At 46.8% G+C, this 230686-nt stretch carries 197 protein-coding genes (1 of these 197 cut by a window edge); 98 read left to right on the forward strand and 99 right to left on the reverse strand.

Annotated elements, in window-relative coordinates; translation table 11 throughout:
• Positions 1-135 precede the first annotated feature (135 nt).
• From AC4BAP_RS07420 to AC4BAP_RS07440, 5 genes are all read right to left on the reverse strand, one after another.
• Positions 136-540, reverse strand: coding sequence for a hypothetical protein (locus tag AC4BAP_RS07420; RefSeq protein WP_490581991.1), 405 nt, complete (start codon positions 538-540; stop codon positions 136-138).
• A gap of 83 nt (positions 541-623) precedes the next feature.
• The gene (locus tag AC4BAP_RS07425) at positions 624-1103 is read right to left on the reverse strand and encodes a hypothetical protein (protein ID WP_490581992.1); all 480 of its coding nucleotides are present in this window, start codon (positions 1101-1103) and stop codon (positions 624-626) included.
• Positions 1104-1871: 768 nt separating this feature from the next.
• Positions 1872-2966 (reverse strand): hypothetical protein, encoded by a 1095-nt coding sequence (locus tag AC4BAP_RS07430; RefSeq protein WP_490581993.1) that lies wholly within the window; start codon positions 2964-2966, stop codon positions 1872-1874.
• Between the two features lie 90 nt (positions 2967-3056).
• Positions 3057-3863, reverse strand: a complete 807-nt coding sequence (locus AC4BAP_RS07435; protein WP_490581994.1) for an FRG domain-containing protein — start codon at positions 3861-3863, stop codon at positions 3057-3059.
• Between the two features lie 628 nt (positions 3864-4491).
• A complete protein-coding gene (locus AC4BAP_RS07440) occupies positions 4492-5553 on the reverse strand; it encodes a PA0069 family radical SAM protein (RefSeq protein ID WP_490582323.1) in 1062 nt (353 codons plus the stop codon).
• A 141-nt stretch (positions 5554-5694) separates the two neighbouring features.
• Here AC4BAP_RS07440 and AC4BAP_RS07445 point away from each other — a divergent pair, with 141 nt between their 5' ends.
• The 4 genes from AC4BAP_RS07445 (at position 5695) to cysM (ending at position 10014) form a co-directional block, all read left to right on the forward strand.
• The gene (locus AC4BAP_RS07445) at positions 5695-6534 is read left to right on the forward strand and encodes an oxidoreductase (RefSeq protein WP_490581995.1); all 840 of its coding nucleotides are present in this window, start codon (positions 5695-5697) and stop codon (positions 6532-6534) included.
• 75 nt (positions 6535-6609) lie between these two features.
• Positions 6610-7467: a pirin family protein gene (locus tag AC4BAP_RS07450; RefSeq protein ID WP_490581996.1), complete on the forward strand. Its 858-nt coding sequence runs from the start codon at positions 6610-6612 to the stop codon at positions 7465-7467.
• 92 nt (positions 7468-7559) lie between these two features.
• Positions 7560-8243, forward strand: a complete 684-nt coding sequence (locus tag AC4BAP_RS07455; RefSeq protein ID WP_490581997.1) for a type 1 glutamine amidotransferase domain-containing protein — start codon at positions 7560-7562, stop codon at positions 8241-8243.
• 883 nt (positions 8244-9126) lie between these two features.
• Positions 9127-10014, forward strand: a complete 888-nt coding sequence (gene cysM, locus AC4BAP_RS07460) for a cysteine synthase CysM (RefSeq protein ID WP_490581998.1) — start codon at positions 9127-9129, stop codon at positions 10012-10014.
• Between the two features lie 121 nt (positions 10015-10135).
• Here the strand turns inward: cysM and AC4BAP_RS07465 are convergent, their stop codons facing one another.
• Positions 10136-11152 (reverse strand): S4 domain-containing protein, encoded by a 1017-nt coding sequence (locus tag AC4BAP_RS07465; protein ID WP_490581999.1) that lies wholly within the window; start codon positions 11150-11152, stop codon positions 10136-10138.
• A gap of 279 nt (positions 11153-11431) precedes the next feature.
• Positions 11432-12397, reverse strand: a complete 966-nt coding sequence (gene rluF / locus AC4BAP_RS07470) for a 23S rRNA pseudouridine(2604) synthase RluF (protein WP_490582000.1) — start codon at positions 12395-12397, stop codon at positions 11432-11434.
• 213 nt (positions 12398-12610) lie between these two features.
• Here rluF and AC4BAP_RS07475 point away from each other — a divergent pair, with 213 nt between their 5' ends.
• Positions 12611-12871, forward strand: a complete 261-nt coding sequence (locus AC4BAP_RS07475) for a hypothetical protein (RefSeq protein ID WP_490582001.1) — start codon at positions 12611-12613, stop codon at positions 12869-12871.
• Between the two features lie 358 nt (positions 12872-13229).
• Here the strand turns inward: AC4BAP_RS07475 and AC4BAP_RS07480 are convergent, their stop codons facing one another.
• Positions 13230-15677 carry a zinc-dependent metalloprotease gene (locus tag AC4BAP_RS07480; RefSeq protein ID WP_490582002.1) on the reverse strand — a complete coding sequence of 816 codons (2448 nt, stop codon included), beginning with the start codon at positions 15675-15677 and terminating at the stop codon, positions 13230-13232.
• A gap of 291 nt (positions 15678-15968) precedes the next feature.
• On the opposite strand from AC4BAP_RS07480, the gene AC4BAP_RS07485 reads away from it, so the two are divergent.
• The 3 genes from AC4BAP_RS07485 to AC4BAP_RS07495 are packed head-to-tail and all read left to right on the forward strand — an operon-like array spanning position 15969 to position 18426.
• Positions 15969-16388: a c-type cytochrome gene (locus AC4BAP_RS07485; RefSeq protein ID WP_490582003.1), complete on the forward strand. Its 420-nt coding sequence runs from the start codon at positions 15969-15971 to the stop codon at positions 16386-16388.
• 42 nt (positions 16389-16430) lie between these two features.
• Positions 16431-17351: an SMP-30/gluconolactonase/LRE family protein gene (locus AC4BAP_RS07490; RefSeq protein ID WP_490582004.1), complete on the forward strand. Its 921-nt coding sequence runs from the start codon at positions 16431-16433 to the stop codon at positions 17349-17351.
• Positions 17352-17379: 28 nt separating this feature from the next.
• Positions 17380-18426, forward strand: a complete 1047-nt coding sequence (locus tag AC4BAP_RS07495) for an NAD(P)-dependent alcohol dehydrogenase (RefSeq protein WP_490582005.1) — start codon at positions 17380-17382, stop codon at positions 18424-18426.
• Positions 18427-18917: 491 nt separating this feature from the next.
• Here the strand turns inward: AC4BAP_RS07495 and AC4BAP_RS07500 are convergent, their stop codons facing one another.
• Positions 18918-19541: a class I SAM-dependent methyltransferase gene (locus tag AC4BAP_RS07500; RefSeq protein WP_490582006.1), complete on the reverse strand. Its 624-nt coding sequence runs from the start codon at positions 19539-19541 to the stop codon at positions 18918-18920.
• 123 nt (positions 19542-19664) lie between these two features.
• Here AC4BAP_RS07500 and hutU point away from each other — a divergent pair, with 123 nt between their 5' ends.
• The 3 genes from hutU to hutG all read left to right on the forward strand — a co-directional run bounded on the left by hutU (position 19665) and on the right by hutG (position 24311).
• A complete protein-coding gene (gene hutU / locus AC4BAP_RS07505; protein ID WP_490582007.1) occupies positions 19665-21377 on the forward strand; it encodes a urocanate hydratase in 1713 nt (570 codons plus the stop codon).
• Positions 21378-21930: 553 nt separating this feature from the next.
• Positions 21931-23178, forward strand: coding sequence for an imidazolonepropionase (hutI, locus tag AC4BAP_RS07510; RefSeq protein WP_490582008.1), 1248 nt, complete (start codon positions 21931-21933; stop codon positions 23176-23178).
• A 158-nt stretch (positions 23179-23336) separates the two neighbouring features.
• Positions 23337-24311, forward strand: coding sequence for a formimidoylglutamase (gene hutG, locus AC4BAP_RS07515; RefSeq protein ID WP_490582009.1), 975 nt, complete (start codon positions 23337-23339; stop codon positions 24309-24311).
• Between the two features lie 970 nt (positions 24312-25281).
• On the opposite strand, the gene AC4BAP_RS07520 is transcribed toward hutG, so the two are convergent.
• From AC4BAP_RS07520 to AC4BAP_RS07555, 8 genes are all read right to left on the reverse strand, one after another.
• Complete coding sequence (locus AC4BAP_RS07520) at positions 25282-25683, reverse strand: T9SS type A sorting domain-containing protein (RefSeq protein WP_490582010.1); 402 nt, start codon at positions 25681-25683, stop codon at positions 25282-25284.
• A 52-nt stretch (positions 25684-25735) separates the two neighbouring features.
• On the reverse strand, positions 25736-26665 hold the full coding sequence (locus tag AC4BAP_RS07525) for a DUF1835 domain-containing protein (protein ID WP_490582011.1): 930 nt from the start codon (positions 26663-26665) through the stop codon (positions 25736-25738).
• A gap of 104 nt (positions 26666-26769) precedes the next feature.
• A complete protein-coding gene (locus tag AC4BAP_RS07530) occupies positions 26770-27591 on the reverse strand; it encodes an SMP-30/gluconolactonase/LRE family protein (protein WP_490582012.1) in 822 nt (273 codons plus the stop codon).
• A gap of 119 nt (positions 27592-27710) precedes the next feature.
• Positions 27711-28823, reverse strand: a complete 1113-nt coding sequence (locus AC4BAP_RS07535) for an AMP-binding protein (RefSeq protein ID WP_490582013.1) — start codon at positions 28821-28823, stop codon at positions 27711-27713.
• 271 nt (positions 28824-29094) lie between these two features.
• Positions 29095-29550 (reverse strand): DoxX family protein, encoded by a 456-nt coding sequence (locus tag AC4BAP_RS07540; RefSeq protein WP_490582014.1) that lies wholly within the window; start codon positions 29548-29550, stop codon positions 29095-29097.
• A gap of 641 nt (positions 29551-30191) precedes the next feature.
• A complete protein-coding gene (gene menD / locus AC4BAP_RS07545; protein WP_490582015.1) occupies positions 30192-31892 on the reverse strand; it encodes a 2-succinyl-5-enolpyruvyl-6-hydroxy-3-cyclohexene-1-carboxylic-acid synthase in 1701 nt (566 codons plus the stop codon).
• Positions 31893-32133: 241 nt separating this feature from the next.
• Positions 32134-33372: a chorismate-binding protein gene (locus tag AC4BAP_RS07550; RefSeq protein ID WP_490582016.1), complete on the reverse strand. Its 1239-nt coding sequence runs from the start codon at positions 33370-33372 to the stop codon at positions 32134-32136.
• 713 nt (positions 33373-34085) lie between these two features.
• The gene (locus AC4BAP_RS07555; RefSeq protein WP_490582017.1) at positions 34086-34505 is read right to left on the reverse strand and encodes a hotdog fold thioesterase; all 420 of its coding nucleotides are present in this window, start codon (positions 34503-34505) and stop codon (positions 34086-34088) included.
• Between the two features lie 59 nt (positions 34506-34564).
• Here AC4BAP_RS07555 and AC4BAP_RS07560 point away from each other — a divergent pair, with 59 nt between their 5' ends.
• Both AC4BAP_RS07560 and AC4BAP_RS07565 read left to right on the forward strand, forming a co-directional pair.
• Complete coding sequence (locus AC4BAP_RS07560) at positions 34565-35224, forward strand: histidine phosphatase family protein (protein WP_490582018.1); 660 nt, start codon at positions 34565-34567, stop codon at positions 35222-35224.
• Positions 35225-35311: 87 nt separating this feature from the next.
• The gene (locus AC4BAP_RS07565; RefSeq protein WP_490582019.1) at positions 35312-37006 is read left to right on the forward strand and encodes a pyruvate dehydrogenase complex dihydrolipoamide acetyltransferase; all 1695 of its coding nucleotides are present in this window, start codon (positions 35312-35314) and stop codon (positions 37004-37006) included.
• A 1098-nt stretch (positions 37007-38104) separates the two neighbouring features.
• On the opposite strand, the gene AC4BAP_RS07570 is transcribed toward AC4BAP_RS07565, so the two are convergent.
• The 6 genes from AC4BAP_RS07570 to AC4BAP_RS07595 all read right to left on the reverse strand — a co-directional run bounded on the left by AC4BAP_RS07570 (position 38105) and on the right by AC4BAP_RS07595 (position 43788).
• Positions 38105-39604: a WD40 repeat domain-containing protein gene (locus AC4BAP_RS07570; RefSeq protein ID WP_490582020.1), complete on the reverse strand. Its 1500-nt coding sequence runs from the start codon at positions 39602-39604 to the stop codon at positions 38105-38107.
• Positions 39605-39920: 316 nt separating this feature from the next.
• Positions 39921-40751, reverse strand: coding sequence for a serine hydrolase domain-containing protein (locus AC4BAP_RS07575; protein WP_490582324.1), 831 nt, complete (start codon positions 40749-40751; stop codon positions 39921-39923).
• A gap of 108 nt (positions 40752-40859) precedes the next feature.
• Positions 40860-41471, reverse strand: a complete 612-nt coding sequence (locus AC4BAP_RS07580; protein WP_490582021.1) for a hypothetical protein — start codon at positions 41469-41471, stop codon at positions 40860-40862.
• Position 41472: 1 nt separating this feature from the next.
• Positions 41473-42288 (reverse strand): metallophosphoesterase family protein, encoded by an 816-nt coding sequence (locus tag AC4BAP_RS07585; protein ID WP_490582022.1) that lies wholly within the window; start codon positions 42286-42288, stop codon positions 41473-41475.
• Between the two features lie 234 nt (positions 42289-42522).
• Positions 42523-43101, reverse strand: coding sequence for a hypothetical protein (locus AC4BAP_RS07590; RefSeq protein ID WP_490582023.1), 579 nt, complete (start codon positions 43099-43101; stop codon positions 42523-42525).
• Between the two features lie 102 nt (positions 43102-43203).
• The gene (locus AC4BAP_RS07595; protein WP_490582024.1) at positions 43204-43788 is read right to left on the reverse strand and encodes a hypothetical protein; all 585 of its coding nucleotides are present in this window, start codon (positions 43786-43788) and stop codon (positions 43204-43206) included.
• Between the two features lie 261 nt (positions 43789-44049).
• On the opposite strand from AC4BAP_RS07595, the gene hslV reads away from it, so the two are divergent.
• The 4 genes from hslV to AC4BAP_RS07615 all read left to right on the forward strand — a co-directional run bounded on the left by hslV (position 44050) and on the right by AC4BAP_RS07615 (position 49075).
• On the forward strand, positions 44050-44592 hold the full coding sequence (gene hslV, locus AC4BAP_RS07600) for an ATP-dependent protease subunit HslV (protein ID WP_490582025.1): 543 nt from the start codon (positions 44050-44052) through the stop codon (positions 44590-44592).
• Between the two features lie 705 nt (positions 44593-45297).
• On the forward strand, positions 45298-46269 hold the full coding sequence (locus AC4BAP_RS07605) for a deoxyhypusine synthase family protein (RefSeq protein WP_490582026.1): 972 nt from the start codon (positions 45298-45300) through the stop codon (positions 46267-46269).
• A gap of 104 nt (positions 46270-46373) precedes the next feature.
• Positions 46374-47630 carry a porin family protein gene (locus AC4BAP_RS07610; RefSeq protein ID WP_490582027.1) on the forward strand — a complete coding sequence of 419 codons (1257 nt, stop codon included), beginning with the start codon at positions 46374-46376 and terminating at the stop codon, positions 47628-47630.
• A gap of 185 nt (positions 47631-47815) precedes the next feature.
• Positions 47816-49075: a porin family protein gene (locus AC4BAP_RS07615; RefSeq protein WP_490582028.1), complete on the forward strand. Its 1260-nt coding sequence runs from the start codon at positions 47816-47818 to the stop codon at positions 49073-49075.
• A gap of 61 nt (positions 49076-49136) precedes the next feature.
• Here the strand turns inward: AC4BAP_RS07615 and AC4BAP_RS07620 are convergent, their stop codons facing one another.
• Positions 49137-51758 carry a M1 family metallopeptidase gene (locus AC4BAP_RS07620; protein ID WP_490582029.1) on the reverse strand — a complete coding sequence of 874 codons (2622 nt, stop codon included), beginning with the start codon at positions 51756-51758 and terminating at the stop codon, positions 49137-49139.
• A 90-nt stretch (positions 51759-51848) separates the two neighbouring features.
• Positions 51849-52400, reverse strand: a complete 552-nt coding sequence (locus AC4BAP_RS07625) for a 2'-5' RNA ligase family protein (RefSeq protein WP_490582030.1) — start codon at positions 52398-52400, stop codon at positions 51849-51851.
• Between the two features lie 246 nt (positions 52401-52646).
• Here AC4BAP_RS07625 and AC4BAP_RS07630 point away from each other — a divergent pair, with 246 nt between their 5' ends.
• A complete protein-coding gene (locus tag AC4BAP_RS07630) occupies positions 52647-54578 on the forward strand; it encodes an ABC-F family ATP-binding cassette domain-containing protein (protein WP_490582031.1) in 1932 nt (643 codons plus the stop codon).
• A 503-nt stretch (positions 54579-55081) separates the two neighbouring features.
• Here the strand turns inward: AC4BAP_RS07630 and AC4BAP_RS07635 are convergent.
• Positions 55082-55744, reverse strand: a complete 663-nt coding sequence (locus tag AC4BAP_RS07635) for a DUF2490 domain-containing protein (protein ID WP_490582032.1) — start codon at positions 55742-55744, stop codon at positions 55082-55084.
• Between the two features lie 202 nt (positions 55745-55946).
• Here AC4BAP_RS07635 and AC4BAP_RS07640 point away from each other — a divergent pair, with 202 nt between their 5' ends.
• A complete protein-coding gene (locus AC4BAP_RS07640; protein ID WP_490582033.1) occupies positions 55947-57608 on the forward strand; it encodes an alpha-amylase family protein in 1662 nt (553 codons plus the stop codon).
• A 39-nt stretch (positions 57609-57647) separates the two neighbouring features.
• On the opposite strand, the gene AC4BAP_RS07645 is transcribed toward AC4BAP_RS07640, so the two are convergent.
• Positions 57648-59246, reverse strand: a complete 1599-nt coding sequence (locus AC4BAP_RS07645; RefSeq protein WP_490582034.1) for an alpha-amylase family glycosyl hydrolase — start codon at positions 59244-59246, stop codon at positions 57648-57650.
• A 712-nt stretch (positions 59247-59958) separates the two neighbouring features.
• On the opposite strand from AC4BAP_RS07645, the gene AC4BAP_RS07650 reads away from it, so the two are divergent.
• Complete coding sequence (locus AC4BAP_RS07650; protein WP_490582035.1) at positions 59959-60117, forward strand: hypothetical protein; 159 nt, start codon at positions 59959-59961, stop codon at positions 60115-60117.
• Between the two features lie 144 nt (positions 60118-60261).
• Here AC4BAP_RS07650 and AC4BAP_RS07655 read toward each other — a convergent pair whose 3' ends face one another.
• From AC4BAP_RS07655 to AC4BAP_RS07665, 3 genes are read right to left on the reverse strand one after another with little or no spacing between them, the layout of a single operon-like run.
• Positions 60262-61662 (reverse strand): S41 family peptidase, encoded by a 1401-nt coding sequence (locus tag AC4BAP_RS07655; RefSeq protein WP_490582036.1) that lies wholly within the window; start codon positions 61660-61662, stop codon positions 60262-60264.
• 33 nt (positions 61663-61695) lie between these two features.
• Positions 61696-64113, reverse strand: coding sequence for an ABC transporter permease (locus AC4BAP_RS07660; protein ID WP_490582037.1), 2418 nt, complete (start codon positions 64111-64113; stop codon positions 61696-61698).
• 26 nt (positions 64114-64139) lie between these two features.
• A complete protein-coding gene (locus AC4BAP_RS07665; RefSeq protein WP_490582038.1) occupies positions 64140-64850 on the reverse strand; it encodes an ABC transporter ATP-binding protein in 711 nt (236 codons plus the stop codon).
• Between the two features lie 285 nt (positions 64851-65135).
• Here AC4BAP_RS07665 and AC4BAP_RS07670 point away from each other — a divergent pair, with 285 nt between their 5' ends.
• The 9 genes from AC4BAP_RS07670 to AC4BAP_RS07710 all read left to right on the forward strand — a co-directional run bounded on the left by AC4BAP_RS07670 (position 65136) and on the right by AC4BAP_RS07710 (position 73762).
• A complete protein-coding gene (locus AC4BAP_RS07670; RefSeq protein ID WP_490582039.1) occupies positions 65136-66524 on the forward strand; it encodes a sigma-54-dependent transcriptional regulator in 1389 nt (462 codons plus the stop codon).
• Positions 66514-67869: a sensor histidine kinase gene (locus tag AC4BAP_RS07675; protein ID WP_490582040.1), complete on the forward strand. Its 1356-nt coding sequence runs from the start codon at positions 66514-66516 to the stop codon at positions 67867-67869. Before AC4BAP_RS07670 ends, AC4BAP_RS07675 begins: the two co-directional genes overlap by 11 nt.
• A 451-nt stretch (positions 67870-68320) precedes the next feature.
• Positions 68321-68785: an OsmC family protein gene (locus tag AC4BAP_RS07680; protein WP_490582041.1), complete on the forward strand. Its 465-nt coding sequence runs from the start codon at positions 68321-68323 to the stop codon at positions 68783-68785.
• Positions 68786-68955: 170 nt separating this feature from the next.
• Positions 68956-70278, forward strand: coding sequence for a type IX secretion system plug protein (locus AC4BAP_RS07685; protein WP_490582042.1), 1323 nt, complete (start codon positions 68956-68958; stop codon positions 70276-70278).
• Positions 70279-70450: 172 nt separating this feature from the next.
• Complete coding sequence (locus AC4BAP_RS07690; RefSeq protein ID WP_490582043.1) at positions 70451-71053, forward strand: hypothetical protein; 603 nt, start codon at positions 70451-70453, stop codon at positions 71051-71053.
• Positions 71054-71181: 128 nt separating this feature from the next.
• The gene (locus AC4BAP_RS07695) at positions 71182-71418 is read left to right on the forward strand and encodes a DUF433 domain-containing protein (protein ID WP_490582044.1); all 237 of its coding nucleotides are present in this window, start codon (positions 71182-71184) and stop codon (positions 71416-71418) included.
• Positions 71415-71768: a DUF5615 family PIN-like protein gene (locus tag AC4BAP_RS07700; protein ID WP_490582045.1), complete on the forward strand. Its 354-nt coding sequence runs from the start codon at positions 71415-71417 to the stop codon at positions 71766-71768. Before AC4BAP_RS07695 ends, AC4BAP_RS07700 begins: the two co-directional genes overlap by 4 nt.
• A 429-nt stretch (positions 71769-72197) precedes the next feature.
• On the forward strand, positions 72198-72596 hold the full coding sequence (locus tag AC4BAP_RS07705; protein ID WP_490582046.1) for a nuclear transport factor 2 family protein: 399 nt from the start codon (positions 72198-72200) through the stop codon (positions 72594-72596).
• Positions 72597-72664: 68 nt separating this feature from the next.
• A complete protein-coding gene (locus tag AC4BAP_RS07710; protein WP_490582047.1) occupies positions 72665-73762 on the forward strand; it encodes a T9SS type A sorting domain-containing protein in 1098 nt (365 codons plus the stop codon).
• Between the two features lie 296 nt (positions 73763-74058).
• Here the strand turns inward: AC4BAP_RS07710 and ychF are convergent, their stop codons facing one another.
• On the reverse strand, positions 74059-75156 hold the full coding sequence (gene ychF / locus AC4BAP_RS07715; protein WP_490582048.1) for a redox-regulated ATPase YchF: 1098 nt from the start codon (positions 75154-75156) through the stop codon (positions 74059-74061).
• A gap of 738 nt (positions 75157-75894) precedes the next feature.
• Entirely contained in the window at positions 75895-76230 is a 336-nt protein-coding gene (locus AC4BAP_RS07720; RefSeq protein WP_490582325.1) for a DUF3276 family protein, read from the reverse strand.
• Between the two features lie 132 nt (positions 76231-76362).
• Between AC4BAP_RS07720 and AC4BAP_RS07725 the strand changes: the two genes are divergently transcribed.
• Entirely contained in the window at positions 76363-76776 is a 414-nt protein-coding gene (locus AC4BAP_RS07725) for a septal ring lytic transglycosylase RlpA family protein (RefSeq protein WP_490582049.1), read from the forward strand.
• A gap of 14 nt (positions 76777-76790) precedes the next feature.
• Positions 76791-77702 carry a DUF58 domain-containing protein gene (locus AC4BAP_RS07730; RefSeq protein WP_490582050.1) on the forward strand — a complete coding sequence of 304 codons (912 nt, stop codon included), beginning with the start codon at positions 76791-76793 and terminating at the stop codon, positions 77700-77702.
• A 365-nt stretch (positions 77703-78067) separates the two neighbouring features.
• On the opposite strand, the gene AC4BAP_RS07735 is transcribed toward AC4BAP_RS07730, so the two are convergent.
• Both AC4BAP_RS07735 and pgi read right to left on the reverse strand, forming a co-directional pair.
• A complete protein-coding gene (locus AC4BAP_RS07735; protein ID WP_490582051.1) occupies positions 78068-79723 on the reverse strand; it encodes a hypothetical protein in 1656 nt (551 codons plus the stop codon).
• A gap of 24 nt (positions 79724-79747) precedes the next feature.
• Positions 79748-81406, reverse strand: coding sequence for a glucose-6-phosphate isomerase (gene pgi, locus AC4BAP_RS07740; protein WP_490582052.1), 1659 nt, complete (start codon positions 81404-81406; stop codon positions 79748-79750).
• A gap of 255 nt (positions 81407-81661) precedes the next feature.
• Between pgi and AC4BAP_RS07745 the strand changes: the two genes are divergently transcribed.
• The 7 genes from AC4BAP_RS07745 to AC4BAP_RS07775 are packed head-to-tail and all read left to right on the forward strand — an operon-like array spanning position 81662 to position 90672.
• Positions 81662-81850, forward strand: coding sequence for a hypothetical protein (locus tag AC4BAP_RS07745; protein WP_490582053.1), 189 nt, complete (start codon positions 81662-81664; stop codon positions 81848-81850).
• Between the two features lie 53 nt (positions 81851-81903).
• The gene (locus AC4BAP_RS07750) at positions 81904-84684 is read left to right on the forward strand and encodes a cation-translocating P-type ATPase (RefSeq protein ID WP_490582054.1); all 2781 of its coding nucleotides are present in this window, start codon (positions 81904-81906) and stop codon (positions 84682-84684) included.
• Positions 84685-84716: 32 nt separating this feature from the next.
• The gene (locus tag AC4BAP_RS07755) at positions 84717-85709 is read left to right on the forward strand and encodes a 2-hydroxyacid dehydrogenase (protein WP_490582055.1); all 993 of its coding nucleotides are present in this window, start codon (positions 84717-84719) and stop codon (positions 85707-85709) included.
• A gap of 2 nt (positions 85710-85711) precedes the next feature.
• A complete protein-coding gene (locus tag AC4BAP_RS07760; protein ID WP_490582056.1) occupies positions 85712-86467 on the forward strand; it encodes a beta-phosphoglucomutase family hydrolase in 756 nt (251 codons plus the stop codon).
• The gene (gene otsB, locus AC4BAP_RS07765) at positions 86464-87309 is read left to right on the forward strand and encodes a trehalose-phosphatase (RefSeq protein ID WP_490582057.1); all 846 of its coding nucleotides are present in this window, start codon (positions 86464-86466) and stop codon (positions 87307-87309) included. The genes AC4BAP_RS07760 and otsB overlap by 4 nt, the downstream gene beginning before the upstream one ends.
• The gene (locus AC4BAP_RS07770; RefSeq protein WP_490582058.1) at positions 87284-89689 is read left to right on the forward strand and encodes a glycoside hydrolase family 65 protein; all 2406 of its coding nucleotides are present in this window, start codon (positions 87284-87286) and stop codon (positions 89687-89689) included. Before otsB ends, AC4BAP_RS07770 begins: the two co-directional genes overlap by 26 nt.
• 41 nt (positions 89690-89730) lie before the next feature.
• Positions 89731-90672, forward strand: coding sequence for a 1-phosphofructokinase family hexose kinase (locus AC4BAP_RS07775; protein ID WP_490582059.1), 942 nt, complete (start codon positions 89731-89733; stop codon positions 90670-90672).
• Positions 90673-90813: 141 nt separating this feature from the next.
• On the opposite strand, the gene AC4BAP_RS07780 is transcribed toward AC4BAP_RS07775, so the two are convergent.
• Entirely contained in the window at positions 90814-92316 is a 1503-nt protein-coding gene (locus tag AC4BAP_RS07780; RefSeq protein ID WP_490582060.1) for an exonuclease domain-containing protein, read from the reverse strand.
• 41 nt (positions 92317-92357) lie between these two features.
• A complete protein-coding gene (locus tag AC4BAP_RS07785) occupies positions 92358-93494 on the reverse strand; it encodes an AI-2E family transporter (protein ID WP_490582061.1) in 1137 nt (378 codons plus the stop codon).
• Positions 93495-93839: 345 nt separating this feature from the next.
• On the opposite strand from AC4BAP_RS07785, the gene AC4BAP_RS07790 reads away from it, so the two are divergent.
• The 10 genes from AC4BAP_RS07790 to AC4BAP_RS07835 all read left to right on the forward strand — a co-directional run bounded on the left by AC4BAP_RS07790 (position 93840) and on the right by AC4BAP_RS07835 (position 106109).
• Complete coding sequence (locus AC4BAP_RS07790; protein WP_490582062.1) at positions 93840-95702, forward strand: DNA topoisomerase IV subunit B; 1863 nt, start codon at positions 93840-93842, stop codon at positions 95700-95702.
• Positions 95695-98448 carry a DNA gyrase/topoisomerase IV subunit A gene (locus AC4BAP_RS07795; RefSeq protein ID WP_490582063.1) on the forward strand — a complete coding sequence of 918 codons (2754 nt, stop codon included), beginning with the start codon at positions 95695-95697 and terminating at the stop codon, positions 98446-98448. Before AC4BAP_RS07790 ends, AC4BAP_RS07795 begins: the two co-directional genes overlap by 8 nt.
• Before the next feature lie 64 nt (positions 98449-98512).
• Positions 98513-99304, forward strand: coding sequence for a tetratricopeptide repeat protein (locus AC4BAP_RS07800; RefSeq protein ID WP_490582064.1), 792 nt, complete (start codon positions 98513-98515; stop codon positions 99302-99304).
• 154 nt (positions 99305-99458) lie between these two features.
• On the forward strand, positions 99459-100544 hold the full coding sequence (locus AC4BAP_RS07805) for a tetratricopeptide repeat protein (protein ID WP_490582065.1): 1086 nt from the start codon (positions 99459-99461) through the stop codon (positions 100542-100544).
• Between the two features lie 14 nt (positions 100545-100558).
• Positions 100559-102496 (forward strand): threonine--tRNA ligase, encoded by a 1938-nt coding sequence (thrS, locus tag AC4BAP_RS07810; RefSeq protein WP_490582066.1) that lies wholly within the window; start codon positions 100559-100561, stop codon positions 102494-102496.
• 116 nt (positions 102497-102612) lie between these two features.
• Positions 102613-103137: a translation initiation factor IF-3 gene (gene infC, locus AC4BAP_RS07815; RefSeq protein WP_490582067.1), complete on the forward strand. Its 525-nt coding sequence runs from the start codon at positions 102613-102615 to the stop codon at positions 103135-103137.
• A 23-nt stretch (positions 103138-103160) separates the two neighbouring features.
• Positions 103161-103355 carry a 50S ribosomal protein L35 gene (gene rpmI, locus AC4BAP_RS07820; RefSeq protein WP_490582068.1) on the forward strand — a complete coding sequence of 65 codons (195 nt, stop codon included), beginning with the start codon at positions 103161-103163 and terminating at the stop codon, positions 103353-103355.
• An 89-nt stretch (positions 103356-103444) separates the two neighbouring features.
• A complete protein-coding gene (gene rplT, locus AC4BAP_RS07825) occupies positions 103445-103789 on the forward strand; it encodes a 50S ribosomal protein L20 (RefSeq protein WP_490582069.1) in 345 nt (114 codons plus the stop codon).
• Between the two features lie 131 nt (positions 103790-103920).
• Positions 103921-104940, forward strand: a complete 1020-nt coding sequence (locus tag AC4BAP_RS07830; RefSeq protein WP_490582070.1) for an NADP-dependent oxidoreductase — start codon at positions 103921-103923, stop codon at positions 104938-104940.
• 11 nt (positions 104941-104951) lie between these two features.
• Positions 104952-106109 (forward strand): iron-containing alcohol dehydrogenase, encoded by a 1158-nt coding sequence (locus AC4BAP_RS07835; protein ID WP_490582071.1) that lies wholly within the window; start codon positions 104952-104954, stop codon positions 106107-106109.
• Positions 106110-106167: 58 nt separating this feature from the next.
• Here AC4BAP_RS07835 and AC4BAP_RS07840 read toward each other — a convergent pair whose 3' ends face one another.
• Positions 106168-106770, reverse strand: coding sequence for a TetR/AcrR family transcriptional regulator (locus tag AC4BAP_RS07840; protein ID WP_490582072.1), 603 nt, complete (start codon positions 106768-106770; stop codon positions 106168-106170).
• 694 nt (positions 106771-107464) lie between these two features.
• Between AC4BAP_RS07840 and AC4BAP_RS07845 the strand changes: the two genes are divergently transcribed.
• The gene (locus AC4BAP_RS07845) at positions 107465-107635 is read left to right on the forward strand and encodes a hypothetical protein (RefSeq protein ID WP_490582073.1); all 171 of its coding nucleotides are present in this window, start codon (positions 107465-107467) and stop codon (positions 107633-107635) included.
• A gap of 177 nt (positions 107636-107812) precedes the next feature.
• Here AC4BAP_RS07845 and AC4BAP_RS07850 read toward each other — a convergent pair whose 3' ends face one another.
• Both AC4BAP_RS07850 and AC4BAP_RS07855 read right to left on the reverse strand, forming a co-directional pair.
• A complete protein-coding gene (locus tag AC4BAP_RS07850) occupies positions 107813-108049 on the reverse strand; it encodes a hypothetical protein (RefSeq protein ID WP_490582074.1) in 237 nt (78 codons plus the stop codon).
• A gap of 69 nt (positions 108050-108118) precedes the next feature.
• The gene (locus AC4BAP_RS07855) at positions 108119-108817 is read right to left on the reverse strand and encodes a hypothetical protein (protein ID WP_490582075.1); all 699 of its coding nucleotides are present in this window, start codon (positions 108815-108817) and stop codon (positions 108119-108121) included.
• 153 nt (positions 108818-108970) lie between these two features.
• Between AC4BAP_RS07855 and AC4BAP_RS07860 the strand changes: the two genes are divergently transcribed.
• From AC4BAP_RS07860 to AC4BAP_RS07870, 3 genes are all read left to right on the forward strand, one after another.
• A complete protein-coding gene (locus tag AC4BAP_RS07860; RefSeq protein WP_490582076.1) occupies positions 108971-109648 on the forward strand; it encodes a hypothetical protein in 678 nt (225 codons plus the stop codon).
• A 44-nt stretch (positions 109649-109692) separates the two neighbouring features.
• Positions 109693-110241 (forward strand): hypothetical protein, encoded by a 549-nt coding sequence (locus AC4BAP_RS07865; protein WP_490582077.1) that lies wholly within the window; start codon positions 109693-109695, stop codon positions 110239-110241.
• A gap of 185 nt (positions 110242-110426) precedes the next feature.
• Positions 110427-110978 (forward strand): SRPBCC family protein, encoded by a 552-nt coding sequence (locus AC4BAP_RS07870; protein WP_490582078.1) that lies wholly within the window; start codon positions 110427-110429, stop codon positions 110976-110978.
• An 80-nt stretch (positions 110979-111058) separates the two neighbouring features.
• On the opposite strand, the gene AC4BAP_RS07875 is transcribed toward AC4BAP_RS07870, so the two are convergent.
• Positions 111059-112168, reverse strand: coding sequence for a lysylphosphatidylglycerol synthase transmembrane domain-containing protein (locus tag AC4BAP_RS07875; protein WP_490582079.1), 1110 nt, complete (start codon positions 112166-112168; stop codon positions 111059-111061).
• Positions 112169-112199: 31 nt separating this feature from the next.
• On the opposite strand from AC4BAP_RS07875, the gene AC4BAP_RS07880 reads away from it, so the two are divergent.
• Entirely contained in the window at positions 112200-112385 is a 186-nt protein-coding gene (locus AC4BAP_RS07880) for a hypothetical protein (protein ID WP_490582080.1), read from the forward strand.
• Between the two features lie 49 nt (positions 112386-112434).
• Here the strand turns inward: AC4BAP_RS07880 and AC4BAP_RS07885 are convergent, their stop codons facing one another.
• The 8 genes from AC4BAP_RS07885 to AC4BAP_RS07920 form a co-directional block, all read right to left on the reverse strand.
• Positions 112435-113286: a hypothetical protein gene (locus AC4BAP_RS07885; protein ID WP_490582081.1), complete on the reverse strand. Its 852-nt coding sequence runs from the start codon at positions 113284-113286 to the stop codon at positions 112435-112437.
• Between the two features lie 155 nt (positions 113287-113441).
• The gene (dapA, locus tag AC4BAP_RS07890) at positions 113442-114311 is read right to left on the reverse strand and encodes a 4-hydroxy-tetrahydrodipicolinate synthase (RefSeq protein WP_490582082.1); all 870 of its coding nucleotides are present in this window, start codon (positions 114309-114311) and stop codon (positions 113442-113444) included.
• Between the two features lie 592 nt (positions 114312-114903).
• Positions 114904-115641: a LytR/AlgR family response regulator transcription factor gene (locus tag AC4BAP_RS07895; RefSeq protein ID WP_490582083.1), complete on the reverse strand. Its 738-nt coding sequence runs from the start codon at positions 115639-115641 to the stop codon at positions 114904-114906.
• 4 nt (positions 115642-115645) lie between these two features.
• Positions 115646-116689: a sensor histidine kinase gene (locus tag AC4BAP_RS07900; protein WP_490582084.1), complete on the reverse strand. Its 1044-nt coding sequence runs from the start codon at positions 116687-116689 to the stop codon at positions 115646-115648.
• Between the two features lie 430 nt (positions 116690-117119).
• Positions 117120-119129 (reverse strand): NAD-dependent DNA ligase LigA, encoded by a 2010-nt coding sequence (gene ligA, locus AC4BAP_RS07905; protein ID WP_490582085.1) that lies wholly within the window; start codon positions 119127-119129, stop codon positions 117120-117122.
• A gap of 141 nt (positions 119130-119270) precedes the next feature.
• The gene (locus AC4BAP_RS07910; protein ID WP_490582086.1) at positions 119271-119774 is read right to left on the reverse strand and encodes a DUF4920 domain-containing protein; all 504 of its coding nucleotides are present in this window, start codon (positions 119772-119774) and stop codon (positions 119271-119273) included.
• Between the two features lie 718 nt (positions 119775-120492).
• Complete coding sequence (locus AC4BAP_RS07915; RefSeq protein ID WP_490582087.1) at positions 120493-122820, reverse strand: patatin-like phospholipase family protein; 2328 nt, start codon at positions 122818-122820, stop codon at positions 120493-120495.
• A gap of 37 nt (positions 122821-122857) precedes the next feature.
• Positions 122858-123439, reverse strand: coding sequence for a hypothetical protein (locus AC4BAP_RS07920; protein ID WP_490582088.1), 582 nt, complete (start codon positions 123437-123439; stop codon positions 122858-122860).
• A gap of 310 nt (positions 123440-123749) precedes the next feature.
• Here AC4BAP_RS07920 and AC4BAP_RS07925 point away from each other — a divergent pair, with 310 nt between their 5' ends.
• Positions 123750-124319, forward strand: a complete 570-nt coding sequence (locus AC4BAP_RS07925; RefSeq protein ID WP_490582089.1) for a cytochrome c oxidase subunit 3 — start codon at positions 123750-123752, stop codon at positions 124317-124319.
• 68 nt (positions 124320-124387) lie between these two features.
• Here AC4BAP_RS07925 and AC4BAP_RS07930 read toward each other — a convergent pair whose 3' ends face one another.
• The gene (locus AC4BAP_RS07930) at positions 124388-126910 is read right to left on the reverse strand and encodes a T9SS type B sorting domain-containing protein (RefSeq protein ID WP_490582090.1); all 2523 of its coding nucleotides are present in this window, start codon (positions 126908-126910) and stop codon (positions 124388-124390) included.
• 129 nt (positions 126911-127039) lie between these two features.
• Positions 127040-127570 (reverse strand): hypothetical protein, encoded by a 531-nt coding sequence (locus AC4BAP_RS07935; protein WP_490582091.1) that lies wholly within the window; start codon positions 127568-127570, stop codon positions 127040-127042.
• Between the two features lie 228 nt (positions 127571-127798).
• On the opposite strand from AC4BAP_RS07935, the gene AC4BAP_RS07940 reads away from it, so the two are divergent.
• Positions 127799-128266 carry a hypothetical protein gene (locus AC4BAP_RS07940; protein WP_490582092.1) on the forward strand — a complete coding sequence of 156 codons (468 nt, stop codon included), beginning with the start codon at positions 127799-127801 and terminating at the stop codon, positions 128264-128266.
• A 111-nt stretch (positions 128267-128377) separates the two neighbouring features.
• Here AC4BAP_RS07940 and AC4BAP_RS07945 read toward each other — a convergent pair whose 3' ends face one another.
• From AC4BAP_RS07945 to AC4BAP_RS07955, 3 genes are all read right to left on the reverse strand, one after another.
• The gene (locus tag AC4BAP_RS07945) at positions 128378-128830 is read right to left on the reverse strand and encodes a DUF2147 domain-containing protein (RefSeq protein ID WP_490582093.1); all 453 of its coding nucleotides are present in this window, start codon (positions 128828-128830) and stop codon (positions 128378-128380) included.
• Positions 128831-129440: 610 nt separating this feature from the next.
• Positions 129441-129815 (reverse strand): hypothetical protein, encoded by a 375-nt coding sequence (locus AC4BAP_RS07950; RefSeq protein ID WP_490582094.1) that lies wholly within the window; start codon positions 129813-129815, stop codon positions 129441-129443.
• 72 nt (positions 129816-129887) lie between these two features.
• A complete protein-coding gene (locus AC4BAP_RS07955) occupies positions 129888-130481 on the reverse strand; it encodes a C40 family peptidase (protein WP_490582095.1) in 594 nt (197 codons plus the stop codon).
• A gap of 273 nt (positions 130482-130754) precedes the next feature.
• Between AC4BAP_RS07955 and AC4BAP_RS07960 the strand changes: the two genes are divergently transcribed.
• The 3 genes from AC4BAP_RS07960 to AC4BAP_RS07970 all read left to right on the forward strand — a co-directional run bounded on the left by AC4BAP_RS07960 (position 130755) and on the right by AC4BAP_RS07970 (position 134366).
• Positions 130755-131180, forward strand: coding sequence for a hypothetical protein (locus tag AC4BAP_RS07960; protein ID WP_490582096.1), 426 nt, complete (start codon positions 130755-130757; stop codon positions 131178-131180).
• A gap of 89 nt (positions 131181-131269) precedes the next feature.
• Entirely contained in the window at positions 131270-133084 is a 1815-nt protein-coding gene (locus tag AC4BAP_RS07965) for a M61 family metallopeptidase (protein ID WP_490582097.1), read from the forward strand.
• A gap of 847 nt (positions 133085-133931) precedes the next feature.
• Complete coding sequence (locus AC4BAP_RS07970) at positions 133932-134366, forward strand: hypothetical protein (RefSeq protein WP_490582098.1); 435 nt, start codon at positions 133932-133934, stop codon at positions 134364-134366.
• 26 nt (positions 134367-134392) lie between these two features.
• Here AC4BAP_RS07970 and AC4BAP_RS07975 read toward each other — a convergent pair whose 3' ends face one another.
• Entirely contained in the window at positions 134393-135817 is a 1425-nt protein-coding gene (locus tag AC4BAP_RS07975) for a Glu/Leu/Phe/Val family dehydrogenase (protein WP_490582099.1), read from the reverse strand.
• Positions 135818-136146: 329 nt separating this feature from the next.
• Between AC4BAP_RS07975 and AC4BAP_RS07980 the strand changes: the two genes are divergently transcribed.
• Positions 136147-136608, forward strand: a complete 462-nt coding sequence (locus tag AC4BAP_RS07980; protein WP_490582100.1) for a hypothetical protein — start codon at positions 136147-136149, stop codon at positions 136606-136608.
• 74 nt (positions 136609-136682) lie between these two features.
• On the opposite strand, the gene bamJ is transcribed toward AC4BAP_RS07980, so the two are convergent.
• Together bamJ and AC4BAP_RS07990 are read right to left on the reverse strand one after the other, a co-directional pair.
• Complete coding sequence (gene bamJ / locus AC4BAP_RS07985) at positions 136683-137282, reverse strand: BamJ family beta-barrel-assembly machinery protein (RefSeq protein ID WP_490582101.1); 600 nt, start codon at positions 137280-137282, stop codon at positions 136683-136685.
• Positions 137283-137471: 189 nt separating this feature from the next.
• A complete protein-coding gene (locus tag AC4BAP_RS07990) occupies positions 137472-137606 on the reverse strand; it encodes a hypothetical protein (RefSeq protein WP_490582102.1) in 135 nt (44 codons plus the stop codon).
• Positions 137607-138060: 454 nt separating this feature from the next.
• Between AC4BAP_RS07990 and AC4BAP_RS07995 the strand changes: the two genes are divergently transcribed.
• Positions 138061-139617 (forward strand): FMN-binding glutamate synthase family protein, encoded by a 1557-nt coding sequence (locus AC4BAP_RS07995; RefSeq protein ID WP_490582103.1) that lies wholly within the window; start codon positions 138061-138063, stop codon positions 139615-139617.
• Positions 139618-139728: 111 nt separating this feature from the next.
• Here the strand turns inward: AC4BAP_RS07995 and AC4BAP_RS08000 are convergent, their stop codons facing one another.
• Positions 139729-139884: a hypothetical protein gene (locus AC4BAP_RS08000; protein WP_490582104.1), complete on the reverse strand. Its 156-nt coding sequence runs from the start codon at positions 139882-139884 to the stop codon at positions 139729-139731.
• Between the two features lie 133 nt (positions 139885-140017).
• Entirely contained in the window at positions 140018-143404 is a 3387-nt protein-coding gene (locus AC4BAP_RS08005; protein ID WP_490582105.1) for a methylmalonyl-CoA mutase family protein, read from the reverse strand.
• Between the two features lie 337 nt (positions 143405-143741).
• On the opposite strand from AC4BAP_RS08005, the gene AC4BAP_RS08010 reads away from it, so the two are divergent.
• Positions 143742-143924 (forward strand): GldL-related protein, encoded by a 183-nt coding sequence (locus tag AC4BAP_RS08010; RefSeq protein WP_490582106.1) that lies wholly within the window; start codon positions 143742-143744, stop codon positions 143922-143924.
• Positions 143925-144971: 1047 nt separating this feature from the next.
• On the opposite strand, the gene AC4BAP_RS08015 is transcribed toward AC4BAP_RS08010, so the two are convergent.
• Entirely contained in the window at positions 144972-145682 is a 711-nt protein-coding gene (locus tag AC4BAP_RS08015; protein ID WP_490582107.1) for a LuxR C-terminal-related transcriptional regulator, read from the reverse strand.
• 197 nt (positions 145683-145879) lie between these two features.
• Between AC4BAP_RS08015 and lepA the strand changes: the two genes are divergently transcribed.
• The 3 genes from lepA (at position 145880) to AC4BAP_RS08030 (ending at position 149254) form a co-directional block, all read left to right on the forward strand.
• Positions 145880-147664 carry a translation elongation factor 4 gene (lepA, locus tag AC4BAP_RS08020; protein ID WP_490582108.1) on the forward strand — a complete coding sequence of 595 codons (1785 nt, stop codon included), beginning with the start codon at positions 145880-145882 and terminating at the stop codon, positions 147662-147664.
• Positions 147665-147826: 162 nt separating this feature from the next.
• Entirely contained in the window at positions 147827-148339 is a 513-nt protein-coding gene (locus AC4BAP_RS08025) for a class IV adenylate cyclase (protein ID WP_490582109.1), read from the forward strand.
• Between the two features lie 33 nt (positions 148340-148372).
• Positions 148373-149254, forward strand: a complete 882-nt coding sequence (locus AC4BAP_RS08030) for a bifunctional 5,10-methylenetetrahydrofolate dehydrogenase/5,10-methenyltetrahydrofolate cyclohydrolase (RefSeq protein ID WP_490582110.1) — start codon at positions 148373-148375, stop codon at positions 149252-149254.
• Between the two features lie 36 nt (positions 149255-149290).
• Here the strand turns inward: AC4BAP_RS08030 and AC4BAP_RS08035 are convergent, their stop codons facing one another.
• On the reverse strand, positions 149291-149590 hold the full coding sequence (locus AC4BAP_RS08035; RefSeq protein ID WP_490582111.1) for a hypothetical protein: 300 nt from the start codon (positions 149588-149590) through the stop codon (positions 149291-149293).
• Between the two features lie 88 nt (positions 149591-149678).
• Between AC4BAP_RS08035 and AC4BAP_RS08040 the strand changes: the two genes are divergently transcribed.
• Complete coding sequence (locus AC4BAP_RS08040) at positions 149679-151601, forward strand: OmpA family protein (RefSeq protein WP_490582112.1); 1923 nt, start codon at positions 149679-149681, stop codon at positions 151599-151601.
• An 837-nt stretch (positions 151602-152438) separates the two neighbouring features.
• Here the strand turns inward: AC4BAP_RS08040 and AC4BAP_RS08045 are convergent.
• Complete coding sequence (locus AC4BAP_RS08045; RefSeq protein ID WP_490582113.1) at positions 152439-153725, reverse strand: citrate synthase; 1287 nt, start codon at positions 153723-153725, stop codon at positions 152439-152441.
• A 1394-nt stretch (positions 153726-155119) separates the two neighbouring features.
• Here AC4BAP_RS08045 and AC4BAP_RS08050 point away from each other — a divergent pair.
• Positions 155120-157567 (forward strand): TonB-dependent receptor domain-containing protein, encoded by a 2448-nt coding sequence (locus AC4BAP_RS08050; protein WP_490582114.1) that lies wholly within the window; start codon positions 155120-155122, stop codon positions 157565-157567.
• A 106-nt stretch (positions 157568-157673) separates the two neighbouring features.
• Here the strand turns inward: AC4BAP_RS08050 and AC4BAP_RS08055 are convergent, their stop codons facing one another.
• Positions 157674-157985, reverse strand: coding sequence for a hypothetical protein (locus tag AC4BAP_RS08055; RefSeq protein ID WP_490582115.1), 312 nt, complete (start codon positions 157983-157985; stop codon positions 157674-157676).
• Positions 157986-158840: 855 nt separating this feature from the next.
• On the opposite strand from AC4BAP_RS08055, the gene AC4BAP_RS08060 reads away from it, so the two are divergent.
• Positions 158841-159917, forward strand: a complete 1077-nt coding sequence (locus AC4BAP_RS08060; RefSeq protein WP_490582116.1) for a T9SS type A sorting domain-containing protein — start codon at positions 158841-158843, stop codon at positions 159915-159917.
• 88 nt (positions 159918-160005) lie between these two features.
• On the opposite strand, the gene AC4BAP_RS08065 is transcribed toward AC4BAP_RS08060, so the two are convergent.
• Positions 160006-160425 (reverse strand): hypothetical protein, encoded by a 420-nt coding sequence (locus AC4BAP_RS08065; protein ID WP_490582117.1) that lies wholly within the window; start codon positions 160423-160425, stop codon positions 160006-160008.
• A 228-nt stretch (positions 160426-160653) separates the two neighbouring features.
• Complete coding sequence (locus tag AC4BAP_RS08070) at positions 160654-161868, reverse strand: GAF domain-containing sensor histidine kinase (RefSeq protein ID WP_490582118.1); 1215 nt, start codon at positions 161866-161868, stop codon at positions 160654-160656.
• Positions 161869-162157: 289 nt separating this feature from the next.
• Between AC4BAP_RS08070 and AC4BAP_RS08075 the strand changes: the two genes are divergently transcribed.
• The 6 genes from AC4BAP_RS08075 (at position 162158) to AC4BAP_RS08100 (ending at position 168909) form a co-directional block, all read left to right on the forward strand.
• Positions 162158-162712 (forward strand): fasciclin domain-containing protein, encoded by a 555-nt coding sequence (locus AC4BAP_RS08075; RefSeq protein ID WP_490582119.1) that lies wholly within the window; start codon positions 162158-162160, stop codon positions 162710-162712.
• Positions 162713-162896: 184 nt separating this feature from the next.
• Positions 162897-163670 (forward strand): M15 family metallopeptidase, encoded by a 774-nt coding sequence (locus AC4BAP_RS08080; protein ID WP_490582120.1) that lies wholly within the window; start codon positions 162897-162899, stop codon positions 163668-163670.
• Between the two features lie 527 nt (positions 163671-164197).
• Complete coding sequence (locus AC4BAP_RS08085) at positions 164198-164407, forward strand: hypothetical protein (RefSeq protein ID WP_490582121.1); 210 nt, start codon at positions 164198-164200, stop codon at positions 164405-164407.
• 159 nt (positions 164408-164566) lie between these two features.
• Entirely contained in the window at positions 164567-166318 is a 1752-nt protein-coding gene (locus AC4BAP_RS08090) for an ATP-binding protein (RefSeq protein WP_490582122.1), read from the forward strand.
• 18 nt (positions 166319-166336) lie between these two features.
• Positions 166337-167956: a DEAD/DEAH box helicase gene (locus tag AC4BAP_RS08095; protein ID WP_490582123.1), complete on the forward strand. Its 1620-nt coding sequence runs from the start codon at positions 166337-166339 to the stop codon at positions 167954-167956.
• Between the two features lie 44 nt (positions 167957-168000).
• Positions 168001-168909: a phospholipase D-like domain-containing protein gene (locus AC4BAP_RS08100; RefSeq protein WP_490582124.1), complete on the forward strand. Its 909-nt coding sequence runs from the start codon at positions 168001-168003 to the stop codon at positions 168907-168909.
• A 59-nt stretch (positions 168910-168968) separates the two neighbouring features.
• On the opposite strand, the gene AC4BAP_RS08105 is transcribed toward AC4BAP_RS08100, so the two are convergent.
• From AC4BAP_RS08105 to AC4BAP_RS08125, 5 genes are all read right to left on the reverse strand, one after another.
• Positions 168969-171086: a DUF262 domain-containing protein gene (locus AC4BAP_RS08105; protein WP_490582125.1), complete on the reverse strand. Its 2118-nt coding sequence runs from the start codon at positions 171084-171086 to the stop codon at positions 168969-168971.
• Between the two features lie 19 nt (positions 171087-171105).
• Complete coding sequence (locus AC4BAP_RS08110; protein ID WP_490582126.1) at positions 171106-172212, reverse strand: phosphoadenosine phosphosulfate reductase domain-containing protein; 1107 nt, start codon at positions 172210-172212, stop codon at positions 171106-171108.
• Positions 172209-175430: a hypothetical protein gene (locus AC4BAP_RS08115; protein WP_490582127.1), complete on the reverse strand. Its 3222-nt coding sequence runs from the start codon at positions 175428-175430 to the stop codon at positions 172209-172211. Before AC4BAP_RS08115 ends, AC4BAP_RS08110 begins: the two co-directional genes overlap by 4 nt.
• On the reverse strand, positions 175420-176337 hold the full coding sequence (locus AC4BAP_RS08120) for a DUF4007 family protein (RefSeq protein ID WP_490582128.1): 918 nt from the start codon (positions 176335-176337) through the stop codon (positions 175420-175422). Before AC4BAP_RS08120 ends, AC4BAP_RS08115 begins: the two co-directional genes overlap by 11 nt.
• 189 nt (positions 176338-176526) lie before the next feature.
• Positions 176527-177678 carry an MBL fold metallo-hydrolase gene (locus AC4BAP_RS08125; RefSeq protein ID WP_490582129.1) on the reverse strand — a complete coding sequence of 384 codons (1152 nt, stop codon included), beginning with the start codon at positions 177676-177678 and terminating at the stop codon, positions 176527-176529.
• A 760-nt stretch (positions 177679-178438) separates the two neighbouring features.
• On the opposite strand from AC4BAP_RS08125, the gene AC4BAP_RS08130 reads away from it, so the two are divergent.
• The 6 genes from AC4BAP_RS08130 (at position 178439) to AC4BAP_RS08155 (ending at position 184078) form a co-directional block, all read left to right on the forward strand.
• Positions 178439-178879, forward strand: a complete 441-nt coding sequence (locus tag AC4BAP_RS08130; RefSeq protein ID WP_490582130.1) for a Z-ring associated ZapG family protein — start codon at positions 178439-178441, stop codon at positions 178877-178879.
• Between the two features lie 5 nt (positions 178880-178884).
• Positions 178885-179973, forward strand: coding sequence for a toxic anion resistance protein (locus AC4BAP_RS08135; protein ID WP_490582131.1), 1089 nt, complete (start codon positions 178885-178887; stop codon positions 179971-179973).
• 1 nt (position 179974) lies between these two features.
• Positions 179975-180160, forward strand: a complete 186-nt coding sequence (locus tag AC4BAP_RS08140; protein WP_490582132.1) for a hypothetical protein — start codon at positions 179975-179977, stop codon at positions 180158-180160.
• Positions 180161-180629: 469 nt separating this feature from the next.
• The gene (locus AC4BAP_RS08145; RefSeq protein ID WP_490582133.1) at positions 180630-181553 is read left to right on the forward strand and encodes a hypothetical protein; all 924 of its coding nucleotides are present in this window, start codon (positions 180630-180632) and stop codon (positions 181551-181553) included.
• Positions 181554-181990: 437 nt separating this feature from the next.
• Positions 181991-182998, forward strand: coding sequence for an L-threonylcarbamoyladenylate synthase (locus AC4BAP_RS08150; protein ID WP_490582134.1), 1008 nt, complete (start codon positions 181991-181993; stop codon positions 182996-182998).
• Positions 182999-183088: 90 nt separating this feature from the next.
• Complete coding sequence (locus AC4BAP_RS08155) at positions 183089-184078, forward strand: sodium-dependent bicarbonate transport family permease (RefSeq protein WP_490582135.1); 990 nt, start codon at positions 183089-183091, stop codon at positions 184076-184078.
• A gap of 68 nt (positions 184079-184146) precedes the next feature.
• On the opposite strand, the gene AC4BAP_RS08160 is transcribed toward AC4BAP_RS08155, so the two are convergent.
• Positions 184147-185070, reverse strand: a complete 924-nt coding sequence (locus AC4BAP_RS08160) for a LysR family transcriptional regulator (protein ID WP_490582136.1) — start codon at positions 185068-185070, stop codon at positions 184147-184149.
• 141 nt (positions 185071-185211) lie between these two features.
• Between AC4BAP_RS08160 and AC4BAP_RS08165 the strand changes: the two genes are divergently transcribed.
• The 4 genes from AC4BAP_RS08165 (at position 185212) to AC4BAP_RS08180 (ending at position 188604) form a co-directional block, all read left to right on the forward strand.
• Positions 185212-185493, forward strand: a complete 282-nt coding sequence (locus tag AC4BAP_RS08165) for a hypothetical protein (protein ID WP_490582137.1) — start codon at positions 185212-185214, stop codon at positions 185491-185493.
• Positions 185494-185503: 10 nt separating this feature from the next.
• Positions 185504-185830, forward strand: coding sequence for a hypothetical protein (locus AC4BAP_RS08170; RefSeq protein WP_490582138.1), 327 nt, complete (start codon positions 185504-185506; stop codon positions 185828-185830).
• Positions 185790-186626 carry a DUF6671 family protein gene (locus tag AC4BAP_RS08175; protein WP_490582139.1) on the forward strand — a complete coding sequence of 279 codons (837 nt, stop codon included), beginning with the start codon at positions 185790-185792 and terminating at the stop codon, positions 186624-186626. The genes AC4BAP_RS08170 and AC4BAP_RS08175 overlap by 41 nt, the downstream gene beginning before the upstream one ends.
• Positions 186627-186915: 289 nt before the next feature.
• Positions 186916-188604 (forward strand): hypothetical protein, encoded by a 1689-nt coding sequence (locus tag AC4BAP_RS08180; protein ID WP_490582140.1) that lies wholly within the window; start codon positions 186916-186918, stop codon positions 188602-188604.
• Between the two features lie 64 nt (positions 188605-188668).
• On the opposite strand, the gene mnmE is transcribed toward AC4BAP_RS08180, so the two are convergent.
• From mnmE to AC4BAP_RS08225, 9 genes are all read right to left on the reverse strand, one after another.
• Positions 188669-190048, reverse strand: coding sequence for a tRNA uridine-5-carboxymethylaminomethyl(34) synthesis GTPase MnmE (gene mnmE / locus AC4BAP_RS08185; RefSeq protein ID WP_490582141.1), 1380 nt, complete (start codon positions 190046-190048; stop codon positions 188669-188671).
• Between the two features lie 934 nt (positions 190049-190982).
• Positions 190983-191582 carry a thioredoxin family protein gene (locus tag AC4BAP_RS08190; protein ID WP_490582142.1) on the reverse strand — a complete coding sequence of 200 codons (600 nt, stop codon included), beginning with the start codon at positions 191580-191582 and terminating at the stop codon, positions 190983-190985.
• A 60-nt stretch (positions 191583-191642) separates the two neighbouring features.
• Positions 191643-192515: a metal ABC transporter permease gene (locus tag AC4BAP_RS08195; RefSeq protein WP_490582143.1), complete on the reverse strand. Its 873-nt coding sequence runs from the start codon at positions 192513-192515 to the stop codon at positions 191643-191645.
• Between the two features lie 138 nt (positions 192516-192653).
• Complete coding sequence (locus AC4BAP_RS08200; RefSeq protein WP_490582144.1) at positions 192654-193952, reverse strand: metal ABC transporter permease; 1299 nt, start codon at positions 193950-193952, stop codon at positions 192654-192656.
• A 219-nt stretch (positions 193953-194171) separates the two neighbouring features.
• A complete protein-coding gene (locus AC4BAP_RS08205) occupies positions 194172-194963 on the reverse strand; it encodes a metal ABC transporter ATP-binding protein (protein ID WP_490582145.1) in 792 nt (263 codons plus the stop codon).
• A 1-nt stretch (position 194964) separates the two neighbouring features.
• Positions 194965-195900, reverse strand: coding sequence for a metal ABC transporter solute-binding protein, Zn/Mn family (locus AC4BAP_RS08210; RefSeq protein ID WP_490582146.1), 936 nt, complete (start codon positions 195898-195900; stop codon positions 194965-194967).
• Positions 195901-195912: 12 nt separating this feature from the next.
• Positions 195913-196569: a metal-dependent transcriptional regulator gene (locus AC4BAP_RS08215; protein ID WP_490582147.1), complete on the reverse strand. Its 657-nt coding sequence runs from the start codon at positions 196567-196569 to the stop codon at positions 195913-195915.
• A 179-nt stretch (positions 196570-196748) separates the two neighbouring features.
• A complete protein-coding gene (locus AC4BAP_RS08220; RefSeq protein ID WP_490582148.1) occupies positions 196749-197747 on the reverse strand; it encodes a 3-oxoacyl-ACP synthase III family protein in 999 nt (332 codons plus the stop codon).
• An 80-nt stretch (positions 197748-197827) separates the two neighbouring features.
• Positions 197828-198952: a glycosyltransferase gene (locus AC4BAP_RS08225; RefSeq protein ID WP_490582149.1), complete on the reverse strand. Its 1125-nt coding sequence runs from the start codon at positions 198950-198952 to the stop codon at positions 197828-197830.
• Positions 198953-199002: 50 nt separating this feature from the next.
• Between AC4BAP_RS08225 and AC4BAP_RS08230 the strand changes: the two genes are divergently transcribed.
• On the forward strand, positions 199003-199815 hold the full coding sequence (locus AC4BAP_RS08230) for a 2,3,4,5-tetrahydropyridine-2,6-dicarboxylate N-succinyltransferase (RefSeq protein ID WP_490582150.1): 813 nt from the start codon (positions 199003-199005) through the stop codon (positions 199813-199815).
• A gap of 553 nt (positions 199816-200368) precedes the next feature.
• Here AC4BAP_RS08230 and AC4BAP_RS08235 read toward each other — a convergent pair.
• Positions 200369-201262, reverse strand: a complete 894-nt coding sequence (locus AC4BAP_RS08235; protein ID WP_490582151.1) for a 3-hydroxybutyryl-CoA dehydrogenase — start codon at positions 201260-201262, stop codon at positions 200369-200371.
• A gap of 420 nt (positions 201263-201682) precedes the next feature.
• On the opposite strand from AC4BAP_RS08235, the gene AC4BAP_RS08240 reads away from it, so the two are divergent.
• Positions 201683-201835, forward strand: coding sequence for a lmo0937 family membrane protein (locus AC4BAP_RS08240; protein WP_007660459.1), 153 nt, complete (start codon positions 201683-201685; stop codon positions 201833-201835).
• A 67-nt stretch (positions 201836-201902) separates the two neighbouring features.
• The gene (locus AC4BAP_RS08245) at positions 201903-202052 is read left to right on the forward strand and encodes a lmo0937 family membrane protein (protein ID WP_490582152.1); all 150 of its coding nucleotides are present in this window, start codon (positions 201903-201905) and stop codon (positions 202050-202052) included.
• Positions 202053-202140: 88 nt separating this feature from the next.
• Here AC4BAP_RS08245 and AC4BAP_RS08250 read toward each other — a convergent pair whose 3' ends face one another.
• Positions 202141-202824: a hypothetical protein gene (locus AC4BAP_RS08250; RefSeq protein ID WP_490582153.1), complete on the reverse strand. Its 684-nt coding sequence runs from the start codon at positions 202822-202824 to the stop codon at positions 202141-202143.
• 27 nt (positions 202825-202851) lie between these two features.
• A complete protein-coding gene (locus AC4BAP_RS08255; RefSeq protein WP_490582154.1) occupies positions 202852-204477 on the reverse strand; it encodes an ABC-F family ATP-binding cassette domain-containing protein in 1626 nt (541 codons plus the stop codon).
• Between the two features lie 343 nt (positions 204478-204820).
• Between AC4BAP_RS08255 and AC4BAP_RS08260 the strand changes: the two genes are divergently transcribed.
• Together AC4BAP_RS08260 and AC4BAP_RS08265 are read left to right on the forward strand one after the other, a co-directional pair.
• Positions 204821-205291, forward strand: coding sequence for a DUF4199 domain-containing protein (locus tag AC4BAP_RS08260; protein ID WP_490582155.1), 471 nt, complete (start codon positions 204821-204823; stop codon positions 205289-205291).
• 30 nt (positions 205292-205321) lie between these two features.
• Positions 205322-205780, forward strand: a complete 459-nt coding sequence (locus AC4BAP_RS08265; RefSeq protein WP_490582156.1) for a DUF4199 domain-containing protein — start codon at positions 205322-205324, stop codon at positions 205778-205780.
• A 68-nt stretch (positions 205781-205848) separates the two neighbouring features.
• On the opposite strand, the gene AC4BAP_RS08270 is transcribed toward AC4BAP_RS08265, so the two are convergent.
• A complete protein-coding gene (locus AC4BAP_RS08270) occupies positions 205849-206082 on the reverse strand; it encodes a hypothetical protein (RefSeq protein WP_490582157.1) in 234 nt (77 codons plus the stop codon).
• Positions 206083-206397: 315 nt separating this feature from the next.
• Between AC4BAP_RS08270 and AC4BAP_RS08275 the strand changes: the two genes are divergently transcribed.
• On the forward strand, positions 206398-206799 hold the full coding sequence (locus AC4BAP_RS08275) for a hypothetical protein (protein ID WP_490582158.1): 402 nt from the start codon (positions 206398-206400) through the stop codon (positions 206797-206799).
• A 32-nt stretch (positions 206800-206831) separates the two neighbouring features.
• Here the strand turns inward: AC4BAP_RS08275 and AC4BAP_RS08280 are convergent, their stop codons facing one another.
• Entirely contained in the window at positions 206832-207146 is a 315-nt protein-coding gene (locus tag AC4BAP_RS08280) for a hypothetical protein (RefSeq protein WP_490582159.1), read from the reverse strand.
• Positions 207147-207445: 299 nt separating this feature from the next.
• Here AC4BAP_RS08280 and AC4BAP_RS08285 point away from each other — a divergent pair, with 299 nt between their 5' ends.
• The gene (locus AC4BAP_RS08285) at positions 207446-208258 is read left to right on the forward strand and encodes a murein L,D-transpeptidase catalytic domain family protein (protein ID WP_490582160.1); all 813 of its coding nucleotides are present in this window, start codon (positions 207446-207448) and stop codon (positions 208256-208258) included.
• A 75-nt stretch (positions 208259-208333) separates the two neighbouring features.
• On the opposite strand, the gene AC4BAP_RS08290 is transcribed toward AC4BAP_RS08285, so the two are convergent.
• Positions 208334-208528, reverse strand: a complete 195-nt coding sequence (locus tag AC4BAP_RS08290) for a hypothetical protein (protein WP_490582161.1) — start codon at positions 208526-208528, stop codon at positions 208334-208336.
• Positions 208529-208819: 291 nt separating this feature from the next.
• On the opposite strand from AC4BAP_RS08290, the gene AC4BAP_RS08295 reads away from it, so the two are divergent.
• The 3 genes from AC4BAP_RS08295 (at position 208820) to AC4BAP_RS08305 (ending at position 210987) form a co-directional block, all read left to right on the forward strand.
• Positions 208820-209632 carry a M48 family metalloprotease gene (locus AC4BAP_RS08295; RefSeq protein WP_490582162.1) on the forward strand — a complete coding sequence of 271 codons (813 nt, stop codon included), beginning with the start codon at positions 208820-208822 and terminating at the stop codon, positions 209630-209632.
• A gap of 145 nt (positions 209633-209777) precedes the next feature.
• A complete protein-coding gene (locus AC4BAP_RS08300) occupies positions 209778-209954 on the forward strand; it encodes a hypothetical protein (RefSeq protein WP_490582163.1) in 177 nt (58 codons plus the stop codon).
• A gap of 130 nt (positions 209955-210084) precedes the next feature.
• Complete coding sequence (locus AC4BAP_RS08305; RefSeq protein ID WP_490582164.1) at positions 210085-210987, forward strand: diacylglycerol/lipid kinase family protein; 903 nt, start codon at positions 210085-210087, stop codon at positions 210985-210987.
• Positions 210988-211365: 378 nt separating this feature from the next.
• On the opposite strand, the gene AC4BAP_RS08310 is transcribed toward AC4BAP_RS08305, so the two are convergent.
• Positions 211366-212574 (reverse strand): metallophosphoesterase, encoded by a 1209-nt coding sequence (locus AC4BAP_RS08310; RefSeq protein WP_490582165.1) that lies wholly within the window; start codon positions 212572-212574, stop codon positions 211366-211368.
• A gap of 23 nt (positions 212575-212597) precedes the next feature.
• On the reverse strand, positions 212598-213233 hold the full coding sequence (locus AC4BAP_RS08315) for an LON peptidase substrate-binding domain-containing protein (RefSeq protein ID WP_490582166.1): 636 nt from the start codon (positions 213231-213233) through the stop codon (positions 212598-212600).
• A gap of 117 nt (positions 213234-213350) precedes the next feature.
• Between AC4BAP_RS08315 and mtgA the strand changes: the two genes are divergently transcribed.
• Together mtgA and AC4BAP_RS08325 are read left to right on the forward strand one after the other, a co-directional pair.
• Positions 213351-214130, forward strand: coding sequence for a monofunctional biosynthetic peptidoglycan transglycosylase (gene mtgA, locus AC4BAP_RS08320; protein WP_490582167.1), 780 nt, complete (start codon positions 213351-213353; stop codon positions 214128-214130).
• Positions 214120-214578, forward strand: coding sequence for a YybH family protein (locus AC4BAP_RS08325; RefSeq protein WP_490582168.1), 459 nt, complete (start codon positions 214120-214122; stop codon positions 214576-214578). The genes mtgA and AC4BAP_RS08325 overlap by 11 nt, the downstream gene beginning before the upstream one ends.
• 39 nt (positions 214579-214617) lie before the next feature.
• Here the strand turns inward: AC4BAP_RS08325 and AC4BAP_RS08330 are convergent, their stop codons facing one another.
• From AC4BAP_RS08330 to AC4BAP_RS08355, 6 genes are all read right to left on the reverse strand, one after another.
• Complete coding sequence (locus tag AC4BAP_RS08330) at positions 214618-215280, reverse strand: YdeI/OmpD-associated family protein (RefSeq protein ID WP_490582169.1); 663 nt, start codon at positions 215278-215280, stop codon at positions 214618-214620.
• Positions 215281-215755: 475 nt separating this feature from the next.
• On the reverse strand, positions 215756-217876 hold the full coding sequence (locus AC4BAP_RS08335) for an ABC transporter substrate-binding protein (RefSeq protein ID WP_490582170.1): 2121 nt from the start codon (positions 217874-217876) through the stop codon (positions 215756-215758).
• Positions 217877-218001: 125 nt separating this feature from the next.
• On the reverse strand, positions 218002-219144 hold the full coding sequence (locus AC4BAP_RS08340) for an App1 family protein phosphatidate phosphatase (protein WP_490582171.1): 1143 nt from the start codon (positions 219142-219144) through the stop codon (positions 218002-218004).
• A gap of 58 nt (positions 219145-219202) precedes the next feature.
• Complete coding sequence (locus tag AC4BAP_RS08345) at positions 219203-220033, reverse strand: M48 family metallopeptidase (protein ID WP_490582172.1); 831 nt, start codon at positions 220031-220033, stop codon at positions 219203-219205.
• A 220-nt stretch (positions 220034-220253) separates the two neighbouring features.
• Positions 220254-223103, reverse strand: coding sequence for a M16 family metallopeptidase (locus AC4BAP_RS08350; RefSeq protein ID WP_490582173.1), 2850 nt, complete (start codon positions 223101-223103; stop codon positions 220254-220256).
• An 83-nt stretch (positions 223104-223186) separates the two neighbouring features.
• Positions 223187-223591 (reverse strand): hypothetical protein, encoded by a 405-nt coding sequence (locus AC4BAP_RS08355; protein WP_490582174.1) that lies wholly within the window; start codon positions 223589-223591, stop codon positions 223187-223189.
• A gap of 157 nt (positions 223592-223748) precedes the next feature.
• Here AC4BAP_RS08355 and AC4BAP_RS08360 point away from each other — a divergent pair, with 157 nt between their 5' ends.
• Positions 223749-224828: a DNA topoisomerase IB gene (locus AC4BAP_RS08360; RefSeq protein ID WP_490582175.1), complete on the forward strand. Its 1080-nt coding sequence runs from the start codon at positions 223749-223751 to the stop codon at positions 224826-224828.
• 370 nt (positions 224829-225198) lie between these two features.
• On the opposite strand, the gene AC4BAP_RS08365 is transcribed toward AC4BAP_RS08360, so the two are convergent.
• Together AC4BAP_RS08365 and AC4BAP_RS08370 are read right to left on the reverse strand one after the other, a co-directional pair.
• Entirely contained in the window at positions 225199-225819 is a 621-nt protein-coding gene (locus AC4BAP_RS08365) for a DNA-3-methyladenine glycosylase family protein (protein ID WP_490582176.1), read from the reverse strand.
• 144 nt (positions 225820-225963) lie between these two features.
• Complete coding sequence (locus AC4BAP_RS08370; protein ID WP_490582177.1) at positions 225964-227007, reverse strand: threonine aldolase family protein; 1044 nt, start codon at positions 227005-227007, stop codon at positions 225964-225966.
• Between the two features lie 79 nt (positions 227008-227086).
• On the opposite strand from AC4BAP_RS08370, the gene AC4BAP_RS08375 reads away from it, so the two are divergent.
• Positions 227087-227275 (forward strand): hypothetical protein, encoded by a 189-nt coding sequence (locus AC4BAP_RS08375; protein WP_187065478.1) that lies wholly within the window; start codon positions 227087-227089, stop codon positions 227273-227275.
• A gap of 129 nt (positions 227276-227404) precedes the next feature.
• Here the strand turns inward: AC4BAP_RS08375 and AC4BAP_RS08380 are convergent, their stop codons facing one another.
• Positions 227405-227902: a metallophosphoesterase family protein gene (locus AC4BAP_RS08380; protein WP_490582178.1), complete on the reverse strand. Its 498-nt coding sequence runs from the start codon at positions 227900-227902 to the stop codon at positions 227405-227407.
• Between the two features lie 726 nt (positions 227903-228628).
• Positions 228629-229267 (reverse strand): orotate phosphoribosyltransferase, encoded by a 639-nt coding sequence (gene pyrE, locus AC4BAP_RS08385; RefSeq protein ID WP_490582179.1) that lies wholly within the window; start codon positions 229265-229267, stop codon positions 228629-228631.
• Between the two features lie 109 nt (positions 229268-229376).
• On the opposite strand from pyrE, the gene AC4BAP_RS08390 reads away from it, so the two are divergent.
• Entirely contained in the window at positions 229377-230057 is a 681-nt protein-coding gene (locus AC4BAP_RS08390; RefSeq protein WP_490582180.1) for an NUDIX hydrolase, read from the forward strand.
• On the opposite strand, the gene coaD is transcribed toward AC4BAP_RS08390, so the two are convergent.
• Both coaD and AC4BAP_RS08400 read right to left on the reverse strand, forming a co-directional pair.
• Complete coding sequence (gene coaD, locus AC4BAP_RS08395) at positions 230011-230490, reverse strand: pantetheine-phosphate adenylyltransferase (protein ID WP_490582181.1); 480 nt, start codon at positions 230488-230490, stop codon at positions 230011-230013. The two genes, AC4BAP_RS08390 and coaD, sit on opposite strands and share 47 nt — an antisense overlap.
• Positions 230491-230654: 164 nt before the next feature.
• A protein-coding gene (locus AC4BAP_RS08400) for a DUF3822 family protein (protein WP_490582182.1) crosses the window boundary here: on the reverse strand, positions 230655-230686 show its 3' portion. Its footprint extends 853 nt past the window's final position; only the last 32 of its 885 coding nucleotides appear in the window; its start codon lies off the right edge, out of view; it ends in the stop codon at positions 230655-230657.

A 230686-nucleotide genomic window follows, 5' to 3' on the forward strand; every position in this document is an offset into this window, starting at 1 on the left:
ACAGCTGGTGTAAAGAGCGGCTGTGCTATCCTTGACGAACCGCCGTATACGCGACCCGTACGTACGGTGGTGTGAGAGGCGCACCCCGTCAGTTAACACTGGCGGGGCCGTCTACTCGATTGGCGTTTCGTGTTTTTACCATTTTACTTCTTCTGCGTATGGTTTGTCTCTATACTTCAAGAAGTCTCTAATCTTTGATTTTTCCAGAGTCTTTACATTCACCTTCCAGACCGCTGATTTATTACTCCACGGGTCAATCAGAACTTCTATAGTATCAACATTTTCTATTCTTATTGAATGTATGTCTGAAAGTTCATCTACAATCCGTGTTTTCCCTTGATTCCAAATTGTCAGGTGGTCACCACCAATAACAGCCCATTTATTGCACTTGTCGATTAGTCCACATGCAGGGTCTCCAATGTACTTTTCTTGCCACAGAATAGCATCACTTTCCTTATCTATTAGTGAAGCGGTTTCCCACTCGTAAAGCAACAGGAGTTGGCTAGTTTCATCTAATATATGGGAGTTCTTTTTTTCCATTCTATACTTTCACATGCACGCCAACGGACTTGGCTAAACTGTGGCGTAGCTAAAGTTTAGGTGTGGTTATGTTATAGGTTATTTTAAATTAGTTCTCTTGACATCGTAATTAACTTATTCCCCACCACTTCTCTTAACTCTATCAAGAAGCTGTCAAGTTCTCTTCTTTTTCTTAACTCCGTAAGCGGGTATGATTTTTTGAACACTTCTGTCTTAATAACCAACACGAAATCCTTCTTTAGTGATTTGTAGATTAATATACCCCCAAAGCAGAAGAAACCTACAATCATAAATATTAAATACCCTAAAGCTTTTCCACCTTGATAACCTAACTGAGTTCTGTAAATAGCTACAGGGCTAAAAACATTGCTAATATAAATTCCTGCTGCAATTAGTGTAAAACCCATAATCAGAACAGCGATATGATTATTTACCACTCTTCCTTTTCGTATCTGAAGCTCGCCAATTTCTTGATAAGAAATCCTTCTGTAGGGATATTTACTCCTTAGCAGCGATATTCCAGTTGTATCAATTCGAAATTCGGAGGTTTCGTATCTTCTCATGCTTTAAATTAAACATAACTAGCGGCTAGCAGGAGTACCTACTCCTACTATCTGCACTATAGGTGGTGTTGTAAAGCTATACTTTAAAAGTATGATTTAATTCGCAGGCGCTTCACCACTATTTTCTTTTATAGTGCGTTACTAATATAGCTCTTTTCCACTGATTGTTATGCAACTGTTATAAGTTAAAACTTGCTTATAATGTGTACAAAGTAAGACTACAAAGGCTGCAGGGTGCGGAAGCGTTGCATAGTCAGGTATTTCTAAAGTGATGAGTACACGCCAATATGAAAAAACACGCTTATACTTATTGAGGTTAAGTTAATACATAAGTATAAAATGCCCACATCCCGCGAGTTTTCAACTCGTGGTTATCCATGGTGCGAGCTTTCAGCTCGCCAAAGCCAGCTGCAAGCCTAACACAGACGTTCGCAAGCTGGAAGCTTGGCTCATGAAGAGCCGCGAGTTGAAAACTCGCGGCATGGATAATTTTCCCTTTAAGATTCGAAATTGAAAAGGAGTTTGAGGCAGATCAAGTAAGGCAAGGATTCAGGTTATTTACAGCTGCGCTGGTCCATCTCGGATCCAATCTCATACATTTTAAAATTCAAGCCCATTTCCATTCAAAAGCTATGGGTTAGCCTCTACAATTTATACCTAACCTGAGAAACCATCAAGACTCAACGCAGCCTTTCTAATCCTTAAAGCCAGTAAGCCGTCATCTACCCATCCACTCATCCAAAACGTATTCACTCATTCAAAACTGCCCTACTGGTACTGAATATACATCGGCGTTGGCTTCAGGGCCAGTACTTCTTCCGGTGTCATCAGTCGGGAATTGTTTTTGGTGTCGTTTTTATAGAAGATCTTGAAACCCGTGAACTGCACCGGCTCTTTCTGGATGTAACGGCGGTAGGTGTCTTTTTTAAGCGATGGCGGACCCCAGCCATCCATGTGCATAACCACCTGCACATCAGGCCTTAAGGTAATGTTCTGGTGGTTCGTGATCATGCGTTGCGTAAAGCGGTGCACAATAAGCAATTTAGGCGGCAGGTTGTGCGCTTTGGCAATATCGGATAACAGTTTGGTAGCGTAGTTTATATCTGCCGCATCAAAAGTGCCTATTTTTCGGCCAGGTATGCTGCCGTCCTTCATCGAGAACTCCGCATCGATGCCCAGGTGCACATGCGGCAGCTTCAGAAACTGCTCCAGCCTTGGCAACTCTTGCTGCAAAGTGCTCTGGCCCACCTGCACATCCAGGAAAACCAGCGCATCGCGTTTGGCGGCCATTGCCAGCACATTTTCGATCATCTTATCGGTCATGCGCAGGCGGTATTTACCCCCTGCACTCGGGTGGCCCTGTGCCGTAACTACAATGGCATGCAATGCAGGCTGTACCGGGGTGTTCGGGTCTGCTTTTTGCCAGTTTTCTACTTCCTGGTCAAGTCTGCGCAGCATTTCATCTTCGGGGTACTCGCCCAAAATACCCATGCGCTTCGAAAGCGGGTTACCATAATAGGCTAGTATGCGCTTGTGTGGGAGTATGGCCCCGGGAGATGGCTCAGGGCCGGGGTATACGTATCCGGAATCCGGAGATGCGGTGGCTGTTGTGGACTCTGGCTGGCTCAGGGGTGCTGCGGCAGAATCGGCGCTGGCCATTGCCATTGAATCTGCATTAGTACCCGATGAGGTTTCGGTCTCCACAACAGGCTGTCGCTCCGGAAGTGTAGCCGACCTTGCTTCCTGTTTCTGCTCGCATGATGCGGTTAGCAATAATCCACACAGCAGGGCAGCGGTTTGGCGGGTATAGCGTTTAAAAAAGTTATATTTTGTAAAGGTGGCAATCGGTAATAGCAACTTCATCTATCTTAAAGTATGTAAAATTCCTTGTGTATATTTTATACGCTTAAGATAGGTATTTCTCTGCATAAATTAGCAGGCAAACATTTATTCTTAGTTAATATTTTGATTGTGCGTATAGTGGCGTTTCAGCCATTGGCTTAAGCCAGTTAAACCCGGGAAAAGTACACGTTCTGTGATGTTAGCCTGGTCTAGTTTATCGCGCACCTCCCATTTCAATCGGGCAGGTATGATCACCCTGAAGTATAAGTCCGGGTGTTTGTCTAACCACATGCTAAGCTCAGCACGCACATCCGACATCATCGAGAACAAGGCATACTGGTGTACGATGCGGGCATCCAGCGAAGGCGGCTCCAGGAACATCACATACTCTTCTTCCTGAAAGCTTTTTAGTGCCTTAAACGAAGGGGCCACCGGCTCTAATACCTCTGGTGTAAACACATTCGAACCTTCATCTTCCAGCGCTTTCATGAGCGGCTGCGGCAAAAACTCCCTCGACTTTACATAGTTCACGCACCAAACGCATCCGTCCTGGTCGTAGCTGCTCAGGTCTTCGGTGGCAAAATGAAGGGCAACATAAGGAGAGTAGGTCCAGTCGAGGAGGCGGGTAGGGAGGCCATGGTGCTGTGCCAGGGCCAGCCAGTTCCAGACGGAGTTACCGGAGGCGGCGCTGGTATGGGCATACTTCCGGAAATTGCGCAGCAGGTGTGGCTCCAGTTGCTCATACTTGCTGCCAATGCGCATAATGCTGGTGCTCAGGTTAAAATCCGGGTTGGAAGTTCCCCGGTACACAAAAGCAGATCTGAATCGCTCTATTTTATCATCCCAGCTATGGTCGAAAAGGGCGTTCTGAAGCTCGGTCCAGCTGTTTACTACAATGTCGTTGGCAGTTAGGTCCATTGGCTGCGGTAAGGGTTTGGTTCTTTAAATACTCTTCCGGCTGCTACGGGTTTTAGAAAAGTATAGCAGGCATTGCAGTAAGATAAGTAAATTTTGGATGAAGTGGATACTTGTTACGCAAGGCAATTTCAAGTTGTAAGGTGGTTTGATTTTTCTGTAGACGATTGACACACCCCTGCCACTCTCTTTAAAAGAGGGCCCCTACCCCCAGAGGGGAATCTCGCATTACCTGGTCCAACCACCCCTAACCCCTCCTGGGGGTGAAGGGGCCCCCTTTAGAGTCAAAGGCGGGGAATTTTTCTTACTGCCTTGTGCTGGCGCGGATCTGTGATCCGTGACTTGTTATACCGTTGGATCTGCGATCCAACTGGGCCAGCTTGTCCCGGGCGCAGTCACGGGAAGGCCCAGCCATAGCCCGACACGAGCGAGGACGCTCGCGCCATGACCTTGAAATTTGTAGAATGAAACGACCCTGCATCAAAGGGGACGTTCTTAGATGTAAAGTAATAATTATTACTTATGCTGAAAAAGTCCCCCTTTGAAGGGGGTAGGGGGATGTCAATCGGTTATTGAAATTAATTAAACGTGAGATGAAAGTTGCGCCCTGATAGGCTGAGTATCATAAGCCCTAAAATAACTCCATCTGCTTGCCAGCCCGCTGGCAGAAATGGCTGTAGTTGAATGGCTTTATACTTCTGCCGGCCATATACTTTTGTTTACTCAGCTTAAACAGTTTTGAGATCGCATCGGCAAACTTACCCTCACCGCGCATGCGCGTCCCAAAGCGGCTGTCGTTCAGGCTTCCCCCATGGCAGTCGGCTATCTGGCTAAGTACTTTGGCGGCGCGGTCCGGAAAAGCCTCCTGTATCCAGTCTTCGAAAATGGGGCCTATACTTCCGTTTAACCGCACAATAGTATAGGCGGCACTTTGTGCTCCCGCCGCTGCAGCCTGCTTTATGATCTGGGGTATCTCGGAGTCGTTGAGCCCTGGAATAACAGGGGCTACCATTACATTTACCGGTATGCCTGCCGCACTCAGTTGTCTTACCACCTCCAGGCGCTTTGCCCCGGAGGCAGTGCGTGGCTCCAGTTTCAGGCGCAGCTTTTCATCCAATGTGGTAATGCTGATGTTCACGTGCAGCAGGTCCAGCTTGTTGAGTTCGGTAAGCAGGTCGAGGTCGCGGAGTATGAGGGCGTTTTTGGTAATGATGCTGACCGGGTGTCGGTATTGCAGCAGCACTTCCAGAATCTGGCGTGTAAGTTTTTTTTTAGCCTCAATGGGTTGGTAGCAATCGGTGTTGCCGGCCAGCATGAGTGGCATAACCTGCCAGTTGGGGCTTTCGAGTTGTTTTGCAAGAACCTGTGGTGCATTTTCTTTAACAATGATCTTACGCTCAAAGTCCAGACCGGCACCATAGCCCCAGTACTGGTGTGTGTTGCGGGCATAGCAGTACACGCAGCCGTGCTCACAGCCCTGGTAGGGGTTAAGCGAGTAGCTCAAACCAATATCCGGACTCTCCACCTTATTTACGATCTTTTTGGGATGCTCAGCCAGAAATTCCGTTTTAGAGTTAGACAGCATCGCTTCATCCAGCCCCTCGATGTGTGCTGCCACGTATTCCTGCTTCAGGTATGGGTTTGCCGGATTATACTGTGCTCCACGTCCTTTTAAAAAATCTTCTGCCTTCATCATAACTTATACTTTCGCTAATATAATTAGTTTTAGCTAATAAACTTAGTTTTAAAGACGGAATTACAAATGGGGTTTGATCAGACGTAACTGCATTGGCATAACTCAAGTTAAATAGGTCGAATAAAACAGGATGAGAAAATGAAACATAGCAAAATATGGTTTATAACAGGCGTGTCGAGTGGGTTGGGCCGCGAACTGGCCAAAGAAGCCGCTGCGCACGGAGACACCGTAGTGGGTACTGTCCGGAAAAAAGAGCAGGTACAGCCGTTTAACGATATTGCCCCGGGCCTGACCTTTGCCCATTTGCTGGATGTGACGGAAGCCGGTGAGGTAAAACGCACGATAAAAGAGGTGGCAGAAAAGTATGGACGGATTGATGTACTGGTAAACAATGCCGGCTTTGGCTTTTTAGGCGCGATGGAAGAGGTTGCCACTGCCGAAGTACGGGAAGTGATGGAAACCAATTTCTATGGGGCGTTGCATGTGACACAGGCCGTACTACCCTATATGCGCAAGCAACAAAATGGCTATATTTTGCAGATATCCTCGGTGGCAGGCATAAGGGCTACACAGGGTTTTGGTGTGTATAATGCAAGCAAGTTTGCCCTGGAGGGATTTAGCGAGGCGATGGCACAGGAAGTGGCTCCTTTTAACATTAAAGTGATTATTGTGGAACCGGGACCATTCCGAACTGAGTTTGCCGGCACAAGTATAAAAAAAGCAGAAAATAAGATAGAAGCCTATGCCCAAACGGCTGGCGCATTTGAACGGGCCATGCATGAGCGTAACGGCAAGCAGGACGGGGACCCGATGAAAGCGGCTGAAGTACTGTGGCAAGTTGTGCAGTCGCCGAACCCGCCGCTGCGCCTGCCCCTTGGCCGCTATGCCTTTGAGGCAGTAAGAACCAAACTTGGTCAGATAGCCTCGGACCTTGATGCCTGGGAAAGTATAGCCGTCCATACTTCATATGTGGAATAATGTAAGGCAACACTGGATTATGATTAAGAGCTATATTTTTGTAATTTAGTGTAGCTACATCAAATTTAAGTCTTTATGCAGAGAAAGATAAAAAAGATACACAAAGCCACCAGCGCGCCAATCGACGACCTGATCACGTACAGGGCTTTGCCAACCAACTCCGTAAGTTACATCGATCCGTTCCTGTTTCTGAACCACCATGGCCCGCAGGTGTACAAGCCGGGCAACCGGGGGCTTCCGTTCGGTCCGCACCCGCACCGGGGTTTTGAAACGCTTACGTTTATACTTGAAGGCGACATCATGCACCAGGACACCGGCGGCGGAAAGGACGTGATAGAGGCCGGTGGGGTGCAATGGATGACCGCCGGTTCTGGCCTTATCCATGCGGAAGTGTCGTCGGAGAAGTTTAAGAAGGAGGGAGGCCCCCTGGAGATACTGCAGCTATGGTTTAACCTGCCGGCAAAGTATAAAATGGTAAAGCCAAGCTATGTTGGATTGCAAAAAGATGAGATCCCGGTGGTTACTGAAGACGAGGGCAAGGTAAAAGTAAATGTGGTGTCTGGTACCTGGGCAAGTACAAGAGGGCCAATTCCATCCCTCAGCGATATACACATGGCAAGTGTAGAAATGCAGCAGGGTGGCAGCTTTGCTACAAGTATAGCCGCTGAGCGAAACATCTTTTTTTACGTGGTGCGGGGCAGCGTAAAAGTAAACGGAGAGGAGGTAGAAAAGCTGCACCTGGTAGAGTTTGCCAATGAAGGTGAGGAACTGGAAGTGGAAGCCAGTACGGATAGTTACCTTCTTCTGGGACATGCCAAGCCATTTAACGAGCCGGTGGTGGCACACGGCCCGTTTGTGATGAACACGGAGCAGGAAATACAGCAGGCCTTTCAGGATTACCACCTGGGCAAAATGGGCACCTGGGCAGGGTAGCAATCTTTAGTTACACCCGAAATGTCAGTACAAGTCCGACAAAGCACTGATAGATTCGTACACGCTTTTATAGCTAAATTTAAATCTATACTATGAAAGTATTATTTGTATTGACCTCTCATGATAAGCTGGGAGATACCGGGCATAAGACCGGCTTTTGGGCAGAAGAGTTTGCAGCGCCTTACTACAAACTGGCAGATGCCGGGGTGGATATTACCATTGCCTCTCCAAAAGGCGGACAGCCGCCCATCGATCCAAACAGTGAGTCGAAGGATGCACAGACGGAGGCTACCGAACGCTTTTACAAGGATAAGGAACTGCAGCAAAAGCTGTCTCAGACCAAAAAGTTAAGCGAAGTAAAGGCCGAGGATTTTGATGCTGTTTTCTATCCGGGTGGCCATGGCCCGCTCTGGGATCTCACAAACGACAAAGACTCCATCAAACTGATCGAGAATTTTGCCAGTCAGCATAAACCGATAGCTACTGTTTGCCACGGTCCTGCTGTACTGGCACAGGTAAAGGCGCCAAACGGCGAACCGCTTGTTAAGGGTAAAAAAGTGGCTGGCTTCACAAACTCTGAAGAAGAGGCCGTGCAACTGAAAGATGTAGTACCCTTTCTAGTAGAGGACAAGCTAAAAGAACTAGGAGGCAACTATACCAAAGCGGGAGATTGGCAACCGCATGTCGTTACAGACGGCATCCTGATCACGGGCCAGAACCCAGCCTCATCTGAGCCGGCCGCTGAGGAATTATTGAAAATGCTGAAAAATAAGTAAGCGTATCAAAATAAGAAATAAACCCCATCAGACAATCAATGCTTTGGTGGGGTTTTTATGTTAAACAGAGGTTTCGGGGAAAGCTTGAAACTCAAGTTGTGACATACTATAAACCGGGCAGGTGTAAACATAATGCCGTCAATTTAAGGATTTTGTACAGCTGATTCGGACATCCTTGTCCGGATCTTGTTCTGCTGCGGACATCCTTGTCCGCGTTGCGGAATACGGGGACAAGGATGTCCCCTGGCAGTTTTACTTTCGGACAAAGAAGTCCGAAAGAGCATTTTCCTTAAGTTAACGATATTGGGTGTAGACACACCCCTGAGAGCTACGCTCGCTCAAAACGCTCGTTTTGGCTAGTCTGCAAGAGTCGGGTCGTTTCATTCTAAGAAAAATTGTCCCCTTGAGGGCAGGGTCGTTTCATTCTAATAAAAAAGTGAAAAAACTCCTGTCATTCTGTTAAGAAACTTGTGAGAGAAAGAGGGCCCCTACCCCCGGAGGTTAAGCTTGTCCTCCCAGCCCCCAAGTTCCTTCCAAGATGACAAAAAAATAGAATGAAACGGCCCTGCCCTTGAGGACAAGTGAAAACGTGAGCTTGAAACTTGCGACCATAGGTCATAGAGGGGTGTTAGTTTTTTACGAAAGGCCCTTCCAACTGGCTTTACACCCCTGTAGAGCATTGCTCGCAACTCTAAAGCTCACGCTTTAGGTTGTCCTCAAGGGGACAATTTTTCTTAGAATGAAATTCCCCTCCTCGGAGGGGTTAGGGGTGGGTTAATCGCACTTAAGTTATAACCTTTGAACTTATTTAACCTGTACCAAAACCAAAAAGCATGGCATGGGTTAATTCAGATTGACACCTTTACATAAAATAACAACCAAGATGGCTACCTTACTCGATTTTATAGGCAATACACCGCTGGTAGAGCTAACCCATATCAATACTAAACCAGGAGTTAAACTTTACGCAAAGCTCGAAGGAAATAACCCGGGAGGAAGTGTAAAGGACCGTGCAGCTTATAGTATGATCAAAGGTGCCCTGGACCGTGGTGAACTGAAGCCCGGCATGAAACTGATCGAGGCTACAAGCGGAAATACGGGCATTGCGCTTGCCATGATCGCCACTTTAATGGGCGTGGAGATCGAGTTAGTAATGCCGGCCAGTGCTACCAAAGAGCGTGTGCAGACCATGGAGGCTTATGGGGCAAAAGTTATACTTACGCCAGCAGAAAGATCTATGGAAGGCGCTATTGACTACGTGGCAGAACAGGTAGAAAATGGTGGCTACCTGGTGCTGAACCAGTTTGGCAACCCTGACAATTACCTGGCGCATGTGCGCACAACCGGCCCTGAGATCTGGCGCGACACGCAAGGGGCCGTTACGCATTTTGTATCATCTATGGGTACTACAGGCACTATTATGGGCACCTCCCGCTACCTGAAAGGACAAAACCCAAAGATCCAGATTATAGGTGCCCAACCCGTGCAGGGCTCCCAGATACCGGGTATCCGGCGCTGGCCAAAAGAGTATTTGCCCAAGATATTCGAACCTGAGCGCGTGGGCAGAACTATAGATGTCAGTCAGGCTGAGGCAACCGCTATGACGCGGAGGCTGGCCCTGGAAGAAGGTATATTTGCCGGCATGAGCAGCGGAGGGGCCGTGCACGTAGCCACCAGGCTAATTGAAGAGCTGGAGGAAGGTGTGGTAGTGTGCATTATCTGCGACAGGGGAGACAGGTATTTATCGTCGGATTTGTTTGCCCAGAAATAGCCTGAAGATAACAGTATGTAGGGAGAGCAGTGCTGGCAAGTAATGGGTTGATGCTGGATAGGCTAAAAGTAAAAGCGGCACTGCAGTTATACTTGCAACGCCGCTTTTGTTTTTACAGTGGCTAACGTGAACGGCCTGACGAACCTCTGGAAGTCCCGCCTTTTTTAGTGCCTCCTTTGTTAAAGCCGCCTTTTGATGGAGCGCCTTTACTTTTGGATGCACCACGAGAGCCTCTAGATGTACCCGCATCTTTTGAAGCAGCGGGTCTCGATTTTCCGATGCGCATGCCCGGGCCACCGCGCTCGGCCGCTTTCTCCTTCGCCGATTTTCTGGCACCAGCCCTGTCCGAAGCATTTGACTCGCGTCCGGCACCTCCTTTAGACCACTGATCCCTTGACTCTGATTTGCTTCTGGCAGAAGTATAGCCGGCACCCGTGGAAACCAGTTTTTTGAAGTTCTCTATTTCCTGTTCGGATAGTGCACGCCAATTCCCTTTCTGCAGTTTGGTCAGCGATATGTTTTGCACCCTAACACGCTGCAGAAAGGTAACTTTATACCCCAGGTTTTCACAAAGCTTTTTGATGGTATGCGTCATGCCGGGCTCCAGCACAATGCGGAAACGGGTGGTTGTTTCTTTGGTGATAACTGCTTTTTTGGGGTTGCCATCTTCAAACGAAGCGCAGGCTTCGCTAAGTTTTGCGATAAACTCCGATGAGAACGGCTTATTAACAGTTACCAGAAGCTCTTTTTCCAGTTTATTGTCTGCCTTGGTTAGCTTCCGCACCAGGTCTGTGTCGTTGCTCAGGAATAAAATACCCTCGTCCTCTCTGTCCAGCTTACCAATTGGCTGTAAAGTGGCCGGGTGGTTTATAGCCCTCACCACGTTATCTCTGACATTCATATCGGCAGTGGCCGACATGCCCGAAGGCTTGTTCAATACCAGGAAAACAGGTGCCTCATCGCGCACACTCAGTATCTGGTCGTCAATCCTGACCTTATCTTTAGGCGTAACTTTAATGCCGGGCTCAGGTTCTTTGCCGTTAACAGTTACCCTGCCTTCTTCTATCAGCCTGTCGGCCTCGCGGCGAGAGCAAAAGCCGGTGTCGCTTATAAATTTATTTAATCGCTTTGGTTCCATGGTGTGTTGTGGCGTTGCTTGTGCCTATACTTACGCCGTTTTAATTAAGAGGGCAAAGTTACAGGAAAAGGAAAGGCAAATGTGAAGAATTATGAATTATGAGTGATGAATTACGAATGAGGCGAAGAGTGGCCAATAATCTTTAATTGTTGTAGAAAAACACCAACAAGATTAGATTCATACTTTTAAACGAATCTTAAACAAGCACTAGGGAAATGAATTACAAATTCATAATTCATAATTCATCACTCATAATTCATAATTCATAATTCCCCAAAGTTATCTTCTTCTGCCTCCCTTTGAGCCTCCGCTTCTGCCTTTTCCGCCGGGTGCAGCACCTTTGGAGGCACCACGTGAACCTCTGGCCGAACTAGACGACTTTGGTTTGTCACGCTTTCCGGTTGCAGCACTTTTTCCGCTTTTTGAGCCACCTCCTGGTTTTGCTCCATAAGAGCTGCTACTTCTTGGTTTAGATTTGCTTTTAGCAGGAGCAGGGGCCTCGGCGCGCTTTTTACCAATAGAGCCTTCCTCAGTTTTAGTGGAACTGGCAACCAGTCGCTGCAGTTCGGCCACTTCAGTTTCCGTCATGTTGCGCCATTGGCCCAGTGGGATTTTAGTCAGCGACAGGTGCATGATGCGCGTACGTTGCAGGGTTTGTACTTCGTAACCTAATGCCTCGCACATGCGGCGTATCTGGCGGTTCATGCCCTGGGTAAGTATGATCCTGAACTTGTTAGGCCCCAGTTGCTCAACAAAGCACTTTTTGGTATTTACCCCAAGTATAGAAACGCCATTGCTCATGCGCTCCACAAATTCGTGGTTAATAGGTTTGTCTACGGTAACGATGTATTCCTTTTCGTGCTTGTTGCCAGCCCGCAGGATCTTGTTTACGATGTCGCCGTCGTTGGTAAGTATGATCAGGCCTTCCGAGTCTTTGTCGAGGCGGCCAACCGGGAAGATGCGCTCCGGGTAATTGGTGAAGCTGATGATGTTGTCACGCTGCGAGGTATCGGTTGTGGTTTCGATGCCGGCAGGCTTGTTCAGGAGTAAGTATACCGGTTCCACGGCGTCTACTTGCAGCAGGTTGCCATCTACGCGCACCTTGTCCTTGGCCGTTACTTTGGCGCCTACTTCGGGGCGTTTGCCGTTTACCATAACACGGCCCTGCTCAATCATTTTGTCGGCTTCGCGGCGTGAGCAGTACCCTGAGTCGCTTATAAACTTGTTTAGTCTGATGGGTTCCATGGCGTAACTGTATATGGGTAATCTTAAACAGCACTATCATTATAGAACCGTTTATACTTTTTATACTTCAAAAGTACGGCAAAGCGGCTTATTTACCTATTTATTATGCCCACACTGCTTCCACAGGTGTCCTGGGTTGATGTGACCGGTATGCTTTTTTGAAACTTAATGACAGCCTTCACGCTTAAAGTATAACACCCTTTCCTATCTGCTATGCTGGAATATTCGCTGTTTGAGAGGCTCCCGTACCGGAGCCAGGAAGAAGCCATCGCAAAAGACGGCACCCTGCTTGCCCAGCGCCTGCACAATGGCTGGACGGTCACGCTTTATGCCCTCAACGGTTCTTTTGTAGAGCTATGGGCAGGGGATGAGGTACAGGTATACAGTTCCTTTAAAAAGACTGCTAACGCGATTGCCATACTTGAGCCTTATGCAGATGGTGTTGATGTGCGGGATGTGCTGGATTTTTGGTAGGTATAACTTCTTTGTTTCATTATTTCTGGCACAAGTCTTAAGCGATAGCGTTGCTTTTTGTTAGTCTAAATTGTAGAGACGCAATATTTTGCGTCTTGTTGGCTATGAGTAAAGACCTCGCAGCGTCCGGAGGTCCTGCGAGTGTCTGGGCAGGAATGGCCGACAGCTACGTAGCTTAAATAAGACGCTCGCGGGTCATAAAGACGCCGCGAGGTCTTCGTAATTTATCCTCTGTAGCCTTGTAGCTAGCAAGACGCAAAATATTGCGTCTCTACATTCCCAATAACGAATGACTAGCAACGAATAACGAAATCCCTTCTCTACATATCCAACAACCAATAACCAACAACTAAAAGCCTCATTCACACCCGATATGCTCACCGCTACCAATTGGAGCCCCAGGAGGCAGGTCTAAGGAACGGCTTGGCTTTATTTCTTCCGTTACAGGGCGGTTCAGGCGGTCCAGGGCAAAGGCCAGGTGCGCCTGGTAAGGGCTGTTGCTGTTTGTGCTGCGCTTGCGTGTGATGTAGTCTTTGATGTCCTGTAAGGCGGCTGTCGCAATAGCGCGTGCCTGGTAAGAGGCGTTTTCGTTGTGGGCCAGCTGCAGTAGGTGCGTTAGTACCAGTTGTTCGGTTTGCATTTGCACTACCTCCTGCAAGCCTTTTTCACGACGTGCTTTCCAGGTTTTATCGATTAACTGTTCTGTTACATGCTGTAGGCCGAGACTGTTGTGGCGGGCATGTAACTCTACCAAACGGGAAGCGCGTTCCGGGTGCAGCAGCAACGACAGGGAGAAATCGGCAGAGGCCTCGGCGGCGGCCATCGGGTCGAAGGTAAGGCCGGTGCGCTTGGCAAAAAGCTCACGGTTGTTGCCTAAACCCGGTGCACGCGGAGGTATAAGTCTGATGATCTCTTCTGGCAGCGTCAGCACCTCTGGTGATATGGTTCGTAACATTCCGTCCAGGGCTTTTTGCTGATCACTTTTGCTTACCGGCTCCGTCACTACCTGCTTGTCGCCGCGTGTGGCGTAAGTATAATTAAGGCCGCCAATTAATTTGGAAGTGGCCTCTGTCTGATAGCGATGGAAATTGTAGACTGGCACCAGCACATCTTCCAGTGTACTCATAGCAGCGCCGGGTTTTATATTTTCTTCAGAGAAATTCTTTAATGCCTTCTCACGAATGCGCAGTACATTGGCCAGTTCTTCAGGTGCATTCAGGCCATTGTCCCAAAGGTGGGCTACCGGGTGTGCGCCGCCTGCGGCACGTGCATCTCTGTCCGATATAAACAACAGTCCCTCTTTAGCACCTTGTCTTAAAATCTCATTCAGTTCTTTTTGCTCGTTGGTTCCTTTCGGAAAGTCCTGGTAACCGTACGTAATGGCCAACTTATCCCAGGCGCCGATACCTGTTTCGTAGGCTTTGCTCAGGTCGATGTTGCCGGCACGGTCCAGCTTAACCATCGGGTGCGGGTAATCCATCACGGAGGCGTTTTCGTTGGAGCTGGCTGCGTAGTTATGCATAATGCCCAAAGTATGGCCCACCTCATGTGCCGACAGCTGCCGGATGCGTGCCAATGCCATGTCCATCATTTCCTTGCTTACCGGTTTACCGTCTATATAAGGAGAAAGCAACCCTTCAGCGATCATGTAGTCCTGTCGCACACGCAACGAGCCCAGCGATACATGTCCTTTTATGATCTCGCCTGTACGTGGATCTATAACCGAGGCCCCGTAAGACCAGCCGCGCGTGCTGCGGTGTACCCACTGAATGATGTTATAGCGAACGTCCATCGGGTCAACGGTATCGGGCAGTACCTCCACCTGGAAAGCGTTTTTGTAGCCAGCCGCCTCATAGGCCTGGTTCCACCAACGCGCGCCCTCTACCAGGGCAGAGCGGATAGGCTCAGGCGCACCGTTGTCAACGTAATAAACAATCGGTTTCACTGCTTCCGACACTTTTGCAGTCGGGTTCTTTTTCTGCAGGCGATGTCGTGCAATAAAGCGTTTGTCTATACTTTCGTCAACAGGTGTGGAGTAGTCGAAGTAGGAGATGCCAAAGTAGCCGGCGCGCGGGTCCATCTTGCGGGGCTGGTAATTGTTGTCGGGCAGCTGGATAAAGGAGTGATGCTGGCGCAGGGTGAGTGCATTTATATCCGGGGCCACCTCACGCAAATAGCGTCCGGCATCTTCGCCTCCGGTGAAGGTAAGGGTAGCTTCAAACTCGGTGTTCTGCGGAAAATTTTTGGTGCGCGGCAAGTATAAAGCGGAGCGGCTTGCATCCAGTTTATAGTTGCCCTGCTTTGTGCGTTTTATACTTCCCGTCACATCATGTGCATCGCGCAGCAGGAAATCAGTGGCATCTACCAACACTTTATTGCCATCGGCAGCCTCCACCTTAAATCCCCAAAGTATAGACTGCGCAAAAGATTCTTCCACGGCACGGCGTTCGTTGGGGTTGTCGGAGGTGGCGCGGTAAGCCAGGTTTGGCTGCACCAGCATTACCTTCGGGCCTTGTTTGCTAAAGTATACCACTTTGGTGCTGCCCAGCTGTCCGCGGTCCAGGCCAATATCGTTGGAGCCAAGGCCTGCCGGCAGTGAGTTTACATACAGGAATTCCTGGTTCAGCTTATCGATCTCCAGCCATATTTTGCCGCTGGCATCGTCGTAGTAAAAAGTAAAGTATCCGGGGTAGCGTTTCATGCCCTCGGTTTTGGAGGCGATGCCCGGCAGTTTCTGCGCCATGGCTATACTTGTTGTAAGAAGTAATAGTATTAGCCACAAGCTTTTTTTAAACGGGGATTTCATGTTTTATGCTCTAAGGTTAGTTTGGGTTGATGATGTAAGATAAGGAATTGTGGGGATTTTGATACAGTAATTATTATGATCCGGAATCAGTTTTAGAGCTATACCCTGGTCATATTTTTAGGGCTAATGGTGCTGTTTAAAAGTCGATTGCTATCATGCGTGAAAAAGGATTTTTGCTTGCTTACCGGTCAAATAATCTCGCTTAAACTTTATCCCGGTTAACATCAATTTCATCACTAAACTTACTATCTTACCGTATATCAAAAAACCTTAACCAGACACTCAAACATTATGAAAAACACCTGCTTATTGCTTGGCCTGGGCCTGCTTTTTGTGGCTTGCGGAGAAGAAAAATCTGACTACGACAAGTACTACGAAAGCAACTACGAACCCGACACCACCCAGGTAACTGGTCCATCGCCACAGGCAAACGCCAGACAGCAACCCGAATTGCCAAAAGGCGCCAAGCTTATCTCTCTTTCCGACTGCCTTTCGTGCCACCGCGAGAATGAGAAACTAATAGGCCCTGCTTATGCAGAGGTGGCACAAAAGTATGAGGCAACCGAAAAGAACATCGATTACCTTGCAGGCAAAATAATTAATGGAGGATCAGGTGTGTGGGGGCAGATACCCATGACAGCCCACCCGGATATCAGCAAAGAAGATGCGCGGGAAATGGCTAGCTATATACTTTCACTTCGAACGCAGTAATAAAATTATACTTCCTCTAATCGGTTACAAACACTTTCTTTAATGACGGACAAGACAAATGCTGTCCCTGAGCTTACTGCTAAACTGGAACTGGATGCCAAAGCCCAACTCGGTGAGGGGGCGCTATGGCATCCAACTGCCCGAAAATTGTTTTGGGTAGACATTGAAGGAAAAGCCTTGCACCTGTACAACCCCGAAAGCGGTGAGGATAAGGTCTTGGTTGTTGGTGGACGCATCGGTACGGTAGTGCCTGTGCAGGATGGCGGGGCACTGGTAGCTTTGCAGCATGGTATTTTTCACATCGATATCCAAACAGGCAAACTCTCTTGTCTAACCAATCCCATAAAACAGGAGGATATTCGGTTTAATGATGGCAAATGTGACCCGGCAGGACGCTTCTGGGTAGGCACCATGGCCCTTGATAAAAGAACCGGTGGGGCAGACCTGTACATGCTGGACCTGGACGGAAAAGTATACCACAAGCTCGGCAACCTGACTATCTCGAATGGCATTGTGTGGTCCCTGGATAAGAAGACGATGTACTTTACAGATACGCCAACGCAGCAGGTGAAAGCTTTTGACTACGATGTAGCATCTGGCGAGATCAGCAACGAGCGGGTGATTATTGAGATTCCGGAAGAGGAAGGCGCCCCTGACGGGATGACGCTGGATGCAGAGGGCAACCTGTGGGTGGCCTTGCATGGAGCTGGCGCTGTGGCAAAGTATAACCCAAATACTGGAGAACTGTTACAGAAAGTGAAAGTGCCGGCCAAAAAAACTACTTCCTGCGCCTTTGGAGGAGGTGATTTAGCTACCCTTTACATTACCACGGCACGCGAAGGCTTAACCCAGGAACAGTTGAAAGAGTATCCTGAAAGCGGTGGCCTGTTCTCGGTAAAGCCAGGAGTGAGGGGAGTGCCGGCAGCATTTTACCAGGGCGCTGTAGAACAAATGATGAAATAAAGTATAAACTCAAACCAAGTATAAAACTATGATACAAACAAAAGGCTACGCTGCTTACGATGCAAACTCAGACCTGAAGCCATATGATTTTGAGCGCCGCGATGTAGGGCCTCATGATGTGAAGATCGAGATACTTTATTGCGGCATCTGTCATTCAGACCTTCACCATGTGAAAGGGGAGTGGGGCGAAATTCTTTACCCGTCTGTGCCGGGCCACGAGATTGTGGGCCGCGTGGTAGCAGTCGGATCAGATGTTCAGAAATTTAAAGAAGGCGACCTGGCCGGTGTTGGCTGCTTTGTAGACTCCTGTCGCCACTGCCACAGCTGCCGTGAAGGTCTGGAGCAATACTGTGAGAACGGCTTTGTGGCAACTTACGGTGGACAGGCGAAGGATGGAAGCGCACCCACTCAGGGCGGCTACTCAAACAATATTGTGGTAGATGAGCAGTATGTGCTGCGGGTGCCATTGCACATGGACCTGTCGCGGGTGGCTCCGTTGCTTTGTGCCGGCATAACAACCTACTCTCCGATAAAGGAATGGAAGATAGGCGAGGGGCATAAGGTAGGTGTGGTTGGACTAGGAGGCCTTGGGCACATGGCTGTTAAGATCGCTGCAGCTAAAGGGGCCAATGTAACGGTACTGAGCACCTCGCCTGAAAAAGCAAAGGATGCCTATGAGTTAGGCGCACACGATTTTGCCAACACCCGCGATAAAGAGGTGGTGAAAAATATGGCCAACTCCTTCGATTTCATCATCAACACAGTGTCTGCGCCACACGACTACAACATGTACATGAACATGCTGAAACGGGATGGCACCATGATCTTGCTTGGCGCACCACCTGCTCCGGCAGAAATCATGGCGGGTAACCTGCTATTCAAGCGCCGCCGTCTGGTAGGCTCGCTTATAGGAGGCATTGCCGAAACCCAGGAAATGCTGGACTACTGCGCCACGCACAACATACTTTGCGATGTAGAGGTTATCCCGATAGATTACGTGAACGAGGCCTACGAACGCATGGTAAAAGGTGATGTGAAGTATAGGTTTGTGATTGACATGGCGAGCTTGAAATAGACCGGTGATTAAGGGGGTTTCATTGATTTAAATGATTGCAAGTTTGTATTGGGCATACTGATCCTGACTTGAAGCGGGGGAATTTCTACAGGCGATTAATACACCCCTTTATGCCTTTTCCCGAATCAAGTCAGGGATCTGCGACTTCAAAGGAAGACATTCTGTAATGCCGGGTCCAACCACCCCTGGCCCCTCTCCCGAAACAAGTCCGGGATCTTCGACTTGTCTAAGGCGGGGAATCTGGTACTACTGTTGTCTAAAATATGAGCACTGTAGCTGATGCTTAACCTCCCTTCACACAAGATCCTTACAGGATGACAGAAGTAGTGACACTAACTAATGCGAAAACAGGAAAAGGAGTAAGTAAAAATTCCCCGCCTTAGACAAGTCGAAGATCCCGGACTTGTTTCGGGAGAGGGGTAGGGGTGGTTGGACCCGGTACTTTGGAAAATAGCTTATGGGTATGGACTATATTTACCATAGCAGGAGGACTACACCTTCCGCAGCACCAGCGTGGTCATACTTCTATCCTGCTCTACCAACACAGTCTTTAAGGGTTCCAGTTTCTCCGCCTGCCATCCTGCTATCAACTCTTGTAGCATGGCCTCATCTGCCAGAAACCAAACGGGACCGTGCGGCATCTGGTAAAGCTTTTCACCGACTTGCTTTAGTTTTCCCTCCATGCCAATGGTGGTGCTGAGCCGGCAGAAAAGCATGCCTCCGGGTTTTAGTACGCGCCAAAGCTCCTGCGCCATACTTTTGAAATGCTCCTCTGATCTGGCAAAATGCAGTACGGCGCTGCACAGCACCACATCAAAACTGGCCTCATCAAATGGCAGTGTGGCCAGGTCGGAAACCACAAAGTTTTGGGCAGACAGGGTAGGAGCCAGCTCTTTTGCCATACTTCTCACCTTAGAAATGGCCTCCTCAGACGCATCGGCGCCGTAAACTTTAACACCTGCCTGCATCAGGTACTGTATATTTCTGCCGCCTCCGCAGCCGGCGTCTAACAGCTTCATGCCCTTGGCTATCCGGCCTTTGAGAAGCTGGTCGAAGAGGTAAATATCATGGTTGTCGAAGTGGCTTGAGAGTGAAGTTAAGGGAAGATGGAACATAGCCTGTCACCGTATAATTTGAAAGCGCAACGTTATACTAAAACGAAATTAAGTATACTTTTCCTGCCTTTTTGTATATTTTTGTTGCATCTTGGTTTCTGACAAAAGTATAGATCAACAACTATGAATATAGCATCCCCATCTACAACAGTTCAGCGCTCAGGTCTTTCTGTGAGCGAGTTTATCCAAAAATACGCCAACCACCCCACTTACATACCGCCAACCGGCCCGGAGCTTAATGCGAAGAACTGGCAGGCGGAGGCGGCATTGCGCATGTTCCTCAACAACCTTACCGATGAGGTAGCCGAGGACCCTGAGCGCCTGGTGGTGTATGGCGGTATAGGCCAGGCGGCACGCACAGTGGCAGATGCACAAAAGATAATAGAGGTGCTCCTTAACCTGGAGGAGGACGAAAGTTTGCTGGTGCAGTCGGGTAAGCCGGTAGGCAAGGTAAGAACCCATGCCGAGGCGCCGCGTGTGCTCATAGCCAACTCTAACCTGGTGCCTCACTGGGCAACCTGGGAATACTTTAACGAACTGCGTGAGCGTGGCCTGATGATGTACGGACAGATGACGGCTGGTAGCTGGATCTACATTGGTACACAGGGTATACTTCAGGGCACTTACGAGACCTTTGCGGCCTGCGGCAGAATCCATTTTAACGACGATCTGCGCCACAAGCTGCTGGTAACCGGCGGACTTGGCGGCATGGGTGGAGCCCAGCCATTGGCGGCAACCATTGCCGGTGCCACCTTCCTGGGGGTAGACGTGGACCCGGAGCGCATCAAAAAGCGCCTGGAAACCCGTTACATCGATAAAATGACCTACGATTACGAAGAGGCAAAAGCCTGGGTGCTGGAGGCGAAAGAAAAAGGCGAGGCCATCTCTGTCGGTTTAGTGGGGGATATCGGGGATACACTGGAGAAACTTATCCAGGACAATATCACACCGGAAATTTTAACAGACCAGACCTCTGCACACGACCCGATAAATGGATATGTGCCAAACGGATTAACGCTGGAAGAGGCGAAAGCGCTTCGCGAAAAAGATCCGCAAGCTTACAAGGCACGCTCCCTGAAAAGTATGGCCCGCCACGTTGGCTTTATGCTGGAATTACAGCGCCGCGGCAGCCGCACGTTCGACTATGGCAATAACCTGCGCGAGTTTGCGCAACAAGGCGGCGAGAAGAACGCCTTTAACATACCGGGCTTTGTGCCGGAGTACATGCGTCCGTTGTTCTGCGAAGGCAAGGGGCCGTTCCGTTGGGCCGCCCTTTCCGGCGACCCTGAAGACATTAAAGTAACCGACGCTGCTTTGAAAGAGCTGTTTCCGGATAATACCCACATGATCAAGTGGCTGGATGAGGCTGAGGAAAAAGTGGCATTCCAGGGCTTGCCTTGCCGTATCTGCTGGCTGGGTATGGGTGAGCGTGAGCAAGCCGGTTTGCTGTTTAACAAGCTGGTGCGTGAGGGAAAGGTAAAAGCGCCTATCGTTATTGGCCGCGACCACCTGGACTGCGGTTCTGTGGCATCGCCGTACCGCGAAACAGAAGGCATGCTGGACGGCTCTGATGCAGTTTCGGACTGGCCGTTGCTTAACCTGATGTCGAATTCTGCGGGTGGCGCTACCTGGGTTTCGTTCCACCATGGAGGAGGCGTAGGTATTGGCTATTCGCAGCACGCCGGCATGGTTATACTTGCCGATGGCACTGAAAGAGCAGACCGTTGCCTGAGCCGCGTGCTTTACAACGACCCTGCCATGGGCATCTTCCGTCATGCTGACGCAGGGTATGAAACGGCTCAGGAAAACGCTGATAAATTTGGCTTGAAGCTATAAGCAATAAGGGACCCCTCCTGTCCTTAAGCTACGCTTAGAACACAAGTATAAAATGGTCTATCTACCGCGAGTTTTCAACTCGTGGTAGGAATAACAGCGAATGTAAATTTGTGTGCTAATAGTAGCTTAAGAACAGGAGGGGCGCTGTTTCTTGATTAAGGTATAAGTTATATTTTTGATGGCGCTCTTCGGAGAGGTCGCGACCCAATGCCGTCAACTTAAGGATTTTGTACTGCTGATTCGGATATCCTTGTCCGGATCTTTTTCTGCTGCGGACTTCCTAGTCCGCACATTACAGTAATATGGGGATTAGGAAATCCCCGGCAGAAAGCTTCCGGACTAAGAAGTCCAAAAGAGCATTTTACTTAAGTTGACGACATTGGGTCACGACCTGTCCCTACGAATCAGAATTTATACTTTACTTTCCAATAGCAATAGCCGCTACAGATGTACCCATCCTGGCTCTTTTATAGGTTGTGTCAGAGCAAACTAAAAAATAGGGCAGCTAGTAACACTAAGTAAATTAACTACTAGAAATGACATTAATAAAACCATGACGACATCAGCATCAACCCATACTTTAATTGGCCCCTTTTCGCAGATACTGACAATGGCAGAGTTGCCTGAAAGCGGAGCCATTGCCGATGAGCAATTACAGGTATTGGAAAATGCAGGTATACTGATCAGCAATGATGAGGTTATTCGGGTAGATGATTTTATAAAGCTGACCCAGGAAGCCGAGCAGTACGACTACGCGATAGAAACCATTGAGGAACCGCTGGTGCTGCTCCCCGGCTTGATTGATGCGCATACCCATATTTGCTTTGCGGGTTCCAGGGCCAACGATTATGCCATGCGCGTAGCCGGAAAATCTTACCTGGACATTGCGCGAAGTGGCGGCGGTATACTTGACAGCGTGCGCAAAACCCGCGAAGCTACGGTGATCGAGTTGGTTGAACTGCTGAAGCGCCGCTGTGATCGTCATTTTAAAGAAGGCATTACCACCTGCGAGGTAAAGAGCGGCTACGGGCTCAGCGTTGACGATGAGATCAAAATGCTGGAGGCGATACAACTGGTTAACAAGCATCACGCCATTGATCTGATACCTACCTGCCTGGCTGCGCACATGCGCCCACCCGAGTACTCGGAGTCAAAAGCCTACCTGGACACCATATTGGAAGAGTTACTGCCTGCCATAAAAGAACAGCAGTTGGCGAACCGGGTTGATATTTTTATTGAAGATACGGCCTTTACCGAAACAGAAGCTATAGAATATTTACTTGCAGCCAAAAAACAAGGCTTTGATGTTACCGTACACGCCGACCAGTTTACCACAGGGGGCAGCAAAGTCGCGGCAGAGGCTGGTGCCATCAGCGCCGACCATCTGGAGGCCAGTGGCGACGAAGAGATCACCTTACTCCGAAATGCCGGTGTGGTGGCAACTGTGCTGCCGGGAGCCTCTCTGGGGCTGGGCATGCATTATGCGCCTGCCCGTAAAATGCTGGATGGCGGCCTGTGCCTGGCCATTGCCACCGACTGGAACCCCGGCTCTGCGCCAATGGGCGATCTGTTGTTGCAGGCTGCGCTGTTAGGTGCCTCCGAAAAACTGACAACAGCCGAGACCCTGGCTGCCATTACCACACGCGCCGCGCGCGCCCTGAACCTGTCTGACAGAGGGCAGCTGGCCGCCGGACTAAAAGCTGATATGATCGCGTTCCCAACAAATGACTACAAGGAGATCTTATACTTTCAGGGTAAACTAAAGCCGACCCGTATCTGGAAAGCTGGCAAAGAAGTATAAACCAGTAAGTAGACTCAAGTTGCGATATATGATAAACCAGGCAGGTGTAAACCCACCCCTTAGAGCTAGCGAGCGTAGTTCTCAGGGGTGGGTTAATCGCAACTAAGGTTAGTAAGCTTCTCAACAATTTAACCTCACAACAATTTAGCAATTCAGTTTTGTATAAACCATCTACAAAAGCAGCCTGGCTTGGCCGCACCGATACCCAGGACGGGGCTCTGGGACTTCGCTGGCACCAGGCGATGCAGTTTCTAAATCTATCTGAAAGTATACCTGCTGTAAACCCAAACGAGGTAGCTTTTGCATTTTTAGGCTTTTGCTGCGATGAGGGGGTTAGCAGAAACATGGGCAGGGTAGGAGCCGCTGTTGGCCCAGCCGCTTTACGAACTGCCATGGCGTCTTTTGCATACCATTTGCCTGAGCATGTGCAGTTGTTTGATGCCGGCGATGTGCTGTGCACCAACCACAACCTGGAGGAGGCACAAGAGCAACTGGGCCGTAAAATAGACAGCCTGCTGGCACACGGCTACAGGCCTTTGGTGTTAGGTGGCGGACACGAAATTGCCTATGGGCATTACCTGGGTCTGGAGCAAGAAGTAGAAGGTAAAACACTAGGCATACTTAATTTTGATGCTCACTTTGATCTTAGAAGCTATGCGCAGCAGCCAAGCTCCGGCACACCGTTTTTGCAGATAGCCGATAGGTGCCAGGCAAAAGGAAGCACGTTTAAGTATGAGGTTATTGGCTTGCAGGAATATGGTAACACGCGTATCCTTTTCCAGACGGCAGACAGGCTGGAGGTAAAGTATACTTTTGCCGAACAGGTGCAATCGCATAACCTGCCAGAACTTATCAATAATCTCAAAAACTTTCTAGAGACTGTAGACAGGCTTTACATTACCGTTGACCTGGATGTATTTGCGGCAGGATACGCGCCTGGTGTAAGTGCCGTTAATGCACTCGGTCTGCAACCAGAAGTGGTGCTTACACTTCTGAAAACAGCCGCCCAGAGCGGCAAGCTTCTAAGTATAGACATAGCCGAGCTAAACCCCGCCTTCGATATTGACAACCGGACAGCTAAACTAGGAGCCGGTATACTTTATCATGTGGTTAGTAACTGGTGCAAAGTATAAAGCTTTTTTTCCTAAAGGATTTTTATACTTTGTAGGATAACCCAAGCTGCGCGATTCTAATCCTAAAGCTGGATTTACCCACCCCTTCACCCCTCCATGGAGGCAGGGCCGTTTCATTCTAGCAAATTACATGATTATGGCGCGAGCGTCCTCACTTGTGTCGGGCTATGGCTGGGCCTTCCCGAGTCAAGCCCGGGAGCTACGACTGGCCCAGTTGGATTGCAAATCCAACGGTATAACAAGTCACGGATCACAGATCCGCGCCAGCAAAAATAGAATGAAACGGCACTGCTCCGAGGAGGGGAATTACATACATGAGTAATTTTCCCCTATTTGGTGTAGAGCTGTTTCATTCTATTTTTTTCTACCATGAGTTGAAAACTCGTGGTAGAAAATTGAGCCTGTTTAGCTTTTATTAAAATCCATACTGCCCGCCCTTGCTGCGTGTTCTCACCAGCAAGTATAATAGCCAGTGCCTTAAATTGTTGGTGAAAAACACCAACAATGGCGGGTTCGATTTCTTTTAGCCAAAAGCCTAAACAGTTTCATTGTTTGAGTTTTCAACTCAACTGGCCCAGAGGGCCAGAAAATAGTAGGATACGAGTCCCAGATCCCGGACTTGATTCGGGACTAGGACGCTTGCGCCATAACTTAATAAGTTGTAGAACTCCTCGGAGGGGTAAGGGACAATGCCATCAATTTGAAACAAATGCTCTTTCAGTATTTCAATCCGCTTTTACTTCTATTAGCTTGCCAGAGCGACAGGGATGATAATGCGGATTGCAGATCCTAAAAGTATGTACTTCGGAATTACAAATCCCGAAGAGCAAAAGAGCAAGAGTTACACAAAACTCCTTAAGTTGACGGTATTGGGGATAAGGGGTGGGTAAGTTGTTAACCGTCAGAGTAGCATTCAACTCAAGCCTGAAATCAAAAAGCCGCCCTACATATCTGCAGGGCGGCTTCTGTTTTATTCCCCTACCCGGAATTTCGTCCAGTAGGTGGTATCGCTTGTTTTTACTTCAATGAGATAGGTGTCGGGTAGCAGTTTGCCTACGTTATAGCTCCAGGTATTTTGCCTGGCTGCCACCAGTGGCTTTGAGAAAACCACTTTACCGGCCTTGTTTTTAATCTCCAGCAGTGCATTCTCATCCAGCTCCTGCGAGAAATCCAGTTGAAAAGTACCTTTAGATGCTGGCTTTAAATGGATACCAGAAAGCGTTTCTTTCCTGCTTTCATCGCCTGCATCGGGTGTGGCGGTTACAAGTATGTGTTCCTGTACAGGGGCTGCTATTTTCTGTGCTTGTGAGTTGAGGGTCAGGGCGGCTAGCGGTAAACAGGCTGCCAGGGCTAGTGCATACGTTCGCTTCATATTCTTTCTCCTTTTGCGTTAAAGTATAAGTATGCCCTGTTTAATGCAGATATTAGGCCAATTTAGAGGCAGGTTTCAAAAGATTTTCGGAAGTATCGTAGCACCAGCCTTTCTCCGGCTCAAGAAGTACCCCGCCAAGCCAGTGAGGGGCAGCATTATACTTCTCTTTTCCATTCAGAATATTCTCGGCTGAGGGGGTAAGCTGAAGTGGCTCCTGCGGCGTAATCAGCTGTGGCTGCATGCGCTTGATCGTGTCTATCAGTTGCAGGTCCCCGAAACCGAAATCGTTGAGGTGCATCTCCCAGAACTTCTCCATTACCTGCAACTCTGTGGTTGCTCCGGCTTTTACCAGTTTAAGAATTTCTGCTTCGTGCTTACCCAAACCTGTTTCACAATCCGGAAAACGCTGCAGGTGCAGTTGCAGTGCCTGTTTCAGGTATGGCTCCAGGATGTCGTGGGTTTGCAGGTAGTGTTGTAGTTGCATAGGATTAGAGCCTGCATACAATTGCCATACTTTCTCGGCCTGCTGCAGCTGCTCCTCCGACTGTACCTGCCTGTTTTCGAATAAATGGTGCAGCTCTTCGGGGCTAAACTCTGAAATGTTCTTGCCTGCTGCCAGTGTGCACACAGAAACTACTGCAGGTTTAACCTGATGGAGCTTGTTTAAAAGGTAAAGCAGGTTTATCTGGCACATCAGGTCGGCATCGAACCAAAGGGTTACTTCGAAGAAAGCGTTGGCAACGTTTACTTTATCCAGCACATCCAGTACTTTCAGCTTATAGTGTTCAGTGGTTTCGTGGTAGTTTTCGAGGATGAATTGTTTGCGTTTTTGCCAAAACTCCTGCTCCGGCAAGCTCCCGATAACGGGCCCCTCCGAGAGGATCTCTCGCCAGACAAGTACCTGCCCGGGGAAATTGGCCGCCTTGAAGGCATCCAGGGATGCGTCGCCGTTAATGATGTGCATTGAGGGAAGCTTTTTCATAGTTTAAGTTTCAGTGGTGCTTTAAAAGAAAGGCAGCTACACCAGTAACGTGCGGCTGCCCTTGCTTCAACAATATAGCGGAATACACTGTTTAAACGGATAGCCTAACGGTTTAGTCTGTATGCCACCACGCGGTTATCGTTAAAAGTAGGTACAAGCAGCAGGCCGGGAGTTTTTGCGTAACTGATGTCTGCAGCGTTTATTCCTTTGCCGGCCGTGTTCAGAATACGCCAGTTACGGCCTTCCTCGTTTACAAAGTATACCTCACCGTCCCAGCTCGACACCAGAAAACCACCCTCAACTTTTGCTATCCCATCAGGTATGTTTATACCTCTTGTCCAGCTGCTCCACTTCTGCGTTTCAGGGTCCAGAAATCTTACCTCGTCGCCGAGTGTAACCAGCAGGCGATTACCATCCAGCAAAATTCCATTTGGGCGTTTCCGGTCCGTGTTTTTCATCCAGGTGCTTACACGGCCGTTTCGCAACAGGTAAATGCGCCATTCCTCCGAGTCGGTCACGTATACGTTTCCATTCTCATCTACCGCAACATCGTTCAGGTAACTGGCCCTGTCTGCTTCGTAGCGGTCAAGTATAGCCCCGGTTTGCGTCGATATGGCCACGATCTCGTTCAGGTCTGCTACATAGAGCACGTTGTTGTGCAGGGCCATGCCCCTTGGGTCATTCAGTCCGGTTACCCAATAGAGCACCTCTACTTTACCCTCCTTGTTTATTTTGGAAATGAAACCGTCGCCGTCTTTTCTGGCAGTGTTTACCTGGTTAATGTTACTGACATAAATAACGTCTCGGGTGGGATCGTACAACACCGATTCCGGGGTGCGCAGGGTGTTGTCAGTTGCCCAGGCTTCGTTTAGTTCTACAGGTGCACCCGAAGAAAGTCTGCTGCCGCTGCAGTTACTAAGCAGCATGAAGCATAATATGGCGCATACACCCGAAAGTACAGCTCGCATGATAATAAATCGTTGGTCTATACTTATTACGGGTGTATGCGCTGCCTGTTATCTTGCAGGGTGCAAGTATCGTTTTATTAGTCTGTGTAAAGCCCTAGCTTTTGCATGGTGCGTTGCCTTGACAGTTTGCCGGATGCCGTTTCGGAGAATGCGGGACTATAGTATACTTCTTTGGGTACCTCAAACTTACGCAGCATGTCTTTTAACCTGCCCATAAGTTTTTCCTCCTCTTCCGGCGGTATGGGCTCTCCTTCCAGTATCAGGATCACTTTTTCGCCCAGGAGCTCATCAGGCTGGGGAGCAATAAAGAAACGCGGCGAATCGGTTGTGTCGGCAAAGGCCTCTGCAATGGCCAGTTCCACTTTCTCGATCTGCACCTTCACGCCACCCGAGTTTATCACATTGTCCACGCGGCCAATCCACCGGAAACGATTTTTGGTCAGTAACTCTATCAGGTCATTGGTTACCAGGAGCTCGTTATTAGTAACTTCGCCTTTTATAGTCAGGCAACCCCGGTTATCCAGGCCCACTTTTATGCCTTCCAGCACCTGGTAATACTCTGCCGCTTCCGGACCGTTCAGGCGGCGAAGGGCAACATGCGAGGCTGTTTCGGTCATGCCATAGGTATGGTAGATCGGTGCCTGCACCCGTTGTAGTTCACGCTGCAAAACCGGACTTACAGGGGCCCCGCCAACCAGTATACCCTTCATATTATCCAGCATCGGCAAAGCATCGGGCGTTTCTTGAAGTATGGTTTGCAGTTGCATGGGTACAAACGCGGCAAAGGCAATGTTCTCGTCGCGGTTAACCAGTGTAAGGGGGTTGCCAATGGGCTCCACGATGATCATCTTTAAGTCTGCCAGAAAGCCCCGGGCCAGCATCATCATGCCGGCAATATACTCGGTGTTCAGGCAAACAAGCGTTGTATCGCCTTTCTGCAGGTTTAATAAGTTAATGGTACGGCGTGCACTCGCCTCCAGCTGCGCGCGTGTAAGTATGATATTTTTCGGCGTACCCGTAGAGCCGGATGTCTGTATCGGGAACTCCTGTACACCATTAAGCCAGCTGCGGCAAAATTCAAGCGTTTTGGATTCATAGCCATTCAGCGGAATGCTGTTCCGGAAAGAATAATTGGCAATTTCGTCGTAGTAAAACTTTTTACCGTTCAGCAGCAGAAACTCTTCGTTCATGTATGTAGCAGCCTGTATCGCGTGGCGCAGCGATGGTGAAACCTGATTAAGGTATTAACTTACGTTTTGCTGCAAAAATGGGAGAGATGTTGCTTTAAAACAAACAATGTTTGCTTTGATATTGATGATCAGCCACTGATTTGTGCAGATGCTTCAGGATAAGCAGTGAAAAATGGCTAAAGGTACGGCGCCGGCCTATACTTTAAATTGATTGCAGCAAAGCCGATGCGCGTACTTTATCATTAAAGTAAAAAAACGTTTTCAGGCCACGTTAGTACAGCCAGTCTTTTTTAGGCTTCCGGATAAGGTGGTCTACAGAGTACTTACCTGAGCCATAGATCAGGAATACGATCAAAAGGATCAGTACTATGATAGATGACCACAGTTCAGCGTTTTCAGAATAGAAGCCTCTTTCGGGGTTAATGAAGAACACAGCTCCCAGCAGAATAGGTAACTGGAAAAGTATAGCTACTCTGGTTATCAGGCCAATGGCAATAAACAGACCACCAACCAGGTGCGCAAATCCAACATAGTGGGCCAAGCCAATAGAAACCCATGGGAACTGGCTTTTGCGCAATATGGCAAACAAAGCCTCCGAGTCGCCCAGGAAAATAATGCCTTTTACCATCAAAAATATACCTAGCCCAAATCTAATAAAATCAAGCCAGATAGGATGGTGTGTATCAGCCCAGCGTTCAACGCGGTGCATGTCGTGTGTTAGGTTCATGGCTTAAAAGGATTAATGAAACATGTTGTCTGTTAGTTACTTAAACGTGAATAAGCTGATTTTGGACATTATTTGATGGATTTGTAAGGGTGGAGTGGCAGATGTTTAGGGAATGGAAATGTATAAGATAGGTATCTTTAGTAGCTTCTGTCAACCCTCAGTTTTACTTGCCTATTGTTTCATAGTTTGTTTTGGTGCGCTCAAGGCGGGGGTAGAGGCCCTCCTTAAGCGTGGCCTCGTTTCTCTGCATCACCGCTGTGTTCCGGGGGAAGGGGCCCTCTTTTCCTGTGCTTGCGCGCTGCCCTCCTGGCACCGGATCTCACAAGGCGGCTCTTTAAAGAGGGCCCCTACCCCCACAGAGAAACTGGGATTGACACTTCTTGGCTTACGACCTTTGCAACTGGCCAGCAAGTATAAATTAGTAACGGCAGAGATTCCCCTCTTGAGAGGGGCAAGGGGTGTGTTAATCGTCTTCAGCAACTCCCCTCCATGGACAATCGAGAACGTGAGTTCGAAGATTGCGAGCGCAGCCCTGAGTGAATAAAGTGTAGATGAACCCGACACAGCAGAAAAGCGAGTCTGGAGACTCGCGCACACTTAGCGGCACCAGCTGGATGCTGGCGCCAGGTGATTCAAAGGGGTTAAAACTCTATACTCCTCACCGCCTGCCTGTATTTCTCAAAAACCTCGGCATTCTCAGGGCTGTCAGTGAAGATCTCAAGTATAGTTGCCCCAGCATCATCAGCGAAAAAGGCAGGGAGTGCTTTCTCCAGTTCAGCGAGAGAGTTGACTGCGGTATACTTTAAACCGAAATCTTTAGCCGTGTTCTCGGCGTTCAGGGCCTGCTTGGTTTCAAAGAATGGCTCTAGTTCCGGTTGCTGGCGTGGGCCGTCAATCAGCCTGAAAATGCCACCTGCATGGTTATTGATGATGACAATGCGCAGGTTCTTGGGTAGGTAGTTGTGCCACAGGCCGTTCCGGTCATAAAAGAAAGCCATATCGCCGGTGAGCAGGGTGTTTAGTTTATTGCTGGAAAGGGAGCAGCCAACGGCGGTACTGGTGCTGCCATCAATGCCGCTGGTACCACGGTTGGCAAACACCTCTACTTCCTGCTCAGGTTTTAAACTGATGATATTGGCATAGCGCACCGCCATGCTGTTGGCCAGGTGCAGGTTACTTTTAACCGGCAGGTGCTGCATTACTTTCGCCACCACACTCAGTTCACTGTAAACAGCACCCGAAGTATAGCTCTCCAAAAACTGACCTGCCTTTGCGTTCATGCCCTGCCAGGCTTTTATAAAAGCGGCTTTGTTCTTAATACTGCCAGACAAACCATACATAAAGCTTGGCACCGAACACCTGACAATCTTAGTAAGCGCCTTAAAAGTATCTGCCACATGGCCAGCCGGCTTAATGTGCCAGTGTGCCTCCGGTTTATACTTTCTCAAAAACAGTTTCAGGCTTTTGGAAATAACGGATTTGCCAAAAGTTATCAGCAGGTCAGGTTGTAGCTGCCTTAGCTTTTCAGCGTCGGGGCAGGCCAGAAATACATCCTGGTAGCGCACCGTGCCCGGCATTTCATGGATGTTGCTGATCGTGTCGCCGATAATAACGGCACCCGTGGACTGTGAGAATGCATACAGGCTTTGTAACTGATGCAGGTTATACTTTTCCTGACCTGCCACCACCACAACACGGTTATACTTCAAGATCTCCTCCTGAAGCTTTAAAGATACATTCTGGGAAAGTATAAACTCCTGTATCTCCTCCTTGATGATTTTTACCTCAGTATCATACTTTAGCTCCTCGCCTTGTGTAGGGTAGAAGGGCTCACGCAATGGCACATTGATGTGAACTGGCCCCGCCGGATAAGCCACAGCCTCGTTTAAAGCCTCCGATACCATGCGTTCGCTGTACCAGACAGCATCCGGGTGGCTCAGGTCCAGCGGGAAAGTATAGCTTTGCTTAATGTGCTGCCCGAAAACGTTTTGCTGGCGTATTGTTTGCCCGTCGAGTTGGTCTATCCATTCTGTTGGCCTGTCGGCGGTGAGTACTAGAAGCGGCACCTGTTGGTAAAAAGCCTCGGCTACAGCGGGGGCATAGTTTAACGCTGCCGTACCAGAGGTGCACACCAGCACCGTCGGCTTGCCTGTTGTAAGTGCCATCCCCAGTGCCATAAAAGCCGCTGCCCGCTCGTCACTCACGGTGCGTACTGTAAAGCCACCATGTCGGGCAAAGGCAATGGTAAGCGGCGCACACCTCGAACCCGGCGACAACACCAAATTCTCAACGCCTTTACGGGCACAAATCTCAGCTATGTTTACAACAGGTTGGAGGATCATTTATTTAATTGTTGAATTGCTTAATTGTTAAATTGTTGAATGGTTATTGTGTGTTTACTGTCATTTCGAATATTCTTGAGGCACGAGCCGAAGAGAGCCAGCGTAGCTGTGAGAAATCTGGAATATTTTGCGATAATTCAGGCTTTCCAACAACTGTTCCGGCTCCCATCAATTTAAGCCCAAATTTAAATTGAATTGCGTACCAACAATTTAACAATCCAACAATTTAACCATTAAAATATCATTCAAAAATAGCCAAAACCCTTCGCATTGTCTGCATTTTGTGCTGGGTTTCCTGCCATTCTTTGTCCGGGTTAGACTCGCCGGTGATACCGGCTCCGGCATACAGTATGATCTCGCTGTCGCGCACTTGCATGCAGCGCAGGTTTACGAACACATGCGTACCATCAGCGCTATTTACAGGGCCCAGATAACCACTGTAGTAACTGCGGTTATAGCCCTCGTTTTCAAGTATAAACTGCAATGCAGGTTCTTTTGGCAGACCACAAACTGCGGAGGTTGGGTGCAAAAGGCTGAGCATATCAGTGCCCAGCGTAGGGAAATCCACTTCCTTCAGGTCCACCTTAAAATCGGTGCGCAGGTGCATCAGGTTACCGGCTATTACCGTGCGCGGACCAACTTCGGTGTACTCGCGAAGGCGCAGGCTTTTAAAGCAGTTAAGAATGTAACGCTCCACCATGCCTTGTTCTTCAATCTCCTTTTGGCGCCAGATAGCATCGCCCACTTTTTCTACGGCTGGTTGTGTGCCGGCAAGTGCTACTGTTTTAAATATTTGCTCTTCGTTTATACTTACCAGCACCTCTGGCGAGGCACCCATCCAGGTACCCACCCCCGGCACTGACACCAGCGATACAAAAGCATTAGGGTAAGCCTGCAACATGGCCTCAAAAGCAGCGACAGGGGAGAAGTTGGCTGGCAGGCTTTCACTGTAGTTTCGTGAGAGTACCACCTTTTCCATCTCCTCGGCTGTGATAGCTTTTATGGCTTTTTCCACAGCGCCTTTAAAGCCTGCTTCTGTTTGGTAGGATGCCTGGTTTGTGGCTGAGCTATACCAGTTTGATGATGCATTTATACTTTGCAACGCATCTGTAAAGCTTTGAACGGCCTTAGCAGGGGCATCGGCAGCAGTGCTTATACTTCCGGTTGTTGCTTCAAAGTATACATCGGCTTTAATAAAAAGCTGTTTTTCTTGCTCAGAACTATGGAACGGGCAAAACAGGAATCCGAAAGGGCTTTGCTCCAGGTTTGGCTGGTTTGTAGTAATATTCTGTTGCAGCGATACGCAAGCCTGTACCTGCTCTGTAAGCGGTAAACGCCAGGCAGCCACCGCCTTGTTCTGCGCGATGGCTGTACCAAAAAGCTGTTCTAAAGTATGATGTCGGGTTACTTCACCCATTGTTAATTTCTTAAAGTATAAACTAAAGTTGCTCTTCGAGATTTGTAATCTTGAAAGTAACATACTTTTAGATTGCACATCCGAAAGAGAGGGCTTTATAGATTAAGCTAATAGTTAAAATTCTTCTTGAGTTTCTGTGAGATTTTTACAGACCTTATATAGGCAAATAAATGCTATAACAATGTAAATAATAAAAGTAATTGGATGCCAGGACAATTCATGTAAGGAAAATAACTTATCAGATTTACTAAAAAAGGTTAGCATCAGCAAAAAGGATAGGAATACATTTACTGAGGAGGACCAGAAAAGAGCCTTTTTAAATAGTACTGAAAATTTTATTACCTCTATCCTTCTCCAATTCCAGATCACAATTGCTAAACAGCCAATTAGTACACCAAATAAGGTAGTTAATATTGTTGCAATAAAGTGTAAGAAAAAAGCAATTAATGCCATTAGAGTCAGTTTAAGATGATAGATACTTATTTTTGTGATAACATCACTCCATTATGCCGCTCTTCGGGATTTGTAATCCCGAAGAGCGGAGTTCCTTTCAGGATGACAAATGGTAGTGTTTAGCCAAAAGTCCCCCATTGAAGTTGAATCTCCAGCTTTGGTTTCAAGGCGTCCTCGCTCTTATCTTGCTATTTCCTGGCCCTCCTGGCCAGTGGAGTCAAAGACTCCACATTCATTGGTAGGACACGGGAAAAATTCACGCGCCAGAAATAGAAGATGAAACAGTTGGCAAGATTCCACAACCACCAACGATAAACCAATAACTACTTCCTGTCAATCACCGCCACCGTCATGCGGCTGATGCATACGGTGTCACCTGCTTCTGTCGTGATCTTCGTTTCCCATACCTGTGTGCTTTTCCCCATATGCAGCGCGGTTGCTTTGCCGTATACCCATCCTTCGCGCACACTCTTAATGTGGTTAGCGTTTATTTCTAAACCAACGCAGGCTTTCTTTGTTGGATCAACGTGAATGTTGGCTCCTATACTTGCCAGTGTTTCGGCCAGGGCCACAGAGGCGCCGCCATGCAACAGGCCCATAGGCTGGTGCGTGCGGTGGTCTACGGGCATTTTGCCGCAAATGTAACCTTCCCCAAATTCTGTAAGCTCAATGCCCAGGTGCTCTACCATGGTGTTTTTTCGCCACTCATTCAGGGTATCTAACGTAATAGAAGTTTTGTGCATACGCTGCGATTTTTAATTTCGCACTTTGAATTAAGTAAGAAGGCAAAAGTAGAGGAATTTTGAGTATTAAGAAAGTATACATCATCCGCCACGGGCAAACAGACTTTAACCAGCAGGGCATTGTGCAGGGCAGCGGCGTTGATTCTAACCTGAACCATGTAGGGCAGGAGCAGGCAGCCAGGTTTTTCCAGAAGTATAAGGATGTGCCTTTCGACAAAGTTTATACTTCTACTCTAAAGCGTAGCATACAGTCCGTACAAAACTTTATAGACCTTGGCATACCGCATGAAAAGCACTCAGGTCTAAATGAAATTAACTGGGGGCACCGCGAAGGACAGCGCATCACACCCGAGGAAGATGCCTATTACTACCATGTGCTGCAAACCTGGTGCAACGGCGACACGCATGTATGTATAGAAGGCGGGGAGAGCCCTGATCTGGTAACGGCACGTCAGCGCCCTTTTATAGACCTGATGCTTAGCCGGCCTGAAGAAAAGAACATACTTATCTGTATGCACGGACGCGCCATGCGCATACTTTTAAGCAATTTGCTGCACTACCCGCTGCGCTGTATGGATGAGTTTCTGCATAAGAACCTGTGCCTTTACCAGCTCAATTTTACGGGAAGCATGTTTGTGGTTAAAAAGTACTGCGACACCTCGCACCTGAGAGAAAATACCCCTGAAATTGATACCTTATTCAAGCTACGAACAAATTAGTAACATATAGTTTGAATAAAATATTTTTCAATCTAATTTTGGGCGGATAAGAATATACCTAATTAGGCGACTAAACAACACGATAATATGGCTGAAGTAATTAAGATGCCTAAGATGAGCGACACGATGACAGAGGGGGTGATTGCATCTTGGCTGAAAAAAGAAGGTGATAAAGTAAGTTCCGGCGATATTTTGGCCGAAGTTGAGACTGACAAGGCTACCATGGAACTGGAATCATACGAAGATGGCACGCTTCTTTACATCGGTCCGAAAAAAGGTGATGCTGTGCCTGTTGACGCTGTGATCGCTATTATCGGTAAAGAGGGTGAGGATATCTCTGACCTGCTGAACGAGGTAAAAGGTGGAGGTGCCCCTGCTGCGAAAGAAAAAACAGAGGAGAAACCAGCCGCTAAAGAAGAAAAGAAAGAAGAAGCGAAGCCTGCCGCCGCTAAAGAGGAGGCTCCAGCTAAGACTACTGTAGATACCAGCAATATCAAGGCTACGGTTATCCGGATGCCAAAAATGAGCGACACCATGACAGAGGGTGTGCTTGTGAGCTGGATTAAGAAAGAAGGCGACAAAGTAAAATCCGGTGATGTGCTGGCAGAAGTGGAGACAGACAAGGCAACCATGGAACTGGAGTCGTATGAAGACGGCACGCTGCTTTACACTGGCGTGAAAGAAGGTGAGTCTGTTGCTGTTGACGCTGTGATTGCCGTTATCGGTGAGGAAGGCGCTGACTACAAAGCCCTTCTGGAAGGCTCATCTGCTGCTAAGCCAACTGCCACTGAAACAGAAGAAGCTGTTGAGGCTGGTGTTGATGAAGTTACTGCCGACAAAGTAGAAAGTGAGAAAGTACCTGCCGAAGGCGCTGAACAAGCTGCTGCAGGTGAAAATGGCCGTATCAAGGCTTCTCCGCTTGCCAAGAAAATGGCACAGGAGAAAGGCATTAACCTGAGCCAGGTAAAAGGCTCTGGCGAGGGTGGCCGCATTGTGCAGCGTGACATCGAGAACTTTAAACCATCTGCCGCTCCACAGCCAGCTGCTGCCCCTCAGGCTGCACCAACTGCTGCTCCGGCTGCCATACCGGGCGCTCCTGGCGAGGCTTACGAAGAGGTAGCTGTATCGCAGATGCGTAAAGTAATTGCCCGCCGTCTGGCCGAAAGTAAGTTTTCTGCGCCGCACTTCTACCTGACCATGGAAATTGACATGGACAAGGCGATTGAGGCGCGTGCAAGTATAAATGAAGTATCTCCAGTTAAAGTATCGTTCAACGACCTGGTAATTAAGGCTGCTGCTGCTGCATTGCGCCAGCATCCTGCAGTTAACTCGTCGTGGCTGGGTGATAAGATCCGTTACAACAAGCACATTAACATTGGTGTGGCTGTGGCGGTAGAAGAAGGCCTGCTGGTACCGGTTGTACGCAACGCCGACTACAAGTCGCTTTCTGCTATTGCAGCCGAGGTGAAAGACCTGGGTGGCAAAGCCAAGAGCAAGAAACTGCAGCCATCAGACTGGGAAGGCAACACGTTTACCATCTCTAACCTGGGCATGTTTGGCATCGAGGAGTTTACAGCCATCATCAACCCGCCAGATGCCTGCATCATGGCAGTAGGCGGCATTAAGCAGATACCTGTGGTGAAGAACGGCAACATCCAGATCGGCAACGTGATGAAGGTAACGCTTAGCTGCGATCACCGTGTGGTAGACGGAGCCGTTGGTTCTGCCTTCCTGCAAACGTTTAAGAACCTGCTGGAGAACCCGGTGAGAATACTGGTGTAAGGTCTGGACAAAAGATTATTTGACAAAGGACAAAAGACTTTTGTAAGTATAGAACTAACATGAAAACGCCTCTTCGGGAACGGAGAGGCGTTTTTGGTTTTGGGGTAACGGACTTGGACAGGCTGTGAACGAGGCATAGCCGAGTATATAGCCTGTGCCTATTTGGGCGATGTAATACTTGCTATTTAGAACTTTCCTTTTGCTACACTCCTTTTTCTGTAATGCTTAGTAATCGCTATTAGTAGAAGAATAATTAATGGCAATACCTTTAGAGAAAAGAAAAGGGCACTTTCATCTAAATATCTTGGCACATAAAATCTAAATTCCTCATAGTATGCAAGTATAATCCCCGCTATACTTGTAACATAGATAAGAAAAGTAAGAAAAGTATTATAATTATACTTTTTGAAGTTGTAATAAAGGACTATTGCAACTATATAATATGGAATTATAACAGCAAGCAGTAGAATGAAAGTTATAACTATCTCTACAGAGTTAGCCCCAAAAGCAAAGTTCGGGAGTAACATTAGACTAACAACTGAAATAAATAGGTTTCGCTTCATTAATTAATTTTTCATGACTTCAATTAAGCCGCCCAACTAGCGGCTTAACATATTAACCTACGCTTTTACCTCCAAATTCCGGCGGCTAAATGGATGTTTTGTTATATTGAATATAGCGGTTTTATAATTAAAAGTATACTTCCCCGCAGTTTGCCTACCGCTACGGCAGCGTTTATAGTACAAGATAAGCAAAAGCCTGTGTGTTGCCAGCCTCGGAGCGTTTAAAGTTTAACAGGCAGCTACTACTGCTTTATACTTGCCAACAGGCTGCAAAGCTGGCAGGGGCGGGAGCATAGGGCTGTAACGCAGCCGGGTTGCTGTGCAAAGCCAGCCGCCTGCAGTGCCTTTTCCTGTTGCCGGGGCTTTGGTTAGGGTGGCGCTGTATTAATTCTTTGCTCCTCTGGTAAGCCGCAGCAGTTTAGAAGCTGTCTATACTTTCCGCTACACGCCCTTGCTGTGTGTTTTCAACAGTAAGTATAAGCCGAAGGTGTTTAGTTTGTTGGTGATGATGTTAACAATTGCTATTTCGAAGCACTTACCAACCTAAATCCGCTATAATTTTAAATAGGATATATACACAAAGTATTATATTTAGTATAACTGTAAATATGACAGATTTTTTTATTCTTGTTGCTCTTATACTTAGATAGCCGAATGTAAGGCCCACAGGAATAGTATAAATCACAAATCCAAACCAATAAGAATTAACTGCTAGAACAGAAATGATACTAAAAGTCCACGCCAAAACTGTAGAAATTTTTTCGAGCTTATTACTAATAGGAGCATATAAAATTAACCTCACAAGTATAAAAGCAACAATTACATAAAACACATTATTGGTTAAGCTTATCAATATACCTGAACCATTATTTTTCAAAATCAACCCTAGTATTCCTATTAGCCAAATCACTAAGCAAATAGCTACAATAATCGAAGATGCTTTATTTTTAGTACTTAAATAAACACCCGCGTAACCTGAGAGTAGTACAATAAGATATAGAATAGAGATAAATACTGCTAATCTAAAGCGGGTATTTTCTCCTCCAATTTCGTTTATTATTTTTGAATTCGTAATGTCTAAAGTTTTAATGGATCTGTCATCTGCAATTAAAAGTTCAGTTTCATTTTTAAATGTCAATCTACTTTTCGATGAGAAACCAACAGATTCATTATAATATGATTCTCCCAAATTCATATTAATGTTTTTGGACAATTTTGCTTCTCTCCAATCCCACAGTCCAACAAGGCCTTCTGTAGAACTCATTAAAGCAAAATGTCCGTCGGGTGTAATAAGGGGTGGAAAATTAATATAGTCCCCAACATTAAATTCTGCTAACAAAGTATCACTCTCAATGTTGATGACCTTAATTGTACCATCAAGATCTGCAACATCAAGATCTGCAATTGCAATTTCTTGGCCATTTGGAAAGAATACAGGAACACCTTGTGTGCTCTCATATTTCTTTACTTCCGTTAGGGTATTTAGATTATATATTCTGAGGGTAGAATCGCTATCCACATAAGCTAATTCATTATTCTTACTTAGAGAAAAATAGGGGTACCTAATATTCAGTACACTTAAATAATCTCCATTTTTCCAATTCCATATTATTAGTTTACGATCAAGTCCCGCACTAATAATATAATCATCAGATTTATCAAATTGAACCGTCTGAATGGTACTGCTATGACCTTTTAAACTTACTAGTTCCTGTTTGTTTTCTAAGGACCATACTTTTACAGTTAAGTCGAGTCCCCCACTTGCGATTAATTTGTTGTTGTTAGAAAATGATATAGACTGAATATCTGATTCATGACCTTTCAACTTACCAATTACCCGATCATCATCCCACAAAAAAACTTCCTTATGACTACTATTTGCTATAATACCTTGCTTATTTATGTCTACTGAGTTAACAGGGAGGCGTAGTCTTTCAGCAGAACCTGTGAAATAGAGTATACCTAGATATCCGACTGCCAAAAGCAAAATTATTATTAAAAAAAGAGGTATCTTATCGTACTTGGTTATTTTCATGGATATTGTACAACCTATAGCTAATGGAAGTTCTTGTTTGGGTGAATTGGCTTAAAAGCTGAATACTTATTGTTAAATATAGCAGTTTTCTAATCAAAAGTATACTTGTCGCTTATACTTTGCGCTACTAAAATCAAGATTCGCCAAACCGGCAGTAAATCCATACTCTCAGCTTTACCAAATTCACAGCAGGGGCCAGCAAAGTATAAAGTATAAAAAGGCTCTCCTAAAACAGAGAAGCTTTTTATACTTTGAGACCAAGGGTAGTAATTAAAGCAAGTAAGTTGTAGCTTTACATTTGTGCAGGCGTGACTGATTAATCCTCTATTGTTTTATTCTCATGATCATAAGGGATATAGTTTTCCCATTGCCAGGGAGTGTAGGTGTCGCCTATGGTTGTTTCGAGCAGCTCTTTTAAAATGCTCTCACCGTTATCGCTGTTCGTCATGATCAGCACACCTGTACCGGTTTGCGGGAGAATGATAGAATAGTGCTGGTAGCCGTCAGAATGCCCTTCTTTAAAAGCTCCCTTACCATAAGGCGAGTCTAAAACGCCCCATCCCAGTCCGTATCCTAAGTTTATGTCTGCATTTTCGTCCGTTTCAACCAGGGCATTAGGGCCGAACTGCTGCTTGCTTCTGATGGCTACCTGCTGCTTAAACATTTCGGTATAAGTATCCTTCTGAAGCAGTCGGTGGCTCAGTACCGCTTCCAGAAATTTTGTGTAATCTGCCAGCGTTGTCCCCATACTACCAGCTGCCCCGGCATCATCTGCCTCGTCTTTTGGGAGCGGGTTTTCCTGGCTGTCATGCCCATAAACATATTGCTTTTCCTGCCCTGGCTGCCACACATAAATGTAACTAGTCCTGCTCATGCCCAATGGTTTAAAGATTCGTTGCTGCGCCATCTCCTCAAGCCCTTTTCCGGTTAGTTGCTCCAGCACAAACTGTAGCAGGCTTAGTCCTTCGCCGGAGTAACTGTAGCGGGTTCCGGGGTCAAACTGAAAGTATAGCTTACCTTTCGGGTCGAGTCCGCTGCTGGTTAAAAAGCGCCAGTTCGGGAAGCCCGTGGTATGGGTCAGGCATATGCGCGCCGTTATTTTCTCGTATCGCTTGTCGCCTTTAAGGTCGTGAGAAGGAAAACTAATATAATCAAATAAAAGAGTCTTTGCTTCATTTTATACTTTGCATTTGCGCCCAACTAGCGGCTAAACCGAATAGATTTATGTTAAATATATAAAATCTAATTATAACTATCACAGCCTCATCCTAACTCCCAAGGCCAGGTTAAGGATTTTGCCGGGGCTCAGATAATTTGGGTTTTGGATATAGGAGATGATATACTCCATGCTGGAGCCAAACTCGTAGTAGGCGGAGAATTTATCGAGTTTCTTTACCCTTGCCAGGTCTACCTGTCCGCCTAATAGTAAACTGCCGTGCAACGCTGTAGAAAAGCCGTAGTAGCGTCGTGGATATTTGTCGCCGGGTTCCTTTGCAAAGTAGTCGTCTCCGAAAGTATAACTTACCTGCAAGCCCAGCCTTAGTGGCTGCCAGTTCACTGCTTTAATTTGTAGAGGTCTTATAGGTCTGTAGGTTACCTTAACGGCTGATGTTACGATCCTGTCGCCGCCAATGCTCTTTGGTAGATAGCCCATGAAGAGGTCAGTTTCCAGTTTTTCTTTAAGGAAAGTGCGTCCCACACCAGCTGAAATAAAGCCAATTCCGCCGGCAAACTGCGCCTTTATATGAAGAGGAGATGCAGGCGTGTCTAATGCAGCAGAGTCGGGGAGTGTCTCTTGTGCAAACGCGGGCATTGTAAAAAGCAGGCTAGTGGCCAGGCCAAGTATAAAAGTATAAAGCAGCTTCATATCAGTAGTTTACCCTTTCTATATCGAAGCCTGTAGCCCATACTTTCAGGAAAGTAAAGCCTCGCTTTTTTACGGTAGTGGTGCCGTGGTATGTAATACTATTATTGTAAACTTTGTCGGTTTGCCAGTTGTGTATGTGCCCATACAAACTAAGTTTTACCCTTTTACTTGACATGAGGGTGCGATGAAACGTTTCTTCTAAATTGCGGTCAAAATCACCGTCGTGTGGCGGCACATGCGATACGACGATGGCCTGGGCAAAATCTTCATCTTCACGCTGGTAAAGCTCTTTGCTTAGCCATCCTATGTCGGGCACCTGGCCGTTAAAACCGTACTCTCGGCTGTTGGTATCTACAAAAACAAACTTGGTGTGCCCATAGGTAAAGGAATAATTAAGCGGGCCATACATTTGCTGGTATACTTTGCTGCCGTTTGCCAGCAGGTCGTGGTTGCCTACTACAGTCAGGTAGGGCCATTTCAAGGTTTTCAGGATGTCGTGTACCCATTTGTGCTCCTGCGTCATGCCAAAGTCGGAGATATCGCCCTGGTGTATCACAAAGTCGATGTTATGGTAGGTGTTGGCCTTTTCCACAAAGTCCATGGCCTCATCGTAAAACCGTTGCGTATCACCCATAACCAGTATGCGGAGGGTGTCGCCGGGTTGTTGTTTCTTAAGGCGTTCCAGGTTTTTGGCGGTCAGGTTTCGCTCGTGATCTTCCAGCCGGATCTGATTAGGATGGTATTCAAAAAGTTCTTCGCAGGAGCTGGCACTCAGGCTCAGCAGCCCGAGGCATATAAGGTAAAACAGTCTTTTCATAGTTATAGGGTCGTAGTAGCATCATTCCAAAATCAATCAGGCTTAACAAGCACAAATTGTATTGCTTAAGGTATTGCAGTATTTTAAATACGCTAACTGTTAGGCATAATATTCCCTGTTATGCATTTTTATGCATCACAGTTAGTCAATTTTACGCAGTTAGGGTTATAAGGTGTTATGAATAAAACCAGATATTATTGGTTTTGTTTGGTAAAATATTTATGAAGGAAGGCATTACTTTAGGCTCCACTTTTGGCCGTCAGTGGTTGTGAAGTATACTAAACCACGATCCCTGGCATAATAAAGCTCTTTGATCTTGTCGGGACGGCTGGAAGGAAGGAAAAACCTGACGTGCAGTACACGTTCGTAGGTAACGTTGTTAAGGGTAATATTACTCAGTAGCTCAGTCTGTACATCATAGCCTCTGTCCACTTCATCTGCAGGGTACTTGCCGGTTATCAGGTAAGCATAGTTATTATCGAAACCAGGTTGGTTTATATTTCTGACCTTGACGCTATTATGTGCGGCTTGTACCACTAAGCCCAGGTAAGCCTGTTTTCCTGTGTAGGTTAAAGTATAAGCTTTATAGGTAGTAGGGATATTTTTGCCGGAACTCGTTCTGGTGCTTTCGGCTACTCCTAAAGTTAGTTCTTCCTGCTGGCCGGTGTTGCTTATAAAAGTAAGTTTTGCTTCCGACCTATTACTGAACCACGCTTCGGTATACTTGGTAAGGCCTAGCGGAGCCTTCTCGCAAGAAACCAGGGCTAATACCAGGGCAATGCTTCCAATTAAAAAGGATATTTTTTGTATCATACTTTTAGATAGACTTTTGTACAGGATACTTTGTCGTGATAAAAGGTTGCTCTGTGGTATTTAAAAATTTCAGAAAATGTTAAGGGAGGTTTTGCGTGTTACTTAATTCAGTGTCCAGAATTTACCGTCAGTGGTCTGGAAGTATACCAACCCATGGTTTTTGGCATAATAGATTTCCTTTATCTTGTCGGGACGATTTGTAGGCAGGTTAAATTTAATGCGCAGCAGCCTGCTATAAGTAGTGCTGCCCAAAGTCAAGTTATTGATTAGTTCGGCCTCTACACCGATAGGGTTTACCCATTCTTTGGCCTGGTCTGAATCAGTAAACAGAATGGCGATGTCCTGGTAAAAGTCTTCCTGGCCACTGTTTCTGAATATAATGGTGTTCTCCTCAGCTAACAAGCCAAACCCCAGGTTGCTTTGCATACCCGCATAATCCAGGTAATAATATTCTATCTTTCTGTCGCCATTTACCGTGCTGTAGGTATGGGTGTCTTTTTTTACAGCTATCCGTATTTCCTCGCTATCGCCGGTGTGGCTGGTAAAAGTGAGTTTTGTGTCAGATTTTGTCTGGAGCCAGGCCTCTGTGTGTGGCGGCACCTTAATCGGGTCTTTTTGGCAGGATGTGGTAAATGCTAGTACCAGTAGTAGAAGTATAGATAGGGTAGTAGTAACTTTTGTCTTCATAGTAGCTTATTTTATAGTGTAGATACTATATACGGCGTAATGGTTGCATGCGGGCTAAAGTTTAGTCGCTTGCTTTTTATAGTATAGTATGGTCTCGCAAAAAAATTGCCGCACTTAGCTTGGTAAGCCTCGCACTACCACGACAATTTGACGTAAAGTATGGCTTTGGCTTTTTGTTTGAAGAGTGCTTAGCTTTACAAGCAGCAATGGCAGTGTACCTGCGGCCTTTGCGTATGTTTAACCTGACTAAGTATAAAACAGATGACTAAAATAAGATCTACCACTGTGTGCGGCATTTTCCATAACGGCGAAGTGGCGCTGGGTGCCGACGGACAGGCCACCATGGACAAGCACATTGCTAAAAGCAATGTAAAGAAGATCCGCAAACTGATGGACGGAAAAATTGTAACTGGTTTTGCCGGCTCCACTGCCGATGCCTTTACTTTGCTGGAACGCTTCGAGGAAAAACTGGGCGCTTACCAAAACAACATGAAACGCGCCGCCATTGAGCTTGCCAAAGACTGGCGCAAAGACCAGTACCTGCGCAAACTGGAAGCCATGATGGTGGTAGCCAACAAGGAGGAACTGCTGATCATTTCAGGAACGGGAGATGTGCTGGAGCCTGACAACCAGATTGCAGCTATAGGCTCAGGCAGCATGTATGCCCATGCAGCAGCCCTGGCTCTTAAAAAGCATGCCCCGCATCTATCAGCAGAAGAAATGGTACGCGAGGCGCTTAACATAGCAGCTGATATCTGTATCTACACAAACCACAACCTGATCATCGAAAAACCAGCGCAGTAGTTGGTTGTTGGTTATTCGTTGTTGGTTGATCGCAATCGGGGGGGCTCACCCGGCCCTTCCTATAAACAGGCTATTATCAGGATACAAATTAACATTCGCTGTTATTCCTGCCGCGAATTTTCAACTCGCGGTAGATAGAGAATTTTATACTTGTGTCCCAAGCGTAGCTTGAACAAGGAGGGGAATTTATTTACACTTTTGTGTGAATCCCCTCTTGAGAGGGGTTAGGGGTATGTCATTCTATTTTTGCTGGCGCGGATCTGTGATCCGTGACTTGTTATACCGTTGGATTTGCAATCCAACTGGGCCAGCCTGTCCCGGGCGCAGTCACGGGAAGGCCCAGCCATAGCCCGACACGAGCGAGGACGCTCGCGCCATGATCATGTAATTTGCTAGAATGAAAAGTCCCCCTTTGAAGGGGGTAGGGGGATGACAATCGTTCCCAATTCCACTCCTCGGCGAGGCTAGGGGTGGGTCAATCTCAACCTGAGAGATCTTACTTATTAGCGCAGCAAAGAGTGTTTTCATCAGCCATTTTTAACCTTATTCAGGTGAATCACGAATAACGATAATTGATTGACGAAAATCATTGTAAGAACTGGAAATACGAACAACGAATAACCAACAACCAATAACGAAATAAGTCTTACCTTTGCCGCTTCTTGCTGCTACGTTTGGCAGCACTGGCCTTAAGCTAATTTTAGAATGGAAGTATCAAATTTCTTAAAGAAACACTACAAGCACTTTAATGCCGCATCGCTGATTGATGCCGCCGAAGGATACAAAACCCACCTGAACAATGGTGGCAAAATGCTGGTAACGCTGGCTGGTGCCATGTCTACGGCAGAGATGGGTATCATACTTGCCGAGATGATCCGTCAGGACAAGATCCACGCTATTTCGTGTACAGGAGCCAATCTGGAAGAGGACATCTTTAACCTGGTAGCCCACGATTTTTATGAGCGCGTACCGCATTACCGTGAGCTATCTGCCGCTGATGAAGAGGAACTGCTTAGCCGCCACCTAAACCGCGTAACAGATACGTGTATTCCGGAAGAGGAGGCTATGCGCCGTTTAGAGCATACAGTGCTTAAGTACTGGGAGAAAGCTGATAAAGCTGGCGAATCCTACTTCCCGCACGAGTTCTTTTACCAGATCCTGCTAAGCGGCGACCTGGAGCAGTATTACCAGATTGACCCGAAGAACAGCTGGATGCTGGAGGCTGCTAAAAAGAACCTGCCGATCATTTGCCCGGGTTGGGAAGATTCTACGCTGGGTAACATCTATGCAGGCCACGTGATCAGCGGCGACATCAAAAATGTGCATACTGTAAAAACCGGTATCCAGTACATGATCGAGCTTGCCGACTGGTACACAAACACAGCCAAGGATGATTCTACGATTGGTTTCTTCCAGATTGGCGGCGGTATTGCCGGCGACTTCCCGATCTGCGTGGTTCCGATGCTGCACCAGGATCTTCAGCGCGACGGTGTTCCGTTGTGGGGCTACTTTGCACAGATCTCTGACTCTACCACCAGCTACGGATCATACTCTGGCGCGGTGCCAAACGAGAAGATCACCTGGGGTAAACTGGGCAAAGACACACCTAAGTATATGATCGAATCGGATGCTACCATTGTAGCGCCACTTATTTTTGCTTTGGTACTGGATATGTAATCAAGTATAAGCTTATACTTTGAAGCCCTGATAGCTTATGTTATCAGGGCTTTTTTTTATATATGATTTTTTATATTTTTGAGTTTAAACTTTAATTCATTTCTATGAAAACAATCTTTACCCTTCTTCTTTCCTTTCTCACGGTTGCATCCTTTGCGCAGCGTAAATTTGTGTCAGGCTATTACATCACCAAGCAAGGTGAAAGAGTAGAGGCGCAGATAAACGACCAAAACTGGGACCGTAACCCTACTTTTATCGAAATCACAAAAGGCTCTGAAGTGGTGCGTTTAGGAGTGGCAGAGCTTACCAGCTTTGGCTTGTCTACCGGCGACGCCTACTATGCCTACTCAGTGGAAGTGGATAAATCTCCAACCAAACTAAATGCGATTGAGCCCAACAGTCAGCCTATAATTGAGCGTGAAACGGTGTTCCTGAAAGCTATTGTGAAGGGTGCCGCCAGCCTGTATTACCTGAAAGACACCAATGCAAAAGAGCATTTTTATGTGCAGAACGGTAACGAGGAGCCAGCGGAGCTTATTTACAGAACAACCAAGTATGAAAGTGAAGGCAAGTCTGGTTACACCAAGCTTCCCATTTACAGAGGCATGCTGTCTGCCAAGCTAACCGAGTGCCCAAAAGTAACCGAAAATGTTGCGAAACTGCCATTTACCCAGAAGGCCCTGAAAGAACTCTTGGAGAAGTATAACCTGTGCGTAAGTGGCATCACGGGCACATACCAGGCAGTGCAGCTAGGTACTATCTGGAATTTTTCTGTAGCGGCCGGCATGGGCAATACTTCGCTTAGCTTTAGCAGCGCCGAGCACAAAAGCCTGACCAATGCTGATTTCAACAGTACTCACTATCTGGCTGGTGTGTCGGCGCTGGCCACTTTGCCGAGAGGCAGAGGCAAATGGGCAATACAGGGAAACCTGTTTTACAGACCTTTAAAAGCGGAGTCGGAAAGTATAGAAAGAAGCATTACATCCAACGAAAACTATACCCGCACCACTACCAGTTTCGATATGGCCTACCTGGATGTGAATGCAATGGTCCGTTACAGACTTTTAGATGGTAAGCTAAGGCCTTTCTTGAGCGCTGGATTAAGTAACAACCTGCTAGTTTCCGACAACAGCACGCAGACAGTATTTACGAAGTTTTATACTTCTGAAAGCACCCGAGAGCGTAAACCCCTGGAAGAAACCCGAAAGCATGAGCAGGCTTTGCTATTTGGCCTTGGCGTGGAGATGAAGAAACTAGCCGCTGAACTAAAACTGGAAAACGGAAACGGGTTTTCGCCTTACTCAGGCCTGAAAAGCAGCCGTAATACTTTTTCGTTTATGCTGAGCTATAACTTCAAATAAATCTAATTTGCATTGAGACAAAGAGGGCTGCCAGGATAAATGGCAGCCCTTTCTGTTTTTTAGCTGGTTAATGCCTGGCTATCAAAGTTTAAACTGTTATTATATATTGAAAATTAAATATTTATAGGCGGCAGTATTGTATTGATTTTACAGTATATTTAGAAGTTTGAATTTAAACTTTATCTATGAGATCAACACTTACATTTCTTTTCTCCCTTTTGCTAACCTCTGTTTATGCTCAAAGTGATTATGTTACTGGCCGCTACACTACTTTAAATGGTGAAGAAGTAGAGGTTTACATGAACGATAAAAACTGGGAGAAAAACCCTAAAAGTATAAAAGTCAAACGTGACCTTAATAGTAATGAAACCACTACTTTAAATGTGAGTGATATAAAAGGATTTAAACTCTCAACGGGAGATTTATATGAATCTCATATCGTAGAAGTCGAGCGGTCTACCAAAGATTTAGCTGAAGTAATGCTATTTGCACGACCTGCTGAAATTGTAAAAGATACCGTCTTTTTACGTGCTTTAGTGAAGGGCAGTGTGAGCTTATACCATTTACAGTACAGTAAAGGTGAAGAGCACTATTTTATTCAAAAAGGAAATGAAATTCCTGTACAATTAGTATACAGGATAGCCAGGGTGGAAAATGGTACTAGTACTGGAGTTACCAATGTGCCTGTTTACAAAGGCATGCTTACCGTTAAGCTTTCCGATTGCCAGGAAGTATCAAAAAAAATAAATGGCGTAGGTTTCAAGCAGAGTGAATTGAGAAAGATTGTAGAGGAATATAACCTTTGTACCTCTGGTGTAAAGGGCGAATATTATGCAACCGAAGAAAAAGCAAAAGGGAATTTTTCTATTATTGGAGGGCTAACTAATTATTTTATTTTTGTAAGAGACCCTTGGAATTCTAAAAATAGCATGGATGAAACTAGTGTCGGATATACGCTGGGTGCTGCTTATCAAATTACATTTCCCCGTAATCATGGGAGATACTCTTTACTTGCAGAAGCTATGTATAAACCAATTCATGCAAGCTTTACACATAAAGAGGTACATAAAAGCTCAAGCGAGGTTTATACAATCACTTCCACAACGTATGATGTTAAATTTGCAAGTTTAAATTTGTTAGCAAAGTATAGGTTCGGTTCATCAAGTATAAGACCTTACCTGAACTTTGGTTTGGGAAACAACTTTGTACTATCTAATAGATCTCAGCAAAATAGGGTTGTAACAATCTTTTCTATTGAAAGTGTTTATGAAAATGACCTTAAAAATAAGCGCAAATTTGAAGAATCTTTAATAGTTGGATTTGGAGCAGAAGCTAAAAAAATATTAACCGAATTAAGGTATGAAGCTGGAAGGGGTATTTCAGAAGAAGGGGGGCTCGTGAATCATACAAGTTCATTATCATTTAGATTAGCATATCTGCTGTAATGCAAAGTATAAACAAAGAGGGCTGCCATTTATCCTGGCAGCCCTCTTTCTGTTTATACTTTTACTGCTGTTGTTGCAGCAGTTTCTCGGCCCGGAACAGGTTATCCGAGGCTTGCAGGATCTTGGCTTTTAGCTTTGGGTTGTAGTTGGGGTGTTGTTGTAAAAATTCTCTTACCACTTTGGCGGCAGAAGGTGTTTGGTACGAGCCAAATGTGGCGTTCAACCAGTTTGTCGGGAAAAAGATGTCGCCGGTAAGTTGTATTTCCTCCAGCAGGTCAAGGCTTTGCTTCAGGTATTTTTCGGAAGTATGGCTGCGCAGCGGGTGGTGCAGAAAGCCCAGTGCATAGGCTACCCAGGCTTCTTTCTCGCGGTTTGGCTCATTTTTAAGGGCCTCAAAAAACGCATCACGCTCCTGCTCACTTGCCGATAAGGCCGGCAACATAAATTCGAGGCGTTTGCGGCGGTCCGGGTTCTTGATACGTTTAAGCTGAGCTGCCAATACCGTGTTTCCTTCCGGGTATTCTCTCAAGGCAAGTGCAAGTGCCAGCGAAGTATAATCATCCTCGGTTAATTTAACACCTTCCGGTGCCTGCTGCGTTTTCCAAACCTGGTAAAGTCGTTTAACAGCCTCTGGTGTCAGGGCAATATCCTGGTAGGCCTTAAATAAAAGCTTTTTGGCGTTGGGCTGCTCCTGCTGCTGCATTCCTTCCCAAAACATTTTCTCATAGGCAGGTGCGATCTCTTTTCGCCTTTCAGGAAGTATAAATTTCCAGTACACATCACTGAAGTAACTAGTGAGGAGCTTAACGTTTAATTCCTCAGTTTCTTTGGTGACCTGCGTTGCTGCAAAATGCAGGAGCAGGTCAGGGTTTACACGGCCACTTAGCAGGTTTTCATACAGGTTAATGTAAGCAGCGGCACGCATCACCGGGTCATTCAGGTTGGTAACCTGTGTCAGGTTCCTGATGTCGCCGGCAAACTCGCCATACTTTTGCTCTATGGGGAATATACCATAACCCTGCCCCGATGAATTGAACAGCACGAAAAGCGGCTGCTCTTTGCCGATTGCCTCCCTCACCGCAACTTCTTTTGCATTCATGTTCACAGTAAGTTCCTCTACCCGGTCATTGTAAACTAGGGCAACTTCAAAAAACTGCGGCCATACTCTGTCAGAGCCGTCTTCGCCCTGCTGTGCTATGGTAAAGCCGGTTATTTTGCGGTCAGCCGTGTTCAGGGTATAGTCGAATTTGGGCCTGCCGGGCTCGTTAACCCATACCTGGTTCCAGGCTTGCAGATCGGCTGGGGTGCGGGCATCCAGTATCTCGATCAGGTCGGGCCAGGTGGCGTTGCCGTTGGCATACTTTTTCAGGTACTCGCGTATGCCTTCTTTAAAAGCCGCTTCACCCATCAGCCGTTCCAGTTGTCGCATCATGATCGGGGCCTTGTGGTAGATGATGTGCCCGTACAGTGTGCCGGCATCCTGCAGGTTATCGAGGCGCTGGCGAATGGGATTCGCTCCGGTGGCTCTGTCTATACTATATGCTGCCGGAAAATGGTCCAGCAAGAACTTCAACTCGTAATTCCCATCCGACATCGTTACCTGAGAAATCTTATCAGCCATAAAGTTGGCAAATACCTCCTTCATCCATACATCGTTAAACCACTGCATCGTAACCAGGTCGCCGAACCACATGTGGGCCGTTTCATGTGCAATCAGGTTCGCCCTCGATACACGTTGGTCTTTGGTAGCGCCTTCATCCAGAAACAGCGTTGAGGACTTATAGTCGATCACACCCACATGCTCCATACCCCCGTACTGGAAATCAGGTATGGCCACAAAGTCGAACTTCTTGAAAGGGTAGGGGATCTGGGTGTACTCCTCCATAAAGCGCAGCGCATCGGCATGTATCTTAAATATCGGGTCCAGGCTGAGCTTCAGTTTGCTGCTATCCGTTTCGCGGTGGTAAAAGTTCATGGCGCGGCCATTTTCTTTTCGGGTTACCAGGTCAAAATCGCCGGCTACAAACGAGAAGAGGTAAGTGCTGATGGTATCGGACTGCTGAAAGCGGTAAGTTTTCTCTGTCTCCCGTGCCACGATATCCTGCAGCGGCGCATTGGCAACGGCTTTCCAGTTCTGTGGTATAGTTAGGGTCAGGTTAAAGGTGGCTTTTAGATCGGGTTGGTCAAATACCGGGAAGACGGTGCGGGCCCTGTCGGGTACCAGCAAAGTATACAGGTAATCCTCGTTGCGGTTCAGGGAGAGGTTGCCGGCAATAAATTCCAGCTCTACCTGGTTTCTTCCGGCTTTCAGATATCTTTTCCCGATGAGGATGTGCTCATTTTCGAAGTGTACAGGGATGGTCCTGCCATTTACCTTTATACTTTTCAGGTGCGATGCCTGCTCTTTAAAATCAAGTTGAAGGGTTTGCTCATTCCGCAGCAGGTCAAACGTTACGGTTTCGGTGGCTGCGATGGGGGCATCTTTCTGGGAGGGTATACTGAGGTGCAGGGCATAGTTTATGTTGCGCAGTACCTGTTTCCGGTAACTGGCAAGCTGCTCCGACACACCGGTTTCTAAGGGTAGCGCACTTGACTGCGTGGCCGTATGGCTGCAGGAGACAGTAGAAATAAGCGCCACTGATAGGACGCAGGTTTTAAGGATATTGCTGGTAAATTGTATCATACAGTTGGCCTAGTGCTTTAGTAAAGATAAGCAAAACAGACCAGAAGTGGCAAGGAGGCTCCGTAAAGCCATACTTTAAGCCGGGATATTTTAGCTGATCAGCTCCCCGCGCCCAAACCTGAACTCGTCCTCTTTCAGGTAGTAGTCGCCGCACTTCTGCAGTATGATCAGGTTATCCACGGTTATCTCCCAGTCAAAATTATACTGGCACAAGTATGAGAGCAGCGGACCGAGCACCTCCGGGGTCGTGTCGCCGAGGGCAAGGGTAATGTGCGGCAGCCACATGTTGGTGTTATAGTAAAGTCCCATCTCTGAGCTCATCTCCGAAACTGCAGTGTGCAGGCGTTCGTGCAGGCGGTTCAGGGGCGGGGTTCGCAGCACCGGAATGTACACCACAGGTTTCTCACCCGGAAAAATGCCGAGGCCGGTTGTCCTTACACTGAATTTCTCTGTCTCCAGGCTTGTACTTTCCAGAAACTGCTTCAACTCATCCATGTCCACTACCTCAGCGGTAAGCAGCGTAAGATGCGGGTAGGGGGTTAGTTTAACGCCTGTCAACCCGAATTTCTTTTCGAGGTACTCTGTGAGTTCATTTACCCGGTCAGAGTTTCTTTGGTCTAAAAGCGAAGCAATTGCGATCATAGGGTATGGCTTTTAGTGCAAGGGCCAAACAGATTTAAAACGTTAATATGCTCTAAATGTTTTTCTTCCGCCGGCTTGGGTTTAAGTATGGTTCGGTTAAACAAACGTATACTTTACCACAAGTATAAAGTTATATTTTTACGCGAACAAGTAGCATTTTCAGACCCGCATTTTTTCTCCTGGAATCCTGTTTTCGTCAGACAGGCAAATTTAAGTAACTTTGCATCTAAATGATTACGCCGGCACATGATTTCTATCAATAACCTGAATTTCCATTTTGGCAGCCGCCCCATGTACGAGGATGCCAACCTGCATATTAAACCAAAAGATAAAATAGGGCTTATCGGCCTGAACGGAACTGGTAAATCCACTTTGCTGCGCATTATAGTTGGCGAGTACAAGCCAGATAACGGTAGTGTGCAGATGAGCAAGGAAACCACCATCGGCTTCCTGAACCAAGACCTTCTGAGCTACGAAACCCATGAAAGTATACTTTCGGTGGCAATGCAGGCTTTTGAGGAGGCGCTGAGCCTGCAAGGTGAGATCGATAAGGTGCTGGTGGAGTTTGAAAACAACTTTCATGATAACCTGGTGGAGAAGCTGGCGCAGCTGCAGGAGCGATTCGAGGCCTTAGGCGGCTACACGATGCAGGCCGAGGCTGAGGCGATACTGGAAGGCCTGGGCTTTACCACAGAAGAATTGCAGCAACCACTGGCTTCTTTTTCCGGTGGCTGGCGCATGCGCGTAATGCTTGCCAAGATCCTGTTGCAAAAACCCTCGCTGTTGCTGCTCGACGAACCTACCAACCACCTCGACTTACCATCCATTAAATGGCTGGAGACTTACCTGGAGCGTTTTGAGGGGGCCGTGGTGATCGTATCGCATGACCGTGAGTTCCTGGATAAGACCACCAACATGACAGTGGAGGTATCAGGGGCCAAGCTGAATGTGTATGCCGGCAACTACAGCTTTTATGTAGAAGAGAAGGCTCTGCGCAACGAGATACAAAAAGGTGCTTACGAAAACCAGCAGGCCCAGATCCGCCAGACAGAGCGGTTTATTGAGCGCTTTAAAGCAAAGGCAACCAAAGCCAAGCAGGCGCAAAGCCGCATGAAGCAGCTGGAGCGCATGGAGCGCATCGAAGATGTGGCTCCAGAGGCTGCCAAGGTTAATTTCAGCTTTAAATTTAACGTGCAGCCAGGCCGCCATATCCTGCGCCTGGAGCAGATGAGCAAGGCCTATGGCGAGAAAGTGATCTTTAAAGACACGAACGTGCACGTGGAGCGTGGTGATAAAATTGCGTTGATCGGTGCAAACGGTAAGGGTAAATCCACGCTGCTGCGCATTATAGCCGGTACCGAACCCATTAAAGGTAACCGCGAACTGGGTCACAACGTGATCATGTCGTTCTATGCGCAGCACCAACTGGAATCGCTGAATGTAGATAACGAAATACTGCAGGAACTACAGCAGTCCGGTGCCAATAAAACAGAGGTAGAGCTACGCACCCTGCTGGGCTCCTTCCTGTTCACCGGCGACGATGTATTCAAGAAGATAAAAGTGCTTTCGGGTGGCGAGAAATCTAGAGTGGCTTTGGCTAAAACGCTAATTTCCGAGGCCAATTTCCTGATGCTAGACGAGCCCACCAACCACCTGGACATGCAGTCGGTCAACATCCTTATACAGGCGCTGGAGCAGTACGAGGGCACGTTCATCATCATCTCCCACGACCGTTACTTTGTGGAGAATGTGGCTACCAAGATCTGGTATATCGAAGACTATCAGCTTAAGGAGTACCCGGGCACCTACCATGAGTACGAAACTTTCATGGAGAAAAGGGAGAAAGAGGCGAAGCAGCAGGCTGTTACTACTACCCAGGCAAAGCAAAACCAAACCAAACAACCCCGCGAAAAAAGCGAGTATACCCAGCTAAACAACCAGCTAAAGCAGGTAAACAAACAGCTAAGCGAGGTAGAGAACCAGGTACAGCAACTGGAGTCAAAGCTTGCCACACACGAAACCGAACTCGCCGACCCAAAAGTATACGGCGACGTGGCACTGTTGCAAGAGGTAACCGCCAAGTTTGAGAAAGTAAAAGCCGAGCTGGATAAGGCCCAGAAAAAATGGGAAGAGCTGATGCTGGAGATCGAAGACCTGGAAACGAAGCTGGCTGAGTAGGTAGTAAAGCAAAAGTATAAAATATCCCACCTACCGCGAGTTTTCAACTCGTGGTTGTACATGAAGGCAAGCTTTCAGCTTGCGTGAGTCGCTTTTTATACTTTTACATATGTACGCAAGCTGAAAGCTTGCCACATAATAAGCCACGAGTTGAAAACTCGCGGCAGGAAAAATAGTGCATACAGATTTGTCTCCTAACACTAGCCCTTTAGGGTGGGGCCACTGAATTCTAGCAAATTACAAGAATATAGCGCGAGCGTCCTCGTCCCGAATCAAGTCCGGGATCTGTGACTCGTGATTGGCTATAGCTGGGCCTCCCCGTGACTGCGCCCGGGACAGGCTGGCCCAGTTGAGTTGAAAACTCAACATCATTTCAAACCACAAGTTGAAAACTTGCGGTAGAAAAGAGATTAATTGAAACGGCCCCGCCTCTCAACAGGGACTATGGATAATCACCCAATAACGAATAACTAACAACCATCAACGAAAAAAACCATTGTGTGTTATTCCTGCTGTGGCTTTCTCAGATCCAAAGTATAGAACAGCCATACTGTATAGTTGTGCTTTATAGTATAGCGGTTTGGCACTGTGCCCGACTGCACAAACCAGTTAAAATACCCGGCCTGTAAGCGAAGCTGTTCCCGCTCAATGCCGGCCATTATTCCAAGGCGGTTTTGGTCGAAGGTGTTATGCGTTATGTTTTTACCAAAGTTAAGCAGTACTTCATCCATCAGAACAAGAAAGGGAAGCGTGCCACCATGCCGAAGAGAGGGCAGGTCAAGGCGAAGTGTTTCCTGGAGCCTAAGCCGGTGACTGAAAACGTACCCCGGTATCAGTTGCGCCTGTTCTACCCGTTCCCTGAATCGCATGTCGTACCGGAACCGGGTGGCAAACCTAAGCCGCTGGCCTGTGCTGTGCGGTATTGTTACCTGCAGCCAGGGGCGGTGCTCGTGGCGTTTAAGGGCATCAGAACCCGAGCCTAGTATAGGTAGCCAGGCATAGGAGTGGCCCGCCGTAAAGTTTATATTATGCGGCAGGTGCCGGGTAAGGCCCAGGCGCGCCACTGTAAATGTGCCTTTTATGTGATGGAGGTCTGTGTAAACCGAGCTATACTTTGAAATGCGTACCGAACCGAAAAAGGCTCCCCAGGCAGCATGCTCTTCCACAACTTCTTTTTGCGCAAGACTTTTGTTACTGCATAAAAGGGTAAGACCTGTAAACGCAAAATAAAGTAACCGGCTCTTAAGCATGTATCAGTTATGTATAAGCTAAGATTTTAAAACTGCTTCTGTTAGTGTTTCTAACCTGTAAGTGTTCGTTTTCGTTGTCAAGCTAATAGCATAATGTATATTTTTATACTTGAGCAGGATGCACAGCGATACGGTACAAAAAGAAGACAAGCTCTGGTACAAGGACGCAATCTTTTACGCCATTGATGTAGAAAGCTTCCAGGACTCCGACAACGATGGTATCGGTGATTTTCAGGGGCTGATCAAGCGCATGGATTACCTCAAAGACCTGGGCGTGGACTGCCTCTGGTTACTGCCATTTTACGCCACCCCCAACCGCGACAATGGCTACGATGTAAAGGACTATTACTCCATCGACAGCCGCCTGGGCCGCTTAAGCGACTTTACGGAATTTGTTAAAGTAGCCAAAGAGCACAACATCCGGATACTCGTTGACCTGATCGTACACCATACTTCCGACGAGCACCCCTGGTTTCAGGCAGCCACAGCCGACCCTGGCTCAAAGTTTTTCGAGTATTATGTTTGGCGCGCAGATAAGCCGGAGAAAGAGACCAAGGAAAACATCTTCCCTGGTCAGGAAGACAGTGTCTGGACGTATAACAAAAGTGCCGGGGCCTACTACCACCACATGTTCTACAGTTTTCAGCCTGACCTTAACATAGCTAACAAGCAGGTGCAAGGGGAAATAAAATCCATTATTGAGTTCTGGCTTTCGTTTGGGGTTGATGGTTTTCGGGTGGATGCGGCTACCCATATCCTGGAGAGCAAAGGGGTGGAGGGCTCCCGGATAAGAAAGCCGGTGCAGTACCTGAAAGACCTGCGCAAGAAAGTAATGGAGAAGAGCGAGGAAACCATACTTCTGGCAGAGGCCGACGTGGAGCCTGATAAGATCGGGTTATACTTTGGCAAAGGCGAGCGGCTGAACATGCTCTTCAATTTTATACTTGACAACTATATTTTCCTGGCGCTTGCCCGCGAGCAGGCCAAACCCATTGCAGACTGGCTGCAAAACCCGCTACCACCCAAAAATTGCCAGTGGGCAAACTTTCTTCGCAACCTCGACGAACTGGACCTGGAACGGCTTACAGAACAGGAGCGGGAGGAGGTATTCAAGCGGTTTGCCCCCAAAGAGGAGATGCGCATTTTTAACCGTGGCATCCGCCGCAGGCTGGCCCCTATGCTGGAGGGCAACCGGGCCCACCTGGAGATGGTTTATAGCCTGCTTTTCTCGATGCCGGGCTCACCCATGCTGGTGTATGGCGATGAGCTAGGCATGGGCGAGGACCTGTCGCAGAAGGGCAGGGGCAGCGTGCGGTTGCCCATGCAATGGAGCGATAAAAAGAATGGCGGATTCTCTGATGTGGCCCGGGAGAAAGTTGTCTGGACACCGCTGGAGAAAGGGCCTTTCGGTTACAAAAAGGTAAATGTGCAAAGCCAGCACCAACAGCAGCACTCTTTGCTGGAGTGGATGAAGAGACTTATACGGGTACGGAAGCACTGCCGTGAAATAGGCTGGGGCAAAGCGAAGGTACTGACTACAAACCAACCTCAGATACTGGCACATGCCATGGAATGGAAAGGCAGCACATTGGTTTTTGTCCATAACCTTTCGGGTAAGCCGTGCTCATTCAACATATCATCCCGTAAGATACACCCACGCCAGTTCATTACCATATTCCAGGATGATGATTATGCGCCAACCAAAGAAGATACTTCTTTTTTAAACCTTAACGCCTATGGCTACAGGTGGTTCAGGTTAAACAAGCTGGAAGAAGTATAACCCGGCCATAGTTTCCCGAAGCGTAAGTATAAGCTACTACTACTCTAAAAGTATAAGTATACCCTCATCGCCTGCCAGGCTGATGTTGCCATTTATACTTTGCCCTTCGCGCTCCGGGTCGGTGGCCAGCACAATTTTACCTGTGTAGCCTGCGTGTTCCGGCCTGAAAACACATGGCTTATGGCTGAGGTTTAGCACAGTTAAATACCGCTGTTTTCCATGTTTCCGGATGTAGGCAAGCAACGGAGCTTTGGCCATCACGGGCTCATAATCTCCCACGTTCAAGGCAGGTTCCTGTTGCCTTAACTCCAGCAGGCGCCGGTAAAACGTCAGCATGGAATAAGGGTCATCGCGTTGTACCTCTACGTTGATGCGCTTGAAATTTTCTGGTAACGGCAGCCATGGTTCCCCTTCCGTAAATCCTGCGTTCTTACTGTTGTCCCATTGCATCGGTGTTCGGGCTGGGTCGCGGCTCAGGTCTTTGTCGGGCATGTTCAGTCCTTGCGGGTCCTGTATCTTGTCCGGCGGGATTGGCACGTCGCGCATACCGATCTCATCGCCGTAATACATGGTTGGTGTACCGCGCAGGGTCAGCAGCAGCATGCCGGCCACCTTTGCCTGAGATGCCCCCACACGGCTGGTGATGCGCGGCTTGTCGTGGTTGCCGATCACCCAGTTTGGCCAGCCACCCTCAGGCAGAGCGCCTTCATACTCATCTATGTGTGATTTAAGTATAGTGGCATCCCATTCCAGGGTAATCAGCATAAAGTTAAAGGGGAGGTGCGTGCCCTCGTTATCAGCGCCGTAGTAGGTAACCAACCTGTGTATAGGCAAGTATATTTCCCCGATCATCACACGGTCCTCATACTCATCCATCACATCGCGCATCATGGCCACAATGTCGTGTACTTCGGGTTGGTCTGTGGAGAAAGCGGGTACTACCTGCTGGTACGTAGACTGGCTTTGCTCATAGTCAGGGTTAGGCGGGTTGTCGCGCAGCCTTTCGTCTTTTATCATGTGCCACATCACATCCACCCGGAAGCCATCCACACCCTTGTCCAGCCAAAAGCGCATGACGTCGAACATGGCCTGCTGCACCTCGGGATTGCGCCAGTTCAGGTCGGGCTGCTCTTTCAGAAAAGCGTGGTAGTAGTATTGTTGCGTATTCTCGTCCCATTCCCAACCGCTGCCCCCAAACACAGCCAGCCAGTTATTAGGCTCACTACCGTCTTCTTTGGCGTCGTGCCAGATGTACCAGTCTCGTTTCGGGTTATCTTTTGAAGAGCGGGACTCAAGGAACCAGGGGTGCTCGTTGGAAGTATGGTTAGGCACCAGGTCAAGTATAAGTTTCATGTCACGCTTGTGTACCTCCTGCAGCAGTTGGTCAAAGTCGTCCATGGTACCAAACAGCGGATGGATGCCGCAGTAATCGGAGATGTCGTAGCCAAAGTCGGCCATGGGAGAGGGGTATATCGGCGACACCCATACGGCTGTTACGCCCAGCCATTTCAGGTAATCCAACCTGCTGATAATACCTTTCAAATCACCTACACCATCGTTGTTGCTGTCCTGGAAAGACCGCGGATAGATCTGGTAAACCACACCTGACTGCCACCAATAGTACTGCTGCTGCTCCATTTTATACTTTTTTAGCTTATGTATCGGATCAATTCTGAGTGTACGGTGGCAGGTCTTTCAGGATACGAGTTGGCTAAAGTTGCGATCAGCCCACCCCTAACCCCTCCGAGGAGCAAGTCCGTTTCAATCTAAGAATAATTGTCCCCTTGAGGGGACCGCAGGGGTGTAAAGCCAGTTGGAAGGGCCTTTCGTAAAAAGCAAACACCCCTCTATGAGCTATGGTCGCAAGTTTCAAACTCACGTTTTCACTTGTCCTCATGGGTAGGGCCATTTCATTCTAGTAAATTACACGGTAGTGGCGCGAGCGTCCTCGTCCCGAATCAAGTCCGGGATCTGTGACTCGTGACTTGCTATAGCTGGGCCTCCGGCCCAGTTGGATTGCAAATCCAACGGTATAAAAAGTCACGGATCACAGATCCGCGCCAGCAAAAAAATAGAATGAAACGACCCTAGGGCTGGGGGAGCTAGAATTCCCCTCTGGGGGTAGGGGCCCTCTTCAAAGAGAGGGGCGCAGGGGTGTGTTTACACCTACCTGGTTTATAGTATATCGCAATTTGAATCAAAAAATGTAGCACTAATTAGATATTTAATATGTTTGTTTGGGTATATATTGTTGAATGCATATATTTGCGCCTCCGTATTCCGGCGCATGGTTTTGCTGATGCAGGATAAAAGTGACTGGTATATCGCTTTAAACAAACAACCAAATTATATGAAAACAAATCTACTCAAGCTTACTTTATTCCTGATCGTTCTTGCAGGCACAGTTTCCTGTCAGAAAACCTACTGCCCGGCCTACAGCAAAATTATTTCCAAGCCTATGCAGAAGACCACGTTTTTATCAGACTCTGCACCTAAGGGCAGGTATTAAAGGCAATGTTTTTAGCTAATACAAAAAATGCCATACTCCTGTTAGTATGGCATTTTTCTTTATAGACCCTATGGTATAAATATGAGAAAAGCCGCCCCATACGGAGCGGCCTTAACTTTAAGGAAGATCTATTTAAAACAGCTATTACAAATTTTTGAAAAGTGACTGCGTAAACTCAATCCAGTCCACGTCGCTCTTGATTTTGTGCATCGGCTCAATTCCCACAAACTCATACTTTGAATTTTTGGTATACTTTGTTGTAGTGCAGCGAAGTATATAATTTCCGCAAGGCGTAACTGTCTGCATTACGTTGCCATAGCCTATAAAGCCGCCTGAGTTCTCCCCAACAGTAATCACCTTGTCGCTTTGCATGGCATAAGTTATCAAGCCTTCGGCGGAGCTGGCCGTTTTCCGGTTAAAAAGTACCGCCACCTTTCTTGGGTAAACTGTGCTGCTGTCAAGTTTCCAGGTGTTCACGGCATTCTCTACCTGCGGGATAAAGGTATAGGGCTGTGCCTGTTTCATACGTTCGATAAGTGTGGTATTCTTACCGGCTGCCTCTTCGTACCGCTTTATATTTTCCGGCGAAACCCATACTTCTACGTTGTCCACTGTCAGGGGCTTCGTGTACAGGTATGGCATCAGGTTAAAGTAGCAGCGTTCATCGCCGCCGCCGTTGTCACGGAGGTCAATCACTAAGTATGGCTTGCTGCTCAGGTCACCGGCAATCGTCTCGTAAAATGCATTCAATTCATCTTTAAGGCTACCATCGAAATCGCTTAACCGAAGGTAGTTTGTCTGCGCATCAAGTACTTTGAACTCGTAAGGCTTAACATCCTCTTTGTGGTTGCCGGGTACATTCAATTTAGAGAATCCGTAATTGGGGATCTTCCCATTTTTAATCTCTATGGTGTTATAAACACTCTGAAAATTAAACCCGAGCAGGCCCAGGTGATAGATGCTTTCAAAAGTATCCGCCTCTTTTTGCTTGAATTCCAATAGCACGTGCCCCACATCAACAAGCGACGTTTTTTTGAGCACCACCCCAATGTAATGGTTTTTCTTTTCTTTGATAATCCCGATGTGGAGAGAGCCGCCGTTTGTGTAAAGCCCTTCCAATGCGTTCAGCGGTTTTGCGTGAAGCTGCGCCATGAAAGCGGTAGTGTCCACGGGTATTTTCCTGAACGCCTGATAGGCCTTGCTGTCTTTGAAGCGCTTTAGCTGCGCATCATCCTTAAAGTTAATGTCAAGGCGTTTCAGGTTTATATCAACGCCGCTGTGGTGGTCTTTCAACAAGGCTACATACTGCTCAAAGTATATATTGCAGCGGTCCCCGGACTTTTCCCTAGCTATCGTTTTGCTTAGTTGATTTACCTTTTTCTGGTACTGACTATACTCCTCCGCATCGTTTTTGATCTTCTGAAAAGCCGGGCTGTTCTGCTCGAAATAATTCCTTACAAAAGTGAACTGGGAAGAGCAGTCACAGTCCTGCGCCAACGCAAGCCGGCTAAGTAGCAGTAAGGCTGTAACGAATACAATTTTCATAGTTTGGTACTGATGTGTTGCTAGGTTACGTTTTTACTCACTCTTTAAAGACACAACCGGGTTGGTAAGCGATGCCTTAATTGCCTGCGAACTCATGGTTATGATGGCAATGATCAGCGTTACTACACCCGCAAGTATAAATGGCCAGTATTCCAGGGTGATGCGGTATGTAAAGTCCTGCAGCCACTTGTCCATGAGGTAATAGGCAATCGGTACGGCAAGTATAAAGGCTATCAAGACCAGCTTCACAAACTCTTTCGAGAAAAGCACCGTGATATTGAACATGGATGCGCCCAGCACTTTGCGAATGCCAACCTCTTTGGTGCGCTGCGCTGCCATAAAAGCAACCAGGCCATAAAGTCCCAGGCAACCAATAAAGATGGCGATGATGGAGAATATCTTGAACAGCTTGTTCTGGCGTGCCTCATCCTGATAGAAACGCTCAATGGTTTCATCCAAAAACTCATAGTCAAACACATCGTCCGGGTAAGTCTTGTTCCATACTTTTTCAAGGTGCTGCAGGGCCGCTTGCTTGTTAGCCATGTCTATTTTGGCAGATAGGAACCAGTAATTGTCAGGGTTGGCAAGTATAATAGCCGGGTCGATCGGATCACGGAGCGAGTTCTGGTGGAAGTCGTCCACTACACCAACAATGTAGCCCTTCGTTTCGCCGCGGCCAAGTGCAATGGTCTTGTTAATGGCCGCTGCTGGGCTTTCAATGCCAAGCTTACGGCGCATGGTTTCGTTAATCACGTAGGCTACAGAGTCGCTGTCTTTATAAGCGCGGCCGGCCAGCAGTTTCATGTCATACAGGTCAATGTAGCCTTCGTCTGCCATCTTGTAGCTTGCATGGAAAGGAGCATCCTCGCTGGAGTTGTTAAACTTAAAGTTACCGGTAAAAGTAAAGTTGGCAGAAGGCGGTGCAGATGCCAGGCTGACTTTTTTTACAGCCGGATGGTTAGCTAGTTCCTGTCGCATAGGCATCAGCTTTTTACCCTCACCTGTTGGCAGAAACACGGTTACCACGGCCTCTTTGTTATAGCCAAGCGATTTGCTTTTAAAGAACTCCATCTGCTCGTTTACAAGTATGGTGCAGATAATCAGTACCTGGCAAATGGTAAACTGCACCACAACCAAGGCACTACGCAGCGACAGGCCAGCTACCTTTTGGGTATTGATACGGCTCTTGAGGGCGGCAATTGGTTGGAAGCGTGCCATGATCAGGGCAGGGTACAGGCCGGCAAAAAGTGTCACCAACAATACTTGCGCCACCATGAAGAATAACAAAAAAGGATCCTGCAGCAGAGAGAACATGATCTCTAATTCCATCAACTCATTTAAGTATGGCAGAGTAAGCTCTGTCAGAACGATAGAGAAAAGTGTGGCGGCAAGCGTGATCAGAAATGTCTCGCCGAGGAACTGCAGCATCAGCTGCGACTGGCTGCTGCCCATTACCTTACGTACGCCAACTTCGCGGGCTCTTTTGATAGCCTGCGCCGTAGCTAGGTTTATAAAGTTGATGCAGGCCACGATCACAAGGAACAAACCCACAAACGCCATCGACCAGATCACTTCGCGTGCTATGGTGCGGTTGCTGTAGTTGCTAAGCTCAGCGTTATAATGGATATCGCGGAGTGCTTGCAGGCTGTATGTTTCCTGGGGAAGATTGGCGCTTTTTTCAGGGATGTGGTTGTTTACAAGGGTGTTAAGGTCTGCTGTGGCTTCTTCCTCTGTCATGCCTTCTGGCAAAACCAGGTAAAGCTGGTGTGTACTGGATAAAGAACTCCACGACTTGGGATCGCCGTAAGGTGAGTAGTCCATAAAAGACTTATAGGAAATGAACATGCTGAACGGCAGGTCCGTGTTGCTCGGCAGGTCAGGGATGATGCCGGTAACCTTAAGGGTAAGTTTGTTATTGAACCTGATAAGGCGACCAATCGGGTTTTCATTGTCAAAATACTTCCTGGCCAGGCTTTCAGTAAGGATAACATTATTAGGTTCCGAAAGGCTGGCGGTTGGGTCGTTGTCGCCTGTTTCAAAGTCGAATAGCTGGAAGAACTCTGGCTCCACAAAGCCTATATTTGCCTCTTCTCTAAAACGTTTGATGGCGTTTCCGTCGTCACCCAGTACGTTTACCTGTCCGCCTTCTTCGCCGTGCGTCTGGGTAAGGTTTTCAAATCCTATGTTATTGTTAGAGCGCAACAGCTCTGCCAGCGGATAGTGCGCAGCGGCGCTTCTGTCTTCACCTTCGCGGTAGCTGGAGATGGTAGTGGCCCTGTAAATTCTGTCGGCTTTGCTATGAAAGGTGTCGTAGCTTAGTTCATACTTTACAACCAGAAAAAGCAGGATGCTGCAGGTGATGCCCAGCGTAAGGCCGGCAACATTTAGTATACTATAGCTTTTATTTCTTAAGATGGAGCGCGAGGCTGTCAGGAAATATATTTTAAACATAGTTCGGTAGCTTTTGGAGTGTGACATTAAAGTGCAAGAGCGGCACTGGTGGCATGTATGCGTTCTGTGATCACCTGCCCGTCGAGCAGGTTAATGGTGCGGTGTGCGTATTCGGCATCAGAAGGGGAGTGGGTCACCATCACAATAGTGGCGCCGTCCTCGTTCAGTTCCGAAAGCAGGTTCATCACTTCGCGTCCGTGCTGCGAGTCCAGGTTACCGGTTGGCTCATCGGCAAGTATAAGACTGGGGCGGCCCACTACGGCACGGGCAATGGCCACACGCTGCTGCTGCCCACCCGACAGTTGCTGCGGAAAGTGGTTACGGCGGTGCGCAATACCCACACGCTCCAGGGCGGCTTCCACACGCCGCTTTATCTCGGCCTTTGGTAAGCCCTGGTAAAACAGCGGAAGCTCGATATTCTCCTGCACCGTCAGTTCATCGATCAGGTTAAAGCTCTGGAAAATAAAGCCCAGGTTCTCTTTGCGGAGGTTGGCGCGCTGGCGCTCAGTGGCAGCGGCTACTTCCTTGCCCATAAACTTCAGGCTTCCGGCGGTGGGAGCGTCCAGCATGCCCAGTATGTTTAGCAACGTGGATTTGCCGCAACCCGACGGACCCATGATAGCCACAAACTCGCCCTGGGCAATCCGGATGTCAACGCCTGCGAGTGCTGTGGTTTCCACGGTGTCGGTCACATACTTTTTCTGCAGCTTGCTGGTTTCAATAACAATTTCTTTCATAGTGTTAGCTTGTACTAATGGTCAGTTTTTCTGGGGTATTAAGGTTTGTTGATGTTGTTTTCAAAGCCTGGACAGATTTATACTTGCCAAGCGCTGTGCCAAAAGTATAAATCCTGATTTTTGATAAGTATAAGCCCTCTGCCATGTTCGCCGCTGTCCATGCACGGACAGAAAGTGTCCGTTGCCGGACAATAAAACGAGCATTTTAATCTTGGATTGGCTATATTTAAAGTATAATCGTGCTGGCACAGTATTTTCAGACTGTACAGCCAAACAAGCGCAACTATGGAAGAAAAGAACCTTGGCCGCATACTGGTCATTGATGATAATGAAGACGTGCTTTTCTCGGCGAAGATGCTTCTGAAGAAGTATGCCAGGGAAGTGGTGATGGAGAAAAACCCGAAAAAGATACCGTTCCTGATGAACAACGAGGAGTTCGACCTGATCCTGCTGGACATGAACTTTAGCCAGGACATTACCAGCGGACAGGAAGGGTTTTACTGGCTGAAGGAGATCCTGAAGTATGACCCCTCGGCTGTAGTGGTGATGATAACAGCCTTTGGTGATGTGGAAATGGCTGTGCGGGCTTTGAAGGAAGGTGCCACCGACTTTGTACTGAAGCCATGGCAGAACGAGAAACTGATCGCCACACTATCATCAGCCTCCAGGCTGCGCAACTCATACAAAGAAGTAAACCAGCTAAAAGAAGTTAACCGTGCGTTGAACACTCAGCTGAGCACCAACAAGAACATTATACAAGGCGAAAGCAAGGCCATGCGCCACCTGTTCTCAATTATTGACAAAGTAGCCAAAACAGATGCGGACGTGTTGCTTTTAGGCGAGAATGGAACAGGTAAGGAAGTTATTGCCCGAACCATACACGAACGCTCCAGCCGTGCCGATAAGGTGTTTGTGACCGTGGACATGGGAGCCATTACCGAATCTCTTTTTGAGAGTGAGCTGTTTGGGCACAAGAAAGGAGCCTTTACCGATGCCAAAGAAGACAGGATAGGCAGAATTGAGGCAGCCAATGGCGGTACACTTTTCCTGGATGAGATCGGCAACCTATCGCCGGCCATGCAGGCAAAGCTGCTCACGGTACTGCAGCGCCGCGAAGTGATACGGGTAGGCACCAATAAGCCTGTTCCGGTAAATGTGCGCCTGATCTGCGCTACCAACATGCCACTAAAGGAAATGGTACAGCGCAACGAGTTCCGCCAGGATCTGCTGTACCGCATCAATACCGTAGAGCTGAATTTGCCGCCGTTACGGGAGCGCCTAGACGACATTCCGCTGTTTGCCGAGCATTTTCTGGGGGTATACGCCAAAAAGTATAACCAGCCCGTTAAACGACTCTCTCCCTCTGGTTTGGAGCGCTTAAAGCGTTATAACTGGCCAGGCAACGTGCGCGAACTGCAACATGCCCTGGAGCGTGCCTCCATCATGAGCGATAACCGGGAGCTGAGTGCCGATGACTTCTTCTTCCTGGCAGAATCGGAACCTATGGAAAGCAAGCCGCAGCTGCAGGCGCAAAGCCTCGACCTGGACGAGATAGAGCGTGAGGCCGTACAGCGTGCCCTGCAAAAACACGAAGGAAACATCTCGAAGGCTGCCAAAGAACTGGGTCTTTCCAGGGGGGCTCTGTACCGCAGATTAGAAAAGTATGAGCTTTAACAACTATAAGCTGCAGCTGCTGTTTCGGGTGTTGCTGCTGGCTCTTACAATTTACGTGTTTACCCTGCTGCACCTGAACCCGCAGTATCGCTTTACGGCCTTTGCCCTGGGTGTGGCAGCGGCGGCGCAGGTGTGGCTGCTGGTGCATTTTCAGAACCGGACAAACAAGCAGTTTCTTCGCTTTCTTAACTCCATTAAGTACGATGATTTTACAGAGCTTTTTAAAGTGGAGCACGAGAGCAAACAGCAGAAAGAACTGTCGATGAAGCTAAACGATGTGATGCACAAATTCAGGGAGCTGCGTGCCGAAAAAGAGGCGCACCTGCAGTACTACGAAATGATCGTGCAGCATATCGGCATCGGTATCATCAGTTACAAACCCGACGGCACTGTGATGCTGCTTAACCATGCGGCCAAAAAACTGCTGCGTGTGGGGCAGCTGCGTAAGGTGCAGGAACTGGATGGCGATAGCCCGGAACTGGCGCAGGGCCTGCAGTTAATGGAGCATAACGGTAAATTTTTGGTGCCTTTAAGGCACGGTGCCGAACAGGTAAACCTTTCGGTGCATGTGATAGAGCTGTCTATGCTGGGGGATAAGATTAGGCTGGCCTCCTTGCAGAACATTCAGAAAGAGCTGGAGGAGAAGGAAATGGAGGCCTGGCATAACCTGATCAAGGTGCTTACCCATGAGATCATGAATTCTGTGACGCCTATCGCCTCGTTATCTGCCAGCGCATACGAAGAATTAAACAGCTATACCGATACAGTGGCTGATGAAATAACAGTGCTTAAGGACGAGCTGGTTGATGTAAGCCAGTGCCTGCACACGATCAATCGTAGGTCTGACGGGCTGATCCGTTTTGTAAATGACTTCCGTAACCTGACCGCCATCTCAGTGCCACAGCTAAGCAGGTTCAGCGTAAACGAAATGCTAACCGAAATGAAAACGCTGATGCGTGAGCAACTGGCACAAAAGCATGTTTGCCTAAAAATTGAAGTGCCGCAGGAAAAGCTGCTGCTTTCTGCTGATAGAAGTATGATCGAGCAGGTCCTGATAAACCTGATCAAAAATGCCATTGAAGCAGTAGAGGAGCAAACCGAACCCCAGATTATACTTCGCGCCTACCTCGACGAACGCAGCCGCATCAGCATAGAGGTAGAAGACAATGGCTCGGGCATGACACAGGAGGCGCTCACCAAGATCTTTATACCTTTTTACTCCACCAAAAAAGCTGGTTCGGGCATCGGCCTTAGCTTATCGCGCCAGATCATGCGCCAGCACAAAGGCTCTATCTCGGTACAATCCGAACTGGATAAAGGTACCAGGTTTATACTTCGATTTTGATTTTTGTTGTTGGTTAATTGTTATTCGTTGCTAGACTGTAGAGACGGGATTTCGTTATTGGTTGTTGGTTATTCGTTATTAGCTTTTCGGTTTTGTAGAGACGCAATATTTTGCGTCTTGGTGGCTACAAAGCAGTTGGTTTCGTATTGGCCAACCTGTTTTGGGTCTTTATCTACTTGCCAGCCATAACCTTGAGACGCTCACAGGTTTGGCAGACACTGCGAGGTCTGTACGCCACGTTATACTTTATCTGGTATTGCCGATGAACCCAATTGCCCTGTAGCTACCAAGACGCAAAATATTGCGTCTCTACAGTACAGTTCATTTCTACCTTTCTACTTCCCAAACTCTCAAACTTCTCAACTCCAAAACTCCCAAAACCTTTATAGCACTTCTTACATATACCTTTTAACTCTTAACTCTTAACTCTTAACTCTTAACTCAAAAAACTATGAGTGTTTTAGAAGAAGAAGGTTTTGTAACGGTAACAGCAAGCAACAGTGCGCCAATGGTTGCCAGAATATCAGCAGGCACAGATGTGATGGTAATAGACGAATCTGGTGTTTCGCAGGACAGAAAACCTGGGGCTGACCCATACGATTATATCCTGAGCGGATTAGGTTCATGTACCGTGATAACGCTGCACATGTACGCCCAGCGCAAAGGCTGGCCACTGGATAAGGCCGTCGTAAAATTGCGGCACGAGCGTGTACATGCCTCCGATTGCGAAAAAGAAGAGGATGAAAAAGCCAGGCTATCTCAGATCAAAAAACACCTGTTCCTCTACGGCGACCTGAGCAGCGAACAACGAAAACGGCTCCTGGAAATATCGAACCGTTGCCCGGTACAAAAGTCATTGGCGGCGGGTATCTCGGTTAAAACTGTGCTGGAAAAGGAAGAACAAACTGCTAAGTAGCTCATCTAATACTATTGATCCAGGTCTGCACACAAAAGTCTTCTGCTGGTATTAGCGTTTTTTGCCATAAAATTGTTTTCTTTATCTATCAGATCGAGCAGCTCTTATTTCATGTTTACTTAAACCGAGTTAAATGTGAAGTATAGGTTTTGTGCCACTAATAGATAGAAATGAGGAAATTTACCGTAAAGCTTCTGGCAACGCTAGTATTTAGCGTAAGTATGGTTGCCTGCGTGCCCCTGGAAGAACAAGCCCAGAGCAGTAGTGCAAGTGCCGCCGCACAGGCAGCCATCCGCTACGAGGACTATGTGTACAGCGAAAGTATAAAATCGGTGCAGGCATACTTAGCCACCGGCGATGCTGACCTGGTCCTGAACCCGGCCGTTACCTCTATCTCACAGGAGTTTCCTATGGTGCTGGAGTTTGACAGGGTAAACCACGGTCCGCAGCGGCTTTTAGCCAAGCTTATACATTGCAACGCCAACTGGACACCCTCCAACCTGAACGTAACGCAGTACCTGAACGACTACAACGAGTTTTACATAACTGATGTACAGAACTCTGTAAATACGCGCGTGCCTTATGTGCATTACCGTTTCAGGGTGCCTCGTGTCAAACTTAGTGGCAATTACCTGCTTGTAGTGCAAGAAGAGGGGGGAAGCCTGTTACTAACTCAACGCCTGCTTGTTTTCCAGAATACGGTGATCGTGACGGCAAAGCTGGGCACCCCGATTGGCCCCGGCGGACGCGAAACCCGCCAGCCCGTTGAGTTTAACGTATTTTACAAAGACTACCCGATCGTGAACCCTGCCATGGAGGTAAAGGCCATCATGCGCCAGAACTACCGCTGGGATAATGCCAAGTCCATTGCCAAACCAACTTTTGTGCACGAGGCGCAGAGCAGGCTGGAGTATGTGTTCTTCGAGCCAAAGGACCTGTTTAAAGGCCTTAGTGAGTTCAGGGCTTTTGATACGCGCAGCCTGAATTTTAACGGCATTGGTGTGCAGCGAATTAACCTGGAAACAAGCCCGGTTGCAGTGTTGCTGGAGCCCGACAAAAGCCGCCAGAATGCAGTGTACAGCCAGGAGCCTGATATAAATGGCATGCGTATTTTTGGTAACAGGCAGTATGGCAACCCCGAAGTGAACGGCGATTATGCCCTGGTGGATTTTGCGCTGATAGCCCCAACCGAGGCTCCAGGTGCTGTGTATATTACCGGAGAGCTGACAAACTGGAAACAAACCGAAAACTCTAGGATGCGCTATGTGGCTGAAGAGGGCTTATACCGTGGGCAAATGCTGTTAAAGCAAGGTTACTATAACTACTACTATACTTTCAAACCCAGCGCCACAGCCCCCCCCGACGAAAGCTACTTCGAGGGCAGCCACTTCGCCACCGAAAATATCTACGACATCCTGATCTATTACCGCCCACCCGGATCCCGCGCCGACCTGCTGATAGGGTATGAGCAGTTTACTTATAACCGACGGTAGGTTTTAAAATCAACGGCCCCTATACTTTTGTTAGCAGGTTTATACTATATTGGCTCTGCTTTTTGGAAAATATGCAGGTGCAACGTAGTTCGAGAACAATAAAAGCTACTTCGTGCATAGTGGCAATAACCGTATGTTTACGCTTCTCTACTAGTTGTGTTAAATAAAAAGCATGAAAACAATCTTAGCCATACTTAGCCTTACTGCACTTCTTTCTTGTAGCTCCGTCTCAGAAAAGGAAACAGAAAATACAACTACCTATCAAACTTCAGAAATACCTTTGCCAGTTACAGCTGAAGAAGATACGCTACGTATACCTTCTCACTACTATTACCTTGCAGACCAAAATCAACAGCAGATAATAAGGCTAATTTTGGGAGAGAGCCTTCAGCCAGCGGATAATCACGTGACGTTTGCCCTAATGGATTCATTAAGTTCTGCCAACAAAACAACCAGAGATTCTGTCTTTCCTGCCTTTAAGGTAGTTGTAGAAAAGTCAGATGGTGCTTTAGCTGAAGTTGTAGGACTATACGCTATGAAGTATGTGGAAGCTTACCCGAAAGAATTTGCTGAAAGATACTCGTGCTGCCCTAAAGAGCTGTCTCAACTGACCAACTATATTGGGTACGAAATAATGATGTCACAAGAACCAACATCTGAATATAAGCAGCTTTTTGAGAAAATAAATCAGAAGTATCCGAAGTACGAGCAAGACAAAATTATGCGAGACTTCAAAGGGGCGCTTGAAGTTTACATGCAGGAATTTGAAGGATAAAGAATTACTTAACACAACACGAGCTTCACGGTAGCTGCGCCACCGCAAAGCCTAATCCGTTAAGGGAGAACATAATCATAAAAAACTTCTTTTTCAGCTATTTTTGATAATTAAAAGTAAAACAGGATATGCAAGAAGAACTGATAAACAGAATAACAATAGATCCCAATATTTGCCACGGAAAACCCACTATTCGTGGATTGCGGTATCCAGTTGACAATATGCTGGAGCTATTAGCTTCGGGTATGACAGTAGAAGAACTTCTGGAAGATTATCCTGATTTAGAGAAGGAAGATTTTCTTGCCTGCCTTGAATATGCTGCAAAACTTACCCAAATAAAAAGTATCTATAGAATAGCTTCATGAAGTTTCTAGGTGATGCACAATTGCCTAAAGCTCTTTCTGACTTCATTAATTCTAAAGGAATAAATTCCATACATACCCTAGAACTGCCGGATAAGAATAGAACGCAAGACGGGTACATCACTCGATTAGCAACTGACGAGCATTTTGTAGTTATAACAAAAGATGCAGACTTTCTGGAGTCTTATGTATTAAGTAAAGAACCTCCTAAACTGCTGATTGTAAAAACCGGGAATATCAGAAATAGCGAATTACTAAACCTTTTTGAAAAGCATATTGAATTAATTGCAAGCTTGTTTGCTGAGCATTCATTAGTAGAGATGTCAAAAACAGAAATTGTGGTTCATGCATAAAAATGTCTTTTTCCCTAACCACACCTAAACAGCAGCTCTGCCATCACAAAGCCTAATCCGTTAACAATTCTAATCCCCTTATCACCCCAAAGTATAAACCTCAGTTACAGTAAAACTTTTTAGTCAGTCAGGTGTAGGGCTTGGCGTAGGTAACCTCCTGACTTCCAATCTCCCGTACACAATAAAGTATACTTCATAGTCAGTCCACTTGAGCAACAGATTGCTAATATTGGGCTGGACCGAATTTATACTTTTAAGCTGTTTTAGTCTTTAACTCAAAAAGTATAAACCCGCCATTGTTGGTGTTTTTCACAAACAATCAATAGGGGTATTGTACTTGCTGGTGAGAACACGCAGCAAGGGTGGGCTTTGAAGATTTTTAAACTCTGAACGGAATCATTGCAAACCTGATAAACTAAAAGCTATACTATGGAAAACCCAAAAGATAACGCTGAAGTAGTGCGCCGCGGCTACGAGGCATTTAATGCCGGCGACATGCAGACCCTTTCAGAATTGTTTCATGAAAAAGCGGTGTGGCACACGCCAGGGCGTAGCTCAGTTTCCGGCGACCACCGTGGCCGCGATGCTGTTTTTGCGCTTTTTGGCGTTTATGCCGGCGAAACAGAGGGTAATTTTAAAGCCAGCCTGCTTAATGTGCTCACAAGCGAGGACGGTAGGGTAGTGGGCATCCATCATAACAGTGCCCAGCGCCGAGGCAAAACCTTGGAAGTGGATTGCTGCATCGTGTTTGAGTTTAAAGACGGAAAGGTAATAGATGGCAGAGAGCACTTCTATGACCTGTACGCCTGGGATGAATTCTGGTCATAATCAGCTTGTTTTGAAAGGATTGCGTTAGAGGTATTTTGTATGTGCCAAGTATACTTTGAAAACCTTGCATGAATACCTTTTATGCGCTTCTTGTAGTTTTACTCTTACCGCTGGCTGCCCTTGGCCAGCAACTGGAGCTAATTACGCCCCTGCACAGCACTGTAAAAGAGGCTTCGGGAGTGCTGTACATGAAAGGCAGGATCATTACGCACAACGACTCCGGGGATGAACCCAAACTATACGAAGTAAATCCACAGGGTGGCGGCATCGTGCGGACGGTCTACATCAAAAACGCCACTCACGTAGACTGGGAAGACATTTGCCACGACGACACCTACATTTACATCGGCGACATCGGTAACAATACCGGCAACCGGACAGACCTTAAAATCTACAAAGTATCGATAAGCGAATACCTGAACACCCCCACCGATACCGTAACGGCTCAAACCATCAGCTACAGGTACGCCGACCAAACCGATTTTACATCCAGCAGGTTTACCACAAATTACGATGCGGAGGCGCTTGTTGCCTATAAAGACAGGTTATACTTGTTCACCAAAAACTGGGGCAACTATAAGACAGGCGTTTACGAAATACCGAAATCACCGGGCACTTACAAAGTAAACAAGGTAGCCGAACTGAATGTGAATGGCTTGGTTTCCGGCGCAGACTTTAGCTATACTTCCAATGAGTTCCTGATCTCGGCTTATGATGGATCTGGGGCTTTTGTAACGGTTATGTGTAATTTTCTGGAAACAGGCACGACGGGTTGCGAATTTAAGAGGCAGCCGCTAAGTGCCCCCGTGGGTTACTCGGCACAGTTGGAAGGAATTGCGATCATCAACGAAAATGAGTGTTACCTGGTTGCCGAGCAAAACGACATAGGTTTGCCCGCACTCTACCGGCTCAAAACCAGAAACCTGCTGCATGTACCAGAAAAGTATACTGAACAAGCCTGGGTATCACCTAACCCCGTCTCGAACTTACTGCACATTCATTTGCCCAATGCACGCTCCGAGATCTTTTCACTCACAGGTGTTTTGATACTGACCTCAGAAGACAAACAGGTTGATGTCTCCAGGTTAAGTAAAGGCATTTATCTTTTGGTGTTGAACAGGGCCGCAGACAATAAACGGTTGCAGGTGCGTCTTGTGATCAATTGAGAACAGATTAGGGGAGGGGTATACTTCCAAAGAAATAAGTTGGGTTTGAAATGCTCCGTTTGCAGCAAGACTATGAGCCTGTTTAGAGTTTATTAAAATCAACTCTGTCTGCCCTTGCTGCGTGTTTTCACCAGCAAGTATACTAGCCAAAGTCTTTTAATTGTTGGTGAAACACCAACAATAGCGAGGTCATACTTCTTAACTAAAACTCTAAACAGCTTCTATAAAATAAAATCCCTGCCAGTGCTTAGTGCATCGGCAGGGATTTTTTATTGTGTGTCAGCAGTAAGTATAAACTATACGTTGAAACGGAAGTGCATAATGTCACCGTCCTGCACAACGTAATCTTTACCCTCCACGGCCATTTTACCGGCTTCTTTAATTTTAGCTTCAGATTTATACTCCTGGTAATCGTTTAGTTTGATAACCTCGGCACGGATAAAGCCTTTCTCAAAGTCAGAGTGGATTACACCGGCAGCCTGAGGTGCTTTCCAGCCACGGCCAATCGTCCAGGCACGAACCTCTTTAGGACCAGCCGTAAAGTACGTGATCAGGTTTAGCAGGCTATAAGATGCTTTGATCAACTTGCTCAATCCAGACTCTTTCAGGCCATACTCTGCCAGGAACATTTCTTTCTCTTCCGGCTCCGTAAGTTCCGCGATCTGGGCTTCGATAGAGGCAGAGATAAGCACTACCTGAGCGTTCTCGTTCTTCACGTTTTCCTCCAGCGCCTTCGAGAACTCATTGCATGTGTTAATAGAGGCCTCGTCTACGTTGGCTGCATAAATTACCGGCTTTGCAGTAAGCAGTTTAAGGTCTTCTACAGCCTCCAGGTCATCCTCAGTTACATCCAGGCTGCGTGCATTCAGGCCAGCTTCCAGGTGTGCTTTATACTTCTCTAGGCTGGCCAGCTCTTTTTTCGCTTTCGCGTCGCCGGATTTGGCAGAGCGTACCACCTTCAAAATCTTTTTCTCAACCGACTCCAGGTCTTTCAGCTGAAGCTCTGTGTCGATGATCTCTTTATCAGAAACCGGGTCTACTTTACCGGCAACGTGCACAATGTTAGGGTCGTCGAAGCAGCGCACCACGTGTATGATGGCATCTACCTCGCGTATGTTTGCCAGGAACTTATTGCCCAGACCTTCGCCTTTGCTGGCACCTTTCACAAGGCCGGCAATATCAACAAACTCTATTACGGTTGGCAACACGCGCTCCGGGTGTACCAGTTCTTCCAATACCTGCAGGCGCTCATCGGGCACAGTAATTACCCCCACGTTTGGCTCAATGGTACAGAATGGATAGTTGGCAGACTCTGCCTTGGCGTTAGAAATAGCGTTAAACAGCGTAGACTTGCCCACATTCGGAAGTCCCACAATACCGCATCTTAGTCCCATGTATACTTAGTTATAATTTTCAGGGTGCAAAGATAAGAGAATTTGGGGAGTTATGGTGTAGGATGTTTGGTTAAATGGCTTAATTGTTAAATTGTTGTGGTTAGAGAATTGGCTGTACTTTTTGCTATTCTTTCTAGTGTGTGTTATTCCTCAGTCTTACTTGCATATAGTTTCATAGTTTGTTTTGGTGCCCTCAAGGCCGGGAGGCCTTGTCCTTGCCCATCGCGCTGCTTTCGCTTCCTTTGCTCCTGACGTCGCAATGCCTCGCTCGCGCTCGTCACCGGAACCTCTCGAGGCGCTCAGTCCAAGGACTGGGATTGACACTTCTTAGTTTGCGGTTGTCACAACTGGTAACAAAGTATAAATGCCTGACTTGCTACTTTGCATTGACCTTAGCCATGTGCACCCTGACGATTTTTTGTTTGAGCGTTCAGCGAGTTCAAAATCGTCTTGATTCTTTTGCTTACTTTTCTCATCAAGGAGAAAAGTAAGGCCCAGCCGGCGAGGCGAAAAGCCAGCTAAAGGCAAAAAGGTTTCTATTTAAGAGATGGGGTGTGTATGATGGCTATTCTTTCTTTGGATAAGGAGGGGCAGTTTGAACCGGTACGGCATCAATATCAACCTAAAAGCACCCACACGCCCACGCCAAAACGAACCTACAAAGTATAAAAAAAGCCCATGGCAATGCCATGAGCTTTCAGTATCTCTGTTAGAAAATCCTTAACTAAAAGGGGAGGGTTATTCCCACTTCAGCTCGCCATCGTAGGCAGCTGTTTCGCTTTCTTCTGTTACAGGTGCCTCAAGCGCAGCAAGAGCCTCCTCTGTCAACAGTTCTGATTTAACGTGATCAATCGTTCCCTGAAGTGCCTCCATGAACTTCACAAAGTCCTCCTTGTACAGGAAAATCTTGTGCTTTTCGTAAGAAAAAGTCTCGTCTTTGAATTTTCTTTTGCTCTCCGTGATGGTCACATAAAAATCATTCGAACGAGTTGACTTCACATCAAAGAAGTACGTTCTCTTCCCGGCTCTTACTCTTTGGGAATAAATCTCAGCTTTTTCGTTGTTCTCTTCCACCGTCTTAAATAACGTTAAATTCAACTTTGTGAATCTAAAAGTAACATATAGATCTGATATATAAAAATTTTCGAATTTAAATTTCTTAACTTTTTAATATTATATTTGCAACCGGACCAACTATAGTATATTATGAATATATGTTCAATTATACTAGTACTCTTGCTTTCTTTCTTCGCTAAAGAGCCCTATTATTCGGCAGAAGGTAAAGCAACTTATTACTCCGACCGCATGCAAGGGCACCGAACTGCCAGCGGCGATAAGTATGATAAAAAGCTGCTGACAGCTGCCCACGCAACCCTCCCTTTTAACACACTGGTGCAGGTTACCAATGTAAGAAATGGTAAGTCTGTTATCGTAAAGATCAACGACCGCAAAGCCAGAAACCGCCAGGTGATCATCGACCTTTCCAGAGCTGCCGCCGAAGAAATTGACCTGGTGCGAGCCGGCATCGCCAGCGTAAAGATCAGGCAGGTGGAAAATGAAGAGGAAAAGCAACAAGACACGCCCTTAGCCGTTTCAGAAGCAGACACGAAAGCTAAATAAACGCTGAAACCTGCATGAAAAAGCCCCTCACCCTTGCCGATGTACAGAAGTTCGAGAACATGGAGTTTCTGGCTAAACAACTCGTCGAGGGTTTTATTACAGGGCTGCACCAATCTCCTTACCACGGCTTTTCGGTAGAGTTCTCAGAACACAGGTTGTATAACAGTGGCGAAAGCACCCGGCACATTGATTGGAAGGTTTTTGCCCGCACCGATAAGCTGTTTGTAAAACGGTACGAGGAGGAAACCAATCTGCGCTGCCATATTCTGCTGGATGTGTCGCCGTCGATGTACTACCCAACCGAGAACAACGGCAAGCTTACCTTTTCCATACTTTGCGCTGGTGCATTGGCAACCTTGCTGCGTAAGCAGCGCGATGCCGTTGGCCTGGTTACCTTTTCCGATAAAATAGAGCTGCAAACGCCGGTTCGTTCTACTGCCTCGCATTTGCATACTCTGTTAATGATATTGCAGAAGCAGCTGGAGCAGCAGACAGGCGCAAAAGACACCAACGTTGCGGATGTGGTGCACCAGATCGCGCAGCAGATTCCCAAACGCTCGCTGGTGATCATCTTCAGCGATATGCTCAGCAAACTCGACGATAGCGAGGCCATTTTTGCCGCTTTGCAGCACCTGAAGCACCAGAAACATGAGGTACTGATCTTTCATGTGATGGACCGCAAAACGGAAGAGGAGTTTGAGTTTGCAGAAAGGCCATACATTTTCGTGGACTCTGAAACAGGGCAGGAGCTGAAACTGCAACCCTCGCAGGTGCGCGACCACTACCGCACCGCCGTAGAGAGCTACAAGAAAGAACTAGCCCTGAAATGCGGCCAATACAGGATCGACTTTGTACCGGTAGACATCAGCGAACCCTTCGACAAAGTGCTTTATTCCTACCTCATCAAACGAGCTAAGGTTCGTTGATCGTTTTTCGTTGATCGTTGTTTGTAGAGACGCAATATTTTGCGTCTTTTTGTTTTTATAGCGCAAGTGTTAAACGTAGTGTCACTTGTGCTGGTGTATGGGGCAAGTCTTCAGACTTGCGGAAGTATAAAGCATGAGTTTATAGTGTGCAATTTCTTAAAGTATAAGTATGGCTCACGGAAGTCTGAAGACTTCCCATTATTTCAAGTCACAAGTCACGCTTCGCTTAAGACTTGCGCCAGGGGAAGAGAGATTGTAAGAAATGTAGTTTTCTGTATTAAAAAGACGCAAAATATTGCGTCTCTACATTTCCAATAACGAACAACCAACAACGAATAACCAATAACTAACAACCAACAACCAACTCAATTCCCCTCTCTATCAAAGGCGTGAACCCGTACGTCGCGGGTTGTTTTATCTTTGGCTTCGGTGCCGAATTCTATTTTGTTGCCGCGTTCGGTGTCGTAAATTTCGGTATACTTTTTCCAGCCTGTTACACTTGATTTGTCTGTGATTTTATCTTCTCCAAGGCCGCCGTATACTTTAACCAGTATCCCGTCTTTTACCTTGCCGCTAAGTATAAAACTGTCGTCGCCAGCAAGGCCGTGAAGTATGATCTGCTCAGTTTCGTTGCGGTTAAATGTGCGGCGGTAATAGATCTTATCAGGGGCGTTGTCGGTGGCTGGTCTGCTTACTGTTATTTCTGTTTGGTTGTCGTTTAACCTGCGCACTACAAATTGATCCTCGGCGTCTGTGCCTGCTATCGTTACTTTTTTGGCAAGCTGCTCATACATTTTTTCTGCTACTTCAGAAAGCAGGTCTCGGCGGCTTTTCAGGTTATGGGCTATCTCCTTACCTTTCAAAGTATAAATCGTGGTGGGCAGACTGCGGACTGCTTGGTCAATCACCGCATCACTAAGATTTTGTTTTATACTTTGTGCGATCTGTTGCCAATCCTGGCGTGTTAGCTCATTCAACAGACGTTCGTCAATAAACCTGGCGTTGATCATATAGCCTTTCACATCGTCAAAATCATCTTCGAAGGTCTGGAATTTTCGGGCCATGATCTTGCTGGTTGCAATGGTGGGGATAAGGCCGTCCTGCATTTTGTAGAAAGCCTGGTCGCGGTCTTTGGGGATGGGGATAAACAGAGTATCATTTCCTATTGGTTTTACGGCCCAGTCCCACTGTCCTTTGTGCCGATCCCAGTCGCCGAGCAGCAGGTCAAAAAGCCTGGCCCTGGCAAAAGCCTTCTGGTCAAAGTGGTAGTAATTGCTTTCGAAACGTTTACGCAGCGCATCCTCTGATTCCTCGAAATCAACAGCGCCCTTAAAGTATGAGGTTAAGTCTGCCGGGCTTTCATACTTTTGCTCCAGCAAAAACACCTTGCCCTGCACCAGCTTGTTATACTCCCCGAAGGTTGTATCAGAGGTGCTAACATAGTATAGCTTAGGAGAGGAGTGAGGCACCCCGATGGCCTCGGCCAGCACAGGCACTACCAATGCTCCATACGGGTTTCCGGCAGAGGTCTGATCGCGGAGCACATTGCTTACGAAGGTTGGCTGCCAGAATTTGCTCACCACATGGATAGGGTCTTTATCGATGGAGCGCAGCGCGTAGACACGGCCGGTACTGTCTTCCAGTTCAAAGCTGGTTGTCTGGAAACCACCTCCTTTTTTCACCACCTTCAGGCCACCATGCATTTTGTGCAAGTCGAGCACGGGCAGCTTAATGGGTGTGGTCCAAAGTTCGCGGTTATGGTCGCCCCAGAAAAAGCGATGGGAGCCGCTGCGGTCGTAATGCCTGCCCGGTATCACCCACACGCTGTCCTGGCCGGCTGGCGGCAAACCGTTCAGTTCATCCTCCGTTGCCAGGGCATCTTTCTGAAAAAAATCAGCATCGGCGCAGCTACTTAAGGCAAATGCCAGAAGTATAAAGTATAACAACCGTGTAAAGAAAACCTGCACCACAATCTCTTTAAATTTCCATGATAAGCACCTGTTATACTTTAACTGTAGCACGGAGTTGCAGGGCTTCCTGTACTTTTACTTTGAACGGTGCTGTCGGTAGTATGCCATCAGGCCGGTTGTAGAGCTGTCGTGCTTGCTCTCAGCTGATTCATCAAGTAACTCCTCCTCAATTTTACCTGCCAGCTGTTTTCCTAATTCAACACCCCACTGGTCAAAGCTGTAGATGTTCCAGATAATGCCCTGCACAAACGTTTTATGCTCATACATGGCCAACAGCGCGCCCAATGTATAAGGGTTTAGCTGGTGAAACATGATGGATGTGGATGGCCGGTTACCCTCGAAAACCTTATGCGGAATAAGAGCCTCCATTTCTTCCTGGTTCATGTTGCCTTTCGTTTCCAGTTCGGCGCGTACCTCGTCTGCTGTCTTTCCTTTCATCAGGGCCTCTGTCTGGGCAAAGAAGTTCGAAAGCAGCATGGTATGGTGCTGGCCAATGGGGTTGTTGCTGTTTACCGGCGCAATAAAGTCGCATGGAATCAGGAACGTGCCCTGGTGTATAAGTTGGAAGAAAGAGTGCTGGCTGTTGGTACCGGCCGCTCCCCAGATAACGGGTTGTGTCTGGTAGTCTGGTTCACTTCCATCACGGCTGGCGCTTTTGCCGTTGCTCTCCATTAATAGCTGCTGCAGAAACTCCGGCAACAGGCGCAGGTACTGGTCATACGGAAGTATGGCGTGTGTCTGGCAGCCGAAAAAGTTCGTATACCAGATGCTAAGCATCCCCATCAGTACTGGTATGTTTTTGCGCAGATCCGTTTCCCTGAAGTGCTTGTCCATGGCTTCTGCACCACGCAGCAACTCCTCAAACTTGTCGTAACCTAATGCGCAGGCAATGGACAAACCAATGGCCGACCAAAGCGAGAAACGGCCACCAACCCAGTCCCAGAAACGGAAGGTGTTTTCGGGTGCTATTCCAAATGCCTCCACCGCTTTTGTGTTGGTAGACAGGGCCACGAAATGCTTTTTGATGTGCTCCCTGTCACCGGCTGATCTCAGGAACCAGTCGCGTGCAGTCTCTGCATTGGCTATGGTCTCTTTTGTAGTGAATGTTTTGGAAGCGATGATGAAAAGCGTCGTTTCCGGGTCGAGTTTCTTTAGTACCTCAGCTGCATCCGTACCATCCACATTCGAGATAAAGTATACATCAATGCTTTCTTTCTGGTAGCTTTTTAAAGCTTCCACTACCATCTGTGGCCCCAAATGCGAACCACCGATGCCTATGTTCACAACACTTTTGATCTGCTTGCCTGTGTAGCCTTTCCAATCACCGCTGTGTAGTTTGTTGCAGAAGTTTTTCATCTGCTGCTGTACATCACGTACCTCGCTCAAAGCGTCTTCTCCGTCAATTTCAAGTGTGCCGCCAGAAAAGTTACGCAACGCCGTATGCAGCACAGCACGGTTCTCGGTCACATTTATGCGTTCCCCTGAAAACATCTGCTCAATAGCGGCAGGCAGCTCCATTTCCTTTGCCAGCTCAACCAGTATGTTCAGTGTTTCTTCGGAAATACGGTTTTTGGAAAGGTCAAACAGCATGTCCTCAAACTGAAGCGAAAGTTTCTCAAAGCGCTGCGGGTCCTGTGCAAACAACTCACGCAGGTGCCATGGCTGTATTTCATTAAAGTGCGCTTGCAGTTTTTTCCAGGCTTCTGTTTGTGTAGGAGGGTAGTTTTTCAGCATGTTTTTAAGGGTGTTTCTGTATTACTTTCAGGGCTCAACTACTCGGTTTATGTGTTTTGGGTTTCGGAGAAGAAGGCCATACTTGTTGTTGGAGTTAAATTAATCATTTATGACAAGTATATACAATAAAGTAAATATTTATGTCACTAACCATGGTGCTGCTCCTTCACTGTTAGGTGTAACGCTTTGTACTTATGTATCGAACCGGTGCTGTTAACGTACAAGCATAAAGTAATTTAACCTGTGTAGAAGAAGATGATGAAGAAAGATAACAAGCACGAAGCGGATAGCAGCAAGGATAAGAAAGCCATCTTGCGTGAGGACGATGGTAAACGCACTCCCCCGGGACCGACAGGATACATAACCGGCGGCAAAACAAGATCGACACGGCCGGAGCAAGGGCCTGATATTCCGCCGCACGAGCGTACCGAAGGTATTCCATAGTTAGTAATGTCTTCCCATAAGCCCTGAAGAGTTAGCTGAAACCAGCATTAAATATGGCAATAGATCAGAAGTATCCCTACCATAGCATACCTGTTGATGAAACGCTGGAGAAGCTGCATGCGAGCAAAGACGGACTTACCGAGGAAGAGGCTGAAAAGCGGCTGAACGAAGTAGGCCCCAATGTACTGACAGGTACCGAAGGCGTGAATCCTGTGCTGCTGTTTTTAAAGCAGTTCAAGGATTTTCTGATCCTGATCCTGTTTCTGGCAGCCGGGGTGGCCTGGTATGCCGATCAGCGTGTGGATGTGTACGTTATACTTGGCGTGATCCTGTTCAATGCCATACTTGGCTTTTTGCAGGAGTACCGCGCCGAAAAGGCCATACTTGCCCTGAAGCGCATGATCAAACAGGAAACCACTGTTGTGCGTGATGGAAAACCCAAAACCATAGAAGCCAAACTGCTGGTGCCTGGCGATATAATTAAGTTGGAAGAAGGCGACAGCATACCCGCAGATGCCCGTCTGGTGGCATGCAAGAACCTGCAGACAGTGGAGGCCTCGCTTACCGGCGAGTCCCTGCCCATTGAGAAACACACAGAGCCCCTTCCTGAGAAATGCAACCTCGGCGACCGGGTGAACATGCTGTTTAAAGGCACCCATGTTGCCCGGGGCACGGCCACTGCCGTGGTAACAGGCACAGGAGCCAATACCGAGATCGGTAAAATTTCCAAATCGCTCAGCAACATCAAAGCCACCTCTTCCAACTTCAGGAAAAAGACAGAGCGACTGGCCAAGCAAATGGCTATGATCTCCATAGCCACTTCGCTGGTGGTTTTTATACTTGGCTATTTTGTGCGCGGCTTCGCTTTTGAGGAGGTGCTCCTGATTACGGTAGCCACGCTGGTTTCCTCCATCCCGGAAGGATTACCCGCAGTCATCTCCATTGTGCTGGCTATCGGGGCCAAGCGCATGGCCAACCAGAATGCCATTGTGCGGGAGTTTACTGCAACAGAAATGCTGGGCTCCATCTCGGTTATACTTACCGACAAGACCGGAACCCTTACCAAAAGTATACTTACTGTAAAAAGACTTTTCCTGGGTGATGGCAGCGAACTGGAGGTTACGGGCACAGGCTATGTGCTAGATGGAGAGATCTGCCACAACGATAAGCCAATAGATGCCGCGCAAAACCCCGTGCTCAACAAACTGCTGTTTGTTGCCGCACACTGTAACAACGCCAGGCTAGCCGGTGAGCAGGAGCAAAGTGACACGAACGACAAAAACAAGCCGAACGATGGGGAAGATAAAGCTAGCGGAGACCCTACCGAAATTGCGCTGCTGGTGCTTGCCCGTAAAGCAAAGGCAGAAAGTCAACCTAAGGCAACTCGCCTGGATGATTTGCCATTCAGTTCAGAGCAAAAGTTCAGGGCCACTTTAGTTGAGGCAGACGGAAAGCAGGAAATACTGGTGGTAGGGGCCCCGGAAAAGATCCTCAAACTGAGTACAGGTATACTTACCGCCGATGGCCCGCAGCAATTAAGTGAAGAGAAGCGGGAGCAGGTGCAGGCCGTGATGGACGAGTGGGCTGGCCACGCTATGAGGGTACTGGCGCTTGCCTACAAAGACACCAACAGGAGTACAGAAGGACTGACCGCAGAAGAAGTTACGGACCTGGTATGGGTAGGCATAACCGGTATCGTAGACCCACCCCGCGGGGGAGTGCAGGAAGCGGTTAAAGCGTGTAAGTCGGCGGGCATACGGGTGATGATGCTAACCGGAGACCACAAGAAAACTGGGGCCGCCATTGCCCGCGAAGTAGGCATCCTGGACGACGACGAGACAGTTGAAAATTACCCAGATGCGTTGCAGGAAGATGAACTGGAAGAACAGGATGGCAAGTTCGATGATCTGGTGGACCATGTGTCGGTGTTTACCCGTGTGAGCCCTACCACTAAGCTGCGCATAGCAGAGCACATGCAGGAAAAAGGCCACCTGATTGCCATGACCGGCGATGGCGTAAACGATGCGCCTGCACTTAAACGCGCCGACGTAGGCATTGCCATGGGCATCAGGGGCACCGACGTGGCCAAGGATGCCTCCCATATCGTACTCTCCGATGATAATTTCGCTACCATTGTGCGGGCCATACGCGAAGGCAGGATCGTGTTCCAGAATGTGCGGCAGACCAGTTTTTTCCTGCTCACCACAAATTTTGCCTTTGTGTTTGTATTTATAATCGCCATTGCTTTAGGGTGGCCTTTTCCGCTTACCGCCACCCAGATACTTTGGGTAAACTTGGTTACCGATGGTGTAATGGAACTTGGCCTGGCTGCAGAGCGTGGCCACGGCGAGATCATGAAGCAAAAGCCGGTTGCCCGCGATGCTAACATACTTGACAGGTCGGTTATCCCATATTTGTTACTGATGAGTGTGGTCATGCTGGTGCTCTCGTTGGGTGTTTTTTCCTACTACAAAGCACAGGAGACAGAACTTGCCCGAACAGCTGTTTTCATCGTAATCGCCATGACACAGGTCTTCAATACTTTTAACATGCGGTCTATTAAAAAATCAGTATTTGCCATTGGCTTGTTCAGCAACAAGTATATCAACATCGCATTTTTAGTATCGGTTGCCCTTCAGTTGCTGGTCGTTTACACGCCATTCCTGAGTGGTATCTTCCGGTTCGAAGAGTTGCCTGTGCTGGATCTGTTTGTTATTCTGCTGCTGTCCTCGTCTGTTATCTGGATTGCTGAAATATATAAGAAGATACGCTTCCAAAACGAGCCCGACGATGAAGAATTTATTCATCAGCAGGACGATCCGGGTAAATTGTAACCTGAGTCAGTCGTAACCCAAATCTATGATCTATGAAAGTTACTTTTTTTAGTGTGCAGGATTTCGAAAAGCCCTTTATCCGGAATGAGGAGCAGGGCAGGCTGGAAATTGAACTGTGCCAGAGCTTCCTGAACGAAGATACAGTGGATGAAGCCCCGGTAGGAGATGCCGTGGTGTTGTTTGCCACAGATGCAGCACCGGCACCGGTTATTGAAAAGCTTCATCGGAAGGGCGTAAAGTATATCGCAACCCGCAGCCGTGGCTACGACCACATCGATCTGGAGAAAGCAAAGGAACTGGGGATAAAAGTAGCAAACGTGCCTACTTACTCACCATACTCTGTGGCTGAGCACGCCGTGGCTTTAATGCTGTCGTTGAACAGGCACCTGCACGAGGCTTATACAAGACTGCGCAACTATAACTTTTCGCTGGCAGGCCTGGTGGGCTTCGACATGCATGGGAAAACAGTGGGCGTTGTTGGCGCCGGCGATACAGGCGAGGCACTGGTGCGCATACTTTGTGGTTTTGGGTGCCGTGTCCTGATCCACGATATCGTTGAAAAAGAGGAACTAAAAAAGGGATGCAACGCCAGCTATGTTTCTTTGGACGAACTTTGCCGGCAATCAGACATTATCTCGCTGCATGTGCCCCTGAACAGCCAGACCCGCCACATGATCAACAAGCAGAAAATTGACATGATGAAAGACGGGGTGATGCTGATAAACGTGGCGCGTGGAGCCGTGTTGAAAACCGAAGACGCGTTGGAGGGGCTGAACAGCGGAAAGATCGGTTACCTGGGGCTGGATGTGTATGAAAAGGAGAAAAAGCTCTTCTTTACAGACCACTCCCGGGAGCGTGACAAGGTGGATGACCCCTTGCTGAACGAATTGCTGCAGCATGAGCGGGCATTTATAACCGGGCATCAGGCTTTCCTGACAAAGGAGGCCGTAAACCAGTTCATCTGTACAACCTTCGAAAGCTTGCGTGCATGGCAAGAGGGTAAGTCCGCAGCGTACGAACTCTGAGAATGAAACACAACCTGAACAACCTGATGGCCGAAAAGCAAATCAAAGCTTTGATCTTTGACCTGGATGGTGTGGTTACGCAAACTGCCAAAGTGCATGCGCAGGCCTGGAAGAAAATGTTTGACAGTTTCCTGCTGAAACGTGCGTCTGAAGATGGCAAAGTATACGAACCCCTGAACATCAGCACAGATTACAGGCAGTACATTGATGGCATACCACGCTACGACGGGGTGCGTAATTTCCTGGCCTCAAGGGGGATTTTTTTACCCGAAGGTACACCGAAAGATGAGGCTGGAAGTGAGACGGTGACAGGGTTGGGCAATCTGAAGAATTTATACTTTCAGGAATTGGTGAAGGCAGGTGGCGTGCAAGTATACCCGGATACCGTTGCCTGGCTGCAGCAGCAACGTGACCAAGGCTTTAAAACGGCCATCATATCTGCCAGTAAAAACTGTAAAACCATACTGGAGGCTGCCAAAATAGAACACCTTTTCGATGCACGCGTAGATGGGGTGGTAGCCGCCGAGCTTAATTTAAAAGGCAAACCCGCGCCGGATATTTTTCTGAAGGCCGCAGAACAATTGCATGTTTCACCTGAAGAAGCAGCTGTTTTTGAAGACGCGCTGGCCGGCGTGGAGGCTGGTAAAGCAGGTGGTTTTGCCCTGGTAGTAGGATTAGACAGAACCGGCGATGCTACCCGATTATTGAACCACGGTGCCGACATGGTACTACAGGAATTCCCTATAAACAACCCATGAAAAAGGAAGCAACTGCTCACAAACACAACCCTGAAACCTTGCCATCTGCCCTGCAGCAAATTCCGCAACTGCTCGAGGGTAAAAAGCCTGCTGTATTTTTAGACTACGACGGCTGCCTGACCCACATCGTAAAAGACCCCGACAAAGCCATACTTAGCAAAGAGATGCGGGATACGTTACAGCGACTGGCGCAGGTATGCAGTGTGGCCATTGTGAGCGGCCGTGACCGGGCCAACGTTGCCAACCTGGTGCAGCTTGATAATTTATACTTTGCGGGCTCGCATGGCTTTGATATTTCAGGGCCAGGCGACATGCACACGGAGCCCGGCGGCGCCAAGGATGCCCTACCTGCCCTGGACACAGCGGAAGAAGAACTTAACAGCAGGCTAAAGCACATAGCGGGCGCCATGGTGGAGCGTAAGCGCTACGCCATAGCGGTGCACTACCGAAACGTGCCTGAGGAGCATGTGGCCGAACTAAAGCGCATTGTTGCTGATGTGCTGCAAATGCATCACGCACTCAAGGAAGGGTTGGGGAAAAAGATCATAGAGCTGAAACCAAACCTTAACTGGCACAAAGGCAAGGCAGTACTGTGGCTGCTCTCGGAACTGGGGCTAGACAGGCCGGACATTGTACCGCTTTACATTGGCGATGACATTACCGATGAAGATGCCTTTGCGGAGTTACAGGGCAGGGGAATTGGAATTCTGGTGGGTGAGCACGACGAACAAACTGCGGCCGAGTACAGGCTGGAAAACGTGGAGGAAGTAGAGGAGTTCCTGCAAAAACTTACGCACCACCTCTCAAAAAACGCACATGCAGGAATGGAAGATAACGTATGATACCTGGGAGCCAGGTCAGCAGCCTTTGCGTGAGGCGCTTTGCACGCTGGGCAATGGCTGTTTTGCAACACGAGGGGCCTTTGAGGAAGAATCTGCCGACGAGCAGGTGCATTACCCGGGTACTTACCTGGGGGGCGGCTATAACCGGCTGGTTTCTGAGGTAGCAGGCAGGCAGATAGAGAATGAGGACCTGGTTAACTGGCCAAACTGGCTGCCTATTACCTTCCGGCATAAAGGTGGCGGGTGGTTTAGCCTGTCTAAGGTGCAGGTACTGGATTTTGTGCAGGAACTGGATATGCAGCAAGGCTTGCTTACCAGAACCGTTCGGTTTAAAGACTCCACAGGCCGTGAGACGCAATTGATCAGCCGGAGGTTTGTAAGTATGGCCAACCCGCACCTGGCTGCGCTTTGCTGGGAGATAACGCCACTTAACTGGTCTGGCGAGATCGAGGTGAAAGTTGCGTTGGATGGCAGCGTGACCAATAGCGGCGTTGCCCGTTACCGCTCTTTGGAGAGCAAGCACCTGGAGCCGGTAGAGGCCGACCAGTATGATCAGGACACGCTATACTTAGTTACCCAGACAAGGCAATCAAAGATAAGGATGGCGCAGGCCGCACGCACCCTGGTGTACGCTGACGGTAAAAGACTGGCCGTGGAACGGCAACACAAGGCAAAGCCGGACTATGTTGAACAGTTACTTAAAATCAACTGTAACCAGGGGCAGGCGGTAACCATCGAGAAAGTCGTGCTGCTCTATACTTCCAGGGACTTTGCCATATCGGAACCAATGCTGGAGGCATGCACAAACATCGAGAAGCTGGGGGGATTCAACCAATTGCTGGAGATCAGCAGCCGCGCCTGGCTTCGGTTGTGGCATCGCTGCGACCTGGAGCTGACCTGCAATGAGGAAGCACAGGCTGTGCTGCGGCTACATATCTTTCATTTGCTCCAAACGGTATCGGCGCACTCTATTGGGCGCGACATTGGCGTACCGGCCCGGGGCTGGCACGGAGAGGCCTATCGTGGCCATATTTTCTGGGACGAGCTCTTTATTTTCCCTTTCCTGAACCTGCGGCTGCCCGACCTTACAAGGGCATTGCTGATGTACCGTTACCGCCGCCTGCCTGAGGCCCGTTATGCCGCTATTGAGGCAGGCTACAGAGGTGCCATGTTTCCGTGGCAGAGCGGGAGCAACGGCCGCGAGGAAAGCCAGGTCATACACCTTAACCCAAAATCGGGGAGGTGGTTGCCAGACAACACTTTTTTGCAGCGCCACATAAACGCCGCCGTGGCCTATAATGTGTGGCATTACTACCAGGCCACCCACGACAGGGAGTTCCTGATCTTTAACGGGGCCGAACTTATCTTTGAGATCGCACAGTTCTGGTCAACTATCGCCATCTTAAGTCCGGAAAAAGGCCGCTATGAGATACGCAATGTGGTTGGGCCTGACGAATACCACACCGAGTACCCCGGCTCCGAAAGCCCTGGCCTGAATAACAATGCCTATACCAATGTAATGGCTGCCTGGGTGATACAGTGTGCCCTGCAGGTAATGGAGGAACTGGATAGCTCGCGGGTGGAGGAACTGAAACACAAATGCGCTATTTCCACAGATGACATTGAGCGCTGGCAGCACATCAGTCAGCGAATGTATGTGCCGTTTATCGGTGAAAGCAACATTATCGCGCAGTTTGAGGGGTATGAGCAGCTGCAGGAGTTTCCGTGGGAGGCGTACAAGGTAAAGTATGGAGAAGCCATGCGCCTGGACCGCATCCTGGAAAGCGAAAACGACAACGTGAACAAGTATAAAGCCAGTAAGCAGGCGGATGTGCTGATGCTCTTTTACCTGTTCTCGTCAGAGGAACTACAGCAGATATTCAGCAAAATGGGGTATGATTTCAAGCCCGAAAGTATACTCGATAACATCGCCTATTACGAGCACCGGACATCACATGGGTCTACGTTAAGCAAGATCGTGCACTCCTGGGTACTGGCGCGCTCTGACCGGGAACGTTCATGGCTAAATTTTGAGATCGCGATGCTGAGTGACCTGGAAGATGTACAGGGAGGAACCACCCCGGAAGGCATTCACCTCGGCGCAATGGCCGGCACCGTGGACCTGGTGCAGCGCTGCTACACCGGCCTCGAAATCCGTGATGATGTGCTCTGGCTCAACCCGGTGCTGCCCGATGAAATAGGCTGCCTTAACCTGCAGCTCCGTTACCGCAGTCACTGGCTTTCTGTACACCTGACGCACAACAAGATGGTGATCTCTTTTGACAGGGGCTGGACCAATGAAGTGAAGATCGGGGTAAAGGGTGAGGTTTATACTTTTACTACCGGCGACAAACGCGAGTTCGAGATCACACGTGACTAAGGCTACTCAAGCCCTAATAACAATAAATTGAAAGTAAACATATGCACAAGATCATTACCATCACCTTAAACCCCGCCCTTGACAAAAGCACCAAAATAGGCCATGTGGTACCCGAGAAAAAGCTGCGCTGCGAAGAGCCGGTTTTTGAGCCGGGTGGCGGCGGCCTGAACGTGTCGAGGGCAATTAAAAAGTTGGGAGGGGAGTCTTGTGCCTGGTTTTTAGCTGGCGGTGCCACCGGACAGATGCTGGAACAGCTCATGGAAGCGGAGGGAGTGGTAACCTGGACTGTGAAAACTAAAAACTGGAACCGCGAAAACCTGATGGTGATGGAAACGGCCACGGGTAACCAGTACAGGTTCGGGATGCCCGGGCCTGATACCTATGAGGACGAATGGAAGCAGTGCCTGGATAAATTGGAGCAGATGCCAGCCGACGAGGTGCCAGCTTACGTGGTTGCCAGCGGAAGCCTGCCCCCGGGCGTGCCCGATGATTTTTATCTGCGCCTGGCAGCCGTAGCGCACAAGAAAAGCTTCAAACTAATTGTGGACACGTCGGGAGATGCACTTGTGAAGGCGGCAGGGGAGGGCGTGTACCTGCTAAAACCTAACCTTGGCGAACTGGCTGCGCTGGCCGGTAGAGAAGAAATATCAGCGCTGGAGCAGGAAGAGATCGCAAAACAGGTAATTGCCGAGGGTAAGTGTAAAGTGCTGGTGGTGTCGTTGGGGCCACGCGGTGCCATGCTTGCCTCTAAGGATGAGATAAGCTACGTGGTGCCGCCTACCGTGCCGCAGAAAAGCGCTGTTGGTGCCGGAGACAGTATGGTGGCAGGTATCGTGCTAAGCCTGCTTAAAGGATGTCCGCTAGATGAGGTGATCCGCTACGGAGTGGCAGCCGGTACTGCCGCCACCATGACACCCGGCTCCGAACTGTGCCGCAAAGAAGACACCGAGGAAATCTTCAAATGGCTGCAAGAGCACAAGTGAGACTATGAATTATGAATTATGAGTTACATTACCTTGAGTCAAAATTTATCTCAAAGTATAGAGGCTAGGGGCTGGCATGGTCCTCAGTCTTTTGTCTTTTGTCTTGTGTCTGAAATCCTGTGTCTGAAATCTTAAATCCCCTTAATCAAACACAATCACTTTGTCTTTGTGCTTGCCGCGCATGTAGCCGCGTATGATCTGCTGGATGTCTTTGTTGTCGTTGAAGCGGGTGATCACGTCTTTGAAATCTTCCAGCGAGGAGGCTGAGAAAGTTTCGTCCACAAAGCCAAATCCAAGGTAGGTGCCATACTCCACCACAACCACCGACTTTTCGCCTGGCTCCCGTCCTTTGCCCAGGATCACAAAGGTGTTGTGCTCATAGGTAAACGAGTCCAGTGCAGCATCCACGCGCTGGTTATACTCTTCAGGGCTTTCTTTGCCCACACATGCGCCATTGCACTGGTGTACCTGGTAATCGAAGCAGGCGCCGGTTGTCTTATACAGGTCGCAGAGTTTCTGGCACAGGTTATACTTGGCCACTTTATGAAACAGGAAACCTTTTGCCTTGTAATGGTTAGACAGGGCGATGATCGGTGTCATGCTGATGTTGTCCGCCTTGTTTACACTTCCGAAGGTCAGGCGCTTATATCCCTTATCATCGAGGTAGGTAAAAATGCCGGTGTTAAACACACTGCGCCGCTGTTGCCTGTTATACTTTGGCTTCATGCGCTTAATCTCCGCCGACTCATACAACAGGGCAACAAGCTCATTACCCATCAGCTCATAGGAGATGTCCGCAATGCTGTTTTTGAAATCCAGCGATTTACGGCTTTTGTAGTCGATGTTAAAGTGCTGGATGATGCGCTTTTTGATGTTGATGCTCTTGCCCACGTAGATCACCTCGCCCTGTGCATTGTGGAAGTAATACACACCGGGCACCATTGGCAGCGCATCCATCTGTTCTTTTGAGATATCGGGTGGCAGCAGCGATGTTTTGATCTCCTGCTTTAGCACCTGCGTTGTCTCGGCGGCCATGTGCATGTTGCCGTCCACCACGGGGCGGTTTAGCTTGATAAGCTTGTCAAACAATTTGGCAGTGGCTTCGGCATCGCCTATGGCCCTGTGTCGCTGCTTTAGGGGTATGTCTATACTTTTGCAGAGTTTGCCCAGGCTGTACGATGGCAGGCCAGGTATCAGGCTGCGGCTAAGGCGTACGGTACACAGCGTTTTGCGCTGGAAAGTATAACCCAGGTCGGCAAACTCTTTTTTGATAAAGGAATAGTCGAAACGTACGTTATGGGCCACAAACACCTTCCCGTCAGTAAACTCCACGATCTCCTTGGCCACCTCATAGAATTTGGGGGCGTCCTTTACCATTTCATCGGTAATGCCGGTAAGCTGCGAGATAAAATAGGGGATAGGCCGTTGCGGGTTTATCAGGGTATTGTATTTGTCTACAACCTGCTTCCCATCGTGTATGAAAATGGCAATCTCTGTGATCTTGTCCTGAGACGGCTGTCCGCCTGTTGTCTCAATGTCTACTATCGCGTACAAGTGGTTTGGGTTTAAGTCCGTGCCGTCGGGCAGCTCTGCCTTTGGCATTTCGTTTATACCTAAACCAAAATTTTTAGTATTCCGTTTCAATTCCTGTACCTACACTTAATATACTTTCCTGCATTTCTTCCTTAGTGGTTCTTTCTCTTTTTTCCGTGCCAGATGCCGTTCCATATCTCGCTCAGCCAGGTACCCAGTCTCCCACGTTTTCTGTGGTTAACCTCGTCAATATCAGCCAACAGGAAACCAAACGGAGCCAGTGGCGGGTACACATCAAACATTACCCTGAGCATGGCTATAAAAGGTATGGAAAGGATCATGCCGGCTGCTCCCCATATCTCGCCACCGATCAATAATCCAACTATAGCCGCAAAAGGATTTATACTTACCCGCGAGCCCACCACATAAGGCGTAATAAAATTGCCCTCCAGAAACTGCACAAACATAAATACACCCACCACAAGTATGGCATCGATCAAATGGCCGGTGGTGGCAAGCGTAAGCAATGCAGGCAGGGTAGCACCGATCAGGATACCGATGTAAGGGATGATGGTAAGGATGGAGGCAAACACACCAAAGAAGATCGCATACTTTACACCAAGCAACAGCAAACCCGCCGAGTTCAGTAATGCCACTATAAATATCACGATCATCAGGGCCGAGATATAGCTTTGCACCACCTGCTGTATACTTACCACGGTTTGCACCAGGCTGCTGCGCCTGTCTTTGGCAACAAACTTGAACAGGAACTGCTCCAGGTGATCGCGGTAATACAGAAAGCAGAACACGAAGATCGGCATCAGCACCAGGATCGAGATAGCGCCTGTTGTTATGGAAATGGTGTTGCCCAGAAAAGTAGTGGTGATGTCCTGCAAACTGCCAATGGCGTTCCGCACCAGGTCTGCCCTGTTGGAAGGCTCAATGCCGAATTTGTTGTAAAGGAATACCTGTACTTTGTCTATCAGGTCGCCAATGTTGTTGCCTATGGTGTCGAGCTCAGAGGTAAGGCTGATCAGCTGCATGGTCAGGAACCAGACCACCACACCTACCACCACCACGATCAGCACAATGCAGAGAAGTATGGCAATGGGTCTCGGGATGCGGGAACGCTCCAGGTCTTTGATAAGGGGCAGCAACAGTAAAGAGATCAATAGAGCAAAGGCAAGCGGCACAAGCACCGACTTGAAAGTTTGCATGATACCTACCAAGAGCACAATGCCCAGAAGGATAAGTATAAATTTAATGTACTTGGGTAGTTGTAATTTCATATATCGCTAAGCCTGAAGTACAGGCGTGCATTCGGTGCTAAAGTAACTAAATGTTTGCTTCAATTTATATATGTTTTAATATATAAATTTGCTAAAAACAATAGCCGAAGTAAAGGCAAATTAACTTGATTTTGATGAACCAGTGCCTTAATTTTATGGTTCAGTAGAAGTGGAAAGGAAAAGCAAACATAAATCCGATTTTTAGATTGCTAAAAAAATTAGCAACTGATTACCCCCGGAACCTTAAATTGTTCATACCCTGGAACTATTTGTTGCAGTAGGTCGCTTTTATTTTTCTATATTTCCGATTGATTAAACCTAAACAACTATACTTACGCTTTTATAATGGCAGAGTTAGAGCACAATTACACCGAAGACAGTATCCGTTCCTTAGAGCCGCGCGAACATATCAGGCTGCGTCCTGGTATGTATATTGGTAAGCTTGGCGATGGATCAGCTGCCGACGATGGTATCTACATTTTGGTGAAAGAGGTTATCGACAACTCCATCGATGAACACGTAATGGGTTTCGGTAAAACTATCGACATTAAAATCTCAGACCATAAAGTACAGGTACGCGACTATGGTCGCGGCATTCCGCTGGGCAAGGTGATCGATTGCGTTAGTAAAATAAACACCGGTGGTAAGTACGACAGCAAGGCTTTCCAGAAATCGGTTGGTCTGAATGGTGTTGGTACAAAAGCAGTAAATGCTTTGTCGAGCTTCTTCAGAATCCAGTCGGTGCGCGAGGGACAGATGAAGGTTGCCGAGTTTGAAAGAGGCGTACTGTTGAATGATTTGCCGCTGGAGGCTACTTCGCAGCGTAACGGAACGCTTACTGTTTTTACCCCAGACGATACCATTTTCAAGAACTTCCAGTTCAACCCGGAATACCTGGAGAACCAGATATGGAATTATGTGTACCTGAATGCAGGGCTTACCATCAACTTCAACGGCAAGAAGTACTACTCCGAAAATGGCCTTCTGGACCTGCTCCGCAATAAAGCCGATGAGGAAGCGATGCGCTATCCTATCATCCACCTGAAAGGGTTTGACATTGAATTGGCGCTAACCCATGGCAACGATTATGGCGAGGAATACTACTCATTCGTTAACGGCCAGTATACGACCATGGGCGGTACGCACCTGGCGGCTTTCCGTGAGGCAGTGGTTAAAACGGTGCGTGACTTTTATAAGAAAGACTACGATGCTGCGGATATCCGTGGCTCCATAGTTGGTGCCATCTCATTGCGTGTGCAGGAACCGGTGTTTGAGTCTCAGACGAAAACAAAACTGGGGTCTATCGACATGGGGCCTGACGGGCCTGCGGTTCGTGCATACATAAATGACTTTGTTAAAGAGCACCTAGATAACTACCTGCACAAAAACCCGACAACAGCAGAGGCCCTGAAGAAGCGAATAGAGCAAAGTGAGCGTGAGCGTAAGGACATGGCAGGCGTTAAGAAACTGGCGAACCAGCGTGCCAAAAAAGCCAACCTGCACAACCGCAAACTGCGTGACTGCCGCCTGCACTTCAACGAGGACAAGCATGAGAACGCACTCCTTTCTACACTCTTTATAACCGAGGGTGACTCTGCGAGTGGTTCTATCACAAAATCCAGAAATGTGGATACAGAGGCTGTGTTCAGCTTAAGAGGTAAGCCGCTGAACTGCTTTGGGATGAAGAAAAAGGTGGTATACGAGAACGAGGAACTGAACCTTCTTCAGCATGCCCTGAATATTGAAGAAGGTCTTGAGAATCTGCGCTACAACCGTGTAGTAATCGCAACTGATGCCGACGTAGATGGTATGCACATCCGTTTGCTACTGCTAACATTTTTCTTGCAGTTCTTCCCTGATTTGGTGCGAAACGGCCACGTGTTTATACTTGAGACACCACTTTTCCGGGTTCGCAACAAGAAAGAAACCATTTACTGCTACAACGAGACGGAGAAACAGGCAGCTATTCAGAAACTTGGCAAGCGCCCTGAGATTACCCGATTCAAGGGTCTGGGTGAGATATCGCCAGATGAGTTTGGGAAGTTTATCGGAGACAACATTAAGTTGAAGCCAGTGATCCTGCAGAAGGACACCACAATACAAAAGATATTGAGCTATTTTATGGGTAAGAACACCCCGGAGCGCCAGCAGTTCATTATCGAGAATTTGAAGATTGAAAAAGACATAGTTGAAGAAGTATATGCATAACGACGATATAAACGAGGAAGTATACCAGAACGAGGAAGAGGGACAGGAAGTAGCATTTACTGATGGAGACGAAGAAGTAATCCATAACGTGACGCCTGTTGCCGGCCTATATGAGGGCTGGTTCCTGGACTATGCATCTTATGTAATTCTGGAGCGTGCAGTACCAGCCATCGAAGATGGCTTAAAGCCGGTTCAGCGCCGCATCCTGCACGCTATGAAAGAGATGGACGATGGTCGCTTTAATAAGGTGGCCAACGTTATCGGTCAGACGATGCAGTACCACCCGCACGGCGATGCTTCTATTGGCGATGCGATGGTGAACCTGGGTCAGAAAGACCTACTTATTGAAACGCAGGGTAACTGGGGTGATGTACGCACCGGTGACAGCGCTGCAGCACCACGATATATAGAGGCGCGCTTATCTAAGTTTGCCTTGGATGTGGTGTTTAACCCGCAGACTACGCTGTGGCAGCTGAGCTACGATGGCCGTAAGAATGAGCCGGTAACTTTACCTGTTAAGTTTCCATTGTTGCTGGCTCAGGGTGTGGAAGGTATTGCTGTAGGTTTATCGACCAAGATCATGCCGCATAACTTCAAAGAGCTGATCAAAGGCTCTATTGATGTGTTGAAAGGCCGTAGTACTACTTTGCTGCCGGACTTTCCTAATGGCGGTCAGGTAGATGTGACCAATTATAATGGCGGCCAGCGTGGTGGTAAGATACGTGTGCGCGCCACTATCGAAAAAGTAGACAAGACCATGCTCATCATCCGCGATGTACCTTACGGGGTAACCACTACCGGCTTGATGGAGTCTATCGTGAAGGCCAGCGAGAACAACAAGATCAAGATAAAGAAAGTGATCGACAATACGGCTGCTGATGTGGAGATTCAGGTGCAGTTGCCTCCGGGCGTTTCCCCGGACCTGACCATCGACGCACTTTATGCCTTCACTGATTGCGAAGTATCTATTTCTCCGAACACCTGCGTGATCATAGACGATAAGCCACACTTCATGACGGTGGATGAGTTGCTGCGCATTTCAACTTTTAAAACAGTAGACCTGCTGAAGCGTGAGCTTGAGATCCGAAAAGGTGAACTGGAAGATAAATGGCACTACTCATCGCTGGAGAAGATATTTATCGAGAATCGCATCTACCGTGATATTGAGGAGTGCGAAACCTGGGAAGCTGTTTTGCAGGCCATCGACAAGGGCTTAGATCCATTCAAATCCTTGCTGCGCCGGGAAGTTACAGAAGATGATATCATCCGACTGACAGAGATTAAGATCAAGCGCATCTCCAAGTATGACTCCTTTAAAGCGGATGAGTACATTAATAAACTGGAAGAGGAGATGGCTGTGGTGGATGATAACCTGGCTAACCTGATTCGATACGCGATTGCATACTTTGAAGGCTTACTGAAGAAGTATGGCCAGGGACGTGACCGCAAAACCCAAGTGAAGACCTTTGACGTGATCACGGCACAGAAAGTGGCCATTGCCAACCAGAAGCTGTACATGAACGCTAAAGACGGCTTTATTGGAACCAGCCTGCGCAAAGACGAATTTGTGTGCGACTGCTCTGATATGGACGACATCATAGTTTTCCGTAAGGATGGCAAGTTCATGGTAACGAAGGTGGCAGACAAGACATTCGTTGGAAAGGATATCATCATGGCAGGCGTTTACAACAAGAACGATGAGCACATGGTCTACAACATGATCTATGTGGATGGAAAAACGGGTATCTCGTTTGCCAAGCGCTTCGCCGTTAAGTCCATTACCAGGGATAAAGAGTATGACCTTACAAAAGGCAGCAAAGGCTCTAAAATTCATTACCTGACGGCCAACCCGAACTCTGAGTCGGAAGTGGTGACCATTACTTTATCGCCGCAGTCTACTGCCCGCAACAAGGTGTTTGACTACGACTTTGCCGAACTGATGATCAAGGGCAAAGGCTCTAACGGTAATATTGTTACCAAGTATCCAGTGAAGAAGGTCGTTCAGAAGAGCCTGGGCGACTCTACATTGGGTGGTCGTGAGATTTATTACGATGAAGTGATCGGACGATTGAATACAGAAGCGCGTGGTCGTTACCTGGGCTCATTCAACACTGACGATACCATACTGGTGATCTACGAGGATGGTAGTTACGAACTTACTTCATTTGACCTAGCCAATCACTATGTGATAGAGAAGATCAAAGTTCTGCAGAAGTTTGACCCGGAGCTAGTAATCTCTGCGATTTATTACGAAGGAGATAACAAGACGTACTATGTGAAGCGTTTCAAGGTTGAGACAAGCACAGTAGGCAAAAGGTTCTCTTTTATATCTGAGAGCAAAAACTCCAGGTTAGAGGCGGTATCAACCCACTCTCAACCACTGGCAACGATTAAGTATAAACTTAGTCTGCGTGGCGAGAAACTGTCTGAAAAGCTACTGCTCAGCGATTTTATTGACGTGAAAGGCTGGAAGGCCATGGGCAATAAACTTAACTACTTCAAAATATACGATGTAGAACTGCCTAAAATGGATATGGTCGAGCAGCCTGTTGAAGATAAGAAAGTGAAGAAGGCGGCACCACGCAAAGGTCCGGTTACTTTGCCATCCGAGCTGAAGGAACTGGCAGAGGAAGCGGCCAAAATCAGTGGAAGTCAACTCACCGGAGTTGATGACGTAGAAGATAAAACACAAAGCAACGAGGAAATCAAAGCGCTGAAAGAGAAAAAGCAACTGGATCTTTTCTGATCCGGTTGCGAAACTCTTGCAAAAGTCTTTGAAATTCTGTAAGTTGTAATGTGTAGTATCGTTTATGAGAAGACTTTCTAAGGCATTTCCTTTGTTTCTGCTATTGCTGTTTTGCATAGCCACAGCCTGTTTGGCAGAAGGTGGCGGTGCAACAGAGCATGAAAAACTGTTGCAGCGTGCCGAGCAGCTTCTTGTAAAGTATAAAGACAGCGAGGCGCTTGTTGTTTACGAGCAAGTGCTGGAATCATCCCCGGAAAACTATGTAGCTCTTTGCAAGGCGAGTTACCTGCATTGCCGGATCAGCGAAAGGTACCCTGACGAGACCAAGAAGCTGGAGCATATTTCCAAGGCACGTAGCTATGCCAACAGAGCCTACGCCTTAAAGCCTCAGGATGCCGAGGCCAACTATGTGATGGCTTTGTCGCTGGGGGCACAGGCACTTGTTTCCGGACCTAAAGAACGTTTAGGGAATATCCATGAAGTGAAGTCTTTTCTGGATGCGGCTTTGGCAGCCAATGCCGAGCATGCCGGAGCCTGGCATATTTTAGGACGCTGGCATTTTAAAATGGCTAACCTGAATTTCGCTGAGAAAGCGGCTTCCAAGTTTTTCTTTGGAGGTGCGTGTGGCGTATCTACAAACCAAGCTGCTGCAGAGGCTATAGAGAAGGCTATTTTATACAACCCGAACAATATTCGCTATTACTACGACTTGGCATTGGTCTACAATGAGATGAAAGATAAAGAAGCATGTGTGGCAACGCTAACGAAAGCGCTTAACCTGACCCTTGACACGAAAGAGGAGATGGAACTAAGCAGGCGGTGCAAGATCATGCTAAAAGAGAAGATGAGCATTTAAACGTGTTCACAACAGCTTCAGAAAGCCTGCCTCTAATACGGAAGCAGGCTTTCTGCTTTATGTAGCCTTTGTTTAAGTGAAATGTGTTACTCTATTTAGCTAATTTGTCTTAATTTAGCGCAATTAAGCTGCAGCAGAGGCTGCAAAATACTTTATGCCGGTAAAAAGATTACTATACATGTGGGGAATGGCTGTGCTGCTTTTGTCCGGAGCTTGCTCCGGCGAGGAGGCTAGCCGTGAGCGGATGGTAAACCTGGCAGAGGTGAAGGACGATGAGGACGCACAGCTAAAGCACCTGAACGCAGCCATTGAGCAGGCTAAGCGCGACGGCAGTTTATATGCTCGCCGTGCCGTGGTGCTGCTCAGAAAAGGGCAGGCTGAAAAAGCCCTGTCCGACGCGAACGAAGCAGTGCGCTTAACAAAGAACGAGCCCTCGACGCTGTTTGTAAAAGCACAGGTGCTGCGCGCATTGGGCAGGCGCGACGAAGCATTGCCACTGGCACTGCAGGCAGAGCGAAACTCCTACCAGAGTAGTTCTTTGTATGTGTTGCTGGGAGAGCTTTACCTGCAAAGGAAAGACTATAAGCAGGCTAGGGTATACCTGGAAAAGGCACAGGAACTCTCGCCAAAAGATGGGTATGCCTACTACTATAAAGGCAGGGTACTGGAAGCCACCGGCGATACAGCACGGGCCCTGCGTAACTATAGACTTGCCCTGGAGCAGCTGCCCGACCTGATGCACGCACAGCGGGAGCTGGCAGGTGTGCTGGTGAGCCAGGGGAAGTATGAGGCGGCAAAGCCATACTTGCTTGCTGCCCAAAAACTGGAGCCCAAAGATGGCCAGCTATGGTATTACAAAGGTTTGATGTACCAGGCAGCCCAGAAGCAGGACAGCGCCCTGATGAGCTTTAACAGGGCCGTGGCGCTAAGCGATACCCTGTATGGTGCGCATTACAGATTAGGTATGACGACATATGCCCAGGGCAACACAGCAGACGCCCTGACGCATCTGGAAAAAGCCTACCCAAAGTATAAAAATGACCCTAAGTACCTGAGCACGCTGGCTGGAAGCTACGAGAGAACCGGGCAGAACATTAAAGCACTGCAAACCTATCAGCGATTGGTGGAGGTTGAGCCCCGCTATACGTATGCTTATCAGGCCATCAGTCGCTTAAAGTATAAATTAACAAGACCATTACCCGATAGTACAGCTGTACCAAGGGAGACGATAGAACAATAGATTAAGAAAAAAACATGATCAACATCACACTGCCAGACGGCTCGGTGCGCCAGTACAACGAAGGCGTAACCAGCTACGAGATCGCACTAAGTATAAGCGAAGGCTTAGCTAGAAATGTGCTTGCTGCCAAAGTAAACGGTTTGGTTTGGGACATAACGCGCCCGATAAACGAAGATGCAACGGTGCAGCTGCTCACCTGGAATGATGAAGAAGGCAAGAATACGTTCTGGCACTCATCTGCCCACCTGATGGCAGAGGCGTTGGAGGCACTGTACCCGGGCATCAAGTTCGGTATCGGACCTCCTGTAGAGAATGGCTTTTACTATGATGTTGACCTTGGAGAGCAGACTTTCTCGCAGGACGACTTTGCTAAAGTAGAGCAGAAAATGCTGGAGCTGGCCCGTAACAAGAGCGAGTTCTCACGCCGTGAAGTGTCTAAAGCCGAGGCTACCGAGTACTTCACCCAAAAAGGAGATGAGTATAAGCTTGACCTGATCAAAGACCTGGAAGACGGTACCATCACGTTCTACACGCAGGGTAACTTTGTGGACCTGTGCCGTGGACCACACCTGCCAAATACCAGCCCTATTAAGGCGGTGAAGCTGATGAACGTGGCCGGTGCTTACTGGCGCGGCGATGAGAACAGCAAGCAGCTTACCCGTATCTATGCTGTTACTTTCCCTAAGCAGAAGGAGCTGACAGAGTACCTGGAGCGCCTGGAGGAAGCCAAGAAGCGTGATCACCGTAAGCTAGGTAAGGAGCTTGAACTGTTTGCATTCTCAGAGAAAGTAGGCATGGGCTTGCCGCTGTGGTTGCCAAAAGGCACCTTGTTGCGTGAGCGCTTGGAGCAGTTTATGCGTAAGGCACAGGTTCGTGCCGGTTACCAGCCAGTTGTAACGCCACATATTGGCAGCAAAGAGCTTTATGTTACTTCAGGCCATTACGAAAAGTATGGCGCTGACTCTTTCCAGCCGATCAAAACGCCTAACGAAGGCGAGGAGTTCTTCCTGAAGCCGATGAACTGCCCGCACCACTGCGAGATCTATAAAACACGTCCGCGCTCTTACAAGGAACTGCCGGTTCGCCTGGCTGAGTTCGGTACAGTATACCGTTACGAGCAAAGCGGCGAGTTGCACGGCTTAACGCGTGTGCGCGGTTTTACCCAGGATGATGCCCACATCTTCTGCCGCCCAGACCAGGTGAAGGAGGAGTTTACGAAAGTGATTGACCTGGTGCTTTATGTGTTTAAGGCCCTGGGCTTTGAGGACTATACTGCCCAGATCTCGTTGCGTGACCCGGAGAACAAAGCCAAGTATATTGGTGCTGATGAGGCCTGGGAGAAGGCAGAGAGTGCGATTATAGAGGCTGCAGAGGAGAAAGGCCTAAGAACTGTAACCGAATTGGGCGAGGCTGCGTTTTACGGACCTAAGCTGGACTTTATGGTGAAGGATGCCCTTGGCCGTAAGTGGCAGCTCGGAACTATTCAGGTGGATTATCAGTTGCCTGAGCGTTTCCAGTTAGAGTATATCGGTGCCGACAACGCCAAACACCGGCCTGTGATGATCCATAGGGCGCCGTTCGGCTCGCTTGAGCGCTTTGTTGCCGTTCTGATTGAGCACTGCGCCGGCAATTTCCCGTTATGGCTTAGCCCTGAGCAGTTTGCCATACTTCCTATCTCAGAGAAGTATCATGACTTTGCGCAGGAAGTATACGATAAGCTTCAGCAGCAAGATATCAGAGGCTTTGTTGACAACCGTGACGAGAAAATCGGCCGTAAGATTCGTGATGCGGAAGTTCGTAAAGTGCCTTACATGCTAATTGTAGGAGAGAAGGAGCAGGAGAACAATGCCGTTTCTGTGCGCAGACACGGCGAAGGCGATCTGGGGTCAATGCCAGTGGATGAATTCATCGGCTTATTCCAGAATAAGATAGCCGAAATGCTTAAGAATTAAGAAATAATTTTCATTTTGATAGATAATTTGCGATATTCGCAGCCTAATTGTATAAACTAAATTAAGGAGGTACAGCCATAGCTACTCAAAACAGACGCTTTGTCCCACGTGGAAAGGTGGAAGAGCCATACAAAGTCAATGAACATATAACTGCCCGAGAAGTAAGGTTAGTTGGTGACAATGTAGAGCAAGGAATTTTCCAGACCAGAGATGCTCAAAAGATAGCAAATGAGCAGAATCTTGACCTGGTTGAAATTTCACCGACTGCTAATCCGCCAGTTTGCAGAATTATCGACTACTCGAAATTTAAGTACGAGCAGAAGAAAAAGACGCGCGAGATGAAGGCAAAGGCGCAGAAAGTTGTGATTAAAGAAATTCGTTTCGGCCCTAACACGGATGATCATGACTTTGAGTTTAAGCTGAAGCATGCCAAGGGTTTCCTTGAAAGCGGTTTTAAAGTGAAGTCTTATGTGCACTTTGTGGGTAGAACCATCGTGTTTAAAGAGCGTGGTGAGATTCTATTGCTTAAATTTGCACAGGCGCTGGAGGATGTAGCGAAAGTGGAGCAGTTACCGAAGCTGGAAGGAAAGAGAATGTTCCTGATTCTGGCTCCTAAAGTTGCCCCGGCACCTAAAAAGTAATTTTATCAAACAATTATATAAACATGCCAAAAGTAAAAACTAAATCTGGTGCAAAGAAGCGTTTTTCTTTGACAGGTACTGGCAAAATCAAGCGTAAGCACGCTTACAAAAGCCACATCCTGACCAAGAAAACGACGAAGCAGAAGCGTAACCTTACTCACACAGGCCTTGTTAGCACAGCTGACATGGACAGAGTAAAAGCAATGCTTAACATTTAATTATTTTAGGTTAACTATTAGTACGAACCCGGTGCCTGGTCTTTTTTGAAGATTAATCTTAATCACCAGCCGCCAAAACTTTTAACAAAATGCCAAGATCGGTAAACGTCGTTGCAGCACGACACAGAAGAAAGAAAGTAATGAAGATGGCCAAAGGTTACTTTGGTCGTCGCAAGAACGTTTGGACAGTTGCGAAAAACGCAGTTGAAAAAGGTTTAGTTTACGCTTACCGCGATAGAAAAGCGAAGAAGAGAGACTTCAGAGCTCTTTGGATCCAGCGTATCAACGCAGGAGCGCGTGAGCACGGCATGTCTTACTCTCAGTTGATGGGCGCCCTTAAGAAAGCCAACATCGACCTTAACCGTAAAGTACTTGCTGACCTTGCCATGAACCACCCTGAGGCGTTCAAGAGCATCGTTGATAAAGTAAAGTAATTTACTAGCAATATAAAAAGGAGGGCTTAGCATATGCTAAGCCCTTTTTGCTTTATTTCTGTGTGATCAGAAATTAGTATAACCCTGCGTCCCGTAATTGCATAAAACTATACTTAACCCATATTTATACTATGAAAGCAAAAAGAATTTTACTGCATAGCAGGCCACAAGGTATACCAGATGAGTCGAGCTTCGAGTTTGACGAGCATGAAGTAGCAGCACCTGAGGAAGGCCAGCTGTTACTTAAGTCTCTTTACATTTCTGTAGACCCCTACATGCGTGGTCGTATGAATGATTCCAAGTCTTATGTGCCACCTTATAAACTTAACGAACCTATAACCGGGGGCGTGGTGGCTGAAGTGATGGAAAGCCGACACCAAAAATACAAGAAAGGCGATGTGGTTATGGGCAACCTGCCCTGGCAGACCTACATCCTTTCTGATGGGACTGGGCTAACAAGTATAAATCCCGACCTTGCACCGCTTAGCTATCATTTGGGAGTTTTGGGAATGCCGGGTTTAACTGCCTACTGTGGTTTGTTGTTTATCGGTGAGCCCAGAGAGGGAGAGACGGTAGTTGTGTCGGGTGCAGCAGGGGCAGTAGGAACTGTAGTCGGGCAGATTGCAAAACAAAAAGGCTGCCGCGTTGTTGGCATTGCCGGAACCGATGAAAAGACAGCGTACCTGAAAAATGAATTAGGCTTTGAGGAAGCGATCAACTACAAGACAACTACTAATATAAGAGAAGCCCTGGAGAAAGCATGCCCTGATGGAGTTGATGTGTATTTCGACAACGTAGGAGGCAACATATCTGATGCGGTTTATACTTTGCTGAATAAATATGCACGCATCGTAATATGTGGACAGATAGCACTGTATAACAGCACCAGCCGCCCAACCGGGCCTAGAGTAGAACCCATACTTCTAACGAAGAGCTGCCTTATGAAAGGGTTTATCGTAAGCGACTATGCCGACCGTTTTGGAGAAGCCGCAAATGAACTGGTGGCTTTGCTGAAAGCGGGCAAGTTGCAATATGAGGAAAGTATAACTGAGGGCTTCGAAAATCTTCCGGGGGCTTTCCTGGGTTTGTTTAAAGGCGAGAATACTGGCAAGCAACTGGTTAAAGTAGCTGACAGGTCCGCTAAAGTATAAATTAAATAACTATGAACAATTTCACATTTCACAATCCGGTAAAAATTCTTTTTGGTAAAGGCCAGATAGCAGCCATTAAAACCGAAATACCGGAAGATGCGCGGGTAATGATTACTTATGGGGGAGGAAGTATAAAGGAGAACGGCGTATACCAGCAAGTGATTGATGCCCTCGGAAATCGATGTATCGTTGAGTTTAAGGGGATAGAGCCAAATCCGCATTATGAAACACTGATGCAGGCAGTGAGTCTGGCCAAAAGGCACAGGATCGATTTTATACTTGCCGTAGGTGGCGGCTCCGTAATTGACGGTGCAAAGTTTATAGTAGCCGCTTTGGAATATCAAGGCAATGATCCCTGGGACATCCTAGCTAAAAAGGAACCGGTAACCAAAGCTGTTCCGTTTGGCACTGTGCTTACCCTGCCGGCAACAGGCTCCGAGATGAACTCCGGTTCTGTAATTACAAGAGCCGAAACAAAGGAAAAACTGGCCTTCGGCAGTCCGTTTACATTTCCTAAGTTTTCGGTACTGGATCCGGAAACCACTTTTACGCTGCCATTGCGCCAGATAAGCAACGGTATCGTGGATGCCTTTACCCATGTGCTGGAGCAGTACCTGACGTACCCTGTAAACTCCCCGCTCCAGGACAGAATGGCCGAGTCTGTACTTCTCACGCTGAAAGAGGAGGGCCCGAAAGCCATGCAAAACCCACGCGATTACGACACCATGGCCAACTTTATGTGGTGCGCCACCATGGCTCTAAACGGCATTATCAGGGTAGGTGTGCCCACGGACTGGGCTACACACTACATAGCTCACGAGCTTACTGCCCTGCACGGTATTGACCATGCCCGTACCCTGGCTATTGTTTTGCCCTCCTTGTTGCGCTACAAGCAGGAAACAAAAAAGGCAAAGCTGCTGCAGTACGGAGAGCGTGTGTGGGGTATAAATGCCGGTACAGACGATGAACGCATAGAAGCAACCTTACAAGCCACCATTGCCTTCTTCGAGTCCCTGGATATCAAAACCACCTTAAAGGACTATGAGTTAGGGGAGGAATCGATTAGGGAGATAGTTGCGCGCTTTGAGAAAAGAGGCGTGAAGAACCTTGGAGAGCGTGCCGATATCCAGATAAAAGACGTGGAGGAAATTTTATTGATGAGCTTATAATAAACAAAAGGGACTATCCAAAAGTATGGATAGTCCCTTTTATACTTTCGAAGTATACTTAGTGGTCTTCGCCATTCAGGATGCCTTCGAAAATAATCTTTACCAGGCCGTCCAGCATAGCGTCAGGGGTATAAGGCAATTCATTTGCAAGCTGGCATGGTACCTCTTTTAAAAACGCAGGGTTCACAATGGTTTCCAGTGCGTTGGCATACAGCACCACGGCCAGCGGACGATTTATGTCCTGCCTGATGTAGCCAAGTTGTGCGCCTTCTTCCAGAAGCATGTTAAATCTTAAGTAGGCAGCATCTGTTTTATAATCCTGTACCAGCTTCCAACTCTTCGGGGAATTCAGTTTTATATCCTCTATAAACTCCGGGTTTATGCGCTGCAGCCTGTTGGCCACGAACTTGAAAATGCGGCTTGCCTTTTCCGGGAAAGAGACTGATGAGTCTTTGATGAGCTGCTCCACAGTATGTTGCATCTCAGCCTGGTAGGCTTTAATTACTTCCTGTACCAGTTCCTCCTTGCCCGTAAAATACTGGTAGAGTGTTTTTTTGCTCATGCCAGCCTCCCTGGCAATATCAGCCATGAGCACATTCAGGTAGCCTTTTTCAAAGAACAGGTTACCCGCGGTTGTTATAATTTTGTCTTTTGCATTCATAGCTTGTTCATTAAGCCCCTTTACACCACTGTGCAAGTATGGCCTCTCAAAAAGCTTGTGGTAGTACCGTGTGTTTTAAATTGATATTAAATTACTAATTATTTACCCGACAAAACAAGCCTAATAACGACAGCTAAGATGATTTGGCTGAAGATCAGGGGAATAATTTTATATTTTTATTTCTGATTTTGTATTTTTCGGGCATCAAAAATCTGATGGTGCATTAGGCTCCTGAGGGGCTGTATAAAAGTAAGATATATATTAAATAGTACATTATTTATATTATTGTATATAGTTTCTACTTTTTAAAAACGTATGTGCTGGGTATGAATAAGCTTTGAAATCCATAGTTTAGGCAGGCCCGGAACTAAAAGTTGAGTCGGAAAGAAACGGTTTAATGCGTTTAAATACATATATATGAAAATACATATATAAATTGTTGATAATTTGTTCAAAAATTGTTCGCTAAAAATTTGGCTATTTGTTAAGTGTAAGTTAAATTGCACTTATCGCTATCGCAAAAAGGATTAATTCAAGAGGAGTCCAAGGGTAGGTTTGATTCTGGAGTTGCGCTGGCATACTTATTGGTAGCTTTAACTAATAAAATAACTTTTAGCCGATGATTGACATCATTAACTTTGTAGCACTTTCAGGAATTTTCAATGTTCTGTTTTTTTGGTATGCCTCCACGAAAATGCGTTCGAAGCCTGATCCAATCAAAACCTTGATCGTTTCTTTTGTATTCTCTATTCCATTAAGCTTCCTGCTGATAGGGGTTTATACCACGATGCTGATCTATGCCGCCAAAACCGGCTCTAACGAAGATGCCATGTGGGAGTATATGGAACAGGAAGAGCTTCAATAATAGATAAGACCTTTTTTCATTTCTGGAAAAGTCACCTTTTAAGGTGACTTTCTTTTTATGGCCTTAGCCAAAGTATGGGGCATAGAAGATGAGGATGCGTGGGGCACTGCCTGTGCATAAACGAGCAAGGGGCACGAAACTTAATTCATGCCCCTTGCTCATTTTATATTTATACTTTTAGTGGCTTCCGGCGCTGCTGCCTATATCACTGCCACCATCCTGAATGTCGGCGCTGCCTCTGCTTCCGCTTTTCTGCGATGGCGCACCGCCAACTCTGCCTTTTTTCAAATCTTCGTTGTCTACTTTTTTCTGCTGACCTGTTGGGTTAATATTGGGTACTTTATTGCCCTTGTTCAGCGTTTCGTTTGTGTCCTCGTTTCTGAGTTTATCTTTATCGCTTTTGTTCTTGTCCATCTCTCTTAATTTATAGTTAAAATTATACTTGTTGAAATCATACTTCTGGGAAGAAGGCAGTACACCAGACTATCTTCTTCTCATACTGTCTCTGTCTGGTTCGGGGTGGCGGCTGGTATAATGGCCGTGGTAACTTTGGCGATGGCCGGTTAGTGGCTCATATCTTCTGTCCCAGTCCGGATCGTAAGTGGTGGTGCCATCGTAGCCATAACTCAGCGAGCCAGCCATGTTGCCGTAGTTTTCTCCTCCGCCTCTTCCGTAGTGGTCTGGTCCGTAGTTGCCGTCAAAAATGCTTCGGTCATGATCGCCTTCATCAATTCTGCTTCTCACGCTTCGGTGATGGCGGTCCTCATCACGGTGTCTGCCCCAGTCGCTGCTGTTGCTGGTTCTGTATGGGTGCGCATCATCGCGGTAGCGGCTGTCGGTGTTATAGTTGTCCGGGTCGTAGCCTCGGTCATGATGGCCACTCCTTATGCGCTCATGCCCATGCCTGTCGGTGTGGTGTCTGCCATGGCTATAATCCCGGTTATAATCCTGATTGTAGTTTCTGTTATAGTCACGGTTATAGTCCTGGTTATAATCGTTTCTGCCTCGGCCATGTCCCTGGTTTCTGTCCCAGTCCCAGGTGCTTACATTTCTATGGTCGCTGCTTATATCAAACCGGTAGGCGCCACGGTACATATCTTCATCCACAGGACGGTTCTCACCTCTGTAACGATTGTCGTGATCGCGGTTTCCGGTCCTGCTATACCAATCTTTTCCTTCCATTGTAATTCTATTTTACGGTTATCTTATTAATTATACTTTTTTAACGGGCGAAGAGCACTTGGGTTTAGGTGCAGATACAACACATTGTTAATCAAAGTATAACCTGAAGCCGTAATAAAGTATGTAATGAATGTAACACTAATCAAAAAAGCTATGAGAGACAATAGAAGAGCAGACCGAGAGGAAGAGCCAAGAAACAGAGATACGGAGCCACGTTGGTTGCATAGCCAGCAGCACGGGCAAAACTCGGACCGTGGCAACTATACCATAGACACACATTTTAACGCGGGATACGGCCGTAACGACTATGACCAGTTTGGCGATACATCTAGCTTTAATGAGATGAACCAGGCCAGACAAATGGCCCCTGAAGGACGCTTTGGACCGGGAGGATCCCGTTATACAGGCGAGGACTTCTCAGGCAGAAGGCGCAACGATGAGAACCCGTATGGCATGAGCTATATCCCGAGCGGAAGGTACAACTCTGGCAGGCACTACGATCCCCGCGCTGACTACAGTGACCGCGACTACGAGGACCTGAGAAGACAGGGAAATCCGCAGGGAGGCGGCAGCCGGATGGATGAACGCTTTGGCCACAGTGTGCGCACAGACCATGACCGCGACAACTGGGCCAGAGGCTCTGTGGGTGACTATGAATCGTACAGAAGGTATGAAATGGGTAACCGCAGCTACGACAATGACTATAGCGGCGGTTTTGCAGGCCGTGGCTATACAGAGGGCGCACCACACTACGGTGAGGGCAGCTACTACAGCGAACTGAGCCGATGGCAGCACGAGGCGCAGCAAAGGCCTAAGAGAAACAGAAGATAAAGTATAAGCAGAGGTGCTAACAATAGCACACTAACATTACAACCATGATAGACAATAGCAAAATGAACTATGGCAGGTATAGCCGTCAATATGAGCAAGGGCACACAGAACGGGGACCTTTCCATGGCAGAAGACATGCCTACTTAGGCGATACACAGCATGAACCGGGACACATTTACCGCAGGCAGCACAGCCGTGAGTACGGAAGGCAGGGCGGCAGCGTGGGCACCCGGGACGACCGCTACGATGAGATGTACGACATCAGCAACTATACGGCACAGCCACGCCACGAGGAGTATGGCTTGCCAAGAGGTGCAGAGAACGACCTGAACACGCTTGGCCGCTATCCGGGTGCAGGCGAGGGGCCTTATGCAAGGCAACAGCCTCAATACCGTTATAACATGGGGTATAACCCTAATTATGATAACCCGCAGGAAGGGGACATGTACCGCGATTTTGACAGCAGGGGCAACCATGGCTACCGACACGACGCCTCCTACGGTTACGCAGACAACATGCTGGATTACGAGGAGGAGAACAGGTTATCCGATAAAGTAGGGAACAGGATATATGGCCACTTCTGGCGAATGTAAGCAGGGCATGTATACTTTCTGTAACTTGAACGTATACTTAGCAGTACATTAGTATTAAATTTCCATCTGATGAAAGGCCGTGGCGCAAGCTGCGGCTTTTTTTATGTCTTAACACAGCTTGTATTTGTATTAAACAATTACTATGTTTAATGCCTCTACTTAACAAAACTAACCGAATCTAATCTATGCAAGTTCTAAAGAAAATCGGGTTCAGCCTGCTGGCACTGGTGGCTGTCCTGGCTTTTATTTCGTTGTTTCTGCCCTCCAAAGTTAAGGTAACGCGTACTGCCGTTTACAAAGCGCCGGTAGCCACCGTGTTTGAGCAGGTAAATTTGCTGCAGAACTGGGAGAAATGGTCGCCGTGGCACAACATAGACCCCAGAATGCTCCTTTCCTATGAAGGGCCGGATGCAGGCAAGGGCGCCAGGTACAACTGGTTCAGCGATCACCCGGATGTGGGTAACGGTTCCCTGACAATCATCGAAAGCGCCGAAAACACCCGGATTGATACCAGAATGCAGTTTGAAGGCGAGAACGACGGCTTAAGCTACTATCTTTTTGAAGAGACACCAGAGGGTACAAAACTTACCTGGACCATGGAGGCAGACATGGGGCTAAACCCAATTGGGAAGTATGTTGGCCTGATGCTGGACGATATGGTAGGACCTGACTTTGAAAAAGGACTTGAGAACCTAAGAAAAGTTGTGGAGCAGCAAACGACGGCTGTAGCTAGATAGGCTGCACATTTTCAGAAAACAGTAAAAGCCACCTGCACAAGGTGGCTTTTACTGTTTTGGATTAATACCAGTATGCCAGCTTAAGCCGCAGGCAAGACAGGCTGTGTGTTACCTACCGGCTTGTCTCCCTCGACTCCTACGTCTGATCTGTTGTTCGTGATCAGTTTACTGGCTGCCCATTCAGGAAAGATGAGGGCACCGGCTATGAGGTATACATAATAAGTTAAGATGCGGTACAGCAATACTACAACAGTGGTGAAGCCACCCAGAAACGCTCCGAAGAATGCAGGGAACGATATTTCAGCTATGCCTGCCCCACCCGGCGTTACGGAGAGAAACAGCACGATCTTATAAACCAGGTTACGGGAAAACACCAGCATATGGTCATACAGGCTGAGGTGGGTAAAGGCGGCTATCAGGCAACCAATTATAGCATAACGTGCCGTCCAGACGAAGATAGTTGAGATGCTGGCATGAATCCAATAGGCACTGCTTTTGGTATGCAAATGCTTAGAGGCGATCAGCAGTTCGTTGGCATGCTGAAATAGAGGCGTTCTCCAGCGCCTGAAAGGCTTTAGCTGGCCAAGCCTCAGCAACATCCTCTTCACACCCTTAGGATTGATAAAAAGGGCATAGAACATGGTGCTGGCATAGCCGGCGATCATCAGGTAACTGGCAAAAAAGGCGATGGCTATACTTTCGCGCAGGGTCTGGTTTAGGCCGGCCATTTCGGGCAGCACCTGCCCACCTGTAAACAAGAGTATCAGCGGAAAGGCAACCACAAAGTATAGATTATCGAGCATCGCCGTTACCATAACCTGTGCCACGGCTTTACCAAGGGCGATCTTTTCCTTAAAGAGTATGTATACCGCTATCGTGGACCCGCCTACCACGGAGGGCAGGGCGCAGGAGGCAAATTCCCAGATCATGATCACTTTAAAGCTCTGTTTCCAGCTTAGTGCTTTGTCGGTGATAAACCGGATACGGTACATGTAGCCTAAATCGCGCACCACCAGCACCAGCACGGTGATAAGCAACCAGAAAATGCTTGCGCTAAAAAGGGTTTGGAGGTGTGCCGGCTCATAGTTCTTGTAAAGCATAAGAGCAATTACACTGAGCCCCAGCAGTACCGGTAGCAGAATGCGTGGCGCTGCAAAATGTTTTGTGAAATCAGGTTGGGTGATGGCCATAAAATATTTCCTTCAAATTCCGGACCACCAAATGGAAAACCGGCGTTGCCCTTACCTGCCATTTAAGCGATTTGCTCAGGTTGCAGAGAAGCGGCCAGGCCAAAAGTTAACCAATTATAGTGGCGGCTGCCTTGTAAATGCCATAAAGTATACTTTAGTGCATTACCCTGGCAACTATTTGGTGAAGGTGCTGTTTCAGGCGCTGAAAGGAAAATAGGTAATGTGGGGTGCTGAGCGCGGCCCGGAAGTATAAGCACAGTCTGGCTCTAGCAGCCGATGGTCTCGAACACAGCCACTTTCTTATAAAGCTTGCCTTTTACTGCCTTTGAGGACAGGTAGAGGGCTATTTTTGAAACATTGTAATGGTTAGACACATCCAACAGGAGATCAGGGATACCGTCGCGGTCCAGGTCGCCGGCCCAAAGCAGCATGTAGATCGAATCGTCGAAGTACTTATCTTCTGCGAGTAGCTGCTCTATCTTTTTCCCTTTTTTTACCCCGGATACTTTCCAGCCATAGTTCTGATAGCGGTATTCCGCGTTATGCTGCTGGGTGCTGTCGCCGTAGGCATTTATCTGGTAGCTTTTACCTTTAAAAGTATAGGTAAGGGATTTGTTGGCGGGGAGTATGCTTTTGTCAAAGGCCGCAGTGTCCAGTTGGCCAGCCTTAAAATTTGAAAGGCCGGTAATCAGGAACACAGTGCTGGAATCCAGGCTGACCACCTCCCTGCCTGATATCATTTTTTTACCGTTAACGGCTTTGTCAGAATCAAACACAGGATCGTAGACGGTGTTTACGTTTATTTGTGCAGGACGCAGGATGTAGCGGCCCCCTTCGTAGGAAACCGACAACCAGTTTTTATTCTCGGCATGTTGCCATACTTCGCTTTTATGAAAGCTGCCTTCAAGCAATAGCTTGAGCGGAGTGTCGGGTTCAGCAGACAGGTTAAGGGTATCGGTTTCGTAAGTTACGTAAGCTTCGGCTTCTTTTTCGGAAGGGATCTCATCCTCTGCAATGCTTACCGCATGGTCAGTGGGAGGGAGGGTAACCACATTTTCGGCAGCACGTCCGCAACCAACAAAAAGTATGGCCAGTGGAAATAACAGAAGTTTACGCATACGGTAGTTTTGGCAGAACTTAAGTTAGTGAAAAGCTTGAAAGAGAATCAATTTATACTTTGCCGATAAAGTATAAAACCGGGGATAAGTTCAACTTAAGTGTAAAAAAGAACCGGCAAGACAGGAAATGCCCGCCTTGCCGGTTTATGGGACTATCACAGAAGCTTGTAAATTCTGTCTTTCAGTCCGGCAGATGCCTCTACCAGTGGTAGCCTTACCTGGGCACTGCACACCCCGAAACGCTCCAGCACTGCCTTCACGCCAACTGGGTTGCCCTCTTCATACATCAGTGGGTTAATGTCCACGAAGTCGTTCATAAGTGCGGCTGCTTCCTTAAAGTTATGCTCCAGGGCAAGCTCAATCATCTTTGAGAACTTCTCCGGAAATGCATTGGCCAATACCGATATCACGCCCTCTGCGCCAAACGCGGCCATCGGTACTGTTAAAAGGTCGTCGCCGCTTATCAGCATGAAATCGGAAGGCTTGTGCTTGGCAATGGCCATGCACTGCTCAAGGTTGCCCGATGCCTCCTTCACGCCAATGATATTCTCGTGCAGGGCAAGGCGTAAAGTTGTATCTGCTGTTACGTTGCTGCCTGTGCGGCCAGGCACGTTGTAAAGTATAACCGGAACCGGGGAGGCATTGGCGATCTGGGTATAGTGCTGGAAAATGCCCTGCTGAGACGGTTTATTATAGTATGGGCTCACCGAAAGTATGGCGCTGATACCGTCCAGGTCTGTGGTTTGCAGCAGCTCCAGTACATGCTGTGTGTTATTGCCCCCGATGCCATACACCAGCGGAATGCGGCCATTAACGTGCTTTTTAATAGTGCGCAGAATCTCAGCTTTTTCCTGTGTGGTTGTGGTTACCGACTCTGCAGTTGTGCCGTTTACCACAATATAGTTTACCCCACCGTCCAACACGAAATCAAGCAGTTTCGAAAGCGCGTCGTAATCAACGGTTAAATCATCTTTGAAAGGCGTTACAAGTGCTACGCCGGTTCCTCTTAATTTTTCTTGAATCATACTTTTTATCTGAACTGTAAAGTTCTGTCTATGTATTCGTTTCTGCAAGTACCAGGCAGTGATATTTATACTTTATAACTCAAGTTGCGAGATACAACAACTGTTTGTTTACTGTAATGTGAAACCCACCCCTAACCCCTCCGGGGAGCAGGGTCGTTTCATTCTAAATATTTGCTGGCGCGGATCTGTGATCCGTGACTTGTTATACCGTTGGATTTGCGATCCAACTGGGCCAGCCTGTCCCGGGCGCAGTCACGGGAAGGCCCAGCTATAGCCCGACTCGAGCGAGGACGCTCGCGCCATGACCTTGAAATTTGTAGAATGAAACGACCTTGCTCCTGGGAGGGGTTAGGGGTGTGTAAATACATTTTTGGAATAAGAGTCTCGCAACATAAGTTTTATACTACTACAGTTTATCCTGTACTCAGGAAAAGCTACTCTTTCAGTTTGGGAAGTCACAAAGAGCCTTTAATCAACATTACTTCAATAGCCCCCTTAACACTTTACCGCTCCACCTCCCAAACTCTATACCTCCTAAACTCTATACCTCCAAAACTCTCAAACTCCAAAACTCTCAAACTCTCAAACTCTTCTACTGGATGTTGTTTTCCTCCACCCACTTCAGGAACTGCTCTTTGTATACTTCACCGATCGGGATTTCCTTGTTTCCGATCTTAATGCGGCTCTTCTCGATACTGTCTATCTTGGACAGGGCTACGATAAAGGAACGGTGCACGCGCAGAAACTTGGACTCAGGCAATTTTTCCATCATCTTGTTCATAGAGAGCAGCGTAATGATCTTCTGGTCCTTTGTCTGTATGATGATGTAATCTTTCAATCCCTCGATCCAAAGTATATCCCTGAAATCGACGCGGATGGTTTTGTAATCGGCTTTTACGAACATAAAATCCTGTTCCAACTGCGCGGAACCCTGCTGGTTGCCTGCTCCATTGTCGGTGGCTTTGGTTTTGTGCTGTAAACGCTCCTGTGCTTTCGTTACTGCCTTCAAAAACCTGTCGAAGGGGATGGGCTTGAGCAGGTAATCTACGGCATCCTGGTTAAAGCCCTCGAGTGCGTAATGCGGATAAGCCGTGGTAAAGATGATCAGAGGCTGGTGTTTCAGGATGTTCAGAAACTGTATGCCCGTCAGCTCCGGCATCTCGATATCCAGAAACATAAGGTCTACCTGCTCTTCCTGCAGCACCTGCATGGCTTCTGTTGCGCTGGAGCATGTTTTTACCAACTGCAGAAAAGGCAACTTGCTTATATAACTCTCTATTATGTCCAGGGCCAGGGGCTCGTCGTCAACGGCGATGCAGCGTATCGTCATAGTTTTAGCTTTTTGGTTTGAAGTATAGTTTAAGGGTTGCGTAAAAGGTACCGTCTTTTTCCTCAAAGGTAAGCTTATGACGGCCGCTGTAAAGCAGGTTAAGTCTTCGTTTTAGGTTTTCGAGACCAATGCCACCGAATTCCCGCTTTTTATGGGTACTTGTGTTGTTAACCGTGCTGAATACGATCCTGTCCTTTTCAACAACAAGTTTCAGGATGATGCCGATCTCGTTTTTACTTACCAGGCCGTGCTTAAAGGCATTTTCCACGAGCGTCATCAGTAACATGGGCGCTATCTGTATACCTGCCAACTCACCCTCAATAAAGAACTTTATACTTGTTTGCTCGCGTAGCCTGAGTTTCTGGAGGTCGATAAAATTTTTGATGTGATCTACTTCCTTGTCCAGGCTTACCATGGCATCGTTGCTTTCATACAGCATGTAGCGCATCAGCAACGACAATTTCATAATGGCATCCGGCGTGTCCGGCGACTGCTTGTAGGCAAGCGAATAAATGTTGTTGAGCGTATTAAACAGGAAGTGCGGATTTACCTGCGATTTCAGATAGGCCAGCTCTGCGGCCAGTTTCTGCGTTTCCAGCTCTTTGTTCAGCCTTTCGTTCCTGATGTAGTTGCCTGTAACCTTTAAGGCCGAACTGATAAACACCACCACCAGGCCACTAATCATGTACTGCGCCATGCGTTCCGTGTTGTACAACGAGGCCATACTGGTGTTATACTTCCGGAAAATGTAGTAATCTATCGGTGCCTGTATCAGCGCCAGCAAAAACAAGGTGGCCACCACAGAGGCAAGGTACAGCAGGATTTTGTTCCGGGCCAGGAACTTGGAGATGAGCACGTACCAGTTAAAGTAGAAGATAGCCACCGGAAACAACAGCCCCACAAACAGGTCCATGGCTTTGCCAAGCGTAATGGTTTGCTTGGAGGATGCCAGGTAAAAGATCCAGATCCCAAAAACCACCCATGCAGCCACATGTATAGCCACAGTGTATCGTTTTTTAAGGGATAAAACCGGAATAGGAATGGACATGCTGCTCACTGGCACATTGTTAAATTACATCGCTGGCAAACCACATTGCTGCCGCTTTCTCAGTTAAAGATAAACAAAGTATCAGATTTATTAAATCCTGTGGATCCACGGAATGCCATTTTAGGAGTTGGGCTGCTTTTTTTGCGGCTCCGGATAAAGTATAAAGTCATCGTAATGGCAGCTTCGTCTATACTTTGGAGGGGTTGGTATAGTTTATTTTTTTTACCTGTTTATTATGATTGATTTGTAGAAGCGAACTGCAAAATGTTTAGCTGTAACGTTGCCATTCCAGGGTAACCTGCTGCAGTGGCACGATTCCATTGTGAATTTATGTTTGTTTGTTTAAGATGAGTTACGCCAGGCTGTGTTACAGCCTGGCGTCTTCTTTTAAGCCCGTAAATGGAGTACAGGTTATCTTTGTAAGTATACTTTAGTTGATCATCTGTAAAAACTCATCCTCAGACAGAATGCGGATCCCCAGCTTAGTTGCCTTTTCGAGTTTAGCAGGTCCCATTTTTTCGCCGGCCACCAGGTAGTTAAGCTTGGCCGATATGGACGAAACCACCTTACCGCCATGGCTTGCAATCAGTTGCTGCAGTTCGTCGCGGCTGATGCTCTCAAAAACACCTGAGATAACGAATGTTTGACCAACCAGTTTGTCGCTTTCTATTTCAACGGCAGTTGTGTCCGCTTTAAATTTCAGCCCGGCTACCTGCAAACGCTCTACCAACTCTACATGTGCCGGGTCCTGGAAATACTCAAGTATAGAATTGGCGATGCGATCCCCGATCTCGTTAATGGAAACCAGGTCCTCATAAGAGGCGCCGCGTAGGGCCACGATATCCGGTAAATGCTCGGCAAGCTTTTTGGCAACCGTGCTGCCTACAAAACGAATGCCCAGTGCAAACAGCACCCGGTCATAAGCCACTTCCTTCGATTTTTCAAGGCTCTTAATTATGTTTCCAGCTGATTTCTCACCCATACGCTCAAGCCCTACCAGCTGCTCCAGTGTCAGGTCGTATAAGTCGGCTGCATTGCGCACGTAGCCTGCATTGTATAGCTGCTCAATCGTTTTAGGACCAAGTTCATCAACGTTCATGGCTTTCCGGCTGATGAAGTGCTCCAGTTTGGCCTGTATCTGCGGGGCACAGCCTTTCTCGTTCGGGCAGTAATAATTCGCCTCGCCCTCGCTTCTTACCAACTCGGTGCCACAGGCAGGGCAGTGGGTCGGGTAAAGTATAGGCTGGCTGTCTGCAGGGCGTTTACTAAAGTCTACCTCTGTTATCTTAGGTATGATCTCACCACCTTTCTCCACAAAAACAGTGTCTCCGATGCGCAGGTCAAGGCGTTGTATCTCGTTGGCATTGTGCACGGATGCTCTCTTAACCACAGTGCCGGCCAGCAACACTGGCTCCAGCAATGCCACAGGGGTTACGGCCCCGGTACGGCCCACCTGGTACTGTATGCCCAAAAGTTTGGTGGCCGAGCTCATGGCAGGATATTTATAGGCAATGGCCCAGCGCGGACTTTTTGCCGTAAAGCCCAGTTCGTCCTGCAGGTGGTAGCTATTTACCTTTATTACAACCCCATCGGTGGCAATCGGCAGCTCAAAGCGGCGCTTCTCCCATTCGTGTATGTAGGTAAGCACCTCATCAATATCTGCGCATTTGCGCCAGGTATCCGATACTTTGAATCCCCATTTCTGGATAGCCTGCAAGCTTTCGGAGTGGGTCTGGTAGGGGCTATTGTCGCAGTGGAAACTATAAGAGAAACAACCCAGCTTTCGGTTAGCCACTACAGAGGAGTCTTGCTGCTTCAGGGTGCCGGAGGCGGCGTTGCGCGGGTTTGCCAGCAGCTGCTCACCTGCTTCCTCACGTTCAGCGTTCAGCTCTTCAAAAACCTGCAAAGGCATAAAAACCTCACCCCGTACTTCAAACAGGGCTGGGTAGTCGTTGCCATGCACCTGCAACGGAATATCGCGGATGGTACGCACATTGGCCGAAATATCATCACCGCGGGTTCCGTCGCCGCGTGTGGCACCCTGTACAAACTGCCCGTTCTCGTAGGTAAGACTGATCGCCACACCGTCAAACTTCTGCTCACAAACATACTCCACGGTATCGCCAACCACTTTTTTCACCCTTTTGTCAAACTCACGCAGGTCTTCCTCAGAGTAAGTGTTGCTCAGCGAGAGCATCGGGTAGCGGTGGTGCACTGTCTTAAAGCTTTTGGTAACGGTGCCGCCAACACGCTGCGTAGGGGAGTTTGGGTCGCGCAGGTCCGGGTGCTTTTCTTCCAGGTCGTGCAAACGTTTCAGCATGGCATCAAACTCAAAGTCCGAAACCTCCGATACGCTGTTCTGGTAATACTGGTAGTTTAAGTAGTTAATTCGGTGTGTAAGCTCTTTTATTTCCTGAGCAGGGTCTTTCTCTAGGGCCATGGTAAGTATGGTTTATACTTTGGTAAAAATAGGAAAGAGATTTTTAAATTTCAGGCTTGATTTTTTACCTTCTGTAAGTATAGCGCATAAAAAACAGGCCCCCGTACAGGAGCCTGTTTCAGTAGAAGTATAAAAAACGAGTTACTTCAGGATAACCCCATCCGCCACAAAGCGAAGTTCTTCCTTTGGCTGTGTGATGGCGGCCACTTCTTCTTTTGTCTTGCCGGCATCCTGCGCGTAGTGCCGCTGGTTGTCCACAGAGATCACCTCACGTTTGGCTGTTCCGGTAAATACAACCGTACGTCCCTTCAGGTCTTCCACAGGCAGAAAGAAGCCGTAATCCCGGAAGGTCACTTTCATGGTGCTGTTGTCGTTTAACTTCACATCCATCCAGCACCCCTTGGACTGGCAGCTTTCCACGATCTCGGCGGTAACAACTGCTTCGGTTGAGTCTTTGCCTTGCACCAGCGATTGCAGTTGCGCAGCACTGATAACCTTGTCTTCAGTAAATGCGCTGCCATAGGTGTTGCCGGTAGTGGTTTCTTCTGCAACAGTAGCAGGGGAGGAAGCGTCTTCCGTAGGTTTAGCCTGGTTACAGGAAACAATGACCGCACCCACAAACAAGCTTAAAATAACTTTCTTCATGATGTTGATTTGCCTTTAAAGTATAGCTAAAGGTACACATAAGTTTAATCCGAAGTATAGCTCGCTGTAAAAATTTTGATTTTGATCAGGCTGGTGGAAAATTCGAGTTACACATCAGACTTTTTATTATAGTACAACTTTGTATGATGTATTGTAATGCGTTGGGTGAAAGTTGTTTATGTGATGGAATGGTGGTTGTGCTTTCCGGTGAAGTATCATCTGCTTTAGCCTTGTTTCTGAATGCTAACCCACGCTAGCCCTCAATACCGTTACCTTCAGGCAAAGCTGCTGTTCCGGGCCTTGCCGAGGAATCTGATACACTATTTCACCGATGTTCTCCTGTGGATTTATCAGAGTTGGGCCAGCCCGATACTACTCTTGTACTAAGTATGCTCTAAAGGATAGTTTTGTTTTCAGACATGGAAGGGGAGTACATACTTAGATCTTGCTCAGCCATGGCGCTTTATGGCCAGCATAGGCTCAGAGGTAGAAAATTGTAAGAATACCGATTTTAAAAGAGCGATTTGTGTAAATTATACTTGATAAATGGATGCAACGGGTGGTTTATACAGAATATACACAGGTGTGTAAGAAGTAAACACAGCAGTATCCCTTAAAGGCTAGTTTTAAGCTTAATAAAAGTATAAATCGCTTTAAATCAAATGGTAAGTATAGTAACATTAAAGTGTGAGTTCAGTATTTGTTTTTGGTGTTGTTCTTAGTCCAGGGCCCTGTTTTGGAAGATGATATAACCGACATGGAACAGCAGTCCCCACTCTTTTACTGCCTTGCCATAGTAGTTCAGGCTAACCGCCACCGGACCAATTATACTATGATACACCATACTTGTACTGCCTATAAGTGAAGTGCCATGCAGTAGTTCTCCGTAGTATGCCTGCTGCTCCCTGCTTTGCAGGATGGGTTTGTAAGGTTGGTATACATATCCCTCCAACCGGCCCTCAAGGCGTTGACTAAACTGGTAAATATACTTTATGCCCCCAGCCAGGTATTGGTGGTTGCGGTACCTGTCGAGGAAGAGTGTTTTACTGTCTGGTAAGGGAGTGAAGGCCGGGGCCGATGTGAGTGTAGAGCGGTAATTCAGAAAGAAAGGCTGGTCAGAGGCTACTGCCTCCAGTAAGTAACCGAACCGATGCTTCTGTTCACCAAAATAGCGTTCATAAGTGGCTTTGATCTTAAACCACTCCTGGTTACTTCGCTGTTTGCCCTCCATAGTACTGGTAGATCCGGGCCTTAAGGTTTCTTTACCTGAAAAATAACTGGCGCTTGCGGTAAACATGCTGCCACTGGAGGCAAACTGTTTCCGGTTCAGGTGCCCTCGTTTAAAGGTAAGCCCTGTTGTAAAGGCATTAAAGTTTGTCCGGTCCAGTGTGTCGGTGCTTAGTATATCAAGTCGGTTACTGTAGCGGTCTATGGTCTGCACGTAGCCTGCGTGCAAAACCAGCTTTCCTTTGTAGGTATTGGTAAACCCCATGCTGATGTTATAGTTCCTGTCTGACTGCTCAATAAATGGAAGCTTGTCACGGTCCAGGAGAAAGCCTTTAGTAGATAGATAGCTCCAGTTATTGTACACAAATGATGGCTCTATATAGTATGGGAAGCGGGCCGGCACGTCTATCCGGATGCGGGCTTTGGCTGCCTGGTAAAACCTGCCGGTGTTAAAGCTGGTCGAAAAAGTATAAAGTTTCCTGCGGAGCAAGCTATAGTCCAGGCCGGCGTAAATATTGTCTATAGGGCGTGAGGCCAATACGCCGCCTACTGATAAAAGCAACGCGTCGTCGTGCTCCATATCCAGGTTAAACTCATAGTTTCTGGTGGTGTCGATGTAGTTGATGCTAGGGTAGATGCTTCGGAAACTCTCGATTGCTGAAAGTCTGAAATACCCTTTTTTTATTTCCTGCATGGTATACACACCATTATCTTTTCGGAAGAAATTTCGCACATAATTACTTTGTGCATCACTTAAGCCGGATACCGTTATGTCGTTAAATGTGAGTGCAGTAAAGTCTTTCCTGAATGCCTCGCGTTTGGCCGAAATCTGCTCTGGTGTAACGCGCCTGCCGATCTTGCTTTTGATCTCTTCTATCTTTTCGAGGGCGGCATTATACCCGGCGTTAAAAAGAAATTTCACCTCGTTAAAATCAAGCGAGGTCAGGTTGCCGGTGTTGGGTTGCAGGTACACGTCCAGGGGGCCAAGGGCAGTGGAGTCGCTGTTGGAGAGCATCGCGTAGTACAGGGTCTGGGGCAGGTCAAACTCATCTTTTCCATAGGGGTATTCCTTGTACGTCTTCGGTGACACGTTCACCCCGATCACCACGTCTGGCTGAAACTCACTCCGGGCTACGTTTACCGGGAAATTGTTATACAAGCCTCCATCGTATAGCAGGCGTCCCTCCACCCGGATAGGCCGGAACACCAAGGGCACCGTCATGGTGGCCCTCACGGCATCTGCCAATTGCCCTTTGCTGAGTATGACCTGTTGCTGCGTGTAAATATCAGAGGCCATACTTCTGAACGGCACCATCAGGTTATTGAAGTCATACTTTGCTTTGGCGGAAGGCTGCGCCAGGAGCTGGGCAAATGCAAAGTTCAGCGAGGCCCCGTTAGCCAGGCTGGAGTTAAGGTGCATCTGGAAGGTAGAATCCAGGGAAAGGTTCATGTGCAGAAAGGAGGGGCTTATATCGGGAGAGGCGTAGTTGAAAGTATAGCTTTCCTCGGTGCGACCACGCGCCCAGTCCTGGAATTCTTTGGTGTTGAAGAGGTACTCGATCTCGGTGGGTGAATAGCCGGCAGCATACAGCCCGCTGACCACGCCACCCATGGAGGTGCCTATTACATAGTCAACAGGAATGTTGTGTTCTTCCAGGGCTTTTAACACGCCTACATGCGCAATGCCCTTGGCCCCGCCGCCACTAAATACCAGCGCTACCCTTTGCGCCATAACATTTGTTGTACATGCCCATAGCAGCAATACCAAAAGCGCCTTTGGCCACTTGGTTATAAAGGGTGTAAGCAGACTAGGTAGCATGTATGTTGTTTTTGTTTGTCTTGCAGGGTAAAGGATCTCAACGCAGGTCAAAGCCAACCCATTTTGCATTGTTTATCGTGATCATGACCCGGCCGGTAAGCAGGTTAAAATATTGTACAGGAACACTGGCCGAAAAGTTATCCAGCATCAGGTCGAAGCTGGTGTTAAAAACAATAGCGTTCCGGTCGGCTGCCAGCGCCAGCGGTATGGTTGTCTGGTTGGCCACGCCCTGTAACTGAACGGTAGTTGTTTTATTTATACTTCCTGGGTTTAACCTGCTGCCGTTCACTTTCTCTACTGGTGCATCAATATAGAGCAGGAGGTCCGGGTACTTTGCCCCAAACAGCACATCGTAAGCCATGGTGGGCGGTGTGGTGGGGGCGGTGGGCAGCAGGGTAGCCACATCTAAAATGCATTCGAGCTTTTGCGTGGTGTTGTTATAGCGCACAAGCAACTCATTCGATGTAAAAGTATAAGGCTGCGTTACTCCGTAAAGCGTAACGATCACCCTGTTGTCGCTGGTGTAGTTTGCTCTGGATTGTGCGTTTGCATCTGGTAGGGCAAGGGCAAACAGAAACGCCAGTGTGGTGGTTATAGAGTAAAGTATAATTTTTGACATATGCTTCGGATTAACGTTTACTCATTTAACGGATTCTGAGGCAGAAAGGTAACCATGAATTTGAATTAGTGTATAGTATGTTACGGAGATGCCAAAGTTTGCTTTATCAGGTGTAAGGGGCATTTTGCAACATCTAAATTATTGATATAAATGTAAAACTATACTTGTGCAGTAACGGTATAAAGTAATAGCCGGAAACACATAGCCAATCTCTATTATAAACCCTTGTTCTGGCAATAGTTGGAGTATTTGAATGGACCCAGATAAGAAAAATAAAGTAAACCCAAAACAACTCTCAGCTTTCAGGAAGATGGAGAGAATGCATCCTATCCGGGTGCTCCTGTTCCTGAGCATGATCGGTATCGGAATCCTTTTCTTTGTATTGGTGGTTGCGTTTGCGCGTACAGGCGGTTTTGAGGGAGAAAATTTCGAGTTGCCAAAATTTTTCAGCATCAGTACGCTTTTACTTTTGTTCAGTAGCTATACCATAAGCAAAATCCCCAGAATTTACCGCAAGGACAAACTAAAGCGCATGGTGCGTTACCTTGGCATCACGCTTGGCTTAGGTGTGTTGTTTATCGCAGCGCAGCTGATCGGCTGGAACGAGATGTCAAAATCCGGGGTGTATTTTACTGGCAAGGCCTCCGGTACTTACTTATACTTGATCTCAGCGCTGCATATATTACATGTGCTGGGCGGACTTATTTTTCTTTCATTCCTTTTCTTTAAGACCGCACATGTGGCCGCAGATGGCGTGCGCAGCCTCATATTTATCCGGGACCCTTTCAGGCGGCTGCAACTAACCATGCTGCGCAACTACTGGAATTTTTTAGATTTCCTGTGGGTAGGGCTTTACCTGGTATTCCTGTTCATGGCATAACGAACGGCCCTCTCATACTCCTGAGAGTATACCAACATCTCAAAAATACTCCTTATCTAACCAGCGTTTTATCTAACCAGCGTTACAGATCCTTTGTAGGTAGTGGTCTTGTAATCGATCACGTAAAAGTATACGCCGTCGTTCACGCCCTTGCCATCCCATTTAAAGGTGTTGCTAGTGCTGGAGTATACTTCCTTTCCCCAACGGTTAAATATCTTGATGCTGGCAAACTGCGCCGTGCAGAAATCTGTGGGCAGTGCTGGTATCTCAAAGAAATCGTTTAGGCCATCACCGTTAGGTGTAAAAATGTTGGCTGGCACATAATCGGAAATAACAGGCACTTTTACCCTGAACTCCATGGTGATCTGCTGGTCTGGCGAAGGCTGACAAGCCTGCTCGTTTAGGTTAAAGGTAACGCGCAGCACGCCTTTTTCAGCTGCAAGGCAGTTGGCCTTCCAGGTAAAAACACCATCAGAGGTGCCGTTCCCGTTCTGGCTGTTAAACTTCATGCCGACTTCTTCCAGAGTAAAGCCCTGGCCAGTTGCCTGCATGGTTAAAGCGTTCATATCAACATCACGACCAAACAGTTTTGCCTCAAATTCCTCGTTCAGGTCAAGGTCAAAAACCAGCACATTCTTATCTGTGGTAAAGGTAGGCGCGTTGTTAGGCGCCGTTATCCTGAACTCGAAAACCAGTTGCTGGTCAGGGGAGGGCACACAGGCCGTTTCTTTCAGTGTAAAGGTCACGCGTCTTATACTTTCGGGCTCTTTTGTGCAGTTGGCCGTCCACTTAAAAGTACCCTCTGCGGTACCGTTGCCGCCGGTGCTGGTAAATACCATGCCCAGGTCCGCAAGATTAAACCCGTTGCCGTTTGCCTGTAAAGCAAGTGGGTTCAGGTCTATGTCGTTCCCGAATATTTTCGCCTGAAATGGCTCGCCGGCCACCAGGTTAAATACTCTTACCTGTTGCTTATCAGTGGTGATGGTGGGAACATTGTTCTTAGTGTCCGGCCTTACTTCTATGGTTTCGGTGCGGCTCACTGTTTTACCGCAAACGGTGGTGTTTACAGTAAAGTCAATTTTGTATGATTCCTGCTGTGCCTTACAATCTATGGTCCACCGGAACGGCGAGCTTACCTGGCCAACACCGGATCTGTTCTGGAAGGTGATGTTCTGAGAGTTCAGGTTAAAGTTCTGGCCGGTGGCAGTAATGGTAACGTTATCGTTGTCTGCGTCAAAGCCCAGGGCGTCGAATGTCAGCACATCGCCATTTTTTACATTAAACACCCGCTGCGTGGTAGATAGCGAAACAGTAGGCGGTACGTTTGGTATCGGCTCTACCGTAAAGCTCACTCTAACCGTGTCCTGGCGGGGCAAACTACACCCGTCGTCGTTCACGATCAGGTCCAGTTGGTATACTTTGCCCCCTGAATCAAAGCAATCGTCGAAGCAAAGAGTAGCTTTCAGGGATTGGTTAGTGGTGCTGCCCTGGTTTATAGTGCCGCTGGTTACGCCTTGTAGCGTAAAGCCCTGCTGCGAGAAGTTTACCGGACGCGCGCGCAATGCCACAAACTCAGGCCTGTCAGGGTCTGTGAAAAACACATCGATGCAACGGTTACTGGCAGAATTGATGCGCAAAATGTTTCCTTCCTTATAGTTTTCTGTCTTGCCCTGCTCTCGTACCGATACGGCAGGGGTTTGGTTGGTAGGGCAGTCAAGTACCAGCACCTGGAAATCCCGCCTTACTTCACCAATCTTTTGCCCGTTCCTGAACTCCTGCGCCCTGATACCAAACACGAAAAGCCCCTTTTGGGTTGGTCGCATCGTTAACTGGCCGGTCCTGCTGTTTATGTTCATCGGAGGGGAGCCCTGCACCTGCACAGTGGTGCTATAGCCTGACTGCCATGTTACAGTAGGATATGGCTCTGGCCTTGGCGTTATGGTATACACTGGCATGGCAGGCGTTGTGAAGCCGTTTAAAGGGGTAACCATGTCATAAACCAGTGAGTCACCGTCCGGGTCTGTGCCGTTGAAGTCGAAGTAGAAAAGCTCGTTTACGCAGGCGTAATCGCTTAGTGGTGGGAAAAGCACGGGAGAGGAGTTACGGAAGGCAACCCCGTTTTTAACGACAGGCGGCAGTTCCATGTAAAATGTCTGGGCTGCATCTTCTGGCCTGACAATGTTGTTGATGGTGCGGTTCCGGCAGCAACGCTCCCAAGTTACATAGTACCCGGCAGGACTGTTAAAGCGGTTCGGGTCCAGGAAAATATTGTCGAAGTATACGATCTTGCTGGTTTTGAGGCTGGCAACGGTACATTCGATGTTGGTGTAATTTACCGGCGTCCGCGACCTGAATGGTAAAACCTGTGTCAGCATCAGCCTGTTGGTGCCCTTCTCAAAAAAGTTTACAGTAACCGTCTGGTCCAGTGCCCCCGGACTGCCGTTCACATCGTCAAAGTATAAGTTAAGCGTTAGTTTATAGTTAAAATTTAAAACGTGCTGTAGCTCAAACTCACCTCCGACAATATGTGTAGCATAGGTGTTGGCGCAGGTAAACAGCGCGAGCACAAAAAGCAGCAAACGTAATTTCATGGGCGCATCTATATGATGATAAAGTCTGTAAGGCTTTTTAAATGTATTTAAAAGAAATGACATTTAAAAAAGACAACCTTATATTAAAAGTGGAATTATGTTTTTGCAATGCTACTTCTGAGCTATCTTTCAAGAACCGGGCTCCTGAGGGCGCAGTACTTGTTCTAGCAGTTCCGAAAATGGCAGTGGCTTGCTAAAATATGGGTCCGTATACGAGTTTGCCACAAAGCGTATGTAACCCGGGAGTTTATTTACGTAAACGCAGTCGATGTGGATATTGCCAAACAGCTGATTGCAAAGTTCTGTGCCAGGCTCCATAGCAGGAGGGGGAGTCAGCACGTAACGCTCCACTTGCTCTTTATAACGCTGGTGGCATACTTTTCTGCTGTCGGAGCTATGCAGGCAATAACCCGATTCCTGCACCCGTTTTCTAAAAAGCTCAAAAAGAAATGAAAAATTTTTAGGGCCGATGGCAGGGTTGTAAAAGAAGATGGCACCCTGCATATTAGATTCCTCTATAAGCTGTACCCTGAAAGCGGAGTCGCTTATATCTGTTTTCTGGTAGTGATAGGCCTTAAAAAAGGGGTGGGTCCAGTTAAGGTATACTTTCCCCGAAACCCACTTTGCAAAGTCAGCGAGGTAGTGTTCGGAACGCTTCAAATTCTGACAGGTTGTGGAGGCCTTTCCGAAACCAAACAAACGGTTGAAAATATCGTTAAACGGCATTTGATAATTTACTCATAAACATACTTGTTCTTAAATAGTTTATGGAGAGATTTAGTTGAAATTAGTTCTTCATTCTATTAAAGCATACTTTAAAATATAAATTCACCCGTTGCCAAGCGGGCAAACCAAAGAAATTTTTCCAACAAAGGCCAGACAAATCCTATGGAAATGTTAACACACGAATTAGAAACCAAAAAACGTTTGCTTCAGGAAAGCATACATATTCTTAATGCACAGATCAGTGCGGCAAAAGAAGCCATGGACGAAGCCCAGAACAGCGCCAATGAGCACGATGGTGCCATGGAAGATAAATTTGAATCGTTCAGGGAGAACTGCCAGATACAGCGCGATATGTATGCCAGGCAATTGGATGAACTGATCTCTACGATGGCACTGCTGCGGCGCATAAATGCCACTAAACAAAACCACGATGTGTCGCTGGGGGCCGTGGTGCACACCGACCTTCAGAACTATTTTATCGGCGTGAGCCTTGGCGAGATAAAAGTGGATGGCGAGTCATTTTTTGCCATTTCCGGTATGTCGCCTATCTTCAAGGCCATGGCAGGCAAAACCACCGGCGATACATTCACTTTCCGCGACAAAGAGTATAAAATTTTACAGGTTAGCTAAACCAGCAAAACATTTCAGATACTTTTCCTGTTAAAGCTACGGTAAAGGGTTGAAAACAAAAAAGGTTGGCACATGTGCCAACCTTTTTTGCTGCTGAAGCAGTTTCAGCTATTATTTTGAAGAAGTAGTTTCGTCAACACGTGTCCAGGTCTGGGCTCTTCCGATCAGGGAGATGCCAATGTATCCTTTCACTTCCATCTTGTCTTTGCCTAGCATCTTCATGTAGCAAGAGTATGTTTTACCGCTTTCCGGATCATAAATAGTACCTTCATCCCATTTATTGTCGCCATCATACTCAAAGCCTTTCAAAAACTCCAGGCCTAAAAGCGGACGGTTACGTAACGATTTGTTTGGGTTGTTGTCATCCATTTTGGGCTTGCCATTACGGTTCGGCTCACGGAGCGAAACAATTTTTCCGCAAAGCTTGTCGCCGCTGCATTTGTAGATCTCAAATTTGGCTTTACCCTCTTCATTTGTCCAAACGCCAAGCGGGGAAAGCTTTTGGGCCCAGGCACATGTTGCAAAGAACATGAGCATCGCAATCGTTAAAAGGTACTTTTTCATCTCTGGTTTAGTTAAGGTGTAATATACAACGAAATGTAAGTAAAATTATTCAAAACAACACCATGCAGGCTTATCTAATATCTAATATTAAAAGCTTTTGCAATAACTTAATTACTAGTATTAAGCCTTCCTTCAGGTTATTATTGATGCAACAGTAAGTTTTTGCAGGTAGTTCATCTGTTTTATAACAATGTTAATGTTTGACATTTAGTAAGTTATGTTTTAGAATGGCCTGCAGCCAAAAAATGGGTAAAAACCTTGTGAACTTTTAAGCGTTCTTTTAACTTTAAAGATAAGTAGCGGGTGCTACTGTCCTGTAATGGAGCTGGCAATGTGCCGGAAAAGTATGGGATCTATGTTTGACTAAAGAGAAAGGAGGTGCTATGTCTAATCCATCGGTCGTCTTAGTAAGCCTAGGTAATTTTGTTCACTCTAAAGGTGAGCAGGCTTAGTAAGCAGTATAGCTACTGCTTGCGCAGCTAGCGACATTACCTCTGGTTCTTTTTAGGATGGTGATGCTGTAAAACAGCACGCCGCTTACTCTGAAGTTGAGGGATTCCTGAAACACCTGGTGCATCTTGACGGGCTGCACCAGGTGTTTCTTTTTTTGTTACAGGTCGTCTTTATAGATCGTATTGTTTCGCAGGCGTCTCTCTCGCACAAACGTAGCCACATAAAACACAACTGCGATAAAGCAACTGAACCCGATCAGCAGTAGAAGTATATTGCGGGTGTCCCAGGCAAATGTATCCGGGTTGATGCGGGCAAGCGTGACAATGGCCACCAAAAGGGTAAGGGCTGTAACCGTATGAAACACGAAGCGGTTATGCTTTCGCAGATGGTAGGTGCATGCCAGTAAAAGTATACCTATAAAGGGCGCGATCAGGGCAGTTACGGGCCTTGCCGGATTTATAAAATAACCGATCAGTCCGAGGCTAATCAGGATGATCGCATTCAAGGAATTTACAATGTAGGGATGTACCATGTTATCAAGGCTGCTGGTTTTACCTTATTACGGTAAAACCAGCAAGTGTTATACTGCAGCCTCAATAATTGACTATAGTACCCTTCTTACTTCAAGGTAACGCAGATCGTAACGCGTGCCTTCTACTTTACTTATTTTGACGCCCCCGTTAGAAGAAGCGTGTACAAATTCAATCGTATCTCCCGGTGCCGAGATAACGATGCCCACATGGCCAGGCTCACGTATATCTGGGTCTGTGCCCGTAAAAATGACAAGGTCACCCTTTCTGGCTTCATGCTTAGGTACACTTATGCCTTCATCGGCCTGCATCGCAGACGAATGTGGTAAGTCTAAATCATACTTGCTGAAAACATGGGTTACGAATCCGGAACAGTCGAAACCGCCAGGTGTAGTGCCTGCATACACATAAGGGCTACCTATTAAAGAGAGTGCATAGTTTATCATTCCCTGAGGTGGTTGGTTTGTGCTTGCTTTATACTTTTCACTATCAGTTGAGACAATTTCTGTGTTGTTAAAGGCTGTATATCCGGAGGCGGCAGGTTTATGTACCGAAACTTCTGTACTTTCAGAATCCCGTTCAGGCACAAAGGCATAAAACGCGCTGGTCCAGACTAAAATCACCAAGAGTACGATTGGGGTAAGTATAATTGCTAAGTTCTTTTTCATAATTTATTCAGATAGTTCTTAACAGATATAGTAAAAATATCGTGCCACAATTTGCGCTGCTCAAACTATCAGCAGAGTATTTATGCCTAAACCATAAGTAGTTTATTTACAGAATGTTTAAAATAGTTTAGATAGTTTACCCACTATTTTATGGTCTTTACCACCATTTATTGTCCATTCACACTGTTATAGCGGTTATCTACCATTTATTAACGAAATAATTAAATTACAAATTGATTTCGTAATAAATTTGTGCGCCAAAACTATGGGAATATGCTTATTTACAGTTCAGAGTCATTCTTAGTGAAGTATAACCAGCTACAGGACACTTTAATGCTGGATTGCCTTAAAACACTTCACCTGAATGAGTTTAAAGAGGGGATGGATGAAGCGCTTCTTTTCGCCACCGGCCATCAGGTTAAACGGTGGGTGTTAAATGTTAAAAATATCGGGAACTTGGAGGAGGAACAAGAGTCCTGGCTACAGTATCACCTTTACCCCCAACTGATGAGCAGTTTAGGAGCCGATAATTTTATAGCTGTTGTACTTTCTGATCAATGCTACGAAGCGCTTCTGGTGGAAGCCGGGCGGTTGGGACTGAAGAGTTACAATACATTCATAAAACTTAACACATTTCATGCAGAGGAAGACGCACTGCAGTGGCTCAGTTCCGAGAGCCTGAGCAGTATGATTGCCTGATCTGGTGCTGTTGTTTGGGTGGTGTTGATTTTGAAAAGCACGGTATTTGTTGTAAAATGCCTGGCTAAACCAAAATCATACCCTATAACATGCTTAAATACAAACAGATTAGATTAATCTATTTATTATTTACCTTATTCATACTTTGCAGTGCAGGATCGTTGCATGCGGAAGATCTTCGCTATACACTGTCCATGCCGGCACCTCATACCCATTACTTCCAGGTAGAGGCGGAGCTAACAGGAGTGAAGAAAAAGCACGTAGACTTTACCATGCCGGTTTGGGCACCCGGATCTTACCTGGTGCGTGAGTTTGCAAAAAACGTAGAGAACTTTACCGCAACCGACACAAAGGGTAAGCCGTTGCGCTCTGAAAAGATCGACAAGAATACCTGGCGGGTATACAATGACAAAGCCGACGGAGTAAAGGCGAAGTATGATGTGTATGCGTTCGAAATGAGTGTACGCACCAGTTTCCTGGATGCATCGCATGGCTACGTGAACGGTACAAGTATATTTATGTACCCTGAGGGGTATCAGAACCTAGCCGGTACGCTGGTGGTTAAACCATACCAGGGCTGGAGCAAAGTATCCACAGGATTAAAAAGCACAAGCACCGGACAGTTCACCTTCACTTTTCCAAAATACGACATCCTGGTTGACTCACCACTGGAGATAGGTAACCACGACGTTTATACTTTTACCGCAGCAGGAGTGCCGCATGAGGTGGCCATGTACGGAGAGGGTAACTATGATCCGCAACAGCTCGTGCAGGATATGAAAAAGGTTGTGGAAGAATCGGTGGCGATTATGGGAGAGTTGCCCGTGGATCGTTACGTGTTTATTGTGCACAACCTGCAGCGCGGCGGAGGCGGCCTGGAGCATCTTAACTCTACTACGTTGCAGACATCACGCTGGAACTATGGCACAGAGAGCGGTTACAACGGTTTCCTGAGCCTTGTGGCACACGAATACTTTCACCTCTGGAACGTAAAGCGCCTGCGTCCGCAGCCACTGGGTCCGTTTGATTACAACCAGGAGAACTACACCAGGCTGCTGTGGGTGTCGGAGGGCATTACCAGCTATTACGACGACCTTATTGTGCGCCGGGCCGGCTTTACTTCGCCGCAGCGCTACCTTGATGTAGTAGCGGGTACAATTCATGCAGTTGAGAATACGCCGGGTAATAAAGTGCAGACGGTGGCTGAGTCCAGCTTCGATGCCTGGATCAAATACTATCGCCGCAACGAGAACTCTAACAATGCAGAGGTTTCTTATTATACCAAGGGCGGTGTTATGGGGCAGCTCCTGAACATGATCGTTATGGAGAATACCGGTGGACGTAAGAGCCTGGATGATGTGATGCGCTACATGTATGATCAGTACTATAAAAAGCTGAACAGAGGGTTTACCGAAGCGGAGTTTAAAGCAGCCGTTGAGAGAATCGCGGGCACCAACCTTGACAGCTTCTTCAGGAATTATATTAACGGCACAGAGACACCTGATTACAATGATTATTTTGATGCCGCCGGCCTGCGACTGGTAAACCTGAATGAAGGTACGAACAACGCCAGCTGGGGTGCAACCACAGCAATGGCTGATGGTAGAGTAACGGTGCGTTCCGTAAACAAAGGCACCAGCGCCTACGAGGCAGGGCTGAATGTGAATGACGAGATCATCGCAGTGGATGGTTACCGTGTAGGCGAAGACATTAACCAATATGTAACGGGCCGTAGCGTAGGAGAGGTGTTGGAGCTACTGATCAGCCGCGATGGAAAACTGATGGTGCTGGAAATACTTATGCTGAAAGACACCAGCGTGCGTTACCGCTTCGAGCGCGTTGCCAACCCTACCAAACAACAGCAGGAAATCTACAACAAATGGTTAGGGATTGAAAGATCTTAATGTACATCTGTTAGATCAAACCAGAAGGGAACAGCCGGCAATTTGTGCCGGCTGTTTTTTTATATAGGTAACTCAAGTTGAGATTATAAAACCCCTAAAGAGCCTCACTTGCTAGCTCAAAACGCTTGTTTTGGCTAGTCCAGTGGAGGGGAGTTTTGCTCGTGCATATACTTCCCCTCTTGAGAGGCAGGGTCGTTTCATTCTACTCATTGCTGGCGCGGATCTGCGATCCGTGACTTCCTATACTGTTGGATCTGTGATCCGACTGGGCCAGCGGCCCAAACTATAGCCGGTCACGAGCGAGGACGCTAGCGCCATGGACATTAATTTAGTAGAATTAAACGACCCTGCCCTTGAGGACAAGTGAAAACGGGAGTTTGAAACTTGCGACCATTGGTCATAGAGGGGTGTTTGCTCATTGCGAGAGGTGTTCTCAACTGGCTTTACACCCCTGCGGTCCCCTCAAGGGGACAATTATTCTTAGAATGAAACGACTCCGAGGAGTGGAAGTACATGCACAAGCAAAATTCCCCTCTTGAGAGGGGTGTAGGGGTGTGTTTACACCTGCCTGGTCTATCATGTCTCGCAACTTGAGTTAGATACTATAAATTTATACTCTGGCCGAAGATTAGAAGCTATACTTGTGAGCATAAACATATAGAAAAACCTATTATAATTTTCAGGAGATTTTAACTGCATTATTTAAGCCGGCTTTGCATAAAATGGTGCAATTTTAATGTAAAATTTGAGCAATTGAGGCAAGTTCAGGGTACATTTGATACTTTCTTGTTTTATTTGACTAATCTAAGTACCTTTAAAGCCTAAAACTCTGAAAACCTGTAGTTGCATGGTAATAAAGGATAGCATTTTTGTTTCTGTAATGCATAATCAAGCAGCAGATATACTTTTGCTTAAGTGGAAACGCGTTCCTTCTTTTGCTCAATTTAAAGACACTTATTTAACGGTGCTTGGTTATGTTGAGCAAACGCGCCTTGTTACTTCTTTTTGCACTGACCTGACGGTGATCGGTTCGCTAAACAGGGAGCAGGAAGACTGGCTGGCATATGAGTATTATCCAAAGGTGTTTGAGATCATCAGATCCGAGATAAATGCTGCTGTCGTATTTTCAGAGGACCACTTCAAGGCCATTGTTACAAATTACCAGCAGCCGGAATATCACCCCAGGCAGGATTTTATCAACTTTAATTACTTCACCGATTTTGACGAGGCCATACACTGGCTTATTAATACAAGAAAAGGTCAGGAAACTATATATTCCTGACCTTTTCTGCTTTTAAGCGGCGCTTATCACGGGAATATACCCAGCGACTCGTAGCTTACCCCGATCTTTTCTATGGCAGTTAAAAACGCTGCTGTGCGCAGGTCAGGTATGTTCTGGTTTTTCATCACATCCCTGATCTCATGGTAGGCGTTTATCATCGTGTCTTCCAGGCCGGAGCGCACCAGGCTTATCTCGTCCGAGCCTTGGGTTAACAAGGCACGTTCAGTGGCCGTCATGGTCTTTCCTGAGCTAGTTTCGATGGCATTAACCAGCTTTTTATAGCTTGCCTCTTCGGCACGCTTGCCCATTCTGCCAAACCTCACGTTCGAGAGGTTCTTCAGCCACTCAAAGTATGACACCGTAACACCGCCTGCATTAAGGTATAAATCCGGAAGTATGACCACACCGTTCTTCAACAATACTTCCTCCGCTTCTCTTGTTACCGGGCCGTTAGCGCCTTCTGCAATAATCCTGGCTTTGATCCTGGCTGCGTTGCCCTCATGTATCTGGTTTTCAAGTGCGGCAGGCAGTAGCACATCGCATTCATACTCCAGCAGGTCCACAGAGTTTTCTATGTTCTTGCAATCCTTAAAGTTAAGTATCGAGCCTGTCTCACTTCTGTGCCTGAAGGCCTCCTTTATGTCAATGCCATTCTCGTTGTAAATGCCGCCCTCACGCTCAGCAATACCTGTAATAATGGCGCCATCCTGCTGACAGAAAAACGCGGCATGGTAGCCCACATTTCCGAGGCCCTGCACTATAATGCGCTTACCCTCCATGGTGGTGCCGTCAAGTCCTTTACCCTCCAGCAGCTCTGTATCCTGCAACGCCTCGCGCAAACCAAAGTATATGCCCAGTCCGGTGGCCTCTGCACGGCCTCTTATACCGCCTTGACCAACCGGTTTACCCGTAACACAGCCTAGCGCGCTTATTTCGCCATACTTAAACGCCTGGTAGGTATCGGCGATCCATGCCATCTCGCGGCTGCCGGTGCCATAGTCAGGTGCCGGAACATCAATACCCGGCCCGATAAGGTTTTTCTTGATCAACTCGGATGCATAACGGCGTGTAACTCTTTCAAGGGTTTTCACGCTGCTGGTTCGGGGGTTTATCTTAACACCGCCTTTGGCACCTCCGAAAGGCACGTCCACCACGGCACATTTAAAGGTCATAAGGGTGGCAAGTGCTTTAACCTCATCCTCATCCACCTGCATACTATACCTAATACCACCCTTTGAAGGAAGCTTATGGTGACTATGCTGCACGCGAATGCCTTCGATCACCTCTATTTTACCATCTATCTCAACCGGGAAAGAAACTTTATATACACTGTTGCAGGCCTTTATCTGTGCAAGTATACCCGGATCCAGGCGTGAGAACTGGGCAGCATGATCAAAGTACTGATGAACACTCTCTAAGAACTTCCTGCCTTCGTTATGATTTTCTGACATACTTTATTTGTTTAGTTTGAGCTATAACAGATTTAAGAACGGTACGTGTACTGTTTTGTTTAGATATTTGACTTAATTAATATTCAATTTTACTAATACACAAAATAATATCCTAATATTCACGTTCTTACAGGAGTATTACTACCTGGTTGCTTTAATTTATCAGGTAATATTTAAATAAATCTTGTTTAGAATCAATTTAATGCCAATCTTTGTGTGCCGTATATTCTGCGTAAAAGCTTAATAATTCAGGAAATATTATAGTGTTATGCCTTCAATCAGGCAATTGCTACTCACAAAATCTTTTTATGGTAAGAGATAAGTATTATATGACAGAGGTCGATAGTCCGTCAGCCATAGCGGAGAAGGGGGCTTTATGCGGTAGCAAGCTGTGTATCAGGTATAATGAGGTTACTGAAACGCTTGAAGTGAAATGGACTGGCACCGTGAACTCCTCTGAGGTCAGGCAGGCTTACAGCCAGATAATGGAGTGTGTAAAGCAATATAAACCCGTAAAGTGGTTGCTCGATTTTCAGGGAAGGGAACGGCTGAAGCGCGCGGACCAGCGCTGGGTGTTCACTTACTTTTTCCCTGGGGCCTTGCGTGAGGTTAAAAACGATGTGTTTGTAGCTGTTGTGCTCCCAGTGAGCTATTCGCACGAGCTTGTTCAGGAAATGAACGGGGATGAGCTGATACAAGGGGAGAACTTCATGATCATAAATCATTTTATGTACCGGGAAGCCGCCATGCGCTGGCTGGCACTCGACGAAAGTATAAAAGCAGGGGCTTAGGCTATACTTCCCACAAAATAAAAAGGGCATTACCTGAAGAATAGGTAATGCCCTTTTTTAATACCTGTCCCTGTCTATTTTACAGAAAGAAGCTCCACATCGAAGATCAGGGTTGAGTTTGGCCCTATAACATCGCCGGCACCCTGTGCGCCATAAGCAAGGTTAGAAGGGATGAAAAGTCTCCACTTTGCGCCTTCCTTCATCATTTGCAGGGCTTCTGTCCAGCCAGCGATAACCCCGTTCACAGGGAATGTGGCCGGCTGTCCGCGCTCATAAGATGAATCGAAGGTGGTGCCGTCGATCAGCGTGCCATGGTAGTGTGTTGTAACCGTGTCGGAGGCAGAAGGCGATTTGCCCGTACCTTCTTTTAGTATCTGGTACTGTAAGCCGCTTGGCAATGTATGTACACCTTCCTTCTCTTTGTTCTCAGCCAGGAAAGCCTCGCCAGCCTTTTTGTTCTCGCCGCCAGCTGCGTTCTGCTTTTCAGCCATCTGCTGCTGAAGCGCCATCATTGCCTGCTGTACGTCCTGCTGCGTTAAGGTAGATTCTTTTCCTTCCTGCACCTCTTTAAAGCCTTGCATAAACGATTCTAGTTCTACTTCAATGCCTTGCTTAGCCAGGTTAGCAGCCATGTCGCGGCCGATGATGTAGCTGATCTTTTCTTTTAAATCCATAGTTGATTGTTAGCACGCTAGGTGCCTTCTACATTATAAAATATAAAACTGTTTAGCCAAAATTACGCATTTTATACTTAACCGCCTGCATGCACCCCACACAGGCTATGTGCACACGCACTTGCCCTTCGAACAACGTGCACTCAAAGTATAGGGTACCTGAGCAGAAAGTATGATTTGCCCGATGTATTAAAGGTATAACTGGTACCCTTGATCGGCGCTGTCGGGGGTATTGCGGGTGTTATGCTGCAGCCATTTGTTCATGAAAAGGCTTACAGTTGTACCTAGTAAAAGTATAGAGGAAATAGTTGAGATACGTTTCATGTTTGCTTCGGTAAGGAGGTGGATTTTCCCCTTTGAACGGAGGCATACACATAAGGTTTATACTTCTTTTTGCTTGTGAAGCGTTTACCGTTCAAAGTGTTTGTTCAAAGCTGTAAATACTACTTGTTCTTCATTTTGGAGCTAGGCAGATTTCCAGAACCTCACTGCTTAAAATATTTATACCCTTGATGTGGTTTTGTGCGCAACTTTTGTTCTAACTTTGCACAAACATTGACTATGAAGCCATCTAGCTATACTTGTTCGTCATTGTTCGTGCCTCGCAGCGAGTGCCCGGCGGCATCGTACCTGTTGGCACTCTGCTCTTCATCACGTCTAACTTTTTTCTTTACCACACCCAGGGCCTTAAACGGTTAAGCCAGAATATGCCTCTTTGAAAGCGGGCAGTTCTGGAGATCAAAGACAGAAAGAAAAACACTACTTCTAAATAAGATTCATGGCAACAAAAATCAGCGTGAGGCAAACGTTTGTGTACGTTTTTGCAACGCTTTACCTGCTAACACTTTTATTCTCTATTTTTGAGCGTCAGGCACTTTGGCTATTGTTACTTGTGGTGCCCCTGCACCTGGTTTACCTGAGCAACATCCGCCAGAACAGCCACACCATCCTGCGTAACTACCCACTGCTGGGTTACCTTCGTTATTTCTTTGAAAGTATACGCCCGGAGCTACGCCAGTACTTTTTTGAGTCTGACCTGGATGGCAAGCCTTTCAGCCGCAGGCAGCGCTCTATAGTATACCAGCGTGCCAAGAACGTGCGCCAGACGGTGCCTTTCGGTATGCAGGCCGATAGCCAGGAAACAGGCTTCGAGTGGATTGCCCATACTATGTTTCCGGTGCATGTTAAGGCAGAAGATCTGCGCGTTATGGTGGGTAGCAGCAGCTGCAGACAGCCTTACAGTGCCAGCATCTACAACATTTCGGCGATGAGCTACGGCTCGTTAAGCAAAACTGCGGTAACTGCGCTAAGTGCAGGTGCCAAACTAGGCGGTTTTGCCCATAATACCGGTGAGGGTGGCGTAAGTCCTTTCCATATTGAAGGCGGCGGCGACCTGATCTGGCAGATAGGCACAGGCTACTTCGGTTGCCGCGATAAGAATGGTAATTTCTCGGAGAGGCTTTTCCAGGAGCAGGTAATGCACCCGAATATCAAGATGGTGGAGATAAAGCTATCGCAGGGGGCTAAGCCTGGACATGGCGGTATACTTCCGGCAGCCAAGAACACTCCTGAGATCGCAGCCATCCGTAAGGTAGAGCCTTATACTACAGTTGCCTCTCCGCCAGCGCATTCCGCTTTCAATGATCAGTTTACGCTGCTTTTATTTATACAGAAACTGCGTGTGCTTTCAGAAGGCAAGCCGATCGGAATTAAGCTTTGCGTGGGCAACAAAGAGGAGTTTGAGCAGCTGTGTCGCGAAATGATGCACAACCAGATCTTCCCGGATTTTATCACCATAGACGGTGCTGAAGGGGGTACCGGTGCTGCGCCGCTTGAATTTACCGATAGCCTTGGCATGCCGCTTTACGATGCCCTGGCCTATGTGCAGAACATGCTTAAAAAGTATGGCCTCCGCGACGAGATTAGATTGATCGCTGCCGGCAAGATCATTACAGGTGTAGATATTTTGAAGGCGATTTCGCTGGGGGCAGACATGTGCTACAGTGCCAGAGGTATGATGTTCGCGTTAGGGTGCATACAGGCCTTGCAGTGCGACTCAGGGCGTTGCCCAGTGGGCATTGCCACCCAGGACAAAAATCTCTACAGTGGTTTGGATGTGGCTGATAAGCGCGTGCGCGTAGCAAATTTCCATGGCAACACCATCAAGTCGACGGTGGAGGTGATGGAGGCCTGTGGCTTTAGCTCATTACAGGAGGTAACCCCGGACAAAATATTCAGAAGGGTAGAGCAGGGGGCAACACTTAGCTTCAAGGACATATACTTCCCTAGAAACGCCGCCTCAAATGAGGTAAGCAGAAACTATATGTTGAATTAGACACTGGTGTGACTCTACTGAAAATCAGAAGCGCAGCTTGGTTTTATCAGGCTGCGCTTCTGATTTTTTATGCATTTTGGTAACGATGTAACAGACGATTATAAACCCTTTTCAGAGATAGTCTTCATCATGTTCATCGTTAGTATCAAAATCAAAGTCTTTCTCTTCAAAACTATTTGTAAAAGCCAGGTATACAAGTGTACCGATGCCGAGTAGCAAGGCTCCTCCAAAGTATAATAGCATTGAGTTTTCTTTTGACCGTTTCATGGTTTTCGCTGAAATAGATTGCTTTAAAATTTATACTACGGCTGTAAGGACATGCAGTTGAAAAAGACTGATAAAAAAAGAGGAGTTGATCTGCACCAACTCCTCTTTATACTTTATACTTCTAAAGTATAGATTACATGTTTCTGCGGTACTGTCCGCCTACCTCGAACAGGGCATTCGTGATCTGGCCCAGCGAGCAGAACTTCACGGTTTCCATCATCTCCTCGAAAATGTTTCCGTTGGCGATGGCTACCTGCTGTATGCGCTTCAGCATCTCTGCGGATTTATCCGCATTACGCTCCTGCAGAGCATGCACCATTTTAATCTGGTACTGCTTCTCTTCTTCTGTGGCGCGGATAACCTCCTGCGGAATAACAGTCGGAGAGCCCTGCGAAGAAAGGAAGGTGTTTACGCCGATGATCGGGTACTCGCCGGTATGCTTCAGGGTCTCATAGTATAAACTCTCTTCCTGAATCTTACCGCGCTGGTACATCGTCTCCATCGCGCCTAGCACACCGCCACGCTCTGTGATGCGGTCAAACTCCACCAGTACAGCTTCTTCTACCAGGTCAGTAAGCTCCTCGATGATGAATGATCCCTGCAGCGGGTTCTCGTTCTTCGCCAGTCCCAACTCACGGTTAATGATTAACTGGATAGCCATGGCACGACGAACAGAAGCCTCTGTTGGCGTGGTAATCGCCTCGTCGTAAGCGTTGGTATGCAGTGAGTTACAGTTGTCGTAGATCGCGTAAAGAGCCTGCAGCGTGGTGCGGATATCGTTGAAGTCGATCTCCTGCGCGTGCAGCGAACGGCCCGAAGTCTGGATATGGTACTTCAGCATCTGCGAACGGGCATCGGCACCATACTTGTGCTTCATGGCTTTCGCCCAGATTCTACGCGCCACACGACCAATCACGGCATACTCCGGATCGATACCGTTGGAGAAGAAGAAGCTCAGGTTCGGCGCGAACTTGTTGATGTCCATGCCGCGGCTCACATAGTACTCCACAAACGTGAAGCCGTTAGCCAGCGTAAAGGCCAACTGCGAGATTGGGTTGGCACCGGCCTCTGCGATGTGGTAACCCGAAATAGACACCGAGTAGAAGTTACGCACGTTTTTGCTGATGAAGTACTGCTGCACGTCACCCATCAAACGCAGTGAGAACTCCGTGGAGAAAATACAGGTATTCTGCGCCTGGTCTTCTTTCAGGATATCAGCCTGAACCGTACCACGCACTGCCGCCAGCGTGCGGGTCTTGATCGGCTCGTATACTTCGGCAGGCAATACCTGGTCGCCAGTTACGCCCAAAAGCATCAGGCCTAAGCCGTCGTTGCCTTTTGGCAGTTCGCCCTGGTATTTCGGACGCTCCAAGCCTTTCTCTTTATAGATGGCTTCGATCTTAGCATTCACTTCCTCTTCCAGGCCATGCTCTTTAATGTATAGTTCACATTGCTGGTCGATGGCAGCATTCATAAAGAAGCCGGTAAGTATGGCAGCCGGACCGTTAATGGTCATCGAAACCGAGGTCATCGGGTCTGCCAGGTTGAAGCCAGAGTATAGTTTCTTGGCATCATCCAGGCAGCAAATGCTTACACCAGAGTTACCAATTTTACCATAAATGTCCGGTCTGTAGTCAGGGTCCTCACCGTAAAGCGTTACCGAGTCAAATGCCGTAGACAGACGCTTGGCTGGCATGCCCAGACTCACGTAGTGGAAACGACGGTTGGTACGCTCCGGTCCGCCCTCGCCGGCGAACATACGGGTAGGGTCTTCGCCTTCGCGCTTGAACGGGAACACACCCGCTGTATAAGGGAACTCACCTGGTACGTTCTCCTGCAAATTCCACTTCAGCAAATCACCCCACGCCTCATACTTAGGTGTAGCCACCTTCGGTATCTGCAGGTGCGACAGCGATTCGGTATGTGTCTTTATCTTAATCTCTTTGTCACGAACCTTGAAGACATAAAACTCATTTTTGTAAGCCTGTACTTTCTCTTTCCAGTTCTCCAGGATCTTCTTGTTCTGCCCGTCCAGGTTCAGCTCCACTTCGGCATAAGCTGCCTCCAGTTGCTTTACCAAACGGTCTTTGTCTTCCACCTCTATACCTTGTACCGCCTCGATAGACTTTTTGATGCCGTATAGTGTCTGAGCTACTTCCGCCTGGTCATTTGTCCATTTGTCGTAGTTGCGGATAGTCTCAGAGATCTCAGAAAGGTAACGTGTGCGGGCAGGAGGGATGATGTATACTTTCTCCGACATCTCCTTGGAAGTATGCAGGTTAGAGTTGAACTCCACGCCTGTCTTCTCAGAGATTTTCGCCATAATGGCACGGTAAAGCTGGTTCATGCCCGGGTCGTTAAACTGCGAAGCTATAGTTCCGAAAACCGGAATAGCATCGTCGTTCACGTCCCATAGTTGGTGGTTACGCTTGTACTGCTTTTTCACATCACGCAAAGCATCCAAGGCACCACGTTTGTCAAATTTGTTCAAGGCGATCACATCGGCGAAGTCCAGCATGTCAATCTTCTCGAGCTGCGTGGCGGCACCATACTCTGGCGTCATCACATACAAGCTCATGTCTGAGTGCTCAATGATCTCGGTATCCGACTGCCCGATTCCCGATGTTTCAAGTATGATCAGGTCAAAATCAGCAGCCTTTACAATATCCACGGCATCCTGCACATACTTGCTCAGGGCCAGGTTGCTTTGGCGGGTTGCCAGCGAGCGCATGTATACTCTCTCGTTAGAGATGGAATTCATACGAATCCTGTCACCCAGCAGGGCACCACCGGTTTTACGCTTCGATGGGTCTACGGAAATGATGGCGATCTTCTTCTCAGGGAAATCAAGCAGGAAGCGGCGAACCAGTTCATCCACCAAAGATGATTTACCGGCACCACCTGTACCGGTTATACCTAATACAGGAGTTTTAATTTCTTTGGCCTGCTCTTTCACCTCGTCAAGTATGGCTCTTGCCTCTTCCGGGAAGTTCTCAGCGGCGGATATTAAACGGGCAATAGATTTAGGGTCTTTATCTTTCAGATGCTTGGCCTCTCCGTTCAGGTTCGTACCTGTCGGGAAGTCGCACTTCTCCAGCATATCGTTGATCATACCCTGCAGACCCATGGCGCGGCCATCGTCAGGGGAGTAGATGCGGGCAATGCCGTACTCGTGCAGTTCCTCGATCTCGGTTGGAAGTATAACCCCGCCGCCGCCGCCAAAGATGCGGATATGGCCGCAGCCGCGCTCGCTCAGCAGGTCATACATATACTTAAAGTACTCCAGGTGGCCACCCTGGTAAGAGGTAATAGCAATAGCCTGCGCGTCTTCTTGTATCGCACAGTCCACGATCTCTTGCACCGAGCGGTTGTGGCCCAGGTGGATTACCTCTGCCCCGGATGCCTGAATGATACGGCGCATGATGTTGATCGAAGCGTCGTGGCCATCGAAGAGCGAAGCTGCTGTCACGATACGGATATGGTTGACAGGCTTATATGGTTCTACTGTAGTAAGTTGCATATTTTACTAACAAGAGTTTTCAAAAATTGATGCGAATATAGGCATTTTTGATGAGGATTGACAGCCTTGTGGCAGCAGGCATTATTTGGACAATCAGGAAAAGTGGATTGCCAATGGCACAGCTCAGCACCTTTAAGGTAAGCATGATCGTGCACAGGATGTTACCCTGTTTTAACGTTCACTAAATTCCTGGCGGCCTGTATTGTTAATATAATCTCTTTTAGATATTATTGTAAGTTCTGCAATTTTCAAATAGGAGTAAAAGCACTTATTCTACCAATTTTGTGGTCTTTTTGCAGAGTCAGAACAACGATTTCCAACCTTCAAATTATATTTTATGAGATTAACTGTTTACATTCTTGGAGCCTTATTGGCAATGGTAATTATCCTTGGTTCTTTGTTTAAGATGATGCATTGGGCTGGTGCTGATATGCTGATCGTGCTTGGCTGGTCGTTGGCAGCGTTATTGTATGTGCCTCTGTTTACTGTTTACAAGTATAAAAAAGGCAAAACGGCATAATTGATCCGTTCCAAAACATAAGCCGTTGCCGATCTGTTTGGCAACGGTTTTTGTGTTTTACAGCGGTCAGTTTCGGGCAATTTTGTTTGCAATTAACCCACCACTAACCCCACCGAGGTGTAGGTTGTTTCATTCTATTTTTTTTGTCATCCTGGAAGGATCTTGGTGGCTGGGAGGTTAAGCTTAACCTCCGGGGGTAGGGGCCCTCTTTCTCTCACAAGTTTCCCCGAATCAAGTTGGGGTTAAAACTTAACAGAATGAAAGAAGTTTTTTCACTTTTTAATTACAATGAAACGACCCTACTCTTGAGAGGGGTGCAGGGGTGGGTTAATCGTTCACCGCAATTCCCCTCCTTGGAAAAGGCTACGATTAAGACACAAGTTTACACTTGCCGTTATTCCTGCCGCGAGTTTTCAACTCGTGGCTTATTATGTGGCAAGCTTTCAGCTTGAGTAGGTATGCAAAAGTATAAAAAGCGGCTCACGCAAGCTGAAAGCTTGCCCACATGGACAACCACGAGTTGAAAACTCGCGGTAGATAGAGAGTTTTATACTTGTGTCCTAAGTATAGCCCCTCTTGAGAGGGGTCCAGGGGTGTGTTTACACCCAATGCCGTCAATTTAAGGGGAAAGCTCTTTCGGACTTCCTAGTCCGCAGCAGAAAAAGATCCGGACAAGGATGTCCGAATCAGCAGTAAGGGGAGATAAAATTCCCCTCTGGGGGTAGGGCCCTCTTCTAAGAGAGGGGCGCAGGGGTGTGTTTACACCTGCTTGGTTTATCTTACATCATAACTTGATCTACAAACTTCTCCATAAGGTTTAACCCCAAAAGCTATCGGCAACTATGTTAGAAAAGGATTTTGGATAAATACTCACTTTTAGGTATTGCGGCTGCTGCCTGTATAAACTAATTTGGTGATGTGTAATTTTCATGAAGCAGTACGAGAGGGAAAGTATAGTGTGTGTTGTTTTAGTTGTTTCGCAGACCTTTCATACTTGTCTTTACAGAAGCGGCTACCAGGTAATGGTAGCCGCTTCTCTTTTACCCATCAGCCAAGCCCGGCTTCCCTTGCCAATGAAACCATGTCGGCGATGTTTGCTGTGCCAAGCTTTTTTTGGATGTTCCGCCTGTGCGTGCTGACGGTGTTTACGCTGATAAAAAGCTTTTCGGCAATGTCTTTTGTGCGCATTCCTTTACAGATTAGTGTAAGGATCTCGATCTCACGGTTTCTTAAGCTATTAATAAGGAGTCTGTTTTTCTGACGCAGGTTTTCTTTTAAAGCCTCGATAAGCTGCGATTCCGTATTCATCTGGGGGCTCATGTCCACATCCACACAAAGGAGCTGTTCTACATTGCCCTGCGCATCCTTCCTGAAAGTTTTTGCCCACCCGATAAACCACCTGTACTGCTGCTCTGTTTTATGCTTTGCCCGGAAAACACCGCCAAATTCGGTTTCATTGCGTTCGTTATAAAACTCAATGCTTTCCTCAGGTATGTTCTGGTCATCGGGGTGTAGTATCTCCTTTAAATAGCGCGTGGTCCCGATCTGCTGGATTTCCTCTAAGGTATAACCCAGGCTTTCCTCGTTCGTGCGGTTGCACCATACAATGTGCTTGTCGAGGCTGGAAATGTAGATGTTGGCAGGCACCCTGTTCACTACCTCTTCCAGGAAACGGTTTTTCTCTTTCAAGCTTTTCAGTTCTTCATCCAGGTTGCTTATGCGTTGTAGCAAAGAGGCGGTGTTGTAGTCGTTAGCCATAAGAAAACCATCAAATTGTAAGGGCAACTGTGATGAAAGGTGTTGGATAAATGTAATTTACGAAGACTTTAGTACATAGCAAAGCGCTATTTTATTTAATTAGCCCTCCAGATTCGCAGATTTGTTTGGCAAGGTTAAGGCAAAAATGAATTTTTTTGACGGGAATATTCTTAACTTTGTTTTCGTATTTATACTATATGAAGAACATTCGCAATTTCTGTATCATCGCCCACATCGACCACGGTAAAAGTACTCTGGCTGACCGCCTGCTGGAATTTACCCAAACGGTAGCGGAGCGTGAGATGCAAAACCAGCTGCTAGATAACATGGACCTGGAGCGTGAGCGCGGCATTACCATTAAGAGCCACGCCATCCAGATGAATTACCAGTACAAAGGCGAGGACTATGTGCTTAACCTGATCGATACGCCGGGTCACGTTGACTTTTCGTACGAGGTGTCGCGTTCAATTGCTGCCTGCGAGGGCGCCTTGTTGATCGTTGACTCATCGCAGGGTATCGAGGCACAGACGATCTCCAACTTATACTTAGCCATTGGCTCTGACCTGGAGATCATTCCTGTACTGAATAAGATCGACCTGCCGCACGCTATGCCGGAGGAAGTGTCTGATCAGATCATCGACCTTATCGGTTGTGACAAAGAAGACATTATTCATGCTTCCGGTAAGGCCGGTATCGGTATTGAGGATATCCTGAATGCTATTTGTGAGCGCATCCCTGCACCAAAAGGTGACCCGGCCGCTCCATTACAGGCACTTATCTTTGACTCTGTTTTTAACTCTTACAGAGGCATCGAAGTATACTTCCGAATCTATAATGGTACCCTGAAAAAAGGAGACAAGGTAAAGTTCATCAATACGGGCAAAACCTACGAGGCTGACGAAATTGGTGTACTTAAACTGAATCAGGAGGCGCGTCAGGAAATGGCAGCCGGTAATGTGGGTTATCTTATCTCGGGAATCAAAAATGCCAAAGAGGTAAAAGTAGGTGATACAATTACGCACGTAGATCGTCCTGCTCCAGGTATTCAAGGGTTTGAGGATGTGAAGCCGATGGTGTTCGCTGGTATCTACCCGGTAGAGACAAGTGAATACGAAGAGTTGCGTGCCTCTATGGAGAAGCTGCAGCTAAACGATGCCTCACTTGTTTGGGAGCCAGAAACCTCTGCTGCCCTTGGGTTTGGTTTCCGTTGCGGTTTCTTAGGTATGCTGCACATGGAGATCGTGCAGGAGCGTTTGGAGCGCGAATTTGATATGACCGTTATCACGACGGTACCATCGGTTCAGTTTCATGTGCATACAACTAAAGGACAGTTGTTAAAGGTAAGTGCGCCTTCAGAGATGCCGGAGCCTAACTATATCGACCACGTAGAGGAGCCGTTCATTAAAGCGCAAATCATTTCCAAGTCTGAGTTTGTTGGCCCGATCATTACGCTTTGTATGGATAAGCGCGGTATTCTGAAGAACCAGACATACCTGACCAGCGATCGCGTAGAGCTAACCTTTGAAATGCCGCTTGCCGAGATAGTTTTCGACTTCTTCGATAAACTGAAAACAATTTCACGCGGTTATGCTTCCTTGGATTACGAACTGATCGGCTTTAAGCAGTCGAACATGGTGAAGCTGGACGTGATGCTGAACGGAGAACCTGTGGATGCATTATCTGCGATCGTGCACCGCGATAAGGCTTACGACTGGGGCAAGCGCCTGTGCGAGAAGCTGCGTGAGTTGTTGCCGCGCCAGATGTTTGAAATCGCGATTCAGGCGGCTATTGGCCAGAAGATCATCGCCCGTGAAACCGTGAAGGCCCTACGCAAAAACGTATTGGCCAAGTGCTACGGCGGTGACATTTCGCGTAAACGTAAACTACTCGAGAAACAGAAAAAAGGTAAGAAACGCATGCGCCAGGTGGGTAACGTGGAAATTCCGCAAGAAGCCTTCTTGGCAGTGCTTAAACTCGACTAAAGTGTACACAAGCCCCGACGTGCCCCAGCGCGCCGGGGCTTGTCGCTTTTATACTTCTTATGAAGGAGTTTCTAGACAAAGGAGTCTTTTGAAATAAGACAAGACTACTTTGAAAACCTAATTCTCCTTTGTCTTTTGTCAATTAGTCTTTCGTCAAATAAAATGTATGCCGACATTACTATAAAAGCCCGTTGCGCCGATCTGGCGGAGGCCGAAAGTATACTTTGGGAGCTGAATGCAGCCTACCAGGGGCAGGACATGCAAACGGATACGTACTATGCAGTAGAATATGGGCAGCTAAAACACCGCCAGGGTAATATTGAAAATGTGCTGATCCATTACCACAGGCTGCAACTGGAGGACGCGCAGAAAACAGAGGTGCTTTTATACCTGAAAAACCCCAGCGCCACGACCATAGCTGAGGTATGCAGGGGCAAAAGTATAGTGGCTAGCGTTAAAAAAGCCCGGAAGATATTTTTTATCGGTAATGTAAAGTTCCACCTGGACCAGGTAGAGGGTTTGGGCAGTTTTATAGAGATCGAAGCGATTGACCTGGATGGCTCGGTGGGATTGCCTGTGTTGCGGCAGCAATGCGATTACTACAAAGATATGTTTCAGATCAGAGACGAGGATCTGGTTACCAGTGCTTATACCGATTTAATTCACTATTCATAATTCGTAATTCATCATTCATAATCAATATAAACTATGACTCTGCTCGACGGTAAACAAACATCCGCAGATATCCAGCAGGAAATTGCTCAGGAGGTGGAAACTATACGAAGCAATGGCGGGAAAGTGCCCCACCTTGCCGCAGTACTGGTTGGCAACGATGGCGGTTCTGTTACCTACGTAAACAATAAAGTACTGGCCTGCGAACGCATAGGGTTTGGCTCCACCCTGATCCGCTACGAGGACACCGTTACAGAAGAGGAATTGCTGCGCAAGATAAATGAGTTGAACAATGATGACCTGGTGGACGGCTTTATTGTGCAGCTACCATTGCCGAAGCACATCAACACCGAAAAGGTTATTGAGGCGATAGACCCTAAAAAGGATGTGGACGGTTTTCATCCGACAAACGTTGGCCGCATGGTGGCCGGACTGGATGCATACCTTCCGGCAACGCCTGCCGGTATCCTGCAACTGATCAAGCGATACAACATCGAAACGGATGGCAAGCATTGTGTAGTAATTGGCCGAAGTAACATTGTGGGTTCACCGATGAGTATACTTATGGCAAAAGCCGCTTACCCAGGAAATGCAACTGTCACGCTCTGCCACCGCAACACAATAGACCTGCCATACTTTACACGTCAGGCTGATATCATTATCACAGCCGTGGGCAAACCTGGCCTGGTTACCGCCGATATGGTAAAGGAAGGGGCAGTGGTAATTGACGTAGGCACAACCCGCGTACCTGATGCAAGCCGTAAAGCAGGTTACCGCCTGCGCGGCGATGTCGATTTTGACAATGTGGCCCCCAAATGCAGCTACATTACCCCGGTTCCAGGAGGCGTTGGTCCATTAACGATTGCCATGCTGATGATGAATACCCTTAGGGCAGCCAAGAAAGAAGTCTACGGATAGCCCCTAGCAAAGCAAACATATAAAAGCCTTACCGTTTTAAAATGCGGTAAGGCTTTTTCTTGCAGGAAGAACAGGAACATTAGCCATGAGCCGAAGCGTTATACTTATAAATCTTAGTATAAATGTCTGGTATAAAGTCAGTTGTGTGTTGTGTTGCTTGAGGATAGCCCTTTGATTGGTTAGTAAGTATACTTGCGCGGTGCGTAATGTAACAGTGTGGGCACAACGTTTTGCAGATGTAGCCGCTGCCTTTGCAGATGTTTTAAAAGTGGTTATATTTATCTCTGCTGAGTCTGCGAAGCCCATTGCCGGAATGTAACCTCCGGTAAACTTCAAACGCTTGAGGCCTTTGCAAAGTAAAATAAAATGATCCGTAAATAGGAGGGTGGAGCAGCAGCTTTACCTGGTATCCTGACCTTATTATATGTATAAACTACTATTAGCTGCATTTCTTTTTATTTCTTCGGGTCTTGCCATGGCGCAGGGGCAAAAGCTTAGCACAACCAACCCAAAGGCCGAAAAGTTATACTTTAAAGCAGAGGACTATGCACGGTCACGTGATTTTAACAAAGCTCTGCAGACCCTGGAAGAAGCTACTGAAAAAGACCCCAAATTTGTTGAGGCTTATATCAAAGCTGCTAACCTGTATAAACTGATGGGGAACAAACCGGCCAGTTTTTCTATGCTGCAGAAAGGGCTTTCACAGTCAGCTTTTAATCCGGCTTTCGCCAACTTCTATTTCGACCTCGCGGACCTGTACCTGGAGCAGGGTAATTATGCGGAATCTAAAAAATACTTTGAGTTCTTCCTGAAGGCTAACCCGAAAAACCCAAAGCTGGTGGTATGGGCCAAAGACCAGATCAAGACGGCCGACTATGCCATAGAAGCCATGAAGAACCCTGTGCCGTTCGACCCGATACAGATGTCGGGCAGCATTAATAGGTTTGGCTTACAGTACTTCCCGTATACTACCGCAGACCAGCGATTCTTTATCTACACCGCACGCGCCAGCGCCAGACCCGACCACGATGAGAATATCTTTATAACGGAGCGAAAAAACGGCGAGTGGCAGGTACCGGTATCTATTTCAGAGAATATCAACACAAGTGCTAACGAGGGAGCGGCAACTATTTCCGGCGACGGTAAGACGCTTGTCTTTACTTCCTGTAACCGTCCAGACGGACTAGGCGACTGCGACCTGTACATTTCTTTCAGGACTGGCAATGAGTGGAGCAAACCTAAGAACATGGGGGCTACTGTTAACTCTAAAGCATGGGACTCGCAGCCAAGTCTTTCTGCTGATGGCCGTACCTTATACTTTACCTCCACGCGTGGCGGGGGAATTGGCAAAGAGGACATCTGGGTGACCAACCAGAACGATGATGGGACCTGGGTAAAGCCTGTTAACCTGGGCAAGACTATCAATACCAGCGGACGCGACATGGCGCCATCTGTGCACATGAGCGGTTCTACTTTATACTTTGTAAGCGACGGGCACCTGGGTATGGGCGGACTGGATGTATACAAGGCCACACTTACCAAAAACAAACAGTGGAGTGAGCCGCAGAATCTTGGCTACCCCTTAAATACCCATGCCGACGAAGGCTCTTTATTTATAACTCCGGATAACAAAGTTGGTTATTACTCGAGGCAGGTAACCACAGATGCCGGTGTGCCGGCCGTGCAGCTTTTCAGGTTTGATGTGCCAGCCGAATGGCGAAGCCGGGAAAACAGTACCTACGCCCAGGGGCGTGTGTTTGATGCAACCACCAAAAAGCCACTGGCAGGCCAGGTACAATTGTATGATGTACAGTCGGATTCGCTTTTGCAGCAAGTTTCCTCAGATAAAGTATCCGGTGAGTATACCGTAGTACTGACAGAAGGCAAGCAATATGCGCTGTATGTGTCTGCACCTAATTACCTGATGAGCAGCCTGAGCTTCGATTATACTTCTCCTAAAAACCTGACACCCGTTGCCCTGGATGTATACCTGGAGCCTATTAAATCCGGAGCCGCCATGGTGCTGAACAACCTGTTTTTCGATACGGGTAAGTATGAGTTGGAAACAAAGTCCAAGACAGAGTTAAATAAGCTGATCAGGTTTATGCAGCTAAACAATACCGTAAAGATCGAGATTGAGGGACACACAGACGATATTGGGGCAGATAAGGACAACCAGGTGCTGTCAGAAAAGCGTGCTAAATCCGTTGTTGATTACATGATAGCCAATGGTATCAGCAAAGATCGTATCCGCTTTAAAGGTTACGGTGAGTCTAAACCAGTTAAGCCCAATACCTCAGACGAAAACCGCAAGCTAAACCGCCGCATTGAAATGCGAGTGTTGTAGGATAGGGGGGAGCGGTCATTGCTACTTTTACTCGTCTTTTTAACTAGCCAGTGTTAATCCTTAGTCATACTTGCCTCTACTCAAAAGTAAGGCCTTTAGTGTGGAATTAGCATGGAGAGCTTACATCTATTACAACTGTTGTCAAGCTTCAACCTTTTTTCCGCCTTTCTATCTAGCAACTGTTTTCCCTCAGTCTTACTTGCATATTGTTCCATCTCTGCCTTTGGTACCCTCAAGGCCGGGAGGCCTCGCCTTCGGGCATCGCGCTGTGTATCTGAAGCTGCCTCCGCTCTGCTTCAGCTGCCTCGCTTCGTTCAGCACCGCAACAGCTACAAGGCGCTCAACCCAAAGGCTGGGATGGACACTTCTTTGTAAGCGGCTGTTGCAACTGGCCACCAAGTATAAATTAGTAATGGCAGAAAACTCCCCTCCTTGGCCTCTAAAGGGGGCCCCTACACCCCCAGGAGGGGTTGGGGGTGGTTTGACCCGGTAATACCAGACACTCGCAGGAGCTTCGCACGCTGCGAGGTCTTTTAACTCTGAAAATTATGGGTGGTAGGGGGCCTCGACAAAACGAGGGGCCGGTGGAGGTAATTCCCCTCTTGAGAGGGGCAGGGGTGTGTTAATCGTTACTGAAAAATGCACAAGCGAGTCTGGAGACTCGAACCCACCTGGCGGCACCAGCTGGATGCTGGCGCCAGTAGATATGAAAAGCTCCCCGCCTTGGCTAAGTAGGGGATAAAGGGAGGAGACTCAGTACTTCCCTCTAAACACAAAACCATAAAACAATAAAGGCTGCCTTGTGGGGCAGCCTTTACTATTAGTAATATATTCTTACTAGCGTTGCTCGATTGGAACGTAGTTACGCTCAGTCTCGCCGGTGTATACCTGACGCGGACGGCCGATCGGCTCCTTGTTCTCTCGCATCTCTTTCCACTGGGCGATCCAGCCTGGCAGACGGCCAAGGGCGAACATTACCGTAAACATGTCGGTAGGGATGCCAAGCGCACGGTAGATAATGCCAGAGTAGAAGTCTACGTTAGGATAAAGCTTGCGCTCTACGAAGTACGGATCGTTCAGAGCAGCCTCTTCCAGTTCTTTCGCGATAGTCAGGATCGGGTCTTTAACGCCAAGTGCAGTCAATACCTCGTCTGCAGCCTTCTTGATGATAGTAGCACGTGGGTCGAAGTTTTTGTAAACTCTGTGTCCAAAGCCCATCAAACGGAAAGGATCGTCTTTGTCTTTTGCTTTTGCGATGTATTTCTTAGAGTCGCCACCGTCAGCCTTGATAGCCTCCAGCATCTCGATCACAGCCTGGTTAGCGCCACCGTGTAGCGGGCCCCAAAGCGCAGAGATACCAGCAGATACAGAAGAGTATAAGCTAGCGTTTGCTGAGCCTACCAGACGCACTGTAGACGTAGAGCAGTTCTGCTCGTGGTCTGCGTGCAGGATAAGCAGCTTGTTAAGCGCATTCACGATAACCGGGTCGATCTCATAATCCTCGGTAGGGAATGCGAACATCATGTGCAGGAAGTTAGAGCAATAGTCTAACTTGTTTTTAGGGTAGTTAACCGGGTGGCCAACGGAATTCTTATAAGACCAGGCAGCAATTGTTGGCAATTTTGCCATCAAACGGATGATAGAAAGGTCTACTTCCTCTTTGCTCTGGTTAGGGTTAAGCGACTCCGGGTAAAATGCAGTCAAAGAGCTGATTAAAGCAGAAAGGATACCCATTGGGTGTGCGCCAGACGGGAAACCGTCCAGAATTTTGCGCATATCCTCGTTAACCAGCGTATGCATTTTGATCTCATTGCTGAAATTCTCCAGTTCCTCTGCTGTTGGCAAAGAACCGTAGATAAGCAGGTAAGCTACTTCAATAAAGTTAGACTTTTCAGCTAACTGCTCTATTGGATAGCCTCTGTAATGAAGGATACCTTGCTCACCATCCAGGAAAGTGATAGCGCTGGTAGTTGCACCCGTGTTTTTGTATCCTGAATCTAATGTGATGTAGCCTGACTGCGCGCGAAGTGCGTTTATATCGATAGCCTTCTCATTTTCAGTGCCTTCTACAACCGGGAAAGTGTAGGATTTTCCGTCTAAAATTATTTCAGCAATTTCTGACATGTTTTATTTTTAGTTTATGTCCGTTGTTGTGTCTCTTAGGAAGCGAAATTATATAAAAATGTTATAAAAAGAAATTCGTTGTAGCTACAATATTTTAATTTAACAATGCAGTAATACCACGTTACCCATAAGTTGCGCTACTAAATGCAGGTAGTAAAATTTTGTAAGGCCCAGCCATATAACAGTGCCCTGCACTGAAAGTTTTTAAGGATACTGAAATAATCATACTTATACTTTGGAAATAAGTTATACTTAAATTGATTGTCTGATATGTGAAATCAGCTAAACCGTTGCTTGCTTCCAGGTAACTTTCATTGGCTAAAATCTTGTACCTCTCAAAATCAGGTTAAGAGATGCTTTATTACTGATCACTTACCTAAGCCAAGGCCCTCTAGCTTATAGTTATACTTTAATTCCGACTAACGTAAGGAGCCTGATACATTGCAAAAGCTCTGGCATGTTTCAGGCTGCTTCATGGTTATCGCTTGCTGTATCTATAAGCATTTGTCTCATAATTAGTTAACTCAGGTTGCGTGACTCTTATTTTAAAACTGGATCTACCCACCCCTAATCCCTTCAAGGCTACTATTAATACACAAATTTAAATTCGACGTTATTCCTGCCGCGAGTTTTCAACTCGTGGCTTATTATGTGGCAAGCTTCCAGCTTGCGTAGGTATGCAAAAGTATAAAAGGCGACACACGCAAGCTGAAAGCTTGCCCTCATGTACAACCACGAGTTGAAAACTCGCGGTAGATAGAGCGTTTTATACTTGTGTCCTAAGCGTAGCCCCTCCGAGGACAGGGCTGTTTCATTCTAAAAATTACAAGGTTATAGCGCGAGCGTCCTCGTCCCGAATCAAGTCCGGGATCTACGACTCGTATGTGGCAATGGCTGGGCCTTCCCGTGACTGCGCCCGGGACAGGCTGGCCCAGTTGGATTGCAAATCCAACGATATATTAAGTCACGGATCACAGATCCGCGCCAGCAAAAAAATAGAATGAGACGATCCTGGGGGTTGGGGGAGGTAGAATTCCCTCTGGGGGTAGGGGCCCTCTTCAAAGAGAGGACCACAGGGGTGTGTTTACACCTGCCTGGTTATCATATCTCGCAACTTGAGTTAATTAATTGGACCCTATCTGAAATACTGGATGCGCTATTAAGCTCAGTAGAGAGTTGAGCCTGTATAACTGCCCCAGGTGTACGAAATCGTACGTACGGCTGTCCACAAACAGACAGCCGGCAGTTTTGAGGTTTTAACAATCTGTTTGTAAATATCTAAAAATCAATTGTTTGCAATTTGGCATGCATGTTGGTATGGCCGATTCCAAAGAATAGCATTTTTAAATCTTTTAAAACGAAATCTCAAAAACACTTAGCTACAAAATAAAACCATGAAAAATTTATCTCTACTCTGTTTACTTTTTCTTCTAACCTCCAGCACACTGCTTGCACAGCATTCAAGTATAAAAGGTAAGGTTATCGACGGTGAGAGCAAGGCAGTGGGTTATGCCAATGTACTGCTTCTGAAAGCTGCGGACTCCACTCTTGTTAAGGGCGCCTTATCCGAGGATGCCGGTACCTTTTTATTTGAGGGCATTGCAGCCGGAAAGTATAAAGTGGTTGCCAGTATGGTAGGGCAGGGCAAGGCAAGCAGTGCTGTGTTCACAGTATCAGGCGCCGCCGAAACCATCACGCTGGAGCCGATCGTTCTGAAGCAGACGGCCACAAACCTGAAAGAGGTGGTGATTGAAGGGCAGCGCCCACTGATCGAGCAGCAGTTTGATAAAACGGTAATGAACGTGGAGAACAGTATCTTGGCAGCCGGCAACACAGCCCTGGACGTGTTGGAGAAAGCGCCGGGCATTGTTGTGGATCAGAATGACAACATCAGCATGCGCGGCCGCCAGGGCGTGATGGTGATGATAGACGGAAAGCAAGTGCCCATGTCAGGCACGGAGCTGACCAACTATCTGAAAGGGCTTTCCGGAAACGCGCTGGATAAGATCGAGTTGATCACCAACCCGTCTTCCAAGTATGACGCAGCCGGGAATGCCGGTATCATCAACATCAAATTAAAGCGCGACAAGAGCCTGGGTACAAATGGTTCGGTTTCGGCTTCTTTCGGGCAGGGCAGGTACAGCAAAGCAGATGCCGGCCTGCAACTGAACCACCGTGCCAAAAAAGTGAACGTGTTTGGCGGATTAAACTATGCTGACAGAGATAATTTTTCAGAACTCAGCTTCTTAAGAACTTTCAAGTCTAATGGCATAGAAACCGGTTCCTACACACAGGATAACCTCTTTAAATTTAGAAACCAGACCTTAAGCAGCCGCGTGGGCATGGACTACTTTGTTTCTAAAAACACGGTACTGGGGGCTGTGGCAACAGGTTCTTTTACTGACCTGACCCGCGACAACTCAAATACCACCATGCTATACAATGCCCAGAGAAACCCGCTAAGCTCTGCTACCACCGTGGCAGACGTACTGCACAGCCGCGACAACCAAAGTATAAATCTTAACCTAAAGCACACCCTCGACAGCCTTGGCCGGGAAATAACTGCCGATGTTGACTACATTACCTACCAGAACGGCGACCTCCAGGATTTTGCCATCAGAAGATTTAACCTCAACAACGAGCAGGAAGGAAGCACGGAGCTGATACACAGTAACCTGGATGGCAGCCTGACCATTAAATCGGCAAAAGCTGACTATGTGCAGCCTATACCAAGTATGAATGCAACGCTGGAGGCAGGTCTGAAAAGCAGCCTGGTAAGTTCTGACAACGACCAGAAGTTTTATGACCGCACGGACGGAAGAAACGACCTGAACACGAACAGAAGCAACCGCTTTCTGTACGATGAGAACATTAATGCCGCCTACCTGAACGCAAACAGAAAAGGGGAGAAGGTAAGCATGCAGCTGGGCCTGCGCCTGGAGAACACCATTGCTAAGGGCGAGCAACTAGCAGATGTGGTAAACGAAGAAGACCGTGAATTTGACCGCAACTATACACAGTTTTTCCCGAGTGCATTCGTAGGCTATAGTCTGAATAATAAGAATGAGGTTGGAGTATCGCTGAGCCGTCGCATAAACAGACCTTCTTATAACCAGCTAAACCCGTTCAAGAACCTGATCGATGGCTTTACTATCTCGACAGGTAACCCATACCTGAAGCCGGAGCTTTCTTACGCTTTTGAGCTGACGCACACCTTTGACAAGCGCTTTGTAACCAAGCTGAGCTATAGCAGAACAACGGATGTGATGGTGAACGTGCTTTCCCGTGAAAACGAAAATGACAATGTGGTTATCCAGACTTTCCGCAACCTGTCTAAGTTCGATTACTACGGCATGACATTTACAGCACCGGTTTCGGTGGGCACCTGGCTGAACAGTACAAACAATGCTACCTTATACTATGGCAAGTATAGTGGAACACTGGCCAATGCTGATTTCGAGAACAGCCAGCCTGCTTTTACTTTAAACTCCAACAATAACATCAACATTAAAAATGGCTGGTCAGCAGAAGTGGTGGGTGTGTTCAGGTCGAAAGAAGCCTATGGCCCGCTGACAGTAGATCCGCTGTGGTTTATGTCGGCTGGCGTACAGAAGCAGATCTGGGACAAGAAAGCCACCATCAAGTTAAATGTATCGGATATCTTTTTCACAAACCGTGTGCACGGCGAGAACGAGTTGGCCGACTACACCGAAATTTTTGACCAGAACCGCGACTCAAGAGTTGCCACCATCAGCTTCAACTACCGCTTTGGAGGTTCTCAGGTAGCGCCGGCGCGCCGCAGAACAGGTGGGGCCGAAGATGAGAAGAGAAGAGCAAATTAGGTTTCGTTTTTCGGGAATAGAGATTCTTTTTAGGCCAAGTTACCTCGAAAAACGACACAACTTGGTAAGTATAAAAAAGGCGCAAGTAATTGCGCCTTTTTTATACTTACCAAGTTGTGTCGTCGTCGGGGTTTACGAAGCCTTCTCCGGGCCTGAAACGGGTACCCCTGCCATGCAGGTGGTCCCACATGTCTTTCTGCATCTTCAGTTTGTCCAGCTCCATAAATTCCTCCCAGCGTTCTTTGTCGTCTTCAGAGAAGTGGGCAACAAGTTCGCTTAGGTGCAAGTTCTCCTTTTGCTTTAGTTCTTCCTGCAATTCTGGGTTGGTGCGCAGCATCTGCTCTATAATAATACGGAAGTAGGTATTCAGTTCCTTGTAGCGTTCCTCATCCCAGTTTTCCAGGTTCATCTCCGTCATGTTCATAGTGTTTTATACTTGGCAGCGCCTAAAACTGTTGGCTGCACGGGATTCAGAGTGGGTATTTCAGCAACAGCCCGTGCAGCATATAATAAGCGTTAATAAAATTAGCGGTAAGTATTGATTTATATAGTAATAAAGTATAGTTTTAGCAGAAGAAATACCGCATATCAGGGTATAAGTTGGCACAGGCAGGGAAAGCTACAGATCGGAAAGCTGCTTATATCAGAAACGAAGGCTGCTAAACAGCTGTAATTTCAATTTTTTACTCTTTAATACTTTACGGGAGTACCTGTTTTTACAGGCCAAAAGGAGCTGAACGAAACGGCTCTTATTATTTGTGATACAAGTGCAAACGATTGCATGATATAATGGGCTTGCATGGTTGAATGAAATAAACCTGTACAACAGCTGAAGTTTTTATTAGCCATGCACAGTGTAATTACCTTCAAAAACTAACGGCTGGTGGGGTATAAGTATAACGTTTGATCTACTACAAGTTGGAAGCGCGTGACAGGGTAAAAGGACGGGTAAATTGTTTGTTTTGATAGCAAAATTTAATAGGGTAGTGTGTTTATTCTAATATATAAGTGCGATAAGACAGCTGTTAGTCAGTTTATTATAAACTCTGAACTTGTTTCGGGGAAATTTGTGAGAAGGCGAGGACTCTTTATAATGAAGTCAAGCGCTTGGTTTTATACTTCCTTAAAAGAGGACTAAGAAAGCGTTTATACTTACAGACACTTTATACTATAAGGTCTAAGCGACTCTGGAAATTTATACTGTTACTATGTGCAAACGATTACACAAAATACGATAAAACCTAATCTTAATCTATAATTTAACTAACCGAATATGAAGAAGAATTACACCGGGATTTTGTTCAGAAAGCTAACCAAGAACATGCGTTATGCAATAGGCTGTGGCCTGCTATTCGCCTCGTCGCAAGCATTTGCTCAAAGCCAGCCTTGGGTTATTTACAACGCAAACGAGTTGCCAGACCTGTTCACAGAAAGCCCATTTGTTACGGCAAGCGTTACGCCAAGCAGCCCTGTTATTGTCACAACAGAGCAGTCGATTATAGAAGACCCTGCGGTACCAGGAAATAAGCTTTTAAGCTTCAGAATAAATGGAAATGACCCAGTTAATTTTCCGCATACTTCTTTTTTATGGAGACAAAACTTCCCTACATCCCCTGCATCCCCATCTGCTGCCACCGTGGTTGTAAGGGCTAAAGGTCTTGAAGGCTTTGACAGGGTATTTGAGTTGGACCTTGACTTTTTCGGCTTCAGAGAGACGATCTATATCATCAACAGCAATGCTACAAACCCTGCCAGAGTTACATTTAATGTGGCCAGAGCAGCCGATCCGACATTAGAGAACAAAAGCCTGGGAGATGCTTTTAACACCTTTGAGTGGCATACTTACAGATTTACAAAAGACGGTGCCAACGTAAAGCTCTTTATTGATGAGAGTGAAACACCTGTGGCGACTGTTACCGTGCCATCAGGTACTGTTAGAAACTACTTCCGTATTGGCGATGGCTCAAGTGGTGCTACTAATGGCTCTTATATTGATTACATCATGTGGACAGTAGAAGGTGCCTACTCGCCTGCCCAGAAAGCCCTGCCTGCCGGTACCTTAACCAAACTGAACTCAGCTGAGGCTGCTGCGGCCAGGCTTGCTGTATACCCTAACCCGGTAAAAGGCGGACAAGCAAAGCTTAGCTTTAACTTGCAGTCTGTTTCTGACGTAAGCGTGCAGGTATATGACCTGGCTGGCCGTAAAATCGGACAGAGCGTAACCTACAGCAACATGCGTGCTGGCCAGAATGAGATCGCATTGCCAGTTGCCGGCCTGAAGGAAGGTACCTACCTGTACCAGATTAGCACAAACCGCTTTACTACTACCCAGAAGATATTTGTGAAATAGCAATTATACTTCAAGTATAAAAAGCAAAGGCAGCGCTGTTTACAGTGCTGCCTTTGTTATTTAACGGGTATCTGTTCTTTCAAAAAAATTAAGACGGGGAAATGCCGGGAGGGTTAAAGAGGCCCCAGTCATCCAGCACATAATTCCAGGGGTCAAAGCTTTGTACCCACTTACGGAAGTGCACTTTGTATACTTCCAGCGCCTCGCGTATAAGCACAAGGTATTGGGTGTCTTTAAAGCCAAACATCTCCAGGGAAGTGCAATGGGTGCTTAACTCACGGGCAGCTTTGCGAATTATTGCCGCATTTTCCATCCGAATGTCGTACAGGTCACCGGCCTCGGCACCGGACACTTTTACCGTAAGCATTGCGGCATCTTTCAGCATCATGCCTTTAATATGCCCGAGCACCGGGTCATTGTCCTGTATCAGGTCTATGATCTTGGATGTGATCTCGTAAATTTCCTGGCCCTTTTGGTATACAGGCAGCTTGGTAGGGTCTGCGGACATGAACTGTTAATCCTTAAAATATGATGTAGGTTTACTTAAATAGTTTACCCTTGCTAAAGTATACTTGCAAATATCAACACTAAGCGCACTAATGCAAATATTTTACCGTATGAGTTTTAGATTGTTGCTCTTTTGCAAACTTAAATTGCAAATAGTTTGGCTGATCAGAGGCGATAGTGCATGATAGTCTAAACTCACACAGCCAGCCCTTACTCACTCAAAAAAACTTTAGCCCTGTACCGGCAGCTTTACTTCAAACGTGGTGCCTGTGTTGGTGGAGTGTATGTCCAGGGTGCCTTTCAGGGTGTCGATCAGGAACTTTACCAGGGGCAGGCCAAAGCCGTAGCCTTGTTCTCCTTTGGTGCCTTCCGTGGAGCTGGCTCCCTGGCCGCTAAGTATACTTTGCAGCTTTTCCTGGTCCATGCCAATGCCGGTATCGGTCACCTTAATGTGCAGTGTTTTAGAATGGTCTTCGAGCAGCAGATCCAGGTCTACGGTTACGGTGCCCTGGGCAGGGGTAAACTTAATGGCGTTTGAGATCAGGTTGCCGGTAATTTGCAGCAGCTTGTTCTTCGGGAAAGGAGCCACGCCGTTTTTAGGATCGATGTTTACCACAAAATTCACCGATTTGTTTTTTGCCTGCGGCAGGTACAGCTTCTCCAGTTTGTCTTTAAACACCAGCAGGTTAAGCTCGTGCTCTTTAAGCTCTGGTTGTTTGGCGGCGGCCTTTACTTCAGCGTTTAGTATCTCGTCGGCGAGTTCCAGCAGCGAGGTGCTGCTTTTCTGTATCATCCGGATAAACTCCAGCACCTCATCCAGCTTGTTGCTTTCGCCACGTTTGTTTACCAGGTCGGCCAGCCCAATAATGCCGCCTATTGGTCCGCGAATGTCGTGGGCCACGCGCTTTTTCATCTCCTTGGCCTCGTGCAGGTCGTGGGTAAGGCTGTTCATCAGTTTCAGGATCATCAGGCGGTTCACGATCTCATCGGCAATAATGCGCAGCATTTCCACCTTCTCCGGACTCAGCACTTTAGCCTCCTGGTCCATCACGCAAAGGGCACCAATATGGATTCCCTTTTTTGTGGTAAGCGGCACCCCGAAATAATAGCTAAGCATAGGCCCTCCGGCCACGTAAGGCTTGTCACGGAAGCGTGGGTCAAGCTTCAGGTCTTTTACCTCAAAAGTCTCGTTTTCCATGATGGTATACTGGCACACAGATTCCTCGCGCGGCATCTGTTCTATTGGCAGGCCATGGTTTGCCACCGTCCACTGAGTGAACGAGTCGATCAGGTTTACCAGCGAGATATCTGCTCCGGCCACACGCGCGGCTAACTTCAGCAGATCTTTGAAATTCTCTTTCAGATCAGAGTAATCCAGGTCGAGCTCGCTTAGCTCCAGTATCCTTTCAAACTCGTTGGCGGGTATAGGTTGGTTTTGTGGCATGTATACTTTAATCAGTTGATCAGAATAAAACGGGTTATAACGTTGGCATCCCCAATTTGTAACGGCAAGATAACATGAATCAGCCTTAATTGAAAAGCACTGTGCCTTTCGTTTGTCGGTTGTTAGGGGTGGGGTCTGAAAAAAATGCAAGTATAAACATGGCTGATTGGAATAGTATAAGCATGCTTTTGCCGGGAAATAAGACCTATTCACGTGGAAGTATGTAAACAATAATGGCTTTGCCCGGTTAGTCTCGTATAAGTATAATTTGAAATTAAAACAACTGACTATGAAAAAGTTAAGCATCTGCATTTGTGCCGCATTGTTGTTCTTTGGCTGTAGCAGCAACGAGCAGACAACAGAAACCTCGGAAGTGATGACCGCCGAGACCGACGCCACCGCTACGGAAGAAACCATGGAAGCAGCCAAGCCGGATATTGTTGCGCTGGCCTCCAACACGCCTTCTTTATCAACACTGGTTAAAGCGTTGCAGGCTGCAGACCTGGCCGGAACGCTGCAGCAGGGCGGACCATACACCGTATTTGCCCCAACCGATGAGGCCTTTGCCGCACTGCCAGCCGGAACACTCGACAACCTGCTGAAGCCAGAAAACAAGCAGCAGTTAGTGGATATCCTGACCTACCACGTGACAGAAGGCAGCGTAATGGCCGCTAATTTATCAAACGGCATGATGGTGAACACCCTGAACGGCAAGCAGCTGAATGTAAAGATCAACGGCGATAAAGTGATGATCAATGAGGCCAACGTTACCATGCCAAATGTAGAGGCTTCGAATGGCGTGGTACACGTGATTGATAAAGTGATGCTGCCTCCGAATAAATAAGGATCTTACAAAGTATATATTGGCGATGCACCCGGTCAGGACCTGTTTCTGGCCGGGTGTTTTTTGTGTCCGCTGTAATCCGGAGACGAGCCAGCGCTTTTTAAATTCATCGGCCTGAAACCTACAAACTGAGGGTGCTGCAACTTCAACCTGCCTGATGCTGTATCAGGGTTAAACTGAGGGTATGAAAGTATTACAGATCGGCGACAGGGGAGAAGAGGTACGCAGGTGGCAGTTCTTCCTGACCGGCCAGGGCTTTGACACTGGCATTGCAGACGGTGTTTTCGGGGAGCGTACCAAGGCTGCTACCATGGCTTTTCAGGGGCAACATGTTTTGCAGCCTGATGGCATTGTGGGTAATAAAACTGCCGGCATGGCCATGACCCTGGGCTTTGCTTTGCTGGATGATGACCGGCAAGGCATTGTGACCGCCGACTGGCCTCCTAAACCCGGCTTCAGGCCCCTGCTCAGCTTTGCGGAACGCGCCTCCCTGTTCGGGCATTTTACCTACAGGCCATACCCTATACCCGGCAACCCCGAAAACATACAAGTGCTCGACAACTGGGCCAGGCGTAACCTGGTGCGTGTGGCAGTACCGCAACTTATTCCCGTAAAAGGCAGCCCCGAAGTACACTTTCACAGGCTGGCGGCCCGGCAGCTGGCAAAACTCTGGCACGACTGGGAGCAGGCCGGCTTGTTGCACCTTGTGCTTACCTGGGAGGGAGCCTACGCGCCGCGCTTTATCCGAGGCAGCCGAAGTATACTTAGCAACCACGCCTTTGGCACAGCCTTCGACATAAACTATGCCTGGAACAAACTAGGCACGCAGCCGGCGCTTGTAGGCCAGAAGGGTTCGGTGCGCCAGCTGGTACACATCGCCAACCAAAACGGCTTTTACTGGGGCGGCCACTTTAGCCGACAGGACGGTATGCACTTTGAAGTGGCGCATATAATGTAAACTCCAGTTGTGATTAACCTACCCCTAACCTCTCCAGGGAGCAGGGTCGTTTCATGCTAACTTTTGCTGGCGCGGATCTGTGATCCGTGACTTACTATATCGTAGGATTTGCAATCCAACTGGGCCAGCCTGTCCCGGGCGCAGTCACGGGAAGGCCCAGCTATAGCCACATACGAGTCGTAGATCCCGGGCTTGATCCCGGACGAGGGCGCTCGCGCCATGACCTTGTAATTTGTTAGAATGAAACGGCCCTGCTCCCAAGAGGCAAATTTACCTGGTGATGCTAAATTCCCCTCTGGGGGTAGGGGCCCTCTTTAATGAGAGGGGCGCAGGGGTGTGTTTACACCTTCTGACTTATACTAAACCGCATAATTAACCCTCTTATTTTTAGCCTAGAAGTATAAGCTAATACGTTGATAGCCTGCAATTTTAAGTTATTACCCTTTCGGAAGTTATACTTGCTACGTATGAGGTAGTGTATGTGAGCGGCAATGTAGGCCGTGAGTTTTGAATCTGAAATGACAGCTATGGAGCAAAAGAAATTTATCTGCAAATGGGGCGACTGGGACGACCACGCCATCAGTTCATACAAGAATAGGAAAGAGGAAGTGCCGGCAAGTTTCTTTTCCAAAGCCAACGGCTACGAGGAAGAAGACATTAACGCCATCTCGCTGCTGCATGTCGGCGATAAACACGATGTATCGTCGGGGAACCAGATCGTGCAGCGGATACGGTGAAGGGCTTTCTTTTGGGGTGGTTTATCTAATTATGTTTAACATGTGGTTTTATTGGGAATATTAAACAAGTTTTATTATTTTGTCTTTTCATTATAATATTAGTATTTGAATATACTGCTCTTTAAGCTCCGAAGTATTAACCAATAATTTATAAACCATATGCTAGAGAACAAACAAGTTGATTCTGAGTTGCTTGAATCTACTACTGCGACTGGGAAAGTAAGATTTGTTAGTGATGCGACTGCATTATTATCAATGAGAGATTCCGACTTTGATGCATTTAGTGCTTTCGGCGAAGTAATTGATAACTCTATTCAAGCTGATGCCCAAAATATTAAGATAGTTCTTAAGTCACATCCTAAGAAAAATTTAAGTGATTACCTCGTAGTCGACTATATGGCTTTTGGCGATGATGGACATGGTATGGGAGCAGACACTCTACATAGATGTCTACAGTTGGGCTATTCAAGTCGATATAATGACCGTTCTGGTATTGGTAGATTTGGTGTAGGCATGACGCTTGGAGCCATAAACCAATGTAAAATGGTTGAGGTCTACTCTAAACAACAAGGTGGAGAGTGGCTTTATACTTACATGGATATAGATGCAATTACTTCAGTACCTCCTGTTTTAGAAGAAATACCCATACCTATTCAAAAAGATATTCCCACGCAATTTACTCATTTAGTGAATGACGCTCATGGTACTCTTGTGATCTGGAGTAAATATGATAAACAACCAGATTCTGCTGATAAGCTTGAAGAGGAAATGGATATCTGGATTGGCAGAACTTTCAGGAAATTTATTTGGGGAGATGTTGAGGTCAACGGGAAAAAAAATAAATTGAATATCGATATCAATAATAAAAAAGTTTTAGCAATTGATCCACTTCATGTAAGAAATGATAGGTTCCCATCAGATACGCCTTCTTATTTGGTGGAGGAAATAACACTTGAGTGGCCTATCTCTGCTGAGGATAAATCTTTAACTCTTTTCAGTGACTACAGCACAATTAAAATTCAATTATCACTCTTAGATAAGTCATTAAGAGATTATCAAGGTGTAGGTAATTCACCAGAAACAACAAAAAGGTACATAGATAGAAATGAGGGGATTTCGATACTTAGAAATGGCAGAGAAGTATTTTATGGAGAAATACCATACTGGAAGCCAGCTTTTGAAGATAAAGATAGATGGTGGGGCGGTGAAATATCTTTTGATGCCGTTTTAGATAAGTCATTTGCTGTAAAAAATATTAAAAGAGGAGCTGTACCTGTAGCAAATCTTAAGACTACAATTAGGGACATGATTGTTCCTACTATAAAAAACTTTAGAGAGCAGATTTCAGATCATTGGAAGCAGCGTAGGTTTGAAAAATATCAAGAGGAAATAGCGAAACAAGAAGCAGACGGCACAGCTACGGGACATGAGAATGCTGAAAGTATAGCTAAAAACTCGGAGACACAGAAGAAGACTATAACACCAGATTCTGAGCAGAAAGCTAAAGACTTAGCCTCCCAGATTAAAGCTAACGATACAGCAGAGAAACAAGCTGCTTGGGCTGTTAAATTTACAAGCCAGCCTTACACCATTGTTGATGAAAAATGGAAGTCGCCAGAGTTTATAGAAATCCATGCTCTAGGTGGTGCTGATGTGATTAAGTATAATTTGCAGCATCCTTTTATTGAGGAACTGTATGCTATAGTTGCTGAAATTAAAGAAAATAGCGAGGATCCAGAATTACCAATGAAATTGAAGAGTTTAATCGACCTTCTTTTAATAAGTTATGCTAAATCAGAATCTACTTTCGATAAAGATAAAGAGTTTAAAGCCGAGACATTTTTCGAAGAATTAAAAATGAATTGGGGTCGTTACCTAAAAACATACCTATCTAACTGGAAGTCACAATAGATTATGCTTTTTAACCAATTGCCAAAAAAGGATCTTCAGCAATTAATTGGTCAGGATGTTTTAGATAGGCTAGAGAATATAATTCCTGTTATTAGCGAGAATGAAATAGATGAAAATGAGATTTACAGAAAAGAAACGCTTGTAAGGATTTTTTCATCGTTTTCTAATTCTACACTATTTAAGAACAAGCAGCTCTTTAAGAACATACTTAATACAACTTCAGAAGAAGTTATAAATAACATTTGTGTTAATACTTCTCTAAGTGTTGAGGGTAAGACATTTGGAGACAAAGTAGAAGCCATTATTGCTCAAGGCTGGACTGATAAGGATTTTTGTGAAAAATTTCTTGCCGCAGCAGGATTACCTAATACGTTTCTGCCAGTTGAAATTGAAAAGTTTGTTTCACAAGAGTTTTGTGAGGCTCCCAAATCTGCATATAAAACGCTCAAGGATTACCAATTCGGAGTTTACACTCAAAGTATAACTCAAGTTGGTATACCCAACAACAGGTTCATTATTCAAATGCCTACTGGTTCTGGTAAAACTAGAACTTCTATGGAAATCATAGTTGAAGTTTTAAAACAGCAATCAGAAGGTAGTGTTGTATTTTGGTTAGCACATTCAGAAGAACTCTGTGAACAGGCTGTTCAAGCTTTTAAAGACGTGTGGCAGCATGTAGGTAATAAGAATGTCAAAGTTTTAAAAGTTTGGTCTGAGGGAAAACTAGAGTATGCTTTTAATGAATCAGCCTTTATTGTTGGAGGTTTCCAAAAGCTGTATTCCATTTTATCAAAGAATGAAATAGGCTTCAATGAGCTGAAGAGGAGAGTTAAGCTTTTAGTGATTGATGAGGCACATAAAGTTCTAGCACCTACATATAAAAAAGTAACGAAAGCTTTGATAGGTGATGGTACTAGAGTGATAGGTCTTACTGCTACTCCAGGTAGAAATATGGATAACCTTGAGGAGAATGCAGCATTATCTGAATTCTTCTTCAACAAGAATATTACTATTGAAACGGGTAGCACTCCTGTCATCAAATATTTAAGGGATAGAAAGGTTTTATCAAAAGCAAAGTTTGATCCTCTAATTACTAATATCAAGTACGAGCTATCGTCTCAACAGAAAAAGCATTTAGAGACCTTCTATGATTTTCCCGATGGGCTACTTAAAACGATAGGTTCTGATGATGTAAGAAATGTTGAAATAATTAAGAGACTTCAAAAAGAATTAAACTCAGGAGATAAGCAAATTATATTCTTTGCCTGTAGTGTAGAACAATCTAAATTCATCTGCTCCCTTCTAATATACTTAGGTTATCTAGCGGCTCATGTTGATGGTAGTACAGAGAAGCCAATGCGACAAAAGTTAATTAATGACTTCAAGGATGGTAAGCTTAAAGTCATTTGCAATTTTGGTGTTTTATCTACTGGTTTTGATGCTCCTAAAACTGATGTAGTTTTCATTGCAAGACCTACAAGATCAATTGTTTTGTATAGTCAAATGATTGGTAGAGGACTTAGAGGGGCAGCAATTGGAGGAACAGAGCATTGCACAATAATCACAGTACGAGACAACATTGTGGGTCTTCCAAATGAAGAGGACATCTTTAGTTACTTTGATGAGTATTTCGACTGATAATGATTCTCTTTAAGAATGGAATTGATCTTAATGAAAGCCTTTTGGAGTTTATCAGTAATTCCGAAAGGCTTGCTATTTATGTACCTTACGTCAAGCTTGCTACACTAGAACAACTCCTTGATCATGCTACGAATGTAAAGAATGTTGTAGTAAGATGGGAGCCTAAAGATTTAGTCACGGGTGCATCTGATTTAGAAGTTTACCCATTTCTCAAAGATAGGGGAGTAGCTTTATTTCGAAATAATAGGTTACACCTAAAAGCATTTATTGATAGCCATAGAAGATGTTTTATGGGCAGTGCAAATATTTCTAGCCGAGCTTTAAATATGCCTAAGTCTTCATACTTCAATTATGAGTTAGCAACTATTGTTGATGATCTTTCTTTAGATGATCGCCTTTATTTTCTCAACATTGAGAAAGAAAGCACTCTAATTACTGACAATATCTTTGAGCAGATCAAGAATCAATTACTAAGCTGGCAGGATGAGTTTGAAGAAGATGACGAATTTGATCTTAAGATAGAAGCTCCAGATAAAGATTTTCTGATTTCTTCTTTACCTATGAGCTCCTCTGTTTCTCGTTTCCTTTCAATCTATCTGAGTGGTAAAACAAACGATGATGTAGAGCTAAATTGCTTTTTGCACGACTTAGCTCTATATAATATTCCATTAGAGTTAGCTGCAGATGAAGTTTATGTACAACTTCAAAATTCCTTCTTCCAGCATCCTTTTATTGCTGCATTTGTAGCTTACTTAAGCTCAAAAGGCGAGTTAAGATTTGGAGCTGTTAAAGAATGGATTCATGAAAATTGTGAGGATGTTCCCCTACCTAGAAGGTGGGAAATAACTGAAAATATACAAATTCTGAATCGTTGGTTAGTTATTCTTGGAGGTGGGACATATGAAATATATCAACCTAATTATTCACAAATTTTAAGGGTTATGAAGTAAATACAGCCATGCAGGAACTAATGAAAAATGCCGGCATTTATAAATGCCGGCATTTTTCATTAGTTCTTCAATTTAGCTAATTCATTGTGTATTTGCTGCTTTAATGAAGTGAATCTATTAATAAGAAATTGCTTATGATATGAATCCTTTGCAACATCATTATCAAAGAATTGACTACCAAGACAATGATTATGTTGAACGGCTTTATTAAGCACAGGTAGATATTTATCTAAAGATAGGCTACTGATTTTTAAATTTGATTTCTGAGTAATAAAGGTTCTATTCAGTGGACTATTCAGAAGATAATTTTTATTACTTCGTAATAGCTTTGAAGATTCACCTAGAGTAGTGACGCTACCAATAGGTATAATATGATGGTCGTGTAAGATCTGCCCATTTGCAGCTATTTCCCATGCTTTTAAGCTATTAGTTGTTATATCGAAGTCAGCCGGGCATAAACTTAATACATACTGAAGAATGCCATTATGAATTGCCGTGGGAACAGATTTGTCCTCATTTTCAAGAAATAAGGTATCTTCATCTGAGTAGTTTGATTCTTGGAAGATTTTATCTAATCTACCTACAATATCGTTACTATTTCCTTCAGAAATCCATTTTACTAACTCTTTTGTCTCTGAAATAGCTCTTTGATTTTGCTTTTCTCTAAATCTTCCTGAAAAAAGTGATGCCCAATACCAGTATTCAATTTTATTTACAACAAATCTATCATTCCAGTTCTCATCCTTCATCAGTACTAATCCTATCGGAATAAGCATTAGGTTATAGCTTAAATTATTATACGTATGTATGCCGCACCTAAATAGTAGAAAAGCTAATCCTCGCGTTAAAGCTTTGATTGCATCTTCTATTGTACCTTCTATTTCTCCTTTCGATAAACTTAGAATTTTTTCTTTTTTAATGTAAGTAATATCTATCCCCTCTAAACCGTCTGGTTGATTATACCTATTTATCAAGGATAAGAAATTTAAAAATTGCTCCTTAATAGGCTTTATTAGGGTGTCATTCTTGAATATGCTAAAGTGCTTTAAGGAGTAATTTAAATCACAAGGCAAATCAGAAATTGATGAAGGAATATTAAATTCTTCAATCAAAGCAGATTCTAATTTATCATATAATGTTTCTGTTTCTCCCACATCCGCATATTTAGCAACCATAATATCAAATGTATCGAGTGGAGTACCTCCTTTATTCATGTACTCGAATACACTAGTAGCTCTGGAAAGCTCGTTGGATTTTACACATGGTACCATTATTTCAGATTTGAATAAATCTTTAAAATAATCCAAAAAGTCATCAATCCATTGTTCCTTTAGTTGGTTCCATATTGCATTGATTTCATCCCAAGAGCCAATCTGATATTTTTGAATGATATTAGTATCTAAGTGTCCTAAATATTTAAAACTTAGTTCATTATTTTGAATTGCAGCGTTTTTAAGAGAGTCTAGTTTATTATCTGATAACCTTTTTAAAGTAGTTTTGATAATTGTTTTATCATTACTAAGAATATCAAATAGAGGAATCTTATGCTCAAAGGCACAACTATTTGCTATATCTAGCTTATTGTCATATTCACTTGAGCCATTTAAAGGTCTCCCAGGGTGATAAAATTTATCTTTATTTGTTGTTTTATATATTGTGTAATATTTTAATGAGTCTATGATTTCACTAGGTTCATAAGTACTAAGTATAGGTACTGTTGTGAAAGTTGCAGAATGTGGGTCCTGTACTGACTTCTTAAAGTTTAATATATCAAAACCGTATAAAGATTGGCTTTGCTCATCAGCGAAATCAATGAACCATCTATATTTCAAATTATAATATAGCTTGTCCCAATTCTCTCCCCAGTCTTGTAACCCGAATGAATCTGAAAATATATTTTTTATTGTAGATAATCTTTGCTGCCCATCTAGAAGGAATAAACAGTTATCAGTTGGATTTGCTTTAGTATTAAAACAAAGTTCTTTACTTACGAAATCATCTTTTCTGCCTTCTAATACAAGGAAAGTTCCTATTGGAAGATTAACGATAAATGAAGCTAACAACATTTTCTGTTGTTCAGGCTTCCAAACATAATCTCTTTGAAAATTTGGAAGAACTAAAGTCTTCTGATTAGATTTATCTATTAAATCTTTAAGGTTAAATTTTTGAAAGTCCATTGACCAGGGCAATTAAGGATTAAATAAAACAGGCTGCACAACCTTCACTTTCAGAATCATCTAAAATATCTAAAAGATAAGGCGATTTAATATTTGAAGACAGTCTCTCTTGGCGCTTAACATATTCTTCTTTTATCTGCTTCACCCTTTCAGGTTTGATGAGATCAGCTAAGCTCTCTTCTTGATTCCAGGTATAACCATCTTTCTCATAATCCATCGCCTGCTCATACAACTCAGGATGTTGTTCATGAAGCCAAACCCACTCTATTTTCTGTTGGAAAAAGCAGAAGTAGCAACCAGATCTACTGCGGGAATACTGACCTTTTTTACCACTAGCATCGAACTCAATCTTCTTGTAATAAGCTGGTACCCCTACGCCACTTTCTTCCAATATGCGGAAGATATCGTCTCTTACTAAATTCTCTTCGTTCTCAACTAAAGGAAAATCTTCCTCCTTAGCTAAAGGGTAATCCGTTGATTTAAGAAATTCGAAAATTAAATAGTTTGTCTCTTTAGTGCCTAAGTCTAGCAGTTGGTTAAGCTTGTTGTGTAGGTTAAAGCTAAAATCTAATGGCTTAGAAAGTAAGTCTACAAACCGATCTCTTCGAGATCCTAAATCTACTACCTCTGCAAGAGCGATGACTTGTTCAGTATTACCTGCGTTTAGGAACTTACCTACAACATCTTCGCTCCAGATGTTTTTTCTGAAAGGAAATATAGACTGAATGTTTGACTTTCGAGAAATATAACCTTCGCGTTCTTCATCGCCTCGAATACCAACATAAGACACAACTTGGTCATTACCTATGTATTTCTCAAAAGGCTCTAGTTTAAGCTTTTTAGTACACCAGCGTGAGTTTGAGGAGGGGAGGTAACCACCATAAATCTTAAGGAAGTGATCAAAAGGGTTCATATGACTTCCATCAGCTGCATTTAGCAGATGAATCTTTTTGCCCAAATAAACCTCAAGGTTTTCGATGAGCTTATATGTCTCATCGAGCTCCTTGCCAGTATCACTAGTATAGTAATCTATGTCAAGTTGCGGATACTTGCTCTTCATGTATATAGCTAGAGCAGCGCTGTCCTTGCCTCCTGATATACCTAATAAATGTCTTACTTTGCTCATTCTTGTGTTAAGTCTTTTAAGAGGTTTGCTAATGCAGCAATATTCAAGCTTTTATCTTCTGAAAGAACAGCTTTAAGTGACTCCTGTATATCGTTTACTTCCTTTGCCTTCTTCTTCGGAAACCTAACTAAGCTTCTCTTCATGCCATCTACAAATGAGTCAAATTGTAAACCTAACACATCTTCTTTTTCGGTATCAATATCAGCCGCGGAAAGATTTGTAAGGCTGTCAAGCTCTAGAATTAAAGTCTTAAACTTGTCTCGGAGTAGGAGCTCTTCTTCGTCAGAAATATTTTCTAGCGATTTACCAACTACTGCTTGAGAAAGAGAGCTTAACCAGGCTTTGCGGTCATCTAATGCAGAATCTAAACGTTGTACAAAAGGTCTTTGTCTAGGCAGTAGTAAATGCTTTTTAAGTCCTTTGTATCTTTTCTGTAGCATGTCCTTGTAAGCCTCAAAGCCGCAGTCTTCGTAAACAACTTCCTGCTGAATGAACTCCTCAAATCTTTTTACAAGCTCATCATGGCTAGTACGTATTTCTCTAATCGCATCTTGAAGGCTATTTACATATTTGTTCAGCTTTTCTTTACTAACCTCCAATTCTGCCATAGATGTACCTAGTGCAGTCGGTAACTCTTCGAAAAAAACTTTTTCTGGATCCTTAGATTTAGCGATAACCTCTCTTACAGCTAATGCCTCATCTGATAATCGTTCAGTCCTTTTAGAATACTCTGGTAGGCCTTTATAGAAAATTAAGAAAGGCTTTATTGTTTCTATGAAGCTCTGTCCACTGAATAAATCTTTCGTTTCCTGGTTTAAAAGAATGCGATAGCTATTAAATATGTCTAGACGAACACCTACTACATCAAATGTCTTTATTGAGAAATCTTTGGGGTTTCTGGATATTAGATCAAGTATTTGATCATTGAAATTAGGTATAAGACTGTTGTCGCTATACAATGCAAAGTCATTCCTATTTAAATAAAGAAAGATTGGTACCCAAAAGTCAATTAATCCTTGCTTCAGCTTGTAAGGCTTTTGTTGAAGACCTTTAACAAACTCCTTTAAGTTAACTTTTTCTTCTTTTGCACTATTTAAAAACTCTACTGAGTAGTTCCAGACGTTTTTGAAAGTAGAATCTGAAGATACATTTACTGCCTTATCCAATTGGTCTGGACGAGAATATAAACCATTCTGTTTAATTAGTGTGCGGTAAATCGTTTTTTCTGCAGGGTATTTATTGGGATCAAAGCCTAGATCTTTTTCCCCCCACTTATTAGTTAGTGCAAAGAATAGCGACCTCTTTGCAGTCTGTATCACATTTGATACTTTATGCCTATTTACAAGCTCATTTCTGAAGACAGGAGTTCCGGAGTATACGGCGTAAGCCGCTTCTGAAAGAAGAGCATTAAATTCTTTTTTAGATTTTAGTAGCCTTGGTTCACCTTGCCAAAACCAAACTACATTCGCCTCGTCTCCATATAGATTGCTTACTAAATATTGATTTAGATCAGATGTTTGGTGGAAGATCATGTTTTCTAGCTCACGCCTAGCAACTTTATCTTCATGGTTTTCTTCTAAGACTTTTTTCGTCTTTTCTATCTCGTATAATAGCTGCTTAATCTCGTCTGCGTTTTCATAGTAAGCATAGATGATTGCTTCTTCTTGCTTGGCAGAAGAATCCTGTACTTGCTCTACTGTTAGCTTCTCATTGAAAATTAAATTAACAAAACCATCGATTTCACCTACTGGTACTTTTGATATAGGATTATCTGAAATGATAAATTCAAAAGCCCTTGGAGTACCTGTAGTATAGGAATATGATTTTGCTAGAACAGGTGGTAAGGATAAATAGCGATCTAAGACGGATTTAACATCGGTAATTTCATTTACCTTATTCGCAGCCTCAATCAAAGCTGAGTTTAGATCAAGATCAGTACCCTCAAATAGGATAAATCGCTTACTATGACGGCGATAAAAGATTACTTTTTTAGTTTCTAGGTCTGCTAAAATAGATTTAGCGTTAGGTATACCTAGACAGGTGTTACCATATGATATCCAAAATTCTTCATCTAAGGCTGAACCACTGGCAGCGAAAAGATTTAAGATGCCAATTGCCTTTACTAGCTTAGTGTAAGCTTCTAAATCACTATCAAATGTTCGTTCAACAGTCTCTAAAGCAGAGGTTATTGATACCCACGCAGCAAAGTCTGAATTGTATCTAGAGGTTAGGTATGAGAAAAAGTTGTAATGCACATAGTCGTACACATTCGCTAAATTGTAAAAAGGGGAACTGGCCTTATTGAACTTGGCTAAGCTAGTATGGTCGGTACTTTCAAGAAAAGAAAATAATGATCGCTCATTCTGACCATACTCTTGTAAAGAATAAGTAAGCGTATTGGCAGCTAAAAGGTCTAATGGGTATATTCTTGAATAAAGTTCATCGCTATAGTCTTCGTTAAAGCTAAAAGCTTTAGAATCTTTAAAAAGCTTATAGGCAACAAGAATCTTTTCAGGTTCACTCTGTACCTGTGTAAAGCGGCTAATATGTTCAGACGCTAAGAATAGAAGCTGCTCAACTGGTTCATTAAAAGTAATTTCTCTGAATCGCCCCTTAACCTTAGCCCATTCTTGTCTCTGAGAGGTGGATAATGAGAAACCATAACTATCAAAGCTCTGATGTATGGTGGTTAGTAAAGCGATATTATACTTTGGATCAGCTGCAAACTCAGCTAACTGCTGAACAAAATATAACTCCTTCTCAGGGTCATTTTTAGCAGAGTATTCTAAGAACTTACCAAACTCATCAATCACAATGAATAGGAGTGGAGCGCCCGTACCTAGGTCATTGTACCTATTGTAAATCTCAGATAGTACGTGCTCTACTAAGTTCTCTTTAGCTGAAATTTCAAGCTCAGCAGCAAAAGTATCAATAATACTCTGATAAGCACCTACTACCTTTACAATACCAAACTTCTGCTTGGCTCGAAAACTTGCCTCAAAATAGTTCTGCTTACCATTTAAGCTCTGCTCAAGTGCAAGCAAGAAAGATGACTTGCCAGTACCATAAGAGCCGATAATTGTAAAAGCCCTTATACCTTTTTTGAAGTCGTCTACTATTTGGCTAACTACGCGCTGAGAATTAGGCGTAGGTATGTATGTGAAATTTCTATCTGTATCTCGTATGATATTGATAGATGGGGTATAGTTACTTTGCATAATAGTACTTTCTCAGCATTTCAACTGCCTCAACCTTTTCTTTAATCTGTAGCTCCTTTATGCCTGCATGATCTGTGTAGTTGACAAAGGAGTATTTTTTCTCTGCCTCTTCGAGCTTTGAAGCTAAGCCAGCCTTGCTCAAGGCGAATACTGCACCAGGACTGTTAAAATCTTGCTCAAGACTATTTAAGCCTATAGATACACTATTTGGATAAGCATCGAGTATAGCATAGAGTATAATCTCAACAGGAATACTATCACGTTCTGAATTTTCTATGCTATAGAACTCTGTTACCTTTTTCTTTTTCTGTATAAAATCATCAGCCTCTTTTAGTGTTACCTTAATCAAATTAAGATCTGTTAGTAAGCCAGAAAAGCTGTCTTCAACACTCTTTGATTTTTCATCAGATGATAAATACATCTTCTTGAAGATCTCAAAGTCAGTATGTACAGTGTTTTTATTGTAGTTAAGGTATTGAGTGATGGCAGACTTTCTCTTGATATATGCATCATAAAGATCAGCATCAAAGAGAAGCTTGTCTTTTCTGAATTCATTAAATACCAAGTAGAATGTTGAGGCATATGCATTTTTAACCAAGTGGTAGTGCAGTAGCCAAAGGGTAGCATCATCCTCTAGAAATGGATCATACCCATCGTCATCCAGAATTAACGAGCCTAAATCAGTAATCTGATCTTGTAAGTCTGTTATACCAAAGGCTTTTAACCAATGTCTAATAGAAGACACCATGTTTTTACCTACACCAAGTTCGATTACTGAATCATCATCACTAAATGATTTTCCTGATTTAATATAGTCGTATCCTTTTTTGAGCCATAGCTGCCTGCACTGAAATTTTTCGTGTCCCGAAAAGGTATACTTTATTTGCTGTTCTTGTTCTACTATCATATATAATCTTGCCCTGCTCAGTGAGCTGATCTAACTACCAAAGATAGCAAACTGATATATATAAGCCTACATAAAACAATATAAAAAAACTAATAATTTTAGCAAAATCACCTGTGTGAATACAAATGTCTCAGCTACAATATATCAGAATTAGAATGGTGCTTTATCTACTCTGTAGATCATAATCAATCAATAAGCGATACTCCTTTCCACCTTATATTCTCTCCACCAATCCCCCCGCGGCGCTTTTCTCCCTAAAACCACAGCCTCCCCAATACGAGGCGTAGCAATCGGCACATTTAGCCTACCAGCTTCGGCAGTTACGCGCTCTATAGGCTCGGTCCAGGGGTGAAGGGCCAGGGCGAAGGTGCCCCAATGGATGGGCAGGAGCAGCTTGCCCTTTAGGTCGAGGTGGGCTTGTACGGTTTGCTCGGGCATCATGTGTATGTTGGGCCAGAGTTCGTTGTACTGGCCGTTCTCCATCAGCGTGATATCGAAGGGGCCATACTTGTTCCCGATCTCCTTAAACCCATCGAAATAGCCGCTGTCGCCGCTGAAAAAGATTCTGTCTTTCTGCCCCATAATTACCCAGGAGGTCCAGAGGGTTTGCATGCGGTCGGAGAGGCTGCGGCCCGAGAAATGCCGCGAAGGAGTAGCCGCAAAGGTAAACCCCTGGAAGCGGGCCTCCTGCCACCAGTCCAGCTCTGTAATTTTACCTGCCGGCACGCCCCAGCGCTCCAGGTGCGCCCCCACGCCAAGCGGCACGAAAAAGTGGGCTGTTTTCTTGTTCAGTTCTTTAATAGAGCCATAGTCCAGGTGGTCGTAGTGGTCATGCGAGATCAGGACGGCATCTATCGTGGGTAGTTCTTCCATGGTAATGGGCAGCTCAGAAAAGCGCTTCGGACCCATGAAACTGAAAGGGGAGGCCCTGTCGCCAAGCATCGGGTCCAGCAGCAGGCGTTTGCCATCCATTTCGACGATAAAAGCCGAGTGCCCGAGCCAGGTAATTACTGTGGCCGTATCCTGGGTGGCGGCAACTTTATCGGAGTCCAGCTTTATGGCAGGCAGCATGTGGTCTGGCGTCAGGTTTTCGTGTTTGCCAAACAGCCTGGAGGTGATCGCTTTTATGGTACCTGTAAAGCCCAGGTCCATGTTTGTCTCCACGGAGTTCTGAAACGCTCCTTCAAAGTAGTTCGGCGATTGGCGTATCCTTTCCATGCGCTGCCCTTCGGCGCCGGCACCAAACTGCGGCGAGAGGCTGGTTAAGGAACAGCCGGCTAAAATTGCCAGCAGCACCGTAATGCCGAGCACATACAGGAATATCTTTAAGGATAGTTTCATGGGATAATTGAGTCTTTTTGTGCTGCTTAATGTGGTGGTAACATACGAGGTCAACACGTTGTTTTGTAAGCTTTGAAGATGGCAATTTAAAACTAAAGCCGCGATTTACCCATCCTTTGTATCCTCAGAGTTACGCTCGTAAGTTTCGAACTTGATTTCTCACTAATTTGAGGCGTTAAGTTCTGTTACTAAGATTTCAGATAAAGAGCTACGTTGCTTCTGCATAATCTTCCTTATACCAGAAGCTGTTCAGGGTTTTGGCTAAAAGAAATCGAACCCGCCATTGTTGGTGTTTTTCACCAACAATTTAAGACACTGGCTGTTATTCTTGCTGGTGAAAACACGCAGCAAGGGCGGGCAGTATGGATTTTAATAAACGCTAAACAGCTTCTAATCTTGTAATGGAAAAAACATTTCAGTTATTTTCTTTTAACTCAGGTTACGATATATGATAAACCATGCAGGTGTAAACACACCCCTGCGCCCCTCTCATTAAAGAGGGCCCCTACCCCCAGAGGGGAATTTAACCTCACCCAGCTCCTCTTTTTGTCGAGGTGCCCCTACCCCTAGAGGGGAATTACATGCACGAGCAACATTCCCAAGCATGAGGCTGGGGAGTTGAACCACATCCAATCAAATTGATCTTATAAATCCACCTTAATCCCCATTAATCACCGGTCAGTAGCCCAATTCAGCCAAATCTTAGCTATTCCCCGTATAAAAAAGAAACCCACTTTATACTTATACAGTACCATCCATTATGTTGATTTTCTGGACGTTTGTGATCGGAGCCGTGCTGGGCTATGTGTTTGGCCATTACCTGAAGCCTAACCGCAGGTTGCAAAAGGCGCTGCAGGAGTTCAGGGCTAAAAGTATGGCCCTGCTCGAAGAAGGCAACAAAGGCATCTACAAGACCATCGTTACCGAACATGAGCAGTCATCGGAGCTGGTGGTGGAAGTAAAGGAGCTGGCCGTAACCAAAACCGGACTGGTAAAAGTTGCTTACCTGAGCGCACAGTATAAAAACCCCGACTTCCGGACTAAGAAAGGAGAGGCCCTGCTGCGCGAGGTACACGACCTGCTGGGCGATTACCTGCCCCTGGAAGAGATTGAATGGTACGAAACATCAGAGCGCCACGAGCGCATTAAACAATACCTGCATACCCTAGACACCTATCCTAAAAACCAATTCGGAACCTAAGCACCATGGCAGAAAAAGAAATCACCATCACCGAGAACAAAGAGCTGATACAGCAAAGAGCCCAGGAGATCTCGAAATCCATAGACGCAAACAACCCTGAAACCCTGACCAATTTTGGCGTGGAAACACAGCGCAAACTGGGGCACTATTCCAACGAGTTGCTTAGCAAGGTAAAAGCAAAAGACTCCGGTGAGGCAGGCACTGCCATCAATGACCTGCTGGCCCAGATCAACATGATCAAGATAGACGATCCGGAGGAGAAGCGGGGCTTTTTCTCGCGGTTGCCCTTTGCCAGCAAAGTTAAAGACCGAGCCAAACGCATTGCCAGCCAGTATAACTCTGTTTCGGAGAATGTTGACGATGTGGTGGTGAAGCTGGAAAAGACACGCCAAAGTATACTAAAGGACACTACCAGCCTGGAGGTGATGTTTAACCAGGCCGTAGAGTACATACATGAGATAAGGGCTGTGATTGCTGCCGGCAGGATGAAGATTGAGGAACTGGAAAACGACACCATCCCGAAGCTGCAGGAGGAAGTGGAGAAAAGCAACAACGACGAACTGGCGGTGCAGCGCCTGAGCGATGTGGTGTCGTTTAAGGAGCGGCTGGAGAAAAAGGTACACGACTTCATGCTCTCTCATACCATTGCCACGCAGTCTATGCCGCAGATACGCATGATACAGACGGCCAACGATGTGCTGGCCCAGAAAATTCAGAACTCCATTGTAACCGTGATACCGGTATGGCGCCAGCAGGTGGCCATTGCCCTGGGGCTGGAAAAGCAACGCAAAGCCCTCGAGATACAGAAAAAGATAACCGACACCACCAATGAGATGCTACGCAAAAACTCAGAGTTGCTGAAAAAGAACGTGGTGATAACTGCACAGGAAAATGAGCGCGGCATTGTGGATGTAGAGACCCTGAAGAAAGTGAACCGCGACATGATCGAGACGCTGGACCAGGTGATCAAGATATCAGAGGAGGGCAGCCGTAAACGCGAAGAGGCCGTGAAAGAACTCGCCGCCGTACAGGAGGAACTTAACGAAAAGATCATCGGCACATTCGGCAAATCGAAGCAGATAGAGATAGAATAGGATGGAAGCAGACAAGCAGAACGGCCAAGCCCTTAAATCCATACTTAGCCAGGAACAGGATGAACTGCTGGACTTATACTTGCAGCGCCTAGACACTTTTATGGAAGAGCTCAAGCAGTCAGAGAAAACGGAAATAACCATCGAAACCATGCACCTGAAGCGCATACTTTACAGAAGGTCTTCGTGAGGTGAGGATTGGGTCTGGATTAAATTGAGACTACTCTGGAACGATTAACCCAACACTAAAGAACTGTACTCGCTAGCTCCAAACGCTCGTTTTGGCTAGTCTGCAAGAGGGGGATGACAGTCACGAGTAAAATTCCCCTCTTGAGAGGGGTGCAGGGGTGTGTTAATCGTTCACCGCAATTCCCTGGCTTCAACTAAGCTACTTCTAGGACACAAATTTAAATTCCCCATTATTCCTGCCGTGAGTTTTCAACTCGTGGCTTATTATGGGGCAAGCTTTCAGCTTGCGTAGCAATACACAAGTATAAAAAGTGGTTCACGCAAGCTGAAAGCTTGCCCACATGTACAACCACGAGTTGAAAACTCGCGGTTGATATAGTATCTGTAGATATCATATAAAGTATAAGCTCCTATACCTCATTTCCACCTTATTTACGTAAAGTATAGCACAGCACCAAAGCAAACCATCCATGCTCAACTTCTTTCGATCCTTATTTGGTTTTGGCAGGCCATCCGGCTACAGAACAGTGGCTGGTGCCCCGGCAACGCCGGCTACGAAAGAGGCTGCTTACCTGCGTAATTCCACTATCCGTTTAAATGTGCTGCAGGAACTCCACAACAAGTATAAATTTACGGTGCATGCCCCAAAGCTGGAGGCTGTATTCGAGAAAACAAAAGCCATACATTATTACCTCAAGAGCAAGAAACGCCTGCACGAACTGGAGCTTTTCCATGTGCAGCATACCGACCATTTTATCAGCACCTATAAAACGATACTGGAGGCGCACCTGCGACATTCGCCACCACCAATAACCGTAAGCAAGCCCCAGCAAGCACCTTCGCCTACCAGACCTAAGCCGAGACCGCAACCGCAGCGCCAGCAACCGCAACCTGTAAGTACCCAGTTCGAGGATAAAGTTGAAGGCGTGCTCCGCAAGATCGAGGCAGAAACGATAAAAGGCCTGCACACCGCGCACCGTGTAACAGAAATGGTGAGGCGTGTGGCGGGACAAGCACCGAACTGGCCATCTGTGCCTACAGAAACGCTGCCTGCCAATCCGCTTGCCCTGTCTCTGCCAACTATTTCCATCGATACCTATTCCCGTATCTCCTATGTGCTGGAAGAGAGCCAGGATGGCAAAGTATGGCGAGAGATAGGCTTTACTGGAACCGATGAGGAAAAATCAAGCTTTGTGGCGCATGTGGCAGACAGGCTGGGCATATCCACAGATAAGCTAAGCTATATGGGCAATACCATTCTGGCCGTGCCGGGTGGCCTGGGCCGCGGACAAGCCATGTATGCCCCTGTGTTAAACTGGAACGGTTGTGCCTATGCCCTTAACCTCCAGGATTACCGCCTTTTCCCGGTCAGGACCTACAGGAGGGGAAAGTGATATGGTTCATCTGTTTAACATTACCTTACGAAGTACCAGCCTGTTTTTCAATAGTTGAGTCAGCTCCAACACTGTCAGCGTAGCAAAATTCAGTATCCGATTTTCATCTCTACAAAAGGATAGTCCTGGAATGTGTTTAAGCGATTGAACGCTTCAGATTCATCGCTTTGGCCCAGTATGCAAACTTTTCGGTTGTAACTGCCCATCTGAACGGCTGGAACTAACCATTATACTTTGTATATCTGGGTAAATCCAGGTGCCTCGTTTTATACTTTGCTACTCAGCTTTTTAAGTTAAGTACCATCCTGCATTTATCTCTAGTTCGAAGTATCATAAATAACCCTTATAGGTCTTATTAATATTATAAATAAAAATTTATATATACTTCCCTTTACTTTTGCAGCACATCACATTTAAAAGCTTACAAAGTATACCTGATGGCTGTTATCGGTACAAATTTTAAGAGAGCGGGCAGATTGCTTACAGGAGGGAAGCTGGTAGCCATACCAACTGAAACGGTATACGGCCTGGCTGCCAATGCGCTGGATGAATATGCTGTAGAGCAAATCTTTACCACCAAAGGCCGACCACACTATAACCCCCTGATCATCCATATCGGTGCCAAGAAAGACCTGACAAAGTATGTGACGGAAGTACCTGAAATGGCGCAGCGCCTGATCGATGCGTTCTGGCCTGGTCCGCTTACGTTGTTATTACCCAAAAAGGATATTGTTCCAAACATCATTACAGCATCCTTACCACGTGTGGCTGTGCGCATGCCCGACCATCCGTTAACGCTACAGCTTTTGCAGTTACTGGATTTTCCGCTGGCTGCGCCAAGTGCCAACCCGTTTTGCTACATCAGCCCAACCAAGACAGCGCACGTGCAGCAACAGATAGGAGAGAAGATACCTTATATCCTGGATGGTGGCCCATGCGAACAAGGCCTGGAGTCTACGATTGTTGGCTTTGAGGAAGGAATACCTGTTGTGTACCGGCTGGGCGCCATTACCCCTGAAGCCATCGAGGCCGTTGCCGGACAGGTAAAGATGCACCAGAAATCGGCTGAACAACCTGTTGGGCCCGGCATGCTGCCTTACCATTACTCACCGGGCACGCCTTTATACTTTACCGACCAGTTGGCTGAAATGCTACAGAACGCGGATCCGGCTAAAACCGGAATCATCGCTTTCCGGGAAGAGATGGCAGGTGTGCCATCGGAGCAGCAGGTGGTACTGTCGCGGAGCGGTGACATGCAGGAGGCGGCAAGCAAACTGTATGATACGCTGCATTTCCTCGATGGCCTGGAACTGGATTGCATTATAGCCGAAAAGCTGCCGGAGCATGGCCTGGGCTTAACCATAAACGAACGACTTAGAAAGGCGGCGGGTAAAACAGCGGCAGTAGCTGCACCTGAGCCTATGCTGGAGCAATCAGCCTGGTAAAACACAGGCACGGGTGCATGCACAGTAGATCAGAAGTATACTCACAATCAGATAAATAAGCATTACAAATTTAACAATACGCCTTATTACATGGATTTAAGCCTACTCATCGAAAACCTGACAAGCCCTGCGCTGTTGTTCTTTGCGCTTGGCGTACTGGCCGTAAGGTTTAAAAGCGACCTGGAGATACCACCAACCTCCTCCAAGTTTATATCGCTGTACCTGCTTTTTTCGATTGGCTTTAAAGGTGGGCAGGAACTGGCGCACAGTACCTTTACCATGGAGATCATCTGGGCGGCCTTGTTTGGCGTGGTGATATCGCTGCTGATTCCGCTTTACAGTTTCTTTATACTTAAAAAGAAGCTTAGCATAGAGAACTCCGGCGCCATAGCGGCTGCCTACGGGTCTGTGAGTGCGGTAACTTTTGTAACAGCCGTGTCATTTCTGGAGATCCAGAACCTTGAGTTCAGCGGGCACATGGTGGCCGTGATGGCACTGATGGAGGCACCGGCCATTATTGTTGGGGTTATCCTGATACGTTTTTACTGCGAGGAGCGTGATAACGCACCGAAGATAGGCCAATTGCTAACGCACTCTTTTACCAATGGCAGCGTAATGCTTATACTTGGCAGCCTTATCATCGGCATGCTGACAAGTGAGCATCAGGCCCAAGGTATAAAACCGTTCACAACAGATATCTTTAAGGGCTTCCTGGCTATCTTCTTGTTGGATATGGGCATTGTAAGTGGCCGAAAACTGAACGACTTCTTTAAGAGCGGCTGGTTTACAGCGCTGTTTGCGGTGGCCATACCTTTTGTAAACGGCTGCCTGGTAGCCATACTTAGCGGACTTGTGACAGAGGATATCGGTAACAGGTTTATCTTCGCGGTGCTTGCCTCCAGTGCTTCATACATTGCGGTGCCGGCTGCCATGAAGATAGCGGTGCCCAAGGCAAATCCGGGCATTTACCTGCCAATGGCCCTGGCGGTTACCTTCCCGTTCAACATAACACTAGGCATGCCGGTGTACATGTCCATTATCGGGTCTTACGACACCAGCCTGTACGCCGGTTTGTTTTAGGCTGGCGTACAGGCTGGCAGAAGCTGGTGCGGTTTGCCTCAAAGTATAAAACGGCAATTATAGCTGTATCAAAACTGATCAAACCAACCGAACCATTCTTGTATGGTATTGCTTTTCTCTTTTTGCAGGTACTCCAGGTAGGCCGCCGCAACAGGAGAAAAGCTTTTGTTTTTCAGCCAGATAAGGTTCCAGGTAGACTGGATAGGGAAGCCCTTCACCGGTATGATCTGCAAGTCGCCGATGCTAAGCTCGTTTTTGATACCGATCAGGGGCATAATGGAGTAACCCAGACCCGCAATCACAGCCTGCTTTACGGCCTCATTAGAGGTAAGCTCCATTTTCTTGATCACGCGCATGTTGTTCTGCTTGATAAAGTTCTCCATAGTCTGGCGCGTGCCGGAGCCTGCCTCCCGGTAAATAAGCGGAATATTCTCTAAAATGCTGCTGTCGTGGAGGCCGGTGCCAAATTGGTGCTCCCTGCTGCCCACCAGGAAAAGCTTGTTCTTCATGAGCTCGATGTTCTCCACCTGCAGGTTTTCAGGCATCACCGAAACTAGCGAAAAATCCACCTCGTTGCGTTTAAGGCTTTCAAGCACCATGGATTTGTTCGTTACATCCAGCACCAGCTCTACACCGGGGTGCTGCTTCAGGAAGTCAGACAAAAAGTAGGGCATTACATACTTTCCCGTCGACACCACCGTGAGCTTCAGACGTCCGATCAGCTGCCCTTTATAAGCCAGCGTTTTGTAATTGATGGCGTGTACCTCATTTATGATCTTCTCTGCCGCGGCGGCTATCTCTTTACCGAAGTCCGTGATAAAGATCCTGCGTCCCACCACCTCTGTCAGCGGTATCTCAAACTGATCCTGCAAGTTTTTAAGCTGTATAGACACGGCTGGCTGCGTCAGATGTAGTTCTTCGGCGGCTTTGGTTATACTCTGTGTCTGGGTAATCTTATGAAATACCTGGAGTTGGTGTAACGTATAATTCATAAAAACAGTTAATGATAAGTATTAAAAGTATATATTTTTATTTATATAACCAATTTCGGAATTTTGAGGCAGTAAAAAACATAAGCAGGTACGTGTTCTTCAAAACGCCGCTGCCATTCAACCTTTAAAAAGCAATTTCTTATGTTAACATCTACAGCCGAACAAAGCACACCAGCGCTGGAAAATAAAAGCCTGCTGGCAGACCACGCAGGACAGTTGGCCACTGCTGCCAGCCAAAAGAGCAAAGTATTTAAACTTGACCTTAAAAAGCTTTACCTGCACACCAGCGTGCTGGGCCTTGTGCTTATAATCTCTGGTTTGATGATAGCGGTAAGCAGCCAGAATGTGCTGATGACAGAGTGCTTTAAGGCGCTTTTTATCGCAGGTAGTTTAAACCTTATCCGTGCATTCTCAATTTCTTAAATTTAATTAAATGAAAATTTTAAACCTGATTTCGGGTACGTATACCCCTGCAGAGGCAAAAGAAGTGTTGCTTAAGTTAGTAGACATTAAGATCAGCTTCCATAAGATTAAGAACCTGAAATCGCAGATCAACTATGAGATGCCAAACTCAGATTCTGAAACAAGGTTGAAGGAACTGCAGGAGATCAGAGCTCATATCGTTAGCCTGATACAGGAGGCGATTGCGAGCGGCAGCAACGTAGAGGTTGAGTCTATACTGAATGTGGCTTTGGAGGGAGAGGCTATAGCTGTGACAGATGTTCAAAGGCAGGAAGTTGCTTATAGCAACGAAGCATAAAAAGGAAAGTATACTTGCACCGCTTCTGCAGGAGGCCCTTGGTGTTACCTGTATCGTGGCAGAAGCCTTCGATACTGATGCACTGGGCACTTTTACAGGAGAAATTGAACGGCCCGCCGACCCGGTAACCACCGTGCGTACCAAGTGTCTGCAGGCCATGGAGCTTTACAACTGCGACCTTGGTATTGCCAGTGAAGGTTCTTTTGGGCCGCACCCCACGCTGTTTTTCCTGAACGCAGACGAGGAGTTTCTGATTCTGATAGACAGGAAAAACAAGCTGGAGATCGTTGCCAGGGAGGTAAGCACTGAAACCAACTTCGACAAAGAGGAGGTAAGCACCGAGGCAGAACTTCAAACCTTTGCCGATCGGGTAGGCTTTCCGGAGCATGCCCTGATCCTGCGGGGAAAAAAAGGTGGTAACGCGGATCTTATAAAGGGCATCACGGATAATGCTGTGCTGCAAACCACCTTTAACACATTGCTGGAAAAGTATGGCTGCGTAACCGTAGAAACGGACATGAGGGCCATGCACAACCCAACACGGCAATCAGTGATTCTGAAAGCCGCGCGAAAGCTGCTTACGAAGGTGCAGTGCGAATGTACAGCATGCGGCACACCGGGCTTTGGCGTTGCAGAAACCAGGCCAGGCTTGCCCTGCGAAGATTGTAACTTCCCGACCCACTCGGTGTTGAGTTACGTTTACAAGTGCCAGAGGTGCGGCTTTACGAAAGAAGAGAAATTCCCGCACCAGAAATTAGCCGAAGATCCTATGTACTGCAACATGTGCAACCCATAGGACGGTATAAAGAGTTCTATTTGTTTAAGGTGAGAGATAAGCAAATGGTTTAAAGGGGCTGCAGCCTTCCCCAGGCGTGCAGTCCCTTTTTGTTTTTTAGGGTGGGTCTTAATTACTGAGAAGGCTTACAATTATTAATCCTACCTACATTATACGATTAAAACTTATAGGCACATATTCGGAGGCTAATTCGAAGCCTGAAATCTATGAGCTCTTATATGTATTTAAAATTTTATTTAATAAGGCTTAAACTATCTGTCTAAAGGCAATAATTACTCATTTTTGGGTATTGGAAACTGTAAAAATCAATCTTAAATTTGTTTATGTTCCACAATCTTTATCTTTCACATTTATGCACAATTTCTACTTCATCCTTTTCTCTGCTTTATTATTGATAGGGCAGGTTGCACAGGCCCAACGTATTAATATTCCTCTAAATCAAGCTGATCCTCGGTTTACTATTTCTGCAGAAAGGCATTATGGTTTCGGAAATGAAGAGTATTACTTTTTCATTCAGAATAACACGAATGATGAGTATAAATTGGTCGTAAATGTTACTATTAACTCATCTTGCCATCAGTCTAAAAATTTTAACCTGCATGTAAATGGTATTGTTACATTAAAACCAGGTGGGCGCTTTACGCCTGAATCGGATTATTCCCATATATTTCTTGGTGGCTCAGCCCAGAAAGATTGTCGTATAAAAGTAGGTGACTCCTATACATACCTTAAAGGTATAACTTATAAGTACACAAGTATAGTAAATCTAACACAGGAAAAACTGCAGCAAGAGAAGGAGCGCAAAGCACATGAGGCTCAGAAAGCAGCATTACAAGAGCAGGAAAGATTGAAGAAAGAGCAACAAGCTAAACTGGAACAAGAAAAGTATGAAAAGGAAGCAAAACGAATAGAAAATGAACATCGAAAAGCTAAATCTGCTCAGGAACAAAACTCCAAGACACAGCAGAGTTCAGTTAATAATTCAAAGGTTTCCACCAACAATACAACGAGCACAAGCACATTTTCCAAAACAACAGATAACTCTAAAGTGGAGGTTGTTGACCGTGGCTTAAAAAGAGCAGACGGAAACTATATTGTAGTAAATGATAGAGGCGAGTCGATGGTTGTAACTCCTCAGCAGTACCAACAGTTACTAGCCGCAGACAATGTATATTTACAGCAAAAGGCCGCAGCTGAGACAGCAGCTAAACAACGTGAGCAGGATGCTAAGTTGCAGCAACAACAACAAATGCAACGACAGTTAGCTGAACAGGAAGCGCAACGTCTGCGTACAGAGGCTATTTCAAATCAGCTTACTAACACTATGACACAGTTTGCAGCAGGTATTGCTGAAAATAACCGTCGTAATGAAGAAATAGCTGAACGAAATCAAATTAGGTCTGAACAACAAAGAAAAGTGAATTATGCAAAAGGATCGGCTTTGCTCCAAACTTATGCACCTCAAGCTGAGAAAGGGGATGAGCAAGCCATTAATCAGGTAATACAGGCATATTACCTAATGGGTGATGGTATAACGCAGCGTACCTTTATGCACCGTATGGTTGATAAATATAAAAGTCCTAGTGCTATGAGTACACTTAAACGCCATTATCAAGGGCAGATGGATTCCTATAGAAGCACAAGTAATATGTATTTGCGCAGAAGCCTTGGATTATTAGTGGTGGGCTCAATGGCAACAGCAGGCAGTTACTATGCAGCAAATGAAATTGATATCTATGAAGAACCAGAAAGAGAGGCGGAATATGACTTTTTTTCCTACGCTACTGCAGGTCTTGCTTGTGCCACGGTAATAGGCGCTCTTGTACCTTTAATGAAGGTTGGTTATAAAAATAACCCAGATTATATAAAAGCAAAAAACAATCTTAATGCACTTGAACAGAAGGCTAGCATCTCATTTAGCCCTTCTTACCAAATTATAAATAATAGTATTGGCATAGCTGTTAAGGTCAACTTTTAAGTAAACCCTCAAAAAAAGCAAAGAACGTTCTCAGCTGAGGACGTTCTTTGCTTTTTTTGAGGGTTTATTTACCGATGCAAAACTTCGTGAAAATATTATCCAGCAGATCATCCGTAGTGATCTCACCGGTGATCTCGCCGAGGCTGTAAAGGGCTCTTCTAATGTCAGCCGCTACCAAGTCGCCGCTAATGCCCAGACCTAAGCCATTTAAGACATCATCCAGGGCGGCGTAGGTTTTGTTCAGGCTGTCTACGTGGCGTAGGTTGGTAACGATGGTTTGCTGTTGGGTATTTAGCTTGCCCAGGTTCACTTTATCTACCAGTGCTTGCTTCAGGTCGTCCAGGTTGGCGCCTTCGGCTGCAGATATTTGCACCAGGTTTTCTATACTTTCAAAGGCTGCCAGTTTTTCAGGAGAGGCCTGGTCTATTTTGTTGGCTACAGCTACCAATGGTAGTTTCTTCGGATTCAGTCTTTCCAACTCAGCCTGTACTTCCTCGGCGGTTACCTCTGTGATATCGAACAGGTAGATGATCAGCGAGGACTGGCTGAGTTTCTGCATGGTGCGCTCCACACCAATGGCTTCCACCTTATCAGTGGTTTCGCGCAGACCAGCCGTATCGATGAACCGGAAGGTAACGCCTTCGATGTTGATCTCATCCTCAATAAAATCGCGGGTGGTACCGGGCACATCCGATACGATTGCCTTTTCCTCATTCAAGAGTTTATTCAGCAAGGTAGACTTACCGGCATTTGGCTTGCCCACGATCACGGTTGGCACCCCGTTCTTGATCACGTTGCCCAGTTCAAACGATTTGAGCAGTTCGCGTATGATGCGCTGAATATTTAAAATAAGTGTTCGCAGCTGCTCACGGTCCGCAAACTCTACATCCTCTTCTCCAAAATCCAGCTCCAGTTCTATCATGGATGCAAAATGCACCAGCTCGGCACGAAGGCGTTTGATCTCTTGCGAAAAGCCGCCACGCATTTGTTTCATGGCCACCTCATGCGACAGGGCAGAGTCAGAGGAGATGAGATCGGCCACGGCCTCAGCCTGTGCCAGGTCAAATTGCCCGTTCAGGAAGGCGCGCTTTGTAAATTCCCCGGCATTGGCCAGACGAGCACCTTGCTTCAAAAGCAATTTTACGATTTGCTGCACAATGTAATCCGACCCATGGCAGGAGATCTCCACCACGTTTTCCTTAGTGTAGGAGTGGGGGGCCACAAAAAGCGACACCAGTACTTCATCAATGATCTTGCCCTCATCGCGGATGGTGCCGAAGTGTATCGTATGGCTAGCCTGTTTTGATAGGTCTTTGCCTTTAAAAACAGTGTTAGTTATACTTATGGCCTCCGGACCGGAAAGCCTGATAACAGCAATGGCTCCTACCCCAGCAGCAGTAGCCACCGCAACAATGGTATCGGTATTATGAAGCGGATTGATCAAACCAAGTATAAATTATGCGATTGCAAATTTACATATTAATTGTCAGAATAAAGTTTTTAAGGGTAGGGATGAACAGAGTAGGTAGTACATTCTTATTGAGTATCTGCCCAATCTAATGCAGCTAGTATAGAATATGCTGCTTTTAAATATGCCTTGCCAGTGAAGTATTGCAAAGCCGGGTCCAACCACTCCTAAAACCTCTCTTGGGGCAGGGTCGTATCATTCTATTTTTTTGTCATCCTGGAAGGATCTTGGTGGCAGGTAGTATAGGCTTAACCTCCGGGGGTAGGGGCCCTCTTTCTCTCACAAGTTTCCCCGAATCAAGTTCGGGGTTAAAACTTAACAGAATGACAGAAGTTTTTTCACTTTTTTATTAGAATGAAACGACCCTGCCTCCTGGGGGTGAAGGGGCACTACTGTTCGAAACCCACTTAATATGCTCTTTTTCTCCTGTAATCCTACTTTTTAAGGACGAAAGTGTCCCCTTGAGGGCAGGGCCGCTTCATTCTCTTTTTTGCTGGCGCGGATCTGTGATCCGTGACTTGTTATACCGTTCGATTTGCAATCCAACTGGGCCAGAGGCCCAGCTATAGCCCGACACGAGCGAGGACGCTCGCGCCATAACTATAAAATCTACTATAATGAAACGGCCCTGCCCTTGAGGGGACTACAGGGGTGTCAATCAGGTTCCGGATTGCTCAAAAGTTCATTTATACTTATAAAGCTTGCTAACGAAAACACCCCTATGGTCCCCTCAAGGGGACAGTCTGTTCTCAAACAAACATACTTTTAAGGCATTAGGACGCACAATATCTAGGTTTCGAACAGTAGTGGTGAAGGGGCCCCCTTTAGAGGCTAAGGCGGTGAATTTCACAAATGGAGTATTAAGTATACTTACCTTACATAAAAAATCAGTTAAATCTATAAAATCCCCTTAATCACCGGTCTTCTTTTCATACTCTTTCCATTCCATCGTTTTGTGATGATCCTCACCGAAGTAGCGGAGTATTTTAGAGAAGTTTTTGGCGTTGAGATAACCGGGCACTGGGGCCAGCATGTTAAATTTTTCGTCGAGGTAAACAGTGGTTGGGTAGCTCATTTGTCCCTGCAATAGGGCTACTGCCAGTTCGTGAGCGCGGTAATCAGGTTTAAAAGTATAAGTATGCCCATTTAAGGTGATGGGGGCTTTGCCCTCGGCATCCAGCTTAACTGCGTAATAGTGTTTGTTGATCAAGGCTGCTACCTCCGGATCTGTGAAGGTGTCTTTATCCATCTTTTTGCACCAGCCACACCAGTCGGTATACACATCGATCACTACCTTTCGCGGCTCTTTTTTGATTCTCTCCGCGGCCTGTTCTATGGTGAGCCACTTTATTTTCTCAGTTGGCTTAGTGGTGGATTCAGCTGTTTCAGTTGGAGTGGCTGTCGTTTGCTCTGTTGCAGCATCTGAAGTAGCAACAGGGGGTGTTGATTTGATACAAGACGAGAGCAATAAAACAGTAAGCAGGTTAGGTATGATTAGCTTTTTCAGCATCTGTGTTTAAGTTTATAGTTGTGAGGTTAACAGGAAGCAGGTGTCATTGGTTCTTTGGCTCTATACTGGCTGTAATGGTTTTCTGCGGATCAGGATGCCCCTGGCCGGTGAGAAAAGGAAGGCCAGCAGGAACTCGAGTCCGGTTACAGTGGCAATGGCACCTGCAATAGAACCGTCTATCCAAACGGCCAGGTAATAACCAAGGATAGATGCCACAATGCCAAGTATGACCGAGATGAGCAGCATCATCTTAAAATTATCGGTGAGCAGGTAAGCAGTGGCAGCCGGTGCCACCAGCAAAGCCACTACAAGTATAGCTCCCACCGACTCGAAAGAGGCCACTGTGGTAAGCGATACAGCCGTCATGAGCAGGTAGTACCACAACGAAGTAGACACCCCAATGGCTGCGGCATAACCGGGGTCAAAGGCCGTAAGGAAAAGTTCTTTATAGCCCACCACAATGAACACAAGTATAAGTATGGTCACTGCTCCGATGGTCCATACAGTGCGGGGTCCCAGGCTCAGGCCACCTTCCGTTATCCAGAGGTCCAGGGGTACATAGGCAATCTCCCCGTAAAGCACGCAATCCTGGTCCAGGTCTACCTGGCCTGCAAACACCGAGATAAGTATAATGCCAATTGCAAAAAGCCAGGTAAAGGTTACGCCAATGGCCGCATCGGACTGCACGCGGGCATAGCGGTGGAAGAACTCTATCAGAAATGTAGTAAGTACACCCAACAAGCCGGCACCGATCAGCATCGGAACAGATTCCCGTGAGCCAGTCAGCAGAAAGGCGATCACGATGCCAGGCAGTACCGCATGCGAAATGGCATCACCCACCATGGCCATGCGCCTAAGGATCAGGTAGCAGCCCAGCAAACTACAGCAGGTGGCCACCAACGATCCGGTAAGTATGATCCAAAATGCGTTCATTTATTAATTGCTGATTGTTAATTGTTAATTGTTGGATGATTGATTGTTGATCCACTCATCCACTCATCACTCATTCACTCATTCACTCATTCACTCATTCACTCATCACTCATCACTCATTCACTCATTCAAAACACTCTACCTCTTCATCACTCCGGGTATTATCGCGCTGTGCGGGTCGAGTTGCGGGTAATTGAGTTCTTCCAGCAGGCGTTGTTCCAGTTCGGGGGTGATAATGTGCTCTATGGTTTCTGCGTCTTCGTGCACATGGTCTGATGCCAGGTGCAGGTACTGCGTTAAGTATAACTCCCACAATCGGTGCAATCTCACTACCCTTCGTCCTCTGGTTACTCCTTCTGGCGTTAATAGCCAGCCGTTCCTGTCTTTTATCAAGTATCCCTGCGCCCTTAGTTTTGCAAGTCCATACTTTGCTTCTTTAGGAGGAAATGCACGCCTTTCCAGAATTTCCTGAAACGACCTGCTCGACCTGAAGTTCTGTTTTTCCTCGCCGAGTTGGTACATCAGCTTCAGGAGATTTTCTTCCAGTATCAGTTTTTTGTTGCGCCGTCTGCGGGCAATGCGGGCAATCCAGCCTTTTCCGGGTGCCAGGGCAAAAGAAAGTATGGCTATCATGGAGATGATCAGCACGATCCAGGGGCCGGTTGGCATGGCAGGTGCCGTGTACGACACAAACGCACCGGCCACTCCCGAAACAGCACCCATGATAGCGGCCAGCACCAGCATTACGCCAAGCCTGTCGGTCCAGAAGCGTGCGGCTGCGGCTGGCGTAATCAGCATGGCGGCCATCAGCACAACGCCCACAGCCTGAATGCCCACCACCACAGCCAGTACGGTAAGTGTGGTAAGCAGCAGTTCCAGGGCCCTGACCGGGAAGCCGATTGTTTTAGCGTAAGTTTCGTCGAAGCAAAGCAGTTTGAGTTCTTTGTAGAAAACAATGGTGGCAGCCAGCAGCATCAAGGCTACGATGCTAAAGGCGATCAGGTCTTCGCCGACAAGTGAGGCGGCTTTACCAAACAGAAACTTATCGAGGCCGCTTTGAGCCGCATTGCCGGAGTGCTGGATGGCAGTTAGCAAAAGTATACCGATGCCGAAAAACACCGATAGAACCAGGCCAATGGCTGTGTCTTCTTTGATGCGTGAGCGTGCTGTTACAAAGTCTATGAACACGAGCGAAAGCCAGCCTGTGACGAAGGCTCCGATCAGAAGTATAAAAGGGTTTTTGGTGCCCGAAAGTATAAACGCCAGGCAAACCCCCGGTAATACCGAATGTGCCACGGCATCGCCGACCAAAGCCCTTTTGCGGAGTAATGTAAAACAACCCACCACCGCAGAGCTTCCGGCAAGCAGCATAGATCCAAACGTTACATACCGCACGTTGGCATCAGCAAAAGAGAAAAACTCAAAAAACTCCTGCATGGGGTGATTAATTGTTGATTGTTAAATTGTTGCTTGTCTGAATCAGGATTTACAGGATTTAGAATGATAAACAGGATTCAATTAAATTATTATTCACTCATTCACCATTGTAGCAAGTTAGATGCTCGCAGGAGCGGAGACCCGCCACGAAGTATTTCTGGGACGTTGCGAGGTCTTCTAACTCCCTAACTCTCAAATTCCTAAACTCCTAAACTTTTCTCACCTTTTCTCTCGCGATGGGAATTCCTGTTTTTGGAGCAGGTCGCCTACTTTGCTGAGGACGGTGAGTTTGCCGCCGTAAGTTTGTTCGAGCAGTTCCTGGGTAAGTACCTGTTCGGTAGGGCCGGAGGCTACCAGGCGCATGTTCAGCAGTACTACCCAGTCGAAGTAATTGGCTGCTGACTGCAGGTCGTGGTGCACTACGATAACAGTTTTGCCCTGGTCACGCATGGTGCGCAGCAGCTCGATGATGGCTGTCTCGGTGGCAATGTCAACGCCGGCAAAAGGCTCGTCCATAAAGTATAGATCGGCGTTCTGGGCAAGTGCCCTTGCCAGAAAAACGCGCTGTTGCTGTCCACCCGAAAGCTGGGAGATCTGCCTGTCGGCGTATGCCTGCATACCTACTTTCTCCAGGGCTTCCATGGCGGCATCCTTGTCCGCTTGCCGTGGCCTTTTAAACAGACCCAGCTTGCCATAGCGACCCATCAGCACCACATCAAACACCGAAGCCGGAAAATCCCAGTCTACAGACTCGCGTTGCGGCACGTAGCTGATGCGCTTGCGCACATCGTTGATGGATTTATTGAAAATGCGCACATAGCCACTGCCGGTTGGCAACAAGTCCATCATGGCTTTTATCAGCGTGGACTTACCCGCACCGTTCGGACCAATTACACCCACCAGCGCACCGGCAGGTATGCTCAGGTCCACGCCCCAAAGCACTGGCTTCCGGTCATAGCTTACCGTCAGGTCGTGCACTTCAACTACCGGGTTATCTACTTGCAGTATCATGTTATTTTAAAGAAGATACAATTGTATTCACATTGTGGCGTACCATGCCGGCATAGGTGCCTTCGGGAGTGCCATCCTCACCCAGGGCATCGGAGAACAATGTGCCGCCAATCTTCACATCATGCCCTTTTTTCTTGCTTCCGATCACTACCGCTTCTATTGCCTTCGGCGAAACCGATGACTCTACAAAAACGGCTTTGATCTTGTTATCTGAAATATAATTTACCAGCGAGGCCACATCCTGCAAGCCAAACTCAGATACCGTGGATATGCCCTGCAAACCGCGCACCTGTATGTGATAGGCATCCCCGAAATAGCCGAAGGCATCGTGTGCCGTTATCAGGATGCGCTGCGGCTCCGGCACGGAAGCGATCTCCTGCATTACCCATTGGTGCAGCTCATCGAGTTGCTGCAAATAAGCGGCTGTATTCTTTTGGTATACTTCGGCGTTGGCTGGGTCTTTCTTCTGAAATTCATCGCTCAGGTGCTTCACTACTTCTTTCCAGAGCGTAACATCAAACCAAACGTGAGGGTCGTGGCTGTCCTGGAACTGTGGCGATCGTTTTAGTTTTGTGTCAGGTATACTTTCAGCACCAGCTACTACCGTTTTCTGCCGACTCAGTTTCTCCAGCACTTCACCCATTTTACCTTCCAGGTGCAGGCCATTGTAAACCACCACATCTGCATCTGTCAGCTTCTGCAAGTCGCCTTGGGTGGCCTTGTACAGGTGTGGGTCAACGCCACTGCCCATAATGGATTCCACGTCGGCCGCATCGCCTACAATGTTTTGCACGGCATCTTTCAGAATGCTGGTCGTTGTTACGATCTTCATGCGTTGGCCGGGCTGCAAGGCGCCTTTGCTTTCGGTCTGGGTACAGGCTCCCAGGCTAAGAAGTATCAGGGTGCTAAGGGCAAGTATAAATCGGGTAAGTAGCATAAGGTGGCAGGGTTAAGCAGAAAGGAAAATGTTCTTGGATACTTCGCTTGAGATAAGCAAGGCCTTTTCATTTTCCAGCATGATCTCCAGTGAGTTGTCGTAAGGCATTTTATCCATCACCCGGATTTTTGAGCCTAACGAAATACCAATCTTATCCAGGTATTGCAGGAAAAGCGGTTGCGAGTCGTTTACCCCCACTACCACACCGGAGTCGTTTACCTCCAGTTCAGCAAGCAGGCGCTGCTTCTTCTGTTTCATTTCACCGGTCTCCGATGGTATCGGGTCGCCATGCGGGTCAAACTGTGGGTGGCCCAGAAACTCGTCGAGGCGTTTGGTGAGCAGGGTGGAGGAGATGTGCTCCAATTCCTCGGCCACATCATGCACCTCGTCCCAGTTAAATTTCAGCTTCTCCACCAGGAAAACCTCCCATAACCTGTGCTTGCGAATGATCTGGAGGGCAATGCGTTCGCCTTCCTCGGTCAGGGTCACACCGCGGTACTTCACATAGTTTACAATGTTCTTGCCGCTTAACTTCCGCAGCATGTCTGTAACGGATGCAGCCTTTGTTTCAAGCGCTTCGGCAATGGCATTGGTGTTAACCTCCTGGGTGCCATTCTCAGAGAGCTTGTAAATTGCCTTTATATAGTTTTCTTCGGTGTAGCTGTGCACAGGTGCTAAATTTTGAATGAGTGAATGAGTGGATGAGTGAATGTGAAATGCTATTCCTAGTGGTATTATCGTGGCTGCTAACTGTATTGCATTATAGTATAGCGTAAATTGTCAATAACTACTATGCAATAACAAACACTTATGCACACATTCACTCATCCATTCATTCAAAATTGTATCTACCAGCGTATAAGCGCTGAGGCCCAGGTAAAACCGCTGCCAAAGGCTGCAAGGCATACCAGGTCGCCTTCCTTTATGCGGCCTTCCTGTACGGCTTCGCTCAGGGCAATAGGTACAGAGGCTGCCGTGGTGTTGCCATACTTGTGGATGTTGCTCATCACTTTCTCAGACGGCAATCCCATTTTCTGCTGTATGTAAGAAGTGATGCGCAGGTTTGCCTGGTGCGGCACCAGCATGTCAATGTCTTCCGGTTTATAGCCGTTCTTGTCAAGGGCTTCCATAATTACTTCCGGGAAACGGGTTACAGCATGCTTAAATACCATGTTGCCGTTCATGTGCGGGTAAATAGAGCCACTGTCTATCATCTCATGGGTAAGGCGATCTTTTTTATTGCTGCCCGGGTCTATCACGGCAAGCTCTTCAGCAAACTCGCCGTCTGCGTGCAGGTGCGTGGAAAGTATGCCTTTGTCGTTGCTCTCGGATGGGGTAAGTACTGCCGCACCAGCGCCGTCACCAAAAATCACTGAAACGCCACGGCCGCGTGTAGAAAAGTCTAGCCCGCTGGAGTGGATCTCAGAGCCAACCACAAGCACATTGTTATACATGCCTGTTTTTATGAACTGGTCTGCCACCGACAATGCGTAGATAAAGCCAGAGCACTGGTTACGTACATCCAGGGCCGGGATTTCCTTTATGCCCAGCTCGCGCTGCAACAATACCCCTGAACCAGGAAACACGTAATCCGGGCTTAGGGTCGCAAATACGATCATGTCCAGGTCAGATGCCTCCAGGCCTGCCATTTTCAAGGCTTTACGGGATGCCTCTGCCGCCATGTTGGCTGTCGTGTCTACACCCTCCTGAAAGTAACGGCGTTCTACGATGCCTGTGCGTTCACGTATCCACTCATCAGAGGTGTCCATCAGTTTTTCAAGGTCTTTGTTAGAGACAACATTCTCTGGTACGTAATGGCCTACGCCGGCTATTTTTGAATTTCGCATACTTGTTTAGTTTAATGGTACAAATATAATCATTAAAATATTTTTAGACAAGTCTAAAAATATTTTTTGTATTCAATATCCTATAGTAGGGACTTGATTAGAGCAAGCAACTGTGCTTCTTCCGTCTCCCAGAAGATATCATTCGGTATGCCATCTGTATAAAACTCGTTTCGCCTTAGCTGGTCCAGAATTTCAGCTGCATTTATACTTGTAAAGTGAACTGACATACCTGCCTGATGCTCTTGTACTATTCCTTGCCAGATGGGGTTTTGGGAGATAAGGATTGGAAGGCCGTGTGCCATGTACTCGAACAATTTTGTAGGGATGCAGCCTGCTGTACTTGGGTTTGGCAGGTAGGGGAGTAAACCCACGTTAGTTTGCTGCATGGCTTCTATGATCTGTGAGTGTGGCACCAGTTGTTCGCCGCCGATTACCCGGATGTATGGCTTGTTGGCTATACTTTGCAATACCCGTTGCCAAGTGGTACTATTGGAGCAATATCCGATAATAACGAGGTTGGTGTCGGGAGCTAAAGTATAAAGTTTATCGGCAAGTGAAATAGCCTCCAGTATGCCATACTCTATCGCGATCGTGCCGGAGTATAAAAGTCTGAGAGGTGTATCGGCGAGCCTTACTGGAGTTACAGGAGAAGTATAGCCGGAGGGTTTTTTATACTTGTTTTCCAGGACGGTATACTTCTGGTCAATAAAATTAAGTTCTGTTGCATAGCACTTTTCTGCAAGTATAAAATGCTGCACATAAGGCACCACAAATTGCTCGATCTTGCCGATAGTATAAGCAAGCAGTCCTTTTACAGGCACTGGGTAGTTGTGCTGGCTTCGCAGATTCAGGGTGTAGTTTTCCTGTACATCATAAACCAGTTTAGCCTCATACTTTCTGCAGTAGATCCAGCTTGCCCATAACAACTCATGTGTGCATGCTATTACCAGATCTGGTTTTAAAGCATAAAGGAGTTTCAGGAATTTTAACTGGGCTGTGAACCTCCCGGGGCTAAGTCTTTTAAACCGGAACAGGGGGTGAAAAGAGATATTGGCCGGCGCATGTGCAGGTAGTGTGCTTGTGAAACCACAAATAAATACCTTTGTATCAGGTAGTTTGCTAAGCGACAGGCCCAGTTTTTCGTACATGCGGGTATCGTTGATAGGCTTTAGTAGCGAGGCGATCAGAATTCTCTTTTCAGACATCGTCTAAATTTAATACTTTTACGCATTAATCTTACTTAACTAATTTATACATGGCGCTAAGAGAAATAATAGAGCAGGCCTGGGATAACCGCGAACTGTTGCAGGAAAGCAATACAGTTGAGGCTATCCGCGCTGTAATAGAAGAACTGGATAAAGGTATCCTGCGTGTGGCAGAGCCGAATGGCGATGACTGGCAGGTAAATGAATGGGTGAAGAAAGCTGTTTTGATGTACTTCCCGATTCAGCAAATGAAGACCATCGAGGTTGGCCCGTTTGAATTTCATGACAAAATTGCCCTGAAGCGCAATTACGAGCAGTTGGGTGTGCGTGTAGTGCCTCACGCTGTTGCCCGTTACGGTGCTTACCTGGCCAAAGGCGTTATCATGATGCCTTCTTATGTAAACATAGGCGCTTACGTAGACTCAGGAACTATGGTGGATACCTGGGCAACTGTAGGCAGCTGCGCACAGGTTGGTAAAAACGTTCACCTGAGCGGTGGCGTGGGCCTTGGCGGTGTATTGGAGCCAGTGCAGGCGGCCCCGGTTATTATTGAGGATGGAGCCTTTATCGGATCGAGAAGTATACTTGTTGAGGGTTGCCGCATCGGTAAAGAAGCTGTGATTGGCGCAGGCGTTACCATCACCGGAAGCTCAAAGATAATAGACGTGACTGGCAGCGAGCCGAAAGAGTATAAAGGCTATGTGCCGCCGCGTGCTGTGGTTATACCGGGTTCTTACACCAAGAAATTCCCTGCCGGCGATTTCCAGGTTCCTTGCGCCCTGATCATCGGTCAGCGTAAAGAAAGCACAGACCTGAAGACATCCCTGAACGATGCGCTTCGCGATAACGCAGTAGCTGTTTAATTGTTGAATGGTTTAATTGCTGAACTGTTTAATTGTTGACCTATCATATAAAAGGCCTCTGCTGGGAATACCGGCAGAGGCCTTCTTTCTTCTAGCGACCTCGCAGCGTCCGAAGGTCCTGCGAGTGTCTAAATAGTTTGAGAGTTTGGGAATTTTGGAGTTAAAGAGTTAAAATTTACTCATCCACTCATTCGCTCATTCAGAATTTTTCCAGATGCTGCGAGGTCGGGAAGCGTTGAAAGTATAAAGCCTCTGCTATTTACACAGCAGAGGCTTTATACTTTAATTTTATTTAAATCAAGTTGCGGTGTATGATAAACCAGGCAGGTGTAAACACACCCCTGCGCCCCTCTCAAGAGGGGAATTTTACCTCCCCCAGCCCCTCCTTTTGTCGAGGTGCCCCTACCCCTAGAGGGGAATCACATGCACGAGCAAGATTACCCTTCTCTGGACTAGCCAAAACGAGCGTTTTGAGCTAGCGAGCACAGCTATTTAGGGGTGATTTTATCGTACTTGAGTTAACTAAACAATTTAACAATTTAGCAATCAGCAATTACTTCTTCTTAAAACGATCGGCTACTATCAACTCTTTTGTGCCGTGATTCCAGGAATAGAAGCCCTGGCCAGACTTAACACCTTTGTGACCTGCCTGTACCATGTTTACTAAAAGCGGGCATGGCGCATACTTCGGATTTCCGAATCCTTCATACAGTACGTTCAGGATGGAAAGGCACACGTCAAGGCCAATGAAGTCTGCCAGCTGCAAAGGTCCCATTGGGTGCGCCATACCTAATTTCATGATCGTGTCAATTTCCTCAACACCGGCAACGCCCTCGTACAGGCTGTAAATAGCCTCGTTGATCATAGGCATTAAAATACGGTTTGCCACAAATCCAGGGTAGTCGTTGCACTCTGTAGGTACTTTGCCCAACTGCAGCGAAATGTCCATGATCTCACGGGTTACTTCGTCGGAGGTAGAGTAACCACGGATGATCTCCACCAGCTTCATTACCGGTACCGGGTTCATAAAGTGCATGCCTATCACCTTGTCCGGACGATCTGTCACCGAGGCGATCTTGGTGATGGAGATGGAGGATGTGTTAGAAGCAAGTATAGCCTCAGGTTTTGTAAAAGTGCTCAGGTCGCGGAAGATCTTCAGTTTAAGGTCCACGTTCTCAGTAGCAGCCTCCACTACCAGATCAGCATCCTGCACGCCTTGCTGCATGCTAGTGTGCGTGGTAATGTTCTGAAGCGTATGTGCTTTTTGCTCCTCAGTAAGGTTGCCTTTCGCCACGATCCTGTCAAGGTTTTTAGAGATAGTTCCTAAGGCCTTCTGCAAAGCCTCTTCCGAAATATCTACCAATGACACGCTAAAACCGTTCTGGGCAAACACATGTGCAATACCATTACCCATCGTTCCGGATCCAATAACTGCTACTTTTTTCATATAAAGGATAGTGAATTTTGATTTTATATATACAAAAATACTATAAATACGGTACAAAGCATTTTTATACTTCCTTGTATTGGAAGACTTCAATTTACGGTGCGCTGTAAACAGCACTAAAGTATAAGTAAGGACATTGCTGATATGGGAGTGCTGCTGCACGAATGCATTCTGCGTTTTTGTGCTGTTACGAATATAAAATAATGTTGAGGAGCAATGGGGCCTATAATTAAGTGCACTTTCAGAAGGTAAGGCTTATTGCAAAATGATCGGGTACATGATTAAATTCCTTCGCTTTAACACATCTTTTTAAAAAGCAGGCCGTAAAAGCTATAAGCAAAAAAATACAAATGCTTACTAAGGCCGATAATTGGCTTATGTAATGCTTGTTAATTCTTAAATGAAAATGAAATAATAACTATGGGAAATTTATTGTATATAATCGCTGTAGTGCTGGTAATATTCTGGCTGATCGGCTTCCTGGGCTTCCCGGATGCAGTTGGAGGCATTATTCACGTGCTTCTGGTGCTGGCCGTAATAGCAGTACTGTTACGTTTGATACGCGGAGCTTAACTTGTTAAAACAAAATTCGTTATAACAAGTAATGAATTGTATAAGAACTCACTAAACAAATAAAACTATGGGAAATCTGTTGTATATAATTGCTGTAGTACTTGTAATTTTCTGGTTGATCGGTTTCTTAGGATTCCCTGATGCCGTGGGTGGCTTGATCCACATCTTACTTGTGATCGCCATTATCATTGTACTGCTGAGACTAATTCGGGGCTAGCGCATTTGCCTAGCAGATTGATAAAGCTTATAAAAAGAAAGGCTGCCAGACATATCTGGCAGCCTTTCTTTTTATACTTGGTTATACTTTACCTTCTGAAGGGAATGTTAAAACCGGCCCGGATCACGGGATTGGAGTAAGGGGAGTCCTCGTCGTTGAAGTTGTAAAGCAGCAACATGTCGAACGATACCCTTCCGGCGCTCTGCCGGTAGCCTATTCCGGCCAGTGGCGTATACACCATGCGCCTTGTTTTTTCCGGCAACCCGTTGCTAGTGTTCCAGTAGTTTTCGTAACTCAAGCCTTCATACTCTGCATGCACCAGCAAAGTGCCACTGTTTAGCAGGCCGGGCAACACCTCGTGCTGGGCAAAAAACCTGCCTCCAAAGTTCTGGAAAGACTGGCCGCCTGCCCTTATGAAGTGATAGACAAAGCCTGGGCCAACGCTAAATTTATCTGTGACCTTATACCCAAGTATAGGCAGCAGCGATATGTTGGTAAAAGTGCCAAACTGTAAACCAAAGCTGCCCCCGTAGTATAAACGGTCAACAAATTCCGGCTTGTCTTCCTGTGCCTGTAGTTGTGGCTTAACCACAACGGGCTGTTCCTGTACAGGTTGCCTAGGCCTTGCGTCCTGGTTTTGAACAGGAGGAGGGCCGGTAGGCAATTCCGGTTTTTTGTAGACAGTGTCGGGTGTTTGCGCAAAGGCAGGTATGCCCGCTAACACGATGGTTAGCAAAACAAGCATACCTGCTACTTTGATTATGTGGTTCATGAGTTAATGTATTAGCTTTTGCCTTAATTAAACCAGGGCAGCGGCATACATCTTTTTACGAAGCTCTTTAATGTTGTCGTCTGCCAGATACTCCTCGTACGTCATTCGCTTGTCAATGATACCGCCTGGCGTTAACTCTATGATGCGGTTAGCGATCGTGTCCACGAACTGAAGGTCATGGGATGCGAAAAGTATAGTTCCGTCAAAATCACGCAGCGAGTTGTTCAAAGCGGTGATCGACTCCAGGTCCAGGTGGTTGGTCGGCTCATCAAAAACAAGCACGTTACCAGACTGTAGCATCATGCGTGAGAACATACAACGTACTTTTTCTCCACCAGACAATACGTTTGCCTTCTTCAGGGATTCTTCGCCAGAGAAAAGCATACGGCCCAGGAAGCCACGGATAAAGCTTTCGTCTTTCTCCACAGAGTACTGGCGCAACCAGTCTACCAGGTTCAGGTCAGTTTCGAAATACTCCGCATTATCTTTCGGGAAGAAAGAAGCCGTGATGGTTGTGCCCCACCTATACTCTCCGCTATCAGCCTGGTCTTCCTCGAAAAGGATCTTGAAGAACGTAGAAGCTGCAATGTCATTACGTCCGATCACCGCGATCTTATCGCCTTTGTCAACCATAAAGCTGATGTCGTTGAATATTGGCTGGCCATCGATTGACTTGCTCAGGTTCTCAACGTTCAGGATCTGGTTGCCGGCCTCACGCTCTGGTTTAAAGGCAATGTATGGGTACTTGCGCGAAGAAGGTTTTAAGTCTTCCACGGTTAGTTTTTCCAGTAACTTGGCACGAGAGGTTGCCTGCTTCGACTTAGAGGCATTTGCGCTGAAGCGACGGATGAACTCTTCCAGTTCCTTACGCTTGTCTTCTACCTTCTTATTGGCATCGGAGCGCTGTTTCAAAGCCAGTTGGCTCGACTCGTACCAGAAGCTGTAGTTACCGGCGAACATCTGTATCTTACCAAAGTCGATGTCGGCAACATGCGTACAAACAGCATCCAGGAAGTGACGGTCGTGCGAAACAACGATCACCGTGTTGCTGAAGTTGTCAAGGAAGTTCTCCAGCCACATAATAGACTCCGCATCCAGGTGGTTGGTAGGTTCGTCCAGCAGCAGGATTTCCGGGTTACCAAACAGAGCCTGTGCCAACAGCACACGAACTTTCTCGCTACCGCTCAGGTCTTTCATCAGCGAGTAGTGCAGGTTCTCTGTAATACCCAGGCCGCTAAGTAGTTCTGCTGCCTCGTATTCTGCGTTCCAGCCTTCCAGGTCAGCGAACTCGCCTTCCAGTTCAGCTGCACGCTCACCGTCAGCATCTGTAAAGTCGGCCTTGGCGTAAATAGCGTCTTTTTCCTGCATAATATCCCACAGGCGCTTGTGGCCCATGATCACGGTTTGCAGGGCAGGGTACTCGTCGTAGGCAAAGTGGTTCTGCTTTAAAACGGCCATACGCGCGTTGGCAGGAATATCCACAGTGCCTGTGTTTGGCTCTATCTCGCCTGATAATATTTTAAGGAAAGTAGATTTGCCCGCACCGTTTGCGCCAATCAGGCCATAGCAGTTGCCGGGAACAAATTTTATCGTAACATCTTCAAATAATGTGCGCTTACCGTAAGACAAGCTAACATTGCTGGTACTGATCATATAATTCTAAAGTATGGGATAAGTATGCGAAATTAAAGAATCTGGCCGCAAAACTACGAAATAAAAATGGGCTTTGCGTGCTAACTAGTGTAAACACTTTGGCTGATCACGTCTGAAACACGTATAATTAATCCATTTTAAATCAACCATTTCGAAGCTTGGGGCTAAAAATTATACAGCAAAGCACAACGCCACCCGACTTAAACTAGTATATAGTTTTAATAATATAAATTAGCCTGGAACAGGGTTGGGCTGGCTTTTTAAGCTGCTCTCTTAACCAAAACTATGGCTAATCTGTTCATTTTTAAAATGTTAATTTGAAAACTGTGAAAATCTGAATTGCATGGCACCTTCAAACGTAAGCTATCAAAGCGTATCAATTAAATATGGGGTTATTGTTGGCATAGTTCATATTGCATACTTCCTGCTTATGTGGGCCCTCGGCCTGCAGGAAATAGTTGAATTATCCTTTATTAGCGGCATATTTCTGGTGATAGGCATTGTGGTGGCTATATCCAAGTTCAAGAGAATCAAGAAAGGTACGATACACTACTTCCAGGGGCTGGCCATAGGAGCAACGGTAGGGGCGGTGTCGTCCATTATACTTGCCATTTTCCTGATGATCTTTTTGAGCACGCTGGGGCAGGGGTACCTATCGTCTTTGCAGGCGAGTTACTTATTCCCGGAAAGCCTTACGCTACTTTCATTATTCCTGACCACTATTGTGTATGGCACCGTGCCAGGCGTTATTGTTGGCTTTATAGCCATGCAATGGTATAAGCGTCCGGATCATACGTTACCTGAACAAATTTAAGTTGCTGCACGAAACCCTTAATTAATTGCTATGGAAAAGATAGGCCTGAAGTATGGTTTGCTTACAGCTGCCGGGCTTGTTGGGTATTTTATTTTGATGAGGCTACTTGGCTTTGCCAATATTATAGAATTGCGTTTTTTTAACGGAATTATAATGGCTATCGGGGTTACGATGGCGATCAGGGCCTACAAGATACGGGAACAGGGACACATAGGGTACTTCAGCGGCCTGGGCGTTGGTGCTATTACGGCTGTGGTGGCTACCACTCTGTTTGCCGTGCTCATGCTGTTGTACATAAAAGTAGGAGGGGACTCACTCATAGCCACGCTTGCTGCTGACAAGTACTTCGGTGAGCGGGTTCAGTCTACGCCTGGCGTGGTGGTATTCTCGGTGCTGATGCTGGAAGGCGTGATCTCAGGTATCATGATCGCCTTTATAGCCATGCAGTACTTTAAGCAAAAAGACCACAAGGTGCCTAACAGCCCCTGAAAAGCCAGGTTGATATTACATTAAGGTTAAAAAAATGCCCTGCATACTTCTGTGCAGGGCATTTTCTTTTAACTTACGATCTGGTCAGGACGCTGGATGATCTGGACGACCACCTCATGTACATCCCCTTCTTTGTCTTTGAGTTTATATATTATCATAGGATTGTCTATATCGTGTATTGATTTTGTGCTGACAACGCGCTCTCCCGCCTTTAATTTATTTTCCAGTTGTGGGGTAAGGTCCTTAAATGCTTTTGCGAAATCAACTTCCAGTTTACTTGGATTATAGAATGTCGTTCTCATGAGCCTTTACTTTTCTGCACCGCTTTAAAACATAGTTAATCTGCGGTTATGCTATTAAAAATACTATTTATGGGTACTTTTAATTTATACCCCTCCCGGGTGGTAGGGTTACTTTATAATTGGTTTTTGGGTTAAGTTATTAGAGGGGTTAAAATAAATATTGTAAAAGGATAATATATAGTGAGATTGCAATATTTAGGTTCTATTAGAAAAGTATAAAAATAGTTTCAAAAATACCAAACCTAGTCTTGAGATTGCCGTTCTAAGTATCAGAAAACCGGATTGAACCGCAGGGAAGCCTTAATTAAAAGAAACATGATACGATTTATACTTTTAGCCTTAGCCATTAGCCTGTCTTTTACCGCCAATGCACAACTACTCAAGCTAAATAGCGAGGCGAAACTTGATAACAAGGTATTTGAAATTAATGTGGAAGGCCCAAGCTTGATTGCCCTGGACCTGCAGAAAGAACTTGACCTGACTGAAGCGCAGTACGCACAAGTGCTGGAACTTAACAGGAAGCGTTTCCAATTAATTTCTGCCGCAGAAGCAGAGTACCAGTCCGATGCTATAATGCTGTCAAAGATAGTCTATGGCATTAACCTGGAGGCCGACAAGACCCTGCACACGTTGCTGGATCCACGCCAGGCAAGGCTGCTGGTAGAACTGGAGGGGCGGCAGCATACCCGCTTCGTCAGCGAAAACGCAGAGGACTAACCCAAACCTCAGCATCGCAACACCCGGCTGGATTACTGTAACGGCTCTTTGTAAGTTACTTCCGATACTTTGCCGGTAGGATTTATGCGGATCTCCACACGGTTTGCTTCCGACATACCACGTCTTTCGTTACATTGCGTGCCATGCTCCAGGTAGTAGTAATAAATACGCTGGTTGCGCTCCAAAAGGCTTTCGCTGTCAGGTTTGCCTAACAGGTTGCGTACTATGTACTCCTTCTTGCCGTATAGCTCTCTCCTGATCTTGTCAAACTCGCCAGTCATGCGTTCACGGTCTCCTTTGCAGGCGTAACGGTCATTTTTCCAGGTCTCACTGTCAAATCCTTTCAAGGAGTCGGGTACCCCGCAACCAGAAAAAGACAGGCATAACAATAAACAGGCAGGTATAAAGCGTTTTAGCATAACAAGGGATATTGAGTAACAAATTAGCCTCAGGTGCAAAGGTAGTGCTTTCTTGCTTAAGAGCCCCTTTGCAAACATAATATCCATTGAAGATTTTGCGACTAAGCATGGGCTTGCACCTGATTTTTGCAGATTAAATAGCGTGAAAACACTATTCTCGGAACAATTTCCCCTGTTATGCCTGTTGGTCTTATGAATGCGTAAACTAAAAGCTTAAATTCATACTTATGCTAAGAATAGTTCTGACCTCCTTAACACTTGGATTATTATCATTTACCAGCCCCTCATCTACAGCACTCGAAAGATCACCTGATCTACTGTCTGACCTTAACACGGTAGCAGAAAGAAATTCGACCGACCTTACCTACTCTGAAAAGGAAATTGCATTTGACTCGCATGTGCAGGAAGTGTACCAGCAGGCAGGCCTGAATAACAGCGGAATGTCGTTTGACGTGTTTCGTAACGCCTTTATCGGATTTCAGAACTTTAAAAATAAGAACCTCATCGCATCTTCGAAATCTATACTTACTGTGGTAGACTTTACCATGCCCAGCCAAAAAAAGCGCATGTGGGTAGTTGATTTAAAGACTAAGAAGGTGCTTTATAATACGCTGGTATCGCATGGCAGAAATACCGGAAACGTAACTGCCGATAAGTTCTCGAACCAGCCAAACTCATACATGAGCAGCCTTGGCTTTTACCTGACAGACGCTACCTATTATGGTAAGCATGGCTTGTCATTACGTCTTTCCGGTATGGACAAGGATTTTAACTCAAATGCCATGGCGCGTGCCATCGTAGTGCATGGCGCTGATTATGCCACAGAGGCTTTTATTAAGCAGCATGGCCGTTTGGGCCGCAGCCTTGGTTGCCCGGCATTGCCCCGTGAGATCTCAAAAGACGTGATTGAAACTATAAAGGATAAAACCGTGATGTACATTCACGGCAATGATAAAAGTTATACTTCCAGCTACCTGGATCAGGTAAATGCGGTTAATGCTTTTGCAGAAACAGGCTTTTCCGACCTGATAAAGGCCTAAGTATAAAGACGTCGTAAACAAGAGAGCCCCCTGAGTTTGAATTCAGGGGGCTCTTTTATTTGCGTTATTATTGGGTTATCTGGCCCGGTCACGAGTGGCTTTTACCAGGCTCATGCCGCCAAAAAAGAAGATCAGGCCTACTATAAACGGTACCGCAGCAGTATATTGTCCCACTGCAACACCATCACCTCCCATCAGAAAGGCGTAGGCTCCCCATATAATTCCGATGATGCCCAGAATCAACAGGATACCACCGAATGCTCTTTTCATATCCATAACTGTAAAATTTAAATTTATACTTGCTACTTACAGGATAGCATCCAGTTGTACTACGCATTTGAGAAAAATAAGTGTACATTTTTAACTCCCCGGTTTCGATTATACTTTCGTAAGTGGCCTGAAACAGGTATTCTGGAATCATATCAAAAATACAGGCATTCATGGCAGTGCAATTTTTTAGTCTGTTCCGCTCGCTATAAGCTACCAATTTCACGTACAGCAAGTATCTGCCTGGTAGCAGGCACGATTAAGTGATTTGAGCAACTAGTACAAAATAAAACCATGAGAGGAGTAGTTAAATTTATTATAGCATTGCTGATTGCGGCTGTGTCGTTGGTAACCTATTGGTGTAACACACAGGAGAATGAGTTTACGGGAGAGGAGCAGCACGTAGACATGAGCGTGGAGCAGGAGATCGCGCTGGGCCTGCAGGCTGCCCCCCAGATGGCCGAGCAATACGGCGGCCTGCACCCCGACAGGGAAGCCGCGTCACAGGTAAAATCCATTGGACAGCGCCTTATACAGCGTACGCAGGTAAGCGAAACACCTTATGATTTCGATTTTCACCTGCTGGCCGATGAGCAGACGGTAAATGCCTTTGCCTTACCTGGCGGACAGATCTTTATAACTGCCGGCTTGCTTAGGCAGCTGGAGTCGGAGGCGCAGCTGGCGGGGGTACTGGCGCATGAGATAGGGCATGTTGTGGCAAGGCACTCAGCACAGCAACTGGCCAAGGCCCGTCTCACACAGGGGCTAACAGGTGCAGCAGCCATCGCCACTTACGACCCTGAAAACCCGGCAAGCCGCTCAGGTGCTGTGGCCGCCGCCATGATAGGTAAACTGCTGAACATGAGCTATGGACGGGATGACGAACTGGAATCGGATAAACTGGCGGTAAGGCTAACGGGCAGGGCTGGTTACGACCCGCGGGCTATGGTGCGTGTGATGGAGATTCTGGAGCAGGCCAGTGGCGGAGCCGCACGCGGTCCTGAGTTTATGCAAACGCACCCTAACCCGGGTAACCGCATTGCAAAGATCCAGAAGGCCATTGAGGAGGAATACCCGAACGGCCTGCCGGCGGGGCTTACAGAATAAAATGTGTTTGAACACAACCTTAAATAAAAGCTACTGTATAAGAAGAAGTATAATATGGTCTCGCGCCATGTTGCTCCTCCGGTACATTACCTTGGTAATGTGAAAACTACTGCTGATTTATTTTTCTATGAAAACAATTTGAATTATGGCAACTAATCAAAACAAGAAGGATGTGAACAAATCATCATCTTCTTCATCTTCATCTAAAGCCAGCACTTCGAAGCAACCTCAGGCTAAGAGCAGCAGCTCTATGGGATCAACTTCCAAGTCTTCTGGCGCTTCAGGTTCCAGCAAATCTGGATCTACCGGATCTAAGAAATAACGATAACCTGACACAACCGGTGAACCCGGTAAAGAAAACTAACTTCATCAGATGGGGTTAGTTTTCTTTTTTAGCCACTTTCAGAAAGTTCTGCGTATCATACGCTGAATCTATATTATGACACAAAACTATGGAAGCCCCTAATAAGCATAATAATCTCCTGTTTGTAATTAACCCTATTTCAGGAGACGTAGAAAAGGAAGAACTCGAAGAAGAGATACAGGAAAAATGCCGTGAGCACAACATAAACTGCAGGATATACCGAACCACCGGCCAGGATGACAAAGGCGAGGTTAAAAGACTGCTCGAAAAGTATAAGTATGACGCTGTGTTTGCAGTAGGCGGCGACGGAACAGTGAACATTGTCGGAAGCCTGCTTATAAGTACCGGCATTCCGTTGGGCATTATACCCCTGGGCTCCGGCAACGGCCTCTCCAAAGACCTAAACATTCCGCAGGACACAGAAGACGCGCTTGAGCTGATACATAGCCATGTGGTGCGCAACATCGATACGGTTACCCTGAATGGGATTCCCTCCATCCATCTGAGTGACCTGGGCTTTAACGCTTTGGTTGTAAAACGCTTTTGTGACGGAGATACCCGTGGCCCTGGCTCTTATGCCTGGATAGCCCTGCAGGAATACCTGAGCTATACGCCAAAGTTCTACCGCATCGAAACAGACCAGGAAACTTTTGAGGGAGAAGCTTTTATGGTGACCATAGCCAATGCCAACGCCTTCGGAAGCAATGCCAACATCAACCCGGAAGGCATCCTGAACGACGGCCGTTTTGAGATCTGCCTGATTGAGCCTTTCCCGAAAGCCGCTGGCTTGGGCATACTTTACAAACTCTACACAGACAGCATCGACACATCTGTTTATACCAGAACCTTCAGCTGCCGCAAAGCAACCATCTACAACCTGGACCACGAAGTAACCCACATCGATGGAGAACCTGTAGAGTTGGATGACATCATAAAAGCAGAGATCAAACCCAAAAGCCTGAAGGTCATACTTCCAGTTCCGGAAGAGTAGGTTGCTATTCGTTGATCGTTATTCGTTGCTGGTTATTCGTTGTTAGTTTTGTAGAGACGCAATATTTTGCGTCTTGTCAGCTACGATTCAGCAAATTTTAGTTATCTGACATATGAATGTAGAGACGCAATACCTTGCGTCTTGTAAGCTACAAAGCAATTAAGTTTACTTCAGCAAAAACGGTTAAAGTATAAAAAAGAATTATCGATCACGTCACAGTATTTCGAGTGGGTTTTCTTACACAAGCTGCTAAACCTCACAGTGTCTTCCAGACCTGTGAGCGTTTTTTCATTGTAGCCAACAAGACGCAAAATATTGCGTCTCTACAATCGATAATTGAATAACCATCAACGATCAACGATCAACGAAGAACAACCATCATCGAACAACGAAACTAGGTATACTTTCCAGCTTCTTGCGGAACACGACCTGGCCGGCAGGTGATTCTGTTGAGGTGACGTGGGTTTCTATCCATACCTCCCCGTTGTCATAATAATCCAGGGTGAAAAAGCCGTGCTGCTCCAGGGTGAATGTGGCTCTGCCACCTTTTTTAACAAAGGCTGTCTTGCTGCCGGAGCCGCTCACGATGTAGTGGTTTTGCTGTACCTCAAAGTGCTGCAGGTTGTGGTCGTGACCGGCTACGTAAATCAGGTTATTATACTTGTGGAAGATCCGGAGCAAGCGCTTGCGCATTTTTTTATACTTCCGGTGAGCCATGTCTTCGTAGGCGCCAAACAGCTGGCGGTAAAACGGGTAAAGCGAGCCAAAGATGGGCAATGGTATGTAAAAGCGTTTGTGCGCGGCCGTTAACGGAAAAATATGCTGCTTCATGGTAAACTTGCCGCCATGCAGGGCATTGCTGTAGAGGGGGTGGTGCGCGGCGATAAGTATGCGCTGGTGCTGGTTTTCGCGGAGCAGCCGGTTAAGGGCAGTATAGAAATCATCCAGGCTCTCGTGGTGGCAGCCATACTTTTTGCCCAACGGTTTTTCGCCACGTTGCACCCACCACTGCGTATTTAGCACAACCAACAAGAAACCATCTGCCAACTGCAGGGCCACGGGTCCAAGGCACCCATTTTCGGGTAAGTACCGCACATTAGGCCCACTGTGTTCCAGTACATAGTTTTGTTGCAGCAGCATTTGGCCATAACCTCCGTTGCGGCCTTTCAGCCAGTCGTGGTTGCCGCTTACAAAAATGCCCTGGCCTCCAAAATCCTTGAAATGAGATAGCAATGCGTTCAGCCTTTCTTCGGCTAATTTTCTGTGCCGGTGGCCTTCTGGCGGAAGGCCGATAGGGTAGAGGTTATCCCCCAGAAATAACACAGTGCTGTTGGTGGGGTGTTGTTGCTGCCAGTGTTCCAGCATTTGCAGTACAGGGTCGGAGCCGTCGGTGGTAATGGCCCCAACATCGCCGAGCATAGTAACCGAGTGCAGCAGCTTTGCTTCTGGCGCAGGGCTGGTGTGTTGCCAGCCTATATCCGACAGCCTGTAGTATGGCTTTCGTTTATACTTTAGCTCCTGCACGTAACTGAACAGGATATAGACCAGGAACAGGGTTGGTAGTATGATCAGGAAGTATGTGAGCATATAGTATAATAACAGCTAACCCATCAAAAGTTCGGAGGCGTCAGGTTTTTAAAATGCCCGTTCTGCTTCACCCGTTCCTTTAGCTGTTCAGTTGCTTCAACAATTGGCACAACCTGTTGCAGGTGCTGCAGGATGGCCTCCTGGCGTTCGGTTTCGTTCTGTAGCTGCAGCAGGGCGTATTCCTGCTCGGTGCTAAGCCCCAGGTGGTGCGCAATGTCGTAGCTTTTAAAATCCTCCAGCAGGTCCGTGAACAGCTTCTCCAGTCCCAGGCTATTATATAGCCTTTGCAGCAGCTCTTTAATTTTCAGCTTGGTCATGATATCCTCCTGAAAATTATTCTCGACCTCTTCCACCTCGCCGCCGGCATAAAGCCTGCCGGGAGCCATTTTATCAAAATGATTTATCTTAAAAACCCGGACGCCCTTGGTTCTAATGTCCATCTCACCATTGGCATGAGTCTTTTCAACCTGTAATATTTCCATTTCCGTACCGTACACTCCCACACTGTTTAGAATATAGGTAGGTATGCCAAAGGTTTTCTCGTTTTCGATGCAGTCGAGCACCAGTTGTTTGTAGCGCGGTTCAAAAATGTGCAGGTTAAGTTTTTCGCCGGGGTACACCACAACGCTCAGCGGAAACAGCGGAAGGTATTTTGCCATATGTCAGGATGAAGCTTTAGCCACTTATTGATTCTTCGATAGACTGTGATTTGATTACGGTGAGAGGCAATACTGTGTTAGAATTAAAGCCATACCATTGGGCTTACCTTGTTAAATGTGTCAAAGTATTTACCTTTGCAGGCTCCAAAGCCAAAGTATAGCATGAGTAAGAAACGTTTAGGTTTTAGGCAGATAAAGCTGCTATTTATTAAGCTGGTGCTTAGCCTATTCCTGTTAAGTGTAGTATGGGTATTGATGTACAGATGGGTGGCACCGCCGGCTACACTGCACATGATAAAGCGCAGGGCAGAGGCAGGAGCCGAGAACAGGGAGAACCCCGCCATAGCCTATAGGTTTGTGCCCCTGGAGGAGATGTCGCCGCAGTTGCCGCTTGCGGTTGTGGCCTCAGAGGACCAGCTTTTCCTGGAGCACAACGGCTTTGATGTGAGTGCCATAATGGATGCCTTTAAGCGTAACCAGAAAGGCGGCAACATACGCGGTGGCAGCACCATTAGCCAGCAGGTGGCTAAAAACGTTTTTCTGTGGCATGGCCGCAGCTACCTGCGCAAGGCGGTTGAGGCATACTTTACATTGCTGATTGAAATGCTTTGGGGCAAACAGCGTATTATGGAAGTATACCTGAATATTGCGGAGATGGGTGATGGGGTGTTTGGGGTAGAGGCTGCCTCTCAAAAATATTTCAAAAAGCCGGCCAGTGATGTAGGACGCCAGCAGGCAGCCTTGCTTGCGGCTGTTTTGCCAAACCCGATCAAGTTCTCCGCTAAAAATCCGTCGGGTTATACTTTGCGCCGCCGTTCCAGAATTGCCCGCGCAATGGGCCGTTTAGGCGGAACTACGTATATCAAAGCTATACTCCCTGCTGAAGATGAAAAATAACATTGCCATACTTGCCGGCCTTATATTGTTGCTGGCCTCCGCCTGTGCGCCAACAGCCAAGGCACCAAAGCAAAACGCCAATGCCAAAGCCGAAGTGCAGGCAGTGCTAAACGAGCAGGCGGCATGCTGGAGCCGAGGCGACCTGGAATGCTATATGCAAGGCTACTGGATGTCCGATTCGCTTTTGTTTGTTGGCTCACGCGGGTTAACGTATGGCTGGCAGCAAACCCTGGACAATTACAAGCGAGGCTATCCTGATGCCGCGGCCATGGGCAAACTAACCTTCGACCTGAAGGAAATGCGCGAACTGGCACCGGAAACAATGCTGGTGGTGGGTAAGTGGCACTTGCAGCGCGAGGCCAGCAAAGGCGACCTGGAAGGACATTTCTCCGTGATCTTAAAACGCTTCGTGGAAGGTTGGAAGATAGTAGCAGACCACTCGAGTTAAGATAATCGGGTTTCGAGATTATTTGTGTAGGAAAAAAAGCTAAAGTATACTTTTGTTGCATTCTATATGCTTGTACTTATGCGAGCCGTCGCAAGTGGGCATCTTTTGTGACAGGCCGCACGTGCAATCATGTATCCCTTTCCCGTCAAGAATCTGTTGCATGTACTTTTCGATGCGCGACTCCCGCGTTTTGGCTTGTTTAGGCTGTGAAAAGTATAGGTTGTATGCTCGTTGCCTCCCCGGGGTCAGTGCCTCAAAAGCTTTTTTAAAGTCGGTGTTCTCATCAAATTTCTTTTGCAGCTCTTCAGGGAAATTAAGCGCTGTATTATCGCTGAAGCTCACTTTTATGCCAGCCTTTTCAACCTCAATTGCTTCCGTGATATAGTCTTTGAGTATAGCTTCCTTCTCGCTAATTTCCTGCAATTGAGTAAACCGGATAAGGCGTGCCGACTGTGTATTTTCACCGGGTTTAGCTAGCAAATGATGTTTGTCTTTTAGCAAAGCGCCTTTAAAAAAGCTAAGCGCACAATACGCTTTAAAACCACTTATCAATAAAATGTTACTATTTTGGTAAGTATAACAAGGTACGCCCCATTTCAACGTTTCGGTAAGCCCGCACTTCAGCGCAATTGTCCTTAGCCTTTCCATTTCTGGCTGCCACTGTGGGGCTTTGCTTAAGTATAGATCGACTTCAGGGTTCATAAGCTTTTGTTCTGTTGCTCAAATGTAATACAAAGCGACTAATATTCAGGCTAATTTGCGTGAGGGCTTATGATTTATATGTGTACTGCATCACATCAGAGTTTGGTGGTTGGAGAGGCCTCAGCCAGCTTCCGGAGGAAAGTATAGTATATAACTCAAGTTGCGATTAACCCACCCCTCCGAGGACCAGGGTCGTTTCATTCTATTTTTTTGTCATCCTGGAAGGATCTTGGTGGCTGGGAGGACAAGCTTAACCTCCAGGGGTAGGGGCCCTCTTTCTCTCACAAGTTTCCCCGAATCAAGTTCGGGATTAAAACTTAACAGAATGACAGAAGTTTTTTTACTTTTTTATTAGAATGAAACGGCCCTACCTCCTCGGAGGGTTGCAGGGGTGGGTAAATCCATTTTTAGAATATGATTCTCGCAACTTAAGTTAAGTCATCATTGACGTTTTTCTCATTTAAGCGGAGGTTTATCAGTTATAGGTTACCATGACAGCGGTAATGATAATGACAATAGCAGGGTACACGTAGAACTGGTATAGCCTGGCTAATTTATTTTTGATCGACTTGTCTTTCTGCTCTATAAACCGGAGAATTGAAGTGCCGATCAAAGAAGTGATCATGATATAAGTGAAAATAAAGAGCCTGTCAGAAATAGTGGCATATTCCATTTCAGGTTTATATGCAGAGAAGTACAGTGCTATGGATGCCAGCAACGATGTAACCTGTATCGCTTCCAATGTCTCGAACCTGCGCAACGGAATGAACACAGAAAAATAGGTAACGATCAGAATTACCAGCAGCGGGGTAAAAACCTTCAGGAAAAAATCAGCCTTTGTCCGGGAGAGCACATACGTATAGCTGAATTTATAAAACGGTATGTTCTGCTGCTGCTCTGTAAATGTTTTGATCGTCATGATGATGTCGTGGTCGTAGCCAACGTATTGTTTGTCATACTTCCAGCCTTTTAAATCAAACGAGGAATCAGATAATGCCGTGAGTGATGGCTGAATCAGGAAGGGGTTGGTTGCGCTTGCCGGCTGAAAATGGATCGCAAATTTTTGCTTGTCGAAGGGGTATTTGTTTAGGTCCGGTTCAAATAAGAATTTACCGGAAACTTTATACATGTAATCATATAGCTTTGGCTCTCCTTCCAGGTACTGCGTTTTTATCAGCTTGGTGTTAAGCAAATGCTCGTGGTTGGTCTCGCTGCGGGCCGCATTTGTAAAATCGATCTGCTGAATGGACACCGGGTTGGCCGAGGTGATCTCGAGGTAGAAAGTAGCATAGAACGACCCCTCTACATCGTTTACACGGTTAATCTCGTCCATGTCTATGTTGGTGTACAAAACCGGAACCGTTCTCAGGGTATCATTAGACCTTACGTATTGCTCCGGGGCAAGAATGGGGTTCTTTAAATTGGCAGGTTTCCAGGCAAGCAACACATCTCCGGCCTGAGCCTTGTTCTCGGTAAAATACCAGTCGTTGGTCCACCCCCTGTAAATGGTGGCACCGCTCATATATTTTTTTAAGCCGGCGTTAATTTTCTCCCTGATGTTTTCCGAATCATCTTTGCCAGACTTTGCTGCCTCGGCTATAAGACCTATACTATCTGCCAGCCTGGCCCCAAAATTTAATTGCAGTTCCAAGCCCGCTGTCGGCCTGATGTGGTCCAGGTAGGTGGGGATTTGCTCCTGCAGCCTAAGGTTAAACGTGCCTGGTATACCTACCACATTCAGATCGTATAATTCGCCGGCAATTTTATGGTCGGTGTGCGATATAACGAAGCCCAGATCACCCAGAGCAGTAAACACCGGTTTGTCTATGCCGGCCCTTCTTATTCGGGTTAACACCCTAGCGGTTATCTCATTTTCAAAAGAGAGTACTATAAGGTCTGGGTTACGCTTCTTAAGCTGTGATGCAATCGAATCAAGGGTGGCTGTATTGTCCAGCTGGCCGGGGCTGAACCATTGCTCCTGTACAATACTGTATCCGGGTATTTCCCTTTTGAGTTTATAAAGCCTGTTCAGCAAGGCGATACTGTATAGGTCACCTGTTTTACCTATAAATGCGGGCCTTTTAAATCTGGACTTGATAAGCAGGTCAAACCTTTCTTCCACATCTTTTATACTTAGCTCCGAAGTATACATTGTCGGGAACTGGTCGAAAAGCGGGGTAAGGGCATAGCCACCAATAAATGGAACCCTGGCAGGCCCCACAACTTCTGATATGGCTTTAGATCGGGTAGAGCTCCAGCAGCCAACGTAACCGATCAGGTTTTTGTCTTTGATGGTCTTTTGAACTATCTTTTTTGCAACAGCGGTGTCTCCTTTATCATCCAGGTAAGTTACCCGCAGTTCCCGACCATGTATACCCCCTTGCTGATTGATCTGCTCTACTTTTTTTGCAATCACGACCTGTATGATTTTCAGGTCATCTTTGGAGAGCTCCAGGTTATTAAGTATCACCCCGATGGTATAATGCTTTTTTAAAGGGATATTGATTTCAAAATGATAGTAAAGTATAAGCCCTATAACAATAGCTCCGGTTACTATTATTATAGTGCGCTTCGATGTTAATCCTCTGGAAACCATGGCACAGACTATAAGGTATAGCCTTTGGCTTTTGCTGCAAATGAAAACAGCGATCTATTAAAGTATACGAATACTTCTGGAAAGCGAAGGTATACCCAAGTTGTACGTAACCATGGGGGAAGTTTTTACTTATCCCCGGCCTCATCCACTAGGGCCTCTTTCTCTACTTCTTTTACTTCCTCTACAAAAATATACCCACAGTTTGCGGCATGTTCGGCTGCTGCTGCTGTGTCTTTTACCAGCAACATTTCTACTTCGCCTTCATCCTTTAGTTCATCAAAGATCTTCTCTACTTTTTGGGTATGCTTTTCTATTTCCACATCACGGATGTAAATAGCCATAATGCGCCCCGGGTGCTTTCGTACTACTTCGCGGTATATTGCGGCATCCTGCTGTCCGCTGTCGCCGATAAGTATAAAGTTGAGCTTAGGGTAAGTGATCAGGATGTTCTCGATCTCTTTATACTTATGGCTCATATGATCGGAGTGGCCCAGCTTGGTTTCATCTATACCGAAGTCGCGGAGCAGGAGAGGGCCCTGTGGGATGTCGTTCAATTCCAGAAAATGATAAAGCAGATCGTAATTGTTCCAGGGGCTGCTGCTCACGTAAAAGAAGGGGTTGTTGCGCTTGCCGTTCCGGCCAAGTTGCAGCGACTTGTAAAACTGCGACACCCCATGAAACGGAATGCGGGTGTGGGCATTGTTGAGCAGCACATTTCTACCGGTTTCCAACATGCTGGTAGCTCCGGTGCGCACGATCGTATCATCAATATCGGAAATAATGCCATACTCAGCATCAGGAGGCGGAACCAGGACATATGCCGTTTCTTTTATGCCAGGTTCAAAGCTTTTTACAGGTGCCTCTATCAATTCGATGTCAATAGGGTGCCAGATGTCCTCCAGTTCAAGTGGCCTTTGCGGCTCAATGTTCAGCACAAAATACCCTTCGGCGTCGGTGGTGATCTCATGCTTTTTGCCTTGCAGGGTAAGCTGCACACGTGCATTAGGTATCTCATCGCTTTCAAAACGGCGGTACATGTTCAGCAGGTTTTCCCAGGTGGTCTGGTTTTCTTCAGAGTGCTTGATGCCTTTGTCTACCAGCACACGGCCCTTTACATACAGGCGCTCCGGGGTGCCATAGCTGCGGTAGGTCATGATGTGCAGCGGCCGGTTCTGCCATAGTTTGTCTTTTAGTTTAAAGGTGAGATGGTCTATTTTCTCTTCTGCTTTAAGTATGGTTCCGGCCAGTTTTTCTTTTATCTTTTTCATAGTGTCAGGTGTTGTCTAAATAAAAATGCCTGCTGGTATGGCAGGCATTTTCAGAGTCTTAGTTCAGGGCATTTTTCAGCTGCTGAAAATCGGTGTCTGCCGCTGAGGTTGTTTTACAGCCTTTTTGCTGTGCAAGTTGCTGTATGTTCTGAATTCTGTTTCCCGGGTCGGGGTGTGTGCTCAAAAATTCAGGTGGGTTGCTCTGGTTTGCGGTCTGCTGCATTTTAATAAAAAAACCAGCCGTTCCGTCGCAGGCATAGTGGTTGGTACCAGCCAGGTAATCCACAGAAGTATTGTCGGCCTCAGTCTCAGCATCCCGGCTAAAGCGCAGACCCGCCAGGGAGCCTGCCAATTGTGCGGCAATGGTACGCAAGGTGCCCGGGTCGTTGCCCAACGCTACCGATAACAGTATGGCGATGCCATAATCGCGTTGCAGCTGCTTTACACTGTGGCGTTTGTCGGCGTGTGCGATCTCGTGTGCCAGCACCCCGGCAAAATGGTCCTCGTCCTCCAGGAACTTAACCAGTCCTGAGAAAACATAAATATGGCCCCCCGGCGTGGCAAAAGCATTAAGCTGGTTGTCGTCTCTGATGATCTTCACCGTCCACGGGAATTCCGTTCTATACTTTACCTGACCCGAGTTGAGCACGCGGTTCACAATGCGGTCCAGGCTTTGGTAGGCTTGTTGTGTTTTGGTATTGGTACTGTTGCGTTCCAACAATTTGCCCTGTGCCCGGTACGTGGAGTCTACCTGCCGCGATACCTGCTCACCAAGCCGTATGTCGTCCTGGATAGAGAAAATAACGCCGTCGTTTTCTTCGCAGCTGCTGAAGAACAGCAAACTGCAAAATGCAAAAATGCAGAGTGGGAAGTATGCGAGTTTATTCATAAAGTATGTTTCTGATTTTTAATGCAACGAAGTATGCGCTCATAAATTACGCTACCCCGACTGTTGGTTCAAAAATAGTGCTAAAATTTAGCTGCAAGCAACATACGTCAGAAACAAAGCAGTTTGTTACAGTGTGGCTGCAAAGTGTGGGCTTAAAAATAAGTGCAATAAAAAAGTCCCCGGAAATTTCCGGGGACTCTTCTAAAGTGTAGTATGTATCTTATTTTACGGATGAGCTCCCGATCGGGTTGCCATTCGCGTCCAATTCGACAACTTCATACTTCAGCGCCTGCAGTTTGGCTAGCACTGTTTTCTTATCACCCACAACTACAATGTGCATGTTGTTAACCGGCAGGTACTTGGCTGCCAGCGCATCAATGTCTTTCTGGGTAATGCTGTTCAGAATATCGGTTTGCTTCTTAACGAAGTCTTTGCTCAGGTCATACTCAATAATACGACCCAGGAAACCGGCTTTCTGGCCTGGCGTCTCATACTTACGCGCATCCGACTGACCAATGGAGCTCTTCATGAACTTCAGCTCATCTTCGGTAATTCCGCTTTGGTTAAAGTTGATCAGCTCTTTCATGAACTCAGTTACAGACTCGGCAGTGGCATCGGCACGAACGCCGGCAGATGCGGTAAACGTACCGGCATACTTGCTTCCGCTAAATCCTGAACGGGCACCATAAGTATAACCTTTGTCTTCGCGCAGGTTCAGGTTAATGCGGCTGTTAAACGCACCACCCAATGCATAGTTCATCAAACCAAGTTTATAGAACTCGCCGGTAGCATCGTAAGGCATGCCCACATAACCAATTCTGATCTCAGACTGTGCTGCGTCTGGCTTGTCAACGAAGTAGATGCGTGTTTTCTCGATAGCCGGTGCTTTTGTATCAGCTACCAGTTTCACGTCTTTCTTCTTCCAGTTTTTCAGGAAGGCAAGCTTCGGCATGATCTCTTTCTCTGTGATATCGCCAACCACAACAAGGTTAGCCACAGAAGGAGAGTAGTTGTCCTGGTAGAACTTCTTCACATCATCAAGCGTGATGTTTGCAACAGTTGCCGCCGTACCAGAAGAAGGCATGGCCGCGATGTGGTCAGCACCATAAAGCAGTTTGCTGTACACGTTGCTCGCGATCACGGTTGGCTGCGTTGCCTGGTTGGCAATACCTTCCAGCTGCTGCTTCTTCAAACGGTCAAAGTCGTCCTGGTTAAACTTAGGTTTGAACATACGCTCTTCCATCAGGGCCAGCGTCTTGTCCAAGTTTTTCTTCAGCGTCTGCACAGAGATCACAGTTTCCTCAGACCCGGAGAACACGCGCACAGAGCTACCCAGTTTGTTAAGCTCGTTGGTGAAGTCCTCTGAAGTATAGTTTTCTGTGTCCTCGTTTAGCATGGCAGCAGTCAGGGAGCTAACACCTGCTTTGCTCATGTCTTTGGCAGAAAGGCGGTGACCACCTGCAATCGTAAGCTGTAAGGTTACCGTTGGTATTTCATCAGACTTTGTACCGATAACTTTCAGGCCGTTCTTGAACTTTGAAGTATAATAGTTAGGCACAGCTACAACCGGGTTGGCGCCGATCTCAGGACGCTTGCTGCGGTCAAACGTGTCAACTGCTTTGGTATACTTCAGGCCGCTGTACTCGTCGGCAGCAGCCACATAACCATTTGTAGAAACAGTGTAGTTGTCAGCTTTGGCTACCATGTCGGCTTTGCCTTTTGGCACCACGCTAAGTATAACGGCATGCTTGCCTTTAATGTACTGGTTGTACACGCGCATTACATCCTCTTTTGTAACCGAGTTGATACGCTTGATCTCCTCCTGGATGTAGTTCGGGTTGTTGCGGAATGTCTCGTAGGCAGCCAGCTGCGATACTTTGCCGCTTACGCTTGCCATTCTGTTGATCAGGCTGCTCTCTGCCTGCGCCTTAAAGCGGATCAGGTCGTCATCGGTTACGCCACGCTGCTCAAACTCGGCGATAGACTTGCGAAGCAGGGCTTCCATGTCTGCCAGTTTGGTTGTAGGGTAAGAAGTAACAGAGATGCCGAACTCACCTGCAAGTTCAGAAGTTGAGTTGGAAGCAGAAGCTGAAAGGGCCTTCTGGTCTTTCACAAAATTCTTGTAGAAGATAGAGTTTCTGCCCTGGCCAAGTACTTCAGCCAAAATATCCAGTGCCGCCTCGTCTTTGTGTCCAGCCTCCGGGGTAGGGAAGGTCATGCGTAGCAGCGGGAAGCGCACGTTGTCCTCGTAAGAAACGTAACGGTCTTTATCCAGTGTCGGCACCATTGGTTTCATGTCCTGTACGGCAGGGCCGGCAGGGATAGAGCCAAAGTACTTCTCAACCAGCTTTACAACTTCCTCAGGCTTCACATCTCCGCCAACGGTTACAGTAGCGTTGTTAGGGCCATACCAGCGCAGGAAGAAGTTCTTCAGGTCGTTTACGTTAACACGGTTCAGGTCCTCGATGTATCCGATGGTAGTCCAGGAATAAGGGTGGCCATACGGGTACAGGTTCTTAGAGGTCATTTCATACACCAGACCATAAGGACGGTTGTCGTAGTTCTGTCCACGCTCGTTCTTTACGGTTTCGCGCTGTACCTCAAATTTCTTCTGCGTTACGGCATCAAGCAGGAAGCCCATGCGGTCTGCTTCCAGCCAAAGGGCTGTAGCCAGCTGGTTGCTTGGAAGTGTCTCAAAGTAGTTTGTTCTGTCGCGGTTTGTGGTTCCGTTCAGTGTACCTCCCGATTCCGAAACGATCTTGAAGTGCTCCTCATCGGCCACGTTATCAGAGCCCTGGAACATCATGTGCTCGAAGAAGTGAGCGAAGCCAGACTTTCCTACCTCTTCACGGGCTGAGCCCACGTGGTAAGTTACGTCAACGTGCACCACCGGGTCGGAGTGGTCTTCGTGCACGATCAGGGTAAGGCCATTGGCCAGTTTATACTTTGAGTAAGGAATTACCAGCTCATCGCCTTTTTTGGTAACCCTCTCCACAAGCTTTGTTTGAGCTTCGGCAGCACCTACAATGCTGGCCGTAAGCACAATGCTCATACCAAGGTGTTTGATCATGTTAGTGTTGTTATAAAGTAGAGTTATTTCAATCAACAATATAACACAAGGCGATCACTCACCAAAATAATATAGACGAACAGCTATTTTGTTTCTCTTAACACCTGTTTCCCGAACATTACCGAAACCGTTAAGGTAAGCAGCGCTATTACCAGCATGGCTGTTGTTAATAGAAATGCCATGCCTGCTGTTTCGGTTGTGGTGGTTTCCTGGGCATCTTTAATAAGGCCTAGCAAACGTATAAAATAGGTGGCGGAGCGCCAGCCCAGCAACAAGGTCAGCAAAGCGGCTTCTGCGGTGCCAAGTATAAACGCCCATTTGTGGCCCCGGTTCAGGAAGTGCCCGGCTGTTAAACCGATCAGTCCGCCGGCCGCGCCTGTTATCAGGGCGGTTCTGGCCTGTTCGCCGGCCAGGTCTACGGCCACGGCACCACAGGCAAGCATAAAGAAACCAAAGAAAGCGTAGAGGTAGGAGATGTTTTTATGCATGGCAGTCGGTGCTTTTGGTTTGGGTGATACTGCAAATATAAGTGAGTTTAAATGATCAAACCACCTGCTGTGCAAGTATACTAAAGCAGGATGCAAAACTTTTACGGGCAAGTTAAGTATGATTTGCTTGAAGTAATTTACCTCTTAGCCGCTTGTAATGGCAAAAAAAAACGCAATACACGAATTATATGCCGACCCTACAAAATCTGCCGCCGGGGCCGGTCTGCGCTATACCTCCGACAGTAAACCAGGGTACACCCGCAAAAAGGCCGGTAAAGGCTATACTTTTCTGGATGAGCATGGCAATAAGATAACAGATGAGAAAGTACTGACACGCATAAACGCACTGGTAATTCCGCCTGCATGGACCGATGTCTGGATCTCAAAATCGCCGAAAGGACACCTGCAGGCTACCGGCCGAGATGCCAAGGGGCGTAAGCAATACATCTACCACCCGCAGTGGCAGCAGGCCCGGAGCCTGACCAAGTTTGGTCGCATGATCGCTTTTGGCAAGTGCCTGCCAGACCTGCGCGAACAGATAAAGCACGACATTGCCTCCCGGCAACTAGACCGCCGAAAGGTAACGGCGCTGGTGCTCTCTATCATGGACAGCGCACTTATTCGAATTGGGAACAGGCATTATGCCAAGTCAAACAACTCCTATGGCCTTACCACCCTACGCGACAAGCATGTAAAGTTTAACGGCAGCAGCATAAAGTTCTCGTTCAAGGGCAAGAAAGGAGTAGAGCATGAAATTGACCTGAAAGACCGCAGACTGGCCAGGTTGGTGAAGAAGTGCCGCGATATTCCGGGGTATGATCTGTTTCAGTATTACGATGAGCATGGCGAACGTCATACCCTTGAGTCGGGGGATGTGAATGAGTATTTACGAGAGGCAACAAAGCATGAATTTACGGCTAAGGATTTCCGGACCTGGGGTGGCACTGTGCGCATGGTGGAGTGCCTGGAAGCGGTACAGCACGAAAATCCCGATCTTAACAAAGAAAAGAGTTTACGGGAGGCTGTAAAGAAGGTGGCAAAGGGTTTAGGAAACACCCCAAGCGTTTGTACGAAGTATTACATACACCCAGAGGTTGTAAACCTGTTTAAAGAAGATAAGCTGTTAAAATACTTGCAAAAGCACGATGCTACTACCTCTAAAACAAAGCACCTTTCCAGTACAGAAGAACTTGTGCTGAAGATGCTAAAAAGAGTTGCAAAAGGGACCGGTGATTAAGGTGATTTTGACAGGTGATTAAAGGGATTTGAATGATTTAAGTGATTTTTGAGTTAACTAGAGTTAAAGTTATGCCGCACGTTTAGCGAAGCGTAACTTGTGGCTTACCATGATGCCAGTTTGTAACTTGCTTTCTTCGAGAACAAAAAAAATAGTATTTGTAAAGATTCCCCTTCTCGGAGGGGCTAGGGGTGGATTCCGCATAGCCAAAGTATAAAGTATAGCTGCAGCCTTTGGGTTATTGCTTTTTCAAAGCAAAGCAGTTGAAAACTGCTGCCATCATTAGCCACAAGTTACGCTTCGCTAAACTTGCGGCATAAAAGGGATTTAAAATCCTTAAATCATTCAAATCCCTTTAATCACAGGTCAATTACTTAGGCATGTTGTTCAACGACTGCCATAAATATTTGCTGGCGATGGTGCGGTAGGGGCGCCATACTTCCGCGATCTGCTGCATCTGTTGTTTTAATGCTTTACCGCTTTCCGAAAGGTTGTAATGGCGCTTCATGGCATTCTGAATTCCCAGGTCATCCAGAGGCAGGACATCCGGCCTTTCCAGGGCAAACATCAGCAACATCTCTACTGTCCAGCGGCCAACGCCTTTTATCTGGGTAAGGTGTTGTATCAGTTCTTCATCCGGCATGGCATCAACTGTAGCATGCTGCAGTTTACCCTCAGCTGCAAATACCGCCACATTGCGCACATACCCGATTTTCTGAAATGAGAGTCCGGCACCTCTCAATGTTTCGTCGGGTGTGTCCAGTACCAAATGCGGGTGCGGATAAGTTTCCGGGAACAGCTCTGTGAATCTCCTGAAAATGGTTGCGGCAGCTTTGGTGCTCAACTGCTGCGACACTATGGAACTCAGCATCTCAAAGTATAGATCTTCAGATTTTGATGATCTGAGCGGCTGGCCCTGCTGTATGATTCCTGTAATTATTGGGTCTTGGGCAAAAACAGCCATGATCTCGGCTGAAGGGAAGGAGGACATAGTTTTATTGAGTTAAGAGTTATGAATGTGGGTAGCTTTGCATGTTGCTTTGTTCACAGCGAGAAATCCAGTATTTAACTCAGGTTCAGATTTCTCGCTGTGGCCAAAAGGACAGTTTATAAAGTATACTTTAAGCTGATGGATCTATACCGCTACCTGCTGCTTGCTCAATGATTTGAGAACCTGCAAAGTATGGTCCTGCATTTCTTCCGTGATATCCAGGTGGGTTACAAAACGGATCATTTGCGGGCCAAAGGCAGCTGCGCGTATTCCCTGCTTCGCCAGGGCTTCTACAAAGGCAGCATCCGTATACTTATCGTTCAGTTTAAAGATCACGATGTTGGTTTCTACAGGCAATACGCTTTCAACATAATCTGTTTGTAGCAGGGTCTGTTCAATGGCTTTCGCCTTGCGGTGGTCTTCCTGCAGCCGTTCTACATTGTTATCCAGGGCATAGATACAGGCCGCTGCCAGGTAACCTGCCTGCCGCATGCCACCACCGAAAACTTTGCGTACACGCCGGGCCCTGTTAATGAACTCTTTGGAGCCTAACAACACAGACCCAACCGGTGCACCCAAGCCTTTTGAAAGGCAAACCGATATACTGTCAAAGTATAAACCGTAGTCTTTGGCTGCATCGCCGGAGGCTACAAGGGCATTGAAAACACGGGCTCCATCCAAGTGCAGTGCCAGGCTGTGGCGCTTGCATACCTCCGAAATGGCCGCGATTTCCTCTAAAGTATAAAATGTACCGCCGCCTTTGTTGCAGGTGTTTTCTAAGGCTACCAGTTTTGTTTCCGGGAAGTGCACATTATTCAAAGGACGAATATTTGCCTCGATCTGCTCCGGTGTCATTTTCCCGCGGGTACCGTGCACCAGCGCCGTAGATGCACCGGAGTTAAAGGCTATGCCGCCACCTTCGTATTGATGGATATGTGCTGTAATGTCGCAGATGACCTCTGTAAGTGGTTGGGTATGTACCTTAATGGCGATCTGGTTTGTCATGGTGCCGGAAGGGCAGAAGAGGCCAGCCTCCATGCCAAACATAGCAGCGGCTTTTTCTTCCAGGGCATTTACAGTGGGATCTTCTCCGTACACATCGTCGCCAACCGGGGCGGCAAACATGGCTTGCAACATTTCCGGGGAGGGTTTTGTAACGGTGTCGGAGCGAAGGTCTGTTATGTTCATATCAATTTGATTCAGAAAAATACTTTACTTTGTAAAAATAATAACTTACTTTTGCCCTTCAAATTTAAATTTTGCAACGATGGGAGTTACTAGACTTAAAAGAAAAGACCGTAAAAATAAGGCAAGAGCAAACAACAAGGTTGCCAGAATTAAGCAGCTATTGTTAACACCAGTTATCAAGAATGTTGACATGGACGAGCTAAGAGCTCAGTTCGGTGAAGCTCCAAAGAACAAAAAAGAAACAACTGAAGAAACTTCAGCTGAGTAGTCTTTTTACGGCAAAGTAAAACCATCTGCCTGCCAACGCTGTGAAAGCTTCGGTTGGCGGGTTTTCAAAAGACTTCAAGGTGTGTTTGCTAGAGCAGGCACACTTTTTTTATTTTATACTTGCCTGGTTCTAAGCGCGCTTGCCCAATTCTATTACCTGAAGGTTTTTTACATGGCCTTCTTCCACATCAAACCGCACCATTGTCCGGACCTTATGAAAGCCGTGTTTTCCTGCCGCCCCGGGATTGATATGTAACAGGTTGCCAAGGCTTTTATCTGTCATTACCTTGAGTATGTGCGAGTGGCCTGTAATGTATAATTGTGGTGGGTTATCTTTTATACTTTGGCGCACATCGGGGTGATACTTGCCCGGGTAGCCGCCAATATGCGTCATCATCACATCAAGGCCATTCACAGTAAAGCGGTTTACCTTTGGGTGGACCTGCCTGATACTGGCATCATCAATATTACCATAAACGCCTCTTAAAGGTGCGATCTCACTCAGCCTGTCCGAAACTTCCATACTTCCGAAGTCACCCGCATGCCAGATCTCGTCACGGTCTGATAGCAGTCGGATTATTTGCTCGTCGAGGTAGGAGTGGGTATCGGAGAGGAGGCCTATTTTCATAATTTGTTTTGGAATGGGTAATGTGATTGAGTGAATATAGCTGTTTTTTGACTTTCTATCTAGCTGCTTTTATTCCGCAGTCTCATTTGCCTATCATTTCATAGTTGGCTTTGGTGTGCTCAAGGTGGAGGAAGGGGCCCTCTTTTAGCGTGGCCTCGCCATTTAGAGCACGTAATTTACATTTCTGTCTTTCTATCTAGCTACTTTTATTCCTAAGTCTTACTTGCCTACCTTTTCACCTCTGGCTATGGCGCGCTCAAGGCCGCGTGGCCTCGCCTTCGGGCATCGCGCTGTCTATTGAAGCTGCCTAACGGCTGCCCAAGCGGGCACCGCAACAATAGAAGGCGCTCTTTATCGAGGGCCCCTTCCCCCACCCAAAGGCTGGTATGGACACTTCTTCGTAAGTGGCTGTCGCAACTGGCTAGCAAGTATAAAACAGCAATTGCAGAAACTCCCCTCCTTAGACAAGTCTCGGATCCCGGACTTGATTCGGGAGAGGGGCAGGGGTGGTTTGACCCGGCTCTACAGAGATTCCCCTCTTGAGAGGGGTGCAGGGGTGTGTTTACACCTTTGTAGGGACAGGTCGCGACCTGTCCGTGGAATTGCAGAAGCTATGAAAATTACATTTCAGATATTTCACCGCAGAAATCCCAACCCAAATCATTAAGACTTAGAACTACTACAGGATATTCACATAAATCAATTAAATCCCCTTAATCACCGGTCCTATACACCCCAGCTCTCCGGAGATTTTCTCCAGTCAGCCAAGGTATCCATGGCACTTTCAGGTATGTAGCCATTGGCAAGTGCAGCCTCTGTAAGCGCATTGTAATCGCTCAGGCAATGTAGCGGGATACCCGCATTCTTGAAATTTTCTTCTGCCACGGCAAAGCCATAGGTAAAGATGGCGGCCATGCCCACAACCTCGGCACCTGCGGCTCTAACGGCTTCAGCGGCTTTAAGGGAGCTGCCACCCGTTGAGATAAGGTCTTCCACTAACACCACTTTTTGTCCCTCCAGCAAACGGCCTTCTATCTGGTTGCCCATACCGTGCTTCTTAGGCTCCGGACGCACATACAGAAAAGGCATTTCCAGGCAATCGGCTACCAAGGCTCCCTGGGCTATACCTGCCGTGGCAACACCGGCAATAGCTTCGGCATCCGGAAAAATTTTTCGGATAAGTTCTGCCAGCTGCTGTTTTATATAACTGCGGATATACGGGAAGGAAAGCGTAACGCGATTGTCGCAGTAAATAGGTGAGTTCCAGCCGCTGCTCCACTTAAACGGCTGCTCTGGTCTTAGTTTTACGGCCTCTGTCTCTAACAAGTATAAGGCTACCTGATGTGCTGTGTTCGTAGAATCCATGGGCCGAATTTACGTAAATAATCTTCCTTTTTGAGTCGGGAGGCTTTGATTAACGTTGTTTTTTTATCTATTTGTGTAAATTTCGCTTTCATCTGACGTATCAAACTGCATGAACGTTTTCATTAACGATATTCCGCTGATCCTGAAAAAAGCATCTGAAAAGGTGTATAAGCATGAGTATGACCTCATTCTGAAATCTTCAGAGCATTTTACCTCCAAAGACCTTATCGGGGACGTGCTTATAAAAGAAGCAGATCCCGTGCTCATTGATCGCCTGGTACGACTGATGGAAGTTAAAAAGCTAAAAAAATTACGCTCTTTAACGCTGGTTACTGATAAAAAGAAACGACTGATCGAGCACTTGAAAGACCAGTTCAAGATTGTGAAGGCAGCCGGAGGTTTGGTGGTGAAAGATGGCAAGATTCTGATGATGTACCGCCTGGGCGTTTGGGACCTGCCAAAAGGCAAGCTGGACAAGAAAGAAAAAGTGAAGGACGGTGCTGTGCGTGAAGTAGAGGAGGAGTGTAACATTAAGGTGGAGGTGCTGGAAAAACTACCTAAAACCTGGCACTCTTATGCTTACAAAGGCAAAAAGATACTGAAGAAAACCAGCTGGTTTTTGATGAGCTGCTCCGACGACAGCCTGATGAAGCCACAGGCCGAAGAGTTTATTGAGGAAGTGCGCTGGATGACACCGGAAGAGGTGCTACAGGTGTTGCCGAATGCCTATACTTCGATCTCCTTTATTGTGCAACACTACCTGCAATCTCAGAAAACCGGAAAGGTATAAATTCATCCACGTTGCCCCCGAATCTGTGGATCTCACGGATGATGGAAGAGCTAATGGCGGCTAACTGCGGCGAAGTGATCAGGAAAACACTTTCCAGGTCGTGGTTTACATGCTTGTTGGCCTGCGCAATAGTGTTTTCATACTCAAAATCAGTAGTGTTTCGTAGTCCGCGCAGTAAGAACTGTGCACCTTTTTCGCGTGCGTATTCCGCTGTCAGGCCTCTGAAAGTTTCTACTTTAATGTTCGGCTGATCAGCAAATATACGCGTCATCACCTCAAACATCTTTTCTACGGGTATGTAACGTTGCTTGCTGCTGTTATTCCCAATGGCTACTATCACCTCATCAAACAGTTTCGCACCACGCATCACCACATCGTAATGTCCGTTTGTAAATGGGTCAAAAGATCCGGGAAAAAGAGCGATGCGTTTCATGTAATTTTAATTGTTAAATTGTTGTATTGTTAATTGTTATTGAGGGATAGTTATTAATCGCAGCCTGTTTCTATTGATGGCTTTTAAATAGGCTCTTAAGTTGTATCATTAATTCTTTCAAGGGTTTTAAAACAATTTAACCATTCAACAATCAACAATTTAACTTACTCACACAAGTGCATGCTGTACAGCTCAA

It is taken from the genome of Pontibacter sp. GD7 (assembly GCF_058216375.1).

Bases quoted from the DNA above. Each gene is read 5' to 3' on its own strand.
- AC4BAP_RS07420 (WP_490581991.1), bottom strand. From the start codon at position 540: ATGGAAAAAAAGAACTCCCATATATTAGATGAAACTAGCCAACTCCTG.
- AC4BAP_RS07425 (WP_490581992.1), bottom strand. From the start codon at position 1,103: ATGAGAAGATACGAAACCTCCGAATTTCGAATTGATACAACTGGAATA.
- AC4BAP_RS07430 (WP_490581993.1), bottom strand. From the start codon at position 2,966: ATGAAGTTGCTATTACCGATTGCCACCTTTACAAAATATAACTTTTTT.
- AC4BAP_RS07435 (WP_490581994.1), bottom strand. From the start codon at position 3,863: ATGGACCTAACTGCCAACGACATTGTAGTAAACAGCTGGACCGAGCTT.
- AC4BAP_RS07440 (WP_490582323.1), bottom strand. From the start codon at position 5,553: ATGAAGGCAGAAGATTTTTTAAAAGGACGTGGAGCACAGTATAATCCG.
- AC4BAP_RS07445 (WP_490581995.1), top strand. From the start codon at position 5,695: ATGAAACATAGCAAAATATGGTTTATAACAGGCGTGTCGAGTGGGTTG.
- AC4BAP_RS07450 (WP_490581996.1), top strand. From the start codon at position 6,610: ATGCAGAGAAAGATAAAAAAGATACACAAAGCCACCAGCGCGCCAATC.
- AC4BAP_RS07455 (WP_490581997.1), top strand. From the start codon at position 7,560: ATGAAAGTATTATTTGTATTGACCTCTCATGATAAGCTGGGAGATACC.
- cysM (WP_490581998.1), top strand. From the start codon at position 9,127: ATGGCTACCTTACTCGATTTTATAGGCAATACACCGCTGGTAGAGCTA.
- AC4BAP_RS07465 (WP_490581999.1), bottom strand. From the start codon at position 11,152: ATGGAACCAAAGCGATTAAATAAATTTATAAGCGACACCGGCTTTTGC.
- rluF (WP_490582000.1), bottom strand. From the start codon at position 12,397: ATGGAACCCATCAGACTAAACAAGTTTATAAGCGACTCAGGGTACTGC.
- AC4BAP_RS07475 (WP_490582001.1), top strand. From the start codon at position 12,611: ATGCTGGAATATTCGCTGTTTGAGAGGCTCCCGTACCGGAGCCAGGAA.
- AC4BAP_RS07480 (WP_490582002.1), bottom strand. From the start codon at position 15,677: ATGAAATCCCCGTTTAAAAAAAGCTTGTGGCTAATACTATTACTTCTT.
- AC4BAP_RS07485 (WP_490582003.1), top strand. From the start codon at position 15,969: ATGAAAAACACCTGCTTATTGCTTGGCCTGGGCCTGCTTTTTGTGGCT.
- AC4BAP_RS07490 (WP_490582004.1), top strand. From the start codon at position 16,431: ATGACGGACAAGACAAATGCTGTCCCTGAGCTTACTGCTAAACTGGAA.
- AC4BAP_RS07495 (WP_490582005.1), top strand. From the start codon at position 17,380: ATGATACAAACAAAAGGCTACGCTGCTTACGATGCAAACTCAGACCTG.
- AC4BAP_RS07500 (WP_490582006.1), bottom strand. From the start codon at position 19,541: ATGTTCCATCTTCCCTTAACTTCACTCTCAAGCCACTTCGACAACCAT.
- hutU (WP_490582007.1), top strand. From the start codon at position 19,665: ATGAATATAGCATCCCCATCTACAACAGTTCAGCGCTCAGGTCTTTCT.
- hutI (WP_490582008.1), top strand. From the start codon at position 21,931: ATGACGACATCAGCATCAACCCATACTTTAATTGGCCCCTTTTCGCAG.
- AC4BAP_RS07520 (WP_490582010.1), bottom strand. From the start codon at position 25,683: ATGAAGCGAACGTATGCACTAGCCCTGGCAGCCTGTTTACCGCTAGCC.
- AC4BAP_RS07525 (WP_490582011.1), bottom strand. From the start codon at position 26,665: ATGAAAAAGCTTCCCTCAATGCACATCATTAACGGCGACGCATCCCTG.
- AC4BAP_RS07530 (WP_490582012.1), bottom strand. From the start codon at position 27,591: ATGCTGCTTAGTAACTGCAGCGGCAGCAGACTTTCTTCGGGTGCACCT.
- AC4BAP_RS07535 (WP_490582013.1), bottom strand. From the start codon at position 28,823: ATGAACGAAGAGTTTCTGCTGCTGAACGGTAAAAAGTTTTACTACGAC.
- AC4BAP_RS07540 (WP_490582014.1), bottom strand. From the start codon at position 29,550: ATGAACCTAACACACGACATGCACCGCGTTGAACGCTGGGCTGATACA.
- menD (WP_490582015.1), bottom strand. From the start codon at position 31,892: ATGATCCTCCAACCTGTTGTAAACATAGCTGAGATTTGTGCCCGTAAA.
- AC4BAP_RS07550 (WP_490582016.1), bottom strand. From the start codon at position 33,372: ATGTTACTTTCAAGATTACAAATCTCGAAGAGCAACTTTAGTTTATAC.
- AC4BAP_RS07555 (WP_490582017.1), bottom strand. From the start codon at position 34,505: ATGCACAAAACTTCTATTACGTTAGATACCCTGAATGAGTGGCGAAAA.
- AC4BAP_RS07565 (WP_490582019.1), top strand. From the start codon at position 35,312: ATGGCTGAAGTAATTAAGATGCCTAAGATGAGCGACACGATGACAGAG.
- AC4BAP_RS07570 (WP_490582020.1), bottom strand. From the start codon at position 39,604: ATGAAAATAACCAAGTACGATAAGATACCTCTTTTTTTAATAATAATT.
- AC4BAP_RS07580 (WP_490582021.1), bottom strand. From the start codon at position 41,471: ATGAAGCTGCTTTATACTTTTATACTTGGCCTGGCCACTAGCCTGCTT.
- AC4BAP_RS07585 (WP_490582022.1), bottom strand. From the start codon at position 42,288: ATGAAAAGACTGTTTTACCTTATATGCCTCGGGCTGCTGAGCCTGAGT.
- AC4BAP_RS07590 (WP_490582023.1), bottom strand. From the start codon at position 43,101: ATGATACAAAAAATATCCTTTTTAATTGGAAGCATTGCCCTGGTATTA.
- AC4BAP_RS07595 (WP_490582024.1), bottom strand. From the start codon at position 43,788: ATGAAGACAAAAGTTACTACTACCCTATCTATACTTCTACTACTGGTA.
- hslV (WP_490582025.1), top strand. From the start codon at position 44,050: ATGACTAAAATAAGATCTACCACTGTGTGCGGCATTTTCCATAACGGC.
- AC4BAP_RS07605 (WP_490582026.1), top strand. From the start codon at position 45,298: ATGGAAGTATCAAATTTCTTAAAGAAACACTACAAGCACTTTAATGCC.
- AC4BAP_RS07610 (WP_490582027.1), top strand. From the start codon at position 46,374: ATGAAAACAATCTTTACCCTTCTTCTTTCCTTTCTCACGGTTGCATCC.
- AC4BAP_RS07615 (WP_490582028.1), top strand. From the start codon at position 47,816: ATGAGATCAACACTTACATTTCTTTTCTCCCTTTTGCTAACCTCTGTT.
- AC4BAP_RS07620 (WP_490582029.1), bottom strand. From the start codon at position 51,758: ATGATACAATTTACCAGCAATATCCTTAAAACCTGCGTCCTATCAGTG.
- AC4BAP_RS07625 (WP_490582030.1), bottom strand. From the start codon at position 52,400: ATGATCGCAATTGCTTCGCTTTTAGACCAAAGAAACTCTGACCGGGTA.
- AC4BAP_RS07630 (WP_490582031.1), top strand. From the start codon at position 52,647: ATGATTTCTATCAATAACCTGAATTTCCATTTTGGCAGCCGCCCCATG.
- AC4BAP_RS07640 (WP_490582033.1), top strand. From the start codon at position 55,947: ATGCACAGCGATACGGTACAAAAAGAAGACAAGCTCTGGTACAAGGAC.
- AC4BAP_RS07645 (WP_490582034.1), bottom strand. From the start codon at position 59,246: ATGGAGCAGCAGCAGTACTATTGGTGGCAGTCAGGTGTGGTTTACCAG.
- AC4BAP_RS07650 (WP_490582035.1), top strand. From the start codon at position 59,959: ATGAAAACAAATCTACTCAAGCTTACTTTATTCCTGATCGTTCTTGCA.
- AC4BAP_RS07655 (WP_490582036.1), bottom strand. From the start codon at position 61,662: ATGAAAATTGTATTCGTTACAGCCTTACTGCTACTTAGCCGGCTTGCG.
- AC4BAP_RS07660 (WP_490582037.1), bottom strand. From the start codon at position 64,113: ATGTTTAAAATATATTTCCTGACAGCCTCGCGCTCCATCTTAAGAAAT.
- AC4BAP_RS07665 (WP_490582038.1), bottom strand. From the start codon at position 64,850: ATGAAAGAAATTGTTATTGAAACCAGCAAGCTGCAGAAAAAGTATGTG.
- AC4BAP_RS07670 (WP_490582039.1), top strand. From the start codon at position 65,136: ATGGAAGAAAAGAACCTTGGCCGCATACTGGTCATTGATGATAATGAA.
- AC4BAP_RS07675 (WP_490582040.1), top strand. From the start codon at position 66,514: ATGAGCTTTAACAACTATAAGCTGCAGCTGCTGTTTCGGGTGTTGCTG.
- AC4BAP_RS07680 (WP_490582041.1), top strand. From the start codon at position 68,321: ATGAGTGTTTTAGAAGAAGAAGGTTTTGTAACGGTAACAGCAAGCAAC.
- AC4BAP_RS07685 (WP_490582042.1), top strand. From the start codon at position 68,956: ATGAGGAAATTTACCGTAAAGCTTCTGGCAACGCTAGTATTTAGCGTA.
- AC4BAP_RS07690 (WP_490582043.1), top strand. From the start codon at position 70,451: ATGAAAACAATCTTAGCCATACTTAGCCTTACTGCACTTCTTTCTTGT.
- AC4BAP_RS07695 (WP_490582044.1), top strand. From the start codon at position 71,182: ATGCAAGAAGAACTGATAAACAGAATAACAATAGATCCCAATATTTGC.
- AC4BAP_RS07700 (WP_490582045.1), top strand. From the start codon at position 71,415: ATGAAGTTTCTAGGTGATGCACAATTGCCTAAAGCTCTTTCTGACTTC.
- AC4BAP_RS07705 (WP_490582046.1), top strand. From the start codon at position 72,198: ATGGAAAACCCAAAAGATAACGCTGAAGTAGTGCGCCGCGGCTACGAG.
- AC4BAP_RS07710 (WP_490582047.1), top strand. From the start codon at position 72,665: ATGAATACCTTTTATGCGCTTCTTGTAGTTTTACTCTTACCGCTGGCT.
- ychF (WP_490582048.1), bottom strand. From the start codon at position 75,156: ATGGGACTAAGATGCGGTATTGTGGGACTTCCGAATGTGGGCAAGTCT.
- AC4BAP_RS07725 (WP_490582049.1), top strand. From the start codon at position 76,363: ATGAATATATGTTCAATTATACTAGTACTCTTGCTTTCTTTCTTCGCT.
- AC4BAP_RS07730 (WP_490582050.1), top strand. From the start codon at position 76,791: ATGAAAAAGCCCCTCACCCTTGCCGATGTACAGAAGTTCGAGAACATG.
- pgi (WP_490582052.1), bottom strand. From the start codon at position 81,406: ATGCTGAAAAACTACCCTCCTACACAAACAGAAGCCTGGAAAAAACTG.
- AC4BAP_RS07745 (WP_490582053.1), top strand. From the start codon at position 81,662: ATGATGAAGAAAGATAACAAGCACGAAGCGGATAGCAGCAAGGATAAG.
- AC4BAP_RS07750 (WP_490582054.1), top strand. From the start codon at position 81,904: ATGGCAATAGATCAGAAGTATCCCTACCATAGCATACCTGTTGATGAA.
- AC4BAP_RS07755 (WP_490582055.1), top strand. From the start codon at position 84,717: ATGAAAGTTACTTTTTTTAGTGTGCAGGATTTCGAAAAGCCCTTTATC.
- AC4BAP_RS07760 (WP_490582056.1), top strand. From the start codon at position 85,712: ATGAAACACAACCTGAACAACCTGATGGCCGAAAAGCAAATCAAAGCT.
- otsB (WP_490582057.1), top strand. From the start codon at position 86,464: ATGAAAAAGGAAGCAACTGCTCACAAACACAACCCTGAAACCTTGCCA.
- AC4BAP_RS07770 (WP_490582058.1), top strand. From the start codon at position 87,284: ATGCAGGAATGGAAGATAACGTATGATACCTGGGAGCCAGGTCAGCAG.
- AC4BAP_RS07775 (WP_490582059.1), top strand. From the start codon at position 89,731: ATGCACAAGATCATTACCATCACCTTAAACCCCGCCCTTGACAAAAGC.
- AC4BAP_RS07785 (WP_490582061.1), bottom strand. From the start codon at position 93,494: ATGAAATTACAACTACCCAAGTACATTAAATTTATACTTATCCTTCTG.
- AC4BAP_RS07790 (WP_490582062.1), top strand. From the start codon at position 93,840: ATGGCAGAGTTAGAGCACAATTACACCGAAGACAGTATCCGTTCCTTA.
- AC4BAP_RS07795 (WP_490582063.1), top strand. From the start codon at position 95,695: ATGCATAACGACGATATAAACGAGGAAGTATACCAGAACGAGGAAGAG.
- AC4BAP_RS07800 (WP_490582064.1), top strand. From the start codon at position 98,513: ATGAGAAGACTTTCTAAGGCATTTCCTTTGTTTCTGCTATTGCTGTTT.
- AC4BAP_RS07805 (WP_490582065.1), top strand. From the start codon at position 99,459: ATGCCGGTAAAAAGATTACTATACATGTGGGGAATGGCTGTGCTGCTT.
- thrS (WP_490582066.1), top strand. From the start codon at position 100,559: ATGATCAACATCACACTGCCAGACGGCTCGGTGCGCCAGTACAACGAA.
- rpmI (WP_490582068.1), top strand. From the start codon at position 103,161: ATGCCAAAAGTAAAAACTAAATCTGGTGCAAAGAAGCGTTTTTCTTTG.
- rplT (WP_490582069.1), top strand. From the start codon at position 103,445: ATGCCAAGATCGGTAAACGTCGTTGCAGCACGACACAGAAGAAAGAAA.
- AC4BAP_RS07830 (WP_490582070.1), top strand. From the start codon at position 103,921: ATGAAAGCAAAAAGAATTTTACTGCATAGCAGGCCACAAGGTATACCA.
- AC4BAP_RS07835 (WP_490582071.1), top strand. From the start codon at position 104,952: ATGAACAATTTCACATTTCACAATCCGGTAAAAATTCTTTTTGGTAAA.
- AC4BAP_RS07840 (WP_490582072.1), bottom strand. From the start codon at position 106,770: ATGAATGCAAAAGACAAAATTATAACAACCGCGGGTAACCTGTTCTTT.
- AC4BAP_RS07845 (WP_490582073.1), top strand. From the start codon at position 107,465: ATGCGTTCGAAGCCTGATCCAATCAAAACCTTGATCGTTTCTTTTGTA.
- AC4BAP_RS07850 (WP_490582074.1), bottom strand. From the start codon at position 108,049: ATGGACAAGAACAAAAGCGATAAAGATAAACTCAGAAACGAGGACACA.
- AC4BAP_RS07855 (WP_490582075.1), bottom strand. From the start codon at position 108,817: ATGGAAGGAAAAGATTGGTATAGCAGGACCGGAAACCGCGATCACGAC.
- AC4BAP_RS07860 (WP_490582076.1), top strand. From the start codon at position 108,971: ATGAGAGACAATAGAAGAGCAGACCGAGAGGAAGAGCCAAGAAACAGA.
- AC4BAP_RS07865 (WP_490582077.1), top strand. From the start codon at position 109,693: ATGATAGACAATAGCAAAATGAACTATGGCAGGTATAGCCGTCAATAT.
- AC4BAP_RS07870 (WP_490582078.1), top strand. From the start codon at position 110,427: ATGCAAGTTCTAAAGAAAATCGGGTTCAGCCTGCTGGCACTGGTGGCT.
- AC4BAP_RS07875 (WP_490582079.1), bottom strand. From the start codon at position 112,168: ATGGCCATCACCCAACCTGATTTCACAAAACATTTTGCAGCGCCACGC.
- AC4BAP_RS07880 (WP_490582080.1), top strand. From the start codon at position 112,200: ATGGAAAACCGGCGTTGCCCTTACCTGCCATTTAAGCGATTTGCTCAG.
- AC4BAP_RS07885 (WP_490582081.1), bottom strand. From the start codon at position 113,286: ATGCGTAAACTTCTGTTATTTCCACTGGCCATACTTTTTGTTGGTTGC.
- dapA (WP_490582082.1), bottom strand. From the start codon at position 114,311: ATGATTCAAGAAAAATTAAGAGGAACCGGCGTAGCACTTGTAACGCCT.
- AC4BAP_RS07895 (WP_490582083.1), bottom strand. From the start codon at position 115,641: ATGACGATACGCTGCATCGCCGTTGACGACGAGCCCCTGGCCCTGGAC.
- AC4BAP_RS07900 (WP_490582084.1), bottom strand. From the start codon at position 116,689: ATGTCCATTCCTATTCCGGTTTTATCCCTTAAAAAACGATACACTGTG.
- ligA (WP_490582085.1), bottom strand. From the start codon at position 119,129: ATGGCCCTAGAGAAAGACCCTGCTCAGGAAATAAAAGAGCTTACACAC.
- AC4BAP_RS07910 (WP_490582086.1), bottom strand. From the start codon at position 119,774: ATGAAGAAAGTTATTTTAAGCTTGTTTGTGGGTGCGGTCATTGTTTCC.
- AC4BAP_RS07915 (WP_490582087.1), bottom strand. From the start codon at position 122,820: ATGCTACCTAGTCTGCTTACACCCTTTATAACCAAGTGGCCAAAGGCG.
- AC4BAP_RS07920 (WP_490582088.1), bottom strand. From the start codon at position 123,439: ATGTCAAAAATTATACTTTACTCTATAACCACCACACTGGCGTTTCTG.
- AC4BAP_RS07925 (WP_490582089.1), top strand. From the start codon at position 123,750: ATGGAGAGAATGCATCCTATCCGGGTGCTCCTGTTCCTGAGCATGATC.
- AC4BAP_RS07930 (WP_490582090.1), bottom strand. From the start codon at position 126,910: ATGAAATTACGTTTGCTGCTTTTTGTGCTCGCGCTGTTTACCTGCGCC.
- AC4BAP_RS07940 (WP_490582092.1), top strand. From the start codon at position 127,799: ATGGAAATGTTAACACACGAATTAGAAACCAAAAAACGTTTGCTTCAG.
- AC4BAP_RS07945 (WP_490582093.1), bottom strand. From the start codon at position 128,830: ATGAAAAAGTACCTTTTAACGATTGCGATGCTCATGTTCTTTGCAACA.
- AC4BAP_RS07950 (WP_490582094.1), bottom strand. From the start codon at position 129,815: ATGGTACATCCCTACATTGTAAATTCCTTGAATGCGATCATCCTGATT.
- AC4BAP_RS07955 (WP_490582095.1), bottom strand. From the start codon at position 130,481: ATGAAAAAGAACTTAGCAATTATACTTACCCCAATCGTACTCTTGGTG.
- AC4BAP_RS07960 (WP_490582096.1), top strand. From the start codon at position 130,755: ATGCTTATTTACAGTTCAGAGTCATTCTTAGTGAAGTATAACCAGCTA.
- AC4BAP_RS07965 (WP_490582097.1), top strand. From the start codon at position 131,270: ATGCTTAAATACAAACAGATTAGATTAATCTATTTATTATTTACCTTA.
- AC4BAP_RS07970 (WP_490582098.1), top strand. From the start codon at position 133,932: ATGGTAATAAAGGATAGCATTTTTGTTTCTGTAATGCATAATCAAGCA.
- AC4BAP_RS07975 (WP_490582099.1), bottom strand. From the start codon at position 135,817: ATGTCAGAAAATCATAACGAAGGCAGGAAGTTCTTAGAGAGTGTTCAT.
- AC4BAP_RS07980 (WP_490582100.1), top strand. From the start codon at position 136,147: ATGACAGAGGTCGATAGTCCGTCAGCCATAGCGGAGAAGGGGGCTTTA.
- bamJ (WP_490582101.1), bottom strand. From the start codon at position 137,282: ATGGATTTAAAAGAAAAGATCAGCTACATCATCGGCCGCGACATGGCT.
- AC4BAP_RS07990 (WP_490582102.1), bottom strand. From the start codon at position 137,606: ATGAAACGTATCTCAACTATTTCCTCTATACTTTTACTAGGTACAACT.
- AC4BAP_RS07995 (WP_490582103.1), top strand. From the start codon at position 138,061: ATGGCAACAAAAATCAGCGTGAGGCAAACGTTTGTGTACGTTTTTGCA.
- AC4BAP_RS08000 (WP_490582104.1), bottom strand. From the start codon at position 139,884: ATGAAACGGTCAAAAGAAAACTCAATGCTATTATACTTTGGAGGAGCC.
- AC4BAP_RS08005 (WP_490582105.1), bottom strand. From the start codon at position 143,404: ATGCAACTTACTACAGTAGAACCATATAAGCCTGTCAACCATATCCGT.
- AC4BAP_RS08010 (WP_490582106.1), top strand. From the start codon at position 143,742: ATGAGATTAACTGTTTACATTCTTGGAGCCTTATTGGCAATGGTAATT.
- AC4BAP_RS08015 (WP_490582107.1), bottom strand. From the start codon at position 145,682: ATGGCTAACGACTACAACACCGCCTCTTTGCTACAACGCATAAGCAAC.
- lepA (WP_490582108.1), top strand. From the start codon at position 145,880: ATGAAGAACATTCGCAATTTCTGTATCATCGCCCACATCGACCACGGT.
- AC4BAP_RS08025 (WP_490582109.1), top strand. From the start codon at position 147,827: ATGTATGCCGACATTACTATAAAAGCCCGTTGCGCCGATCTGGCGGAG.
- AC4BAP_RS08030 (WP_490582110.1), top strand. From the start codon at position 148,373: ATGACTCTGCTCGACGGTAAACAAACATCCGCAGATATCCAGCAGGAA.
- AC4BAP_RS08040 (WP_490582112.1), top strand. From the start codon at position 149,679: ATGTATAAACTACTATTAGCTGCATTTCTTTTTATTTCTTCGGGTCTT.
- AC4BAP_RS08045 (WP_490582113.1), bottom strand. From the start codon at position 153,725: ATGTCAGAAATTGCTGAAATAATTTTAGACGGAAAATCCTACACTTTC.
- AC4BAP_RS08050 (WP_490582114.1), top strand. From the start codon at position 155,120: ATGAAAAATTTATCTCTACTCTGTTTACTTTTTCTTCTAACCTCCAGC.
- AC4BAP_RS08055 (WP_490582115.1), bottom strand. From the start codon at position 157,985: ATGACGGAGATGAACCTGGAAAACTGGGATGAGGAACGCTACAAGGAA.
- AC4BAP_RS08060 (WP_490582116.1), top strand. From the start codon at position 158,841: ATGAAGAAGAATTACACCGGGATTTTGTTCAGAAAGCTAACCAAGAAC.
- AC4BAP_RS08065 (WP_490582117.1), bottom strand. From the start codon at position 160,425: ATGTCCGCAGACCCTACCAAGCTGCCTGTATACCAAAAGGGCCAGGAA.
- AC4BAP_RS08070 (WP_490582118.1), bottom strand. From the start codon at position 161,868: ATGCCACAAAACCAACCTATACCCGCCAACGAGTTTGAAAGGATACTG.
- AC4BAP_RS08075 (WP_490582119.1), top strand. From the start codon at position 162,158: ATGAAAAAGTTAAGCATCTGCATTTGTGCCGCATTGTTGTTCTTTGGC.
- AC4BAP_RS08080 (WP_490582120.1), top strand. From the start codon at position 162,897: ATGAAAGTATTACAGATCGGCGACAGGGGAGAAGAGGTACGCAGGTGG.
- AC4BAP_RS08085 (WP_490582121.1), top strand. From the start codon at position 164,198: ATGGAGCAAAAGAAATTTATCTGCAAATGGGGCGACTGGGACGACCAC.
- AC4BAP_RS08090 (WP_490582122.1), top strand. From the start codon at position 164,567: ATGCTAGAGAACAAACAAGTTGATTCTGAGTTGCTTGAATCTACTACT.
- AC4BAP_RS08105 (WP_490582125.1), bottom strand. From the start codon at position 171,086: ATGGACTTTCAAAAATTTAACCTTAAAGATTTAATAGATAAATCTAAT.
- AC4BAP_RS08110 (WP_490582126.1), bottom strand. From the start codon at position 172,212: ATGAGCAAAGTAAGACATTTATTAGGTATATCAGGAGGCAAGGACAGC.
- AC4BAP_RS08115 (WP_490582127.1), bottom strand. From the start codon at position 175,430: ATGCAAAGTAACTATACCCCATCTATCAATATCATACGAGATACAGAT.
- AC4BAP_RS08120 (WP_490582128.1), bottom strand. From the start codon at position 176,337: ATGATAGTAGAACAAGAACAGCAAATAAAGTATACCTTTTCGGGACAC.
- AC4BAP_RS08125 (WP_490582129.1), bottom strand. From the start codon at position 177,678: ATGAAACTATCCTTAAAGATATTCCTGTATGTGCTCGGCATTACGGTG.
- AC4BAP_RS08130 (WP_490582130.1), top strand. From the start codon at position 178,439: ATGTTGATTTTCTGGACGTTTGTGATCGGAGCCGTGCTGGGCTATGTG.
- AC4BAP_RS08135 (WP_490582131.1), top strand. From the start codon at position 178,885: ATGGCAGAAAAAGAAATCACCATCACCGAGAACAAAGAGCTGATACAG.
- AC4BAP_RS08140 (WP_490582132.1), top strand. From the start codon at position 179,975: ATGGAAGCAGACAAGCAGAACGGCCAAGCCCTTAAATCCATACTTAGC.
- AC4BAP_RS08145 (WP_490582133.1), top strand. From the start codon at position 180,630: ATGCTCAACTTCTTTCGATCCTTATTTGGTTTTGGCAGGCCATCCGGC.
- AC4BAP_RS08150 (WP_490582134.1), top strand. From the start codon at position 181,991: ATGGCTGTTATCGGTACAAATTTTAAGAGAGCGGGCAGATTGCTTACA.
- AC4BAP_RS08155 (WP_490582135.1), top strand. From the start codon at position 183,089: ATGGATTTAAGCCTACTCATCGAAAACCTGACAAGCCCTGCGCTGTTG.
- AC4BAP_RS08160 (WP_490582136.1), bottom strand. From the start codon at position 185,070: ATGAATTATACGTTACACCAACTCCAGGTATTTCATAAGATTACCCAG.
- AC4BAP_RS08165 (WP_490582137.1), top strand. From the start codon at position 185,212: ATGTTAACATCTACAGCCGAACAAAGCACACCAGCGCTGGAAAATAAA.
- AC4BAP_RS08170 (WP_490582138.1), top strand. From the start codon at position 185,504: ATGAAAATTTTAAACCTGATTTCGGGTACGTATACCCCTGCAGAGGCA.
- AC4BAP_RS08175 (WP_490582139.1), top strand. From the start codon at position 185,790: ATGTTCAAAGGCAGGAAGTTGCTTATAGCAACGAAGCATAAAAAGGAA.
- AC4BAP_RS08190 (WP_490582142.1), bottom strand. From the start codon at position 191,582: ATGCTGAAAAAGCTAATCATACCTAACCTGCTTACTGTTTTATTGCTC.
- AC4BAP_RS08195 (WP_490582143.1), bottom strand. From the start codon at position 192,515: ATGAACGCATTTTGGATCATACTTACCGGATCGTTGGTGGCCACCTGC.
- AC4BAP_RS08200 (WP_490582144.1), bottom strand. From the start codon at position 193,952: ATGCAGGAGTTTTTTGAGTTTTTCTCTTTTGCTGATGCCAACGTGCGG.
- AC4BAP_RS08205 (WP_490582145.1), bottom strand. From the start codon at position 194,963: ATGATACTGCAAGTAGATAACCCGGTAGTTGAAGTGCACGACCTGACG.
- AC4BAP_RS08210 (WP_490582146.1), bottom strand. From the start codon at position 195,900: ATGCTACTTACCCGATTTATACTTGCCCTTAGCACCCTGATACTTCTT.
- AC4BAP_RS08220 (WP_490582148.1), bottom strand. From the start codon at position 197,747: ATGCGAAATTCAAAAATAGCCGGCGTAGGCCATTACGTACCAGAGAAT.
- AC4BAP_RS08225 (WP_490582149.1), bottom strand. From the start codon at position 198,952: ATGTCTGAAAAGAGAATTCTGATCGCCTCGCTACTAAAGCCTATCAAC.
- AC4BAP_RS08230 (WP_490582150.1), top strand. From the start codon at position 199,003: ATGGCGCTAAGAGAAATAATAGAGCAGGCCTGGGATAACCGCGAACTG.
- AC4BAP_RS08235 (WP_490582151.1), bottom strand. From the start codon at position 201,262: ATGAAAAAAGTAGCAGTTATTGGATCCGGAACGATGGGTAATGGTATT.
- AC4BAP_RS08240 (WP_007660459.1), top strand. From the start codon at position 201,683: ATGGGAAATTTATTGTATATAATCGCTGTAGTGCTGGTAATATTCTGG.
- AC4BAP_RS08245 (WP_490582152.1), top strand. From the start codon at position 201,903: ATGGGAAATCTGTTGTATATAATTGCTGTAGTACTTGTAATTTTCTGG.
- AC4BAP_RS08250 (WP_490582153.1), bottom strand. From the start codon at position 202,824: ATGAACCACATAATCAAAGTAGCAGGTATGCTTGTTTTGCTAACCATC.
- AC4BAP_RS08255 (WP_490582154.1), bottom strand. From the start codon at position 204,477: ATGATCAGTACCAGCAATGTTAGCTTGTCTTACGGTAAGCGCACATTA.
- AC4BAP_RS08260 (WP_490582155.1), top strand. From the start codon at position 204,821: ATGGCACCTTCAAACGTAAGCTATCAAAGCGTATCAATTAAATATGGG.
- AC4BAP_RS08265 (WP_490582156.1), top strand. From the start codon at position 205,322: ATGGAAAAGATAGGCCTGAAGTATGGTTTGCTTACAGCTGCCGGGCTT.
- AC4BAP_RS08270 (WP_490582157.1), bottom strand. From the start codon at position 206,082: ATGAGAACGACATTCTATAATCCAAGTAAACTGGAAGTTGATTTCGCA.
- AC4BAP_RS08275 (WP_490582158.1), top strand. From the start codon at position 206,398: ATGATACGATTTATACTTTTAGCCTTAGCCATTAGCCTGTCTTTTACC.
- AC4BAP_RS08285 (WP_490582160.1), top strand. From the start codon at position 207,446: ATGCTAAGAATAGTTCTGACCTCCTTAACACTTGGATTATTATCATTT.
- AC4BAP_RS08290 (WP_490582161.1), bottom strand. From the start codon at position 208,528: ATGAAAAGAGCATTCGGTGGTATCCTGTTGATTCTGGGCATCATCGGA.
- AC4BAP_RS08295 (WP_490582162.1), top strand. From the start codon at position 208,820: ATGAGAGGAGTAGTTAAATTTATTATAGCATTGCTGATTGCGGCTGTG.
- AC4BAP_RS08300 (WP_490582163.1), top strand. From the start codon at position 209,778: ATGGCAACTAATCAAAACAAGAAGGATGTGAACAAATCATCATCTTCT.
- AC4BAP_RS08305 (WP_490582164.1), top strand. From the start codon at position 210,085: ATGGAAGCCCCTAATAAGCATAATAATCTCCTGTTTGTAATTAACCCT.
- AC4BAP_RS08310 (WP_490582165.1), bottom strand. From the start codon at position 212,574: ATGCTCACATACTTCCTGATCATACTACCAACCCTGTTCCTGGTCTAT.
- AC4BAP_RS08315 (WP_490582166.1), bottom strand. From the start codon at position 213,233: ATGGCAAAATACCTTCCGCTGTTTCCGCTGAGCGTTGTGGTGTACCCC.
- AC4BAP_RS08325 (WP_490582168.1), top strand. From the start codon at position 214,120: ATGAAAAATAACATTGCCATACTTGCCGGCCTTATATTGTTGCTGGCC.
- AC4BAP_RS08330 (WP_490582169.1), bottom strand. From the start codon at position 215,280: ATGAACCCTGAAGTCGATCTATACTTAAGCAAAGCCCCACAGTGGCAG.
- AC4BAP_RS08335 (WP_490582170.1), bottom strand. From the start codon at position 217,876: ATGGTTTCCAGAGGATTAACATCGAAGCGCACTATAATAATAGTAACC.
- AC4BAP_RS08340 (WP_490582171.1), bottom strand. From the start codon at position 219,144: ATGAAAAAGATAAAAGAAAAACTGGCCGGAACCATACTTAAAGCAGAA.
- AC4BAP_RS08345 (WP_490582172.1), bottom strand. From the start codon at position 220,033: ATGAATAAACTCGCATACTTCCCACTCTGCATTTTTGCATTTTGCAGT.
- AC4BAP_RS08350 (WP_490582173.1), bottom strand. From the start codon at position 223,103: ATGATCAAACACCTTGGTATGAGCATTGTGCTTACGGCCAGCATTGTA.
- AC4BAP_RS08355 (WP_490582174.1), bottom strand. From the start codon at position 223,591: ATGCATAAAAACATCTCCTACCTCTACGCTTTCTTTGGTTTCTTTATG.
- AC4BAP_RS08360 (WP_490582175.1), top strand. From the start codon at position 223,749: ATGGCAAAAAAAAACGCAATACACGAATTATATGCCGACCCTACAAAA.
- AC4BAP_RS08365 (WP_490582176.1), bottom strand. From the start codon at position 225,819: ATGTCCTCCTTCCCTTCAGCCGAGATCATGGCTGTTTTTGCCCAAGAC.
- AC4BAP_RS08370 (WP_490582177.1), bottom strand. From the start codon at position 227,007: ATGAACATAACAGACCTTCGCTCCGACACCGTTACAAAACCCTCCCCG.
- AC4BAP_RS08375 (WP_187065478.1), top strand. From the start codon at position 227,087: ATGGGAGTTACTAGACTTAAAAGAAAAGACCGTAAAAATAAGGCAAGA.
- AC4BAP_RS08380 (WP_490582178.1), bottom strand. From the start codon at position 227,902: ATGAAAATAGGCCTCCTCTCCGATACCCACTCCTACCTCGACGAGCAA.
- pyrE (WP_490582179.1), bottom strand. From the start codon at position 229,267: ATGGATTCTACGAACACAGCACATCAGGTAGCCTTATACTTGTTAGAG.
- AC4BAP_RS08390 (WP_490582180.1), top strand. From the start codon at position 229,377: ATGAACGTTTTCATTAACGATATTCCGCTGATCCTGAAAAAAGCATCT.
- coaD (WP_490582181.1), bottom strand. From the start codon at position 230,490: ATGAAACGCATCGCTCTTTTTCCCGGATCTTTTGACCCATTTACAAAC.